Source organism: Moraxella bovoculi 237, assembly GCF_000696305.2.
GTDB classification, from domain to species: domain Bacteria; phylum Pseudomonadota; class Gammaproteobacteria; order Pseudomonadales; family Moraxellaceae; genus Moraxella; species Moraxella bovoculi.
On record NZ_AOMT01000026.1, the window covers coordinates 1 to 201,104 of the forward strand.

The 201,104-nt window shown below is 45.9% G+C and carries 198 protein-coding genes, 7 tRNA genes and 4 pseudogenes; 136 read left to right on the forward strand and 73 right to left on the reverse strand.

The annotated features are described in order from the left end of the window. Position 1: 1 nt before the first annotated feature. From MBO_RS06810 to MBO_RS06835, 6 genes are all read right to left on the reverse strand, one after another. Positions 2 to 1,366, reverse strand: coding sequence for a WS/DGAT/MGAT family O-acyltransferase (locus tag MBO_RS06810; RefSeq protein ID WP_036366039.1), 1,365 nt, complete (start codon positions 1,364 to 1,366; stop codon positions 2 to 4). 16 nt (positions 1,367 to 1,382) lie between these two features. Further along, positions 1,383 to 2,189, reverse strand: coding sequence for a thiazole synthase (locus MBO_RS06815; RefSeq protein WP_046701214.1), 807 nt, complete (start codon positions 2,187 to 2,189; stop codon positions 1,383 to 1,385). Between the two features lie 145 nt (positions 2,190 to 2,334). After that, positions 2,335 to 2,410, reverse strand: a tRNA-His gene (locus tag MBO_RS06820). A 25-nt stretch (positions 2,411 to 2,435) separates the two neighbouring features. Next, a tRNA-Arg gene (locus tag MBO_RS06825) sits at positions 2,436 to 2,512 on the reverse strand. A 78-nt stretch (positions 2,513 to 2,590) separates the two neighbouring features. Then, a tRNA-Pro gene (locus tag MBO_RS06830) sits at positions 2,591 to 2,667 on the reverse strand. Positions 2,668 to 2,839: 172 nt separating this feature from the next. Next, complete coding sequence (locus MBO_RS06835; RefSeq protein ID WP_036366042.1) at positions 2,840 to 3,157, reverse strand: rhodanese-like domain-containing protein; 318 nt, start codon at positions 3,155 to 3,157, stop codon at positions 2,840 to 2,842. Positions 3,158 to 3,355: 198 nt separating this feature from the next. On the opposite strand from MBO_RS06835, the gene MBO_RS06840 reads away from it, so the two are divergent. The 11 genes from MBO_RS06840 (at position 3,356) to sppA (ending at position 13,780) form a co-directional block, all read left to right on the forward strand. Next, positions 3,356 to 3,931, forward strand: a complete 576-nt coding sequence (locus MBO_RS06840) for a DNA-3-methyladenine glycosylase I (protein ID WP_036366044.1) — start codon at positions 3,356 to 3,358, stop codon at positions 3,929 to 3,931. Positions 3,932 to 3,941: 10 nt separating this feature from the next. Next, the gene (locus MBO_RS06845; RefSeq protein ID WP_160169674.1) at positions 3,942 to 4,112 is read left to right on the forward strand and encodes a hypothetical protein; all 171 of its coding nucleotides are present in this window, start codon (positions 3,942 to 3,944) and stop codon (positions 4,110 to 4,112) included. 149 nt (positions 4,113 to 4,261) lie between these two features. Continuing rightward, positions 4,262 to 4,390 carry a hypothetical protein gene (locus tag MBO_RS10200; protein WP_257791624.1) on the forward strand — a complete coding sequence of 43 codons (129 nt, stop codon included), beginning with the start codon at positions 4,262 to 4,264 and terminating at the stop codon, positions 4,388 to 4,390. A 6-nt stretch (positions 4,391 to 4,396) separates the two neighbouring features. After that, on the forward strand, positions 4,397 to 4,945 hold the full coding sequence (locus tag MBO_RS06850; RefSeq protein ID WP_227540072.1) for a lipoprotein N-acyltransferase Lnb domain-containing protein: 549 nt from the start codon (positions 4,397 to 4,399) through the stop codon (positions 4,943 to 4,945). 101 nt (positions 4,946 to 5,046) lie between these two features. After that, positions 5,047 to 6,675: a CTP synthase gene (locus MBO_RS06855; protein WP_036366046.1), complete on the forward strand. Its 1,629-nt coding sequence runs from the start codon at positions 5,047 to 5,049 to the stop codon at positions 6,673 to 6,675. A gap of 94 nt (positions 6,676 to 6,769) precedes the next feature. Further along, on the forward strand, positions 6,770 to 7,633 hold the full coding sequence (gene kdsA / locus MBO_RS06860; RefSeq protein WP_036366050.1) for a 3-deoxy-8-phosphooctulonate synthase: 864 nt from the start codon (positions 6,770 to 6,772) through the stop codon (positions 7,631 to 7,633). A 35-nt stretch (positions 7,634 to 7,668) separates the two neighbouring features. Beyond that, the gene (gene eno, locus MBO_RS06865) at positions 7,669 to 8,985 is read left to right on the forward strand and encodes a phosphopyruvate hydratase (protein WP_036366054.1); all 1,317 of its coding nucleotides are present in this window, start codon (positions 7,669 to 7,671) and stop codon (positions 8,983 to 8,985) included. Positions 8,986 to 8,996: 11 nt separating this feature from the next. Next, positions 8,997 to 9,434: an FtsB family cell division protein gene (locus MBO_RS06870; RefSeq protein WP_227712689.1), complete on the forward strand. Its 438-nt coding sequence runs from the start codon at positions 8,997 to 8,999 to the stop codon at positions 9,432 to 9,434. Positions 9,435 to 9,503: 69 nt separating this feature from the next. Further along, complete coding sequence (ispD, locus tag MBO_RS06875; protein WP_036366057.1) at positions 9,504 to 10,235, forward strand: 2-C-methyl-D-erythritol 4-phosphate cytidylyltransferase; 732 nt, start codon at positions 9,504 to 9,506, stop codon at positions 10,233 to 10,235. 15 nt (positions 10,236 to 10,250) lie between these two features. Further along, the gene (locus MBO_RS06880) at positions 10,251 to 12,671 is read left to right on the forward strand and encodes a ComEC/Rec2 family competence protein (protein WP_080702218.1); all 2,421 of its coding nucleotides are present in this window, start codon (positions 10,251 to 10,253) and stop codon (positions 12,669 to 12,671) included. A 71-nt stretch (positions 12,672 to 12,742) separates the two neighbouring features. Then, positions 12,743 to 13,780 carry a signal peptide peptidase SppA gene (sppA, locus tag MBO_RS06885; protein WP_036366062.1) on the forward strand — a complete coding sequence of 346 codons (1,038 nt, stop codon included), beginning with the start codon at positions 12,743 to 12,745 and terminating at the stop codon, positions 13,778 to 13,780. A 52-nt stretch (positions 13,781 to 13,832) separates the two neighbouring features. On the opposite strand, the gene MBO_RS06890 is transcribed toward sppA, so the two are convergent. From MBO_RS06890 to mrcB, 5 genes are all read right to left on the reverse strand, one after another. Next, on the reverse strand, positions 13,833 to 14,138 hold the full coding sequence (locus MBO_RS06890; RefSeq protein WP_036366064.1) for a hypothetical protein: 306 nt from the start codon (positions 14,136 to 14,138) through the stop codon (positions 13,833 to 13,835). A gap of 178 nt (positions 14,139 to 14,316) precedes the next feature. After that, on the reverse strand, positions 14,317 to 15,915 hold the full coding sequence (gene purH, locus MBO_RS06895) for a bifunctional phosphoribosylaminoimidazolecarboxamide formyltransferase/IMP cyclohydrolase (RefSeq protein ID WP_036366067.1): 1,599 nt from the start codon (positions 15,913 to 15,915) through the stop codon (positions 14,317 to 14,319). A gap of 205 nt (positions 15,916 to 16,120) precedes the next feature. Then, positions 16,121 to 16,396: a helix-turn-helix domain-containing protein gene (locus tag MBO_RS06900; protein ID WP_227712690.1), complete on the reverse strand. Its 276-nt coding sequence runs from the start codon at positions 16,394 to 16,396 to the stop codon at positions 16,121 to 16,123. Between the two features lie 341 nt (positions 16,397 to 16,737). Then, positions 16,738 to 17,661 (reverse strand): 50S ribosomal protein L11 methyltransferase, encoded by a 924-nt coding sequence (gene prmA, locus MBO_RS06905; RefSeq protein ID WP_036366070.1) that lies wholly within the window; start codon positions 17,659 to 17,661, stop codon positions 16,738 to 16,740. A gap of 98 nt (positions 17,662 to 17,759) precedes the next feature. Beyond that, positions 17,760 to 20,162 (reverse strand): penicillin-binding protein 1B, encoded by a 2,403-nt coding sequence (mrcB, locus tag MBO_RS06910; protein ID WP_080702219.1) that lies wholly within the window; start codon positions 20,160 to 20,162, stop codon positions 17,760 to 17,762. Positions 20,163 to 20,442: 280 nt separating this feature from the next. Here mrcB and MBO_RS06915 point away from each other — a divergent pair, with 280 nt between their 5' ends. Then, positions 20,443 to 23,013: a heavy metal translocating P-type ATPase gene (locus tag MBO_RS06915; RefSeq protein ID WP_036366073.1), complete on the forward strand. Its 2,571-nt coding sequence runs from the start codon at positions 20,443 to 20,445 to the stop codon at positions 23,011 to 23,013. 77 nt (positions 23,014 to 23,090) lie between these two features. Here MBO_RS06915 and MBO_RS06920 read toward each other — a convergent pair whose 3' ends face one another. Continuing rightward, the gene (locus MBO_RS06920; protein ID WP_036366075.1) at positions 23,091 to 23,813 is read right to left on the reverse strand and encodes a Bax inhibitor-1/YccA family protein; all 723 of its coding nucleotides are present in this window, start codon (positions 23,811 to 23,813) and stop codon (positions 23,091 to 23,093) included. Between the two features lie 186 nt (positions 23,814 to 23,999). Here MBO_RS06920 and MBO_RS06925 point away from each other — a divergent pair, with 186 nt between their 5' ends. After that, on the forward strand, positions 24,000 to 24,977 hold the full coding sequence (locus tag MBO_RS06925) for an NAD(+) kinase (RefSeq protein WP_036366396.1): 978 nt from the start codon (positions 24,000 to 24,002) through the stop codon (positions 24,975 to 24,977). Between the two features lie 18 nt (positions 24,978 to 24,995). Beyond that, complete coding sequence (locus MBO_RS06930) at positions 24,996 to 25,286, forward strand: YeaC family protein (RefSeq protein ID WP_036366077.1); 291 nt, start codon at positions 24,996 to 24,998, stop codon at positions 25,284 to 25,286. Positions 25,287 to 25,824: 538 nt separating this feature from the next. On the opposite strand, the gene MBO_RS06935 is transcribed toward MBO_RS06930, so the two are convergent. Continuing rightward, a complete protein-coding gene (locus MBO_RS06935; protein WP_036366078.1) occupies positions 25,825 to 26,184 on the reverse strand; it encodes a hypothetical protein in 360 nt (119 codons plus the stop codon). 107 nt (positions 26,185 to 26,291) lie between these two features. Between MBO_RS06935 and MBO_RS06940 the strand changes: the two genes are divergently transcribed. Then, entirely contained in the window at positions 26,292 to 26,684 is a 393-nt protein-coding gene (locus tag MBO_RS06940; RefSeq protein ID WP_036366081.1) for a helix-turn-helix domain-containing protein, read from the forward strand. Positions 26,685 to 26,763: 79 nt separating this feature from the next. Here MBO_RS06940 and MBO_RS06945 read toward each other — a convergent pair whose 3' ends face one another. The 4 genes from MBO_RS06945 to MBO_RS06960 form a co-directional block, all read right to left on the reverse strand. Further along, on the reverse strand, positions 26,764 to 28,401 hold the full coding sequence (locus MBO_RS06945) for an ABC1 kinase family protein (protein ID WP_036366084.1): 1,638 nt from the start codon (positions 28,399 to 28,401) through the stop codon (positions 26,764 to 26,766). A 2-nt stretch (positions 28,402 to 28,403) separates the two neighbouring features. Further along, positions 28,404 to 29,018: an SCP2 sterol-binding domain-containing protein gene (locus tag MBO_RS06950; protein ID WP_052585359.1), complete on the reverse strand. Its 615-nt coding sequence runs from the start codon at positions 29,016 to 29,018 to the stop codon at positions 28,404 to 28,406. Then, complete coding sequence (gene ubiE, locus MBO_RS06955; protein WP_036366087.1) at positions 29,018 to 29,896, reverse strand: bifunctional demethylmenaquinone methyltransferase/2-methoxy-6-polyprenyl-1,4-benzoquinol methylase UbiE; 879 nt, start codon at positions 29,894 to 29,896, stop codon at positions 29,018 to 29,020. The genes MBO_RS06950 and ubiE overlap by 1 nt, the downstream gene beginning before the upstream one ends. A 116-nt stretch (positions 29,897 to 30,012) precedes the next feature. Then, a complete protein-coding gene (locus tag MBO_RS06960) occupies positions 30,013 to 30,738 on the reverse strand; it encodes an FFLEELY motif protein (protein WP_036366089.1) in 726 nt (241 codons plus the stop codon). 246 nt (positions 30,739 to 30,984) lie between these two features. On the opposite strand from MBO_RS06960, the gene MBO_RS06965 reads away from it, so the two are divergent. The 6 genes from MBO_RS06965 to MBO_RS06990 all read left to right on the forward strand — a co-directional run bounded on the left by MBO_RS06965 (position 30,985) and on the right by MBO_RS06990 (position 35,337). Next, positions 30,985 to 32,574 (forward strand): inorganic phosphate transporter, encoded by a 1,590-nt coding sequence (locus MBO_RS06965; RefSeq protein WP_036366091.1) that lies wholly within the window; start codon positions 30,985 to 30,987, stop codon positions 32,572 to 32,574. 170 nt (positions 32,575 to 32,744) lie between these two features. Next, complete coding sequence (locus MBO_RS06970; RefSeq protein ID WP_036366093.1) at positions 32,745 to 33,011, forward strand: FAD assembly factor SdhE; 267 nt, start codon at positions 32,745 to 32,747, stop codon at positions 33,009 to 33,011. Further along, entirely contained in the window at positions 33,001 to 33,480 is a 480-nt protein-coding gene (locus MBO_RS06975; protein ID WP_036366095.1) for a hypothetical protein, read from the forward strand. The genes MBO_RS06970 and MBO_RS06975 overlap by 11 nt, the downstream gene beginning before the upstream one ends. A gap of 145 nt (positions 33,481 to 33,625) precedes the next feature. After that, a complete protein-coding gene (locus MBO_RS06980; RefSeq protein WP_036366096.1) occupies positions 33,626 to 34,303 on the forward strand; it encodes a YidB family protein in 678 nt (225 codons plus the stop codon). 117 nt (positions 34,304 to 34,420) lie between these two features. Next, a complete protein-coding gene (locus tag MBO_RS10075; RefSeq protein WP_254596977.1) occupies positions 34,421 to 34,570 on the forward strand; it encodes an anion permease in 150 nt (49 codons plus the stop codon). A gap of 92 nt (positions 34,571 to 34,662) precedes the next feature. Beyond that, positions 34,663 to 35,337, forward strand: coding sequence for an HAD family hydrolase (locus tag MBO_RS06990; protein ID WP_036366098.1), 675 nt, complete (start codon positions 34,663 to 34,665; stop codon positions 35,335 to 35,337). 21 nt (positions 35,338 to 35,358) lie between these two features. Here the strand turns inward: MBO_RS06990 and dinB are convergent, their stop codons facing one another. From dinB to ahcY, 4 genes are all read right to left on the reverse strand, one after another. Continuing rightward, on the reverse strand, positions 35,359 to 36,420 hold the full coding sequence (gene dinB, locus MBO_RS06995; protein ID WP_036366099.1) for a DNA polymerase IV: 1,062 nt from the start codon (positions 36,418 to 36,420) through the stop codon (positions 35,359 to 35,361). 8 nt (positions 36,421 to 36,428) lie between these two features. Next, positions 36,429 to 37,148, reverse strand: coding sequence for a 16S rRNA (uracil(1498)-N(3))-methyltransferase (locus MBO_RS07000; protein WP_036366101.1), 720 nt, complete (start codon positions 37,146 to 37,148; stop codon positions 36,429 to 36,431). Continuing rightward, the gene (locus MBO_RS07005; RefSeq protein ID WP_036366103.1) at positions 37,148 to 37,519 is read right to left on the reverse strand and encodes a DUF1294 domain-containing protein; all 372 of its coding nucleotides are present in this window, start codon (positions 37,517 to 37,519) and stop codon (positions 37,148 to 37,150) included. The genes MBO_RS07000 and MBO_RS07005 overlap by 1 nt, the downstream gene beginning before the upstream one ends. A 141-nt stretch (positions 37,520 to 37,660) precedes the next feature. Next, complete coding sequence (gene ahcY, locus MBO_RS07010) at positions 37,661 to 39,040, reverse strand: adenosylhomocysteinase (protein ID WP_036366105.1); 1,380 nt, start codon at positions 39,038 to 39,040, stop codon at positions 37,661 to 37,663. Positions 39,041 to 39,344: 304 nt separating this feature from the next. Between ahcY and MBO_RS07015 the strand changes: the two genes are divergently transcribed. The 4 genes from MBO_RS07015 (at position 39,345) to MBO_RS10205 (ending at position 43,525) form a co-directional block, all read left to right on the forward strand. Continuing rightward, entirely contained in the window at positions 39,345 to 41,018 is a 1,674-nt protein-coding gene (locus tag MBO_RS07015) for a mechanosensitive ion channel family protein (protein WP_227712692.1), read from the forward strand. Between the two features lie 30 nt (positions 41,019 to 41,048). After that, positions 41,049 to 41,831, forward strand: a complete 783-nt coding sequence (locus tag MBO_RS07020) for a TatD family hydrolase (protein WP_036366109.1) — start codon at positions 41,049 to 41,051, stop codon at positions 41,829 to 41,831. Between the two features lie 39 nt (positions 41,832 to 41,870). Next, positions 41,871 to 42,842: a tRNA dihydrouridine(20/20a) synthase DusA gene (gene dusA / locus MBO_RS07025; RefSeq protein ID WP_036366111.1), complete on the forward strand. Its 972-nt coding sequence runs from the start codon at positions 41,871 to 41,873 to the stop codon at positions 42,840 to 42,842. 392 nt (positions 42,843 to 43,234) lie between these two features. Then, the gene (locus tag MBO_RS10205) at positions 43,235 to 43,525 is read left to right on the forward strand and encodes a YceI family protein (RefSeq protein WP_226997841.1); all 291 of its coding nucleotides are present in this window, start codon (positions 43,235 to 43,237) and stop codon (positions 43,523 to 43,525) included. A gap of 83 nt (positions 43,526 to 43,608) precedes the next feature. On the opposite strand, the gene MBO_RS07035 is transcribed toward MBO_RS10205, so the two are convergent. Continuing rightward, entirely contained in the window at positions 43,609 to 44,319 is a 711-nt protein-coding gene (locus tag MBO_RS07035) for a CPBP family intramembrane glutamic endopeptidase (RefSeq protein ID WP_080702222.1), read from the reverse strand. A gap of 207 nt (positions 44,320 to 44,526) precedes the next feature. Here MBO_RS07035 and glmM point away from each other — a divergent pair, with 207 nt between their 5' ends. The 13 genes and pseudogenes from glmM to MBO_RS07095 all read left to right on the forward strand — a co-directional run bounded on the left by glmM (position 44,527) and on the right by MBO_RS07095 (position 55,328). Next, positions 44,527 to 45,888, forward strand: a complete 1,362-nt coding sequence (gene glmM, locus MBO_RS07040) for a phosphoglucosamine mutase (RefSeq protein ID WP_036366113.1) — start codon at positions 44,527 to 44,529, stop codon at positions 45,886 to 45,888. A gap of 170 nt (positions 45,889 to 46,058) precedes the next feature. Next, a pseudogene (locus MBO_RS10290) lies at positions 46,059 to 46,955 on the forward strand (IS30 family transposase). Continuing rightward, positions 46,952 to 47,077 carry a hypothetical protein gene (locus MBO_RS10220; protein WP_265013591.1) on the forward strand — a complete coding sequence of 42 codons (126 nt, stop codon included), beginning with the start codon at positions 46,952 to 46,954 and terminating at the stop codon, positions 47,075 to 47,077. The pseudogene MBO_RS10290 and the gene MBO_RS10220 overlap by 4 nt, the downstream one beginning before the upstream one ends. Before the next feature lie 36 nt (positions 47,078 to 47,113). Continuing rightward, the gene (locus tag MBO_RS07050) at positions 47,114 to 47,422 is read left to right on the forward strand and encodes an OmpA family protein (protein WP_052585361.1); all 309 of its coding nucleotides are present in this window, start codon (positions 47,114 to 47,116) and stop codon (positions 47,420 to 47,422) included. A gap of 431 nt (positions 47,423 to 47,853) precedes the next feature. Further along, a complete protein-coding gene (gene lolA / locus MBO_RS07055) occupies positions 47,854 to 48,444 on the forward strand; it encodes an outer membrane lipoprotein chaperone LolA (RefSeq protein WP_227712702.1) in 591 nt (196 codons plus the stop codon). A 280-nt stretch (positions 48,445 to 48,724) separates the two neighbouring features. Further along, positions 48,725 to 49,354: an NADH-quinone oxidoreductase subunit A gene (gene ndhC / locus MBO_RS07060; protein ID WP_036366119.1), complete on the forward strand. Its 630-nt coding sequence runs from the start codon at positions 48,725 to 48,727 to the stop codon at positions 49,352 to 49,354. A 121-nt stretch (positions 49,355 to 49,475) separates the two neighbouring features. After that, complete coding sequence (locus tag MBO_RS07065; RefSeq protein ID WP_036366122.1) at positions 49,476 to 50,144, forward strand: NADH-quinone oxidoreductase subunit B; 669 nt, start codon at positions 49,476 to 49,478, stop codon at positions 50,142 to 50,144. 53 nt (positions 50,145 to 50,197) lie between these two features. After that, positions 50,198 to 50,494: a fatty acid desaturase gene (locus MBO_RS07070; RefSeq protein WP_036366124.1), complete on the forward strand. Its 297-nt coding sequence runs from the start codon at positions 50,198 to 50,200 to the stop codon at positions 50,492 to 50,494. A gap of 44 nt (positions 50,495 to 50,538) precedes the next feature. After that, complete coding sequence (locus tag MBO_RS07075) at positions 50,539 to 51,459, forward strand: DMT family transporter (RefSeq protein WP_036366127.1); 921 nt, start codon at positions 50,539 to 50,541, stop codon at positions 51,457 to 51,459. Positions 51,460 to 51,532: 73 nt separating this feature from the next. Then, positions 51,533 to 53,281: an NADH-quinone oxidoreductase subunit C/D gene (gene nuoC / locus MBO_RS07080; RefSeq protein WP_036366129.1), complete on the forward strand. Its 1,749-nt coding sequence runs from the start codon at positions 51,533 to 51,535 to the stop codon at positions 53,279 to 53,281. A 90-nt stretch (positions 53,282 to 53,371) separates the two neighbouring features. After that, positions 53,372 to 53,617 (forward strand): hypothetical protein, encoded by a 246-nt coding sequence (locus MBO_RS07085; protein WP_036366131.1) that lies wholly within the window; start codon positions 53,372 to 53,374, stop codon positions 53,615 to 53,617. Positions 53,618 to 53,666: 49 nt separating this feature from the next. After that, positions 53,667 to 54,002 (forward strand): hypothetical protein, encoded by a 336-nt coding sequence (locus MBO_RS07090; protein WP_036366134.1) that lies wholly within the window; start codon positions 53,667 to 53,669, stop codon positions 54,000 to 54,002. Between the two features lie 30 nt (positions 54,003 to 54,032). Continuing rightward, entirely contained in the window at positions 54,033 to 55,328 is a 1,296-nt protein-coding gene (locus tag MBO_RS07095; RefSeq protein ID WP_052585362.1) for a S41 family peptidase, read from the forward strand. Between the two features lie 45 nt (positions 55,329 to 55,373). Here MBO_RS07095 and MBO_RS07100 read toward each other — a convergent pair whose 3' ends face one another. After that, complete coding sequence (locus tag MBO_RS07100) at positions 55,374 to 56,132, reverse strand: AraC family transcriptional regulator (RefSeq protein WP_080702223.1); 759 nt, start codon at positions 56,130 to 56,132, stop codon at positions 55,374 to 55,376. 14 nt (positions 56,133 to 56,146) lie between these two features. Here MBO_RS07100 and nuoE point away from each other — a divergent pair, with 14 nt between their 5' ends. From nuoE to MBO_RS07215, 23 genes are all read left to right on the forward strand, one after another. Further along, positions 56,147 to 56,656: an NADH-quinone oxidoreductase subunit NuoE gene (gene nuoE, locus MBO_RS07105; RefSeq protein WP_036366140.1), complete on the forward strand. Its 510-nt coding sequence runs from the start codon at positions 56,147 to 56,149 to the stop codon at positions 56,654 to 56,656. Beyond that, on the forward strand, positions 56,653 to 58,071 hold the full coding sequence (gene nuoF, locus MBO_RS07110) for an NADH-quinone oxidoreductase subunit NuoF (RefSeq protein WP_036366143.1): 1,419 nt from the start codon (positions 56,653 to 56,655) through the stop codon (positions 58,069 to 58,071). Before nuoE ends, nuoF begins: the two co-directional genes overlap by 4 nt. Before the next feature lies 1 nt (position 58,072). Further along, positions 58,073 to 61,189, forward strand: a complete 3,117-nt coding sequence (gene nuoG, locus MBO_RS07115) for an NADH-quinone oxidoreductase subunit NuoG (RefSeq protein ID WP_036366146.1) — start codon at positions 58,073 to 58,075, stop codon at positions 61,187 to 61,189. Further along, positions 61,190 to 62,218 (forward strand): NADH-quinone oxidoreductase subunit NuoH, encoded by a 1,029-nt coding sequence (nuoH, locus tag MBO_RS07120; RefSeq protein WP_036366149.1) that lies wholly within the window; start codon positions 61,190 to 61,192, stop codon positions 62,216 to 62,218. Beyond that, positions 62,219 to 62,767, forward strand: a complete 549-nt coding sequence (nuoI, locus tag MBO_RS07125; protein WP_036366152.1) for an NADH-quinone oxidoreductase subunit NuoI — start codon at positions 62,219 to 62,221, stop codon at positions 62,765 to 62,767. It begins immediately after the preceding gene. Beyond that, positions 62,764 to 63,390: an NADH-quinone oxidoreductase subunit J gene (gene nuoJ, locus MBO_RS07130; RefSeq protein ID WP_080702224.1), complete on the forward strand. Its 627-nt coding sequence runs from the start codon at positions 62,764 to 62,766 to the stop codon at positions 63,388 to 63,390. Before nuoI ends, nuoJ begins: the two co-directional genes overlap by 4 nt. Then, positions 63,387 to 63,737 carry an NADH-quinone oxidoreductase subunit NuoK gene (gene nuoK, locus MBO_RS07135; RefSeq protein WP_046696907.1) on the forward strand — a complete coding sequence of 117 codons (351 nt, stop codon included), beginning with the start codon at positions 63,387 to 63,389 and terminating at the stop codon, positions 63,735 to 63,737. The genes nuoJ and nuoK overlap by 4 nt, the downstream gene beginning before the upstream one ends. Positions 63,738 to 63,743: 6 nt before the next feature. Next, positions 63,744 to 65,600 (forward strand): NADH-quinone oxidoreductase subunit L, encoded by a 1,857-nt coding sequence (gene nuoL, locus MBO_RS07140; protein WP_036366156.1) that lies wholly within the window; start codon positions 63,744 to 63,746, stop codon positions 65,598 to 65,600. A 4-nt stretch (positions 65,601 to 65,604) separates the two neighbouring features. Next, positions 65,605 to 67,296, forward strand: a complete 1,692-nt coding sequence (gene nuoM, locus MBO_RS07145; protein ID WP_187648946.1) for an NADH-quinone oxidoreductase subunit M — start codon at positions 65,605 to 65,607, stop codon at positions 67,294 to 67,296. A gap of 12 nt (positions 67,297 to 67,308) precedes the next feature. Further along, a complete protein-coding gene (locus tag MBO_RS07150; RefSeq protein ID WP_036366163.1) occupies positions 67,309 to 68,781 on the forward strand; it encodes an NADH-quinone oxidoreductase subunit N in 1,473 nt (490 codons plus the stop codon). Between the two features lie 119 nt (positions 68,782 to 68,900). Continuing rightward, positions 68,901 to 69,713, forward strand: coding sequence for a ferredoxin--NADP reductase (locus MBO_RS07155; RefSeq protein WP_036366166.1), 813 nt, complete (start codon positions 68,901 to 68,903; stop codon positions 69,711 to 69,713). 29 nt (positions 69,714 to 69,742) lie between these two features. Next, complete coding sequence (locus tag MBO_RS07160; RefSeq protein ID WP_036366169.1) at positions 69,743 to 70,357, forward strand: nicotinamidase; 615 nt, start codon at positions 69,743 to 69,745, stop codon at positions 70,355 to 70,357. 108 nt (positions 70,358 to 70,465) lie between these two features. Then, positions 70,466 to 70,550: transfer RNA gene (locus tag MBO_RS07165), tRNA-Leu, on the forward strand. Positions 70,551 to 70,624: 74 nt separating this feature from the next. After that, positions 70,625 to 71,698 carry a DUF475 domain-containing protein gene (locus MBO_RS07170; RefSeq protein ID WP_036366172.1) on the forward strand — a complete coding sequence of 358 codons (1,074 nt, stop codon included), beginning with the start codon at positions 70,625 to 70,627 and terminating at the stop codon, positions 71,696 to 71,698. 316 nt (positions 71,699 to 72,014) lie between these two features. Then, a complete protein-coding gene (carA, locus tag MBO_RS07175) occupies positions 72,015 to 73,214 on the forward strand; it encodes a glutamine-hydrolyzing carbamoyl-phosphate synthase small subunit (protein ID WP_036366175.1) in 1,200 nt (399 codons plus the stop codon). 43 nt (positions 73,215 to 73,257) lie between these two features. Then, positions 73,258 to 76,494: a carbamoyl-phosphate synthase large subunit gene (gene carB, locus MBO_RS07180; RefSeq protein WP_036366178.1), complete on the forward strand. Its 3,237-nt coding sequence runs from the start codon at positions 73,258 to 73,260 to the stop codon at positions 76,492 to 76,494. Positions 76,495 to 76,625: 131 nt separating this feature from the next. After that, on the forward strand, positions 76,626 to 77,102 hold the full coding sequence (greA, locus tag MBO_RS07185) for a transcription elongation factor GreA (protein WP_036366182.1): 477 nt from the start codon (positions 76,626 to 76,628) through the stop codon (positions 77,100 to 77,102). A gap of 7 nt (positions 77,103 to 77,109) precedes the next feature. Continuing rightward, on the forward strand, positions 77,110 to 77,466 hold the full coding sequence (locus MBO_RS07190; RefSeq protein WP_036366185.1) for a SirB2 family protein: 357 nt from the start codon (positions 77,110 to 77,112) through the stop codon (positions 77,464 to 77,466). A 192-nt stretch (positions 77,467 to 77,658) separates the two neighbouring features. Then, complete coding sequence (gene ptsP, locus MBO_RS07195) at positions 77,659 to 80,514, forward strand: phosphoenolpyruvate--protein phosphotransferase (RefSeq protein ID WP_036366187.1); 2,856 nt, start codon at positions 77,659 to 77,661, stop codon at positions 80,512 to 80,514. After that, positions 80,514 to 81,458, forward strand: coding sequence for a 1-phosphofructokinase (locus tag MBO_RS07200; RefSeq protein WP_036366190.1), 945 nt, complete (start codon positions 80,514 to 80,516; stop codon positions 81,456 to 81,458). Before ptsP ends, MBO_RS07200 begins: the two co-directional genes overlap by 1 nt. A gap of 82 nt (positions 81,459 to 81,540) precedes the next feature. Next, on the forward strand, positions 81,541 to 83,235 hold the full coding sequence (locus tag MBO_RS07205) for a fructose-specific PTS transporter subunit EIIC (protein ID WP_052585363.1): 1,695 nt from the start codon (positions 81,541 to 81,543) through the stop codon (positions 83,233 to 83,235). A 205-nt stretch (positions 83,236 to 83,440) separates the two neighbouring features. Then, entirely contained in the window at positions 83,441 to 84,322 is an 882-nt protein-coding gene (locus MBO_RS07210) for a M23 family metallopeptidase (RefSeq protein WP_036366193.1), read from the forward strand. Positions 84,323 to 84,325: 3 nt separating this feature from the next. Beyond that, complete coding sequence (locus MBO_RS07215) at positions 84,326 to 85,240, forward strand: bestrophin family protein (RefSeq protein ID WP_036366196.1); 915 nt, start codon at positions 84,326 to 84,328, stop codon at positions 85,238 to 85,240. A 53-nt stretch (positions 85,241 to 85,293) separates the two neighbouring features. Here MBO_RS07215 and MBO_RS07220 read toward each other — a convergent pair. The 4 genes from MBO_RS07220 to folP form a co-directional block, all read right to left on the reverse strand. Continuing rightward, positions 85,294 to 85,370 (reverse strand) — tRNA-Ile (locus MBO_RS07220). 91 nt (positions 85,371 to 85,461) lie between these two features. After that, a tRNA-Leu gene (locus MBO_RS07225) sits at positions 85,462 to 85,546 on the reverse strand. Between the two features lie 127 nt (positions 85,547 to 85,673). After that, positions 85,674 to 86,711: a ribonuclease Z gene (locus tag MBO_RS07230; RefSeq protein WP_036366404.1), complete on the reverse strand. Its 1,038-nt coding sequence runs from the start codon at positions 86,709 to 86,711 to the stop codon at positions 85,674 to 85,676. A 2-nt stretch (positions 86,712 to 86,713) separates the two neighbouring features. Next, positions 86,714 to 87,580 (reverse strand): dihydropteroate synthase, encoded by an 867-nt coding sequence (gene folP, locus MBO_RS07235; protein ID WP_036366198.1) that lies wholly within the window; start codon positions 87,578 to 87,580, stop codon positions 86,714 to 86,716. 77 nt (positions 87,581 to 87,657) lie between these two features. Here folP and hflX point away from each other — a divergent pair, with 77 nt between their 5' ends. The 3 genes from hflX (at position 87,658) to MBO_RS07250 (ending at position 90,802) form a co-directional block, all read left to right on the forward strand. Beyond that, positions 87,658 to 89,049 (forward strand): ribosome rescue GTPase HflX, encoded by a 1,392-nt coding sequence (gene hflX, locus MBO_RS07240; RefSeq protein WP_036366201.1) that lies wholly within the window; start codon positions 87,658 to 87,660, stop codon positions 89,047 to 89,049. Between the two features lie 619 nt (positions 89,050 to 89,668). Next, positions 89,669 to 90,094, forward strand: coding sequence for a hypothetical protein (locus MBO_RS07245; RefSeq protein WP_036366204.1), 426 nt, complete (start codon positions 89,669 to 89,671; stop codon positions 90,092 to 90,094). Positions 90,095 to 90,097: 3 nt separating this feature from the next. After that, positions 90,098 to 90,802 carry an LrgB family protein gene (locus tag MBO_RS07250; RefSeq protein WP_036366207.1) on the forward strand — a complete coding sequence of 235 codons (705 nt, stop codon included), beginning with the start codon at positions 90,098 to 90,100 and terminating at the stop codon, positions 90,800 to 90,802. Between the two features lie 92 nt (positions 90,803 to 90,894). Here the strand turns inward: MBO_RS07250 and MBO_RS10330 are convergent, their stop codons facing one another. Both MBO_RS10330 and MBO_RS07260 read right to left on the reverse strand, forming a co-directional pair. Continuing rightward, positions 90,895 to 91,035, reverse strand: a complete 141-nt coding sequence (locus MBO_RS10330; RefSeq protein WP_080702225.1) for a WG repeat-containing protein — start codon at positions 91,033 to 91,035, stop codon at positions 90,895 to 90,897. A 5-nt stretch (positions 91,036 to 91,040) separates the two neighbouring features. After that, positions 91,041 to 91,226, reverse strand: a complete 186-nt coding sequence (locus MBO_RS07260; protein WP_036366210.1) for a WG repeat-containing protein — start codon at positions 91,224 to 91,226, stop codon at positions 91,041 to 91,043. A 165-nt stretch (positions 91,227 to 91,391) separates the two neighbouring features. Here MBO_RS07260 and MBO_RS07265 point away from each other — a divergent pair, with 165 nt between their 5' ends. After that, a complete protein-coding gene (locus MBO_RS07265; protein WP_036366212.1) occupies positions 91,392 to 92,078 on the forward strand; it encodes a pirin family protein in 687 nt (228 codons plus the stop codon). A gap of 55 nt (positions 92,079 to 92,133) precedes the next feature. Here MBO_RS07265 and MBO_RS07270 read toward each other — a convergent pair whose 3' ends face one another. Beyond that, a complete protein-coding gene (locus MBO_RS07270; protein ID WP_036366215.1) occupies positions 92,134 to 93,591 on the reverse strand; it encodes a bifunctional ADP-dependent NAD(P)H-hydrate dehydratase/NAD(P)H-hydrate epimerase in 1,458 nt (485 codons plus the stop codon). Positions 93,592 to 93,648: 57 nt separating this feature from the next. Further along, positions 93,649 to 94,338 (reverse strand): tRNA-(ms[2]io[6]A)-hydroxylase, encoded by a 690-nt coding sequence (gene miaE, locus MBO_RS07275; RefSeq protein ID WP_036366218.1) that lies wholly within the window; start codon positions 94,336 to 94,338, stop codon positions 93,649 to 93,651. Positions 94,339 to 94,890: 552 nt separating this feature from the next. Here miaE and MBO_RS07280 point away from each other — a divergent pair. The 5 genes from MBO_RS07280 (at position 94,891) to dsbD (ending at position 101,120) form a co-directional block, all read left to right on the forward strand. Beyond that, positions 94,891 to 95,886 (forward strand): porin, encoded by a 996-nt coding sequence (locus MBO_RS07280; RefSeq protein ID WP_036366221.1) that lies wholly within the window; start codon positions 94,891 to 94,893, stop codon positions 95,884 to 95,886. 165 nt (positions 95,887 to 96,051) lie between these two features. Continuing rightward, entirely contained in the window at positions 96,052 to 97,656 is a 1,605-nt protein-coding gene (locus tag MBO_RS07285) for a cytochrome ubiquinol oxidase subunit I (protein WP_036366225.1), read from the forward strand. Positions 97,657 to 97,658: 2 nt separating this feature from the next. Beyond that, complete coding sequence (gene cydB, locus MBO_RS07290; RefSeq protein WP_036366229.1) at positions 97,659 to 98,798, forward strand: cytochrome d ubiquinol oxidase subunit II; 1,140 nt, start codon at positions 97,659 to 97,661, stop codon at positions 98,796 to 98,798. Positions 98,799 to 98,813: 15 nt separating this feature from the next. Beyond that, positions 98,814 to 98,939, forward strand: coding sequence for a cytochrome bd-I oxidase subunit CydX (gene cydX / locus MBO_RS07295; protein ID WP_036366232.1), 126 nt, complete (start codon positions 98,814 to 98,816; stop codon positions 98,937 to 98,939). Between the two features lie 93 nt (positions 98,940 to 99,032). Beyond that, on the forward strand, positions 99,033 to 101,120 hold the full coding sequence (gene dsbD, locus MBO_RS07300) for a protein-disulfide reductase DsbD (RefSeq protein WP_227712698.1): 2,088 nt from the start codon (positions 99,033 to 99,035) through the stop codon (positions 101,118 to 101,120). 101 nt (positions 101,121 to 101,221) lie between these two features. On the opposite strand, the gene MBO_RS07305 is transcribed toward dsbD, so the two are convergent. Next, positions 101,222 to 102,730, reverse strand: coding sequence for an alanine/glycine:cation symporter family protein (locus tag MBO_RS07305; RefSeq protein ID WP_036366235.1), 1,509 nt, complete (start codon positions 102,728 to 102,730; stop codon positions 101,222 to 101,224). A gap of 422 nt (positions 102,731 to 103,152) precedes the next feature. Here MBO_RS07305 and MBO_RS07310 point away from each other — a divergent pair, with 422 nt between their 5' ends. The 6 genes from MBO_RS07310 to rpmA all read left to right on the forward strand — a co-directional run bounded on the left by MBO_RS07310 (position 103,153) and on the right by rpmA (position 106,692). Continuing rightward, a complete protein-coding gene (locus tag MBO_RS07310; RefSeq protein ID WP_052585364.1) occupies positions 103,153 to 103,818 on the forward strand; it encodes a LemA family protein in 666 nt (221 codons plus the stop codon). Between the two features lies 1 nt (position 103,819). Beyond that, on the forward strand, positions 103,820 to 104,995 hold the full coding sequence (locus MBO_RS07315) for a TPM domain-containing protein (protein WP_052585365.1): 1,176 nt from the start codon (positions 103,820 to 103,822) through the stop codon (positions 104,993 to 104,995). Between the two features lie 76 nt (positions 104,996 to 105,071). Beyond that, positions 105,072 to 105,587 carry a TPM domain-containing protein gene (locus MBO_RS07320; protein ID WP_036366238.1) on the forward strand — a complete coding sequence of 172 codons (516 nt, stop codon included), beginning with the start codon at positions 105,072 to 105,074 and terminating at the stop codon, positions 105,585 to 105,587. Continuing rightward, positions 105,587 to 105,937 (forward strand): hypothetical protein, encoded by a 351-nt coding sequence (locus MBO_RS07325; protein WP_036366240.1) that lies wholly within the window; start codon positions 105,587 to 105,589, stop codon positions 105,935 to 105,937. The genes MBO_RS07320 and MBO_RS07325 overlap by 1 nt, the downstream gene beginning before the upstream one ends. A 130-nt stretch (positions 105,938 to 106,067) precedes the next feature. After that, positions 106,068 to 106,379 carry a 50S ribosomal protein L21 gene (rplU, locus tag MBO_RS07330; RefSeq protein ID WP_036366243.1) on the forward strand — a complete coding sequence of 104 codons (312 nt, stop codon included), beginning with the start codon at positions 106,068 to 106,070 and terminating at the stop codon, positions 106,377 to 106,379. A 55-nt stretch (positions 106,380 to 106,434) separates the two neighbouring features. Beyond that, positions 106,435 to 106,692 (forward strand): 50S ribosomal protein L27, encoded by a 258-nt coding sequence (rpmA, locus tag MBO_RS07335; protein WP_003659274.1) that lies wholly within the window; start codon positions 106,435 to 106,437, stop codon positions 106,690 to 106,692. A 125-nt stretch (positions 106,693 to 106,817) separates the two neighbouring features. On the opposite strand, the gene MBO_RS07340 is transcribed toward rpmA, so the two are convergent. The 3 genes from MBO_RS07340 to MBO_RS07350 form a co-directional block, all read right to left on the reverse strand. Next, positions 106,818 to 107,471: a DUF2057 family protein gene (locus MBO_RS07340; protein WP_036366247.1), complete on the reverse strand. Its 654-nt coding sequence runs from the start codon at positions 107,469 to 107,471 to the stop codon at positions 106,818 to 106,820. Between the two features lie 48 nt (positions 107,472 to 107,519). Further along, positions 107,520 to 108,281, reverse strand: coding sequence for a DnaA ATPase domain-containing protein (locus tag MBO_RS07345; RefSeq protein ID WP_036366249.1), 762 nt, complete (start codon positions 108,279 to 108,281; stop codon positions 107,520 to 107,522). A 171-nt stretch (positions 108,282 to 108,452) separates the two neighbouring features. Further along, positions 108,453 to 109,550: an AI-2E family transporter gene (locus MBO_RS07350; RefSeq protein WP_036366252.1), complete on the reverse strand. Its 1,098-nt coding sequence runs from the start codon at positions 109,548 to 109,550 to the stop codon at positions 108,453 to 108,455. 184 nt (positions 109,551 to 109,734) lie between these two features. On the opposite strand from MBO_RS07350, the gene purM reads away from it, so the two are divergent. Next, on the forward strand, positions 109,735 to 110,778 hold the full coding sequence (gene purM / locus MBO_RS07355) for a phosphoribosylformylglycinamidine cyclo-ligase (protein ID WP_036366411.1): 1,044 nt from the start codon (positions 109,735 to 109,737) through the stop codon (positions 110,776 to 110,778). Positions 110,779 to 110,847: 69 nt separating this feature from the next. Beyond that, positions 110,848 to 111,495 carry a phosphoribosylglycinamide formyltransferase gene (gene purN, locus MBO_RS07360; RefSeq protein ID WP_152545128.1) on the forward strand — a complete coding sequence of 216 codons (648 nt, stop codon included), beginning with the start codon at positions 110,848 to 110,850 and terminating at the stop codon, positions 111,493 to 111,495. 44 nt (positions 111,496 to 111,539) lie between these two features. Here purN and fdx read toward each other — a convergent pair whose 3' ends face one another. From fdx to MBO_RS07400, 8 genes are all read right to left on the reverse strand, one after another. Beyond that, a complete protein-coding gene (gene fdx / locus MBO_RS07365) occupies positions 111,540 to 111,878 on the reverse strand; it encodes an ISC system 2Fe-2S type ferredoxin (protein ID WP_036366257.1) in 339 nt (112 codons plus the stop codon). Between the two features lie 37 nt (positions 111,879 to 111,915). Continuing rightward, positions 111,916 to 113,784, reverse strand: a complete 1,869-nt coding sequence (gene hscA / locus MBO_RS07370) for a Fe-S protein assembly chaperone HscA (protein ID WP_036366260.1) — start codon at positions 113,782 to 113,784, stop codon at positions 111,916 to 111,918. A 113-nt stretch (positions 113,785 to 113,897) separates the two neighbouring features. Next, the gene (gene hscB / locus MBO_RS07375) at positions 113,898 to 114,419 is read right to left on the reverse strand and encodes a Fe-S protein assembly co-chaperone HscB (RefSeq protein WP_036366263.1); all 522 of its coding nucleotides are present in this window, start codon (positions 114,417 to 114,419) and stop codon (positions 113,898 to 113,900) included. Between the two features lie 9 nt (positions 114,420 to 114,428). Next, positions 114,429 to 114,749: an iron-sulfur cluster assembly protein IscA gene (gene iscA, locus MBO_RS07380; RefSeq protein ID WP_036366266.1), complete on the reverse strand. Its 321-nt coding sequence runs from the start codon at positions 114,747 to 114,749 to the stop codon at positions 114,429 to 114,431. Positions 114,750 to 114,774: 25 nt separating this feature from the next. After that, the gene (gene iscU, locus MBO_RS07385; protein ID WP_036366269.1) at positions 114,775 to 115,158 is read right to left on the reverse strand and encodes a Fe-S cluster assembly scaffold IscU; all 384 of its coding nucleotides are present in this window, start codon (positions 115,156 to 115,158) and stop codon (positions 114,775 to 114,777) included. 107 nt (positions 115,159 to 115,265) lie between these two features. After that, a complete protein-coding gene (locus tag MBO_RS07390; protein ID WP_036366273.1) occupies positions 115,266 to 116,489 on the reverse strand; it encodes an IscS subfamily cysteine desulfurase in 1,224 nt (407 codons plus the stop codon). Then, positions 116,486 to 116,998, reverse strand: a complete 513-nt coding sequence (locus MBO_RS07395) for an Rrf2 family transcriptional regulator (RefSeq protein ID WP_036366413.1) — start codon at positions 116,996 to 116,998, stop codon at positions 116,486 to 116,488. The genes MBO_RS07390 and MBO_RS07395 overlap by 4 nt, the downstream gene beginning before the upstream one ends. A gap of 254 nt (positions 116,999 to 117,252) precedes the next feature. Then, entirely contained in the window at positions 117,253 to 117,978 is a 726-nt protein-coding gene (locus MBO_RS07400) for a hypothetical protein (RefSeq protein ID WP_227712700.1), read from the reverse strand. 423 nt (positions 117,979 to 118,401) lie between these two features. Here MBO_RS07400 and MBO_RS07405 point away from each other — a divergent pair. Both MBO_RS07405 and MBO_RS07410 read left to right on the forward strand, forming a co-directional pair. Continuing rightward, positions 118,402 to 118,677 (forward strand): annotated as a pseudogene (locus MBO_RS07405) (HU family DNA-binding protein); the annotation flags it as partial. Positions 118,678 to 118,847: 170 nt separating this feature from the next. Beyond that, the gene (locus MBO_RS07410) at positions 118,848 to 120,677 is read left to right on the forward strand and encodes a SurA N-terminal domain-containing protein (RefSeq protein WP_036366281.1); all 1,830 of its coding nucleotides are present in this window, start codon (positions 118,848 to 118,850) and stop codon (positions 120,675 to 120,677) included. A gap of 72 nt (positions 120,678 to 120,749) precedes the next feature. Here the strand turns inward: MBO_RS07410 and MBO_RS07415 are convergent, their stop codons facing one another. The 3 genes from MBO_RS07415 to MBO_RS07425 form a co-directional block, all read right to left on the reverse strand. Next, the gene (locus MBO_RS07415; RefSeq protein WP_036366284.1) at positions 120,750 to 121,958 is read right to left on the reverse strand and encodes an alpha-hydroxy acid oxidase; all 1,209 of its coding nucleotides are present in this window, start codon (positions 121,956 to 121,958) and stop codon (positions 120,750 to 120,752) included. Positions 121,959 to 122,324: 366 nt separating this feature from the next. Continuing rightward, on the reverse strand, positions 122,325 to 124,076 hold the full coding sequence (locus tag MBO_RS07420) for an L-lactate permease (protein ID WP_036366287.1): 1,752 nt from the start codon (positions 124,074 to 124,076) through the stop codon (positions 122,325 to 122,327). Positions 124,077 to 124,321: 245 nt separating this feature from the next. After that, the gene (locus tag MBO_RS07425) at positions 124,322 to 124,708 is read right to left on the reverse strand and encodes a thioredoxin domain-containing protein (protein ID WP_160169676.1); all 387 of its coding nucleotides are present in this window, start codon (positions 124,706 to 124,708) and stop codon (positions 124,322 to 124,324) included. A 68-nt stretch (positions 124,709 to 124,776) separates the two neighbouring features. Here MBO_RS07425 and mtgA point away from each other — a divergent pair, with 68 nt between their 5' ends. The 7 genes from mtgA to thiI all read left to right on the forward strand — a co-directional run bounded on the left by mtgA (position 124,777) and on the right by thiI (position 129,726). Continuing rightward, positions 124,777 to 125,451, forward strand: a complete 675-nt coding sequence (mtgA, locus tag MBO_RS07430; protein WP_036366290.1) for a monofunctional biosynthetic peptidoglycan transglycosylase — start codon at positions 124,777 to 124,779, stop codon at positions 125,449 to 125,451. Between the two features lie 225 nt (positions 125,452 to 125,676). Further along, positions 125,677 to 127,755 carry a polyphosphate kinase 1 gene (gene ppk1 / locus MBO_RS07435; RefSeq protein ID WP_406812850.1) on the forward strand — a complete coding sequence of 693 codons (2,079 nt, stop codon included), beginning with the start codon at positions 125,677 to 125,679 and terminating at the stop codon, positions 127,753 to 127,755. Beyond that, positions 127,755 to 128,210, forward strand: coding sequence for a YchJ family protein (locus tag MBO_RS07440; protein ID WP_036366293.1), 456 nt, complete (start codon positions 127,755 to 127,757; stop codon positions 128,208 to 128,210). Before ppk1 ends, MBO_RS07440 begins: the two co-directional genes overlap by 1 nt. A gap of 74 nt (positions 128,211 to 128,284) precedes the next feature. Beyond that, entirely contained in the window at positions 128,285 to 128,452 is a 168-nt protein-coding gene (locus MBO_RS10225; protein WP_197971995.1) for a hypothetical protein, read from the forward strand. Continuing rightward, positions 128,433 to 128,834, forward strand: a complete 402-nt coding sequence (locus MBO_RS10230; protein WP_197971996.1) for a THUMP domain-containing protein — start codon at positions 128,433 to 128,435, stop codon at positions 128,832 to 128,834. Before MBO_RS10225 ends, MBO_RS10230 begins: the two co-directional genes overlap by 20 nt. Further along, positions 128,825 to 129,376 (forward strand): tRNA sulfurtransferase, encoded by a 552-nt coding sequence (locus MBO_RS10235; protein WP_197971997.1) that lies wholly within the window; start codon positions 128,825 to 128,827, stop codon positions 129,374 to 129,376. Before MBO_RS10230 ends, MBO_RS10235 begins: the two co-directional genes overlap by 10 nt. After that, entirely contained in the window at positions 129,373 to 129,726 is a 354-nt protein-coding gene (gene thiI / locus MBO_RS10240) for a thiazole biosynthesis protein (RefSeq protein ID WP_197971998.1), read from the forward strand. The genes MBO_RS10235 and thiI overlap by 4 nt, the downstream gene beginning before the upstream one ends. 30 nt (positions 129,727 to 129,756) lie before the next feature. On the opposite strand, the gene MBO_RS07450 is transcribed toward thiI, so the two are convergent. The 4 genes from MBO_RS07450 to ychF all read right to left on the reverse strand — a co-directional run bounded on the left by MBO_RS07450 (position 129,757) and on the right by ychF (position 133,377). After that, entirely contained in the window at positions 129,757 to 130,605 is an 849-nt protein-coding gene (locus MBO_RS07450; protein WP_036366298.1) for an exodeoxyribonuclease III, read from the reverse strand. An 84-nt stretch (positions 130,606 to 130,689) separates the two neighbouring features. After that, positions 130,690 to 131,409 (reverse strand): TetR family transcriptional regulator, encoded by a 720-nt coding sequence (locus tag MBO_RS07455; protein ID WP_036366301.1) that lies wholly within the window; start codon positions 131,407 to 131,409, stop codon positions 130,690 to 130,692. A 193-nt stretch (positions 131,410 to 131,602) separates the two neighbouring features. Continuing rightward, a complete protein-coding gene (locus MBO_RS07460) occupies positions 131,603 to 132,127 on the reverse strand; it encodes a hypothetical protein (protein ID WP_052585367.1) in 525 nt (174 codons plus the stop codon). Positions 132,128 to 132,285: 158 nt separating this feature from the next. Continuing rightward, complete coding sequence (gene ychF, locus MBO_RS07465) at positions 132,286 to 133,377, reverse strand: redox-regulated ATPase YchF (RefSeq protein ID WP_036366421.1); 1,092 nt, start codon at positions 133,375 to 133,377, stop codon at positions 132,286 to 132,288. A gap of 262 nt (positions 133,378 to 133,639) precedes the next feature. Between ychF and ndk the strand changes: the two genes are divergently transcribed. From ndk to MBO_RS10335, 19 genes are all read left to right on the forward strand, one after another. Further along, complete coding sequence (gene ndk, locus MBO_RS07470) at positions 133,640 to 134,071, forward strand: nucleoside-diphosphate kinase (RefSeq protein WP_036366306.1); 432 nt, start codon at positions 133,640 to 133,642, stop codon at positions 134,069 to 134,071. Between the two features lie 173 nt (positions 134,072 to 134,244). Further along, positions 134,245 to 135,426, forward strand: coding sequence for a 23S rRNA (adenine(2503)-C(2))-methyltransferase RlmN (gene rlmN, locus MBO_RS07475; RefSeq protein WP_036366308.1), 1,182 nt, complete (start codon positions 134,245 to 134,247; stop codon positions 135,424 to 135,426). An 87-nt stretch (positions 135,427 to 135,513) separates the two neighbouring features. Continuing rightward, positions 135,514 to 136,176 (forward strand): tetratricopeptide repeat protein, encoded by a 663-nt coding sequence (locus MBO_RS07480; RefSeq protein ID WP_052585368.1) that lies wholly within the window; start codon positions 135,514 to 135,516, stop codon positions 136,174 to 136,176. A gap of 12 nt (positions 136,177 to 136,188) precedes the next feature. Continuing rightward, positions 136,189 to 137,316, forward strand: coding sequence for a flavodoxin-dependent (E)-4-hydroxy-3-methylbut-2-enyl-diphosphate synthase (gene ispG, locus MBO_RS07485; RefSeq protein ID WP_036366312.1), 1,128 nt, complete (start codon positions 136,189 to 136,191; stop codon positions 137,314 to 137,316). After that, positions 137,316 to 138,305 (forward strand): hypothetical protein, encoded by a 990-nt coding sequence (locus tag MBO_RS07490; protein ID WP_052585369.1) that lies wholly within the window; start codon positions 137,316 to 137,318, stop codon positions 138,303 to 138,305. Before ispG ends, MBO_RS07490 begins: the two co-directional genes overlap by 1 nt. A 55-nt stretch (positions 138,306 to 138,360) precedes the next feature. Beyond that, positions 138,361 to 139,626 carry a histidine--tRNA ligase gene (hisS, locus tag MBO_RS07495; RefSeq protein ID WP_036366316.1) on the forward strand — a complete coding sequence of 422 codons (1,266 nt, stop codon included), beginning with the start codon at positions 138,361 to 138,363 and terminating at the stop codon, positions 139,624 to 139,626. Positions 139,627 to 139,689: 63 nt separating this feature from the next. Beyond that, positions 139,690 to 140,526, forward strand: coding sequence for a YfgM family protein (locus MBO_RS07500; protein WP_052585370.1), 837 nt, complete (start codon positions 139,690 to 139,692; stop codon positions 140,524 to 140,526). Positions 140,527 to 140,620: 94 nt separating this feature from the next. Beyond that, on the forward strand, positions 140,621 to 141,796 hold the full coding sequence (gene bamB / locus MBO_RS07505; RefSeq protein WP_036366318.1) for an outer membrane protein assembly factor BamB: 1,176 nt from the start codon (positions 140,621 to 140,623) through the stop codon (positions 141,794 to 141,796). 100 nt (positions 141,797 to 141,896) lie between these two features. Then, positions 141,897 to 143,312, forward strand: coding sequence for a ribosome biogenesis GTPase Der (gene der / locus MBO_RS07510; protein ID WP_036366319.1), 1,416 nt, complete (start codon positions 141,897 to 141,899; stop codon positions 143,310 to 143,312). Positions 143,313 to 143,357: 45 nt separating this feature from the next. Further along, positions 143,358 to 143,846 (forward strand): DUF302 domain-containing protein, encoded by a 489-nt coding sequence (locus MBO_RS07515; protein WP_036366322.1) that lies wholly within the window; start codon positions 143,358 to 143,360, stop codon positions 143,844 to 143,846. 605 nt (positions 143,847 to 144,451) lie between these two features. Further along, entirely contained in the window at positions 144,452 to 144,817 is a 366-nt protein-coding gene (locus tag MBO_RS07520; protein WP_052585371.1) for an HvfA family oxazolone/thioamide-modified RiPP metallophore, read from the forward strand. A gap of 92 nt (positions 144,818 to 144,909) precedes the next feature. Beyond that, positions 144,910 to 146,226 carry an FAD-dependent oxidoreductase gene (locus MBO_RS07525; RefSeq protein WP_187648945.1) on the forward strand — a complete coding sequence of 439 codons (1,317 nt, stop codon included), beginning with the start codon at positions 144,910 to 144,912 and terminating at the stop codon, positions 146,224 to 146,226. A gap of 43 nt (positions 146,227 to 146,269) precedes the next feature. After that, positions 146,270 to 146,653 (forward strand): rhodanese-like domain-containing protein, encoded by a 384-nt coding sequence (locus MBO_RS07530; protein ID WP_036366326.1) that lies wholly within the window; start codon positions 146,270 to 146,272, stop codon positions 146,651 to 146,653. A 10-nt stretch (positions 146,654 to 146,663) separates the two neighbouring features. Continuing rightward, positions 146,664 to 146,864, forward strand: a complete 201-nt coding sequence (locus tag MBO_RS07535) for a YgaP family membrane protein (RefSeq protein WP_036366328.1) — start codon at positions 146,664 to 146,666, stop codon at positions 146,862 to 146,864. Between the two features lie 16 nt (positions 146,865 to 146,880). Next, positions 146,881 to 147,789, forward strand: a complete 909-nt coding sequence (locus MBO_RS07540) for an HvfB family MNIO-type RiPP peptide maturase (RefSeq protein ID WP_036366330.1) — start codon at positions 146,881 to 146,883, stop codon at positions 147,787 to 147,789. Positions 147,790 to 147,824: 35 nt separating this feature from the next. After that, entirely contained in the window at positions 147,825 to 148,616 is a 792-nt protein-coding gene (locus tag MBO_RS07545) for an HvfC family RiPP maturation protein (RefSeq protein ID WP_036366334.1), read from the forward strand. A 17-nt stretch (positions 148,617 to 148,633) separates the two neighbouring features. Continuing rightward, positions 148,634 to 149,272: an HvfX family Cu-binding RiPP maturation protein gene (locus tag MBO_RS07550; protein ID WP_036366337.1), complete on the forward strand. Its 639-nt coding sequence runs from the start codon at positions 148,634 to 148,636 to the stop codon at positions 149,270 to 149,272. 289 nt (positions 149,273 to 149,561) lie between these two features. Beyond that, positions 149,562 to 150,149, forward strand: coding sequence for a sigma-70 family RNA polymerase sigma factor (locus MBO_RS07555; RefSeq protein ID WP_036366436.1), 588 nt, complete (start codon positions 149,562 to 149,564; stop codon positions 150,147 to 150,149). Between the two features lie 10 nt (positions 150,150 to 150,159). Then, positions 150,160 to 150,348: a zf-HC2 domain-containing protein gene (locus tag MBO_RS10335; RefSeq protein ID WP_036366339.1), complete on the forward strand. Its 189-nt coding sequence runs from the start codon at positions 150,160 to 150,162 to the stop codon at positions 150,346 to 150,348. Between the two features lie 15 nt (positions 150,349 to 150,363). Here MBO_RS10335 and MBO_RS07560 read toward each other — a convergent pair whose 3' ends face one another. Both MBO_RS07560 and lpxB read right to left on the reverse strand, forming a co-directional pair. Further along, positions 150,364 to 151,092, reverse strand: a complete 729-nt coding sequence (locus MBO_RS07560) for a ribonuclease HII (RefSeq protein ID WP_036366341.1) — start codon at positions 151,090 to 151,092, stop codon at positions 150,364 to 150,366. Further along, the gene (gene lpxB, locus MBO_RS07565; RefSeq protein ID WP_036366438.1) at positions 151,089 to 152,288 is read right to left on the reverse strand and encodes a lipid-A-disaccharide synthase; all 1,200 of its coding nucleotides are present in this window, start codon (positions 152,286 to 152,288) and stop codon (positions 151,089 to 151,091) included. Before lpxB ends, MBO_RS07560 begins: the two co-directional genes overlap by 4 nt. 225 nt (positions 152,289 to 152,513) lie before the next feature. Here lpxB and MBO_RS07570 point away from each other — a divergent pair, with 225 nt between their 5' ends. Then, a complete protein-coding gene (locus MBO_RS07570) occupies positions 152,514 to 152,852 on the forward strand; it encodes a P-II family nitrogen regulator (protein ID WP_036366343.1) in 339 nt (112 codons plus the stop codon). Between the two features lie 81 nt (positions 152,853 to 152,933). Further along, on the forward strand, positions 152,934 to 154,154 hold the full coding sequence (locus MBO_RS07575) for an ammonium transporter (RefSeq protein ID WP_227712704.1): 1,221 nt from the start codon (positions 152,934 to 152,936) through the stop codon (positions 154,152 to 154,154). Between the two features lie 53 nt (positions 154,155 to 154,207). Here MBO_RS07575 and MBO_RS07580 read toward each other — a convergent pair whose 3' ends face one another. The 8 genes and pseudogenes from MBO_RS07580 to MBO_RS07615 all read right to left on the reverse strand — a co-directional run bounded on the left by MBO_RS07580 (position 154,208) and on the right by MBO_RS07615 (position 163,908). Continuing rightward, the gene (locus MBO_RS07580; RefSeq protein ID WP_036366345.1) at positions 154,208 to 154,909 is read right to left on the reverse strand and encodes a Smr/MutS family protein; all 702 of its coding nucleotides are present in this window, start codon (positions 154,907 to 154,909) and stop codon (positions 154,208 to 154,210) included. Positions 154,910 to 154,923: 14 nt separating this feature from the next. Further along, positions 154,924 to 155,601, reverse strand: a pseudogene (locus tag MBO_RS07585) (DedA family protein). Between the two features lie 427 nt (positions 155,602 to 156,028). Beyond that, on the reverse strand, positions 156,029 to 156,871 hold the full coding sequence (locus MBO_RS07590; protein ID WP_052585373.1) for a hypothetical protein: 843 nt from the start codon (positions 156,869 to 156,871) through the stop codon (positions 156,029 to 156,031). Positions 156,872 to 157,157: 286 nt separating this feature from the next. Beyond that, positions 157,158 to 158,024, reverse strand: coding sequence for a DMT family transporter (locus MBO_RS07595; RefSeq protein WP_036366443.1), 867 nt, complete (start codon positions 158,022 to 158,024; stop codon positions 157,158 to 157,160). Between the two features lie 46 nt (positions 158,025 to 158,070). Then, positions 158,071 to 159,456, reverse strand: coding sequence for a TolC family protein (locus MBO_RS07600; protein WP_036366347.1), 1,386 nt, complete (start codon positions 159,454 to 159,456; stop codon positions 158,071 to 158,073). Between the two features lie 3 nt (positions 159,457 to 159,459). Next, on the reverse strand, positions 159,460 to 161,400 hold the full coding sequence (locus MBO_RS07605; protein ID WP_036366350.1) for a MacB family efflux pump subunit: 1,941 nt from the start codon (positions 161,398 to 161,400) through the stop codon (positions 159,460 to 159,462). 1 nt (position 161,401) lies between these two features. Beyond that, complete coding sequence (locus tag MBO_RS07610; protein WP_036366351.1) at positions 161,402 to 162,559, reverse strand: efflux RND transporter periplasmic adaptor subunit; 1,158 nt, start codon at positions 162,557 to 162,559, stop codon at positions 161,402 to 161,404. Positions 162,560 to 162,828: 269 nt separating this feature from the next. Then, positions 162,829 to 163,908, reverse strand: coding sequence for a 3-deoxy-7-phosphoheptulonate synthase (locus tag MBO_RS07615; protein ID WP_036366353.1), 1,080 nt, complete (start codon positions 163,906 to 163,908; stop codon positions 162,829 to 162,831). Between the two features lie 330 nt (positions 163,909 to 164,238). Between MBO_RS07615 and MBO_RS07620 the strand changes: the two genes are divergently transcribed. The 3 genes from MBO_RS07620 to MBO_RS07630 all read left to right on the forward strand — a co-directional run bounded on the left by MBO_RS07620 (position 164,239) and on the right by MBO_RS07630 (position 166,464). Next, positions 164,239 to 165,234, forward strand: a complete 996-nt coding sequence (locus tag MBO_RS07620; protein WP_036366355.1) for a polyprenyl synthetase family protein — start codon at positions 164,239 to 164,241, stop codon at positions 165,232 to 165,234. Further along, positions 165,231 to 166,097 (forward strand): hypothetical protein, encoded by an 867-nt coding sequence (locus MBO_RS07625; protein WP_036366356.1) that lies wholly within the window; start codon positions 165,231 to 165,233, stop codon positions 166,095 to 166,097. The genes MBO_RS07620 and MBO_RS07625 overlap by 4 nt, the downstream gene beginning before the upstream one ends. 118 nt (positions 166,098 to 166,215) lie before the next feature. After that, positions 166,216 to 166,464 carry a putative hemolysin gene (locus tag MBO_RS07630; RefSeq protein WP_036366359.1) on the forward strand — a complete coding sequence of 83 codons (249 nt, stop codon included), beginning with the start codon at positions 166,216 to 166,218 and terminating at the stop codon, positions 166,462 to 166,464. Positions 166,465 to 166,510: 46 nt separating this feature from the next. On the opposite strand, the gene MBO_RS07635 is transcribed toward MBO_RS07630, so the two are convergent. The 4 genes from MBO_RS07635 to MBO_RS07650 all read right to left on the reverse strand — a co-directional run bounded on the left by MBO_RS07635 (position 166,511) and on the right by MBO_RS07650 (position 167,541). After that, entirely contained in the window at positions 166,511 to 166,657 is a 147-nt protein-coding gene (locus MBO_RS07635; RefSeq protein ID WP_160169677.1) for a hypothetical protein, read from the reverse strand. A gap of 18 nt (positions 166,658 to 166,675) precedes the next feature. Continuing rightward, positions 166,676 to 166,813 (reverse strand): hypothetical protein, encoded by a 138-nt coding sequence (locus tag MBO_RS07640; RefSeq protein WP_160169678.1) that lies wholly within the window; start codon positions 166,811 to 166,813, stop codon positions 166,676 to 166,678. A gap of 173 nt (positions 166,814 to 166,986) precedes the next feature. Beyond that, positions 166,987 to 167,196, reverse strand: coding sequence for a WG repeat-containing protein (locus tag MBO_RS07645; protein ID WP_036366362.1), 210 nt, complete (start codon positions 167,194 to 167,196; stop codon positions 166,987 to 166,989). A 12-nt stretch (positions 167,197 to 167,208) separates the two neighbouring features. After that, positions 167,209 to 167,541, reverse strand: coding sequence for a hypothetical protein (locus MBO_RS07650; protein ID WP_036366363.1), 333 nt, complete (start codon positions 167,539 to 167,541; stop codon positions 167,209 to 167,211). 105 nt (positions 167,542 to 167,646) lie between these two features. On the opposite strand from MBO_RS07650, the gene MBO_RS07655 reads away from it, so the two are divergent. The 7 genes from MBO_RS07655 (at position 167,647) to MBO_RS07680 (ending at position 174,460) form a co-directional block, all read left to right on the forward strand. Continuing rightward, positions 167,647 to 169,680: a UvrD-helicase domain-containing protein gene (locus tag MBO_RS07655; RefSeq protein ID WP_036366365.1), complete on the forward strand. Its 2,034-nt coding sequence runs from the start codon at positions 167,647 to 167,649 to the stop codon at positions 169,678 to 169,680. A 98-nt stretch (positions 169,681 to 169,778) separates the two neighbouring features. Beyond that, positions 169,779 to 172,097, forward strand: a complete 2,319-nt coding sequence (locus tag MBO_RS07660; RefSeq protein ID WP_217429450.1) for a site-specific recombinase — start codon at positions 169,779 to 169,781, stop codon at positions 172,095 to 172,097. Between the two features lie 98 nt (positions 172,098 to 172,195). Beyond that, positions 172,196 to 172,525, forward strand: a complete 330-nt coding sequence (locus MBO_RS07665; RefSeq protein ID WP_036366369.1) for a TfoX/Sxy family protein — start codon at positions 172,196 to 172,198, stop codon at positions 172,523 to 172,525. A 162-nt stretch (positions 172,526 to 172,687) separates the two neighbouring features. Next, the gene (locus tag MBO_RS10245; protein WP_254596926.1) at positions 172,688 to 172,879 is read left to right on the forward strand and encodes an NADH:flavin oxidoreductase; all 192 of its coding nucleotides are present in this window, start codon (positions 172,688 to 172,690) and stop codon (positions 172,877 to 172,879) included. Next, a complete protein-coding gene (locus MBO_RS07670) occupies positions 172,855 to 173,823 on the forward strand; it encodes an oxidoreductase (protein ID WP_265013595.1) in 969 nt (322 codons plus the stop codon). Before MBO_RS10245 ends, MBO_RS07670 begins: the two co-directional genes overlap by 25 nt. A gap of 38 nt (positions 173,824 to 173,861) precedes the next feature. After that, on the forward strand, positions 173,862 to 174,071 hold the full coding sequence (locus MBO_RS07675; protein ID WP_152545131.1) for a hypothetical protein: 210 nt from the start codon (positions 173,862 to 173,864) through the stop codon (positions 174,069 to 174,071). A 68-nt stretch (positions 174,072 to 174,139) separates the two neighbouring features. Further along, positions 174,140 to 174,460, forward strand: a complete 321-nt coding sequence (locus MBO_RS07680) for a thioredoxin family protein (RefSeq protein ID WP_036366374.1) — start codon at positions 174,140 to 174,142, stop codon at positions 174,458 to 174,460. Between the two features lie 71 nt (positions 174,461 to 174,531). On the opposite strand, the gene fghA is transcribed toward MBO_RS07680, so the two are convergent. Both fghA and MBO_RS07690 read right to left on the reverse strand, forming a co-directional pair. Then, a complete protein-coding gene (gene fghA, locus MBO_RS07685; RefSeq protein WP_036366375.1) occupies positions 174,532 to 175,377 on the reverse strand; it encodes an S-formylglutathione hydrolase in 846 nt (281 codons plus the stop codon). Between the two features lie 61 nt (positions 175,378 to 175,438). Continuing rightward, complete coding sequence (locus tag MBO_RS07690) at positions 175,439 to 176,548, reverse strand: S-(hydroxymethyl)glutathione dehydrogenase/class III alcohol dehydrogenase (protein WP_455709495.1); 1,110 nt, start codon at positions 176,546 to 176,548, stop codon at positions 175,439 to 175,441. 254 nt (positions 176,549 to 176,802) lie between these two features. Here MBO_RS07690 and MBO_RS07695 point away from each other — a divergent pair, with 254 nt between their 5' ends. From MBO_RS07695 to MBO_RS07705, 4 genes are all read left to right on the forward strand, one after another. Next, positions 176,803 to 177,153, forward strand: a complete 351-nt coding sequence (locus MBO_RS07695; protein ID WP_118873419.1) for an ArsR/SmtB family transcription factor — start codon at positions 176,803 to 176,805, stop codon at positions 177,151 to 177,153. A 2-nt stretch (positions 177,154 to 177,155) separates the two neighbouring features. Next, entirely contained in the window at positions 177,156 to 177,809 is a 654-nt protein-coding gene (locus MBO_RS07700; protein ID WP_052585374.1) for a hypothetical protein, read from the forward strand. 102 nt (positions 177,810 to 177,911) lie between these two features. Next, a complete protein-coding gene (locus MBO_RS10250) occupies positions 177,912 to 178,085 on the forward strand; it encodes a hypothetical protein (protein WP_265013592.1) in 174 nt (57 codons plus the stop codon). Next, a complete protein-coding gene (locus tag MBO_RS07705; RefSeq protein WP_197971999.1) occupies positions 178,054 to 179,094 on the forward strand; it encodes an oxidoreductase in 1,041 nt (346 codons plus the stop codon). The genes MBO_RS10250 and MBO_RS07705 overlap by 32 nt, the downstream gene beginning before the upstream one ends. A gap of 247 nt (positions 179,095 to 179,341) precedes the next feature. On the opposite strand, the pseudogene MBO_RS07710 reads toward MBO_RS07705, so the two are convergent. From MBO_RS07710 to MBO_RS07725, 5 genes and pseudogenes are all read right to left on the reverse strand, one after another. After that, a pseudogene (locus tag MBO_RS07710) lies at positions 179,342 to 180,686 on the reverse strand (basic amino acid/polyamine antiporter). Between the two features lie 11 nt (positions 180,687 to 180,697). Next, positions 180,698 to 180,799, reverse strand: coding sequence for a homocysteine S-methyltransferase family protein (locus tag MBO_RS10255; RefSeq protein ID WP_320108863.1), 102 nt, complete (start codon positions 180,797 to 180,799; stop codon positions 180,698 to 180,700). Further along, entirely contained in the window at positions 180,760 to 181,602 is an 843-nt protein-coding gene (locus MBO_RS07715; protein ID WP_265013594.1) for a homocysteine S-methyltransferase family protein, read from the reverse strand. The genes MBO_RS10255 and MBO_RS07715 overlap by 40 nt, the downstream gene beginning before the upstream one ends. A 181-nt stretch (positions 181,603 to 181,783) precedes the next feature. Next, a complete protein-coding gene (locus MBO_RS07720; protein WP_052585375.1) occupies positions 181,784 to 182,086 on the reverse strand; it encodes a TSUP family transporter in 303 nt (100 codons plus the stop codon). Beyond that, complete coding sequence (locus MBO_RS07725) at positions 182,058 to 182,540, reverse strand: sulfite exporter TauE/SafE family protein (RefSeq protein ID WP_052585376.1); 483 nt, start codon at positions 182,538 to 182,540, stop codon at positions 182,058 to 182,060. The genes MBO_RS07720 and MBO_RS07725 overlap by 29 nt, the downstream gene beginning before the upstream one ends. A gap of 216 nt (positions 182,541 to 182,756) precedes the next feature. Here MBO_RS07725 and MBO_RS07730 point away from each other — a divergent pair. Beyond that, positions 182,757 to 182,833, forward strand: a tRNA-Pro gene (locus MBO_RS07730). A 442-nt stretch (positions 182,834 to 183,275) separates the two neighbouring features. Here MBO_RS07730 and MBO_RS07735 read toward each other — a convergent pair. Further along, entirely contained in the window at positions 183,276 to 185,660 is a 2,385-nt protein-coding gene (locus MBO_RS07735) for a Lon protease family protein (RefSeq protein ID WP_036366379.1), read from the reverse strand. Between the two features lie 82 nt (positions 185,661 to 185,742). Between MBO_RS07735 and rsmG the strand changes: the two genes are divergently transcribed. The 11 genes from rsmG to MBO_RS07790 all read left to right on the forward strand — a co-directional run bounded on the left by rsmG (position 185,743) and on the right by MBO_RS07790 (position 196,848). Then, on the forward strand, positions 185,743 to 186,408 hold the full coding sequence (gene rsmG / locus MBO_RS07740; RefSeq protein WP_036366381.1) for a 16S rRNA (guanine(527)-N(7))-methyltransferase RsmG: 666 nt from the start codon (positions 185,743 to 185,745) through the stop codon (positions 186,406 to 186,408). 30 nt (positions 186,409 to 186,438) lie between these two features. Next, the gene (locus tag MBO_RS07745) at positions 186,439 to 187,257 is read left to right on the forward strand and encodes a ParA family protein (protein WP_046698281.1); all 819 of its coding nucleotides are present in this window, start codon (positions 186,439 to 186,441) and stop codon (positions 187,255 to 187,257) included. A gap of 93 nt (positions 187,258 to 187,350) precedes the next feature. After that, a complete protein-coding gene (locus tag MBO_RS07750) occupies positions 187,351 to 188,406 on the forward strand; it encodes a ParB/RepB/Spo0J family partition protein (RefSeq protein WP_036366451.1) in 1,056 nt (351 codons plus the stop codon). 98 nt (positions 188,407 to 188,504) lie between these two features. After that, complete coding sequence (gene msbA / locus MBO_RS07755) at positions 188,505 to 190,295, forward strand: lipid A export permease/ATP-binding protein MsbA (RefSeq protein WP_052585377.1); 1,791 nt, start codon at positions 188,505 to 188,507, stop codon at positions 190,293 to 190,295. After that, the gene (gene lpxK / locus MBO_RS07760; protein ID WP_036366383.1) at positions 190,292 to 191,320 is read left to right on the forward strand and encodes a tetraacyldisaccharide 4'-kinase; all 1,029 of its coding nucleotides are present in this window, start codon (positions 190,292 to 190,294) and stop codon (positions 191,318 to 191,320) included. The genes msbA and lpxK overlap by 4 nt, the downstream gene beginning before the upstream one ends. 193 nt (positions 191,321 to 191,513) lie before the next feature. Further along, complete coding sequence (locus tag MBO_RS07765; RefSeq protein WP_320056781.1) at positions 191,514 to 191,894, forward strand: acyl-CoA thioesterase; 381 nt, start codon at positions 191,514 to 191,516, stop codon at positions 191,892 to 191,894. A 66-nt stretch (positions 191,895 to 191,960) separates the two neighbouring features. After that, positions 191,961 to 192,740, forward strand: a complete 780-nt coding sequence (kdsB, locus tag MBO_RS07770; RefSeq protein ID WP_036366385.1) for a 3-deoxy-manno-octulosonate cytidylyltransferase — start codon at positions 191,961 to 191,963, stop codon at positions 192,738 to 192,740. A 1-nt stretch (position 192,741) separates the two neighbouring features. Then, positions 192,742 to 193,752, forward strand: coding sequence for a DNA polymerase III subunit (locus tag MBO_RS07775; protein ID WP_036366387.1), 1,011 nt, complete (start codon positions 192,742 to 192,744; stop codon positions 193,750 to 193,752). A gap of 85 nt (positions 193,753 to 193,837) precedes the next feature. Further along, the gene (truC, locus tag MBO_RS07780) at positions 193,838 to 194,569 is read left to right on the forward strand and encodes a tRNA pseudouridine(65) synthase TruC (RefSeq protein WP_036366455.1); all 732 of its coding nucleotides are present in this window, start codon (positions 193,838 to 193,840) and stop codon (positions 194,567 to 194,569) included. 188 nt (positions 194,570 to 194,757) lie between these two features. Continuing rightward, positions 194,758 to 196,014: a putative DNA modification/repair radical SAM protein gene (locus tag MBO_RS07785; protein WP_036366388.1), complete on the forward strand. Its 1,257-nt coding sequence runs from the start codon at positions 194,758 to 194,760 to the stop codon at positions 196,012 to 196,014. Between the two features lie 48 nt (positions 196,015 to 196,062). Further along, entirely contained in the window at positions 196,063 to 196,848 is a 786-nt protein-coding gene (locus MBO_RS07790; protein ID WP_036366389.1) for a TIGR03915 family putative DNA repair protein, read from the forward strand. Between the two features lie 18 nt (positions 196,849 to 196,866). Here MBO_RS07790 and corA read toward each other — a convergent pair whose 3' ends face one another. After that, a complete protein-coding gene (gene corA, locus MBO_RS07795; protein WP_406812849.1) occupies positions 196,867 to 198,204 on the reverse strand; it encodes a magnesium/cobalt transporter CorA in 1,338 nt (445 codons plus the stop codon). 263 nt (positions 198,205 to 198,467) lie between these two features. Between corA and MBO_RS07800 the strand changes: the two genes are divergently transcribed. Together MBO_RS07800 and MBO_RS07805 are read left to right on the forward strand one after the other, a co-directional pair. Then, entirely contained in the window at positions 198,468 to 199,697 is a 1,230-nt protein-coding gene (locus MBO_RS07800; protein WP_052585378.1) for an ATP phosphoribosyltransferase regulatory subunit, read from the forward strand. A gap of 49 nt (positions 199,698 to 199,746) precedes the next feature. Then, complete coding sequence (locus MBO_RS07805) at positions 199,747 to 201,036, forward strand: adenylosuccinate synthase (protein ID WP_036366390.1); 1,290 nt, start codon at positions 199,747 to 199,749, stop codon at positions 201,034 to 201,036. The last annotated feature ends 68 nt before the right edge of the window (positions 201,037 to 201,104 follow it).

Here is a 201,104-nt window from a genome sequence, read left to right on the forward strand (position 1 = left end):
ATTATTCGGCGGTTGTATTTTCATATTCAGCGATGTGTTTTTCGATCAGGTCGGGAAGCCTGTCGATGTTTGGCAGTGCACTGCTGCATGCCGTAATGCCAAAGTCTAGCTTATCTTGATAGTTGGCAAGGGTGATGTTTAATGCCTGCCCATCGAACAGCACCGAGGCGGGGAAGATGCCTGCCAGTTTTGCACCATTTAGATACAAAGGCATATTGTCCCCAGGGACGTTAGAGATGATTAAATTAAAGGCTTGTTTGGCAGGGTAAGCACGCGTTGCCAGATTGATGCCTGCCCATCCATAAGTTAGGGCACTGTAATTGATCACTTGCGCCTGCGTCATGCGAGAGAAGCGTTTTTTGCCATCACTGATGCTACTTTTGATGGTTTTTAGGCGCGCTATGGGATTTGATTCATGTGTGCCAAGATTGGTTAGTAGGAATGACAGCTGATTGCCCAGACTGCTGTTATCTTGGCGAAGGCTGATTGGTACGAAAGCGATGAGCGGCTTATCAGGCAGAGCGTTTTGGCTTAATAGATACTCTCGAAGTGCGCCGGCACAGACTGCTAGGATGACGTCGTTTGTGGTGACGTCAAATTTTTGTGCGACGTTGGCAAATCTTGTTTTGTCAAAGGATCGCATCGCAAGCGTTCGTGCGCTGGAGATGCGCTGATTTAGTAGGGATTTTGGTGCATCAAAAGTGCTGATAAAATTATTGCGGTGGCGATGATTAAAGCCGCGCAGGATCTCTCGGGCGACTGGTTTTATCGTGCCAAGTTGTTCTTTGATGATTGTCCAAGCAGGCTTATGTATTGGTAAGGTGGCACCAATCTGACTGCGATATTTAGTGGATAATGACCAAAACGGCAGCATAAATCTGTCATCAGGTAAAGTGGATAATGAGCGCTCAAGCAATCGCATCGCGGCGATGCCATCGACCATAGCGTGATGAATTTTTAGATAAATGGCGAATCGTTTTGGTGCGCCATCTTGAATGGGTGCAATGCCTTCGATGAGGTGAAATTCCCAAAGTGGCTTGGTGCGATCCATCATGCGCCCATGCTCACGCGAGATATAAGCCATTAGCTCAGCATCACCGCCGGCGCGCGGTAGGGCTATATGGCGGAAATGATGATTAATGTCAAAGTGATCATCTTTATCCCAAAACCCGACGTTCTTTAATACTTGATTAAAAGGAAAGCTTGGGGTGGTTTTGCCACTTTTGATCTGATCGACCAGTTGCGTAACAAAATCATCGTCGGCAGAAGGTGGCAGCTCAAACATGCAAAGCCCAGCGACGTGCATGGGCTGTTTGCGTGTCTCTAGCAATAAGAATAAAAAATCAACCGCAGTTAAGGTGCGCACTCATCACTCCGTCAGGTTACTGGAAAAAGTAGCCAGTCTGGGGTGAGCTTGCAACCGCCATTTTGCGTGCAGGCATACGTCCTGCCAAGAAGGCTTGGCGACCTGCGTTGATGGCGTTCTTCATGGCGTGTGCCATTAATACAGGGTTTTGTGCATGAGCGATGGCAGAATTCATTAGTACACCATCACAGCCCAACTCCATCGCGATGGCAGCATCAGACGCAGTGCCAACGCCAGCATCTACCAAGATAGGTACGTTGGCGTTCTCGATGATTAGGCTTAGCGTGTGGCGGTTTAATAGACCTAATCCTGACCCGATCAAGCTGCCTAATGGCATCACGGCAACACAGCCCATGTTTTCCAATTCTTTGGCGATGATGGGATCATCAGAGGTATATACCATCACTTCAAAGCCGTCATCGATCAGCACTCGAGCCGCTTTTAGGGTCTCGGTGACGTTGGGATATAGTGTTTTTTCATCGCCCAGAACCTCTAGTTTAACCAGATTATGACCATCTAGCAGTTCGCGTGCCAGCTGGCAGGTGCGAATCGCACTATCGGCATCAAAGCAGCCTGCTGTATTAGGCAAGATGGTGTAGTCTTCTGGTGAGATGACGTCTAGCAAATTGGGTTCGCCTTTATTCTGACCGATGTTCGTGCGACGAATGGCGACGGTTACTATCTCGCTGCCGCTGGCTTTGATGGCATTGCCTGTTTCGGTTAGGTCTTTATACTTGCCTGTGCCGACCAGTAGGCGTGATGAGAAAGTGCGAGAACCAATGGTAAAGGTGTCATTAATTAAGGGGTTGTCTGATGCGTTCATGTTGTTGCTCTTTTATTTTAAAGTATGATAAAAATTGGAACTTAGTATAACAAAATTTGTCACAAAATTTTAGTAAAATTTTGACTCTTGGGTGTGTGGAAAATATAAATACAAAAAACCCGCTATAAAAGCGGGCTTTAAAATATGGGGTGAGTAATGGGACTTGAACCCACGACAACCGGAATCACAATCCGGGGCTCTACCAACTGAGCTATACCCACCATAACTAAAAATAAAACAGGCAAATGGCGCGCCTGGCAGGATTCGAACCTGCGACCACCTGCTTAGAAGGCAGATGCTCTATCCAACTGAGCTACAGGCGCTCGAGTGGCTTAATGTTAGCAATTTTCCGTAGAAAAATCAAATACTACTAACAAAAAAAGCCGTTAAGGCTTTAAATATGGTCGGAGTGGAGGGATTCGAACCCCCGACCCTCTGGTCCCAAACCAGATGCGCTACCAAGCTGCGCTACACTCCGAATTACTTAGGTTTGACTGATTATTCATCGGTGTCTGCCGTCGTTGTGGTGCGTATAATACAGCCAAGTCGTAAATGTGTCAATAAAAATTTTTAAAAAAATTATAAAAAATTCATAACTATTTGAATTTTAATAACTTTTAAATCATCAAGATTGACACATTGATTCTATATTAAGATTTGTCTGATTCGCTGATGATTGGCATGCCGAGAGCTTTCGCACCTCGTGTGCCACCGGTGATATGAATGATGTTGCGCGTCGGGTCGATTTCGTTGAGTAGTGTGCAGGCGCGTTCGGCTTTGGTGCCACCACCGCATAGCACATAGACATCGCCTGTCGTGCTGTCTAGCAGCGCTTGATCTAAAGTTTCGATCGGTTGGTTCTGGGCGTATTCGATGTGACCTGCCTTATAATTGGCTTCATCGCGCACATCATAGATGGTCTTGTTTGCAGAGGGTGTGAAGTCTTTAATATCAATTTGAGTAATCATGAATCATCGTAAAATATAACATAAGTTTCTTTATCTTAAGGCTTTATCGTCTATTTTGCAAATAAAGAATGATTGGCAACCTGTGTCTCTGGCTTGATTAAGACGATGAATTACATATTTGCAGATTTGGTCATCAAAAGTCTTGGCGTTCATTCACAAAAAAATCGTATAATATGACTTTTTCAGATAAGTCAGTATATGAATTCAATAATAAAACGCTGTGCTTGGTGCGGTGATGATCCAATCTATCAGGCTTATCATGATCATGAATGGGGCGTGCCTTGTCATGACGATGACAAGCTGTTCGCCATGCTATGCTTAGAGGGGGTGCAAGCAGGACTTAGCTGGATTACGGTCTTAAAAAAGCGCAAGGCTTATTATGAAGCTTTTGATGGTTTTGACGCTGTAAAGATTGCCCAATACGACAGCCGAAAAGTTGATGAATTGATGAATAATGAGGGCATCATCCGTCATCGGCTAAAGATCGAAGCGATCATCAGCAATGCCAAAGCTTATCTTAAAATCAAACAAAATCAATCATTTAATGATTATGTCTGGGGCATTGTGGCAAATCATCAATCTCAAACCCCGCTGATAAATCATCCTAAAGACATCAATGACATACCAACACAAACGCAGGCAAGTCAAGCACTATCTAAGCAGCTAAAAAAAGACGGTTTTAAATTCGTCGGCCCAACCATTTGTTATGCTTACATGCAGGCATGCGGCATGGTCGATGATCATGTGATAGACTGCACATACAAAAGGAAGTAAAGATGAGAGCTTGGACGATGGTTTGGGCTTTATTGATGGTGGTGGTTACAGGACTGCATGCTTGGCGCTTTGGGTTCATTTGCCGTTTGAGGTATGGGCATACGCGCTGATTGGGCTTTTGGGCTGTTCGGTATTCGCGATCGTCTTAACGAAATTTATCTCATTATCTGTACCCAGTTAATTGGCTGCTGCGTTGGTGTGTTCGGTGTTGTCGGTCTTTGTGTGGATTGGGATGAGCCGAGCCATGAGCGGAACTGAAACCTTGAAGTTCAGCACATTTTTGATTATACCCAAGATCCTGCCAATCCTAATCTCATCACCGTGCAGAGTGTGCGTAACTTTCATTGGCGAAGCGAGACGGATTACGATGTAGATTGGCAGACTCGAACCTATGATTTAAATCAGCTTGAGACGATGGATTTGGTGCTGTCGATCTGGGGTAATGAGAATATTGCGTAAACTTTGGTGACTTTTGGCTCTGCTGATGGGCAGCGACTTGCATTCTCGGTGGAGATTCGTAAAGAAGTTGGCGAGTCATTTTCTAATATCGGTGGGTTTTTTCGGCAGTTTGAGCATTCTGTGATTGCCGCCGACGAAAAAGGCATCATCTTTACCCGATCTAACATGCGCCACGAATCGGTGTATCTGCATCCTTTAACCTATGATAAACAAAAAATGAGAGCGCTGTTCATGACCTATCTGCAAAAAGGCCATGAGCTTAACCAACAGCCTAAATGGTGCCAAACCATCACAAGTAACTGCACGACCGTGATTTATCAGTTGGTTCGCATGATTGATGCAGATGCTAAGATACTGCCTTTTGATTATCGGGTGCTGGTGTCTGGCAGATTGCCAAGTTATCTGATTGAATTGGGTGTAATCAGACCTAAGTACGATCCTGATCAATGGAAAAAAATCGCCCACATTAACTCAAAAGTTGCCATGTATGACGATGGTAATGCCATCACAATCGAGCAATTCTCCAAAAAGATACGAGAAAATCTGCCAAGATGATGGTTTTGCATTTCTTCGAAAAGAAAAAATTTCGTTCGCCCCCTATATTTTTTATGTAAATTTTAGTAAAATTCGGTTTTACCAGTAAATGATGAATTATTATGACTAAATTTATCTTTGTAACTGGCGGTGTGGTATCCTCATTGGGTAAAGGTATCACTGCCGCTTCTCTTGCTGCTGTCTTGGAAGCCCGTGGTCTAAAAGTTACCATGACCAAGATGGATCCATATATTAACGTTGACCCAGGCACGATGAGTCCGTTCCAGCACGGTGAGGTTTTTGTGACCGAAGACGGTGCGGAGACAGACCTTGACTTGGGTTATTATGAGCGTTTCTTGCGTCATTCTAAGATGACCAAGGTCAACAACTTCACCTCAGGTCGCGTCTATCAGACGGTACTTGCCAAAGAGCGTCGCGGCGACTATCTGGGCGGTACAGTTCAAGTTATCCCTCACATCACCGATGAAATCAAAAGCCGTGTTCGCGCATCGGGCGAGGGCTTTGACATTGCCATCGTTGAGATTGGTGGTACGGTTGGTGATATTGAGAGCTTGCCATTTATGGAGGCGATTCGCCAGCTTCAAGTTGAGCTTGGGCATGACAATTCGATGCTCATGCATTTGACGCTACTGCCATACATCAAATCTGCCAGCGAACTTAAAACAAAGCCGACTCAACACTCTGTCAAAGAACTATTGTCTATCGGTATTCAGCCTGATATTTTGGTTTGTCGTACTGAGCACGATGTCGATGCCGATACTAAACGTAAGATTGCACTGTTCACCAACGTTCCAGAGCGTGCTGTCATCGTATGTAAAGATGCGCGCAGCATCTATGAGATTCCGCGTAACTTCTACGAACAAGATCTTGATGACTTAGTTTGTGAACGCTTTGGCTTTGCTGTGCCGGAGGCGGATCTGTCTGATTGGGACAGGGTCATTGAGGGTCTATTCACCGCAGAAGGCGAGATCGTCGTGGCGATGGTCGGTAAATATGTAGAGCTGCCTGATGCTTATAAGTCTGTCAATGAAGCCTTGCTACACGCCGGTATCCATAATAAAACAAAAGTAAAAATTCACTACATCGATGCTGAGAAATTAGAAACCCAAGCTCATCTGATGGACGAGCTAAAATCATGCGACGCAGTGTTAGTTCCTGGTGGATTTGGCGAGCGTGGTACTCTTGGTAAGATGATGGCGATTCAATACGCTCGTGAGAACAAGAAGCCTTACCTAGGCATCTGTCTAGGCATGCAGCTTGCCGTGATTGAATTTGCGCGCAATGTGTTAGGTCTACAGGCGAACTCTACCGAGTTTGACCGTAAGGCTGCCGACCCAATCATTGGACTTATTACAGAGTGGTTCGATGAGAAGGGTGAATTGCAGATTCGTTCTGATGATAGTGACCTTGGTGGCACGATGCGTCTGGGTGCACAAGAAGCCCGGCTTGTTGCGGGTACGAAGCTTGCTAAGATCTATGGGGCGACCACCATCACCGAACGCCACCGCCATCGCTATGAGATGAACAACCGCTACATCGAACCGCTAGAGAATGCAGGCATGAAGATCTCTGGCTACTCTGCCAAGCAGCATCTGGTTGAGTCAGTTGAAATCAGTGATCATCCTTGGTTCGTGGCGGTGCAATATCACCCAGAATTTACCAGTTCGCCGCGTGGCGGACATCCGCTGTTTAATAGCTTTATTAAAGCAGCGATTGATGTGAAAGGCTAATTCATGAAGCACATCAAGACGCTTGGTGTGCTTTTTATTCATAAAGTTTGATTTGGATGGATTATATCCAAAGAGACTCATAAAGGATAATGTTATGACGCAATCATTAACCGCGCCATTGTCGCATATTAATGTGGCGGGCATTGAGATTGGTAATGACAAGCCATTTGTGCTGTTTGGCGGCATGAATGTACTTGAGAGCCGTGAACTTGCTTTTGAGATCGCCGAAAGCTACATCGACACCTGCACGCGCCTGAACATCGGCTATGTGTTTAAGGCCAGCTTTGACAAGGCGAACCGCTCAAGCTTACTTTCATTCCGCGGCCCAAGCCTTGAAACTGGTCTAACTTGGCTTAATGACATCAAAGAAAAATACGGCGTGCCCATCATCACAGACGTGCATGAGCCTTATCAGGCAGCGCCAGTGGCGAAAGTGGCTGACATCATTCAGCTGCCTGCTTTTTTGAGCCGTCAAACCGATCTTGTTAACGCCATGGCAAAAACAGGTGCGGTCATTAATGTCAAAAAAGCACAGTTCTTAGCACCGCACGAGATGCGCCACATCATCAATAAATGCCTAGAAGCTGGTAATGATAAGGTCATCCTGTGTGAGCGCGGCACATCGTTCGGCTATAATAATCTGGTTGTGGACATGCTTGGCTTTGATACGATGAAAGCCATGAACGTGCCTGTGTTCTTCGATGTGACTCATGCCTTGCAAGAGCCGGGTGCACGCGCTGACAGTGCGGGCGGTCGTCGTCATCAGATTACCACGCTTGCCCGAGCGGGTATGGCCACGGGACTTGCCGGTCTGTTCTTAGAATCGCATCCAGACCCTGATCATGCCAAATGTGATGGGCCATGCGCGCTAAGACTGTCACAGCTTGAACCATTCTTGACGCAGTTAAAGCAGATTGATGATCTGGTCAAGGGCTTTGCTGTATTGGACACTCATTAATTTTGTAGATTTATTCATCAAAAAAGGATGCTTTTATGTACGCTGAAACTACTGACAATGCTGTTGAAATTAAAGACATCATCGCCCGTGAAATTCTAGACTCACGTGGCAACCCAACCATCGAAGCCGATGTGATCTTGGCAAATGGTGTGTGCGGCCGTGCTGCCGCGCCATCTGGCGCTTCAACAGGTTCTCGTGAAGCGTTAGAACTGCGCGATGGCGACAAATCTCGCTACCTAGGCAAAGGTGTTAAAAAAGCGGTTTCAAACGTAAACAGTCAAATTCGCACTGCATTACTAGACAAAGACGTTACCAACCAAAACGAGTTGGATAAAATCCTGATCGATCTAGATGGTACTGAGAACAAAGGTAATCTGGGTGCGAACGCTACTTTGGCGGTGTCTTTGGCTGCAGCGCGTGCCGCAGCAACCGCCAAAAACCTACCACTGCATCAGTACATCGCAAACCTACGTGGTCAGACTTCTCTTACCATGCCTGTGCCAATGATGAACATCCTAAATGGTGGCGCGCACGCAGATAATACGGTTGATATCCAAGAATTCATGATTGAGCCTGTTGGTTTTAACAGCTTCTCAGAGAGCTTGCGTGCAGGTACAGAAATTTTCCACAGTCTAAAATCTGTCCTAAAATCACAAGGTCTTAACACTGCTGTTGGCGATGAGGGCGGTTTTGCACCGAACCTACGGTCAAACGAAGAAGCGATCACTGTCATCATGCAAGCCATTGAACAAGCGGGCTATAAGGCAGGTCAGGACATCTATTTGGCGCTTGACTGTGCATCATCAGAATTTTATAAGAATGGACAGTACATCCTAGAGGGTGAGGGCAATAAAGCATTCACCAGCGAAGGTTTTGCTGACTATTTGGCGTCTTTGGTGCGTCAATACCCAATCATCTCAATTGAGGATGGTCTGGATGAGAGCGATTGGGATGGCTGGGCGTACTTAACCAAGCAGTTAGGTGATAAAGTTCAGCTGGTGGGTGATGATCTGTTTGTCACCAATCCAAAAATTCTGCGTGAAGGCATTGATAAGAACATCGCTAATGCCATCTTGATCAAATTCAACCAGATCGGTACACTGACCGAGACACTAGATGCGATCTATCTGGCTAAAGAAAACGGCTATGCGACTGTAATTAGCCATCGCTCAGGTGAAACTGAAGATTCTACCATTGCTGACCTAGCAGTAGGCACAGCGGCTGGTCAGATCAAGACAGGTTCGCTATGCCGTTCTGACCGCGTGGCGAAATACAACCAACTGCTACGCATCGAACAACAAGTAACGGCAGCATTCCGCGGTCGTGAAGAGTTCATCGGTCTGCGCGGTTGATTGGGGTGAGCGTGGCAAGTCCTGTAACCAAAAAATCAACACAAATCATCACGCCACCAAAAGGGCTTGGCGTGATGGGTTATGTGTGCTTGATCGCTTTTGCTGCCATCGTACTTGCGCTTTTGCAGCAGCAGTATTGGCATGGTGAGAATGGTCGTGCCAATCTGAATAATCTTAATGCTCAGATCGCCAAGCAGAATGATTTTAACACCGAGCAGGCTTATACCAATAATCTGCTGCGTGCTGATGTTCGTGATCTAAAGACGCAATCATCTGCAATCGAAGAGCACGCGCGACTTGATTTGGGTTTAATTAAGCCGGGCGAGACTTTCTATCAGATGTCAAATGCGCCGATTACTTATAGTCGGCAAATGGCAACGAGCAATGAGGTGGATGCTGTTGAACCTGTCGAGGGGTTGATCAAAGAAAGTGGCGAGCCATCGCGATAACAGACATAAGATTGGTGAAAGCCAATCTTATTTTTTAACTTTTTAATTTCTTGATAATAAGTACCACCAATGTCAAATCATCAATCGCATTACCATCCTAAGATTCACGCCTTAATTGTGGCAGCTGGTAAGGGTTCACGTTTTGGGGCGGCAGTGCCTAAGCAATATCTAAGCTTGGCGGACAGAACTGTCTTAGAAGAAAGCATCGAAAGACTCAATGTAGATGGTATTGATGATCTGACGCTGGTATTGGCAGGCGGTGATGAGTATGCATCGGAGCTGGATTTTAAATTTAGTCGCCCAATCCGTCATGCGGTAGGTGGTGCTGAACGTTGGCAGTCGGTGCATTCAGGTGTGCAAGCAATACGAGAACATGGCGGCCTGGATGATGATTGGGTTGTGATTCATGATGCGGCGCGCCCTTGTCTGCCCAAGGTGGATTTGGTACGGTTGTTGGATACTCTTGAAAGTACATCGCATGATGGTGTAATCTTAGCAACACCTGTGGTGGACACACTAAAGCTAGCTACAAATGAGCAGGGTATTATCAAGACAGTCGATAGATCGGGTCTGTGGCAAGCCCAGACACCTCAAGCTTTCCGCTTAAATAAGCTTGAGTGGGTACTATCACAGATCGCCAAAGACAATCTGATGATCACAGATGAGGCGAGTGGCTTTGAGATGTTGGGGCTTGGAGTGCAAATCGTCCAAGGATCTAGGCTTAACATGAAGCTTACCTATGCTGAGGATTTGCCTTTGATGGAATTGATATTGCAGAATTTCATCAAAAATGAGCGGTAGGACATTGATTAGCCCATGCCAAGTTTAATGAGTGTTATCGTCATAGGGTTAGTGCTTGGCGTGCTGGCTTTGATGCCAAGCATCAGGCTTGGTGATACTCTTGAAGCTTGGTTGTCTGCACCATCGTCTTTTGGATGGTTGTCTTTTGATCTGGTGTTCATTGTGCTTATGACTGTGTGGGTACAGCGATGTAGATGTATTTCAAAAGCTTTGATTATCTGTGCATGTGGTCTGGTGATCGGGTTATTGTTTGTACTGCGCTCGATGATGGCGTATGTGCAGTTCGAGCAGCATACCATCAGTCAAAGCCATACCGTCACCGCCATCACAGACGTTAGCGAGATTAGTGACAGTATCTACGATCCCGTATCAGAGTCTGCTTATCGGCAAAAGGTAACCATTACAGACATTAGACCTACCAACCGTCCACAAGCTACCAATGCGACAATATCCGCCAATCCATTTGGCGAGATATCTGAGTCAGTCGCATCTGATGCCATTGAATTGCCTAACAGCATGAACGTGCTTCTTAGTGCTTCGCCAAGACGTGATCAAAATAACCCAGCCTTGGCGCAATTAAATAACCTTATTCCAAATACCTCCGCGAAACTTACCTTGCTCATTGAGCCAATAAGTACACAAAAGAGCGCAAGCGGCTTTGACAGCAATGTATGGCTACGAACTCGTGACATTCATGCCACTGCACGCGTGCTGTCTGTGGATCAGATCGAATCGGCTGATGATTATCGCATCAGTACAAGGCTGCAAGGATTAAGGCAGCGATTGCGTGCTCATTTTTATGAAGATTGGCATGATTACGACATTTTTAATCAACAAGCAAGGGCGGTAACTTTAAGCCTGCTAACGGGAGACAGATCGCTCATCAGTAGGCAAACCAAGGACCTTTATCAACTGGCGGGCATATCGCATTTATTGGCGATATCGGGCATGCATGTGTTATTTTTGGCGCTGATATTGGCGGGGCTGACTTCTTGGTTGTTAGATAAATTTCCTAAAGTATATGGCGCTGTTTCTCGCAAGCAGATTCGCCTTATTATCATGGTAGCAGCGAGTTTGATTTATGCCACCTTTACAGGCTTTGATGTGCCTGCAGTGCGAACTGTGTATATGCTTGGGGCGGTGGCTTTGGCTAGGTACTTTGTTCTGCCAGTGTCAAATTTGTCCTTGTTGTTTATTGTTGCGCTGATCATGACGTGGCTTGATCCTTATGTGTTGTGGCAGGCGGGATTTTGGCTGTCTTTTGTGGCAGTGTTACTGCTCATGAGATATGAAAGTACGCCTATTCAAGAAGTGACCACTGCAACAAGAATTTGGCAAAAGGCTAAGAGTGCCACTGCTTTGCAGTTGTGGTTATTTATCGGGATGCTACCTGTTTCGATATTGTTTTTTGGCAAGGTGTCGCTGTGGGGTGTGTTGGTAAATTTATTTGCCATTGGTCTGTTTGGCTCAATCATCCTGCCGATAAATCTGCTGGCGGGTGTGATTTATGCAATTTCACCAAGCCTTGCGGACGGGTTGTGGTCGCTTAGTTCTTGGATATTATTAAAGCTTCATACCGCGCTTGAATTTGGTTTGGTGGGTGATTCTTGGCTGTATGTGCCATTTGGGATGTTAGGCTTGGTGCTTGCTGTCTTAGCGATATTGCCCATGCTGTCGAAGGCGCTGCCTAAGAGTGCAGCCATCATACCTTTATCAGTGTTACTAATGCTGTTGATGAACGGTCATTTTTATACACCTAAGGATGCCAAGCCCACCGCTAAAGTTATCAAAACTGATAATCAAGCCTTGCAAGTTGTACTCATTCAACACCAATCTCATTCGTGGCTATTGCTGGCGGACTTTGGCATTAAGTCATTGCCTGATGGTCAAATTGATGTACTCATTGATGAATTAAAGCGTCTGGGCGTAAGAAATCTAACTGGTGTTGTTGCGCAGAATTCTGGTCAGGCACTCACCAAGCTGACCGCTGCGATTCATGCGCGTCTACCCATAGAGCGTTATTGGCGCGCAGGACAGGGCGTTCTAAAGCTTGCCAATGTCATTGATGAGCCATGTCAAGCCGGCCAAATCCATCAGTATGACGGCGTGAGCATTCGCATGCTGACAGGTTGGCAGCAGATTAATGATGTGGCTGTTTGGGATTGCGCAATTGAGATCAGTAGTGAGCTTGGATTTAATATCGATCAACCAATGGAAGCTGAGAGTGATGAGCTGTTGCCTAGCGACATCAAGCAAATTATCGTCAATGCGGCAACCCATGAAGATGTATGGCATCTATGGCGACTTCTATGTGTGGATATGGATATTATGCCAAGGCCTGAGGCTGGTGCGTCTTTATGGCTGTCGCATGCGTTTGCCAAAGATGATGCTGATGTGATGGTTGATTTTGAAGCGACGTTATGGCGGGCACGATAGTGGGTTCGGCTATCATATTTGGTTTTTTTCGGTTACAATAGGTCTATTTGAAGTAATACATAGGAGATCACATGGCGTGGCCACCAAATCCTCATAAAAATCAAACTCCAACTCAACAAGAGCTCACCACATCAAATGCCCCACAGCCAAACTCGCCTGAATGGCGACTCATCGAAAAAACGATGATGGCGAGTATTGATGAACAGCGTCGCGCACGTCGTTGGAGTATTTTCTTTAAATTGCTAACGTTCGCCTATGTGGTGTTCTTTGTGCTTATGCTGGGTCGAGGCTGTGCACCGACCCAAACCAAAGGTGCCCCACTGGGCATCAGTGAGCCACATTTGGCCGTGGTGGATGTGCGCGGTGCGATTACGGCTGATGGCGAGACGAGCGCACACCACATTAATAGTGCATTGACAGAGGCATTCGAGAACACGCATGCCAAGGCGGTTGCACTTGCCATCAACTCGCCAGGTGGTTCGCCCGTGCAGTCTGATGAGGTGTGGCAGATGGCGATGGATCTAAAACAAGAGTATCCCGATAAAAAACTGTATGCGGTGATTGGTGACACAGGCGCATCAGGTGCGTATTACATCGCATCGGCAGCGGATGAGATTTGGGTGAATCCATCAAGCTTGGTAGGCTCAATTGGTGTCATCATGTCAAGCTACAACATCGGGCAGCTACTTGACAAGATGGGTGTGCAAGACCATACAATGACCGCAGGCGAGTATAAGGACATTCTGTCCATGTCGCGCCCGATGAATGAAGCTGAGCGTGCGCATGTCCAAAAGCTGCTTGACACCACTCATCAAAACTTCATCGATGCAGTCAAGCAAGGTCGCGGCGACAAACTAAAAAATGCCGAGCAAAATCAAATCTTTACAGGGCTGTTTTGGACAGGAAAAGAGTCTGTTGAGCTGGGATTGGCTGATAAGATTGGCAGCATGTCGCAATTGGAAAAAGAACTTAAGCTAGAACAGGTGAATTATAGCTATGTTGATCCTGTGAAGCAGTTCTTTGATCGCTTTGGCGTACAGATGGGCAAAGGTCTGGGGCAGGGCGTTAAGATTGCCATGAGTGACGAGGTGAAACCAAGCCTAAGATAATGTCAAACAAATAAAAAACACACCTAGGTCTTAGGTGTGTTTTTTATTGGGATTAATTATCTAAATCGCAGCTTTTGTTAACATCTGCCAAGGCTTCATCGATGATTTTTTGGCTGACGCCTTTTTTGCGAAGCTTTTCGATGAATAGCACGTCATCAGATAGGTTGTAGTTGCAGTTATCTCGGTCTAGACCTTGACGAATATAAAGGCGAATCAGTCCTTGAATTCTATTAAAGCCATGCGCTCCAGCGGTATCTTCAAGATGCGAGATAATCTCTTCAGATAAGCGCAGATGGATGGGGCGCATGATGACTTCAGGATGATTGGAAAATTTGTTTTTGATTTTTGGGGAAATCATGGTTGCTACCTTGCCAAAATTTAAAGAGTATTGTAACACACAAGTGGTAGGAAAATAAAACAAAAGTTGTAGAAAACTTTAAGTGATTCTTGTGATTGCGTTAAGTGTATAACTTTGATTTTTATGAATTTTCATAAAAAAATACGCACCGATGTGGTGCGTATTTTAGGTCTTGTTATTAGTGACGGAAGTGACGCATGCCTGTGAACACCATGGCGATGCCGTGTTCGTTGGCAGCGGCGATGGTCTCCTCGTCACGCATAGAGCCACCAGGTTGGATGATGCATTTGATGCCAGCGGCGGCGGCATTGTCAATGCCATCGCGGAATGGGAAGAAGGCATCTGATGCCATGACAGCACCTTCAACCACCAGACCTGCGTGTTCTGCCTTAATGGCAGCGATACGTGCAGAGTTCACACGGCTCATCTGACCTGCGCCGATGCCGATGGTTTGGCGATTGTTGGCATATACGATGGCGTTAGATTTAACGTATTTGGCAACTTTCCAAGCAAAGATCAGATCGTCAAGCTCAGCTTCGGTCGGTGCGCGCTCAGTCACGACGCGAAGATCGTTCTTAGTGATCATGCCTAGGTCTTGGTCTTGAACCAACAGACCACCATTAACGCGCTTATAGTCTAGCTGCGTGGCGCGCTCTTCTGGGTTAGGTAGATCGCCGCAGACCAGTACGCGAACGTTCTTCTTCGTGCCCGTTACTTCTAGCACACCATCTTCGATGCTTGGTGCGATGATGACTTCAACGAATTGACGCTCAACAATGGCACGTGCTGTCTCAACATCAAGCCGGCGGTTAAAGGCAATGATGCCGCCAAATGCTGATTCTGGGTCGGTGGCATAAGCCAGGTTGTATGCATCCAAGATGCCATCTAGTGAAACTGACACACCGCAAGGGTTGGCGTGTTTAACGATCACACAGGCAGGTTTGGTGAATGATTTTACACATTCTAAAGCAGCATCGGTGTCAGCGATGTTGTTATAAGACAGCTCTTTGCCTTGTAATTGGCGAGCGGTCGCAACCGAGGCTTCTTGTGCGCCATGCTCCACATAGAATGCGGCTTTTTGGTGTGGGTTTTCGCCATAACGCAGGTCTTGTGATTTGGCAAGCTGTACGTTAAAGGTGCGAGCAAAATCAGTCATTCGGGTGGAGTCTTCGCTTGGTGCTGTAGCGGCATCGTTTAGACGTGCGCCAAAGAATGAAGCAATCATGCCGTCATAATGCGCGGTATGTTCAAAGGCCTTTACCGCCAAATCAAAACGCGTGGCATAGCTGATGTCGCCTGCGGTTTGGATTTCGTTCAGTACGCGTGCATAGTCTGCTGGGTTGGTGATGATGCCAACGTGTGCATGGTTCTTAGCGGCAGAGCGCACCATGGCAGGGCCGCCGATGTCGATGTTCTCGATGGCGTCAGACATTTTTACGTCAGACTTAGCCACGGTGGCTGCGAATGGATATAGGTTCACCGCGACGATGTCAATGCGATCGATGCCGTGTTCGTTCATGATGTCATCATCGATGCCGCGACGGCCTAGGATGCCACCGTGGATTTTTGGGTGTAGGGTTTTGACGCGGCCGTCCATCATCTCGCTAAAGCCTGTGTGCGCCGAGACTTCGGTCGCTGCCACGCCAGATTCTGTTAATAGCTTAAATGTACCACCAGTTGATAAAATTCCAAAACCTGAATCTACCAAGCCTTTGGCAAATTCAACAATACCCGCCTTGTCCGAAACTGACAATAAGGCAAAACGCTTAACACTCATAATACCCCCAATGCGCATGACTGCGACTGTATGAACAATAAATAAAATATAAGCCAAATGTACAAAAGAGCGACTCCATAATGACATGAAACGCTCTTGTCAAAAGCCGTTGCCATGATAGCAGTTTTGGCGTTTTTTATAAAGGGGTAGAGGGGATTTTTGTGTGAAATTTTACCATTATTGCAGGCGAAATTGTGCAGATTGGCTAATTACAGCAGTCAGTGTGCTTTTGATTTGTTGCGCAGGGGGTGCCACGGGTTAGACCAAGTAGCTTGGTGGTTTTTGATTGGTTACCGTGAGTGTGCTTGAGCGTCGCGATCAATAGCGGACGTTCAAGCTCGGCCAAGAATACTTGATAGATGTCATTGGCCTCCTTGTCAGCGGTGGCTAGATACTGCTCGACCGCTTGCTCAATGTGCGTCGATCGTGGGATGGGACTAATGTTTTGGTCAATCAGGGGAATCTTGAAATATAAAATCAAATCTAAACTGAATAAATGAATTTTCGACCACAAATCGCAAAGTGCAATTAAAAACAAGTCTAAATATTTAAATGTTGCGCAAATATTAACAAAAGCTTGCTGAAATTGGTAACGGTTTTATGTTATGCAGTACAATAAAAATGTAATTGTGTAATGATTAAAAAATATACAACTTAATTTGATGAAATAAATAAATCTTATGAAAGACAATGACTTATCACCGTGTTGGATGAATTTTGAACAAAAGTTAATATTTGTAAAACGATACAAATAATTCATAAAAAATCAGCTTTTAATCAATAAGATCAAAAGCCGATATGTATCAAATGGTCAAAAGGCGATTATTTCTTGATGCCTGACAGGCGATGCCAGTGGTGATCGTCTTTGTTATCATAGTGATAAGCGGCACCTAATTCAAAATAAGGCGCATAGGCATCGATGACGCTTTGGGTTTGGTTCTCAATCAATCCTGCTAGTACGATCGAGCCACCGTCTTTTAATAGGGTGCTAAATAGCGGCGCAAATTCGATGAGTGGCTTGGCTAGGATGTTGGCTGTGATGGTATCGGCTGTGAGGTCATGCGCGCGTTGATATTCGCTAAACTCTTCGGGCAAGAAGACTTTTAGGCGGTCGGATACGTTGTTTAGGGCGGCGTTTTGGCGTGTCGCGAGAATGGCCTGCGGGTCGATATCCACTGCCAATACTTCTTTTGCGCCCAGTAGTAATGCTGCCACGCCCAGCACGCCTGAACCACAGCCATAGTCAATGACGACTTTGTCTTTTAGATTTTGCGCTGACAGCCAGTCTAGACATAGGCGAGTCGTGGCGTGATAGCCCGTACCAAAGGCAAGACCTGGATCTAAAATCAGATTCGTCGCGGTAGGATCAGGCGCGTCTAGCCATTCAGGGACGATCCATAGATTGCCTTCGCATTTGACGGGCTTATAATGCGCCATCCATTCGCGGGACCAGTCTTTGTCATCAAGGCGCGTCGTCCAAAATCGGCTTGCGCTCACTTGTGCGGCGATGTCATTGGCAAGCGTCTCAAAATCCGTGCCATCGAATCGATCGTCTGAATTGGTGTCGTAGATGGCAGTCAAGATAACCTCGTCCCATAGCGGCTCCTCGCCAGGCAATGGCTCAAATAATGGCTCATCGCCCGCGTCTTCTAGAAGTATGGAAACCGCTTCGCTTTCATAGAATAAAGCCTCAGCGAATTCAACTTTATCTTTTGGGCATTGTAGATGTATGTGTTGCCACGACATAAAATAGCCTTATGTTATCAATTAGAATAAACGCATTATAACAAATTTTATCAATCATTTAAAAAATTTTGAGTATTGAACAGCTGCATCGTTAGGCACTATTGATAAAATTGCTCAGATGTGGGCGACTCTTCGTTGCTAGGCGTGTAGAATTCTTCATCAGAAGGCATGGGCTCTTCGATGATATAATCATCCTCTAAGTAGTCTTCTTCCATGCTCACCAGCTCATCACCCAGTGCGTCGATGCGCTCTTGTAGGGTGACATTGTAGCGTATGTTCGCAGCGCAGCTGCCGTATTCTTGTGGCATGAATTCACGAATCACCGGTGCCCATATCGCTCTTTGGCAGCCTTGATGGGACAGCAGTCCTGTGCCGTTATCCAGCCACGTCCATTCGATATCTGCAGGCAGTGGCAGCTCAACAGGCGTGTGATTAAGCGGCTGCATGAATGCTCGCCAAATGGGCAGAGCGCCTGAGCTTCCGGTAAGCCCGATGGGTTTATTGTCATCACGTCCAATCCAGACCACGGACACATAGTTACCGCTATAACCTGCAAACCAAGCATCGCGCCCATCGTTCGTCGTGCCAGTCTTGCCTGCTAGATTAAGGGTTGAATTAAAGTTACCTGCGCGTGCCGTACCGTGAGTGAAGACTTTTTGCATGGCGTAATTGGTCAGATAGGTTGCCTTGGGCGATAGGCGAATCTGAGCTCGGCTGTCACTGTTTTGAAGGACTTTTCCTTTATCGTCAATCACGCTTTTGATGGTATGAATGGGCGCGCTGACTCCGCTATTGGCGAAAGTCTGATAAATGCTAAGAACTTGCATGGGTGACATATCTACCGCGCCCAGCAGCACTGAAGGGTAGTTAGGAGTCTGATCGCTGACACCCAGCATCTGCAGCTGACGATAAAAAATCGGCAAACCAAACTCCATGCCAACATTGACCGCAGCTTGGTTGTAGGACTGAGCCAGTGCGGTGGTGAGTGGTGTTGCGCCATGTGAGATGCCGCTGTAGTTCTTGGGTGTCCAAGTCTGATTGCCGATGGTATAAGTCAGCGGGCTGTCATCAACGCTACTGGCTAGATTGTAACGACCTGACTGTAGGGCAGTGAGATAGATAATGGGTTTTAGGAGTGAGCCGACTTGTCGCTTGGCATCGATGGCGCGGTTGAATCCTGTAAAATCAGCACTACTACCAACAATGGCAACCACCTCGCCCGTAACAGGATTGGCGCTAATGAGCGCACCTTGTAGATTGGATTTTTTGTTATTTTTGATGGCATTATCGGCGGCACGTTGGGCGAGAGGATCTAGGGTTGAGATGATCCTCAGACCACGGTTTTGTAGGTCTTCTTCTTTATAATAAGCCTTCAATTCGCGCTGAATCGCATCAAAAAAATCAGGAAAGCGGCTCTTGGCGATGGTTGGGGTCTTGACCACGTCGAGTGGTTTTTGGGTGGCGCTGTCGTATTCTTCTTGGCTGATTTTGCCTGTGATGAGCATGTTGTGCAGCACGGTGTTACGACGGTCTTTGGCACGTTCTGGGTGCTTTCGTGGATTGTAGTAGCTTGAACCTTTGGCAATGCCGACCAATAGCGCGTACTGATCAAGACGAAGCTCCGCCAAGGGTTTATTAAAATAAAACTGCGATGCAATGCCAAAGCCATTCACCGAGCGATTGCCATTTTGACCAAGGTTGATCTCGTTTAGATAAGCGAGCAGGATCTCATCTTTTTCATAATGCAGCTCAAGAAGTAGAGCCATTAGGGCTTCATTGGCTTTACGTTTTAGGGTGCGATCAGAATTTAGGTAGAAATTTTTGATCAGCTGCTGTGTGATTGTTGAGCCGCCTTGGCGCGTACCGCCTGTGACATTAGAGAGTAGGGCGCGCGCGGTACCACGCATGGACACGCCGTGATGCTCATAAAAGTTACGATCTTCGGTGGCGATGAGTGCATTCATCAGATGCTTTGGCACATTGTCCTTGGTGAGTAGAATGCGATCTTCATTATTCTCAGGATAGATGCCGCCGACATTCACTGGCTCTAAGCGCAGCGCTGTTCGCTGAGTGGGCTGACTGGTCTGCAGGCGGGCGATTTTACCATTGGAGAACAGCACCTTGATGGTCTGCTTGGGTTCGACATCGCCATCACCATAATTAAAGCCACGCGTATAGATGGTGTAGGTGCTGCCTGATTTTTGGTAGCTGCCTTGGGTGTTTTTGCCTTGGCTGTAGTTAAGGAGTTTTAGCCATGATTCTAGATCGCCTGCTTTGACAGGTGCGTTCGGATATAGCTCTAGCGGGCGTGAATAGACAGTGGCGGGGATGTCCCAGCGGCGATTTTCAAATTTATTGATGATGGTGTTATTTAGATAAAACGCATATAAACCCAATAAAATCATCACCGCAACAATGATGATAAGCAGGATAAAACCAATGATTGAGCCTTGTTGTTGTTTTGGGGGTTGGCCTGTAAATTGATCAAAGGACTTCGTCATAAACTGACCTTGCAAATAAATTACCAACATACTAGCGATTTGCGATGAAATTATCAAGGGGCTTGTATGATTTGATGTGCTTGTTGGTTTCGGGTTTGTAGAATTTTTGATAAGTGTTTCAATTTTATGGTAATAATACAAATAAGTTCATGGAAAATTGATGAAAAAACACCGTGAGTATTGTCATCGTGTTACTGGAGAATTTCTCAATCAACGCGCCTGATGACACATGAAAGTGATATAATAACGCGTTTATGCCAAATTAAAAAAGTGTTTGATTATGAATACTGCTGCCGATACGAAGATGAATGAGATTGAGCAATCACTCATTTTGCCGCCAGAAGGGGCGTGCTTTCATTGTGGGGAGGTGCTGCCAAAAGAGCCATTTTATACCGTGATTTTTGATAAATCGCGTCCGATGTGCTGCCTAGGCTGTAAGCTTGCTTCGCAAAGTATCGTAGAGTCTGGACTTGAGCAGTATTATCTAGATCGCAGGGAGATCAGTCCGACCGCAAGCCTGCCTGATGCGATGAATTTTGATGCGTATAATCATGACGACATCAAGGCACAATTCGTCTATCAAGAAGATGGCGGCAGCACGGCAGAATTATCTGTGGCGAACCTACGCTGCTCGGCGTGCACGTGGCTTATTGAGACGCGTCTAAGAGCAATCGATGGCGTGCGTGCGTGCCAAGTGAACCTCACTCAGCAAAGAATGCGTGTAAACTGGGATGAAAATCAGTGCGACATCGGTGAGATTCTACAGGTGGTGCATTCGGTGGGTTATAATGCCAAGCCATATCGCCAAGATACGCATGAGGCGATGATGAAGCGCCAAAACAAGCAAATGCTCATCCGTCTTGCCATCGCTGCGCTTGGTGCGATGCAGGCGATGATGTTCTCGATTGGCATGTATTTTGGCGAATATAGTGGTATTTTGACTGAACATCGAGATTTCTTGCGCTATGTGGCGATGTTTGTAACCATTCCTGTGATGTTCTATGCAGGCGTGCCGTTCTTCACGTCGGCTTACAATGCCATCAAGGCGCGTCAGGTGAGCATGGATGTGCCTGTATCGATCGCGCTGATTACTACTTTTGGTGCTAGCGTTTATGCGACATTAACAGGTACGGGTGAGGCGTATTTTGATTCGGTGTCGATGTTTATCTTTTTCTTATTGGCGGGACGCTACATTGAACAAAATGCCCGCCTAAAAGCATCAAACATGGCATCAGATCTGGTGGTGATCGAGCCGATTTTGGTACAAAAAATCGCCCAAGATGCGTCATTGGTAACAAGTTTATCTGCTGATAATAAAGCAAGCATCATCCAATCATGGTGGCAAAATCACCACCATCTAGATAACATCCTAGAGCGGAACGTAGATGATGGGGATAAGATTCTGGCACAGTCTGTCAAGGTGGGCAACATCATTCGCATCGATGCAGGCAGCCAGATCGTCGCTGATGGTATCTTGTTATCACAAAGCGCCACGGTGTCGCAGAGTCTATTGACCGGTGAGAGTGATCTTATCGTCAGGCATCAAGGCGATATGGTGGTCGGTGGCGCTCAGAATGACAGCCAGCCGTTCGTCATGCTCGTCACCAAGGAGATCGATAACAGTCAAATCGCGCTCATTGATCGACTTATGAACCGCGCCATGAGCGAAAAGCCCAAAATCGCCCAAGATGCTGATAAGATGGCGCGCTGGTTCGTGGCACGCGTGCTTGTCCTGTCATGCCTTGTGTTCTTGGTGTGGTGGTTTGTGGATAAGAGCGAGTCGCTGTGGGCGACGGTAGCGGTGCTGGTGGCGACTTGCCCGTGTGCTCTTAGCCTTGCCACGCCGATTGCACTTACTGTAGCGACCAATCGCTTGGCGGGATTTGGATTCCTAGCGACGCGCGGGCACACCATTCAGACGTTATCGGAAGTGTCTTATGCTTGTTTTGATAAGACGGGTACACTGACGCTGGGTCAGGCTAATCTGCTAGACACAGTGAGTGTGATTGATAAGACAGAAGCCCTAAAAATCGCTGCCGCGCTTGAGATTGGCTCAAAGCACCCTGTGGCGTGGGCGCTACTCACTGCTGCTCATGGACTTCATTTGCCTAAGGTAAAAGACAGCACACACCACACGGCGGGCGGTGTGGAAGGCTGGATAGATGGTGTGGCTTATCGTATCGGACATCAAAAATTCGTCCTACCAACAGGCGTACTGGCTGATGAGCTGCATGAGAATCTACCTGCGCATCAGGCGAACATGTCGGTATTATTGTCAAGTCAGGTTAATGGGGTGTGGCAGGTGGTGGCACGGTTTTATTTTAATGATGCGATTCGCCAAGATGCTCGCGCGATGATTGATGAATTAAAATCACAAAACATCACACCAATCATGCTAACCGGCGACCCAAATCCAAATGCATTAGAAGTGGCTAAGCAGCTGGGCATCGAGCAGGCTTATTTTGGTCTGACGCCAGAGGGCAAAGTCAAGCACATCAAAGACCTACAAGCGGCAGGTCATGCCGTGCTCATGGTGGGCGACGGGATTAATGATGCGCCTGTACTGGCGGCGGCGAATGTCTCGACAGCGATGGCAGGCGCAGCCGATCTGGCGCAGGTGTCCGCTGACAGTGTGCTATTGGGTGGGCGACTCATGCCACTGGCGCAAGCGACCAGACTGTCCACCAAGACCCAAAAAATCATCCGCCAAAACTTACGCTGGGCACTAATCTATAATAGCTTGGTGCTTATTCCTGCGGCCTTAGGCTATGTACCGCCTTGGTTGGCAGCGATTGGCATGAGCTTATCAAGCTTGCTCGTTGTGGCGAACGCCATGCGCCTAAAACGTTGATCGTTTGGTTAATCATAAGTATAAAAATATCGCACCAATTGAGTGCGATATTTTTATTGGTAAGTTTCATTAGTTAATCAGTCGTCTTGTAGATAGCCGATTAAGCGCAGGAATTCGATGTACATCCATACTAGGGTTGATAGAATACCGATGCTATACACCCATTCAAATTCACGAGCCACGCCGTATTGGACGCCTTTATCCACATTATCAAAATCAAGCAACAAGCTAAACGATGCAATGATCACCACAAAGATACTAAAGCCAATCGCGACCATGCCGCCATCGAACAATAGGGGTAGGCTTGAGCCGAACAGTCTAAAGCCAAGCTGTACAAGGTATAGGATACCAATGGCGATGATCGCAGACGTTAGGATCGAGCGGAATTTCTCAGTAACTTTCACGATGCCTGTGCTGTACAGGGTTAGCATCACGGCTGCGGTGATGAAAGTGGCTGACAGCGCTGACAGCGGTACACTAGGGTATCTTAGGAACATGATGGTGCTAAACGCCCCAAGCAGCACACCTTCACACAGTGCATATGGCACCGCTAAGCTCTTAGCAAGGTGTGGCTTAAATGCTGATACCAAGCCTAAGCCCATGCCTGCAAACAGGCCCACCAAGGCAAGCGGATATAGCATACTAACCGATATACCACCCATCAGAGCATAGAAGAATACACCAAAGCCTGAGACGGCAGCCAAAGCCAATAAGAACGCGCTTTTTTTGACGACACCGCCAACGGTCATCGGAACACTACCAGCCGCAAGCTCGGTGCGACTGACGATAGGGTTTGCCATAATTTTTCCTTAATAAAAAAATAAAAATCTTTCACTGATTATAAGGCAGATTTTAGAAAAATCAAGCATTAATCAATGGCTTATCGTTCATACACTAAGCCATGAGCGCTGATGATATCTAAAAACTTAGGTTGTGTTGATGTGGGGTTTTTTGATATTATACGCTTTATTTTTGCATTGATTTTTATGTCAAATTTTGTGAATAATCACCCAAAGCGTCCTAAGTTCCAGCGCATTGGCTTGATGGGGCGCGCCGGCAAAAAAAGCGTGGTCGAAACCCTAAATGAGCTCATCGTTCTACTTGATGAGCGTGATTTGTCCATCGTCATCGATACCGAGACCGCTGCAATCGAGGGGCTTGAGATCGATTTTGATAAGGTGGACGGTAATCAATTTAAGATCGTTCCACGCCAAAAGATTGGCGAGCATTGTGATTTTGCCATCGTGGTTGGCGGTGATGGTTCGATGCTGCAGGCGGCGAGTGTGCTCGCGGGTACGGATGTGCCTGTGCTGGGTGTGAACCGTGGGCGACTTGGATTCTTGGCGGACGTCAACCCAGATGAGCTGACAGAGCGTGTCACGCAGGTGTTGGACGGAGATTATTGGCTGGCGGAACGGTTTTTATTGACATTTAAGATTGTAAATAATGATGCTGATGGCAGGCCGACTAACATTGTCATCCATGAAGATGTGGCATTAAATGACATCGTTCTGCACGCTGGCAAATCGGTGCATACCATTGATTTTCAATTAAAAATTAATGGCACAGACGTCTATCGTCAGCATGCCGATGGTCTGATCGTAGCGACACCGACAGGATCGACCGCTTATTCACTCTCGGCAGGCGGACCCATCATCCACCCGACCATTGATGCCATCTGTATTGTGCCGATGCATCCGCATACGCTGTCTAGCCGTCCTCTGGTGGTGGCAGGTAGCAGCCAAATCGCCATCAACATTCACAAAGATAATCGCACACAGCCCATGGTGGGCGCAGATGGTAAGGCATCAGCACCACTCGATAACGATCAGACACTACTCATCGCCAAGCATGATAAGACCTTACTGTTGCTGCATCCACCGAGCTATAGCTTCTATGAGGCGTGCCGCACTAAGCTAAACTGGAACCTATACACAGAAGAACTCGCCCTAAAGACCGAATGAAACACCCAAGAGTCAAAGATGAATAAAGAAGACATACTAGATAGCCTAAATCCTGAAATCGTCGCAAAGTTCCGCACTGCCATTGAGCTGGGCAAATGGGACAACGGCGTTCGTCTGACAGATGAGCAGCGCCAGACCTGCATGCAAGCGGTGATGGTTTGGGAGCATGAACACCTACCGGTTGAAGAGCGTATAGGCTATATCCAGAAGCCAAAAGACGATAAAGGCAACACCGTCGGCGAAGAGTGTGATGTGGAGCATGAGCATCATTATCCTAACGCTGAGCGACCTGTGAATTTTAAGAACTAGAAAATTAAAATTAAGGATGGGAGTATTACCCATCCTTAATTTTTATGACAGCTACTTAAAAGTTAAAATGAGGCATATCATAGTTAATTGCATATAGTTTGTCTGCCAATTTGTGTACAAGTTGAGCCATCGCTTCCAAGGGTTGTGTTGCCAATAGTTCTGTAAGAATTGCCAGAGCTACTAATTGTAGTATCACCAATTCTGGTATAACTCATGCCATTGCTGCTGTACATCGTATTGCCTATTATAGTATGACTAATGCCATCACTACCGTATATCGTGTTGCCAATTCGTGTATAACTTGTAGTGTCACTTCCGTAAGTGTTATCTCCGAAAGTTATGTAGGAGTTTTGGGCAAGTGCTGAATTGCATACTAATAATGCTAAAAAAACATATTTCTTCATATTAAAATCCTTATGATGTGAAGGTTAAACAAATTTCATCGCCATTCAGCAATCGATATAAAAATTGCCAAAAGGACGATTTTATCTAAAATTAAAACGCAGATTGCTCGAATATTACTTGAATAAATTTAGGGCTATTGGCAGATCTTGTTAGAAGCTTTTTTGGCGATAAGCCATCTATCACCAAGCATTCCCTCAGTCTCTTGATAGGATTCCGTAAAAGCACCAGTAAGCTTTAAAAACTGAGGGTCTGGATCATTTTCTGTGCCAAAATCAAAAACAATGAAATTGCCATCCGGAAGGAATTTAAAACCTCCATAATTGTTAACATAATCTCCTGTTGTTAATATAGCCCCCTCTAAGCGAGCTTTATTCCATTGGTATTCCGAGCGCGATTTAACACAGATTTCAACAGATTTAGGTTCTGTTGCGCCCGCATTTGCAATAAAGCAAAAGCTAAATAATAATGAACCAAAAACACTCTTTAATTTCATTGATGGTTTTCCTCATTTGAAATAAATATTACTTGTTAAATTATAGGGTTTCGGCTATATTACACAAATCCAATATGGACAATATTTGTCGAAATGGTGGAATTGTAATGAAAACACATGATAAGATTAGAGTTTTAAGAGAAGCTCAAAAAATTACTCAAGAAGATCTTGCAGAAAAGTTATGCATGTCAGCAAGCGGCTATTCTAAAATCGAGCGTGGAGAAACGCAGTTGAGTATTGGTAGGCTTCAACAGATTGCTGACATTTTGTCAGTAAGTGTTTTTGAGCTTATGCCAAATGGAGGCGGTATCATTCAAACCTTGAATGGTGCCTATCATTTCAATGGAACCTTTAATCAATACGGCGATAACGAAAAACAAAATGTTGAAAAATTAGAAGTGCAAATCAATTATTTAAAGCAGATAATTGAGCAAAAGGATAAAGAAATAGCAATACAGAAAGAATTACTTGATATGTACAGAAGTTGTTCCTCAAATTAAATCGTGAAATTGGATTAAATGGACCAAAACCTAGATTGTATCCCCAATATTTCTACAAAAACATCCAATTAAATCCAACCTAAACCAACACCCGCCACACCACAAACCCAATCGCCAATACATGAAAAATCACCCCCACCCACCAAATCGGCAGGGTCAGCCCAATCGCGATAAATCCTAAAAATCCACCTAAGGCAATCCAGTCATGGCGTTTTTGATTCAGGAAATCAGCGCGCAGCGCTTGGATCTCACGCAGTTCTTTGTCTTGTCTTGCGCCTAATGTCGCCATGGACTGCACGCCTTGCGTGATGAGCTTAGGCAGTTCGGTGGCGGAGAGCAGTAACTCGGGGCTTTTTTCTTTGATGTCGTTTAGATTTTTGAAGGGGTCTAATTGGTCTTTTACCCACGCGGTTAAGATTGGCTTTGCCAGAGACCAGATGTCAAGCGCAGGATACAGCTCACGCCCAAGCCCTTCGACATGAACCAAGGTCTTAAGCAGTAGCATCAGCTGCGGTGGTATGCTCATCTGATGACGGCGCGCGATGTTTAATATCTCAAATAAGATGCCAGCAAAGTCAAGCTCGCTCATGGGTTTGGACACCATGGGGCTGACCGTACGCGCCATATCACGGATAAGTGCGTGCTTGTCAGCAGAAGGCGGTATCCAGCCTGCTTGAGAGATGATATCTACTAGGGCGGTGTAGTTGCCATTCATGACTGACAGCAGCATGCGCGCGACGACCAGCTGATCCTCGCGTGACAGCTCGCCCATGATTGCACAGTCCAACCCCAGGTAGCGCGGATTGGCGACGGCTTCACCATTGGGTAGGGTTTCGACAAAGATATTGCCAGGGTGCATGTCCGCGTGGAAGAAGTTATCGCGAAACACCTGTGTGAAGAATATCGTCAAGCCATTCTTGGCAAGTAACGAGCGATCATAGCCTAAGGCATCAAATTTCTCTGTCTGAGAGATCGGCACGCCAAAAATTCGCTCCGAGACCATGACCGATTTATTCGCCATGTACACTTCTGGTACATAGATTAGCGATGAGCCTGTGAAGTTATTACGCATGCGAGTGGCGTTGGCAGATTCTAGGGTGAGATCCAGCTCATTTAGCATGATCTGTCGGTAGTCTTCTACCACGCTGACGATATGCACGGCACGCGCAGACTCCAATCGAGCAGACAGCCAATTTGCCATGTCGCGCAGCAGCTCGAAGTCTTGAATGATGACAGGCTTGATGTCAGGGCGAACGACCTTTACGACCACTTCACGACCGTCGTGGAGGCTGGCGGTGTGTACTTGAGCGATACTGGCGGCGGCGAGTGGCTTATTATCAAACCGAGCGAACAGCTCATCAACAGGCTTGCCAAGACCTGTCTTGGGGTTTTGGATTTCGGATTTTAGGATGTCCACATCGAAGGGTGCGACTTTATCCTGTAATAGTGATAACTGCGCGATGATGTTTGGCGGCAGTAGGTCGGATCGTGTTGAAAGCAGCTGCCCTAATTTTAAAAAAAGCGTACCCATCTCTTCAAAGGCGAGCTTGACGCCCATGGGGTGATGCGATTTGCCTAGGCTTGCAGGATGCAGGCGAATCAGACGTGCCAATGGCGCAAGCTCTGGCATGTCATCGACGGGCAGATGCGTGTCTAGGCGATATTTAGCAGCGATGCGATATAGCGAAAGTAGGCGTTTACGATGAGAGATGAGCATGGTTATGGTTGGTTTTGTAGGGCGGTTAGGCGAGCTTGTTCGCGTTCGATGTCACTTTGTAGGCGCAGCAGTTCTTGCTTTTTTTGGCTGATGGCATCGTCCAGCGCGCTGTCCTGAGCTGGGGTGATTGCACCTGTGATGATGGACTTTAGAGAGTCGAGCACTGGCGAGACAATCGGGGATATCTCTTGGGTGAGCATGTAGGCATAGCTTGCACCGCTTTTGCCGATTAGGTTTTCTAATTGGGCGAATGCATCGGGGCTAAAATCATCGCTTAGGGCTTTGATTTGCATGAGTACCTTATGATCGCCCTTAATGGGAAGGTTGCCCGATGGGTTTTGCATGAGTGCCATTAGCTCTCTTGGACTGGTAGCATGCAGCGTGCAGTCAGGTTCTGTGATGATACCGCCTTGGGGTTCAAGGAGGCTTTGGCTGACAGGCTCAAACCTCACATGATCATCACAAAACAGCACATCAACGGACAGCGATGGATTGGCAATGATCACGCGAAATGTCTTGCCAGACAGACCATTAAGATGTGAAATGGCGATGGGATCCGTGCCAAGCACGCCATTGATGATGTGCTCAACAATCCCAAGAGTAAGCACGCTAATCATCAGCGTGCCTTAAACCCACGATGCACCGCCACGATGCCGCCAGTTAGATTGTGGTAGTCACAGTTTACAAATCCTGCTTTTTCCATCATGTCTTTTAAGGTGGCTTGGTCGGGGTGCATACGAATGGACTCTGCCAGATATTGATAGCTTTGAGCATCGCCGGCGACGATCTTGCCCATCACAGGCAGGGCGGTGAATGAATAAAGATCGTAAGCCTTTGATAGTGGCTCAAAAACAGGTTTACTAAATTCAAGCACAAGCAGTCGTCCACCTGGTTTTAGGACGCGGTGCATCGCTTCAAGGGCTTTTTGTTTGTCGGTGACGTTGCGCAGACCGAAGCTGATGGTCACCAGATCAAATGAATTGTCCTCGAAAGGCTCTAGCGTCTCAGCATTCGCCAACACGAAATCAACGTTATTGCAACCTGCATTAATCAGGCGAATACGACCAACCTCAAGCATCGCTTCGTTGATGTCAGACAGCACCACGCGACCTGAGCGACCCACTTCACGGCTAAACACTTTGGCAAGATCGCCTGTACCGCCCGCGATGTCAAGCACGCGCTGACCTGAACGCACGCCAGTTAGGCTGACGGCATAACGCTTCCATAGTCTGTGAATACCAAAGCTCATGAGGTCATTCATGATGTCGTATTTTGAGGCGACAGAGGTGAAGACCTCGGCGACTTTACTTTGTTTTTCTCGGGCATCCACGGTCTGATAACCAAAATGCGTCGTCTCGCCCACGTTCTCAGAATAAGCGCGCTGCATCGGATTGTCCGCATTGGTAGGGCTTTGCATTGCTGACTGTCCTTGTGGCGTGCCAGTAGGCAAAATATTAGGATTGGTAAATTCGTTTGACTTGTTATCTTGGCTCATGGCTTGTTCCAATTTTTATGAATAAATATGACTAAAAAATCCCTATCATAATACTATAAATAGGGATTTTTTCATACCATAAATTGCCATTTTAGATGGATGATTTTACACGCAGGTTAATAAACTTTGCCATCTTGATGAATGCGCTCAATCGTGGCCAACTCATTTTGGGTAAATGGCACGGTGAAATCATCAATCTTTTTGATGCTTTTGATGGCGATCAGTCCATCATGAATGAAGTCATACAAAGGCTGATAGCCGTGATGATAGGCGGTGAATTTTGCCAAAGAAAACGCTTTTTGTAATAAAAATGAATTAAATTGCTTGTATGATAGCTCGCACACCTCTTTGATGGCGTGAATCTGTGCGATGCGTGCGTCTTTTGCGTTAACGGCTTGATAGACTTCAACCATCAGCGCATCGGTAATGCCGTCTTGATGGAATGATTGTAGATATGTATTATTTCGTTGGATGGCTTTGGCAAGCACAAGATCGAGCTCCACCGCCAGAACCGCTGCCTTTACACCTAGGATGCCTGTGGCGAGTGTGTTTTGTGGAATGAGCTTTTCTAGACGACCCGAGCCGTTTAGGGCGTTATTGCCCGCGGTGAGAAGCTGCTTGGCAAGTATGTCAAAATCCTTATCGCTATAGATGCGATCGATCAGATAATGAGCAAGTGGCGCAGTTTTATTGTTATCAAACAGTGGTTTATTGGTTCGATGAATGCGTGATTTTTGCCATGTCTGAACTTCATTTAGAATGTGTTTAAGATTGGCATCACTGTGGTGTGGTAGGGCTTGATAGCCATTTAGGGTATCGACCAAAGATTGAATGTGCGACATGTACTTACCGATAAAAGCGTCTATAATTTTAAGCCTATGTTGGGGTGGTATATCAAAATTCAATCGTAATACCACTCTGGATAAAAACACAAAATGATAACATCTGACACGAATATGACAAAATTTAGCCAAATTGGCGATGATATGTTAAAATTGTCATAAAACTGTCATATTTGATTCTTACAATATCGCATTCGTGTTTTTCGGGCAGTTTTAAACTAACAATCAAATCGTCTTGGCGGATTTATGGTAAATTCAGCGAAACAAAGCACACCCATGCTGGCAAATATTTTCTTTGCGGTATTGCTTGCAGGGATGTGCGTTTATTTTGTGATGTGGGGGTTGGAGTATACCTTGCATCAACAAGTGCTGCTATTTATGGTAGCAAGCTTTTTTGGTATTTTCATGGCGTTTAACATCGGCGGTAATGACGTGGCGAACTCGTTCGGTACGTCTGTCGGTGCAGGCACATTGACCGTCACCCAAGCACTTGCGGTGGCGGCTATTTTTGAGGTGTCGGGTGCGGTACTTGCTGGTGCTGCGGTAACTGACACCATCCGAAGTGGTATCGTGGACATCGGCAAGCTGGGCGTATCGCCAAATCAGTTCATCTATCTGATGCTGTCGGCGCTTGCGGCGGCGGCTTTTTGGTTGCTTTTCGCCACCAAAAAGGGCTTGCCAGTATCGACCACACACGCCATCATTGGAGGTATCGTTGGTTCATCCATCGTGCTTGGTATTAGCTTTGGTGGTTCAGAGCTTGCGTTCTCGACCGTTAAATGGTCAAAAATCGGTGAAATCGCCATTTCCTGGGTAATGTCACCTGTGCTTGGCGGTCTGCTGTCTTATATCCTATATGGTCTTATCAAGCGCAATATCTTGGCGTATAACGACAAAGTAGAAGTGCGTGTCAAGTCATTAAAAGCTCGCAAAAAAGCCCTAAAACGCGAACAAAAAGAGCATTTTGAGGCGTTAAATGATGATGAGAAGCTGCCTTATACCACCGCGCTGCTGCGTGACCAAGAAGCCTTTAATGAAGGCGAATGTCAGCGTGATGAACTTGAGACGGAATATTATCGCTCACTACACGACATTGAGAACGAGCGCAGTAATCTAGACACCCTTAAAGCCCTAAAAACTTGGGTGCCCTTAATCGCGGCGCTTGGCGCGGTCATCATGACAGCGATGGTGGTATTCAAGGGTCTAAAGAACACGGGTCTAAACCTATCAACGCTGCACGCAAGCCTTGTGATGGGCATGATTGGTGCGATGGTGTGGCTAACTGCCTTCATCTATACCAAGACCATTCGCGGTAAGCATAAAGAAGACCTAGGCAAGGCGACATTCATCATGTTCAGCTGGATGCAGGTATTTACCGCGTGTGCTTTTGCTTTCTCGCATGGTTCGAACGACATCGCGAACGCGGTCGGTCCTTTCGTTGCCATCCTAGATGTCATCAAAGAAAACGCCATCGCAGCCAAGGCATCAGTTCCTGCGCCTGTCATGCTGACCTTTGGTGTCTCGCTTATCGTAGGTCTGTGGTTCATCGGTAAAGAAGTCATTCAGACTGTCGGCACGAATCTAACCGAGATGCATCCTGCATCAGGCTTTGCTGCAGAGCTAGCAGCAGCAGCGGTCGTGATGGGTGCATCTAGCTTGGGTATTCCTGTATCTAGTACGCACATTCTGGTGGGTGCGGTATTGGGTATTGGGATTGTTAATAAGAACACCAACTGGAAGCTCATGAAGCCGATCGGACTTGCTTGGGTCATCACATTGCCAGCGGCGGCATGTATCAGTGCGCTGTTCTTTGTGGTGCTGTCTAATGTGATGTAAGTACACATCAGCCTTCAAGCGACTTGTTATGATGATCATGGCAGGTCGTTTTTTATTACAAAGCCATCAACCAAAGCAAATTAAAAATAAAAATGATCTGCGCATGATTGTATAAATTTGGTATACTTATGCCAAATTTATCGACTTGTATGATGGCTAACGGAGTGATCATGAGTGACCATATCGAACCGACATTAGAGCAGCGCCGTATTATCTATCAGGCGCGCCGCGGTCTAAAAGAACTTGATTACTATATTGACCCTTATGTCAAAGAGCATTATCTAAGCGCGTCTGACGATGAGCAGGCGGCATTTGTGCGTTTATTGGAGCATGAGGATCCTGATTTGTTGTTGTTTTTCTTGGGTCAAGAACGTCCTGATGACGAGGGTGTGGCGCGTCTGATTGAGCGCATGAAACAGCTAAAATATGCTAACTAAAACTCCCAATTTCTCCAAAAACATCCTAAACTTAGACATCGTAATCCATCAAAGCTGCCTAAGATTTATCCCTTGGGCGGCATTTGTGATTGCAGTGATGCTCATCTCTTGGCAGGCGTTATTAGCGTGGCAATGTGTACTGTTATTTGCCATTACCAGTGTGTTCTCGTGGATTTATGTAGGGCGTATTAAGATCGTATGGATGGGCTGTACGCATACTGATGGCCCGTGGCAGCTTAGTGTTGGCCGAGGTATCGGGCGAGGTGTAAGGCGACAGCTATGGCAGGCATATCTACTATCCAGTCAGCGAGCGATCGGTATGAATGGGGCGGTGGTATTAAAATTCTATGTGATTGAGCCTAGAAAGCGATACTTTGAGGTGATGATTCATCGGCGTGATGTGGCGGATGCTGATTATCGTAAGCTATTGGGTCTTTGTACTTTATCATCTAAGCTGATGACAAATTAATAATAATTGCATAAAAAATTACACAACAACCACACTCTTATGATTTGATTTTGATAAGATGATGGTGAGTTTCTCGGCAAGTTAAACAGTGCTTGTCGTTTCACATTACAATAATGTATCAAGATTTAATCACTAAGGATAATTCATGAGCTTACTTCAATCTATCGTAACCCAAGTCGTTCAAAATGCCGTACAAGGCGACCAAAGATCACAGCAGCAAGGCGGTCTAGGCGGTCTATTGGGTGGACTAGCTGACAGTCAAAACTCTAACGCAGGTCTTGGCGGTGTTCTAGGCAGTCAAGGCAGTTCACAAGCTGGGCTTGGTGGGCTGCTAAGGGATGTATTGGGTGGTGGCGCACAAAGCCGTCAAGCTAGCCCAACCGATCTTGGTGACATCCTAGGCGGTGTTCTAGGCAGCCAATCACAAGCACAAAGCCGTCAGGGTGGCTTTAACAAATCAACATTGCTACTGGCTTTATTGCCTGTCGTGCTTGCCTACATCCAAAAAAATGGCGGTCTGTCAGGCGTCCTTGCCAAATTCCAAGGCAACGGTCTAGGCAACAAAGCTCAGTCTTGGACGAGCATTGATGTAGACAATGACGGTATCGATGCCGATGATGTGGCTCGCCTGTTCGGCAGTCAAGAGATTAACGAAGTTGCCCAAAAGACAGGCGCAAGCGAACTAGAAGTGCGCCAAGGCATTGCAGGATTGCTACCACAGATTATGAACGATCTTACGCCACACGGCAGTGTCGAGGCTGACGAGAGTGAGGCAAATGCTGAGATCGATCAGATTCTATCACAGCTTCGTGGTAAGTTCTAATCAGTATTCTTTAATCATTATTCATAAAGCCATCTATCATAGATGGCTTTATTTTTTATCTAATATCTCAATTTTCATTATATTCATGGTGATTTTCTGTGGTTATATCATAAATCTTTGACAAAAAACTGCTCAATAATCGTTCTAGCTTGTGATTCATTTGCTATAGGAGAGTGGTGGAAAGTTGGCTTTGTGATGAGTGTGGTTAAATTGGTGGTCTGGATTGCCGTGGCATTGGTATGGTGGAAAGTACTGGGCTATTACTAATCCAAATCTTTGCGCAATTCCTCCAAAAAAAACGGTTCAGCTTTGAACCGTTTTTTGTTATGATGATTTTTTTGTATATATAAGGGTGACCTATGGCGAATTTGGCGTTATTTGATTTGGACATGACGATGCTGAATGTGGACAGTGACCACAGTTGGGGGCAGTTTATCGTGGAGCGTGGTTTGGTGGATGCAGGCGTGTATGCTAATGCTAACGATAAATTTTACCAAGATTACATCAATGGAACGCTTGATGCGGTGGAATATAATGAGTTTGTGGCGGATTTTTTGAGCACGCAAAGCATGGATGAACTACAAGTATATCGCCAGGAATATCTGGACACTTGGATAATTCCGAATATGCGCCCAAAGGCACTTGAACAAATCAAACACCATAAGAATCAAGGGGATACCGTGGTAGTCATCAGCGCGACCAATGACTTTGTGGTAAAACCAATCGCCAGTCTATTCGGGGTGGATGATGCGCACACGATGGCTACAGCACTTGAGATTAAGGACAATAGCTACACGGGCAAGGTTGCGGGCCGTCCTAATTTCAAGGAAGGCAAACTGTACCATCTAGGCGAATTTATCAAGCGTTGTCAAGACAGTAATATCACCTTTGACAAGACCATCGCCTATTCTGATTCAAAAAATGACCTGCCGCTACTCAACTTTGCTGATGAAGCGGTGTGCATCACCCCTGATGACATCCTAAGACGAGAGGCTCATGCGAGAGGGTGGCGCATTGAGGATTGGTCGCTTTAATGAGTTTGTAGCTGTTTGATGCTATTCAAACAAATCAAGCTGTTCAACGCTATCAATACTCTCAAGATTTGAAAAAGTAACACCAACCAAGCGTACAGGCAGGTGCTTTGGGGTGTTATGATACAGTTCATGCAGCCAAGGCAGAACGGCATCTGGACTCTTGAAGGGTGACTTCACCGAGTGGCTGCGCGTAATCTGACTAAAATCACTGTATTTTAGTTTTAAAGTGACCGTGTGGGCGCGCATTTGGCGCTGGATCAGATCCTGCCAAGCTTCTAGATTCTGCTCATGGATTCTACCAAGGATGAATTCGTCATTGGCGGAGTTCTCGGTAAAGGTAATCTCGGTGCCAATGGACTTGCGCACGCGTTCTGACTTGACTTCACGTTCATCGTGTCCGTGAGCGATGTTGTGATAGAACCGCCCGCGCTTATTCCCAAACACTTCCACCAGTCGGTATAGGGGCATGTTTTTTAGGTCTTGACCTGTAAATACGCCCAGCTCGTGCAGTCTTTTGGCGCTGGCTTTGCCAATGCCGTGGAAGCGCTCAATAGGTAGCTTGCTGATAAAATCATCCGCCATGTCAGGCGTGATGACGGCGATGCCATTGGGCTTGTTGATGTCGGAGGCGATTTTGGCAAGCATCTTATTAAATGACACGCCGGCTGATGAGGTTAGCCCCGTTTGTTTATAAATCTCAGCGCGTAGCCAGTTCGCCATCAGTGTCGCCGAGCCGTTGCAGTGAAGTTTACCTGTAACATCTAGATAAGCTTCATCGAGTGATAAGGGTTCGACCATGTCAGTAAGCTTTAGCATGATGGTTTTGACTTGGTTGCTGACGGCGCGGTATACTTCAAACCGTGGGCGGACGAAGATAGCCTGCGGGCAGCGTTTTTGAGCTTCGTAGCAACTCATCGCTGAACGCACGCCAAAGGCTCGAACCTCGTAACTGGCTGCTGCCACCACACCACGACCTTTAGGATCTCCGCCGACAACCAGAGGCTTACCGCGATATTCTAGATGGTCACGTTGCTCGACACTGGCGAAGAATGCGTCCATGTCTAGGTGGATGATTTTACGCATGGGCTTAGCTATCGAGACAGCGCCCAAATCGTCTGCAGGGCAGATAACGCTACCACAGGCGCGGTCTCAGTGCGCAGAACGCGTTCACCGATTGTCCAAGCGTGAAAGCCGTGATCGATAGCAAGATCGATTTCATCTTGACTAAGCCCGCCCTCAGGTCCGACGAGTAGGGCGATGTCTTGGGGTAGGTGAGTTGGCTGGTAGTCGCCATCACTGACCGCCATGATGAGCTTTAAAATTGAGGTGCATTGAGGGACCCAGTCACGTACGTCAATGGGCGGTAGAACCTGCGGGACGATATTTAGACCGCACTGTTCACAAGCAGCAACAGCAACGGCCTGCCAATGAGTGAGTTTTTTCTTATCACGTTCGTATTTTAGGTGCTCTTGGCAGTGTTCGCTGGTCAGTAGCTGAATCTGACGAACACCCATCTCGGTGGCTTTTTGAATGGCGTAATCCATGCGTTCGCCGCGGCCCATCACTTGCCCTAGAGTCACTTTAAAGGGTGCGTCTTTGTTATTGGGATTGTAGTTATTAATGGTGACTTGGGCGGATTTTTTATCAATGTGCGTGAGTGTCACGGTATATTCGCCGCCTTGCCCATTAAACAGCACGGCATTATCGCTAACGCGTGCGCGCAGCACCTTACCCCAATGATGTGCGACATCATCAGGCAGAGTAAGAACATCACCGACAACCAGTTCACAATCCACAAAAAAACGATTCATCAATACGGCTCAATCAAAAATAAATAAACCATCGCCGCAATGTTGGCGATGATGGTAAGATAAAAAGTAAGTTGGAATTCTTCTTTTTGGGTCTTATGGCGAAGCTGATGCTGGGAAAAAGCCGCACCGATCCAGCCACCAAGAAGCGACCAAAGATGTAGGCTGTACTCAGCGATGCGGCGCTCTTTATTCTTGGCCGCTTGTTTGTCCAGTGCGTACATGCCATAGCTGGCAAGGCTGGTAACGCCATGAATGGCAGCCACCATCCAAGGCAACACGCCAATGACGATCAATATCGCTACGATTGCCAGATAGCCCGTAGCGGTATAACATGCCAATATGGAGCGCGGCGCTCGTTTTTGTCCTACCATGATAATAAATCCAGCGCCTTTAACAGCTATTTATAAAGTATCAATAACCCTAAAAGTAAAGTAAATCAATTCAGTAAAAAATTCATCCATAGATGATAAAAAGATGACAACGGCTGGCATTGTCATCTTTTGTGATGCAGATTAGTACTTGTATTCATCTGGCTTGAATGGGCCATCTACTGACACACCGATGTAGCTGGCCTGCTCTGGCGTAAGCTTAGTCATCACACCATTAAAGCCTGCAACCATGGCGGCGGCGACTTCTTCGTCTAGTTTTTTGGGTAGAACTTTAACATAAACCTTGCCTTGCTTGTCAGCACTTGGCAAGTCGGCAAATTTTTCTTTGTACAGATGGATTTGGGCAAGCACTTGGTTGGCAAATGAGCCGTCCATAATCCGAGACGGGTGTCCTGTGGCGTTGCCTAGGTTGACAAGGCGACCTTCGGATAGGACGATAAGATAGTCCGACTCATCATTTGAGCGATAGACTTGATGAACTTGTGGCTTGACTTCCACCCATTTCCAGTTTTTACGCATAAAGTCGGTGTCAATTTCAGTATCAAAATGCCCGATGTTGCACACCACAGCGGTGGATTTTAGAGCCTTTAGCATCTCGGCGTTACACACGTGATAGTTGCCTGTGGTGGTAACGACAAGGTCAGTATCTTGGAGTAGTGTAGTATTAACTCCTTGATTTTGCTCACCACCTACAAATGGAGAAACAAGCTCATAGCCGTCCATACACGCTTGCATGGCACAAATAGGGTCAATCTCGCTGACACGCACAATCATGCTTTCTTGACGCAGGCTTTGGGCAGAGCCTTTGCCCACGTCGCCATAACCAATCACCAACGCACGGCGACCAGACAACAACATATCCGTACCACGCTTGATGGCGTCATTGAGTGAATGGCGACAGCCGTATTTGTTGTCGTTTTTGGATTTGGTGACAGCATCATTGACGTTAATTGCAGGGACTTTAAGCTCTCCTTTGCCAAGCATTTCAATCAAACGGTGTACGCCTGTTGTGGTTTCTTCGGAAATGCCGTGAATACTATCTAGCATTTGGGGGTATTTGTTGTGAATGAGTGCGGTCAAGTCACCACCGTCATCTAGGATAAGGTTGGCATCCCACAGTTTGCCGTCTTTGTGGATTTGTTGTTCTAGGCACCATTCGTACTCTTCTTCGGTCTCGCCTTTCCATGCAAAGACAGGAATGCCGGCGGCGGCAATGGCGGCGGCGGCGTGGTCTTGGGTGCTAAAAATGTTGCACGAAGTCCAGCGAACCTGCGCCCCTAGTGCCACAAGCGTTTCAATCAAGACGGCCGTTTGAACGGTCATGTGGATACAGCCCACAATCTTCGCCCCTGCTAGGGGCTTTTGGCTGGCGTAGCGTTTGCGAATGCCCATAAGAGCAGGCATTTCGGTTTCGGCAAGTTTAATCTCTTTGCGACCAAACTCAGCAAGGCTAATATCGGCGACTTTGTAGTCTTTAAATTCTTGGGCGGTAACTGTAGACACTGCGTCCACTCCTTAAATCTATGAAAAAATTAGAAAATAACGCAGATGTCGTTGTTTTGCTCTTATTAAATTAAAAAATTAAAGAACGCCAAGCCTGACCGTTGAACGGATGCAACATCTCTTGGGTAACTTGCTATTATAGCAAAATTTTAGAATGGGTTAAAGATAAAGCCATGTAATTATTAATGGTAAATCTAATCTGATGATGTTGGCTTGAAATAAATGATGAAAGCTTGGGTGGCTCAGTTATCCATAGAAGACAGCTTGTGTTTGATCTTAAAAGTTGTTAGCATGGCGGCTAAATTTGTCTTATTTGAGTGTGTTTGGAATGAATTTGTCTTATGTTGGTTGGTTAAGACGTTGGGTTTTGGCGGCGTTGCTGGTGCTGGTCGCGCTGTTTTGTTTGCCAAATAATGCCAGCGCCGTCAGCGCATTAACCAAAACCGAACCGCAAATGACCGCTGATTCGCCCAAAGACAGCTACGGACGAGACTCGCCTAGAAGTACCGTGCAGAATTTTGTCAAAGCCTTATCGGATAAGGACATGGCTTTGACGGAAAAATACCTAGATGATGACTTTCTAAAAAAACAAGAAGATCCAGAAACCATCATTAACAATCTAACAATCGCCTTGGATAAAGGCGGACGCTTGCAGCCTGTGCTGTCAATCAGTGATAAAAGCGAGGGTGATTTGGCGGATAAGCTGCCAAGCGACCTAGAGAAAGTCGGCACCATCGAGATCAACATCGAAAAAATCGATCTGCTGCTTATCAGAAAGACGGATGCCAATGGCGTGGTTTATTGGCAGATCTCAGAAGACACGCTGGATAAACTGCCCACCAACCTAAAAGAAAACCGCACCACCTTGGCAGAGGAATTAGGACTTGACTTTTGGGCGGATAAGCAGATCTTGGGGCATGAAGTCTCAGATCTGATATCACTTGCTATCTTAATTGCTGTTGGCTTGTCTGTGATCTGGGTTGGGCTGTGGGTCGTGTGGGGTGTCTTTGCTTTCTTGTACCCTAAGATACGCGGCAAGGCATTTGCTATACCATCGAAGGCGCTTTTGCCGTTGTCTGTGGTTATCCTAGCATCGATATTCTCTGAGATGATGGTGCAGATGGGGGTGCCTGTCACGCTTCGCACGGCAGTGACCCGGGGTGTTGAGGTAGTGGCATGGCTTGCAACCGCTTGGCTGGTGCTTCGGGTGATTGATGCTGTGTTCGTGCGTGCCGAGAACAACAGTCGTAAGCACAAACGCCTAGAACAAGTCTCCATCCTAAATCTGTTTCGTAAAGTTGCCAAAGCGTTCATGGTCATCGTTGCGGTGATTATTATCTTTGGTAATCTGGGCTTTGACTTGACGACGGGTATTGCAGCACTTGGGGTGGGTGGTCTTGCACTTGCTTTCGGTGCCCAAAAAACCATCGAGAACCTTATCGGTTCGGTGGTCGTGGTGGCTGACCGCCCGATTCGCGTAGGGGATTATTGTAGATTTGGGACGATGGAGGGTACGGTGATTGACATCGGAATACGCTCTAGTCGTATCAGAACGCTCAATAGAACGGTGGTCACTGTGCCAAATGGTGAATTTAGTGCCATGCAAATCGAGAACTATGACGCCAGGGATATGTTTTATTTTTATCATCATCTGTACCTAAAACGCTCTGCCAATCCTGACGAGATCGGTAGGCTGATCAATGACTTGCAACTGTTCTTAGAAAACCACGTCTATACTAACGACGAGTGGACACTGGTCAGGTTAAGCGAGCTGCGCCAAGATGCATTCGTTATTGAGATGCGCTGCTATCTGGATGCGGCTGATGTGACGGTGTTTTGGAAAAAACAAAGTGAGCTTTTGGTTGATGTGCTGAACGAAGTGGCTAAGTATGACGTAGATCATGCCTTACCAAGCCAAGAAATTAGCCTAAAATCCGACCGCGATAAAGACCCTACAATGCCAGAAAATGCGGTATAATAAGCGGTTTTTAATATTGATGTGAAAATTATGTTTACCGACAGCCATTGCCATTTAACCTATCTAAAATTAGACAATCATGATCACAATCCAGAAAGGCTGCTTGGTGCCATGAAGGACGCCAATGTGAGCCGAGCCATGGCGATCATGTGTCATTATGATGAGTTTGATGATATTAAAGCGTGGGTGGATAGATCAGATGATAAGCTCAACATTGGCATGAGCGTCGGACTGCACCCTTGCCAAGGTGCTGATGTATTGGCAGGTGTGACGGTGGAGAAGCTGCTGACACTTGATCATGATAAGGTCTGGGGCTTTGGCGAGACGGGTCTTGATTATTATTGGGATGCTGGCAAAAAAGATGCCCAAAAACACAGCTTCGCCACACACATCTACGCCAGCCAAAGCGTCAAAAAGCCCATCATCGTCCATACTCGCGCAGCTTCTCATGATACGCTAGACGTACTATCTGCCGAGAGATGTGAGCATGGCATCATTCACTGCTTCACTGAAGATTATGCCTTTGCCAAGCGTGCGCTTGATTTGGGTATGTATATCTCGTTCTCTGGTATTGTGAGTTTTAATAAATCTGCTGAGCTTCGTGAAGTCGCAGCAAAGCTACCATTGGATAGAATTCTAATCGAGACGGACAGCCCGTATCTGGCGCCCGTGCCAAAGCGTGGCCGTGATAATGAACCGACCTATGTGCCATATGTGGCAGAAGCCTTGGCAAAAGTCTATGGCAAAAGCTGTGAGGAAATTGGGCAAATCACCAGTCAAAATTTTGATAACCTACTAAATCAATATCGCTAAGCCCTTGAAGTAACCATTTATATTACCAAAGATTTTTTAATGATTGATTTTAAAGAAAATAAAAGAATTAGCCTTGCCCCGATGATTGACTGGACGACGTCGGATTTTAGATTTTTTGCGCGTCTGTTTAATCGCCACATATATCTGTACACCGAGATGATCAGCACGAGTGCCATTTTAAAGGGCGATACGGATTATATTTTGCGTTATGATGACAGCGAGCATCCTGTGGTGTTACAGCTTGGCGGCTCTAGCCCTAGCGAGATGGCACACTGTGTACAGATTGCCGATAAGATGGGCTATGATGAATTTAACATCAATGTTGGCTGTCCGTCCGACCGTGTTCAGTACAACAAAATCGGGGCGTGCCTTATGGCAGAACCAAAACTGGTGGCGGACATGGTGCGTGCGATGAAAGGCAGTACCGATAAGTCCGTTACCGTCAAGCACCGCATTGGCATTGATACGTTTGACAGTTATGAGTTTATGCGTGATTTTGTGGGGACTGTGGCGGAGGCTGGCTGTACGCACTTTATCGCTCATGCTCGTATCGCATGGCTTAACGGCTTATCCCCCAAAGAAAACCGAGAAATTCCGCCCCTACGCTACGATGATATTTACCGCCTAAAAACAGAATTTCCCCAGTTATGTATAGAAATCAATGGCGGTGTGGACAATCTCGATGACCTCAAAACGCACCTAAATCATGTGGACGGCGTGATGATAGGACGGGCGTTTTATCACAATCCCATGCTCATGGGGGCGTGCAATGAATTGTGGGGCGAGCCTATCCCAACGCACCGTGAAATCCTAGAAAATCTCTACCCTTATCTTGAAAAACGAGCCGAGCAAGGGGCGAATTTGGCGACCTTGACACGGCATTACCTAGGACTGTTTCAAGGCTTGATAGGAGCAAGAAAATGGCGACAAGATTTGAGCGGTAAGCGAAATCTCACCGTGGACGACATCAGAAACAGTGCGCAAACGGTACTGGCATTAAATGGTCAGTAAGTTTCTTGAGAAGAAACATTGCATCAACAAAATGGCGTTTTTTTTCACTGATGCGTCGCGTTAAGATATTATCATATTGAAAGTGTTTCTTATTCACTGCTTGCTTTCAATAGGAGAAAGTCATGAAATTATCACACGTATTCGGCGCAGCGCTACTTGGTCTGAATGCTACAGCTCACGCAGCGAATTATGAGATTGACGCAGCTCACACCAACGCATGATTTGCCATTGATCACTTTAACACCAGTACGAACGTTGGTGATTTCTTTGGTCTGACAGGCTTGATGGAATTTGACAAAGAAGCGCGCAAAGGCAAAATCGACATCACCATCCCGATTGACAGCCTATAAACTGGCTCTGAAGCGTTCACAGGTCACCTAAAATCTGCTGATCTGTTCAATGCTGAAGCACATCCGAACATGCGTTTTGAATCGACCAAATTCAACTATGTTGGCAAAGGCAAGGCGCGTAAATTATCATCTGTTGATGGCAATCTGACGCTACTTGGTCAGACTCATTCTGTGCGTCTAAAGGTCAATAAATTAAACTGCTATGACAGCCCAATGGCAAAAGCAGAGGTGTGCGGTGGCGACTTTGGCACGACCATTGACCGCACTAGATGGGGCATGGATTATCTGGTGGCGATGGGCATGGCAAAAAAGTTCGCATCGACATTCAAGTAGAAGCGGTAAAACAGTAATCTGATGCCAGTTCAATAAAAAATGGAATGAAAGTTTCGTTTTTTTGTTTTGTGTATTTTTAAATATTACACATAAAATAAATATACCGCCATTGCCAAGCCATTATTTAGAACATGTAGTAGTATCGGTGCAATCAGCGAATCGCAGCGTATCCGCGCATAACAAAAAATCATTGCCAGCCCAAAAATCACACCCATCTCAAACGCACCATACTGCACATGAACTAATGAAAATAGGGCGCTCGTGATCACGCTGGCTGTGAGCGATGCGTGGTGATTGTTAGGATGAATTGCGTCTTTGATCAGCCCGAACATTACCCCTCGGAAAATCAACTCCTCATAGATGGGTGCGATCACGACGGTCGCTAGGACAAGTAACGGCAGATTCGCTGTGCTTATCATACCATCCATGAAAGTCATCGGCGCACGACCTAGTGTATGCGTGATGAATTCACTAACCACCAAAAATAGCGCAAGCCACCAGGTGCATACCGCCAAATGCCGCCAATAAAAAGGGCGGATACCCAGCCATTTCGCCGGTCTGTCACAAGCATGATATGTTGCCATGATGAGACCAACCACACTTAAAGTCAAAGCGCTTGCTATGACGCTAAGACTAACTACCACGCCGTGACGACTGCCAGCTATAAGACTAAGATCTAACATCCGTCCAAATACCCAAACATAAGCTGTCTGACTTATAAACATGAGTAGAATAAGCAGTAAGCATAACCACGTTGCGCGTATTTTTAGTTGGGTAAGGGAGTGTGAGGGCATGATTAATGGCTAATTATTAAGGTTTAAAATTAAAGAGTACCATATTGCTAAGGTTTTTGCTTGATTGATGAATGGCTAAGATTGGGTGTGGCTATTTTTGACCAATCATTCACGAATGGTTAGCAAATACTTAAATTTTTAAAGGAATTGCTGTGATATAATTCGCTGATATATTTATTGGTACGATTGAATATTTTGGAGGATAATATGAGTTATTTTGGTACAGATGGCATTCGTGGGGAATTTGGTGTATTTCCGATCACGCCTGATTTTTTGTTGCGCTTAGGGTTTGGTGCGGGACGAGTGCTAATGGAACGCGCCGGCAATTCAAAAAAACGCCCAAGCGTACTGATTGGTAAAGACACGCGCCTATCTGGCTATGTTATTGAGGCGGCGCTGCAGGCGGGATTTAACGCGGCAGGTGTGGATGTGTATATGCTGGGTCCATTGCCGACACCTGCGATTGCGCATTTGGTGAATAGCTTCCACGCAGACATGGGTGTGGTCATCTCGGCATCGCATAATCCATACCAAGATAATGGCGTAAAATTCTTCTCTTGTGAAGGTAAGAAAATCTCTGATGAAATTCAAAACGCCATTAACCTAGAGTTGGATGCGTTAGTGGGCGATACTGATGCGCGCCTGTCTAGACTTGTAGGTATTAAGGCGGATGGCATCGGTAAGAGCTTTCGAGTTGAGGATGCTAAGGGGCGTTATATCGAGTACTGCAAAGGCAGCTTCCCGTATCATTTGAGCCTAAATTCACTAAAAATCGTGGTGGACTGTGCCAATGGCGCAGGCTATAGCGTAGCGCCTCGCGTGCTTCGTGAGCTTGGTGCAGATGTCATCGCGATTCATAATACGCCTGATGGAGTGAATATCAATGACAACTGTGGATCGACTCACCCAAAGACTCTACAAAAGGCTGTACTAGAACATGGCGCTGATGTTGGCATCGCACTAGATGGTGATGGCGATCGCATCATCATGGTAGATGAGGAGGGCTCGATTGTTGATGGTGATGCTGTGCTATATATTCTAGCAAATCATCTACAACCTGCCGGCGTGGTGGGTACGCTCATGAGTAACGTGGCGTTGGAGCTGAGTTTGGCGGAGCGCGGCATTGGGTTCCACCGTGCCAAGGTTGGGGATCGTTATGTAATGCAAGACCTTGAGACCAAAGGCTGGAGTATCGGCGGTGAGCCGTCAGGTCACATCCTATGCCTAGATAAGAGCCGTACAGGCGATGCCATCGTTGCAGGATTGCAGGTGCTCATGTGCATGGTTGAGCGCGATGTGAAATTAAGTACGTTGACTGACGGTTATACACCATTCCCGCAGACGCTCATTAATGTGCGACTGTCGCAGATGTCAGACCCTCATGATCATCCTGATCTTGTTGCGGCATTTGATGACGCTGAGCAAAAGCTATCTGGCAAAGGACGCCTACTGATCCGTAAATCAGGCACAGAGCCTGTCATCCGTGTCATGGTGGAATGTCAAGATGAAGCATTGTGTCAGTCATTGGCGCAGGATATTGCGAATAGAGTGCAGCAGGTTTTGAGATAATTAGTAATACAGATAAGGGGAATGGCCGCTTTATGCTAAATAAAGCGGTTTTTATGTTATTGAAGTAGGGACTATTTAAAATGATGGTATTTCCAAAAACCTAGTTATTAGATGTGTGTACTTTTTAATCTTGAACATACAATCCAACCGCAACAAATAAAAAAGTAACCATGAACACCTACAAACATCTTAGCGTAAATGAACGAGAAAAGATAATATTAATGCTTGCACAAGGCATAAAACCCAGTAAAATCGCAAGCATGTTAGGACGTTCTTGTTCAACAATTTCAAGAGAAATATCAAGAAATTGTAAGTTAAACCAAGCATGCAAACCTAAGTTTAAATTAGATGACAAAGAGTTATGTCAGTTGGTGCATGATAAGTTTATGAGTCACAGGTGGTCTCCAGAGCAAATCAGCAAACGTCTTAGGCTTGAGAATACAAAACACCAAATAAGTGCCAATACAATTTATCGAGCCATTTATCATGGATGGTTTGATGAAGGTGGCAGATTGGCACGTCGTAAGCTACGCCATAAAGGTAAGACAAGCCATGCTAAGACTCATGATGAAAAGCGTGATAAAATTAAGATCAGTCATGAATTATCAGAACGTCCAAAGATGGCTGATTTATACTGTCTTAGGTATCTCTGGTGGTCATTGTCTACTCACCTTAGTAGATAGAAAAAGCCGTTATCTGTGGTGCAGAAGATTGCCTGCCAAGAGGGCAGAACATGTACAAACTGCAATGATTGATTTATTAAAGGATATAAAAGTCCATACAATTACCCCTGATAGAGGCAAAGAGTTTGCTTATCATGAAAAAATCAGTCAGCAGTTAAATGTAGAGTTTTACTCCCCCCACCAAGACACCCTTGGGACAGGGGAAGTAATGAAAATACCAATGGACTGCTTAGAGAATATTTCCCTAAGCAGCAAGATTTAAGCAAGTGGCATGAAAGCGATATTATCAGTAAAGTAAATGAACTCAATCATAGACCCAAAAAGTGTCTAGACTGGAAAATACCTTATGAGGTTTATTTTGATGAAGTGTTGCAGTTGGTTTGATAGTTCAAGACAAAAAAATCTCAACAGCGATGTACTGGAAGGGCGAGCCTGGCTGTTTTGAACTACAAGATCAAGCGGTAACTGCTGCACCTGTTGTTATTCCTGTGGCTGCACCAGTATAAATCGTCAACGAACGCATTAACCTAGAAGCGGATGCATTGTTTAAATTTGACAAATGGAAGCTTGAAGACATGTTGCCAGCAGGTCGTGCTAAGCTTGATGAGCTTGCTGTTAAGCTGCTTGAGTGGGAAGCGCGTGGCGACAGTCGCGTGGTGATCACAGGTCATACCGACCGCTATGGCGATGACATGTATAACATGAATCTGTCTATGCTGCGTGCGCAGACTGTTCGTCAATACTTAATCTCAAAAGGTATCGCCGCGCGTAAATTAACTGCAACGGGCGCCAGTAAAACACAGCCACTACCTAACGTCGCGTGCGACATTAACGCACCAAAGGCAATTTAGGTTCAGTGTCTGCAGCCTAACCGCCGTGTTGAAGTGGATGTTGCTGTTTTTGCAGACGTAGCACCACAGCAGTAATTCGATTGCTAAGCTAAAAAGACGGGTCAGTGACTCGTCTTTTTTTTGTGTTTGGCGTAACAATTTCCCAAAATTGATGAATAGATAGCTAACTTTTAGCCGACCAGTAACAATTCACCCCGCTCGTTTGCAATTCTCCAGTAGATTGCAATATAAAAAAGTGGCAAAATTCACATCAACAACAGCAAGCACACTGGGCACTTGTGTCATGTGAATTGCATTTACAAATGATTTTGCGCATAATGTGCAAGTTTTAAAGAACCAAAATGGAGAACATCATGTCAAATTTAGATACACTAAAGGCATTGAGCTTAAAAGCTTGTCTGGGTCTTACGGTTGCTGCTGGCGTTAGTGCAATGACGCTACCTACCATAGCCCAAGCAGCGCCTGCCAGTCAGCAGGATGCAGTAAAAAATTTAAACCGCCTGCTGTCAAACACCCAATCAATGACGGCTAATTTTAGCCAAACCACCAAAGCTGGCAAAAAGACCAATAAATTTAGCGGAACGATGGCAGTACAGCGCCAAAATCAATTCCGCTGGGAAACTAAGTCTCCTGCTGAGCAGCTCATCGTCGCTAATGGCTCAACCATGTGGGTATATGACAAAGACCTAAGCCAAGCCATCAAGCAATCTACCAGTAACCAAGTAGGTGACACGCCTGCGCTATTACTGTCAGGCGATCCTGTGAAGATTGCGAATAACTTTAATGTCAGTCAGCCGAACAGCACCAAGAATTATTTTAAGCTGACCCCCAAGGGCGGTAACGCAGGCTTTAATGAACTGTACATTAGCTTTAATGGGGGCAAGCCTGTACTGATGGTGCTAAATGACGCCATGGGACAGCGAACTGACATCCGATTCAGCAATATCAGCTTGAACAAAAAAATTAACGCAAGTCAGTTTAGCTTTACACCACCAAGAGGCGTTGAGGTGATTAATCAATAATAATCAGTAGGAAATATTGACAGTTTGCTATGATTGCTTTGTTAGGTTTAGCCGATCGAGATATTCTAGGCAGACTGAAATAACTTTTTACAAAATCCTAAGCGTGCGATGCTTGGGATTTTTCATTGTTTGAGACTTTTATAAGCCAAACTGATAAAAAAATAAGCATCTTTCATGAGTATTTTTTTTAAATGTGCTATAATGCATCCCACATTTTGGGTGCGTCAAAAGGTTTGACCATCCTTGAATTGGTTATTCAAAAAATCACGCAGGGGTGATTATGCCAGCCGAATGGTCAGCCATTGTCTATCTATTAGCCGCATTAGGGCTAGTTGTCTTTATGCTTGTCGTGCCGCGCTTGCTTGGCGGTCGCTCATCAGGTTCCCAAAAACAAGAAAATTTTGAAGCAGGGGTGGTCTCAGCAGGGTCGGCCCGTATTCGTTTGTCTGCCAAATTCTACCTTGTGGCGATTTTCTTTGTAATTTTTGACTTAGAAGCCTTGTATCTGTACGCCTATTCGGTGAGCGTGCGCGAAGTGGGTTGGCTCGGATTTGCTACCGCCTTTGTCTTTATCGCCATTTTATTTGTCGGTCTTGTCTATGAGATGCGACTTGGGGCGATGAACTGGGCGCCTGCCGATAAACGTGTTAAGAAACAACGCATTCATGAGCGTCCTGCCGACTTTGACTTGGCGAGCATTACCGTCTTTAATGGTATTGATGAGCTACACTCAGACCCTACGGGCAAAGTACCTGCCCAGTCATCAGGACGTATTTTCTCAGGACGTAAAGAACTACAAGCCGTACTTGATAAGGATAGCGAGCAAATGGCAAACATCGATCACATCAACACCACGGGACGTGTCACCACTCAAGACTTCAATCAAGACAATGCCAAAGATTCAAGGTGATTCAATACAAAATCGTTGCCATGATGGCGGCGTTTTTGTGTTTCTGCTTGTCTAGAATGACCAGATTCTTTGTTCTAACTCATTTATAAATTAGCCAAATTTACTTAAAAGTGTAGCCATTATGAAATATACACTCACTAAGGCAAACGAAAGCCAAAGCCAATACCCGCATCAAACCCGTGAGGTTGTTGACGACATCACCCAAGCTGAGATTGACAAAAATGTCTTTATGGGTAAATTGTCGGATTTGACGCACAACCTTGCCAACTGGGGGCGAAAAAATTCGCTGTGGCCGTTTAACTTCGGCACAAGCTGTTGCTATGTGGAATATGCCACGACCTTGACAGGCGTGCACGATTTATCACGCTTTGGGGCGGAGGTTATCCGAGCTTCCCCCCGTCAAGCGGACGTGATGATTGTGGCGGGGACATGTTTTGTCAAAATGGCACCTGTGATACTGCGATTGTACGAGCAAATGCTAGAACCCAAATGGGTCATCTCTATGGGGGCGTGTGCCAACTCGGGCGGTATGTATGACATTTATTCGGTGGTGCAGGGTGTGGATAAAATCCTGCCTGTGGACGTTTATATCCCTGGCTGTCCGCCACGCCCTGAGGCACTCATTCAGGCGTTAATGCTTCTACAAAACTCAATCCAAGAAGAGCGCCGTCCACTTGGTATTCATCTTGACCAAAATATCTATCAGCCGATTATGACCCCAGAACGGGATAGAAAAAATAGCGAGCGGATTGCGGTTAAAAATTTAAGAAGTCCTGATAATGTGGAGTGAATTTTGTTTTGTGAGTAAAATTCATTAACTAGGAATTGACAAGGTGTCATGTAATGCAACATAAGAAGTTTGATAGAGAAATTTTGAAACAGATTAAATCTCTTTATGTGCATGATAATTGGCGCGCCCCCATTGCTTATGCTAAAAGTAATATAGAAATTTCAAGAAATCGTTTTAGTCATTTTATGGAGCATTTTTTTACTGGAATGCACGGAGAAAATTACCACCTTATTCATCATTTATTTCCTGCTACTCCATTTTGGAGCTTAAAAAAAGCTCATCATATTTTAATGCAAGATGATGAGTATTGTTCCATAAATGAAAGATTTGGGGGGAATTTTTATTTCTAACGATAAAAATCCTTCTATGTGGCAACAGTTATGGAGAAGGGGGTATGTCTAAGGTAATGTTGGGAGTTTTGTTGGCGTTATCGGCTGCTGCTCTTAATGCGTCCATTGGGGTATTTAGTAAAGTTTTGCTACAAAATGGATTGAGTCCACAAGATATTGCTTTTTTTAAGACGGTTTGTGCTTTTGTGATATTGAGTTTAATTTTGATTAACAAGCCATTATCAGTACAAAAAAAAGAAATTGTTAATAGTGAAATAACATCAGATTTAAATTGGTTAAATCTACTGACTAAAATAGCCATCTGTGCATTTTTGGGTATTTTTGTATTATTTTTCTTTGAAACAACCGCTTATCAATATGGCTTTGCATCAAATGTTGTGGTTGTTTTAATGGCTTGCGCCTCTGTTTCGGCATTGCTATTTGGGAAGATTTTATTAAACGAGAAATTAACAATTTCCGCTATTTTAGGGACGTTATTGGCGATTATTGGAATATTTGCAATATCGTGGTCTGGTGGTAGTAATTTAAATATGCTATTAAATGCAATTATCGCAGGTAGTGGCTATGGTGTTTTTTCGGTTTTGGTAAAAAAATTCTCTTTAAATGGTGGAATTTATTTAACGAGATTATTTATGATGTTTGGTAGTATGTATTTATTTTTTCCTTATTTAAATAACATACACCACATTGATTGGAATGCTTTGATTGTAATGAATGTATTGGCATTAGCAGTATTGCCCACCATACTGGGATTTTATTGCACAACTAAGGCTTTAAATTATTTGACAGCAGCAAAAGTGCAGGTTACAGAATTATCCGAACCTATTTTTGCAGTTGTTATGGCTTGGGTGTTTTTAAGTGAATTGCCAACCTATCAATTTTTTGTTGGAGCGATTTTTATTATAATGGGCATTGTTCTAATCAACCAAATGCACCAAAGTTTATTGGCAAAAATAACTAAATAGATTCGCTTTAAACCGCAAGCACCAAATTAAATTAAGTTAAACAAATTAACAAACACAAACAAAAGTTGGTATTATGAGCATTCACCACATTCACGATTTTGAGATTTTAACCGAATTAAACGCTAAGTTTACAGGACTGACCGTCCAAGAGACCGCTGAAGGCATTCCGACTGTGTGGGTGGATAAAGCCCAAGTGCTTGATTTATTGCTGTATTTGCGAACACTGCCCAAGCCTTTTGTGATGCTGGTGGATTTGTCCTGTATTGACGAGCGTTTGCGTAAGCACCGCTATGGACAGCCTGCGTCTGATTTTACCGTGTTTTACCATTTGATGAGTTTGGAGCGAAACTCGGACATTCGCATTAAAGTCGCTTTGCGTGAGGGCGAGCATATTCCGTCCGCCACACAAATTTACCCCAACGCCAACTGGTATGAGCGTGAAGTGTGGGATATGTTTGGCGTGGTGTTTGACGGACACCCCCATTTGACACGGATTTTATTGCCAAAATATTGGGAAGGACACCCACTGCGTAAGGAATATCACGCAAGAGCGACCGAGTTTACGCCGTATTTTCTAAACACCGCCAAACAGCAATTTGAACAAGAAAACCTACGATTCGTCCCCGAAGAATGGGGAATGAAACGCTCAGGGCGGGACGAAGATTTTATGTTTTTGAACATCGGTCCAAACCACCCGTCCGCACACGGGGCGTTTCGCTTGGTGTTACAGCTTGACGGTGAGGAGATTGTGGATTGTATTCCTGACATCGGCTATCATCATAGAGGTGCGGAGAAAATGGCAGAACGCCAAACGTGGCATTCGTTCATTCCTTATACCGACCGAATTGACTATCTGGGCGGTGTGATGAATGAGTTGCCGTATATCATGGCGGTTGAGAAATTGGCTGGCATTACCACCCCTGACCGTGCCAACGTCATTCGCATTATGATGAGTGAGTTTTTTAGGATTACCAATAACTTGCTCTATTGGGGGACGTTTATCCAAGACGCTGGCGGTATGACCCCTGTGTTTTATATGTTTGCCGACCGCCAAAAGGCGTATGATGTCATTGAAGCGGTAACAGGCTATCGTATGCATCCTGCGTGGTTTAGAATTGGCGGTACGGCTCACGATTTGCCAAATGGTTGGGAGCGACTGGTGCGTGAGTTTTTGGATTGGATGCCAAAACGCCTTGATGAATACTATAAGGCAACGATGACCAACACCGTGCTAAAAGGACGTACGCAAAATGTCGCCCAATACAACGCCAAACAAGCCCTAGCGTGGGGTGTAACAGGGGCGGGACTTCGTGCCACGGGCATTGATTTTGATTTGCGTAAGGCTCGTCCGTATCTAGGCTATGAGAATTTTGATTTTGAAATTCCTGTGTTTTATAACGGTGATGCCTATGACCGCTGCTTGGTAAAAATTGAAGAGATTCGCCAATCACTGCGTATCATTGAGCAATGCCTAAATAATATGCCAAGCGGAGCGTATAAAGCCGAACACCCGCTTGCCGTGCCACCGCCAAAAGACCGCACCTTACAAGACATTGAAACGCTCATCAACCACTTTGTGTCGGTGTCGTGGGGGCCTGTCATGCCACAAGGGGAGAGTGCCTGTATGGTAGAAGGCGTAAAAGGGCTAAACAGCTATTATGTAACGTCCGACAACTCAACGATGAGCTATCGCACTCGTATCCGTACCCCAACCTTTGCCCATTTGCAACAAATGCCGTCTGTGATTAACGGCTCTTTGGTATCAGATGCGATTATTTATTTGGCAAGTATTGATATTGTGATGGCGGATTGTGATAGGTGATAGTTAATGGTGTGTGATTTTTATGATTATGCACCACTAAAAACCTAAGGGAGTTTATGGGCAGATTTTTGATCAATTTGATTAGCGGTATTGGCTTTTTGGTTTTTTGCTATTGTGTATTTGTATGAAAATGGAGGGCTTAGCAAAACAGTATTTGGCTTGATTTTATTTGTTATTATTGGTGTTGTTGGTTTGATGTCTGTGCTTGCCAATAAAACTGCCCCAAATAACACCAAGAGTCATTTACAAGACAATCGCCAAACAGGTTTAAAAATCAGCATTTTTACCGCTTGTATTATGGTAAGTGTCTTATTGTATAAAGTGAGTGGTATGTGACATTATTTAATCATCGTTTTATTTTGTGTCGTTGCCATTATCTTTGTGATTGCCAAGCATTAAAAATCAAAATAAAAATCATGTATTTCCAAAAATAAAATTAGAAAATCAATTCAATGATTTATTAATATCAATATTGATTAATACTAATAAAAATTCAAAGTCATTTTGTTTTTTTGCAGTCGCTTATGATGAGCTTATCTTAGCAGTGATATTAACTTTGGCTTGGGTGGTATTGGATTATGGCCTGTTGTTATTATATGCTTATTTGTTTGCCAAAATTGCCAATGTCATCTTTATCAAAATAAGTATGATACTATCGGCGGTGGTGTTATTGGCATTTACCTGTTTTGGGGTAATAAGTTCACTGCGTGATTTATTATAAACCAGTATTTTATATTGAACGGTTAAAAAAATGAAAAAAGCCATTGTCTTGCCCCTAATCATTACATTATTGGCACTCACCGCTTGGGTATTTTATGACCCAGCCCCCAAACCCAATCCCAAGCCTTTTGAAGTGCAAAAAGCAGAAGATTTTGACTATGTGTTTGGTTTAATCAAGCAAGAATATCCCTTATTGCAAGCACAAAAAAACGCCACAGGCTATGATTTTGTTGCTGATTATGCCAAGCACAAAGCCCATATTATGCAGGCAAAAAATCCCACTGAGTTTTTCTTTTTATTAAACGATGTGCTTGACAAATTGGACAACGAACACACCCATATGATGACCAAAGCCGATGTGCAATACGCCATTGGCATTTATAGTCAAAGCAATCACGACGATTATCGCTGGCAGATTTATACCCATTTGACTCGTGATAAACGCTTGCAACAAGCCTATGCTACCGAAATTGGTATGACGCCCGCCCAAGAAGAACAGGCACGCCGTGATAAAATTGCCAAAATTGATGCCCAAATTGCTGTGCCTGCCAATGTGCAGATGTTTGATGTTGTACCCAATCAGGTGGGCTATTTGTCGGTGCGTGAGCTGACCCATGTAAGCCTACTGGATACGGACGAACGCCACGCTGTGATGCGTTATTTGCAAAAAATCAAGCATTACCCTGCTTTGATTATAGATATTCGCACCAATACAGGGGGCGATACTCGCTATTGGACGCAGTTTTTGTTGCCTGCCATCACAGCTCGCCCCTTATCGCTTGATTTGTATAGCTTTTTTAAACAAGGCACGCACATGGACGCTTACAAAGCCACTCGCCCCACGATGACGGACATTGACCGCACGCAGGTGGCAAAGGCGTTGCCTGTGTCGGCAGATTTGGCACGGATTTTGGATACATTTGCCTATCAAGAAATTCAGCCTTTGCGTGTGGATATGGACCCAGACGGCATTGGGTTTGGCGGTAAAATTTATCTATTGGTGGACAACGATGTGTACAGTTCGGCAGAAACTTTGGCGATTTTTGCCAAATACACACAGTTTGCCACTTTGGTGGGGACGCCCACTCGTGGCGATGGCGTAGGCACTGACCCAATGATTGCGATTTTGCCCAACACCCATTTTGCTATCCGCTATGCCAAACAGCTTGGGATTGCCCCAGACGGCACGATAAATGCTATCCGTGGCACACAGCCTGATGTACTGGTGGCAAATCCACCAAACTTTACGCTTCCCACCGATGTCGATGTCGCCAAAAACGACCCTGTGATACAGCGTGCGGTGCAGTTGGCATTATCATCGCATTAGTGGCGTATCATTTGTCTGTTTTAAATGGCTTTTGTTATTTTGATGTTATTGCATTGATATTGGCGTTAGGCGATAAGTGCTTGGAGATACGCCATAATGTGCTTTAAATGCACGATTAAAATGGGTTTGTGGGCCAAACCCTGTCTCAATGGCAATTTGGGTAATCAATTCTGACAGCCTAGGGTGCTGATGTGCCTTTAATGCACCACCTAATTTTTCATTAGGCAAAGCACGCAACACACATACCAGTATTGATTGGGCTAAATTATCCACCAAAAACGCATTGCCAATTTGATTGGGGTTTTGAGCTTCATCACTCATTAACTTTACCAACGGATGCAGTGTTTGTTCATTTAAGGTTACAATAAAAAAATCTGGCAGATTTGCCAATAAGTTACTGTGTTTGTCGGCATAAAAATTTAAGCACAGCATTGTGCAATCGGCCTGGCTGCCAACTTGATTGACCAAAAATGCCCCTGACATACTTTGGGTAGCACAAGTGGCATCAATCAAGCGATGTGTGTCAGCATTGGCATTTTGTATGCAGTGGGTTATCCCACAAAACAAGGCAATATCCCCCGCCCTTAAAATGTGAGTTGTGTTTTTACAGCAAGTTTTACCGCGCCTTTGGGCAAAAGGATATGGCACGGTGGACGGTAGAAAAATAAGAATAATTCTTACTAAATACTTACACAAAATTTTGCACGGTAACTTTGTGTAAAATTTGAACGCAACACTGTGTAAGTTTATGTTACAATACACGAATTTAGCTAGCAGATGTAGCCAGCTTCGCAAGCTGTTCATAAAAAGGGTCTTTTATGAAAATAGTAACCGACAAAACCCCCAAAGTTAACATTCACGCCATTTTAACACCCCAAGAAATTGACGGCATTCATCATCATATTCATCACTACCCACAACCGAGGGCGGCGGTGCTTGATGCCCTAAAACTCGTCCAAAAACGTAACGGCTGGGTGGACGACGCCCAAGTCCACGCCATAGCCCATATGCTGTCCATGCCTGTGGCGGACGTGGAGGGCGTGGCGACATTTTTTAACCGCATTTATCGGATGCCAGTCGGTCGCCATGTGATTTTGATTTGCGATTCTATCGCTTGCTATCTGAACGGCTATGAGGCATTGGCGGACGCTTTTAAGCGTGAGCTTGGCATCGATTATGGGCAAACCACAAAAGACGGTCGTTTTACCCTGCTTCCCATTTGCTGTCTTGGCAACTGCGATAAGGGGGCGAGTGTGCTGATTGATGAGGATACTTATGGACCTGTATTGCCGTCTGAGGTCGGTCTATTGTTGGAGCAATACGCATGAATAAACCAAATGTCGCCGAGCAAATCAATGCTCGTAAAAACGGACTGGCCCCAAGCCAACTAAATCGCCAAAAAACCCCAATCTGGGGCGTGGGACTGGCGGATGGTCAAGCACCGACTTCGCTTACGCACCCTTTGACATGGCGACTGTATCATCATGATGCAGTGCTGACATTGGCAGATTATGAAGCCTTAGACGGCTTTAAAGGGCTAAAAAACGCCCTAGCCAAAGACCCAAGAGAAGTAGGCGAGATGATAAAAACCGCCAACGTGCGTGGGCGTGGAGGTGCTGGCTTTAACGCAGGGCTAAAATGGACGTTCATGACTCCGCCTGACGGTGGCGTGCGGTATTTGATTTGTAATGCCGATGAGATGGAGCCTGGTACGTTCAAAGACCGTCTGCTTATGGAGCGGATTCCGTTTCAGCTTATTGAGGGTATGCTCATCACTGCGTATGCCATTGGGGCGAGCGTGGGCTATATCTTTATCCGTGGCGAATATGTCCTAGCCGCCGAACGATTGCAAAACGCCATTAATGAATGTATCGCCAATAATTTGCTTGGCGAGGGTATTTTGGGGACGGAGTTTAACTTTGAATTGCATGTTCACACAGGGGCAGGGCGATATATCTGTGGCGAGGAGACGGCTCTTATCAACTGTTTGGAGGGTCGTCGTGCCAACCCACGCACCAAACCGCCATTTCCCCAAGTGTCAGGGGCGTGGGGTCGTCCAACGGTGGTCAATAACGTTGAAACCTTAAACAACATGCCTGCCATTTTGTTAAATGGGGTGGAGTGGTATTTATCCTTGCCAAACGCCAAAGGTAAATCCACTACCCCCGGCACTAAGATTATGGGGTGTAGCGGTCGTGTCAAGGACGCAGGGCTGTGGGAAGTGCCATTTGGCTATACTGCTCGTGAGCTGATTGAGCTTGCTGGCGGTATGCAGGACGGCTTAACCTTAAAGGCGTGGCTACCTGGCGGAGCGAGTACCGACTTTTTGACGGCAAGCGATGAACACCTTGATCTTGTCATGGATTTTGACCCGATTATGAAGGCAGGCTCACGCCTTGGGACGTGTCTTATGATGGTGGTGGACGAAACGCAAGACATGGTGAGCCTGTCTAGAAACTTACAACAGTTTTTTCAAAGAGAATCGTGCGGTTGGTGTACCCCTTGCCGTGATGGCTTGCCGTGGGGCGTAAAAATCCTTGATGCGATGGAAAACGGACAAGGGCAAGCGGACGACATTGACAAATTGTCCGAGCTGACACGAGATTTATGGCTTGGCAAGACCTTTTGTGCTCATGCCCCAGGGGCGATGGAGCCACTCATGAGTGCGTTACGCTATTTCCGTCATGAATTTGAGGCAAAAGTGGGCAAATCAGAGCCACAAGACAACAAGGTAGGGGCATAACATGGCAATCCTTCATATAGACGGTAAAACCTATGACGTGGACGGCTCGGACAACCTATTGCAGGCGTGTCTGTCGCTTGGCATTGACGTGCCGTATTTTTGTTATCATCCTGCCTTGGGTTCGGTGGGGTCGTGCCGTCAATGTGCGGTCAAGCAGTACATGAGCGAGGAGGATTATCAGGCAGGACGTGGCAGGCTTGTCATGAGCTGTATGATTGCCCCTACGCCAAAAAGCGATACTTGGATTTCGGTGGACGATGCCGAGGCAAAGGCATTTCGCAAAAGCATTGTGGAATACTTGATGACCAACCACCCCCACGATTGCCCAACTTGTGAGGAGGGTGGTCATTGCCATTTGCAAGACATGACCTACATGAGCGGACATAGAAAACGCCGTTACCGCTTTACCAAACGCACGCACCACAACCAAGACTTAGGAGCGTTTATCAATCATGAAATGAACCGCTGTATCGCTTGCTATCGCTGTGTGCGGTTTTATAAGGATTACGCAGGTGGCACGGATTTTGGGGTGTATGCGTCAAATAACCGTGTCTATTTTGGGCGTGAAGAGAGCGGACAGTTACAGAGTGAATTTAGTGGTAACTTGACCGAAGTTTGTCCGACTGGCGTATTTACCGACAAAACGCATTCCGACCGCTACAACCGTAAATGGGACATGCAATACGCCCCAAGCATTTGCCACGGCTGTTCAAGCGGTTGTAACATCTCGGCAGGCGAGCGTTATGGCGAGCTTAGACGTATCGAAAACCGCTATAACCATGACGTAAACGGTTATTTTTTGTGCGACCGTGGGCGTTTTGGCTATGGCTATGTCAATCGTAGCGATCGCCCAACCCAGCCTGTGCAAAATGTAAACGGACAATTTGTCAAAACCAGTGCAAGCCTTGCGGTCGATAGCGTAGCGGAGTTATTAAAAGGCAAAAACGTCATCGGCATTGGTTCGGCTCGGGCAAGTTTGGAGAGTAATTTTGCCCTAAAAAAACTGGTCGGAAGCGATTATTACAGCACAGGCGAGCGAGCACTCGTTAAAGACGTGGTGGATTTGGGTGTGGCGCTGTTACGCCACAAAGACGTGCATAATGTGTCTTTGGCAGAGATTGAGACGGCAGATAGCGTGTTTGTGTTGGGTGAGGATTTGACCCAAACGGCAAGCCGTGTCGCCCTGTCGGTGCGTCAAGCGTCCAAAAACAAGGCCCGTCAAATGGCAACCGCCCTAAAAACCGAGCATTGGCTTGCCGAGCCTGTCAAGCGTATCGGGCAAGAGGCGTACAGTCCCATTTATGTGGCGAGCGTGGTGGATACCAAGCTGTCCGACATCGCCAAAGTGTCTGCCGTTGCCACGCCAAACGACATCGCCAAACTGGGCTTTATGGTGGGCGACATCATCAAGGGCTATGCCGATACGCTAGATGAGATTGGCGAAAGCGAGAACGCCATTTTTGCCAAAGAACAAGAGCCAAATCTTGTGATAGATGAGAGCATGGCAATGGAGTTCTTGGCTCATCATATCGCTTATGATTTGATTATGGCAAACCGTCCACTTGTTATCACAGGCACCAGCTTGTCATCAAAAGCAATCCTACAAGCGACAGCCTATATTGCCCAAAGCTTGACCGCCAAACGTGCCAAAATCGCCCATGTGGAGCGTGAATTTGTGGAAGTGCAAAACGCCAAAATCCGTGATGAAGTGGCTCGTCAATTCATTGACCCTGATAAAGATGCCAAAACGGACGGCACACACACCACAGAGCGAGACCCCAATGAGTTTGAAAAAGAGCTGTCATCTCGTTTATTAAAAATAAATGCTCTATATGCCGACAAAACAGGCGTGTACGTTGCCATGCCAGAGGCGAACAGCGTGGGCGTAAACTTGCTTGGCGGACAGGCGATAGAGGAGATTTTGGCAAAAGAATTTGAGGCGGTGGTGGTGCTAGAACATGACTTAGCCAACCTTGCCCCAAGCCAATTTGACAAATTGACCGAAAAAACGCTCATCGTCCTAGATCACCAGTCTTATGACTGGCACACCAAAGCCGATATGGTACTATCTGGTGCATCATTTGCAGAAAGCGACGGTACGCTGGTGTCTGCCGAAGGGCGAGCAGGGCGGTTTTTCGCCAGTTTTGACAAAAAATACTATGAGCCAAACAGCGAGCTAAAAGACAGCTGGCGTTGGCTACACGCTGTCGCTAATGCTTTATCTGGCAACAGTTTGACAAATGGCAATGATGAGCCAACATGGTATCATCTTGATGATGTCATTGATGAGCTTATCACTGATTATCCACACCTTGCCCAAATCAAAGACGTTGCCCCTGAGTCGGATTATCGCATTACGGGGCTAAAAGTCGCCCGTGAGCCACGCCGTTATTCGGGGCGGACGGTGCTACGCTCACCCATTTCTATCCACGAACCCATGCAACCTAAGGACTTAGACAGTGGTTTGACGTTCTCCATGGAGGGTTATGTGGGCGATAAGACTGACCCAAGCCTTATCCCATTTGCGTGGAGTGCAGGCTGGAACTCGCCCCAAGCATGGAACAAGCTCCAAGACAAAGTGGGCGGACGGCTAAAAGGCGGAGATGTCGGCATTCGTCTGTTTGATGACTTGCCAAAAGTTGAGACGGTATTTGACAAAGCCGAGCTTGACAGCATGATAAGCACGAGCATTTTTGACGGTCGTGCGGTCGTTGTGCCTGTGCATAATCTATTTGCAAGCTCACGCATGGCAAGCCGTAGCCCTGTGGTGGCAAGTCAAATCAAGCCTGCCACATGGACAATCAGCGATGATGATGCCAAGCGCTGGATTATCAAGGCAGGCGATAAGCTAACCCTTGCCCAGCATGGGATACAGATTACCCTGCCTGTGGACGTGGTGGACTATGTGGCGGACGGCTGCATCGGCTATCCTGACGGGCTTGTGCCGTTTATGGTCGGTGTGCCGACAACCGTCAAAAAGGCGGAAGCCGACACGCCTGTCTATGTGCCTGAGTATCAAAAAAGCGTGGCAAATTTGGCAACTATCAGGCGTGAAAATATCTTTACACCAAAAGCTGGGTTTAATAACGCACCGTTAGCAATGCAAGTGGGGGCATAAATGAGTATTCGTGTGATTCCTGATGTGCCGTCGTGGCTTGGCGGTTTGTCGTTTGAGTGGTGGTCGCTTATTTTTATGACCGCCCAGACCTTGATTATCTTTTTAGGGCTTGTCATCACGGCAGCACTCATGATCGTCTATGAACGGCGTATGCTTGCCCTGTGGCAAGACCGCTATGGTCCAAATAGGGTCGGTTGGCAAGGGTCGCTACAACTGGTGGCGGACATGCTAAAAATCTTTTTTAAAGAAGACTGGACGCCCAATTTTGCCGACAAACGCCTGTTTACGTTCGCCCCTGCCATTGCCATGTTTACCGCTTTGGCAAGTTTTGCCATTATTCCGCTATCGCCCACGCTTGGGGCGGCGGATTGGAACATTGGCATTTTGTTCTTTTTTGCCATGGCAGGGCTTGCTGTGTATGCCGTTATGTTTGGCGGTTGGGCAAGTGCCAATAAGTTCTCGCTCTTAGGCGGTTTGCGTTCGGCGGCTCAGACGATTAGCTATGAGGTGTTTTTGGGCTTGTCGCTCATGGGCGTGGTGGCGATGGCAGGCTCGTTTAACTTGCGTGAGATTGTAGAAGCTCAAACAACCGTCTGGAACGTCATTCCGCAGTTTTTGGGCTTTTTGACCTTTGTGGTGGCAGGCGTGGCGGTTACGCACAGACACCCCTTTGACCAACCAGAAGCCGAGCAAGAGCTTGCTGAAGGGTATCATGTGGAATACTCAGGCATGAAATTTGGTATGTTTTTTATTGGCGAATATGTCAATGTCGTGGTGATTAGTGCCTTGATGACCTGCTTGTTTTTTGGGGGTTGGCTTGCTCCTTTTAACCTAGACCTACCCTTTGTTCCGCCTGTGTTTTGGTTTTTGATTAAGACCTTGTTTTTTATGACCTTATTTGTGTTGGCTCGTGGCTCGCTCATGCGTCCACGCTATGACCAAGTGATGAATTTTGGTTGGAAAGTGTGTTTGCCTGTAACCTTGCTAAACCTATTGGCGACTGCTTTTGTGATTTTGATGGTGAATTAAATGTTTGCAACTTTAAAAAATACGGCGGTGGGCATTTTTACCATTGTACGCTCTATGTGGATGGTAAATTCTCATGCCTTGCGTCCACGAGACACGATTTTGTACCCCGAACAGCCTGTACCTGTACCACCCCGTTTTCGTGGGCGAATTGTACTAACAAGAGACCCTGACGGTGATGAGCGCTGTGTGGCCTGTAACCTATGTGCGGTGGCGTGTCCTGTGGGCTGTATTAGCCTACAAAAGGCGGAGCGTGAAGACGGTCGTTGGTATCCTGAATTCTTTCGTATCAATTTTAGCCGTTGTGTGTTTTGTGGTATGTGTGAAGAAGCCTGTCCGACTACCGCCATTCAGCTGACCCCTGATTTTGAATTGGGCGAATACAAACGCCAAAATCTTGTCTATGAAAAAGAGCATTTGCTGATTAGTGGCGTGGGCAAATACCCAGAATATAACTATTATCGAGTAACAGGCATGGCAACAGACGATAAGCCCAAAGGGTCGCACGAGCGTGAAGCAGAGCCTGTCAACGTACGGAGTTTGTTGCCATGATTGATGTGTTAAAGGCGTTTTTGGCAAATGGCGATGCGGTGGGCTTTTATGCCTTGTCGCTGGTGGCGATTTGGGCAAGCCTAAGGGTGGTTACGCACGCCAATCCCGTCCATGCCATTTTATCCATGATAGTAAGCCTACTGGCGGTGGCAGGGGTTTTCTTTATCATCGGAGCTCCATTTGCAGGCGTGCTTGAAATGATTGTCTATGCTGGGGCGATTGTGGTCTTATTTGTGTTTGTCATTATGATGTTAAACTTAGGCACGGATACGACAGAAGAAAAGACGTGGCTGACTGCCAATGCGTGGGCAACCCCGTTTTGTATGACGCTCATCATCGGTGGTGTGCTTGTTGGGTTTTTGACCGCAGGGAGCAGCACCATGTTACAAGATAACACCATTGGCGTAAAGGACGTGGGCATCAGCCTATTTACCCAATATGTCTTGCTTGTGGAAGTGGCAGGATTTTTATTGCTTGGGGCGTTGGTGGCGGCCTATCATTTGGGTAAAAAAGCCCTAGATGATGAAAACGTGAGTCATTATCAAGATGATCCAAACAATGATGCGCCAAACCGCCAGCCTGACGCACCTGTATTTAGCCAACAACAAGGGGGTAAATCATGAGTTCTTTACAAACGGCAACCCAAACGGCAGAGCTTGCCAGTCTTGGCGTGCCTGCTCATCATGCCTTGATTGTCTCGGCGATACTCTTTGTCATTGGCTTGGTTGGGGTCATGGCAAGACGAAATGTGCTGTTTATGCTTATGAGCCTTGAGATTATGATGAACTCCGCCGCCCTTGCCTTTGTGGTGGGGGGTAATATGTGGGGCAAGGCAGACGGGCAGATTATGTTTATTTTTGTCTTGACACTGGCGGCAGCAGAAGCGGCGATAGGGCTTGCCATACTGTTGCAGTTTTATCATCGGTTTAGAAGCCTTGATGTCAATCATGCCAGTAAGTTAAAGGGGTAGGGCGGTATGAATTTGTTAGCATTGACCTTTATTTTCCCCTTGATTGGCTTTTTGATATTAGCCACAGGGCGAGATAGAATTTCAGAAAAACTTGCCACGATAATCGGCGTGGGAGTCATGGGTTTGTCCGCCTTGACCACGGCAGTTGTGGGCATAGATTATCTGGCAAACAGCAGTGATAAGACGGTATTTACGACACTGTGGACGTGGTTTTCGGTGGGCGGTTTTGCCCCAAAATTTGGCTTGGCGTTGGACGGTTTGTCCTTGACCATGACCGCCATCATCACAGGCGTGGGCTTTTTGATTCATCTGTTTGCCAGTTGGTATATGAAAGGCGAGACAGGATATGCCCGTTTTTTTAGTTATCTAAATCTATTTGTGGCAAGTATGTTATTGCTTGTACAAGCGGATAACTTACTCCTACTCTATCTGGGTTGGGAAGGCGTGGGTATTTGCTCATACCTACTTATCGGTTTTTATTATCACAACCGAGCCAATGGACGGGCGGCCATCAAGGCATTCACCGTAACCCGTGTTGGCGATGTGTTTTTGGCGATTGGGCTGTTTTTGTTGTACCAACAGTTTGGCACGCTAGACATTCATACTATCATCGCCAAAGCTCCCGAGCTGTTTACTGTCAATAATCCTACCATGGTGCTGACCGCTCTCATGCTTGTGGGTGGGGCGTTTGGTAAATCGGCTCAAATTCCACTGCATACTTGGCTTGCCGATGCGATGGCGGGCCCTACGCCTGTGTCGGCTCTGATTCACGCGGCTACCATGGTAACGGCAGGGGTGTATCTGATTGCTCGTATGCACCCTGTCTTTATGCTGACCCCTAACGTGCTACTGTATGTGGTCGGTGGTGTGGGGGCGTTGTCTATGCTCGTGGCGGGATTTTGTGCGTTGGCACAGACCGACATTAAGCGTGTGCTTGCTTACTCTACCATGAGCCAGCTTGGCTATATGTTCATTGCTTTGGGCGTTGGGGCGTGGCAAGTGGCGATTTTTCACTTGATGACGCACGCATTTTTTAAAGCCTTGCTATTCCTAGCCAGTGGAGCGGTGATTATCTCAACACACCATGAGCAAAATATCTTTAAGATGGGCGGTCTGCGTAAAAAAATCCCTCTTGTGTTTTGGTCGTTTGTCGTTGGTGGTGGGGCGTTGGTTGCCTTGCCTTTTGTAACGGTTGGCTTTTATTCAAAAGAAGCGATTTTGTGGGAAACTTATGCCACAGGACACATGAGTCTGTTTTGGGCAGGCGTATTCGGGGCGTTCTTAACGTCAATTTATACCTTCCGTTTGATTTATCTCGTGTTCTTTGGGGAAGAAAAAACGCATGGCGAGAAGCTATCTGGTATCAGCTATGCCCTGCCTTTGGCGGTGCTACTGGTGCTATCCACAGGGCTTGGGGCACTCATTCATCCGCCTTTGGCAAATGTCTTGCCAGCGAGTGTGGTTAGTACCCTAACAGACGGCAAGCACACTGCTGAGATTATCGCTGTGGGCGTAACCGCACTTGGCTTGGCGGCAGCTTACTTTTTGTATGTGCTTGACAAGGGTAAGATTTTGACAAAATGGACAAATTCTGCCTTTGGTGGGGCGTGTGCTTATTGGTGCTATCATGGGCTTGGATTTGACGCTCTTTATGACATTGTTTTTGTTAAGCCGTTTTTGACGATTTGCAAGCTGCTAAAGGGCGACCCCGTGGACAAACTTTGGAACATTTTGCCAGCATTGGCAAGCGTGGGCAATAAGCTTACGACCAAAACTCAAACAGGGCGATTGGGCTCTCATGCGTTGAGCTTCGGCTTGGGGTTGGCAGTTGTGCTACTTTTGGCAATAATGATGGTGGTATAAGATGATGGAACAAAATTGGCTTTTGCCGACATTAATTGCCATTCCTTTTTTGGCGGGATTTTTGTGTTGGCTGATTGAAAAAGTAAATGACAAATTGCCACGTTGGATAGCGTTATTTGCCATGCTTGCCACATTTGGGGTGAGTTTGGTACTGTGGCAACAGGGAGACTTTGGCAGTCTTATCGTAATAAATGATGCAGCCGAGGGCGGCCCATTACCATGGGCGGCTGAGTTTATTGTGCCTTGGATTGCGTCTTTGGGCATTAACTTTCATCTGGCGATGGATGGTTTGTCGCTGCTCATGATTGCGTTGACGGCATTTTTGGGTGTTATGGCGGTCGGCTGTTCGTGGGGCGAGATTACCCGCCGAGTGGGATTTTTCCATCTTAACCTATTATGGTCATTGGGCGGTGTCATCGGTGTCTTTTTGGCGATTGATTTGTTCCTTTTCTTTTTCTTTTGGGAACTCATGCTATTGCCGATTTACTTTTTGATTGCCTTGTGGGGACATAACGCTACAGGCGGTAAGACCAAAGAATACGCCGCCACGAAGTTTTTTATCTATACCCAAGCATCTGGGCTGATTATGCTCATCGGTATCTTGATGCTGGTCATCATTCATTTTAGTCAAACAGGCATGCTAAGTTTTGCGTATCATGATTTGTTGGGACTGGATTTGGGCAAATGGGAATATACCATCATGCTGTGCTTTTTTATCGGCTTTGCAGTCAAATTGCCCGTATTTCCGTTACATGGCTGGCTACCTGATGCCCACGCCCAAGCCCCAACAGCAGGTTCGGTGGACTTGGCGGGGATTTTGATTAAGACGGCGGCGTTTGGTTTGCTGCGTTTTGTATTGCCGTTATTTCCCACCGCATCTGCTGAATTTGCCCCTGTGGCGATAGTTTTAGGGGCGATTGGGATTTTTTATGGGGCATTTTTGGCATTTGCCCAAACTGACATCAAGCGCCTGCTTGCCTATACCAGTATCTCACACATGGGCTTTGTCCTGCTTGCCATTTATGCTGGCAATATCATCTCGCTACAGGGCCTGATGGTGCAAATGCTCGCTCACGGTTTATCTAGTGCGGCACTGTTCATCATGGCGGGTCAGCTGTATGAGCGTCTGCATACGCGCGATCTGAACCTGATGGGCGGTATGTGGGGTCAATTTCGCTATTTTGCGCCGCTACTGATGTTCTTCTGTGCGGCATTGCTTGGCATCCCTGGTACGGGCAACTTTATCGGCGAGATTTTGATTTTGGTTGGTTCGTTCGATCAGTATCCTGTGATTGTGGTGCTTGCGACAATTAGCCTTGTGCTTGGCGGATTGTATTCGTTGATTTTGATTTATAAGGCACTTTTTGGGGATAATACCGCACCAAAATTAGCCAAAGAAAACGGTGGCCGCCTAAGAGATCTGTGTAAGCGTGAGCTATCGCTACTAAGCGTACTTGCCATAGGTCTGGTCTGGCTTGGCCTGTATCCTCAGCCTGTGCTAAACACCTCTGATTCTGCGATGAGCTGGATTGCTAAGGCGTATGCTGATGAACTGCCTGCCAAGCATAGCGCGCCGCACGGCATCGCTGATCATGTGCATGGACGCCATCACCACCACGGACATCACCATCAGCATGGACATGAGCATCATGAACACGGCCATGGTGAACACCATCACAGCAAGCATGGCAATTAAGGAGAAAATTTCATGAATCATCTAATCGAATCCTTAATGTCTCTAGCGCCGATGGTGATCATTGCGCTGACGGCAGTAATCGTCATGCTTGCCATCGCAATCAAGCGTTCGCATTTTTGGTCGGCGACCCTAACAGTAATCGGACTAAATGCCGCACTCATCACCCTAATCTCGCAAGCATTTGGCGTATTGCCAAGTGGCGCATCGAATATGCTATTTGTGGTGGATGGCTTTGCTGTATTTAACATTGCGATCATTCTAATTGCATCTTTGGCTTGCTGTACTTTGGCTTATGGCTACTTCCAGACGCTAACTGATAATAAAGATGAGTTGTATCTGCTCATGCTTATTAGCACGCTTGGGGCAATGTTGATGGCGTGTGCAACGCATTTGGCATCGTTCTTTATGGCGCTAGAACTACTATCCGTGCCGATGTATGGCATGCTGGCTTATGCGTTCATGCGTTCGCGTTCGTTGGAGTCTGGTCTTAAGTATCTGGTCTTGTCCGCCACAGCGTCCGCCACACTGCTTATGGGCATGGCATTTATCTTTGCTGATACTGGTGTATTGGGCTTTAAAGAGCTTGGGTTGGCACTTGTGCATGGTCAGGCAAGCATGTGGTTTGCACTCGGTGCGATCATGATGGTGGCGGCAATCGCCTTTAAGCTGTCAGCCGCGCCATTTCATGCGTGGGTGTCTGACGTCTATGAGGGTGCGCCTGCACCTGTGGCGGCATTCTTGGCGAGCGTGAGTAAGGTTGCCATGATGGCATTGGCGATCCGCTTCTTGACGACCACCATGATTACAGAACTCAATGCATTCTATGGGGTGCTGATATTGATCATTGCTGCGTCGATCTTGCTGGGTAACTTGCTTGCCATTCGCCAAACGAACCTTAAGCGACTGCTTGCTTATTCTTCGGTCGCGCACATTGGTTATGCCTTGGTTGCACTGCTCAGTGTTGGTGCGGGCAGTGCTGGCGTGATTAGTATGTACATGGCGGTGTATGCACTGACTTCTATCGGTGCCTTTGGTGTGATTACCTTGATGTCGAGCCCTTATAAAGAGCGTGGGCGGACGTCTATCTCGGGCGAGGCGGATGATCTAAGGTTTTATCAAGGGTTATTCTGGCGCAGACCTGTCTTGACGGCTGTCTTGACCATGATGTTGCTGTCATTGGCGGGTATTCCATTGACCGCAGGATTCATGACGAAGTTCATGATCATCTTCTCATCAGTACAAGGCATGCGCTTCTGGGCGGCATTGTTTGTGATCTTAGGCAGTGCGATTGGTCTGTCATATTATCTACGCGTACTGACCCAGCTGTATCAAAGACCCAAAGCGCATCTGGAATTTGACGTGCATCACGAATGGGGTATTAAAGCAGGGGGTATCATGCTGCTCGTTGTCACTGCGCTTATCATTTTCTTTGGTATTTTGCCAAATGGTTTGATGAATTTGGCAGGGCTTGCGATCATTCAATAAGGTACGTCGTTGATTAATGTATGAAACAAGTGTCCTGTTGGGCACTTGTTTTTTTATATAAAGTTGTTACAATTAAAATCGAACTTAAGACAACTATATCAATCATAAAGAGAATAACAATGTCTGATCAAAACGCCACACCCATCAAAGTACTCTCTAAGACCGTCTGGTCGCCCACGCTATTTAGCTTCACCACGACACGCCCGGATGGATTTCGTTTCGATGCTGGGCAGTTTGTGCGTTTGGGCGTCGCTCCTGATGAATTGATTGCAAATGCCAATCAGCCCAAGCCTGCCATCAGTGCCAAGATTTTTCGTGCTTACTCGGTGGTGTCATCCCCTTATGATGAGCATTTAGAATTCTTCTCTGTGGTCGTGCCCGATGGGGCGTTTACCTGTCAATTACAACACCTACAAGTCGGCGATGCGCTATACTTAAACCCCGAGCCTTTTGGTTTTTTGACCCTTGCCCGCTATCAAGAGCCTGCCCCAAAAGATCTATGGCTACTTGCCACAGGCACAGGGCTTGCGCCTTTTTTATCGATGCTTGGTGATTTTGATACTTGGCAGAATTATGACGACATCGTATTGGCATACAGCGCGCGAACACAGGCAGAACTGGCTTATATAGATAAGATTCAAGAACTTCAGGCAAGCTTTGGTGAGCTTGTAGAGAATGCGGCGCGTTTTCACTTTATTCCCATCGTGACTCGTGAAGATGTGGCTGACTGCCTGCATGACAGACTGCCTACGCTGATCGCAAATGGCGAGTTAGAAAATCATGCCACCATACCGCTAAGCCCAGAGACTTCACATGTAATGCTCTGCGGTAATCCACAGATGGTAGATGACACCAAGGAAGCTTTAAAAGTCAAAGGCTTAACGATGAACCGCCGCGGGGTAGGTAATATTGCGGTGGAGAATTATTGGTAAGTTTTAAAAGATATTATAAAGGAATGTTTATGAAAGCCCTGTTGGTTGTGGATGTACAAAATGGCTTTGTCGGCGGCAATCTGGCGGTGACAAACAGCCATATGATTATCCCCACGATTAACCGCTTGATTGCTCATTTTGATACCGTGATTTTGACCCAAGATTATCACCCTGCCGACCACATTTCATTTTACCAAAATCATGACGGCAAAGCCCCGCTTGACACGATAGAGTTACCCTATGGTACGCAGGTTCTGTGGAATGCTCACTGTGTGCAAGGCACATCGGACGCTCTTTTTCATGCTGACCTACAAGCTGATAAAGCCGAACTCATCATTCGCAAAGGCTATCATCGCCACATAGACAGCTATTCGGCATTTATGGAAGCTGATAGGGCGACCAAAACGGGGCTGGCGGGCTATCTGAATGAGCGGGGCATAGACAGCGTGTATGTAGTAGGCATTGCCACTGATTTTTGTGTGGCGTGGACAGCGATAGACGCCGTAATGTTTGGTTTTGAATGCACGGTCATCACAGACGCCACCGCCCCGATAGACATTAACGGCTCGCTGGATAAGGCAATGGCGGACATGACGGAAGTTGGGGTGAAATTTATTAATTCAAAAGATATTTTAAATCAATAACTTATAAAATTTTTAAAATTTTTAGCAAAAAATACTTGCCAAATTTTAAAAGTCGTATATAATACGCCCATCAAGACGACATCGACAGATGGTCTAGATTGACAACTTGGGGACGTGGCGGAATTGGTAGACGCACTGGATTTAGGTTCCAGCGCCGCGAGGTGTGAGAGTTCGAGTCTCTCCGTCCCCACCATATTAAAAACCAATAATCAAACGATTATTGGTTTTCTTCGTATGCCTAAACGAAAATTTGGCATAAGGTCTGATATGCGACATTTTTTATTTGATATTATTTTTACGATTGTGTGTTTCTTTATCGCTGCGTGGTGGGGTTATTCGCGTGGCGGTATGTCAGGCATGCTCGTGGCGCTGGGCGTGACCGCGATTTTGGCGGTTATGGAAGTGTCACTGTCTTTTGATAACGCCGTGGTAAATGCTTCTATCCTAAAGGGCTGGAATGATTTTTGGAAAAAGATTTTCTTAACCGTTGGGATGTTGATTGCGGTATTTGGCATGCGCTTGGTATTTCCCATCGTCATCGTGGCGGTGACTGCCAATCTAAGCATGCTTGAAGTGATTGATTTGGCGCTTAACAATCCTACCAAATATTCTGAGCATCTGAACGCGCATCATGCGGAGATTTCTGCGTTTGGTGGGATGTTCTTGTTGTTAGTGTTCCTAAAATTCATGTTCGGTGATAAAGACGTTCATTGGTTTAGTTGGCTAGAGTCACGATTGGTGAAGTTTAGCAAGGTGGATGCGATGAGTGTGTTTGTTGCATTGGTTGTGCTCATGATCTCGATGAGTTGGGTGGATGAAGCCAAAGAGGGCGTTGTTCTAGTCGCGGGAATCTGGGGTATCTTGGTATATCTAGGCGTAAGCGTGCTATCAGCGCTGCTAGAAGGCGAGAGCAATCCTGACGAGATCGTGTATGATGCCAAGGGCAATCCTATCGCCAACACCGCAGGTGTGTCATCAACCATCCTAAAGGGTGGTATCGCAGGCTTTATGTATCTAGAAGTGCTGGATGCGTCTTTTAGTTTTGATGGGGTGATTGGCGCATTTGCCATCACTAGCGATGTCGTGATCATCATGATCGGCCTTGCCATCGGTGCGATGTTCGTGCGTTCGATGACGATTTATCTTGTGGATAAAGGCACGCTGAGCGAATTCGTCTATCTAGAACACGGTGCGCATTATGCCATCGGTGCGCTGGCGATCATCATGCTGTTATCAACTAAATTCCACGTGCCTGAGATCGTAACAGGTCTGATTGGTGTGGCATTCATCGCGCTGTCGGTGTATAATTCCATCCAGTATAACAGACGAAATCCGACTTAGGCAAATCATCTTCAAAATAAAAATGGCTAGGGCAAAAAATGCAAAAAGCGCTAGCCATTTTTTGTAAAGTTATGTATAATAACTCAAATCTGTGCCAAAGCGAGCGACCATGAAAAAAGATAACTTAAATTTTGCCTATCTTGCAAGTTAAGTTATTTGATTTTTCTAAGTTGTTCGCTTTTTTGTGGGTGTATGATTTGATAAAGTGTGGCGTATTTGCCAAAAAATTTTGTCTAAAATTTGCCCCATCTTGCACTCGCCTCATTTCAAATTTTTATAACAAGTAATCTCACACCATTCATGTTCGGAGCGTGTCATGACAACAAAAAAAGCCATTTTAGCCTTAGCCGACGGAACCATTTTTCGTGGTGTAAGCATCGGTGCAGACGGTCAGACGACAGGTGAAGTTGTCTTTAACACCGCCATGACAGGCTATCAAGAAATTCTAACCGACCCAAGCTATGCCAATCAGATGGTCACCTTGACCTATCCGCACATCGGTAACACAGGCTGCAACAGCGAAGACAGCGAATCGGGTCGCATTCATAAGGTGTGGGCGAGCGGTCTGATCATCCGTGATCTGCCACTACTGCACAGTAACTTCCGTGCTGATCAGTCATTAAGCGAATACCTAATCTCACACGGCACGGTGGCGATTGGTGACATCGATACGCGTCGTCTAACCGCACTACTTCGTAATACCGGCGCCCAAAACGGCTGTATCCTAACAGCTGATGCTAATGGCGAGATTGACGAACAAAAGGCAATCGAACTGGCAAAAAATGCGCCAAGCATGAAGGGTTTGGATCTGGCAAAAGTATGCTGCGACCAAGACGGCTATGAGTGGACAGAGGGTTCGTGGGAGCTGGCGCACGACGGTCGAAATGCCAAGACCACTGAGACTGGCGGCCGTTTTGCCAAGATTGGTACGGATATTGAGCAGCGCTTTAATATCGTGGCATATGACTTTGGTGTTAAGACGAACATCCTTAGAATGCTCGCCGATCGCGGCTGTCATGTGACGGTAGTGCCTGCGACCACACCGATTGATGAAGTTCTAAAACATGACCCAGATGGTATCTTCCTATCTAATGGTCCTGGCGATCCAGAACCATGTACTTATGCTATCGATGCGATTCGTCATGTGATTACTAATACGGAAATTCCTGTATTTGGCATTTGTTTGGGTCATCAGTTGTTGGCTTTGGCAAGTGGCGCACAAACCATCAAGATGAAATTTGGCCATCATGGCGCCAACCATCCTGTACAAAACATCATCGATGGTACAGTGATGATCACCAGCCAAAACCATGGTTTCTGTGTGGATGAAGATAGCCTGCCTAGCAACGTGCGTGTGACACATCGTTCATTATTCGATGGTTCAAACCAAGGCATCGAGCTGACCGATCACTCAGCCTTTAGTTTCCAAGGACACCCAGAAGCAAGCCCTGGTCCGCATGATTGCGCTGTGTTGTTTGATCGCTTTGTGAGTGAGATGGAAAAAGCTAAGGCTTAAAATTATCCAATAAAAATTAAATAAACTAAGACAGAGAAAAACCATGCCAAAACGTAACGACATACAATCCATTCTAATCATCGGTGCAGGCCCCATTGTCATCGGTCAAGCCTGTGAGTTTGACTATTCGGGTGCCCAAGCCTGTAAAGCCTTAAAAGAAGAAGGCTACCGAGTTATCCTAGTGAACTCAAACCCAGCGACCATCATGACCGACCCTGCGATGGCGGATGCGACCTACATTGAGCCGATCACTTGGCAGACAGTTGAGCGTATTATCGAAAAAGAACGCCCAGATGCAATCCTACCGACAATGGGTGGTCAGACAGCACTGAACTGTGCGCTAGACTTAGATAAGTATGGCGTGCTTGCTAAGTATGGCTGTGAACTGATCGGCGCGACCAAAGAAGCCATCGAAAAAGCTGAAGACCGCGAATTGTTCGACAAAGCCATGAAGAAAATTGGCCTAGAGTGCCCGCGCGCAGACATCGCTGAGACGATGGAGCAGGCGCTTGAGATTCAATCACGCTTTGGCTTCCCTGTAATCATCCGTCCATCGTTCACCATGGGTGGCTCTGGCGGTGGTATCGCTTATAACAAAGAAGAATTTATTGAAATTTGTGAGCGTGGTTTTGACTTATCACCAACGCATCAGCTTCTGATCGATGAGAGCCTAATCGGCTGGAAAGAATATGAGATGGAAGTGGTGCGTGACAAAAAAGATAACTGCATCATCGTCTGCTCTATCGAGAACTTTGATCCGATGGGTGTGCACACAGGTGACTCCATCACTGTCGCACCTGCTCAGACCCTCACCGACAAAGAATATCAGCTCATGCGTAATGCATCTATCGCCGTACTGCGTGAGATCGGCGTAGAGACGGGCGGTTCAAACGTTCAATTCGGCATCAACCCTGATAATGGTCGCATGGTAGTCATTGAGATGAACCCACGTGTCAGCCGTTCATCTGCACTAGCATCAAAGGCAACTGGCTTCCCGATCGCTAAGATTGCTGCCAAGCTGGCAGTCGGCTATACGCTAGATGAGCTTAAAAATGACATCACAGGCGGTAAGACACCTGCATCATTCGAGCCATCAATTGACTATGTGGTTACCAAAGTGCCACGCTTTAACTTTGAAAAATTCCCACAAGCTGAGCCAACGCTGACCACGCAGATGAAATCTGTGGGTGAAGTGATGGCAATCGGTCGTAATTTCCAAGAATCAATGCAAAAAGCATTGCGCGGCCTTGAGACGGGTGTGACAGGTTTTGATGAGATCATTGATCTGACTGGCAAATCAACTCACGCCATCGAATCAGAGATTAAGAACCGTCTAAGCATTCCTACACCTGAACGTATTTTCTATATCGCTGAAGCGTTCCGTCATGGCTTTAGCTTGGATGATGTGTTTGAATTGACGAAGATTGATCGTTGGTTCTTGATCCAAATCGAAGACATCGTAAAAACCGAGAATGAAATTAAATCGCTAGGCTTTGGCGACCTAGACGCTGATAATATCCGTAAGTTTAAGCGTAAAGGCATGAGCGATCTGCGCATTGCTGATCTGATGGGCATCAGCCAAAAGCAATTCCGCAAGCATCGTTGGGGCTTGGGCGTCTATCCTGTGTATAAGCGCGTGGATACCTGTGCAGCGGAGTTTGAGACATCAACCGCGTATATGTATTCTAGCTATGATGAGGAATGTGAGTCTCGCCCAACTGATAAAGACAAAATCATGGTCATCGGTGGCGGTCCAAACCGTATCGGACAAGGTATTGAATTTGACTACTGCTGTGTACATGCAGCACTTGCGATGCGCGAAGATGGTTATGAGACCATCATGGTGAACTGTAACCCAGAGACCGTATCTACAGACTATGACACGTCTGATCGTCTGTACTTCGAACCGGTGACGCTAGAAGACGTACTAGAAATCGTCCGTACTGAGAACCCGAAAGGTGTCATCGTACAGTATGGGGGTCAGACACCATTGAAGCTGGCAAGAGCGTTAGAAGAAGCGGGTGTGCCTATCATTGGTACCAGTCCTGATGCGATTGACCGCGCTGAAGACCGCGAGCGCTTCCAGCGTATGCTACATCAGCTAAGCCTAAATCAACCACCGAACGCACTTGCTACCAGCACTGATGAAGGTCTGGTACGTGCCAAAGAAGTTGGCTATCCGCTGGTTGTTCGCCCATCTTATGTATTGGGTGGTCGTGCGATGGAGATCGTGTATAACGAAGATGAACTGCGCCATTACCTAAAAACGGCTGTTCAAGCATCGAACGAAGCACCTGTACTGCTAGACAGATTCCTGGATGATGCGATCGAAGTAGACGTGGACTGTGTGTCTGATGGCAAAGAGGTTGTCATTGGTGGCATCATGCAGCACATCGAACAAGCAGGTGTTCACTCTGGTGACTCAGCGTGTTCATTACCTCCTTATTCACTAAGCCAAGAAATCCAAGACCAAATCCGTGAGCAAACCATCGCCATGGCGAAAGAGCTTGGAGTTGTGGGTCTGATGAACGTACAGTACGCGGTTAAGGATAATACTGTCTATATCTTAGAAGTGAACCCGCGTGCCAGCCGTACCGTACCTTTCGTGTCTAAGTGTATTGGCAATTCATTGGCGAAAATCGCTGCTCGCTGCATGGCAGGCAAGACATTGGCGGAGCAGGGCTTCACCAAAGAAGTCATCCCAGGCCACTACTCAGTGAAAGAAGCGGTATTCCCATTCGCTAAATTCCCTGGTGTGGACCCAATCCTATCACCAGAGATGAAGTCAACAGGCGAGGTAATGGGCGTTGGTAAGACCTTCGCAGAAGCGTTCTATAAGTCAATCATCGGCTCGAATGAGCGCCTGCCAGGTCTACCAACTGAGGGCGAGACCAAGACTGTGTTCTTGTCAGTGCGTGATAGTGATAAGAAATACGTCCCAGAAGTGGCACGTGCCTTGGCTAATTACGGCTTTAGATTAGTGGCAACTGACGGCACACAGAGGGTGCTGGCAGAAGCTGACATCGATTGTCAGCGTGTGAATAAAGTCAGTGAAGGCCGTCCGCACATCGTAGATGCCATCAAAAATGGCGAAATCGCAATTGTGATTAACACCACCGAAGGCAAGCAAGCGCAAGAGGATTCTTTCTCTATCCGCCGCAGCGCGCTACAGGGCAAGGTGTTCCATGTGACCACAATGTCAGCAGCACAAGCGGTATGTAAGGCTTATGAAATTAAGCTGCCTTTTGATGTGTATAAGCTTCAAGACTTGCACGCCTAAGATGGCAGATGAATTTGGCTTGAAGTTTTGAATCAAAACTGCTACCATTAGCCAATATTCTGACTGATAAAAAACACCACTCTTTTTGGCGTGGTGTTTTTCACTATTTGTATTTATTCATGGAGAAAATCATGCAGCGTTATCCAATGACCCCAGAAGGGCACGCCGCTTTAGAAGCTGAATTAAAACAGTTAAAAACCGTTGAACGTCCACGCATCACCAATGCCATCGCAGAGGCTCGCGAGCACGGCGATCTCAAAGAAAACGCCGAATATCACGCCGCGCGTGAACAACAGGGCTTGTGCGAAGCGCGTATCCGTGACATCGAAGCCAAACTTGGCGGCTCGCAAGTCATCGATCCTACCAAGCTACCCCAAGATGGTCGCGTGGTCTTTGGTGTGACAGTGACTCTTGAGAACATCGATGATGGTGAAGAGCGTCGTTACAAGATTGTGGGTGATGACGAGGCTGACGTTAAGACAGGTAAGATTTCCGTGAACTCTCCTATTGCTCGCGGATTGATTGGCAAGTCTGAAGGCGATGAAGCGAGGATTCAAACCCCAGGCGGCTTGGTAGAGTTTGAGATTTTGGAAGTTATCTACGAATAGGATTATCATGAAACATCTACACATGCTCATGGCGCTGATCACGCTAGGGTTGTTCTTGTATCAGACGATTTTTGTTTTTAGTGGTAAGCAGCTGGTATTGTCGCGCGCCTTTAAGGGGGCTAGCCACCTTATTTATCTGCTACTAGTGGGTACAGGTCTGTATCTATTTTGGCAATTAACCCAAGTAGCAGGCGTACAGCATTGGGCGATCGCTAAATTAGTGCTGCTATTCGTTGCGGTATCGGCGAACATTAAGGCCATCCGTCCAACCAGCACCAATGTGCAGGCTCGTGCAGGCATGCTACTTGCTGTGATGGCTTATTTGATCATCGTCATCTTGGCATATACCAAGCCAGGCATGTAACTTCTGTAGTAGGTATCTATCATTAACAGCAGATCCAAAGTTGGGTCTGCTGTTTTTTACAAAAATATTGAGAAAAGTTATTATTTTTACCGCCCAAAAATGGTAAAATTATCTAATTTTTGAGTTTATAAATTTCGAATAAATCGCTCGGCTCGTCCAAGCGATCAATCAGGTTTGTGCCTAAGGAATGACATGCAATTAACGGCAAAAGACATCCGCATGAATGCCCATGCCGCCAACAAAGATGAAGCATTAGCGGTGCTTGGTGGTGTACTCGTCGAAGATGCTTTGACCACGCCAGAATATTTACAAGGCATAAAAGACCGTGAAGCGCAGTCGGCGACTTATCTGGGTCAGGGCATTGCCATTCCGCATGGGACACCTGCCTCGCGCGATGCTATCATACAGACAGGGGTGCGCTTGGTGTATTTTTCTGATGGGGTGGTTTGGAATGATGAGGGTGATGTGGTGTATCTGGCTGCGGTTATCGCTGCCAAGTCTGATGAGCACCTGCAAGTATTAAAACAGCTGACCAAGGTGTTGTCTGATGACGTGTCAGATAAAGTTAAATCTGCCAAGACACCAGAGGATGTGCTTGCCATTATTCAAGGCGCGCCATTGTCATTCTTATTGCATGAGAATCTGATCAAGCAAGACGATAGCGCCAAAGACTCAGACGCATTATACTTTACCGCCTTAAATGCACTAAAGTCATCAGGCATGGTAAATGGCATATCCGCACTGTCCAGCCAATCAACATCATTGGTCAATAATATTAGATGTATTACCATTCAAGGTAAGAGCGAGCAGATTAATCAGTCGGCGCTTGCCATCGCCATAGCCAAACAGAACATCGCTCCAAAAGCCGTGGCTGTGGTCGTTGCCAATGAATGTTTAGATGTTAAGAAATTAAGCCAAGCTTACGATGCCATGCTTGACGATGAGTTCGCCACAGCGGTTGATGGTGTAGATACTGCTAAGATCATAGAGCTGTTAGGCGCAGAATCTAACCAATCTTGGGCGACTAAGACGGCCGTCATCCTAAACGAACACGGGCTACACGCACGTCCTGCCACTGCGCTGTCAAGCCTTGCCAAAGAAGCCAATGGCGAGATTAAAGTTGCGGTGGATGACGGGTTTTTTGTGTCGGCCAAAAGCCTATCGCGCTTATTATCTCTTGGTGCTGTCCGTGGTCAGACCCTAAAATTCATCGCAGAGCCTGACACGGATGCGGTGGCGCACTTGGACAAATTAACTCAGGCAGTGGCTGATGGATTGGGCGAGAGCGTACAAGCTCTGGCAGCGACTACAGCAGCCAATGAATCAACACCAGTCGTGCTTGATTTTAGTGATAAAGCCACTCCAATCGTCAAGGGTGAAAAGAGCTCGGCAACCACAGCATCGTCAGGTCTAGCGGTGGGTGAAGCTCATGTCGTTCGTCAGATGCGGTTTGAATACCCAGCGACTTCAAGCGATCCAAAGGCAGAATTTGCCCGACTCATGAGTGCGATCGAGGCGGCCAAAGAAGAACTTTCTCAGACCATCAGCCATGCTAAGAGCACCGCGATTGCTAAGATTTTTACCGCTCATTTGGTGCTGTTAGAAGATGAAGAGATAACCTTTGGTGCCAAAGACGGCATCGATGATGGGCTGTCTGCCGAAGCGGCTTGGCATGCGCATATTGAGACGATGGCAAAATTACAATCATCAGTCTCCAATCACCTGCTGGCTGAGCGCGCGGCAGACTTAAGAGATGTCGGTCAAAAGGTGCTTTCTGCACTGACAGGTCAAGAGCTACCGAGCGAACCTAATTCTCCGTATGTGCTTATCAAAGAGGATCTAATGCCATCTGATGTGGCAAGTCTAGATCCTGCACGAGTGGCAGGCATTCTAACAGCGGTAGGCGGTGCCAGTTCACACAGTGCCATCGTTGCACGTGCCTTAGGAATCCCTGCTTTGGTGGGTGCAGGTGCAGAAGTTCTAAACATCGATCAAGGCGCCAAAGTTTTGATGAATGCAGGTGAAGGCTGGTTCGTGGTTGAGCCAAGTGAAGCGCAGATCGAATCGTGTCAAAAAGAACAGCTTGCCCTAAAAGAGCGCAAACGCATTGCTTATCAGCACGCACATGAACCTGCCATCACACAAGATGGTCATCGTGTCGAAGTGGCGGTGAATCTGGGTAATGTCGATAATACTAAGCCTGCTGTGGATAGTGGTGCTGAGGCAGTGGGACTACTTCGTACTGAGCTTGTATTCATGGCTCACAGACAAGTGCCAGATATTGACACGCAGATTTGTGATTATGAGAAAGTTTTTGATGCGCTAGAAGGCAAGCCTTTGGTGGTGCGCACCTTAGATGTTGGCGGGGATAAGCCTTTGCCATACCTGCCGATGCCGAGCGAGGATAATCCATTTTTGGGAGTGCGTGGCATTCGTCTAACATTAAAGCAGCCAGAACTTCTTAAGAATCAACTTATTGCGCTCATTCGTGCATCCAAGGGTCGGGATCTTCGAATCATGTTTCCGATGGTGGGGCAGCTTGAAGAGTGGACGCAAGCTCGATCGATCTTAGATGAGGTGCTGGCAGAATATCCGCATGATAATCTACAAGTGGGCATCATGATTGAGGTGCCAAGCGCGGCGATAATGACGAATGCGTTCGCCAAGGAAGTGGATTTCTTTAGTATCGGCACAAATGATTTGACCCAGTACACCTTGGCGATTGACCGCGGTCATCCGGTTTTATCAAAAGATGCGGACAGTCTGCATCCAAGTATCTTGACGCTCATCGACCATACGGTCAAGGCAGCACATGCTCATGGCAAATGGGTGGGCGTGTGTGGTGAGCTTGCAGGCGACGAAAAAGCAGTGCCTATCCTAATGGGACTTGGCGTTGACGAGCTTAGTATGTCGGTATCGAGCATTGCTTTGGTTAAAGATCAGATTCGCGGACTGAATCTGGTCGATTGTCAGTACCTTGCCAAGCGAGCTTTGGCATGCCAAACTGCCAGCGACGTGCGCACCTTAACTTATAAGGATCGCAACTGATGTCAGTATTATGTATCACATTGAATCCCGCCATCGACATGACGGTATCGGTGGATGGGCTGCGAGTGGGTGAGGTGAATCGCGCTTTATCATCCCAATCTGATGCTGCTGGTAAAGGGTTAAATGCCGCTCAGATTCTTGCTGATCTTGGTATTGATACCATTGTATCGGGCTTTTTGGGGGCGGACAATGCTGTCATATTTGAGCAGTTATTTACAGATCGCCAAGCAATGCAGGGCGGGTTGGTTCAAGATGGTTTTGTGCGTGTGGCAGGCGAGAGCCGTACGAATATTAAGATCGCTGATAACAGTACGACGACCGACATTAACGGCAAAGGCTTTTTGGTGAATGATGCTGACAAGCAAATGCTATTCAAGCAGCTTAGTGATCTAGCCAAAGATTGCCAAGCTGTCTTGGTGGCAGGTAGCCTACCGCAGGGCTTTGATGTTGGCGACTTTGATAAATTACTCAGCACTCTAACGGCAGTCTGTGATAAAGTGGCGGTCGATGTCAGTGGCGACGCTTTAAAAGTTGCCTTTAAGCATAAGCTTTGGCTTATTAAGCCTAATGATGATGAGCTGTTTGAAGTATTTCATAAGCCTGCAAAGACCCTTCAAGAACAGCGCGCGCTGATTGGTCGCATGAACATTGATAACGTCATCGTATCAATGGGCAGCCAAGGCGTGAACTGGTTCGCTGGTGATAAGGTATATCAGGCGACACCACCAAAAATGACCGTTGTTAGCACGGTAGGTGCAGGCGATACCTTGGTGGCAGGCATGATGACCGGGCTATTACAAGGCTTAGATGCCTTGAGTGCTTTGGCGCGTGCGACCGCCTTATCAGCTTATGCGGTGAGCATTGTTGGCTTTCGCGCGGCGAATGATGAAGAATTGTCCCGACTGCTGCCACAGGTTCAAGTTCGTCAGGTCGCTGATGATTAGATTTATTTAATGGTTTCTTGGTGGTTTTAAGTTAAACCGCTGCCTTGAGACTGATATTGTTATCCTAATGTAGGAAAATTTCATGCAATTTTTATCCACTTCTTATGTGATTTTCCCAAAGCAGGGAACAGCATATTCGCTGCTGCTTGCCAAGAAACTGGCAAAGGCGCTACAAGACAGAGCGGTTCCTGCCACGGTAAGTCTTGATGATAAGGCAACACATGCGCACAAGATCATCATTGGTGATCGTCAAGCTGTCGAAGGCAAGACCATTTATCTGAATCAAGATGCCTTAGATGAAGCGCAATTTGACCAAGATGATTATCTGAATCAACTACTACCTGTATCAGCTCAAGAATCTACGAGTGCTGTAGGTGCTGTATCACCATCTAATCAGCCGCTTAATGTCGTGGCGGTAACAGCTTGTCCGACAGGGGTAGCGCATACCTTCATGTCAGCAGAAGCGATCGAGAACCATGCCAAGACTCAAGGGTGGAATGTCAAGGTTGAGACTCGCGGGCAGGTGGGTGCTGGTAATGCCATCACCGCTGATGAAGTGGCTGCTGCTGATCTGGTGTTCGTGGCGGCAGACATCGATGTTGATCTGTCAAAATTCCAAGGCAAGAGAATGTACCGCACTTCAACGGGGCTTGCCCTAAAGAAGACAGCGCAGGAATTTGATAAGGCATTAAGTCAAGCGACAATCTATCAAGGCGGTGCAGCGAACGCTGCACAGGCGGCAGATGCTGATGACAAAAAAGGCATCTATAAGCATCTGATGACCGGTGTATCGCACATGCTACCACTTGTGGTGGCGGGCGGTCTGATGATCGCCATGTCGTTCATGTTCGGTGTGGAAGCATTTAAGGATCAAGCGATCGCCTTTGGTCTGCCAAAAGCATTGATGGACATCGGTGGCGGCGCGGCATTTCATTTGATGATTGCTATCTTTGCAGGTTACGTGGCATTTTCAATCGCGGATCGCCCTGGTTTGGCGGTGGGTCTAATTGGTGGTATGCTGGCTACGACAGCCGGCGCAGGCATCTTGGGCGGTATTGTTGCTGGTTTCTTAGCGGGCTATACGGTAAAATTCCTAAATAACGCCATTAAGCTGCCGCCAAGCCTCTCTGCGCTCAAGCCCATCCTGATTTTGCCTTTACTGGGTTCGCTCATCGTGGGGTTGTTGATGGTTTATGCCATTAACCCACCTGTGGCGGCACTGATGGAGATGCTGACCAATTGGCTAAAATCCATGGGTGAGATCAACGCCATCATTCTAGGCATCATCCTAGGCTTGATGATGTGTGCGGACATGGGTGGTCCTATCAATAAAGCAGCTTATACTTTCTCTGTGGGTATGATTGCTTCAGGTGTTTATACCCCAATCGCTGCCGCCATGGCGGCTGGTATGGTGCCACCGATTGGCATGGCGATCGCAACTTGGATCGCTCGCCGTAGATTCAATGAAAACCAGCGCAATGCGGGTAAGGCCTCATTTGTACTGGGTCTGTGTTTCATCTCTGAAGGCGCGCTTCCGTTCGTTGCGGCAGACCCTGCACGCGTGATCATCGCCTCACTCATCGGTGGTGCGCTCACAGGCGCGATCTCGATGGGTCTTGGCATTGCTTTGCAGGCGCCTCATGGTGGATTGTTCGTGATTCCTTTTGTGTCGCAGCCCTTGATGTATCTGGTGGCGATTGCGGTGGGCTCTGTCGTAACGGGCGTGATCTATGCATTCATTAAGCGTAGCGAACAGCCGAATCTCGCTCAAGGTTAAATGATTGGTTTTGCTAAATTGTAAATAGTTGTTTTAATTAATCTTTTTTTAACAAAAACATGAAAACCTGTCCTGTGATGGGTTTTCATGTTTTTTATGGTTGTGTTACAATAAACTTTGCCCAAATTGGGCGGTTATGTTTATCTGGATTTTGTTTATAATTTTGCCAAAATAAATCATCAAGCTGTATAAAGAGGTTATTGTGATGGATGTCGCCCACAAAGAAACAACAAACTCACTCATGGCACCCCTAAAAGCTACCGCGCTATTGATCAGTGCGTGTGGTGCTTTGACATTTGTAGGCTGTGCAAGCAAGCCAACTTACAATGGTGGTGCGAGCAATCAAAAAATCGTGACCAATAGCCGCGGTGTACCAAATCGCTACATGGTAAAGCAGGGCGATACTGTTAGTAAGATTGCAGAGCGTTATGGGCTTGACTGGCGTGAACTTGGGCGAATGAATGGATTGGATTCTAAGTACACCATCTATACAGGGCAATACTTAATCCTATGGCAGGGTAAAGGCGATACAGCTGGCAGAACCCCAACGCCATCTGCCCAAAGAGCACCAGCACCGACCACAACCAGAGCGCCTACACCTGTGGCAAGTACGCTACCTCGTGCGACCACACCGCTGCCAACACCTGCGCCAAGCTACACACCGCCACCTGCTGCTAATGCACCACTATCAGTGGGTAGTGCGGGTCTGATGCAGTTTCGCTATCCTGTGGGCAGCAGTAACCCTGTGGTTCGTCGTTATGGTACGACCACCATTAATGGTCAAAGTGTCACCAGTCAGGGCATGTGGTTCTCGGGTCGTGGCGGCGATGCAGTGCTGGCGAGCCGCTCGGGAACGGTGATTCATGCTGATGGTAACATCGATGGTGCAATGATCGCAATTGCTCATACAGATGGCTTTGTGAGTAACTATTTCCACATCCAAAATGCAGAAGTTAAGTCAGGTCAGACCGTGCAAGCAGGTCAAAAGATCGCAAGCATGCGTGCTCAGCCTGATGGTGCGGCATTGCTTGAATTTCGTATTTCTCGTAATTCCAGCTACATCGATCCGCTTTCTGTCCTAAAATAATCCATGATAGTACGCGATAAAAGTAACAGCCTAAAGCTATTGTTCGTCTGGCGTGGCACGATACTGCCAAAAGTGCTACCCATGGTGCTCATCTTAATGGCAGTGTCTATGGTGGCATGGATGCTCACCCACTATAAGGTGTATACCGTCACGGGCGTGCCTGCGGTGGGTTTTACTGTATTTGGGGTGGTGTTGTCGATATTCTTGGGGTTTCGTAACACCGCCTGCTATGACAGATGGTGGGAAGGGCGAAAGCTATGGGGCGCGATGATCGCTAATACGCGACATCTAACCCGCGACAGTCATTTTCTCGAACCTTATCAGAGAGATAAGCTGCTAACTGACATGTTGATATTTATTGGTCTGCTGCGCAATCGTCTGCGCGGACAGTCGGCGAGTATTGAGCAGTTTACGCATTATCATCCGATCGACCAAGATGAGATAGATCGATTTAATCAGCATATCAATGCACCGCAGCTGTTGCTTGAGCGGATGCAGCTGCGTCTGATGGATGCAGTCAAGTCAGGCAGTATGACAGATATCATCTATACCAGCGTTCAGCGTCATGTGGTGGAGATGGGTAGCATTCAAGCAGGCTGCGATCGTATCGCCAGCACGCCACTGCCTTTTCCGTATTCGGTGCTGCTGCATCGGGCGGTATTTTGTTTTTGTTGGATGTTGCCATTTGGGCTGGAGTCGGTTATGGGGATTTGGACGCCATTTTTGGTGGGGTTCTTATCCTATCTTTTGCTTGGGCTTGATGAGCTTAGTTATCAGCTAGAAGAGCCGTTTGGTACAGCGGATAATGACCTGCCGCTAGATACCATGGTAAGACTGATGGAGCGTGAAACCTTGGCGCTACTGAATAACCCCATTCCCGATGCGATCAGTGCTGATCAATATTATAATTATAGCTAATTAAATCAAATAAATAAAAACCCTTTAAAGCATCGACTTTAAAGGGTTTAATTTGGTGGGCCCACACAGACTCGAACTGTGGACCAAAGGATTATGAGTCCTCTGCTCTAACCGACTGAGCTATAGGCCCGAAACGAGCGTTTATTATACTAAGATTTTATGATTTTTCAAGTGTTTTATTAAAATAAAAAACCGATGAATCATCATCGGTTCTTAAAATATGGTGGGGACGGAGAGACTCGAACTCTCACACCTCGCGGCGCTGGAACCTAAATCCAGTGCGTCTACCAATTCCGCCACGTCCCCAAGTTGTCTATCTAGACCATCTGTCGATGTCGTCTTGATGGGCGTATTATATACATTTTTTGGAAGTTGACAAGTATTTTTTATAAAACTTTTATAAAAATAACATAAGATATTGATTTATATTATTTTATTCTTTCATGATTTTCATGTTTTTGTCATTAATGAGTATGGACATGAAGTCTTCGGCGCATACACAGTACCCTTGATAGTGCTGACTGATCTCCTGTGCGACATGACCCATGTTAGGGGCAGGGTTATTTGGCTCATAAAAAGACGCAAATCTGGCACTAAAATGCGTCAGGATAAGATTAGGAAGTTTTACACGCTGGGCGAATTGCGTCACCATCTTGGCGCTGCTGTGCTGTGGGTCGAAGCTGCTTTCGCCTGTCCGAGACAGCACCTTATCCAGTATCGCCTGTGTGTAGGTCGCTTCATGAACCAGAGCATCAGCATCATGGATCACATCAGTCAAAAGTTCTGGTGTGTCATTATCGCCAGCGATGACGATCTTGGATTTGATGTGCATCTGCTCAATGTATTCATTTGGGATGATGGGTTCATTATTGATATGTATGGGCTGGTGCGGTAGATTGGTCTTGAATATCTGATGCCAAAAGTGCTTGGGGATGTTATCGCTAACGAGCTTGTCAATGTTCAGCTTATGTTGATGTATGGCTTGTTTAATGATAAACGCATAACTAGGACAGCGGTGTGATAGGGCGGTGGTCTTGATATTGAGGGTTTGATTGTCCAATGACAGGGTGATTGGTTGATCATGTTCAACGATGATACGCTCGATGGCGAAACTTAATCTAAGCTCGGTATGGGCGACATAAGCGTCTAATAACGCAAAAACACCCTTAGGTGCGATGATGGTCAGCGCAGTGGTGCGCCCATGCATGGCAAGGCTTGCCAATAAGCCCGCCAAGCCATAGCAATGATCGCCATGCACATGAGTGATGCAGATGGCGCGCAAGTTACTAAGGCGTAGCTTGGTGTACATGAGCTGATGCTGTGTGCCTTCGCCGCAGTCGATCAGTAGCCAAGGCGCACGATGATTGGTGCTTTCTTGCTCACTGGTGGGTAGTTCGACGGCAAGGGCGGAGACGTTACGTCTTTTGGTGGGGATGCCGCTGGACGTACCCAAAAAAGTTAACTTAAACATAATCAGCTGACCATCTGCCACATCTTTATCGCCTGTGCCATGTGAGCGACATCATGCACTCTGACAATACTTGCCCCCTTTTGAATGGCAAGCAGGTGAGCAACCGTGCCTATCACGTCTCTGTCGGTTGGGACGTGGTCTTGAGCAGGGGCAAATGTACTTAAAATCTCGCCTAAGAATCGCTTACGGGATACACCAAAGAGCATGGGCAAGCCAAAATGAGCGATAATAGTATCCAAGTTTTGCATAAGCGTGATGTGATGAGCGTGATTTTTGGCAAAACCCATGCCCACATCTATCACGATGTTTTCACGTCTGACCCCTGCGTTTAGGGCGTTCTGAATGTCTCTATCTAGCTCGCTGATGACTTCACGCACCACATCATCATAATTGGCAAGGCTGTTCATGGTTTGGGTCATCGTATCAGGTTCGCCCCGTGAGTGCATGATAACCACAGGGCAATCAAGGCGAGCAACCACATCGCATGCCCCATCTCGGTGAAGTCCACGTACATCATTAACCATGTCCGCCCCTGCATGAATGCCTTGTTCCATGACGACAGGATTGCTCGTGTCAAGCGATAGCCACACATCTTTGCCAAACTCCGCTTGTAAGGCCTGTACCACAGGGATAACCCTATCAAGCTCGGTCTCGGTTGCTACGCTTGGGGCGTTGGGGCGAGTGGACTCTCCGCCAATGTCAATAATGTCCACGCCCCAGCGTATCATCTCATCGGCATGGCGTAGGGCAGTGTCTATGCTGTTAAAACGTCCGCCGTCTGAAAATGAATCGGGCGTTACGTTTAGCACGCCCATGATTCTAGGGGTGGATAGATCAAGGGTTTTATGATTAAAATGCAGTATAGTCATCGTATGATCCTACCTTGAAATTTGGCTATCATACCACAATCTACCACAGATAACATTGAAATCACAAAGGATAGCTTTTGCAATATTTTGACCGACATGACGGCGGAGAGAACGCCATTTTGGTACATCTTGACATACGTGAGATGATTGACCCTGATGATTTAGAAGAGTTTCGCCTGCTGGTGCATTCGGCAGGAGCGAATGAGCTTGACATCATCACAGGTGGACGGAACAAGCCGCACGCCAAATATTTTGTCGGCACGGGCAAGGCAGACGAGATTGCCCAGGCGGTGGCGCGCCATGAAGCGGACGTCGTGATCTTTAACCACGACCTAACCCCAAGCCAAGAGAGAAATCTAGAAGCCTTGATTAAGTGCCGTGTGCTAGACCGCACGGGGCTGATTTTGGATATTTTTGCCCAGCGTGCCAGAACGTATGAAGGTAAATTGCAAGTGGAGCTTGCCCAACTGTCGCACCTTGCCACTCGCCTTGTGCGTGGGTGGACGCACCTAGAGCGTCAAAAGGGCGGTATCGGACTTCGAGGGCCGGGGGAGACGCAGCTGGAGACGGACAGACGACTTTTGCAAATTCGGGTAAATCAGCTCAAAAACAAGCTCGATAAAGTCAAACAAACCCGCTCGCAAGGACGCGCCAAACGCCAAAAATCAGACGTGCCGACCGTGTCGCTTGTCGGTTACACCAACGCAGGCAAATCCACACTCTTTAACCGCCTTGCCAATGACAATATCTACGCCGCTGACCAACTGTTCGCCACGCTAGACGCGACACTTCGTAAGGTTAAATGGGCGGGCGTGGGCAATGTTGTGCTTGCTGATACGGTGGGCTTTGTGCGTCATCTGCCCCATGAGCTGGTGGAGAGCTTTCATGCCACGCTAGAAGAGACTCTAGAGGCCGACCTACTGCTTCATGTCATTGACAGCAGTAGCCCCGAGATGCACGAGCAGATTGATGCGGTGAATGCGGTGCTTGATGAGATTGGTGTGACTGCTCCTGTGCTACTGGTGCATAATAAAATTGACCGCACCGATGAGATGCCAACCATTCACTACAAAGAACAAGGCGTGCCACACCGTGTCTATGTGTCTGCTCGTGAAAACCTAGGCATGGACGAACTCACTCAAGCCGTGCAAGAGCTATTGGTGGGCGGACTGTCCGACTTTACGCTCACCTTGCCCTATCACGCAGGGCAATTTAAAAATACCTTGCATGAGCTTGGGGTCATCACCCATAGCGAATTTGACGATACAGGGCATGAGATGCTCACCGTGCGCCTTGCTAAAGCTAAATTAAAAGAATTGCTTGGTAAATATCATTTTAATGCCTTTGACGTATTGCCGTCACACGAGGCAAGCCAATTTTTGCCAGAATTGGAAGAGTTTGAAAAGGTGGAAGTTAAGGCGAATGATGATAAAGATCACAATGATGATTTAGACCCGTTTTGTTTGTAGGGCGTGGTTTTGGTAAGTGGTAAGTAATACACACTCTGTGATTTGCTAAGATAAACAAAACAACAAGAGAGTAAGCAATGAAAAAGTTTTGTTTATGTATTTTAAGCCTTTGCATTTTAACAGGTTGCCTAGCTAGGTCAATGCGACCACCACCACAAAGCCGGTCATATTTTTACAAACCAAACAAAAAGAATGTTAATGATGAATTAATTAAAAGTGATATGGAAGAGTGAGGATGTGAAAATATTGGATTTGTAAACATGTCTGATAACAAATATGTTGAATCTCAAATTTGTATGTTACAAAAGGACCATAAAAATCGTGCTTTTAAAAGGGTGTATGTAGCGATTTGTATTTTGGCGGATATTGCTCCACAAAGCAAATCTTAGATTAGGCTCTTAAACAAAATCCAATATTATTTTTAGGCCATAAGTACACCATCGACTGCTAAATCTACACTTTTCTCACGGATTATGAAATCTTCGCACTCATTTTAAACCATTAATGATATTTCATTCTCTCAGAAAATACCGAACATTTCTATAAAGTGGACCGATCACGGCTTGACCTTGTGAATAGATAGTGCTTTAATAAAAGTTAATTTGTTACAAGGACGACCATGAAATCCCCATATTTGACCAAGTCGCCGACTTTCTGGCTGGGCATGCTTGCTACTGTTATTATCGTCATTGGTGTGCGCGAGCTTGCGTTGGTCGTTTGCACTGCTTTTGGCATGCCCACCGCCACCAACATTGTTGGTCTGGTTTCACTCTTTGTCGTGCTGATGGGCGTGCGGCTCATTAAGGGTGGTTTGCCAAATTGGCTATCATCATCGTCTAGCGTGCTACTGGTGGACAGTGGGTTTGCCTTTCTACCCGTGTCGGCAGGAGCGGGGATTTTGTTGTTTGGGCTTGGGTCGGACTTGCTTGCCGTGTCGGCGGTCATCGTACTTAGCACCGTGATACCGCTGTGGGCGTTTGCCAAATTGTCCCAAAAATGGCTCAAAAACAACGATCAAGACAACGCTGCCAAGGACAGGGGGTGAGTCATGGATAACATCACCATTGACAGCACCACCATTCTGATTGCCTTTGTCGTTACGCTCATTGCTCACATCGGGGCGAAGTATGTCTTGCGATATATCAACCGTTATTTTCGTGGGATACCGATGATCATCATCGCCATTGTGCTGACGCTTCTCATTCTCACAGTCATTCAGCTGCCTTATAATACCTACTATGCCAACGCCAGACCTGTCTTTGATCGCTTGCTTGGGTATAGCACCGTTCTGCTTGCTGTGCCTTTGGCAGGTATGGATTTTAAGGGCTTGCCTGTCAAAAAGCTGTCTATCATTGTCGTCATGGCAAGCTTAGTTGGGGCGATCGTGCCGATGCTGCTTGCCTATTTGTTCGCGCTAAATATGGATACGATTCTGTCATTCGCCACGCGTTCGGTGACCACGCCTGTGGGCTTGTCGGTCGCTCAGATCATCGATGCGCCACTTGTCATGGCGAATCTTATCATCATCGTATCGGGGATTTTGGGGGCGGGGGTTTGCCGAATTTTGTTCAAAAACATCACGGACGACAGAGCAAAAGGCTTGGCGCTTGGCTTGGTCGCTCACGCCATTGGTACGGTCGAGGCATGGACAATCAGCCCCACCGCAGGGCGATATGCTGCCTTCGGGCTTGCCATCAACGGCTTGGTAACGGCGGTTTGGCTGCCGATGGCGATACTGTGGCTGTTGAAGTGACTTAAAAAGCACCCACTTGGGTGCTTTATTTTAATCAATGCGTTCGCCTGTTTTGTCTATATAAAAGGGTTCACCAAAAATGATTTCACCATTTAGTGATACTTTGCCACACCATTTTCAAACCCCCGAACATCATCATATTGATAAGGAATTACAACCTTACCTGTTTTGTCAATAAAGCCGTATTTGTTGTTTTGACTCACTGCCGCCAAATCTTCTAAAAAATACCAAATCCAATCTACTCGACAGGAATAATCAGCTCGCCTGTCTTATGTACAAACCTGTATTTCCCATTTTGTTCTACCTTTGCCAAACCGCTGTGCAGGCAACCAACATCATCATACCCTGTTACCTTTGGTTTTTCACACGCTAAAACAGACAAAGGCAAAAGCAATGGGGTAAAAATAAGGGGTTTGATATTCATGATAATTTCCTAAAAAGTGTGGGGTTATCATAATTAATTTAGGTGAGATTAACAAGCGTGTTTTATTTTTCCCATTAAGAAAATATACATCAACAAAACTGCTATTTATTTCTTATTTTTAAAAATTTATAATGGAATAAATTTTAACAAACATCAGGTATTTTTATGATTATCCCCAGATTATCGCACGAACGTGGTTTTGCCGAGCATGGTTGGCTGACAAGTCGCCATAGTTTTTCGTTTGCTGATTATTATGACCCCAATTTTATGGGCTTTTCTGCCCTCAGAGTCATCAACGAAGACTGGATAGCCCCGAGCATGGGCTTTGGTATGCACCCACACAAGGACATGGAGATTTTGACCTATGTGCTGTCGGGGGCGGTCGCTCACAAGGACAGCATGGGCAACAGCCAGACCGTGCCAGCAGGCGAGTTTCAACTCATGTCGGCAGGGACGGGCGTGCGTCATTCGGAGTTCAACCCGAGCGACACGGACGAGCTACATTTGTACCAAATCTGGATAATGCCCAACCGCATGGGCGTAACCCCACGCTATGAGCAGGCAAGGTTTGATGAGTACATGGGCGGTACGCTAATCCTATCGCCCACAGGGGAGAGTGGGTCGTTTGTGGTGTATCAAGACGTGAAACTGTGGCGGTATCAGTTGGACGGCAAGCAAATCGTAAGCCTTGACAAAGGTAGAGCCTACTGGCTACAAGTCGCCAAAGGGTCTGTTGTGATAAGTGGCGAGCAGTATCAAGCAGGCGATGCGGCAGCGATAATTAATGAAAGTGAAATCATCGCCCAAAGTGGTGAATTTGCAGAATTTTTGTTATTTGATTTGCCACGCTGATGAACTAATGTGTTTAATCTGAAATAAAAAAACCGCTTAGATGATAAGCGATTTTTTATTTCAGATTAACCGCTTGCCTAATGGCGTGTGGCATCTGATGGGCAAAGAGTCCACGAGTGCCATCTTTGGCGAGTAGGTCGCCTGCGTGGGCGTGCAGAGTGACAGCTGTCATCGGGCTGGTGTCATACTGCGCCAGAATGCCTGCCATCATACCACTTAGCACATCGCCCATACCTGCTGTCGCCATGCCAGCGTTGCCCAGTGTGCAGATCTCAAGTGTGCCTGTGTGGTCTAGCGCTAGGCTATTCGCGCCTTTAAGCACCCACTGACCGCCATAGGTGTGCTGCAGGGCGTGAATGGCGGCGAATCGATCATCTTCGATGGCCTGCGCGGCGGTGTCTAGCAGTCTGGCGGCTTCGCTACTGTGTGGGGTTAATACCCATTTTTGGGGTAGTTTGCATTGCATTGGATAGGTCGCTAAATGCCACAGTGCATCTGCGTCTAATATGACGGCTTTATTTGTCATATTGGCAAGTAGATGGTCAAAAATACGCTTGAAGGTCTGCTTTGCCCATCCATCGCGACCTAATCCCATCCCGAAACACACCGCATCCATCTTAACTAAGCTGTCCAAAGCATTGGCATCATCAATATCACCAAGCATGAGATTGGGCGAGCGTGATAGGATCGCTGAATGATGATTAACGTGTGTCAAGACGGTGGTACGTCCTGCGCCCGTCGCCATTGCTGATTCTGCTGACATGATGACCGCACCGCCCATGTGTGGATGGCCGCCGATGACCATGACAGAACCGAAGTCACCCTTATGGGCAGTATGCTTGCGCGGAGGTAATGTCGGCGGAGTGTCAACGAGATGAGCGATGGGGCGAATCGCACCATCATTCGGGATAAGTGGCACAGTGATGACTCTACCTACTGCATCCTTACTGGTAGATCCAAACAGACCGCTCTTAAGACCGATCAGGCAGAGTGTCACATCAGCACGCACGCAGACGGGCAGGGCGATGCCTGTATTGGCATGCAGTCCGCTGGGTACATCGACAGAGATTTTTAGCCCTTGGCTGTCATTGAAGCGATGAATGAGTGCCTGATAATCTTCATCGAGCGCACGAGACAGTCCAATGCCGAATATGGCATCTATCTGAATGTCGGCAGGCGGGGTGTTGTTAATATCATCGCTGATAAGAATGCTCGTCATTTGCGCCTGTGCTAGGGCTCGATTGGCGTCTGGTGTGGTGGGTGGGTTAGGCAGGACGACCGTCACGTCAAAGCCAAAATCATGCAAATATCTAGCAATCATCAGCCCATCACCGCCATTATTACCCGTGCCGCACCACACACAGATGCTGTCTGTATCACGGGCGATGTCTATGATGTGGTGCGCCATCAGCAGGGCGGCTTGACACATCAGCCCAAAGGATGAATTATCCTGATCGAACCATCGCTGTTCCCACAGGCGCACATCTTCTGCGGTATAGATAGGCTGTCTCATGGTATTTATCCTTTGGTGGGTGGTGTGATTGCGCATGGAGCCAATCATTCATACGTATTATATAAAGTCGGGCACGCCACTATGGAAGCGTAGCTCGCCATCGGGCGAATCGATCAGCTCCGCCTCGACCTCACGGAAGAATGCAACACGCTCATCGATGCTCTCATCGGTGATGGACTGTGCTAAGCGCAGATAGTCTTCGTAGTGGCGACTTTCTGACTTTAGTAAATACTTATAATAACGTGCCAATTTCTCATCGCCAATCACATCCGCCAGCGCCGAGAACCGCTCACACGAACGCGCCTCAATGAACGCACCGATGATCAGCACATCAACCATCGCAGCAGGCTCCCACGTGCGCTTATGCTTAAGTAGACCCTTGGCGTAGCGACCTGCTGACAGATATGACCATTCAATGCCGCGCTCTTTCATTAATGTCAGCACTTGTTCATAATGTAGCATCTCTTCACGAACCAGCTGAGCCAGTCGCTCCTGAAGTTCACGATGAAATTCATAACGAAAAATCAGATTCATCGCCGTTCCTGCTGCCTTCTTCTCGCAGTTGGCGTGGTCTTGCATGAGTAGGGGTAGGTTGTCCTTAGCGGCGCTCAGCCATTTATCCGATGTGCGCGCACCTAGGAACTCATGAATGTGACTGATGTCGGTGGTGGCTTTGGCGCGCGTGGTAATGTTCTGTAAATCGTCTTCAGGGGCGATGGTCGCATCTGGGTTTAGGATGTCGTTCATTGGTGTGTCGGTCCTGATCGTCTCAATGTTCAAAAAAATTAATCAATCTATCAATGAATATTTGTGTAAACATTTGTGTTCTCTGTGTAAATATTGGCTTAAGCTAGCTTAATAATGTTACAGCGTGATGACCATTTTAACATATTTTTTGGGTGAAAAAGGTGTGAATATTGCCCAAAAAATGTACAATATTGCACAATAATGACACCAATTTACTAATGATAATAATAATATATCTCGTCATTAACAAAATTTTGAAGGCTTGATAAATAAATAACTATATGAAAAATAATAAAAAATTAAAAAACATTAGAAAAATTTAAAAATTTTTTGGTTAAAGGTGTTGCAAAATATGACAAACTTGGTATTCTATAAATGAAATGTGGATCTGGCAAAGGTCTTTTCTGAGTTTTTACAATTGAAAAAGTCACGAACCAGATTCTTTATTTCGTAAAATAACCTCGCAGGCTTGTTTTAAATTTTAAATAATCAAGTTTTGCATTGGGCGCAGCTTTAGCGACCCAAACTAAAAAATGTAATGTGGAGAAACCCATGAAAAAACTACTTTTAGCATCAGCCGTCGCTGCTCTATCTATCACAGCTGTACAAGCTGCACCAACCGTTTACGGTAAAGCATTCCTTACTCTTGACGTTCAAGACGGTAACAGCAACAGTGCCGCTAAAGATTCACGCACTCAACTAAACTCTAACTCTTCTCGTATTGGTCTAAAAGGCTCGGAAGCATTGACCAATAATACCAACTTGCTTTATCAATTGGAATACGGCGTGAAGGTTGATGACAACTCAACCCAATTTAAATCACGCGACACTTACTTGGGTCTTGCCAATAAACAATACGGTACTTTGGTAGCAGGTCGTCTAACAGCGATTGATGACTATGTTAATTATGCTAACGAAGCTCAAGGCGGTGTTATTGGTGGCAATGGCGTGTTGGCGTCTTTTGATGCACCTCGTGCTAACAATACATTTGCATATTTTTCACCAGAGCGTAACGGCCTACAATTCATGGGTATGTATGCGCTAGATGAGAACAAATCTACTGACAACCTAAACGGCGACGCATTTGGTGTTGGTGTTAAGTATGAGCCAACCAACGCTCCTTACAAAGTAGGTGCTACTTACATCAAAGCAAGTCAAGCAGGAGCTAAAGATAACAACCTACAAGCTATCCGTGTAAGCGGTGCTTATGCTGCTAGCCCAGTATTGACTCTAGGTGGTCTATATCAGCACACTGACCGTAGCACTGATGACAACGAAAATGCATTCACTGCTTCTGCTAACTACAAAGTAGCTCAAACTCCTTGGACTACTTATGGTCAGCTAGACTTCGTTGACAACTACGAAGGCAAAAAAGACGCTGAAGTATTCCGTACCGTTGTTGGTGGTAAATATGTATTCAACAAAGCAACCACTGGTCACATCTACGGTGCATACCAACGTTCTGAAGGTACTAACCTAAAAGCTGATGCAGATGGTAACAAAGCCAATGCATACGGCATCGGTGGTGGTATCGAATACAAATTCTAATCTGATTTAGAATTTAGATATCAAAAAAGCTCATCCTACGGGATGGGCTTTTTGTTTTAGTGTGTGATGATTGAGCTTTTTGCCAAATTTGACTAAGATTTATTCAATATGGTTATTATATACTGTATAATCATGTTGTATTTGTGTTAATAAAATGGGTGCGATATGATTACTGAGTATTTGGTGGATATATCACGGCTACAGTTTGCAGTGACGGCGCTGTTTCATTTTCTATTTATTCCCTTGACGCTGGGCATGACATGGCTACTGGTGATCATGGAGTCGGTATATGTCATCACAGGCAAGCAGGTTTGGCGTGACATGACGAAATTTTGGGGGAAGTTATTCGGCATTAATTTTGCACTTGGGGTAACGACAGGCATCACGATGGAGTTTCAGTTTGGTACCAACTGGGGGTATTATTCGCATTATGTGGGTGATATTTTTGGTGCGCCGCTTGCCATTGAGGGTTTGATGGCGTTTTTTCTTGAATCGACGATGGTGGGGTTGTTTTTCTTCGGCTGGGAAAGAATGAGTCGTGTGCAGCATTTGTTTACCACAATTTTCATGGCACTTGGGACGAATTTGTCTGCGTTGTGGATTCTGGTGGCGAATGGCTGGATGCAAAATCCTGTGGGGGCGGAGTTTAATTATGAAACGATGCGCATGGAGATGACGAGCTTCACGCAGATTCTGCTAAACCCTGATGCACAGAATAAGTTTGTTCATACTGTCTCTGCTGGCTATGTGGTGGGTGCGGTTTTTGTATTGGCAATTTCGGCATTGTATTTGCTACAAAAAAGAGATGTAGAATTCGCCAAGCGCAGCTTTCATGTGGCAGCTGCCTTTGGTTTTGCGTCTATTTGTAGTACGATCGTGCTGGGTGATGAATCTGGATATTCCATCGGATTGGCTCAACAGACCAAGCTTGCCACCATGGAGGCGATGTGGGAAACCGAGCCTGCACCTGCCAGCTTTAATCTGGTTGCTGACATTAATGAGTCGGAAGGTAAGAATGACTGGGCGATACACATTCCATATGCCATGGGAATCATCGGTACGCGTTCGCTTGATAAGCAGATTCTAGGCATTCATGACATCAAAAAAATCAACGAAGAGCGAATCAAAAATGGCATCGTCGCCGTAAGCTCTCTTGATCAAATGCGCGAGGATAAGAGTGCAGGACGTGTGATTGATCCGGCGGTGCTGGAGAGCTTTGAGAAGAACAAGAACGATCTGGGTTTTGGGTTACTGCTTAAGAAGTACACAAGCGATGTCACGCAGGCGACGCCAGAGATGATCGCACAGGCGACAGATGATACCATTCCTAGAGTGACGCCGATGTTTTGGTCCTTCCGTGTGATGGTGGGACTTGGCTTCTTGATTTTGGTGCTATTCGCATTAAGCCTATTTTACACGATCAAAGGCACGTTCACGCAGAAGCCTTGGCTGCTCAAGTTCGCTGTCATCATGTTGCCTGCGCCTTGGATCGCGGCAGAAGCAGGGTGGTTCGTGGCGGAATATGGTCGTCAGCCGTGGACGGTGTATGGCATCTTACCAACTCATCTGTCTGTGTCGAACATCGATGTGTTGAATGTGATTTGGTCATTGACGGGCTTCGTGGTGTTCTATACGGCTTTGTTCATTGTAGAGATTTATCTCATGCAAAAATACGTGCGTCTGGGTCCTGCCAGTCTGGGCACGGGTCGTTATTATGGCGAGAAGACAAGTCCGAACATCATCAATCCGAGCGAGCATAAAGAGGTGTAGCCATGTTATTTGATTATGAAACTCTAAAACTCATCTGGTGGCTACTCATAGGCGTGCTGCTTATTGGTTTTGCCATCATGGATGGGCATGACATGGGCGTGTGTAGCTTATTACCTTTCGTGGGTAAGACAGATGAAGAGCGTCGTGTGATTATCAATACCATTGGACCGCACTGGGAGGGTAATCAAGTATGGTTCATTACCGCAGGTGGTGCGATATTTGCGGCATTACCATTGGTGTATGCCACGGCATTTAGTGGCTTTTATTGGGCGCTTATGGCGGCGCTGTGGGCGTTGTTCTTTCGCCCTGTTGGCTTTAAATATCGCAGTCTGGTTAAGGATGATCGCTGGCGCACGGCATGGGACTGGGGGTTGTTTGTTGGTTCGTTTACCCCTGCTTTGATCTTTGGCGTGGCGTTTGGTAACTTGTTCTTAGGCGTGCCTTTTGGCTTTGATAATAGCTTGGTATCGACTTATACAGGGTCGTTCTTTGAGCTGTTGAATCCATTTGCGCTACTTTGCGGATTGGTCAGTGCGACGATGCTTATCATGCAGGGCGGTACGTATTTGGCGCATCGCACGGTAGGCGACATCCAAGCCAGAACGATACGCTACACTGGCATCGTATCGGTGCTGATGGTGGCGTTGTTTATCATTGCAGGTTTCTTTTTGGCGAATATTGATGGCTATGTCATCACGAGCAGCATTGATAAGAATGCGCTGATCGATCCGATCTCAAAGACCGTTACGCTTGAGTCAGGTGCTTGGTTGAATAACTATCATGAGCAGCCTGCCTTGTGGGTATTCCCTGTATTAGGCATCGTGATGGCGCTCGTTGCGGTGGTGTTATTGAGAGCCAATAAAACACTGCTGGCCTTTATCGCATCGAGCTTGTCCGTGCTTGGTGTAATCATGACGGCAGGCGTGGCGTTATTCCCATTCTATATGCCATCATCGTCAGATCCACGTTCTAGCTTGACTGTAAGGGACAGTACTTCTAGTCAGTTCACGCTCATGGTGATGGTGTATGTGGTTGTGCTGATCCTGCCTGTGGTCGTGGCATATACGAGCTGGGCTTACGCCATCATGCGTGGCAAAGTCACCAAGGCATATATCAAAGAAAATGAACATACGTTATATTAACGACTAGGGGGAATTATGTGGTATTTTGCATGGATATTAGGCTTAGGCTTTGCGGTACTACTGGCGGTAGTCAGTGCAGTCTGGGTGGAATTTGAAGAATCGCGCCACGATGCATTCTACAAAGATGTCGATGTTGATTGATTCATCATTGATTAAGAGAGCCGCGTAACTCTTTTGTTGCGCGATTTTTTCATAATGGTATTTTTAGCGATTTGTATAGATATTGGTGTTATAATGCGATTTTTTGCTGTGTTTCACTTTTTTATGCGACCATTCAATCTAAAAAACTCCTTAATAATCGCCACGTTGGCGGTGTTGCCATTAACGGTATCAGCGCCCAGTACTGCCCAAGATGGCGGGATTGCTGCTTTATTTGGACAAAAAGCCCAAAAATTCCTACCTGTGCATGAAGCGTTCAAAGTGGCCGTGCGTATGGAAGGTGATGAGGTCGTGGCGACGTTCAAAGTCACACCCAAGCATTATGTTTATCGTGATAAAATCAGCGTGAGAGCGCCTGATGGTATCAGTGTTGGTAAGTGGCAATTTGACAAGACTGCCACCATGATCGATGACCCGACATTCGGGAATGTGGCGGTATTTGAAGAAGATGTGACTGCCCGTGCCAAATTAAGTTCGACTAAGGATGTGAGTGAGTCTTTGGCACTCCGCTGGCAGGGCTGTGCTAAGGCAGGGCTGTGCTATCCGCCTGAGATAGTGAGATTCCAAGCAGATATTAAAGGAAGCTCTGCTAAAGACAATATACCAAATTCAAAGACTGATGAAGCCGCAGCGGATACCAAGCCTAAAGTACAACCAGAGCAGAAAGCTGTCTTAAACATCGCAGCACCGATCACCTCCAATCAGCCAGAAGATGCTAAGTCGTCTGAAGATGTAGCTGACAATAATGCCAAAGAATCTCAAGACCAACAATACGAAGCAATCAATGCGGATAAACAGAATGAAGCTGCTGCCGATGAAGCGATAGCTTCTGATGCTAATGTTCAGAATGATGTGATAGATGAATCAAGCACGCCAGCTAATGATGTCGTCCAAACCATGCCTCAGGATGGACAGTACGAGCTTAATCACACGCTAACACTGAGCGATCCGTTTGGTATTCATAAGAATCCTGTATTGGCGTTAGGATTATTGTTCTTGGCGGGGCTTTTGTTGGCATTTACACCTTGTGTGTATCCGATGATTCCTATTGTCGCGAACATCGTCGCCCGCCAAAAAACCATTGACAGCAAAAAAGCCTTCGCGCTGTCTGCCGCCTATGGCGTGGGCGTCGCGACTGCTTATGGTCTGCTGGGTGCTCTCATTGCGTGGCTAGGTCGTACGGTGAATATCTTGGGCTATCTACAGAATCCCGTTGTGCTCATCGCCTTTGCTTTATTGTTCGCGTTGTTGGCATTGTATATGTTTGATATGCTAAAGATTAGCCTGCCGAGTGCCATTCGAGATAAGCTACAAGCCAAATCCCAAGCTGCTGATGACAAGCTTGGCAGCATTGGCGGTAGCTTCTTGGCAGGCGGGTTGTCGGCTTTGGTGGTATCGCCTTGTGTGTCAGCACCGATGGCGGGTGCGCTTGCGGCGGTGTCAGTCAGTGGTAGTGTGCTGTTTGGATTCTTTGCACTGTTCATGCTTGGCATTGGTCTGTCGCTGCCGCTTATGTTGATGGGTACAGCTCAGGGCAAATGGATGCCTAAGGCGGGTGCGTGGATGGCGCGCGTGAAGGAGTTCTGTGGCCTGCTGCTGCTTGCGGTTTCGCTATTATTGATTGAGCGTGTGTTTGTCTCGCCTGTTGTTCTGTTACTGTGGGCAGTATGGTTTATCATCGTGTCGTTATGGCTGTGGCGATTGGCTAGGATGCCTGCGCGTGTGTTGGCTGTCTCTGGCTTTATTTGGGCTGCGTGTCTGATGGCAGGTGCATCGATGGGTGCTAAGGATGCGTGGCGACCGCTTTCTGTGATGAAGGCATCAACGGTATCCCATACTGACAAGCACATCACCACGATTGACGAGCTTGATGCGATTCTAGCGAGCCATGATAAGGTGCTGATTGATCTGACGGCAGACTGGTGTGTGGAATGTCGCATCATGGAGCGTGAACTATTCACGGATCGTCCAGAGACCTTGAATGACGTTCAAGTGGTTAAATTTGACATCACGGAGGTCACCGATGATGGTCGCGCGCTACTGGATCGCTATCAGCTCATGGGTCCACCTGCGTTGATATTCTACCAAAAAGGCAATCTGCACAACATCATGCTGGGGCAGACGAAGCGAGCTGAATTTGAAACTGCCTTAGCGAATTTCTAATAATTAAAAACCACCATAGCAATTATGGTGGTTTCTTAATCTCTTAATCTCTGCGCAAAAATTAAGCCCTGTATGAACAGGGCTTAATGGACAATCAACGATTATTTATTTTTTAGGCGATCTTCCCAGAAGGTTGCGCCTTTGATGCCAAGCTTAACAGGGTCGAAAGTATAGTTCGTAACGCCTGCTTTCTTTTGCTCTTCATAGTCGCGAAGGGCATTAAGTGTAGGCTTGGTTAGGAATGCGAACATTAGTAGGATGCCCACGATGTTTAGCCACGCAGTCATACCAACACCGATATCGCCCATGTTCCAGATATAACCTGCACTGTTCAAGCTGCCATAAGCCACAACCAGCAATACGCTGATCTTTGGAATCCATACGCCTAGCTTCTGAGTGCTTGCTTTCATGCGACGCGTTAGATAGGCTACGTTCACTTCAGCGATGTAGTAGTATGCCAAGATTGTAGTGAAGGCAAAGAAGAAAATCGCAACGGCGATGAAGTGGTTGCCAAATGAACCAAAAGTAGTCTCTAACGCCATCTGAGTAAAGGCAGGCGTGCCGATTTCAGCGATGCTAGGATCGACGTTTTGAACGATGAATTCTTTGGTTGTCTCATTTTGGATGTTGTAAGTGCCCATGGTCAAAATCATAAAGGCAGTCGCTGAACACACCAGTAGGGTGTCTACATATACTGAGAATGCTTGTACCAGACCTTGCTGAGCAGGGTGCTGAACTTCTGCAGCACCTGCGTGGTGAGGACCTGTACCTTGACCAGCTTCGTTAGAATACACACCACGCTTAACACCCCAGCCAATCGCTGCGCCTAGGCCTGCCATTGGGTTAAGGATGTCACTCATGATAAGCCCAAATACCGCAGGGATCTTGTCAAGGTTCGTTACCATAATGATGAGCGATAGAATGATGTAGCCCAATGCCATGAAAGGCACAACCAGCTCTGCCACGCGCGCGATACGCTTAATACCACCGATGATGATCACTGCTAATAGAGCAACAACTACCGCCATCACGATAACACGGTTAGTACCGACATCAATGCCAGCGAAGTTCATCATCGCACCATCGCCCGTGATACGAGTAACCGCACTAACAACACCGTTCGCCTGTACGCCAGGCAAGAATATGCCGCAAGAGATGATAGCTGCGATGGCGAATAGGATGGCGTACCATTTTTGACCCAAGCCTTTTTCAAAATAATAAGCAGGGCCACCACGGTATTGACCTGTGATCGGGTCGCGCTCTTTGTAGATCTGTGCCAGGGTACTTTCTGCGTATGCAGTAGAAGCGCCCAAGAATGCCACAAACCACATCCAAAATACCGCTGAAGGGCCACCAAAGCCAATCGCTGCTGCCACACCTGCGATGTTACCCACACCGACACGGTTTGCCAGTGCTATCACAAACGCTTGAAAAGATGAGATGCCGTCAGCTGATTTGGTCTTGCTGAACATCAGATTAACCATTTCTCGGATCATGCGAATTTGCACGAAGCGAGTCATGATTGAATAAAATAAGCCTGCACCCAAGCATAGATATACCAGTGCAGGACTCCAGATAATACCATTTAACGTATTAATAAAATTTTCCATCACTATTCCTCAGCCCATTGGAAAATATAAAATAAAAGCGACATTCACGACTATCAATGAAGAATAAAGCATTGACTAAACAGAGGTGACGTGAACTTAATGTTGCAATTTGCCATAATTTCGCAACAATTGCCAGTAAAATTTTCAATTATGGGCTATTTTTTTACAAAAAAGCTTGATTTTTGGATGAAATTTATACTAATTGGTTTGAACTTGAAGAATTTTGGCGCGATTTATTGAGGCTTGTCAATAAAGTTTTTGCAAGTTTAACGATTGTGTTGTGCTTGTGTAAGATTTGGACGGTTTTGCTTGTATTTTTACGTTAAGCTTGTCATTATACTGCTAAGTTTAGCGATTTTTAACATAAGACTGCTTAATTTGAACGCCAAGAGTGACTTTATTTCTATTCATAAGGAAAAAACATGAAAAATTTCAAAAAACTTACCTTTGCTGCACTATTGGCAAGCTCGCTAAGCCTGTCTGGTTGTGGTTATAACACCCTGCAAGCCCAAGATGAGCAAGTAACCGCATCATGGTCTGAGGTGGTGAACCAGTATCAGCGCCGTGCTGACCTAGTGCCGAACTTGGTTGCTGTCGTACAGCGCTATGCTGAGCACGAAAGAGAAGTATTCACCCAAGTAGCATCAGCGCGTGCAGCCGCTGGCACTGTCCAGATCACACCTGAGACACTAAACGACCCAAATGCGATGAAGCAATATCAAGAAGCCCAAGCGCAAATGACGGGTGCATTATCTCGCCTGATGGCAATCTCTGAGCGTTACCCTGATCTTAAAGCCGACGCGATGTTCCAAGATTTACAAGCTCAGCTAGAAGGCACTGAGAACCGTATCACAGTGGCTCGTCAGCGTTATATCCAAGACGTCCAAGGTTATAATACTACCGTGCGCCAGTTCCCAACGAACCTAACGGCCATGGTGTTCGGCATGGATCCAAAAGCCAACTTCACCGTTGAGAATGAGCGCCAAATCTCAACCGCACCGACCGTGAATTTTGATAATGGTTCAGCCGCCGGCGCATCGGGCACAGCGACAGGCACGAACACAGGCACAGCAACGTCAGGACAATAAAATGGCGGATGTGCCAAATAACAGCGGTAAATTTAAATTTAGCCTATTAGATAGAGCGGCTCGTCTAAGTGCAACCGCTTTACTAGGTGTCTGCCTGTCATCGGCAGCCACAGCGAGTAGTGCAACAGTAACTGCCACCGCTCAGGTTGCTAGCGAAGACGATCTTGCGGCTGTCGTTGTCGCGCGTAATGGTGCGATTAACGACACGCTAAGAACGGCAGGCGAGCCGTTATCGCCATTGACTGAATCGGTGCGTGATTTCACCGATGAGATGAGTGACGATGCTACGGATGATGGCGCTGTTGCTACAGCTCAGACACCGACCACTTCAAGCGCACCAAGCGTCACCCATGATAAGCTCATTCTAAATGAGCCTGTTGTGGATGCGGCGCGCATCTTGAGCGCAAGCGAAAAGGCCCATCTCTCCGACCAGCTGCGCACACTATATAATGATAACCTCGCTCAGGCAGCGCTTGTTATCATCCCAAGCACCGAGGGCATGCCGATCTTTGACTATGCGATGGCGGTTGCTGATCGCTGGCAGCTGGGTAGAAAAGACACCGACGAAGGTCTTTTAATTGTCGTTGCGATTAATGATCGAGATTTATACATCTTGACAGGCTATGGGCTAGAAGGTGTGCTACCTGATGCAGCCCTAAAGCGCATCATTCGCCAAGACATCACACCTGCCTTTAAGAGCGGGCAGTATGCGCAGGGTTTGTCTGCTGGTATCGCCAGCATTAGCGAGCGTCTGCGCGCTGACCCTGAGACGCTGCAACGCGCTGATGCCGCAATCCAAGAGGAAGAGAATTTTGGTGAAGAGAGCGTATCGCTGTTCGGTTTGCTGATTATTGGCTTTATTTTTGGTACCTTTTTGACATCGATATTCGGTAGGGTGCTTGGGGCGACCATCGCAGCTGGCGGTGTTGGCTTCATGGGCATGATGGCGGGTGCTGGCTTCATGGTGGTACCGATTGCCATTGTGCTTTGGCTGATCCTATTGTTCTTCAAAGGCGGGTCTGGAGGCGATCGCGGTGGTAGAGGTGGACGCGGTGGTGGCGGCTTTGTTGTATTACCGACAGGTGGCGGCGGATTCGGCGGTGGTGGCTTTGGTTCAGGCGGATTCGGCGGCGGTGGCGGCGGATTTGGCGGTGGCGGTGCGGGCGGCTCTTGGTAATTAAACCCCGTAACACCTCTAGCGATGTTGCTATTTTGCACCTTTCATTTTTTATGATTTTAACCTTGATTTAATTATGCAAACTATCCAATCAACCAAAAGCCTTGCTCGACTGTGGCGACAGCTCTTTTTTATTCCGATGCTTCACAATCGCTGGCTAACCGATGACTTAAAGTCATCACTAACCCAGAGTATTACAGATGCTGAGCGCGGTCATCACGGTGAGATTTATCTTGTCATTGAGAATCACCTACCCATCGGTGAGGCGTATGAGATGGATTGCCGTGAGCGCGCCTTGGCTTTGTTTGGGTTGCACCGCGTTTGGGATACTGCTGAGAATACAGGTGTATTGATTTATGTGAATGTTTGTGAACATGATTTGGAGGTTATTGCTGATCGTGGCATTGATGATTTGGTCGATGATGAAGAATGGTTAAAGCTAACCCAGAATGCGCTAAATGCATGTAAACAAGGCAATTTTGGCGCAGGTCTGACTACGCTGATTACCGAGATTGGTAATCTGATGCGCATCCACTACCCAGGGGGTGTCTTGGGCAATGAGCTTAATAATGATGTGGTGTTCTTAAAGTGATGAATAACCCGTTGACTTGGCTGATATTACTTATTGGCGCGGGGATTGTTTTGTATTTTATAGCCCGTTTTTTACCTAAGAAGTTAAATAACCCAATGCGCCACATAGCGCCGATAGAGAGATTGCAAGCTGAGCTGATTCAGCGTGAGCCTTATTTTGATTACACCATAAGGCAAGATCGTATTATTGTATCAAAAGACGGCTCCATTCACGCTTTTATCATTCTAGATGATAGAGCGGTCAATACCACCAGAAAACTTGACGACGTGATGATATTTAGCCTAAAACAGCGCTATCGCACCAAAGAGCTGTCAGAATCAGTCGCAAAGCTTCAACAATTTAAAAAATAACTAAAAATTATCCTTGTAAGCGCTTTGTTTTTTTGATAAAATACCGCCTTATTTTATGTCCTAGTCGTGTTCGTTATCAAGAGCTATCAAGGGATAGCCACGGCACACAGGTTTTTTACGGAGAACGTAGATGTACGCAGTAATCAAAAGTGGCGGTAAACAACACCGTGTTAGCGTTGGCGAGACTCTAAAAGTTGAGCTACTAAAAGCTGAAAAAGGTGAAACGCTGAAGATTGAAGACGTGCTAATGGTTGTAAATGGTGCCGACATCAAAATTGGTCAACCGGTTGTTGCTGGCGCTAGCGTTGAAGCAGAAGTGGTAGAACATGGTCGCGGCAAAAAAGTGCGCATTGTTAAGCACCGTCGTCGTAAGCACTATCACAAAGAGCAAGGTCACCGTCAATGGTTCACTGAGCTAAAAATCAAAGCAATCAACGCTTAATTACCACTTATTTGATGCTTTTATCTAATAAAGCATCCACATAGGAGACATTCTCATGGCACATAAAAAAGCCGCAGGTTCTACTCGTAACGGTCGTGATTCTAACCCAAAAATGCTTGGCGTAAAAGTATTTGGCGGGCAAGACGTTGTTGCAGGTAACATCATTGTTCGTCAACGTGGCACTGAATTCCACGCAGGCGAAGGCGTAGGCATGGGTCGCGACCACACACTATTCGCTCTAACTGAAGGCGTAGTGAAGTTCGAGACTAAAGGTCAATTCAACCGCCGTTATGTATCTGTATTGGCAAAATAATCTTAGCTAAGATTATCCCAATTAAAAAACCATCACAAAATATTGTGATGGTTTTTTAATTGAGTTTATTTTTTTGGATATAAAATAAGGTTCATTAAGAGCCTTATTTGCAAGATTTGATAGGATTATTTACCAATCCATTGACGGATCTTCTCGCGCTCTTCTTCGCTAGAGTTAAGCCAAAGCTGCATAAAGCCGTCTAAGTTATCACGAGCGACAGGCGCTTGGGTTGGTGCGCTTGGTGCAGTCACTGTAGTGGTAGGTGCTCGGTTCAAGGCAGCCATGGTTTTTTGGTTAGAAGTTACTGCATTATTACGACCAAACATGCCACCGATGCTTTGAGTGATTGAACTTAGTACGCCTGTACGGTCTTCAACGATGCTCTCTTGAGCGATGACCTGACCATTATGGGCAACGGCTAGGGTTGGTGATTTTACGTATTCTTTGGCAGCGCTGTAGTTATTTGGTTGGTTTGGCATGACCAGTTGATAGGTTTGGTTGTCCTGAAGGTCTGCTGTCACTGTGATGTTACCAGATTTTAGGTAATCATGATCACCGCGAGTCAGATCAAAGATACGATCATAACGCGCAGTGACGACATGACGACCTGCTTCTAGTTTGAATTCTCTTTGTAGTGGTTGTAGCGCACCACGATGAACTTCTTGACCGTTAACGGCGGTTACTTTGATGTTATCATCGATCAGTAGGCGTACTTCTGCGTGAGCATATGCTGCGCTTAGTGCAAGCGAGGCGATGATGGCTTTGGTGATCATTTTCATGAGCTTTTCCTTTAGGGTGAAATTTGGGTCATTGCTTAATTGGTTGAATTAATTGTCAATTTTATGTTCAGAGATTTCGAGTAAAAACGCCTCTCTTTCGATGATGCTCTTGGCTTCATCGATGGTTTTCTTGGGAACTTGCACGCGAGATAGGTGTGTCAGCAGGGGCGAGATTTGATCTAATACTTGAATCATGTCACCAGCATTGCGTGGACCGCTATCTAGCATGAATTCAAAAATCGGTTCAGGCAGTCGCCAGTTTTTACGTTTTAGGATTGAATTAAGTAGTGCCTTTCTATCATCAATGTCTTCGTTAGTCGGTAGGCGGAAAGTGGGCGCAAGAGACAACCGTGTAACCAAGTCCAACAGTCCAATCTCAAGCTCGCGCGCAGGATTATTCGCCAAAAACACTATCTGCTTGTTCTGTTCGCGCACTCGGTTGATGAGATGAAATAAGCCTTCTTGCCATTCGCGACTGCGATGAATTAAATGCAAGTCATCAATGATGATCAGGTCAAACATCTCAAGCCCAACTAAGGCACTGGCATCACCGTCATTATCGATCATATCGCCAAGCGATAGGCTGATTGCGCTTTTTTTGTAGGTCCGGGTATAGTTTCTATATATTGCTGCTGCCAGATGCGTCTTGCCGTAACCATAGGCGCCAATGATGAACAACTCTCTAAGATTGCCAAGACCCAGCTCACGTATCGCATTTAATACGGGCAAGAATCCATCCCCACGAAAGTCACTAAGGCTGGCATCCTGCTTTAGATCAAGATTAAGCGATGGCTGAATAAAATCACTCATTAATTACAATTACCTACATGGGCTTGATGGATTTTTATTATTAACATTATGCTGGTATATTCTGATGAATCCATCAAGTCATTTTATACATTTTAAAGTTGCCTATATATAGCACATTTTGGGAAATGTTGGCAAGTGATTCTGTGGATTTATAAGAAATCATTTAAGCCACTACCATAATTTTAGCTGCTTATACCCTAGATACCAATCGCTTCCAAGGTAGGCGGCATAGGCATGGCGAAACAAGACATTGATGACGGCAGATACAGGTAGGGCGATGAGCATGCCAACAAATCCAAATAATGATGCGCCAGCAAGTACGGCAAAAATAACCCACAGTGCTGACAGTCCGATTTTATTACCAAGTAATAGGGGTTGAAGGACATAACCTTCCAAAATCTGACCGACTCCAAAAGCACCAGCAATGAGTAATAAGTGCTTCCAGTCAAGACCAAACTGAAAAAACCCTACCGCAAATGCCGCAATGATGCCGATCCCAAAGCCTAAGTAAGGCACAAAACTGGCAATCCCTGCACCAATACCAATGATCAATCCTAATTTTAATCCGATCAGTTCTAATTGTACGGCATAGATCACACCAAGTAACACCATGACGGTGAATTGACCTTTGGCAAAATTCATCAGTGCTTGATGGCAGTCTTGGGCGATCTCGATGATTTTTCCTGCATGATCTCTTGGTAGGGCGTTTTGCCAAATTTGCAAGCGTTCATTCCAGTTTGTCAAAAAATAAAAGGTTAGAACTGGAATTATGATGAGCAGACCAATGCTGTTAGCGGCACTTGCACCAGAAGTTAAAATCCTTTTGATGATGGTTTGGGCATCGGCCACTTGATAATTGGCTTGAACATAAGTAGCCAACTCGTTTGAAATCATATCAAGATTGATTTCAAGCATGCGGTAATGAGTGAATTGCCCAAGCCAGGGTCTAAGGGTGGTGTTATACCATTTTAATAACTCAGGTATCGCTGCCCAAGCCAGCTGTATTTGTGTCCATAGCATGGGTGCAAGCCAAATCACCAATATCACAATGGTTAGGCTGATGGACAGATATACTGCAGTGATTGCTAAAATTCTGGGTAGGAATTTACTAAAAATATTAACCAAAGGGTTTAAAAAATATGCCAAAATAAAAGCGGCAGCGAAAGGTGCGATGACCACACGCATGAGCCATAATGCGTATAAGAACAAGCATAATGCCGTCACAATGAACAGACGACGAAAAAAAGGGTCAATGGAAAATGCTCTCATAAGAACCATTTATCAGTAATATCAAGATGTTGGTGCATATCATAATGAAAAAGACGACAAAAATACAGACAAATTAAAAAAAATGTACAAATTTTCATAAATCATGATTTTTATCAGATTTTTAGATGATTTTTTTGCTATAATTGGCGACATCATGTTTGATAATATTATCCAAGGGTTTTTCATGACACAGCAAAATTCATTAAGCTATAAAGATGCAGGCGTAGACATTGACGCAGGCGAAGCGCTAGTACAGCGTATCAAATCAGTCGCCAAGGCAACTTCTCGCCCTGAGGTGTTGGGCGGACTGGGCGGTTTTGGTGCGCTTTGCCGTATCCCACAGGGTTATAAATCGCCTTTGTTGGTGTCGGGTACGGACGGTGTCGGTACCAAATTAAAGTTGGCATTAGACCTAAATCGCCATGACACCATCGGTCAGGATTTGGTGGCGATGTGTGTGAATGATCTGTTGGTCTGTGGCGCTGAGCCTTTATTCTTCTTGGATTACTACGCTACTGGTAAATTGGATGTTGATACCGCAGAAGCTGTCATCAAGGGCATTGGCGATGGTTGTAAATTGTCAAATTGTGCATTGATTGGTGGTGAGACTGCCGAGATGCCAGGCATGTATCAAGACGAAGATTATGACTTGGCAGGGTTTTGTGTTGGTGTGGTTGAAGAAGAAGAGGTTATCACTGGCAAGAACGTTCAAAATGGTGATGTTCTGATTGCACTTGCTTCTAGTGGTGTGCATTCTAATGGCTATTCATTGGTGCGTAAAGTCATTGAGGTTACCAATACCGATGTGGTCAACGAGCAACTGGGCGAAGAATCTTTAGCTGATGCCTTGATGAAACCTACCCGCATTTATGTCAAATCGGTAAATGCTCTACAAAAGGCGATTGGTAACAGCAATATTCATGCGATGGCACACATCACAGGTGGTGGCCTGACTGAGAACTTGCCACGTGTACTACCTGAGAACCTAGCAGCTCAAATCGACACTTCAAGCTGGAATCTGCCTGCGGTCTTCCAATGGCTTCAAAAGGGTGGCAATATCGACACGCTGGAGATGTATCGCACCTTCAACTGTGGTGTTGGCTTTATTCTGGTTATCCCAAAAGAGCATGCTGATGCTACACTAAGCTTCCTAAAAGATCAAGGCGAGGATTCTTGGGTGATTGGCCGTATCGCTGCGCGTGATACGGATGCGGTTGTTTACCAATAAGATATTAATAAACCGTCACTTTGGCGGTTTATTTTTTAAATGACTGATAATTTGATTGATTGTAAATCTATGAAAAAATTAAAAATCGCCGTGTTGGTTTCTGGTAGTGGTTCTAATCTTCAAGTGATGATTGATGCCATGCAGGCAGGGCGACTGCCAATTGAGATTGTTGGTGTGATTAGTAATGTCGCCGATGCCTATGCGGTGACACGCGCTAATAATGCAGGCATTCGCACGATGGTGCTTTCACATGTGCCTAACGGCAAGAAAATGGGCATCAAGACTTTCGAGAAGCATACGCTAGAACTCTTAAATGAGTGGATGCCTGATTTGGTCGTTTTAGCTGGGTTCATGCGTGTGCTGTCGGCGGAATTTATCTCTGCTGTGCCTTGCGACATGATTAATCTGCATCCATCGCTCCTGCCTAATTATAAAGGACTAGATACACATGAGCGTGTGTTACAATCTGGCGATAAACTGCATGGATGCAGCGTGCATGTGGTCACAGCTGAGCTTGACGCAGGTCAGGTATTAACTCAGGCTGTATTGACGGTTAAGCAGAATGAATCACCAGAATCGCTAAGATTGCGCGTGCAGAAGCTTGAGCATCAGCTGGTGCCGTTCACGCTAGAGTTGATCGCAAAAGATGTTCTGTCATTGGATAAAGATGTAATTTCTGATAATTTGGCTTTGCCATATCGACTGTGGTTTGAATGATTAAGAAAAACCCCAAATGATTACTTGGGGTTTTTAATATTAAATTAGTGGTTTTCTTTGGCGTGGTTTAGGGTGTATTTAGGAATCTCGATGGTAAGATTCTCATTTGATACGATACACTGACAAGACAATCTAGAATCAGGCTCTAACCCCCAAGCGCGATCTAGAAGGTCGCCTTCGATGTCATCCATCTCTTCTAAGCTATCAAAACCTTCACGAACGACGACGTGGCAGGTAGTACATGCTTTTGACATATCGCAAGCATGCTCAATCTTAATGCCACGCTCAAGCAGACCTTCGCATAGATTTTCACCTTCATTGAGCTCTACTGTTGCACCTTCAGGGCAGATTTCGTGATGGGGTAGGACAGTTACGGTTACCATGATCTTTCTCGTTGCTTCTTTGATTGGTTTAAGATACTTAGTTTGTGTGCCACTCGGCAGTGCTTGTGCCTTTTAACGCGGACTTGACATTTTGATCCATGATGATCGAGGCAAAATGATCGCTTAATGGTTTAAGCTTGGTATTGGCTGCATCGATGGATTTTTTGTCGTCGCCTTGTAGCGCATCTTTTAGTGCCTGCATGGCGGCAAGCAGGGCTGTCTTATCAGATTGGGATAATAAATTGTCAAATTCATCCAGTGCTGAATCTAGTGCGATGAGCTCGCGTTCTGCTTCGACTTTGGTCTCGATAAGTGCGCGTAAACGTTTGTCTTCGTTAGCATGTAAGAAGCCAGCTTGAAGAAGTTGCTCTTGCTGTTCAGGGCTTAATCCATAGCTTGGGCTGACTTGAATCTGACTGCGCGCGCCAGTAGTGGTCTCTTGGGCGGATACGGTAAGCTGGCCATTCGCATCAATATTAAAGCTCACCTCGATGCGTGCATGACCAGCCTTCATCGGCGGAATACCATGCAATTCAAAGCGTGCCAAAGTACGACAATCTGCTACCGCTTCACGTTCACCTTGCACGACATGAACGACCATGCCAGTCTGGCCATCTTGATGGGTGGTGAACACCTGACGACGTGCAACAGGAATCGGTGTGTTTCTTGGGATAATGACTTCAGTTAGGCCACCCATCGTCTCAAGCCCAAGCGATAATGGCGTCACATCTAACAGTAGTAAATTGTCATCGCGCTTATTGATGAGCTGATCGGCAGCGCGTGCCGCACCTAGAGCTACGACCTCATCGGGATTTAGCGTGCACAGCGGCTCTTTATCAAAAAATTGATGAACTGCTTGCTGGATGATGGGCATACGAGTTGAGCCACCGACCAACACAACTTCTCGAACGTCATCTTTGTTGATTTTGGCATCTTGTAAGACTTGTTGGCAGATTTGTATGGTGCGTCTGGTGACAGGCTCGATGATGTCGGCTAACGTTGCGCTATTGAACATCGTGTGAACAGGCATGCCTGATACTGTGATGTCAATCATCACAGCATAGCTGCTGCTTAGGGCTTGCTTGTATTGCTTGGCAAGCTTGGCAAGTCGTGACTTTTCTGCATTGTCAATGTCGGCAGGGTTTAGATTTGCGCTTTTGATAAAATAGTTGGCAATTAAGCGATCAATGTCATCGCCACCAAGTGCGCTATTACCACCTGTTGCCAGAACTTCAAACACGCCATCTGATAATCTCAAGATGGACACGTCAAATGTACCACCACCCAAGTCATAGACAAGATAAATACCTTCTGAAGTATTCTTATCCAGTCCGTAAGCGATGGCAGCTGCCGTCGGTTCATTTAATAGTCTAAGCACCGTTAAGCCTGCAGCAGTAGCAGCGTCTTTGGTGGCGGCGCGCTGCGCTTCATCAAAATACGCGGGTACAGTAATGACAGCACCAGCGATACTGTCAGGCGGTAATGCAGCTTCAGCATGACGCTTCAGGTGTGACAGGATGTGCGCTGAAGTCTCAACAGGAGATTTGTCACCTTGAGCGGTTACGAAAGCGGGCATGGTATGCTTATCGCCAACCAAAGTATAAGGGTGTGAAAACTTGATGTCTACCTTACTGCGACCCATGAACCTCTTGGCGGAGATGATGGTATTCTTAGTGTCATCAGCATAAGCCAGCGCGGCTTTACCAATCAATGGGCGGTCGGACTGACCACCATAATACACGACCGATGGCATGAGTGGTGTATCGCCAAAATTCAAGACATCGGCACGCCCGGAGCGCACCACGCCAATCAAGGAATGGGTTGTGCCCAAATCGATCCCAAGCGCAAAACGATGCTGGTGGGGGTTTTTGGATTGGTTGGGTTCGCTAATTTGCAATAAAGACATGGTATCTCTTAAAAGCTGGCTAATGCGAAAAATTACGCAAATAAATAAATGGCTGACTTCTAATTTTAATTAATCTAATCAAAACATAAATGACGATCGTTAGCTGTTATCATCTATACATAAAGATCGTCATCGTCGCCATTGGTGTTTAGGCTGTCGGTAAGCTTATGCTGAACATCAATGGCGAGTTTTTCTAGAAATTGTATTTTTTGGGCGTTAACTTCAGCATTTTGCCAATCTTTGGCTTGATAGCTGTTATTGAAAGCGGTGTTGTAGCCTGATTTTTGGTTATTAATGGCGCGAAGAAGTTCGGTCAGCTCGTCTTGGCTATCTAGACCGTCTAGCGCCATACGAAATTCCATCATCTCATCCAAAAAATCCCAATCATTGATCGATGCATTCAAATCGCACTGTACACCAGCCAGCTCAAGCAAGTGAGCTGCCCGTTTATCATCATGATATAAGCTGTCATAGGCATGGTTGATGAGCGATGCCATTTGTGTGGGCGCGCTGTGAGCTTGATCGGGATGATGAATTTTCTGTAAGGCTAACAAAGATTTTTTTAGTGCATCTTTATCAATATCAAATACCACAGGCAAATCAAACAGTGCGAAGAAATTATTATGACTCGTCATATCGTACCATCACACTGTAAAGGATTCACCGCAGCCGCATTCACCTGTCTGATTGGGATTGGTGAATTTAAAGCCAGAGTTAAGACCTTCAGTGACGTAATCCATCTGTAAGCCGTTCAGATAAACTAAGCTCTTAGGATCGACAAACACGCTCACGCCATCGCTCTCAAAACGTTCATCAGTGTCATTTGGCGTATCGACAAATTCTAGCACATAGGCAAGTCCTGAACAGCCTGCCGTTCGCACGCCCACACGAATCCCTTCTCCGCTACCACGGTTGTCTAGAAAGTCTTTAACGTGTTTGGCAGCTCGTTCGGTTAGCGTGATCATAACTTGTCTCCTATGTACTACAAAATTAAGCGTGTGCTTTGGCTTGATAATCTTCAATCGCTGCCTTAATGGCGTCTTCTGCCAATACTGAGCAGTGAACTTTTACCGGTGGTAGGGCAAGCTCTTCAGCGATGTCTTTGTTCTTAATCGCGGCAGCTTGGTCTAGCGTTTTGCCTTTTAGCCATTCGGTAACCAGTGAGCTGGAGGCAATCGCTGAGCCACAGCCGTAGGTTTTGAATTTGGCGTCTTGGATGATGCCATCATCGCCAACTTGGATTTGTAGGCGCATCACGTCACCACAAGCAGGTGCGCCCACCATGCCAGTACCGACATTTTTTGAGTTTTTGTCTAGGTTGCCTACGTTACGTGGGTTTTCGTAATGGTCGATAACTTTGTCTGAATATGCCATGATATTTTCCTATTTTAGGTTAGGCTTGATACTCTTTTAATGCTGTCGATTATTCGATTATCAAGACGATTGCCTATTCAATTTTAGGGATTTTGTGATTTAAAAAATTAATGCTCTTGCCATTCAACTTTGCTAAAGTCAACGCCATCTTTGAACATGTCCCATAACGGAGATAGGTCGCGAAGCTTTTCAACAGCGTCAGTGATCTGTGCTAGAACGCGATCGATGTCTTCGTCAGTGGTATAGCGACCGATACTAAAGCGAATTGATGAGTGAGCCAATTCGTCGGGGCGACCAATCGCACGCAGCACATAAGATGGCTCAAGCGTCGCTGAAGTACAAGCCGAACCAGAAGATACTGCTAGGTCTTTTAGCGACATCATCAAGCTTTCGCCTTCGATGAAGTTGAAGCTCACGTTTAGGATGTTGGGGATGCCGTGTTCAAAGCTTCCGTTAAGGTAGATCTCTTCGATGCCTTGTAGGCCGTTCCATAGCTTATCACGCAGACGAGTGATGTGTGCATGATCTTCATCAAAACGCTGTACTGATAGCGCAAAAGCTTCGCCCATACCAACGATCTGATGGGTAGCCAGTGTGCCTGAGCGCATGCCACGTTCGTGACCGCCGCCGTGTTGCTCTGCTTTTAGGCGAACGCGTGGCTTACGTCCAACGTATAGCGCGCCGATACCTTTAGGACCGTAGATCTTGTGACCACTGAAGCTCATTAGGTCAACTTTTAGCTCTTCAAGGTTGATTTTGAGTTTACCAACCGCTTGAGCGGCATCCACATGGAAAATAATGCCTTTGGTGCGAGTGATCTCGCCGATGGCTTTAATGTCTGTCACAGTGCCAAGCTCGTTATTTACTGCCATCAAGCTCACTAAAATGGTGTCTTCACGAATCGCATCAGCTACCTGCTCTGGCGTGATGATGCCTGTGCCTTCTTGAGGGGTTAGATAGGTAATCTCAAAACCTTCTTGTTCAAGCTGACGGCAGGTATCAAGAATTGCTTTGTGCTCGATTTGGCTTGTGATGATGTGCTTGCCTTTGGTGTGATAAAAGTGCGCCACGCCTTTTAGGGCTAGGTTGTCTGATTCGGTCGCACCACTTGTAAACACGATCTCGCGTGGATCAGCGCCAACGGTTTCAGCGATTTGAAGGCGAGCATTTTCAACTGCTTCTTCTGCTTGCCAGCCAAAGCCATGTGAGCGGCTGGCAGGGTTGCCAAAGATGCCATCGAAAGTCATGTATTGAACCATCTTATCGGCAACTTCCTTCGCGACGGGTGTGGTGGCTGCGTAATCTAGATAAATTAAGGAATTCTGGCTCATGCTGGATTTACCCCAAGTAAGTTAATGGTATTAATGTGATCTTTTCTATCGCCTTTATTGTTTAGAGCTTTGTACTCCGGGCGTTCGGCGATGCTTTGTGTGTTTTTGGAATTAAGAAGCTCATCAAGTGTGACGTTGCTAAGATATGCTTCGATATGTGCAGACAAATTATGCCATAAATCATGCGTCAGACACATCGCGCCATCTTGGCAGTCGCCTTTGCCGCCGCACTGCATGGCATTAACACTCTCATCGACTGCTGTAATAATGCTCATGATATCAATCTCATCTAATGGTTTGGCAAGGTGGTAGCCACCTGATGCACCGCGTGTGCTATTTACGAGGCCCTTTTTACGAAGCTTAGAAAATAGCTGCTCAAGATAAGAGATTGAGATGGATTGGCGTTTTGCGATGTCGGAGAGTGAGACTGCACCTTGATGGCGATTCTCTTGTACCGCCAAATCAAGCAGGGCGGTGACTGCATATCTGCCGCGAGTGGTTAAGCGCATAAGAAAATACCCAAAAATGCCTAGTTCTGATTCGAACATCGGTGAATTAATTTAGGCTCATTATAATAATTCCTAGTAAATAGGTCAAGATTATTTATTGAACTTTGCTGTTATTTTTATTAAAAGATAAATTTGATAAAACTCATCATCGCGAATATTAAAATTTATTTATTTAAATCAATCGTTTATAAAAAAAGCAAAGCCCATAAACCTTGCTTTTATTGATATAAAATAACATTTAATCTTTAATAATTTTAAATAAAAAAGTGTGATACCAAGGACGCAATCGCAACCAAAGAAGCAATAATAAAGCCTGTAAAGGTACTTTTTTGTTTGGTCTTAGCCTCGGCAAGCTGTGTGTTTAGGCGTGCGTTTTGGGTTGTTAGTCCATCGATTTGAAGTGATTGTTCGGACAGCTTAGCCTTTAACTCGCTTAATTTCTCAGCGCGTTCTTCGGGGGTTGGCTTGTTTTCGGTTTTTTTGACTTTACGTAGGAATTGATCAATCACACCACCCACACCCAACTGGACCAAGAATGCCTTAAAATTAGCCACTTGTTCGGCAGCGCCGCGAATCTGAAGCTTCTCAACCGCTTCGACGCTGTGATTGGTTAGTGTGCTGATAATCTGAAAGCTGTAAGCATTGACCCTGATGTCAGCAACCGACTTATCAGCGGGCAATTCTTGATCAAGTAATACGCCGTGGTGGCTGAATGTTGCAAAAATCTGAACGTGTGGCAGATAGGTGCGAATACTTACCACTACGCCTTCTTGGGTGAGTGGGTAGGCCAGTTGACGCAGCTTTGGATTAAAACGCAGCATGAGCGTGATGGCAGATTCTAAAAATACCAAAAGCACGTTCACAAAGCTGCCAGAAATGACGCCCGCATCGTTTTGGGCCGACTTATTATAACTGCGCTGATTTTGCGGTTTTGGGTTGTCGTTAGGGGTATTTTTTGGTGTGTGTATGTTGTCCGTCATGTTAATCCTAAGTCTTTATTAAAGTAATAAAGGTAAATAACTTAAAAATATGCAGTTGATTGTAGCTTAAAATAAGTCAAAAAACAAAACGCATGGTTAAAAATTACAGATTTTTTCAAAAAAATACAAATTTTTTGTTAAAGTTACATAAAATTATATAATTTTACTTGCATATTGCCAACACCCTTGCTATAAATGGTAGGCAAGTTTGTTATAACAAACAATGGAATGGTACGTGCATTGCCTGTAATTTGTAAGGTTTTATTCGATTTTTTACAAAAAATTTGTAAATTTTACAAGATTTTTGCATTTATCCACTTGTAAATGTTTAATGATAATCATACAATGCACACAAAGACAGGTGATTAGACTTGTCTAGGCTTTTAATTAAGTTTTTAATTAACTCAAAAACATGAGGAACATCACATGAATAAGTCAGAATTGGTAGACGCGATCGCAAGTGAAGCAGGTTTAACAAAAGACCAAGCTACTAAAGCGCTAAATGCATTCACTTCAAGCGTACAGGGCGCTCTAGAGCGTGGTGATGACGTTGTGCTAGTTGGTTTTGGCACTTTTAGCGTAAAAGAACGCGCAGCACGTACCGGTCGCAACCCAAAAACTGGCGAACCACTAGAAATCGCTGCAAGCAAAGTGCCTGGCTTCAAAGCTGGTAAAGGCCTAAAAGACGCGGTAAACTAATCCTATAATTTACGTATTAACTTTGGATTAGACCAAACCCTTTATGCAATGTTCATGAAGGGTGTTTTTTTACCCAAAAAATCCAAAATATTGTAAAAAATTTTGTGTATTTTTAAGATTTAGCGTATTATAGTAAGGTTTTAGTTTTGATTTAAAAGAAGTGAAGTTTTATGGATAAGTTGCGCGATTTTTTACAGAGTTGGCCTGGTCGCATTACCTTAGGTTTGATCATGGTGCCGATGGCTTTCTTAGGCGTGCAGGGAATTGGTGGCGGCTCGATGAGTGGCAATGATCTGATTAAGGCTGGAGATAGCACCATTGACTTGAGTGTGTATCAATCAGAGCTGAATCGTTATCGTACCCAGCTCCTTCGGAATAATGATGCCAGCCTGATTAATGAAGGTGCGATGGCAGATGAGGTACTAGAGAGTCTAATTAATCGCGCGCTACTTCAAAATCAAGCCCATGTGCTTGGCATGACGGTCTCAGATGATGAGATCACTCGTCTGATCGCTCAAGATGAAGCTTTTCATCAAAATGGAGAGTTCTCTAACGAGGTGTTTGCCAGTTTCTTACAGCACAACAATCTAACAAAGGATGAGCTGTTCGCCAGATTTCGCACCGAGCTTAGCGTGCGTCAGCTGACGGCCAGTATCTTAGGTACGGCGATCTATCCAGCAGCGCAAGTCAGCCGACTGCTTGATCTACAGCTTGAAGCCCGTGAAGTATGGGTTCATCGCCTAAAATGGCAGGACTATGCTGGCGCAGTTAGCGTATCACAAGCAGAGATCGATGAATACTATAATGCCAATAAAGATGCACTGATTCGACCGCAGACGGTGGATTTGGCATATATTGAATTGACGCCGTTGGATGTCAAGGTGGAAGCACCAACCGAAGATGAGATCAATGCGCAGTTTAGCAGATACTTGCAGAAGAACGGTCTTAGTGATGGCCGTGAATTGGCTCAAATTCTGGTGGCAGACGTCGATAAAGCCAACGAGGTGAAAGCCAAACTAGATAATGGTGAATCATTCGAGGCATTGGCCAAGCAATATTCTGAAGATCCAAGTGGTGCTGAAGGTGGTAATATCGGTAAGTACAACCCTTCGGTATTTGGTAATGATGCTGGCGTGGTGAATGCGGAGCTTGCCAACCTAAAAGCAGGCGAAGTAAGTCAGCCTGTGAAGACCAGCTTTGGTTATCAGATCTTTAAGGTGACCAAGGCGGGCGATCTTAGTGCCAGTGATGTACGTGACGAACTGATTCAATCTGCGATCGATGAGAAGCGCCAAGCGGCTTATAACGATCTTATCGCTAAGATCAATACGATGGCGGTTGATGGCATGGGGATTGCAGACATTGCTGCTGAAGTGAATCTTCCTGCCAAGTCGATCAAGTCGTACCAAAAAGAGAACAACATCACAGAGCTGTCTCAGCCTGCGGTTGTGGCGGCGGCGTTTGATGATTTTGCCATCCAAGATCAATCAGTCAGCCCGAACATAATACTTGGAGATAAAACGGTATGGGTGCAGCCAACCAACTATCAAGAAGCCAAAAGCTTAACGTTGGCTGAAGCGACAGAAGAGATCAAGGCGCGCATCACCAAACAAAAAGCGACCAAGCTAGCATTGCAGACAGCAACTCAGATCGCTGACGATGCCAAGGTCAATGGTGGACAGTCACTGATGACGCCAAATGCTAATTTTGGCATCACCACACGTCAAAATCCGCAATTAAGCAGTCAAGAGCGTTCAAGTTTATTCCTGCATAAGTCAGGCGTTAATGACATTTGGGCAGTTGAGACTGATGCAGGGGCAAGCGTGATCGTGGGCGGTCCTGTGTCTGAACAAGCCACAGCCCAGATCTCACCTGTCGAGCGTGCTCAGGCTGCGATGATGATTCGTGATAATATTGGTCAAGACCAGCTGTCCGATTATCTACAGTATCTAAAAGACACCACAGAGCTGACAGTGAATCGTGATGCATTAGGTCGCTAACTGCCGAACAATAAAAAAACCACGTGATGATTAACGTGGTTTTTTTATTGTTTACAAGGTTTGTTTGCTTATTTACCAACGAATTGGCGTAACGTGTGGGTTGCTGGCTTTGAGATTCTCGTAAGTGCCTTTGACAAAGATGTCTTCATTGACGGTGCTAATGTTGGTATGACCGCAGAACGCCATCGTGATGTCACACTCTTTGTAGATAATCTCTAAGGCACGGCGAACGCCATCTTCGCCATACGCCCCCAGACCATATAGGAATGAACGACCTATCATCGTGCCTTTTGCTCCTAGTGCGATGGCTTTTAGCACGTCTTGACCTGAGCGGATACCGCTGTCTAGCCAGATTTCGCATTTTGAGTTTTCTGCTTGTACCGCTTGTACGCAGTCGGCAAGACTGGCGATAGAGCTTGGAGCTCCGTCTAACTGACGACCGCCGTGGTTGGAGATGACCATGGCGTCCGCCCCTGATTTGGCAGCCAAAATAGCGTCCTCAGGCTCCATGATGCCTTTGATGATGAGCGGGCCGCCCCACAGCTCTTTGATGCGAGCGACATCGTCCCAATTAAGGCTTGGGTCAAACTGCTCTGCCGTCCAAGACGATAAGCTAGACAAGTCACCCACCCCTTCGGCATGACCGACAATGTTGCGAAAAGTGTGACGTTTGGTGCCAAGCATATTAAAGCACCATTCGGGCTTAGTCATCAGATTGATGATGTTTTTTAGGGTAGGCTTAGGGGGTGCAGACAGACCGTTCTTGATGTCTTTGTGGCGTTGTCCTAGTACCTGTAAGTCAGCCGTTAGGATAAGAGCAGAGCATTTGGCTTCTTTGGCACGGCGAATCAGGTTTTCCATGAATTTCTTATCACGCATGACATACAACTGAAACCAAAACGGCTTGGTGGTGTTCTCTGCGACATCTTCAATGGAGCAAATACTCATCGTTGAGAGCGAGAAAGGTATGCCGAATTTCTCGGCAGCACGGGCGGCGTGAATCTCACCGTCTGCCCACATCATGCCTGTAAAGCCCGTTGGGGCGATTGCCACTGGCATATGCACCTCTTGCCCAATCATCTTGGTCGCCAGCGTGCGACCTTCCATGTCCACGAGCACACGCTGACGCAGCTTGATGCGATCAAAGTCGGTCTCGTTGTTGCGATAGGTGGTCTGTGTCCAAGAGCCACTGTCCACATAGTCATAAAACATTCTTGGTACTTTGCGTTCAGCGACGCGTCTGAGATCTTCAATTTCGGTAATTTTACTTAAATCTGCCATAAGATGACCTTATTTTGGTTGAATGAATCGATGCCAGTTCTTTTGGTAACGAGCTGTCGATGACGAACTGGGCGAATGTGAGCACGCCCCAAGCACAGGAATGGCCTAGGACATGAACAATAAAAGTGCCAATCCCAGTATTTTTAAATCATGGGCATGGCTGGTTGGCTGTCATGCACTTGACTGACCGACTTTGGTTGGTCATGGTGGTTTATTGTAACAAATGTCTGCCTAATCGTCTTAAAAATTACAAAACTTTTAGGCACATCAATCTGACCCAAACCAATCAATACCTTGAAAGACCGCCAGATTGACGAACAAAACAGGACAAAACAAGCCAGCAGGCTGTTTTGTCCGTCAAGGTTATCAAGCACGAGCAGATGTTTTTACCATCACGCCAAAGAATACGAGAGGCCAGATGATCGCCCCAACCCACCATAAAGGGTTGACAACGATTGCCATGCCGACAAGACCAGCTTGGGCGGCATAATAAATCATGGCAACCAAGGTCTTACGAATGACGAGACCTTCACGGTTGACCATGCCCACCACCGCACAAGCAGCGACGACATTATGCACGCTGATCATGTTGCCAGATGCACCACCCACCGCTTGTAGAGCGACGACTTTGGCAGCTTCGATGGCGTTCAAGTCAATCTGAGTGGCAGTGCTCCATTGAAAGTGAGCAAACATCATGTTTGAGACAGTGTTGGAGCCGGCAATGAACGCCCCCAAAGCCCCAATCCAAGGCGACACGAGTGGCCACATATTTGCAAATACATCAGCAGCACCTGCCGCCAGTACTCTTGGCATGGCGATTATCGGCTCGGCGACATCGGCAGGCGTGCCTGAGTTGATGAACACCTGCACCATCGGAATGGAGAACAGCAGGGCAGGTGCAGCGGCAAGCATCGTTTTGCCAGACGCTGCCCAGCTTTTTTTGACCTCATTGCCCTTCATGCCAAACAAAAATATGCACACAATCGACACCAAGAGCAGCACCGCCGCTGGTGAATATAAAAGCTGTGTTTTGTTGGTGATGGTGGTATCTAGGATATTGCTAAAAGTGATGACGGCATTTTCATTTAGCCATGCTTTTAGGGGTTTGATGGTGCGTGTGGCAATCAAGATGCCAATGACCAGCAGATAAGGCATGAATGCAAGCCATACAGGGTGTTTAGATTTTTCGTTGATGTCAATGTCGGTTGCTGCCATCGTGCCTTTCCAGTCTTCTTCCCAGTGGTCACGGCTGGCAAAGTCGAATGTGTCCTTTGGGGTCAAAAAGCCGTATTTTGCCGCAGGGATGACGATTGCCATGCCTACGATGGAGCCGACCAAGGAAGGCAGTTCAGGTCCGATGAATTTGGCGGTCAGATAGTAAGGAATGGTAAAAGCAAGCCCTGCAAAAATGGCGAAAGGTGCTGCTTTTAAACCCTCAACGAACGAGCGCTTTTCGCCAAAAAATCGTGTCAAAAATCCGCACAAAATCAGCGGAATCAAGAATCCAACAACAGCATGAATGAAGCCGACATTGGCACCGATTTGTACGATGTAATCACCAAAGGCAATGCCTTGTTCAGCGATGGCAGTACTCACATCATCCTTATTTTCAAGACCAGAATTCACACCAATTAAAATGGGTGTGCCCACCGCTCCATAAGAAACTGGCGTGGACTGAATGATGAGAATCGCCATGACGCACGCCATCGCAGGAAAACCCAACGCCAAGAGCAGCGGAGCACCCACCGCCGATGGCGTACCCCAGCCTGTCGAGCCTTCGATGAGTGAGCCAAAAAGCCACGCCACGATAATCATCTGTACACGGCGGTCAGCAGAGATACCCATGAAGCCTTGACGAATGGCGACAATGGCACCAGAGGTTTTGATGGTGTTTAGCAGCAAAATGGCAGAAAACACGATGAGCAGTACATTGGCAGCAGTCAGCACGCCATGAATGGTGGCGGCGGCGATTTGGTTGCCACTGGTATGCCAAAAAAAGTAAGACAATAAAGCTGTGGCAAGATAAGCGATCGCCATCGCCGTCTTGGCAGGCAGACGCATCACAACGAGTAATATAAAAACAATGAGAATTGGCAATATCGCCAAAAAGGTAAGCATAACAGTGCTCCATGCGACCATAAAGGCACGCCGATTAGTCAGTTCGACTCATAAAATCAGCCCATAAAAGCTTGGGTTTGATTCATTGAGTCGATTTGTGTTGTGTTTAAATCCATATCAAAAGTAGAGCAACTGCAAAACAGTTGCTCAAATTCATCGTTATTGTACTGATTTTTTTGCCAAAAAGGAATAGCTCTCAATTAATTTTTGTCCGTTTATCAAATGACCGCTTTGATTATGACCGTCTAAACAGGCATCGTGCTTTTTGGGTCGGTCAATGTCATGATGTCCATCACACTAAAAGGGTAACACAGCAGTCGTGTTGGCGTCACCAATATCGGAATCACAACTCCCAAAGTCTCAATCACCAGCTCATCTGCATTCATCACATCTGCACGATGGACAAAAGGCAGCGGTCTGATGCGTCCGACTTGACTGAGCAGGGCATACACCTCATCACAAAGGTGACAACCGTCTGTGCCGATCAGATACCAGTCATTGCCCAAATTAATGTTAAAATTGGATAATAATGTCTGATAAAATTCAAAAAATTGTTCATTGCTGAGTGTGTCTAGCGCGAAACGGTTTTTTGATAAATCAGTTAACTGATTGATAAATATTGGATTATTCATATCGATAAACATCTAAAATAGTGTAAAATAGGATGATTGTCATTATAACGTAAAATAAGGCTGGTATAGTGCTTAAAAAATTTTTTCGTTGGATTGTTCTGTGTGTTGTTGCTGTCTTTTTGGGGTTTAACTTGATGGTAGCGGCACTTTTGGGCGTGGGCAAATTTACACCAGTGACCGAGTCGGCGTTCATGATGGCGCACAGATTCGGCGGCGGTACGGTCACTCAGATGTGGGTGGATTATGACAATATCACCAAAAGTGTCAAGCAGGCCGCGATCGTGAGCGAGGATGCCAAATTTACTCAACATCACGGGTTTGACTTTGATAGCATTGAGAGCGCCATTAAGGAAAATGAAGCTGAGGGCGCGATCGCAAGAGGTGGCTCAACCATCAGTCAGCAGCTTGCCAAGAATTTATTTTTGACTTCGCATCGCTCATACATTCGAAAGGGCGAAGAGGCGATCATCGTCCTGATGATGGAAGGGATTTGGGATAAGAAGCGCATCTTAGAGGTGTACTTGAACGTGGTGGAGTTTGGCGATGGGATTTATGGCATTGAGTCAGCGGCACGCCACTATTATGGCAAATCCGCCAAAAATCTTAATCGCGAACAAGCCGCGCTGCTCATCAGCATGCTGCCAAACCCAAAATACTATCAAAAAAATAAAAACGCCAAACGACTTAGAAACAAACAACGAATCATACTGCGTCGCATGAACAGCGCAGTATTGCCAAGCTAGAATGGTAAAAAAGTCAGCAATAAGCCAATATAATCAACAAAATACAAGGAGAATGCCGTGACCCAAAGAGCCACCAATTCAAGACCTGCAGCCAAGCGCGCCACTTCAAAAGTGTCAAGCGTGCTGTCCGAAGCGAACAATTTACCAAGCATTGAGCAAGTCGCCATGCAAAGCGTGCTAGGCACGGCACCACCACCAGCAGATCTGCATGAGATTCAGCATATCATGAATGAGGTGGGCGGCTTTACGCCAGAGTGTTACATCAACCGTGATCTATCAACGTTAAGATTTCAGTTGCGTGTGCTTGCTCAGGCGGTGAACCCGCGCAACCCTTTGCTTGAACGGATGTTCTTTTTGACGATTTTTTCGTCTAACATGGATGAGTTTTTTGAGATTCGTGTGGCAGGATTGCTCCAAAAGATGAAAAATGGCGACAAGTCCAGCAGTTTAGACGGTCGTAAGCCATCAGAGCTACTTGCAGAGATCAGTCAGGTGGCGCATCGTGCGGTCGAAGAGCAGTATCGCATCTTGAACGAAGAGATTTTACCTGAGCTTGCCAAATCTGACATTCGTTATCTCAAGCGTCATGAGCTTACAGATGCCCAAAAGGCATGGATGAGGGGGTATTTTTTTAATCAGGTGCTGCCTGTATTGACACCGATTAGCATTGATCCTGCGCATCCATTTCCACGCCTTGTGAACAAGTCATTAAACTTCATCGTAAGCCTAGAGGGTAAGGATGCCTTTGGGCGTGACATTAATCGTGCCATAGTGCCTGCGCCGCGTTCATTGCCGCGTGTAATTCGCCTGCCCGATGAGCTGACATGTGGCAAGGATCATCATATCATGCTGTCTGCGGTGATTCATGAGCATGTGGGCGAGCTGTTCTTGGGAATGAAGGTCACAGGTTGCCATCAGTTTAGATTAACGCGTAATGCCGACCTTGCGCTGTCCGATGATGTTGAGGATCTGGCTAAGGCACTTGAGGGTGAGCTGGATAATCGCCGCTTTGGTCATAAAGTTCGCCTAGAGGTCACAACAAACTGCCCAAAAGAAACTTACGAGTTCCTACTGCAAGAATTTGAGCTCGACGAGAGTCAGCTGTATCGCGTGAATGGTCCTGTGAATCTGACGCGCATGCTGACGAGCTTTGATAAGCCAGAGCTTAAATTTGCGCCATTTACCCATGCTATCCCTAAGGCATTTCGCGGCATGGAGAGTGTGCGAGTCGCCAAAGAAGGCACGTCGATGTTTGATGTCATCAAAAAAGAAGACGTGCTTGTGCATCATCCTTTCCACGCCTTTACACCGGTGGTGAATCTACTGTGGCAAGCGGCGAATGATCCCGATGTGTTAGCCATCAAGCAGACCATCTATCGATCTGGTACGAATTCTGAAATCGTACAAGCGCTAGCCGCCGCCGCTCGTAATGGCAAAGAGGTCACGGCAGTGATTGAGCTGCGTGCGCGTTTTGATGAAGCGAGCAACATCGCGGTGGCGAACATGCTTCAAGAGGCTGGGGCGGTTGTGGTGTATGGCGTGGTGGGTTATAAGACTCATGCTAAGCTTATGCTCATCGTCCGCCGCGAAAAAGGCAAAATTCGCCGTTATGCACACTTAGGCACGGGTAACTATCACGCGGGTAACGCTAAGGCATATACTGACTATGGTCTATTCACCGCAGATAAGCAGATCTGTGAAGATGTGCACGGCGTATTCGTGCAGCTAACAGGCATGGGTCGTCCGATGCCATCGCATCAGATTCTGCACGCGCCTTTTACTTTGCATGATGGGTTGATGCAGATGATTGATGATGAGATTCATCACGCCAAAAACGGCAAAAAAGCGCGAATCATCATGAAATGTAATGCGGTCACCGAGCGTCGAATCATTGACAAGCTGTACGAGGCAAGTCAGGCAGGTGTGCAGATTAATTTGATTGTTCGTTCTATCTGCTGTCTGCGCCCACAAGTAAAGAACCTATCAGAGAACATCCGTGTGCGCTCCATCGTCGGTCGATTCCTAGAACATACGCGCGTGTATTATTTTTATAATGATGGCGATGAGAAGCTGTACTGCTCAAGTGCTGATTTGATGGATCGTAACTTATTGCACCGCGTTGAGACTGCATTTCCTATCTTGGACAAAAAACTATTCAAGCGAATCTATGAAGACGGCTTGATTAACTACCTTCAAGATAACGTTCAGGCTTGGGAGCTTGATGGGCGTGGCGAGTGGAATCAGGTGCATCATAGCCTTGACATTCACGATGCCCAGAGCATCCTACTGGAGAAGATTTGCTGATGCAATGCCCTTGTGGAAGCCCATCCTACCAACACTGCTGTCAGCTGTTGCATGAAGGTGTGCCTGCTGCTACGGCTGAGGCACTCATGCGTTCACGGTTTAGTGCTTTTTATCTTAAAAATATCGACTATATTGTCGAGACGACCGTGCCAAGTCAGCAGGGTTTATTGGATAAGAATGCGCTACAATCATGGGTGGATGAGATGAATTGGACGCGTCTTGATGTGATTAGCCATGTCGCCAAGATCGGCAAACGCCACGCCCAAGTGCATTTTAGAGCTTATTATGATAACGGGCGGGGCGAATCTTGTCATGACGAGCATTCAAGCTTTGTCAAGGTTGATGCTGTTTGGTACTTTTTAGATCCTACTGTGGCAAATGCGTTCACTAACAAGCAGCCGTGCTTATGCGGTAGCGGCGATAAATTTAAAGCGTGTTGCGGTAAGTTCTTATGATTTGTTTGATTTGTCCATGTTTGTATCAAAAAAAGGTGTCTATAAGCACCTTTTTTTATCTATCCATTAAAATTATGAAATTCGTTGTCAAAGTCTTCCCCGAGATCATCGTGAAAAGCGAATCCATCAAGAAACGCTTTATTAAGGTGCTGTGGGGCACTATCCAAAACGTACTCATGCAGCACGATAAGACGGTTAAGGTCATCCGTCATTGGAATTTTCTTGAGGTGCGTTCAAGATGAATCAAAGCGCGCCCAACTTCGTGCGGCATTGACTTATATTCCAAGGATTCATCGTGTGCTGGAGATTGATGATTCGCCTTTTACGGACATGCATGATATTTTTGAGCAGACTTTGGTGAGAGTCAAAGACGAGATTGAGGGCAAGAGGTTTTGTGTGCGTGTTAAGCGTCGCGGCAAGCATGATTTTGATTCGATGGATGTCATCCGTTATGTGGGCGGTGGGCTAAATCAGCATATTCCTAGCGCCAAAGTTTGGCTAAAAGACCCTGAGGTCTTCATCAAGATTGAGATCGAGCATGATTGCTTGATGTTCGTGCAGGCGCGTCATGAAGGGATTGGGGGGGATTCCCGATCAGCACCCAAGAAGATGTGTTGTCTTTGATCTTGGGTGGTTTTGATTCTGGCGTGGCAAGCCACATGTTCACAAGCCGCGGCAGCCGAGTGCATTATGTGTTCTTTAATCTGGGTGGGCGTGCGCATGAAATTGGCACCAAGCAAATGGCATACCATCTGTGGCAAAAACACGGCAGTTCGAACCGTGTGAGATTTATCACCGTGGATTTTGAACCTGTGGTAGCTAAGATTCTACAGAAGATCGATGATGGTCAAATGGGCGTCGTGCTAAAGTGTATGATGGTGCGTGCTGGCAGTAGCATTGCTAAGGACTATCGCATTGAAGCGATTGTCACGGGTGAGGCATTGGGGCAGGTTGCCAGTCAGACGCTGACCAACTTACGCGTCATCGATAAGGCAAGCGATACACTCATATTAAGACCGCTCATCACTCATGATAAGAAAAACATTGTCGACATGGCCAGCATTGGTACGGCCGATATTGCCAAATCCATGTCTGAGTTCTGTGGTGTTATCTCAAAAAACCAACGGTTAAGGCCATCGAGCATAAGATTGTCGACACTGAAGTGAATTTTGATTTCGACATTCTACAATGCGCCATTGATACCGCCATATGCATGGATATTCGAGACATAGCAAACGAAGAACATGATAATCAAACCGTCCAGTCGGTTGATACTGTATCAGCAGATGAGGTTGTCATCGACATTCGCACGCCTGACGAGATCGAGGATTCACCACTGGATATGGAAGCGGATGTGATCGAGATGCCTTTTTGTCGCTTGGGTACGAACTTTAGTGAGTTTGATCAATCAAAAACCCACTTGTTGTATTGTCAGCGCGGTGTGATGTGCGGTTTGCAGGCAATGGCATTAAAGAGTAAAGGTTTTGATAATATTAAGGTTTTAAAGCTAAAATAACAAAAAGGGCGTGATGCTCTTTTTGTGTCTTTATACGTTTGTCTTAATGAGATAATCAATAACGACGGGCGCATGATCTGAAAACCAATTATCCTTATAAACCCATGCGCCTACGGTACGCTCTTTCCAGTCGGGCGAGCAGGCTTGATAATCAATGCGCCAGCCCACGTTCTTGGCGCGCGCTTGTCCGCGATTTGACCACCAAGAATACACCTCAGATTCCTTGCGTACAACGCGAAACGTATCAACATAACCCAATTCATCATAAATATGATCTAACCATGCGCGTTCATGAGGTAGGCAGCCAGATGCTTTTTGGTTGCCTGACCAGTTTTTGATATCGACGCGCTTATGCACGATGTTGTAGTCGCCGCAGATGATGACGGATTTATCTTCATCGCGCCAGTGTTTTAGGATTTGTTTGTATTCATCTAGGAAGATGTCTTTGCGTGCTTGGGCTTCATCGCCTGATGAGCCAGATGGTAGGTATAGAGATGAGATAAATACAGGCTTATCAAGACCTAAGTCAAACTCTGCGGTGATGAATCGACCCTGACTGTCAGCAAGCTCAAAACCAAGACCACGGCTCAACGATACGATCGGCAAACGACTATAAATCGCTGTGCCTGCATAGCCTGCACGTTCAGCGGGAAATAGATGGGTGTGCCAACCTTCTGGCTTAAATTTATCCGTCCATTGATCATGGTTGATGCGCGTCTCTTGCATGCAGACGACATCCGCTTCAGATTCATTCAGCCAATCAAGCAAGCCCTTTTTCTCGGCGGCGCGCAGTCCGTTGACATTAATGGAGATGACGCGCAGTAGGCGTTCATTGGCGTTTAGGGTGTGATGTGATTTTGGTCGGTGTAGATAAGGCATGAGATAAATTGCAATTTAAAAAAGGCGACATTCTAGCATAAATGCCGCCAAAAGATAAGGGTAGGGCTGATGCGGATTGTGTTATCAATCCTCAATCACAGTCTCTTCGCTTGATTTCCAGTTGTAAGCACCGTACATGAGAATCTGCATCTGACGTGTGCAGCGACGGAGCATTTCTTGTTTGTGGTGCTCAACATCAATAGGGTCTTGTTTGTCGGTGATGTCTTCAGCATCTTCATCATCAAGGTTTGGTGTATAAGTCAGCTCTAGCCAGTCGATGATCCAAGAGAATGACAGATTAACACCAATCTCAGCCAATAGGTAGCGGTCTTCGCTGCCAATGTGTTCAAAGGCAGGCTGTAGCGCCAAGTCCTCGCCCATGATCTTGGCGAAGTAGTGAATCTGTAGACTGATCGCGTTACGTACCGCCTCGGAGCCACCAAAGCGCTCCGATGCGATGAATTGCCAATATCTAGGCTGCGCATCTACGGCCTTGAAAAATATTTGTACGCTCTTGGCGATTTGACGTTCAAAACTGCGTTTTTTGCCCAGCTGCATGTGCTCGCGTAAGATGGATAGTGCATCACCCAATTCATCTTCAACCAACGCTTTGCCAAGGCATTCCATGTCATCAAAATGACGATAAAAGGCCGTCGGCACAACCCCAACCTCGCGAGTGACTTGGCGCAGACTGATGGAGCTGTATCCTTGCCCGGTCATGCATAAATCTAGAACAGCATTAAAGAAAGCTTGACGTGTTTGGCGTTTTTTTTGTTCTCGAGTGGTGGTTTTTGTTTCTGTCATGAATCAATCCGATGAAGTCAGTGTGCTTAAACGCGCCCATTAAAGCGCATAAAATTGAGTGAATAACTGTGTATTATGAATAAAAATCTAGAAATTTTCAATCAAATTCATAAAATGTTGCATTTTTGTTAATATGATTTTTTATATTAAAAAAAAGCCAAGCGTGAACCGCTTGGCTTTATCACCTTGATGATTAAGACTTGGTGCAATCTAGAAGGGTGGCGTTGTTCGCACCCAGTACTTGGGCTTTGTTGCCATCTAAGATCAGAGTCATTGGCTTGCCATCGCCTTCAATGCCTTCATTAGTGGTGAAGCGTTTTTTGTCATTTAGGTTTTGGTTTAGATCGTAAGTGATATCATCGGCAGTAAGATGTGCCTCGATTTCGCCTTCGTGATTGTGTACAGCAATATTTATACTCTTGTCGCCGCATTGAAATTTGTCACCATCATGATGATGTGCATGATCGCCATGATCGTGTGCGTGATCATGATTATGGTCGTGCTCTGCATGATCATCATGTTCATGGCTGTGATCGTGATCGTGCGCATGATCGTGATTATGCTGTGTATCGGCCGTATTTTCAGAAATATTTGCTGCTTCGGTAGCGGGGGCGGCCGCCTCAATGGTTGTGGTCTCGGCAGGTGCTTCGGCTTGTTTTTTATCGCAAGCGGTTAAAGCCAAAGTAGCAACCAGTGAAGTTAGGATGATTTTTTTCATGATAAAACCTTAATTTGATGTGTCAATATGGTGAAATATTTAAATATTAGATGCAATGATCAAGATATATTATAACAAAATTTACAATCATGACTCAAGCCTTGTAACTTGATAACAAAAAAGCCGATAACTATCGGCTCTTTGAGGTTAATGCGCAATCACACATTAAATCTAAAATGCATCACATCGCCGTCTTGGACGATATAGGTTTTGCCTTCTAGGCGAGACTTACCTGCTGCTGCTGCGCCTTTTTCTCCGCCATGTTCGATGAAATCATCATAAGCGATCACTTCGGCACGGATAAAGCCACGCTCAAAGTCGGTGTGAATAACACCTGCCGCCTCAGGAGCGGTCGCACCCACAGGCACCGTCCACGCGCGCACTTCTTTGACCCCTGCGGTGAAGTAGGTTTGTAGGTTTAGTAGATCATACCCTGCACGAATCACACGGTCAAGCCCTGCTTCACTCATGCCCATGCCTTCTAAAAACTCCGCCTTTTCTTCTTCGTCAAGCTGGGCGATTTCGGCTTCAATTTGGTTGCACAATGCCACGACAATGGCGTTTTCGCTTTGGGCAAATTCACGCACCGCATCTAGGTGGGGGTTATTTTCAAAACCGTCTTCTGCCACGTTGGCGATGTACATGACGGGTTTTAGAGTGATAAGCCCGTAGGATTTGATGAGTTTTTTCTCATCATTGTCAAGATTTGCCATGCGTGCAGGTTTGCCGTCCGCCAAAAATGGCTCAATTTTTTGAAATACCGCCAAAATCGCCTGAGCGTCTTTGTCTCCGCCTTTTGCTTTTTTGGTGGCGTTAGTTATCGCACGTCCTACCGCTTCAAGGTCGGCAAGGGCAAGCTCGGTATTGATGGTCTCAATGTCGGATAGGGGGTTTACTCGTCCGTCCACATGAATGACGTTGTCATCATCAAAACAGCGTACCACATGGGCAATCGCGTCCGTCTCACGGATATTGGCAAGGAATTGGTTGCCCATGCCTTCGCCCTTGCTCGCCCCTGCCACAAGCCCTGCGATGTCCACAAATTCCATGCTGGTCGGTAGCACACGTTCAGGCTTGACGATTTCTGCCAATGCCTTTAAGCGTGGGTCTGGCACAGGCACGATACCCGTGTTTGGGTCTTTGGTACAAAAGGGGAAGTTTTCGGCGGCAATGCCTGCCTTGGTGAGTGCATTAAATAGGGTGGATTTGCCAACGTTTGGCAAGCCTACGATACCACAGTTAAAGCCCATGAGTTGTCTCGCTGTTAAATTAAAGTTGCTTAAAGCATTAAAAATCATAAACAAACCATTATACCAAAAATTATCATTAATCTGTGAGATTTTTGGCAAAAAAACGAAATGTGATGGCGTGGCTTAGGTGATATTTTTTGATATTTTTGACATAAAAACCACATGACAAATCCCCCAAAAGATTGGTATAATGTGGGTAATTCTGCACGATCTTGTAGAATTTTTTATCCTTTTAAGCCCTTTATATTGTTAAGGAAATATCATGGCTATCGAACGTACTCTATCTATCATCAAGCCGGACGCAGTTGGCAAAAACCACATCGGCGACATCATCGCTCGCTTCGAAAAAGCAGGCCTTAAGCCAGTTGCTATCAAATACAAGCACCTAACTCAAGCAGAAGCAGAAGGTTTCTACGCAGAGCACAAAGAGCGTGGCTTCTTCGCTGACCTAGTAGCATTCATGACTTCAGGTCCTGTGGTTGTATCTGTACTAGAAGGCGAGAACGCTGTACTAGCACACCGCGATATCCTAGGCGCAACCAACCCAGCTGAAGCTGCTGCTGGCACCATCCGTGCTGACTTTGCAGTAAGCATCGACGAGAATGCAGCTCACGGTTCTGACTCTACCACTTCAGCTGAGCGCGAAATCGCTTACTTCTTCGGTGCAGACGAAATCTTCCCACGCACTCGTTAATTGATTGCCAGATATTATCATCTGATTAATCGTAAACAGCTTGCTTTTTTAGTGGGCTGTTTTTTATTTTGCGCAAAATCAAACAAGCGCGCCAATACCAAAAAATCATGACTTTGAACGAAATTTTTAGTATAATATGATGTTTTTATGTTTATTGTAGCAGTCCGATTGTCATGACAAAAATCCCCGTAACCCACACGCCAGAATCCACTGATTCATCCAATAAGGTTAATTTGCTTGGTATGTCCAAGGTAGATTTGGGTGAGTTTTTTGTGTCGCTTGGCGAGAAGCCGTTTCGAGCGACGCAGGTGATGAAGTGGATTTATCAGTTTGGCGTAACGGACTTTTTTGAGATGACAAACATCTCAAAAAAACTTCAACAAAAGCTTGATGAAGTCGCCTGTGTACTACCGCCGAAGGTGAAATTTAAGCAGTTTAGCGAAGATGGGACGCGTAAATGGGTCTTTGAGGTGTCGGGTGGTTCGCTTGTTGAGACGGTGCTTATCCCTGCTGAAGATGGCAAGCAGTTTGGGCGTAAGACCTTGTGTATCTCATCTCAGGTTGGCTGTGCGCTGGATTGTTCGTTTTGTAGTACGGGTAAGCAGGGCTTTGAGCGTGACTTGGACGCCAGCGAAATCATCGGGCAGTTATGGGTGGCGAATCAGTCATATATGGAAGATATCGCTCCGACCGAGCGAGAGAATCGCGTGACCAATGTCGTCATGATGGGCATGGGCGAGCCTTTGTTGAACTATGACCCTGTGGTCGCCAGCATGTCTTTGATGCTTGATGATCACGCGTTTGGATTATCAAAACGCCGCGTGACTTTATCAACATCAGGCGTGGTGCCAAAGATGTATGATCTGGCCAAGGACATTGATGTGGCACTTGCCATCAGTCTGCATGCACCAAATGATGAGCTTCGAGATGAGCTGGTACCAATTAACAAAAAATACCCACTGGCAGATCTCATCGCCGCCGCCAAAGCATACGTCTATGAAGAAAATCCACGCCAAAAAAAACACGTCACCATTGAATATGTGATGCTCGCCGGCGTGAATGACAGCGATGAGCACGCGCGTCAGCTTGTGGCACTATTAAAAGATTTGCCAAGTAAGGTGAACCTAATTCCATTCAACCCGTTCCCACATGCACCTTATGACCGCTCAAGCAATAACCGAATCCATGCGTTTAGCAATATTCTTAATAATGCAGGTTTTGTGTGTACGATTCGTCAGACTCGCGGCGATGACATCGATGCGGCGTGTGGGCAGTTGGTTGGGCAAGTTGCTGATCGCACCCGACGCGCCAAAAAATGGAAAGAAAGCATCCAAAAGCGCCAAGACCATGCTTAATCGTTATATTTGAATAAGTTGGCAAAATTTTTGAGACTTGATAGAATGGGATGTCTGATGGTTTTTAGGTTGAAAGTTTGCCGTACTATGGCGATTGTTAGCATCGCTCTTGTGATGACCGCATGTCAGGGCGTTGATCGTAACATTCATCAGAATAAGACCGAACTTGCTAAGATTCGTACCGCCATGGCAGGGCAATACATCGCGGCAGGTAGGCTAGATGATGCCAAGCGCCAACTTGACATGGCGCTGACAGCTGATGTAGGCTTTGCGCCAGCCTATGACATGATGGGTGTACTGCTTCAGAGTGAAGGCAGTGAGGCGAACCTTGCGCGTGCGGATGGTTATTTTTATCAAGCGCTTAAGCTTGATAACAATCTGATGCGTGCGCATAACAACTATGCGGTGTATCTGATGCAGGTTGGACATTATGATCAGGCGATTCATCATTTTAAGATTGCATCGGCCAACCTAGGCTATGAAGGCCGTGTGCAGTCACTAGAGAATCTGGCCACAGCTTATCAGCGCATCGGTCGGCATGATGATGCGATTAGTGCTTATCAACGTGTCATTGATTCGGGCAGTGCTACTGAGCGAAGTTATGTGCAGCTGATCGATCTACATGTGGCGCAGTCAAATATGAATGATGCCCGAAATATATATCAAAGAGCCGTGGCTGCCTTCGGTCGATCGTCAGCATTATCAGATAAAGGCACTCAATTACACATGTCAGATTTACCCAAAAATTAAAAGAGAGTTTCCATGTCACATCACAGTCCTATCAAGCGCCGTCCCACCAAGAAGATTCACGTTGGTTCTGTGGCGGTGGGCGGCGATGCGCCAATCAGTGTGCAGAGCATGACCAATACCAACACCTGTGATGTTGAGGCGACGGTTGCGCAGATTCAGCGCTGCGTCGATGCGGGTGCTGATTTTATGCGAGTCTCAACCCCGACGATGGAGTCGGTGGCAGCATTCGCCGAGATCAAAAAACGTGTTAGCGTGCCACTGGTGGCAGATATTCATTTTGACTACAAAATTGCTCTGGCGGTGGCGGATGCAGGTGCTGATTGCTTGCGCATCAACCCAGGCAATATCGGCAACGAACAAAAAGTACGTGAAGTCATCGCGGCAGCGCGCCATCATGGCGTGAGCATGCGCATCGGTGTCAATGCCGGTTCTCTTGAAAAGGATCTACAAAAAAAATACGGCGAACCGACAGGCGAGGCAATGCTTGAGTCGGCGCTGCGCCACATTGATATTCTAGACCGCAATAACTTTGATCAATTTAAAATCTCAGTTAAGGCGTCGAACGTATTTTTGACTTTGGATGCTTATCGACTTATCTCGGCGCAGGTGGATAACCCTCTGCATCTTGGTGTGACTGAGGCAGGCGTGTATCGCACGGGTACTGTCAAATCTGCCATTGCCTTGGGTGGGTTATTGCTAGAGGGTATCGGCGACACCATGCGTATCTCATTGGCAAGCCAACCAGAAGAAGAGATCAAAATCGGCTTTGATATTTTGAAATCCCTTAACATCCGTTCAAATGGCGTGAACTTCATCGCTTGCCCTAGCTGCAGCCGCCAAGAATTTGACGTCATTAAAGTCATGAATGAATTGGAATCTCGCTTGGAAGACATCCGTGAGCCTATTGATCTGTCGGTCATTGGCTGCAAAGTTAATGGACCTGGCGAGGCAAAAGAAGTGGACATCGGTGTCGTGGGTGCAAGCCCAAATTCGCTCGTGTATCTGGGTGGTCAAAAAAGCCATCTGATCGATACCAAGACGCTTGCAGATGAAATTGAGCAAATGGTGCGCGCCAAAGCCAAAGAGCTTGCTGAGGCAAGAGCCATTGCCAAGCAAAAAGAGATTATTCGGGTTGGGTGATGAATCATTCTTTGCAAACCGATAGATTGAGCTTTGTTGAATTGGCAAAGTTAGCCATGCAAACGGTTAATAAAACCATGACTGCATCAGATTTATGGCAATTTGTATTGCGAAATGATTTGCATCACCAACTAAAGACTTTCGATGTTCAGACGCAATCATTTAAGGGTAAAATACCCGAGGCGACATTTAGCGCTGGAATTTGCACATCTGGTGATATTTTTGAGGCTGTGCCAAATACCAAACCAAAGCAATACATCTTAAAAAATAGCAATGCCACATTTCAAGAAGTTAATTCTGTGATGTCAAGACCACCTAAAGCAACAAGAAAAAAAGCCGCTTATCATGAAAGGGAGCTGCATGCTTTATTGAGTTATTTTTTGAAAGAAAACGACTATTTTAAAGCATATTCCAAAACCATCTTTCATGAAGAAAGCTCAAAAGGCGTAAGAGGCGAAGATAAATGGCTGTATCCTGATATGGTGGCAGTTAATTTTGAATACGCCAATTATCAAAAGAATAACGTATTAAGTTTTATCAAAAAATTTGATATTTTGCCCGTTAAAATTTTTTCTTTTGAAATTAAAAAAGAACTGAACTTTTCAAATTATAAAGAAAGCTTCTTTCAGGCGGTGAGTAATTCAAGTTGGGCAAATGAAGGTTATTTGGTGGCGCTTGACATCAAGCAAGATGGTCAATTCATCGAAGCTTTACAAAAATTAAGCCAAAGCTTTGGGATTGGTATTATTGAGATGAATTTGAATAATATCGGTCAATCTAAGATTTTATCACCTGCCAAATTCAAAGAAAAAATGGATTATTCGGTGATTGATGAGCTGGCAAGAAAAAGCCCGAACTTTGCCCAATTTCTAAAAACAGTAACGGATTTTGATTTATCGAACTCCAACAGATTTTTGAATGAATTTGATAAGATTTTGTCACATGGCGAATTAGCATCGACCTTGCAGCAGGTATTTTTGACCGAATGATTTGAGCTTTGATTGATTTTAATACATAAACCGGTGATATTAATAAGGAAAAAACATGAGTAAAATTACCGCCATTCGCGGATTTAATGATGTGCTACCGAGCGATGCACAAAAATGGCGCAAGCTAGAAGCCATCTTGGGTGATGTGCTTGATGGTTATGGATTTAGCCAGATTCGCCTACCTTTGGTTGAGGAGACTCAATTGTTTGCCCGTGGTGTGGGTGAGGCAACTGACATCGTCGAAAAAGAGATGTTCAGCGTGATTCATGGCGGCAAATCTGAAGGTGAAAGTGCGTCATTTACGCTGCGCCCCGAAGGCACGGCAGGCTGTGTGCGTGCGGTGATTGAGCATAATATGCTTCGTGGCGATGCGCCAAAGCTTTGGTACATTGGACCGATGTTCCGTTATGAACGCCCACAAAAAGGCCGCTATCGTCAATTCCATCAGCTTGGCGCCGAGGTGTTTGGCAATGATCTGCCTGATGGGGAGGTGGAATTGATCGCCATGACCCATCGTTTTTGGCAAAAGCTTGGCGTGTCAGAGCACGTTAAATTGCAATTGAATACCTTAGGCGAGGAAAGCGAACGCTTGGCGTATAAGACGGCGCTGGTTGATTACCTAACGGTGCGCAAAGATGAACTTGATGAAGACAGTCAGCGCCGACTCACCACCAATCCGCTGCGCATCTTGGATTCTAAAGATGAAAAAACCCAATCCATCTTACAAAATGCGCCAAAGCTTGATGATTTCTTGGGCGATGATACCCGAGCGCACTTTGAGCAGGTGAAGGCATATCTGACCGCGCTTGGCATTGGTTTTGAACTCAATGATAAATTGGTGCGCGGGCTTGATTACTACAATAAGACGGTTTTTGAATGGGTGACGGATAAATTGGGCTCTCAGGCAACCGTATGTGGTGGTGGTCGCTATGATGGATTGGTCGGTGTGCTAAAAGGCAAGCCTGAGCAGTCTGAGCCTGCGGTGGGCTTTGGTATGGGTCTTGAGCGTTTGCTACTATTGATTGAGGCGGTTAATCCTTTTATGCTAGAAGCTGACTGCGATGTGTTTGTGGTAGCGCAGCCCGAGGTGTATAAAGAGGCCTTGCTATTCGCTGAAAGTCTTCGCAATGAACGAAGCGATCTTCGTGTAAAAATGGCAAATGGCTCAAGTCTAAAATCTCAATTCAAAAAAGCAGACAAGTCAGGCGCTAAATACACCGTCGTGCTCGGTCAAGATGAAATTGATCGCGGTGTGATTAGCGTCAAAGACATGACGACTGGCGAGCAGAGCACCCAAGATAGAAACTGGTTTTTAAATTAATTGATTGCTGGTCGATTATTGATTAATATTTATGGCAAATTTGCCAACTGATAGGATAATGGCATGACAAAAGATTCGTCAAACATGACAGACAACCAGGCTATGAGCGCACTCAAAAAACACGGCAGTACCATCATATGGGTGATCGTTGCTGTGCTTGCAGGTTATTTTGGGTGGGAGTATTATCAAAAGAACTACGCCAAAGTTGATACTGTCGCTGCGGATATGTATACTAACATCGATGAGCGTAATGAGGTGATTAAGCTTGCCAAGCAAAATCCCGATCTGGACGCTGCAGCGCAGGAGAGCACTGCTAAGGACGAAGCGGCATTATTCGCTGACATTGATAAGTTGGTCGCTGAGCATCCAAATACTGCATATGCATGGCAAGGCCTGATGTTAAAGGCGCGCCATCAAACGGATGCAGGCAAGCTGACTGAGGCTGTCACAACGCTTGAGCAGGCACAATCGCTAAAACTTGATGATCAAGGCTTGGCAGCGATGACAGATTTGCGCCTAGGTCGTGTGCTGCTTGACAACAATGAAGCTGATAAAGCGCTTGAATTGGCAAATAAAGAGTTGCCGGCAGCGTTTGAGGCGTCACGTCAAGAGTTGTTGGGTGATATTCACATCGCCAAAAATGATACCGAGAATGCCAAGAAAGCTTATGTGGCAGCATGGGAGGCGCTACGCAAACGCCAAGAACAGCGCGCTGTATTAAGCCTGAAATTGCAGTCGTTGGGCGCTGAAGTAACACCGATCACCCCAAGAACGCCTGTGGTCGCAGCGCCTGTGCAAGTCAGTCAGCCTAAGAGTGCTGAAGCTACCCAAGAGGGTGGTGATGAAGCTGAAGCACCTGCTCAAAACTTAGAAACACAAAACACACAAATGGGTAATTAGTCGTTATTAAATCAGCTTTATAATGATGAGCGAATAATCACCTCAAAAATTGCTGCAGCGCACAGTTGGCGGCTATACAGTATAAGGATAAAATATGCACACTCGTTTTGTAAAAACTGCTCTGGTCTGCGCATTAAGTGCGGTGGCTTTGGTTGGTTGTGGTAAAGGCATTAAGGCAGAAAGCAAAAAACCTGCCAAATTAATCAAAATCAGCGCACCTGTTGCGGTGCTATCACCTGTGTTTAGTGCATCTCTAGATCAAGGTCGTAGCATGATGAAAGGCAGCCGCGCCAGCAAAAAAGACGTGGTTGATCTACAAGTTGCCCAAACAGGCGAGGGTCTGATTGCTGCTAGTCGTGGCGGCATCGTTGCCTTATTAAATGGTAAGCAAACCGTCTGGTCGGTAGATCTTAAAGAAGCCATCACCAGCGGTGTAGCATCTAATCAATCAGGCAGCGTTGCCATCGTTGGTACGCGCTCAGGTAAAGTGGTTGCCATCAATGCTCAGACGGGTGCGATCGTGTGGGAGAAGGCACTACCAACATCTAGCCCAACCCCAGCACTCATTACTAACAATCGTGTCCTACTGTCAGGCAATAATGGAACGCTTTATGGTCTAGACCTGCAGACAGGTACAGCCATGTGGCAGTTTAGCACGCAGAATGTCGATGTGAGTGTACGCGGCGCCGCTAAGCCGCTACATTTGGATGAGCAGACAGCGCTATTTGGTACAGCGGATGGTCGTATCCATGCGATTAACCCTGCTTCGGGTACGCCATTATGGACGCGCCGTGTGGGTATGGCGACTGGTGGCAGTGCGGTTGAGCGCATGAGTGATGTGGATGGTACGCCATTGGTGGTAGGTCAGCACTTATATGTGACAAGCTTTAGTGGTCAATTGGCGGCTTTTGACATGTCAACAGGTCGCCCGATGTTCGTAGGCGAGATTTCAAGCACGAAATCACCGACTGTTCTTGGTGAGGTGCTTGTAGCCACAGGGGTTAATGGTGATGTTAAGGCCTTTAACCGCTTGACAGGCGAGACATTATGGCTAAATGAAAACCTAAAACACCGTAAGCTTACCAATCCTGTTACTGTGGGCAATCATGTCGCGGTTGGTGACTATGATGGAGTGATTCATCTGTTCGATGTCAATGGCAACATCGTAAGTCGCGCTGAGACTAAGGGTCAATTAACCAGCCTGCAAGTCAATGGTAATCGCCTATATGCTCAGAGTGCGTCGGGCGTAGTGAGCGTTTGGCAGTTTTAGGTTTTTTAATTGACCTTTTTCCTTTGCTGTCAAATGATGGCAAAGGATTTGGTGTTTTTATTTGATTGTAAATTTATTTTTTAAATAATTTTGAGAGATTATGAGTATTAAACCTGTGGTTGCCTTGATTGGCCGCCCAAATGTCGGAAAATCAACCCTATTTAATCAGCTGACCAAGTCTCGTCAAGCACTGGTTGCGGACATGGCTGGTCTGACGCGCGATCGTCAATATGGCGATGCGAATTTTGGGAATAAGTCATTCATCGTCGTGGATACAGGCGGTATCGGTGAAGCGGATGATGGTACGGGCAACATCGACGACTACATGGCGACTCAGTCTTATACCGCCATTCATGAGGCAGATATCGTCGTCTTTGTGGTTGATGCGCGTTCTGGCTTGATCGGTGCGGATAGCGAGATCGCCAGATTCTTGCATACTCTGGGCAAGCCGGTATATCTTGTGGCGAACAAGATGGATGGCGTACATGAAGCCTCGTCGGCAGAGTTTTTTGAATTGGGTTTTGGTGAGCCATTTCCGACCGCTGCCAGTCACGGTAAGGGTGTTACTAACCTTCTAGAAGTCTTAACGGCTGACATGCCAGAGGATGAGGCTGATGATAATGATGATGATAGCCTAAAGCTTGCTATTATCGGACGCCCGAATGTTGGTAAATCAACACTGGTCAATCGCCTACTGGGCGAGGAGCGTGTGGTCGTCTTTGATATGCCGGGCACGACCAGAGACAGTATTTACATTCCTTTTGAGCGCGAAGGCCGCAAATATACGCTGATCGATACGGCGGGTGTGCGTCGTCGCGGTCGTATTGATGAGAAGGTTGAGAAGTTCTCTGTTGTTAAGACCTTGCAGGCCATTAAGGATGCGAATGTCGTTGTCGTTGTGGTTGATGCCAAAGAGGGTATCGTCGATCAGGATCTGCACATGTTAGGCTATGCACTCGATGCAGGTCGCGCGATAGTGATTGCCATTAATAAATGGGATGGCTTGTCCCAAGACCAAAAAGACTATGTGAAGCTTGAGATTGATCGTCGCTTTAACTTCGTGCCGTGGGTGAAGATTCATCTAATCTCAGCACTGTATGGCAATGGCGTGGGCGAGCTTTATCCGTCAATTCATAAGGCGTATGATGCATCGATGTTCAAGGTGTCCACGTCTCGTCTGACGCAGATTCTACAAGATGCCGTGCAAAATCACCAGCCACCAATGGTCGGTGGTCGTCGCATCAAGTTAAGATATGCGCACTTGGGCGGGCATAATCCGCCAGTGATCGTCATCCATGGTAACCAGACTTCCGCCTTACCAAAGAGCTATCAGCGTTATCTTGAGAACATCTACCGCGATGTGTTTAAACTAGAGGGTACGCCTTTGCATGTCGAATTTAAGCAGAACGCCAACCCATACGAAGGTAAGAAAAACCCTAAAATTAAAAATAAGGCGAAAGTCATGCGTGAACGTAAACGCATTGCAGAATTTAAGAAACGCGATAAGAAGCGCTAGATTTTCCATCTAGTTAGTAGAATTAATTTTTGAGAGTGTATTGTAATGAAAACTTTGCCTGCATTAATTGTTGCCACCATGCTTTTGGGTGCGTGTACTAGTCTGCCTGACAACCCCCGAAAAACACCTGTCGTTCATGCGGAGAATAAAATCATGAAGCAGCAAACCATCAAAAGCAAATACAGCTTTGAACAGACGGTTGAGAGATTAACTGCTGCCATCCAAAGCAAAGGTATGGCGGTATTTTCGACCATCGACCATCAACAAGCCGCCAAGGAAGCGGGTCTTGATATGCAGCCTGCGACCGTTATTGTGTTTGGCAATCCAAAAGCGGGCACGCCATTGATGATCCAAGAACCCACCTTTGCGCTGCAGCTACCATTAAAGGTGTTAGTGACACAGGTGGGTGATGAAGTCTTGGTGAGCTTTAACGACACTAAGGCGATGATTGAGCAGACGAATATTAATTATGCTCAGGTAGAGAGCACTTTGGCGGGTGCTGAGAGATTGATCATTAAAACTGTCAGCGAATAATAGAGTAGCTGATTAAAAGCGTCTCGATTCACTTGAATTTGTATCTTTGGCACTCATTATAGAGGCAATTGGGCGCTTTGGCGCATTTCATCCATCCAGATAATAACGGGAGTAAAACAATGTCTATGTATTGCAATACTTGTAGATTTACAAGACCGACCGTTTTGACTGTCTGGGTGATGACTGTGTGATGTGATCAGACGTGACTTCAATGCGGTGCAAACCTTCTTTCGGGTTTGCACTTTTTTATTGTAAATTTACAATATAAACCATGAATCGAATGAATTTGAGAATAAAAATATGAAAACACAAAAGCAACTCATCAAGCTTGGCGAGAAATTGGCAAACTGCCTAATTTGTCCAAGTGTAATTAAAACGCGCAATCAAACTGCACTAAATCCTTTGTTGAAGAAAGGTGGTGTTCATGATAGAGACAACCCCAAAACACGCCATAAAAAAGAGCGTGCCAAAATACGTTTGCACCTAAAACATAGGGGGCATGACAACAATTTTTAAAAATTTTTGAAATTTTTTGTAAGATATTTGCCCCACGTCCGTCTAAGGTGTATCATAAAATGGTTTATGATGTTTAATTGGAGTTTATCATGTCAAATCTTAATCGTAAAATCACAGGTCTTGCCGTAGCAACCCTACTTGCCACAGGACTTACTGCTTGTAAAGAAGAAAAGGTAGAAGCACAGCCCATGGAGCAAGGCTACCAAAATGCCGAAGATCAGCCTGCTACTGCCGAGCCTAACACCGCTACCGCCACCGCTACCAAAACTGCCGAAGGCAAATGCGGTGAGGGTAAATGTGGCGAAGCAGGGTGCAGTGCCACCATGACCGATAAATCAGCCAATGCAGGTTGTGGGGCGAACACCGCTACTGCTGCCGCCGACAAATCAGCAACTGCCAGTTGTGGGGCAAGCACCGACAAAAACGCTAATGCCAGTTGTGGCGGTAACAAATAAATAGCGGTTTAGGCTTGCATGACAAGGTTTTGGGAATTTTTCATAACCTTGTCATGCCCTAATAATTTTGGCAAATAAATTGGAGAAAAAAGATGATACAAACCAAAAACTTAATCATCGGCTTTGGTAAAGCAGGCAAAACGCTGGCAGGGCTGTTTGACAAACAGGGCGAGCGTACCATTTTGGTTGAGCAATCGGACAAAATGTATGGCGGAACGTGTATTAACGTGGGCTGTATTCCGTCAAAAAAACTGATTCATGAAGCCAAAACAGACAGTTTTGCTGTTGCCATGCAGGACAAGGACAAACTCATCTCTGCCTTGCGTGAAGCTAATTTTAACAAAATCAATGATTTACCAAATGTAACCGTCATCAACGCACAAGCGAGCTTCGTTGATGACAACACTGTTGCCCTATCCACAGGCGAGACGGTGCGTGCCGAGCGGATTTTTATCAACACAGGCACGACCCCCATTATGCCACCGATTGCAGGCGTGGACGGCGAGCGTGTTTATGACAGCACGGGGCTTTTAAACTTAGGCGACAGCCAAGCGACCGCGCCCAAGCGGCTGGTTATCGTGGGTGCAGGTTTTATCGCCCTTGAATTTGCCTTTATGTATCACGCTTTTGGCAGTCAAGTGAGCATTGTTGAAAAATTTGACAGCTTTTTGCCAAAGATTGATGATGACGTGCGTGCGATTGTGCTTGACCTATTAAATGAGCGCGGCATTACGGTGCATTTAGGGCAAGATGTCCAAGAATTTAAACACCTAACAGAGCATACCCAAGTCATCACCGATAAGATGACCCTTGATGCTGATGCTGTGCTTGTCGCCATTGGCAGACGACCTAACACAGATGCTCTAAACCTACAAAACACAAGCGTACAGCTAAGCGAGCGTGGCTATGTGGTGTGCGATGACAAACTAAAAGCCACCGACCACATTTGGGCGATGGGCGATGTCGCAGGTTCACCGCAGTTTACCTACATCTCGCTTGATGATTATCGCATTGTGGCGGATGATTTGTTTGGGAGTGGCACACGCCACAGAGCCGACCGCCACACTTTCCCAACGAGTGTTTTTATCACACCGCCTTTATCACAAATTGGCCTGAGCGAAAAACAAGCCAAAGACAGTGGCAAAAATTACCAAGTGGCAACCTTGCCCGCCCAAGCCATTGTCAAAGCCAAAATCACAGGCAATACCAAAGGCTTATTAAAAGCGATTGTGGATAAAGACAATAACGAGATTTTGGGCGTTACGTTGTTTTGTGAAAATAGCCATGAGATTATCAATTTATTTAAATTGGCAATGGATAATGGCGTTAAAGCGGATTATTTTAAAGAGCAAATTTTTACGCACCCAACCATTAGCGAATCATTAAATGATTTATTTGCCGAATTTTAATCGTTTTAAATAAATTTAATTGGTGTAATTTAGAAGGTGTCTTATGAAAAAACTCACTCTTGTCATTGCAATTAGCATCTTGGGATTAACTGCGTGTAACAGTTTTGCCAATACCTCATCAAAACAAAACAATGCCAAATCTCAAACTCAATCACAAATCAAACCAAAAGCAAAAGGCGTTTGGATTGATGTGCGTAGCCCAGAAGAATATAAAGCGGGGCATTTGTTAAATAGCGTCAATATCCCTGTTGGCGATATTGCATCAAAGATTTCTGCCATTGAGCCTAATAAAAACAATCCTATTAATCTATATTGCCGAAGTGGCAGACGTGCCGAAGTTGCTCGCACAGAACTCTTAAAATTGGGCTATACCAATGTTACCAATCACGGCGGCTATGAAGACCTAAAACAACAAGGTTATCGTTAAGGAGTATTTTATGAAAATCAATGTTGGTAAACCTGATAAAATCGTACGAATTATTTTGGGTGTTGTTATTATTGGCTTGGGTGTTTATTTTGGTTCTTGGTGGGGAATTGTTGGGCTTGTGCCATTATTGACAGGCTTTATGAATTTTTGCCCCATTTATCATATTTTGGGCATCAGCACTTGCAAGTGCCATGTTGATAACAAACCCTAATAATTGGGAAAATAAAATGACAAGTAAAAGACCATTGCACGGGGCAGGGCTTGGCTTTCGCCGTGAGTTATTGCCACAAATGTCTTTTGATGATGTGAATGCCGTTCATCAATTAGGCCAGATTGATTTTTTTGAAGTGTCGCCTGAAAATTGGATAAACTCCCACGGAATTATGGGCGGACGTTTTGAAAATATCTTGCGTGCTTATAGCGAGCGGTTTTCTTTTATTTGTCATGGACTTTCTTTGTCTATTGGCAGTTCAAAAGAATTGGAGGTGGCTCATGTAAATAATATTAAGCATTTTATGAAGTCGCATAACATCAATTTATTTACCGAGCATTTGTCTTGGTGTAGTGATGACAAAGGGCATTTGTATGATTTATTGCCCATTCCTTGCACCGAAGAAGCGGTATTTTGGGTTGCCGAGCGTATTAAAAAAGTACAAGATATTTTAGGCTCTCAAATTGGCATTGAAAACGCCTCATATTATTATCTACCGCCCCAAAGCCAAATGTCCGACAGTGAATTTATTTCTGCGGTGGTAAAAGAAGCTGATTGTTTATTGCATTTAGATGTGAATAATATTTTTGTCAATAGCCAAAACTTTGGTTTTGACCCACACCAATATTTGCGTGAATTGCCGCTCGAGCGGACGTGTTATTTGCACGTTGCTGGGCATTATGTGGATGATGACGGCTTGATTGTGGATACGCATGGCGATAGTGTGGTGGAGCGTGTTTGGGCGTTGTTAAATGACGCCTATGGTTTGATATTTGCCAAAACAGGTAAAACGGCAGATAAGATTCCGACTTGTTTGGAGCGTGATTTTAATTTCCCAGAACTTAGCGAGCTTACCCGTGAAGTTAAATTCATTCGGGAAATTCAAGAACGCCATAAAAATAATTCTACATTTAAATTGGCCTAATTATTTTAATGATAATTTAATAAAATGGCATAACAATGATGATTGATAAAGCACCCAAGTTACGCATCTTTCAGCGTGAATTTGGCGATTATATCCGCAAACAAAAACACGATAATACCGATACCGTGCCTGCTCGTGTGGGGCAATTATATCAAAATCTGATTTATAATAATGTCTCTGGCTTTGTCAATCAATGCTTTCCCATTACTCGCAGTATTATTGAGACGCATTTTGGCATATTGGTTTGGCAAAATCTGATTAAAGATTTTTTAAAACATGGCGATATGGCAAGTCCGTATTTTAGTGAAATCACCGAGCAATTTGTCGGCTATTTGACAGATAGTGTTTTGACAAAATTTGATTTGCCCATTTATTTGTCAGAATTTGCTCATTATGAATGGGTGGAATTGTTTGTAGATAATCTACCGAACAATAATCCCAAGCCTATTTTAATGTATCAAAATGCGTCTATTTTTATCAATCATACCGCCCAGATTTTATATTATGAATGGGCGGTGCAGGATATTAGCGTGGCATTTTCTCCGAGTCAAAAAAGCCCGACTTTTTTGGTGGTGTATCGTAAAGTGGTGGACGGTACATTTAAAACGGCATTTATGACCATAAGCCAGCTTAGTTTTATCATACTAACCTTTATGCAAGCAAAGCAAAATGAAGAGGTATGCTATCAAAATACAAATGAGTTATTGGCAGAGCTACAACGCACCTTTGAATTAAATGATGAGATTTTTGATAATATCAAAATTTCGTTTGATGATTTGGTCAATACAATGATTGATAATCAAATTTTTTATAACCAATATTTTTAATAAAAATAAGGTAAATTATGATAAAAAAATACAACGCTTATTATAATAAATTTGTTGTAAATTTAAATAAATTGGACTTTTTGCCATTATTCGCCATTCGTCTTTATCTTGCCCCTGTGTTTATTATGGCAGGGCTAACCAAATACCGTTCGTTTGATGATACGGCACAGTGGTTTGGTAATGCCGATTGGGGGCTTGGTTTGCCATTTGCATCCTTTTGGGTGGCTATGGTGATTGTTGCTGAATTGATTGGCGGTGTGGCGTTATTACTCGGCGTGGCGACTCGTTTTTTTGGCGTGTTATTGGCAATCACAATGGCGGTTGCCATGCTTCTTGTGCATTTAAAAAACGGCTGGCACGCCATTACCCCAACCGACCCTGCGACCAATATCGCCCAGTTATTTGGCGGATTGGGACAGGTAAGTTTGGATAATTCCATACAAGCGAGCGAGCGATTAAATAAAGCCCGTGAAATCTTACAAACGCATGGCAATTATGACTGGCTGACCGAAACGGGTAATTTTGTGGTTTTAAATAATGGCATAGAATTTGGCATGACTTATTTTATCATGTTAATTGTGCTAATTATTTATGGGGCGGGGCGTTATATAAGCATGGACTTTTGGATAAATAAAAGTCTGCCAACTTTGAAATAGTACTGTGTCAAACTCGTTCACAGTGAGGGCGTGCTGAACCTTTATAACACAATTTAAAATTTAGAAATCTTGTGAAAATAAAATGATGTTTTTGCATGAAAAATGGCTAAATCTTGTTTTTCTGCGTCAAAAACTGGTCTGATAGAATGACTATCAGCCTTAAGTTTTTTCCTTGAAAAACGTGCGATTTTTCTCATTTTTCATTGCAAATACAAAAGTTCAACACGCCCTATTTGTACAGCTTTGCTCGTTTTCCTTGTCTTATTTCAAATTTTTTTTTGACTTAAAAATGCACCAAATACAATTACGCCAATTTGATAAAAAAAGCATGGACGAGATCTATCAGTCCATGTTTGCTTTTGCGTATAACCAATTAAATCACGAACAGCACGCCAAAGACGTGGTGCAAGATGCCCTCTTAAATGCCCTAAAATATGCCGATAGTTTTCAAGGAAAGTCCGCCTTTAAAACATGGGTATTTGCCATTTTAAAAAATAAAATTGCCGACTTCATCCGCCAAAACAAACATTATGAAGTCATGAGCGATATGAGTGAAAATAGTGATGAAGAATTTTTGGCAATGCTGTTTGATGATATTGGGCATTGGCAAAACGGTTCATCGCCAAATGCCTTTGATAATCGCTGGGCAAGTCCGCATGAAACAGTTGAAAATGATGAATTTTGTCAAGTATTGGAACTTTGTTTGGAGAATCTGCCCAAAGAGCAGGCACAAGTTTTTTTGATGAAAGAATATATAGAATTGGGTAGTGATGAGATTTGTAAGAGTTTAAATATTACTCGACAGAATTTATATGTATTATTGCACAGAGCCAGATTAAGATTGCAAATGTGTTTGTCGGTAAAATGGTTTGTTTAGGGGGGATACAATGAAACGATTAAAGAATTGCCAAAAAATGACTGAATTGATGAGCTTATCACAAGAAGAACCATTGACTTTATCCCAAAAAATGACGGTGAAATTTCATCTTTTGATGTGTCCTGAATGTCGTAGGTTTGATGATAATAATCGGGTGTTAAAAGAGATGATAAAAAAGCATAAGAATTTAAAGGGATGATTTGTTTTAAAGCGATTAAAAAAGCTGATTTGACAATATCGTCCGCATGGGATTAAAGCTCTTGCGATGTTCGGGCAATATTCCATGCTCATAAATGGCGGTGGTATGGGATTTGCTGGCATAGCCTTTGTGCTTGTCTAGCCCATAATCAGGATAAATTTCGGCATAGTCATTCATGGCAGTATCACGATGAACCTTGGCAAGGATACTGGCACAAGCGATAGACGTGTGAAGGCTGTCGCCCTTGATGAGCGTGTGAATGCACGGCTGAAAGTCGCCAAAGTCATCGGATAGGGTGGGCGCAGCGTTGCCGTCTATCATGATGATAAGGTTGTCGTTTTTGCCAATGTCATTTAACGTTATCAAGTGTTCAATCGCCAATCTCATACCCAAAAGAGTCGCTTGATAAATGTCAATGGCATCAATCACATAAGCAGGTATATCAATCACAGCATAGCTTTGGCAGGTTTGTTTAATCGGGTCAAAGACCAAATTCCGCTTTTTTTCAGACAGTTTTTTGCTGTCGTTGATAAGAGCAAGGGGCGTATTTGTCAGGTCAATTTGCCCAAATTCGCCCGTCAAATCATTATCCAAAATCACCGCCCCAACGGTCATCTGCCCAAACAGTGAACCCCGCCCCACTTCATCAATGCCGATGACAAAGGTGCGTGATGTAGGTTCGTGATTTTTGTGGGCGACAACGGTGCAGGCGTGAGTGTGCGTGTTTAGAGTATGGGCTTTCATGAATGTTGATAATGAGTCAATACGGCTTCGGCGGCGTTATGATGACTGTCCTTACGTAGTGTGGCGGTTGTTTGTTGTAATTTTATGATTTGTGCGTTAGGGTCGCCTAAAATTAGCTTGACTTCTCTTGCGATATTAGCTGCAGTTGCGTCATGCTGGATTAACTCAGGTACGATTGGTTTTCCTGTCTGCCCGTAGGATAGGATATTTGGCAGAGATACATAGGGGATTTTTACCAGATGCTTGGCGATGGTGTAGGTGAGATTGCTAAGCTTATACACCACGACCATAGGGCGGTGCAGCAGCAATGTCTCAAGCGTGGCGGTGCCCGATGCCAACACCACCACATCAGATGCCATCATCACATCATGACTGATCGGTGTATCCTCGCCATAAACGACGTGGGCATGGGGCAGCAGATGAGGCGCACGCTCAAACAACATCAACTCTACCAGCCGCGCGTGTTCTGCATTCACTACGGGCAGCACAAAACCCACGCGATCATCAGCAAGCTCATCCATGCTATCGATAAGCAGTGGCAAAATGGCGTGAATCTCAGAGACGCGCGAACCTGCCATCATGCATAGAATGGTCTGGTTATTAAGCTTCTTAAGTGATGGAAAACTGCCACGATGATGACTGATAAATTCCGCCTTAGTCTCATCGAGTGCTCGTTCATCGGCTTGTAGCTTGTCCAGCAGTGGATGACCGACGCAGACAGCAGGGTGATTATGCTTGGCATATACATCAAGCTCAAAAGGAAAGAGGCACAGCACCAGGTTGGTGGCGGCTTTGATGGTATGAATTCGACTCTCTCGCCATGCCCACACGCTCGGGCTGACCATCTGCACGCAGAACACACCTTTTGGCTTAAGAACTTTGCCCAGTCTTAAATTAAAATCAGGCGCATCAATGCCAACGAAAATATCAATCCTCTGACGATCAAATTCTTCTAATATCTCACGTCTGGCTCGCAATAAATCAGGCAAATGCTTGACGACCTCGGCAAGACCCATCACAGAGAGCCGCTTCATGTCTATGATGGAGTGCAGCCCTAATTTTTGCATGCTTTGACCGCCTACGCCTACCCAGCAAATGTTTGGGTGAATGGCGTTCATCTGATGCATAAAATCCGCACCCAGCGCATCGCCTGAGACTTCACCTGCCACGATGCCGATGGTAAGCATGTCTGTCATAAGTCACCCAATTATTATAAATAAATGCCATATTTTACGAATTTCTAGGAATGCTTGCAAACAAATTCGTGAAAATTTTACATATTATTAAATTTTATATATTCATAATTTAAATTAATAAATAACCAATTTTTTATTAAGATAAACCATTTTTTATTTTATGTAATCTTTGGCATACTATGACTTAATTAATAAGTTTTAATTATGTAGTCATAGGAGTTAGTTATGAAATTAATCACCGCCATCATTAAGCCGTTCAAATTAGACGATGTTCGCGAGTCGCTGACACTGATAGACATACATGGCATGACAATCACAGAGGTTAAGGGCTTTGGTCGTCAAAAGGGTCATGCTGAGATTTATCGTGGTGCTGAGTATGTGGTGGATTTTTTGCCCAAGCTAAAAATTGAAGTGGCTGTTAGCGATGATTTGTCTGGTGAAGTGGTTCACACCATCACAAACGCTGCCAATACAGGTAAGATTGGCGATGGTAAGATTTTTGTACAGCCACTAGATGAGATTGTTCGTATTCGTACAGGCGAAATGGGTGAAAATGCTTTATAAAACTAATAAGGGGTAAAAGCAATGAGAAATTCAGTAGGTCGATTTGGTTTGGTGGGAGTGGGGCTGTTACCTGCCTTGGCGATGGCGAATGAGTCGGTATTAGATACTGGTGATACAGCTTGGGTGTTGACAGCGACGGCGTTGGTCTTAATGATGACCATTCCGGGGCTTGCACTGTTCTATGCTGGTATGGTGCGTAAGAAAAATATCCTATCTACCATGATGCATAGTCTGGGTGCTGCGGCTGTTGTTTCGATTGTGTGGGTTGCGGTTGGTTATTCGTTGGCATTTTCAGAAGGTGCCATGAATACATTCGTGGGTGGTCTTGATCATGTGATGCTGCATAATATTGGGCTGGATGAATTAGATGGCAGCATTCCCAAGCTATTAACCGTAATTTTTCAGCTGACATTTGCGGTTATTGCCATGGCCATCTTAGCGGGTTCTTTGGCTGAGCGAATCAAATTTGGCTCATTCATGGTGTTCGCTGCGGCTTGGACGCTACTGGTGTATGTGCCTGTATGCCACTGGGTGTGGGGTGGTGGTTGGCTGACTGGCGATGCGCTAGACTTTGCCGGCGGTACGGTGGTTCATATTAATGCGGGTGTGGGCGGTCTGGTGCTGGCTTATCTGTTGGGCAGTCGCCGTGATTATGGTAAGGGCAATCTTGCGCCTGCGAACTTGGCATTAACACTCATCGGTGCAGGTCTGGTTTGGGTGGGCTGGTTCGGCTTTAATGGTGGGTCTGCGCTCGGCGCTAACGGTAATGCGGTGATGGCACTCATCACCACTCAAGCAGCTGCGGCAGTGGGTGCAATAGCTTGGCTGATGGCAGAATACGCTAAGCGCGGTAAAGCGTCTGCACTAGGAGGAGCGTCTGGCGCTGTGGCAGGCTTGGTGGGGATTACACCTGCAGCAGGCTTTGTGGATGTGTCTGGTGCGATGGCGATTGGTGTATTGACGTCTTTGGGATGTTTTGTGATGATTTATTATGCCAAAAAACGTCTGCGTGTGGATGATGCACTGGATGCGTTTGGGCTGCACGGTGTGGGCGGCATCATTGGTGCGGTATTGACAGGGGTGTTTGTGAGTCCTGCGCTATATCCCGAGATTGTCGATGTGTCGTTATTAAAGCAGCTTTGGCTACAGGTTGAGGGTGTGATTGCTACCTTAGTGTATGGCGGTGTGATGACATTCATGATTGGCATCATTATTAAGAAGACCATGGGTCTGCGCGTGGATGCCGAAGAGGAATATCAAGGTCTTGATCTGGCCATCCATGGTGAGAAAATAGCAGATTAGCAACCTTAATCATCAAAAAACCAGTCACAATGACTGGTTTTTATGTGTTTGCTTTATTCACCAAGTCGATTGCGCTTTAGCAGAACCAACACTGCACCATTGCCACCATCGTTGGCAGGGGCGGATACGAAAGCGATGACGTCAGAGATTTGGCTTAGCCAGCCGTTCACACAGGTTTTGATGATCGCATCTGTGCCTTTGCCGTGGACGATTTTTACGACGGTCTCGCCATTTCTCATTGCGTTTTTGATGAGGGTTAGTACGGCATTGCGGGCGTCTTCAATGCTTGAGCCATGTAAATCCACCGCATCATACCAGCGTAGTTTGCCTTGTTTTAGCTGTTCGAAGACTTTATTTTGAAGGGTTGGGTTCTTATGGCTTAAAAATGCCTCGCCTGCCACAGGGTTAAGTAGTGCCTGCATGTCGGACAGATTAACACCAGTCATCTCCTCACCGCCTTCAGCATTGGCGCGGCGATAGATGGCATTATCGTCTTTTTTGGGTTTTTGGGCGATGGTTTTTTCGTTTTTTAGGGGTTGGACGCCACTCATCGCTTGCATGAATAGCACCTTGTCTTCATCAATGAGTGCGTTGTCAAAGCGTTTGACTTGATTGGCAACTTCTTTTTTGCCCATGACATTGGCACTGGTAGGTTTGCCGTTGCTGTCAGTCTCGGGTTTGGTGGATGATTTGCCACCCATTTCTTTGAGCTGGGTTTGGGCGTCTTTGGAGAGTAAGTCTTTAAATGTAGTCATGATGATACCTGTCGTTACACAGATGAGTGATTAAAAATAGATGAGTGATTAAGCCATGGGTTTGATTTTTGCTTGATAAAATTAATGGCAATCGGCAACACGCCAAATCCGATAATACTAAAAATCACATAGGTAAAATTATCTTTGATGACGGGCTGATTGCCAAAAAATAGCCGAGTAGCACAAAGGATGTAATCCACAAAAATCCGCCAATGACGTTATAACTGATGAACCGCTTATAATTCATACTCCCTGCCCCTGCCACAAAGGGGGCAAAGGTGCGAGCAAAAGGCAAAAAGCGGGCGAAAATCACAGTTTTGCCACCGTGTTTTTCAAAAAAATGCTTGGGTTTTGAACAGGTAGTCTTTGTTAATAAGACGGTAATTTTTTCCAAAAACTTTTGGACCGATGTATTTGCCAATATGATAGTTAAGCGTATCTCCAAGCACCGCCGCCACAAACAGCAGAGCGATAAGCAGGGCAGGATTTAGCTCGCCTGTAAATGCCGCCAATGCCCCCACCGCAAACAGCAAACTATCCCCCGGTAAAAACGGCATGACCACCAAGCCTGTCTCCACACAAATAATCAAAAACAAAATTCCATAAATCCATATTCCATAATCCGCCAAAAAGACGGCTAAGCGTTCGTCAATGTGCAAAATAAAATCAAAAAGTTGTAAAATGATGTACATATGGGCAGAACATGAAAAGGGGATAAAAACGGATAATTATAACATATTTTAGTGTAGCATTGGTATTTTGTACTGAACAAATGTAAAAATCTGGATTAAAATCATTATGACAACATAGAGTGCATAACAATTGTTTTGATGAGTTGTATCAAATTTTAGGGTTGATGGATGCGTTTATACTAAAGGAGCTTTAAAATTGATTTAAAAAAATCATTACACTATATAGGTAAAATTGTGATTTGCTTCTACAAAATCGTATTATTTTTTTTGGTTTAGTTGGTTTATAGAGATATGGCTTTTGAATATGTGCGGTGTGGCTAAACCAAAATTCCCCAATCTCAACAATGTGTCATATCATTGATAGATGGGGGAATTTTTAGTTTTGTTGGTTTTAATGCCATTGAGATGACAATATCGCAAGTGGCACTTAAAATGAATATTGCAATTTAAACCCAACCTCGCTAGTTTGGTTTTTGGGCTCGCTATAGGTTGCTACACCTGAATCGCCGTCTTCATCAGTTTCAATACGTTCAAAAGTACTAGAAGTGGGGACACGCCAACCACGATAATAAGGCGTATAACTGATTTTGGTTTGATTAGAAAATTGTTTGCTGATGGGTAATTCTATTTCAAAGCCACGAGCATTGTGTTGTTTTAAGGTGACGGTGCCATCACTCAAATAAGAGTATTGGCGACCGTAAATGCCTTGATTGTAAGCTATTTTTGGTGCAAATTCAAATCCATGAGCAAGCCCCACTTTTGCACCCAAGCCTATTTGTGTGTAGGCGGTTTTGTTTTTTCTATTGTAATCCTCTGAATCTATGCGAGCACTTAAATCTTGTAAAACACGGTATCCCAAGCCAGACTCACCAATAATGCTGACATTGGGGCGAATCGATTTTTCATAAACATATAATGAACGAATATCATAAGAGCGACGAGGTGCACCTTTTTGATGAACTGAACCGTAGGGGGTGCCTTCAGGGTTTTCTGAACTGGGGTTCTCTCCGCCTGTATAATCAACTTTACCTTTGGCGTATCTACCTTCTATTTTGATGGCATCTTTTTCATTAAAATGGTATTTGATAGAGCCGTTAAATGCGTTTAAGTCTCCTTTTTGTTGCATGAAACGTTCGCCGTTTTCATATTCTCGGTAGGTTTCCTGATAACGCTCAACACCCAAACCGACCTCGACTGGGTTTTTTGCGTGTGTCAAGGATGTGTATAATGCCCCACTTGCAATGAGGGCGATGGTTGTAATTTTTTGCATGATTTACCTCACAATTGGATGAATAAAAAGAGTTGTTGGGGCGTGTTTGACAAGGTTATTTGATGAATTTAAGATAAATTATTGATAATAAAATCATTTTTTCATTGTAAATGTCAAAACAATAATGCATGCCCCGATGTGGTTGTGTTTTTTGGAATGAATAAAACATAACCTTATTATTAGTGTGGAATATTATAGCATAATAAATCAATAAGTGTAAACGTGTGAACGATTAAAATAAAATTTCAATATGGTAATCGTTCGCCAATGATGTGATTGATGTGTCCTACTTCTTGGCACTAATAATGCCACTTGCCATGATGATGACAATGCCTAGCAATGCCCATGTGTCAAGTCGTTCACCAAACCACATCACCCCAAATATCATCGCAAACACCACGCCCAGATAGTTTAGCACCGCCACGACAAATTTTTGCCCAACTTGATAGGCATAAGTCATTAAAAGTTGCCCTGCTAGGGCGGTAACACCAATGCCAGCAATACAAGGCAGACTTGCTAGGGTCACAGGCGTAAAGCCAAAATACCACGCCAAAACGCCCGATGTCAGCGTGGATAATAATGAAAAATAAAACACGATCCGCCACGCAGGTTCGCCAAGCAAACTAAGCTCACGCACCTGTAGATAGGCATAGCCACTGATCGCGCCACTGGCAAGTCCGATGAGCATGGCGAATGTATCACCGCCTGTGGTGGGTTTTAGTAGAATCACCACACCAATGAAACCCAAAATCAAAGACAGCCACGCCATGAGTGATGGTTTTTGTCTTAGGATGATGATGGAGAGTAGTCCAAGGAATATCGCTGAAGTGTTCTGTAAGATGCTTGCGGTTGCTAAGGGTAGGTGCAGCACTACATAAAAATTCATCAATAGGGCGATAGAGCCCGCCAACGAACGCCAAAAATGCTCTTTTGGGTAATTGGTGCGAAAGCTTCGACCTTTAAGCCAAGAAAATCCACCCAATAACACCAAGGCGAACGACACTCGCCAAAAGGTCAGCTCATAGGTGTTCATGCCAAATTTCTGCCCAGACAGCTTGATAAACACAAGCATTAAGGCAAAGGCAAGGCTTGCCAGCACCATATAAAATGAGCCAAAAAACGAGCCTTGATTGGGATTGGTGGGATTAGACATGATTTTTAATTTGTGATTTAAAAGCGTTATAAAGGACAGGTATGTCCTAGCGTGATTCATTTGGCAATCCACCCACCGCTTGATATACCGCTATCCAATTAAGCACTTGATTGATGGCATTATCGGTTAGGGCGGTTTGGCTTTGGCGGTGGGTTTCTTGGTGTTCTGCCCATTCTTTGGTGGAAATAAGCCCCAATTCAAGGCGTTTTTGTTGGTGAGTCAATTGCTCTTTTGCCAATTTTTGAGCGGTTAATAAAACATCGTGATTGTCTTTGCCATTTTGCCAAGCATTTAATTTTTGTTGTACGTCACTTAGGGCTTTATGAGTTGTGTCTTGATAATTTAAGGTGGCGATATACTCATCAATCTGGGCGATGTTGATGTTGTGCTGGTATTCTTTATAATTAAGTTGGGGGATATTTAACGAAACACCCCAATTTAAGACAGGCACTTTTAATAAATCGAGTAAATTGGGTGATTGGGCGGTTGCCCCTGCACTAAATACAAGGGTGGGATATTGATTTTTTTGTAGTAGATTTTTTTGTTCGAGGCTGATTGCCAATCGCCAAAGCAAGGCTTGCAAATCAGGGCGGTTTAATATTGCATTGGCATTAATGTGATAAAAATCATGGGGAATTTTTGGGATTTGATGCTGATTTTTTAGGGTGGTAGGTAATTTATCCATATCAACGTGAGCGAATGATGAAAGGTTTGCCAGACTGTCATTTTTTTGATGCTTTAAAATTAGGGCGGTTTGTTTTAGATTGTTTAGGGTTTGTTCGATGGCAACCAAATCGGCTCTGGCAATTAACCCTAAATCAACTTGCTTTTTTAGATATTGGTGTTGTTTTTGTTGAAAGGCTTGGGCTTTTTGTGCGTTCATAAGTTTTTGGTTAATGCCAATCAAGTTGATATATTCTCGCACGGCATTAGCGCTCAGGCTCAAAAACAACGCTTGGCGGTCGGCTTGGACGGCATGGGTCTCCCATTCGGTTAGGTTTTGTTGTAATTGCAATTTTCCCCACAAATCCACCTCCCAACTGGCACCCAGATTAACGTCAAAGCCTCGTGAATGCGTGGTTTCGCCCGTTGATAGCGATTTTTGGGTTTGGCGGTTGGCGCCAGCTTGGCTATTTATCAAAAATCGCTCTTGAGATTTTTGTTGGTTAAGCAAGGATTTTTGTAGGGTTAATGTCGCCACCGACAATTCGTGATTGTGCTTGACGACCTTTTTCATATAATCATTTAACACCTCATCGCCAAACACCGTCCACCAATCGTGATGACAAATGGGGTCATCAATCGTCAAACAATGGGCGGTATTGTCCACCATGATGGGCGTGGGGGCGGTGGTTTTGGGTAGTGGGGTGCTTTGACAAGCGGTTAGGGTAATGATGCCTGTGATGATAATTAGCCGTTTGATATTATTCATTATTTATCCTTTGTTTAATGCTTCGATGGGATTTAGTTTTGCCCCTTTATGAGCAGGCATTAGTCCAAAAACAAGCCCAATCAGGCTAGCACAACCCACCGCAAGGGCGATGGAAGTCGCCGAGAAAATAACTTTAATGTCAAAGAGTTGTAACAATCCACCAAGCCCAAACGCCAAAAGCACCCCAAGCACACCGCCCAACGCACACACCACCATCGCCTCGATGAGAAATTGCCAAACGATGTCGCCATAAGTTGCCCCCACCGCCATACGCACACCAATCTCGCCTGTGCGTTCGGTAACGGAGACGAGCATGATGTTCATCACGCCAATCCCACCAACCAGTAGCGAGATGACTGCAATCGCCCCGATGAGTAAGGTCAAGGATTGGGCGGTTTTTTCGACCGTTTTGGCAAGGCTGTCGCTGTTAAATAGGGTAAAGTCTTTTTTGCCGTGCCGTTGGGTTAAAAGCTGGTTGATGCTTTCGCTGGCAAGGGCGGACGACTCGTTTGGTTTTAGTAGTACTGTAATGCTGTTTAGGCGTGGCGACTCGCCTGCAAAGCGGGCTTGGTAGGTACGATAGGGAAGCCACACTTTGAGATTGCGGTCAAAATTGCCCTCAATGCCATTGTATTTAAATACGCCCACCACTTTGGTCGGTACACCATTTAAGATGAGAATTTGCCCCAAAGCGTTATTTTGTTTGAAAAAATTTTGTTTGGTTTTTTCGCTGATGATGACGTTTTGGCTAAAATTATCCAGATCACTTTGGCGAAACATACCCCCTGCGACAAACTGCACATTTTGCAAACGATGATGGTTTAGCCCCACGCCGTCCACCTGCACGCCTTTGCTGTGATTGCCTAATTGGGCGGTCATACTCATGCTCAAATCTGGCGAGGTACTGGCGACAGAGGGTAATGTTTCGAGTGCATACATGTCATCAAAGGTCAAATCATTGGGCGGCGTGGTGTCGTCCTCGTTGTCACCACCCATAAAGACGCTGATGGTTGATGAGCCCATGCTGTTGATTTGGTTTAAAATTTGCTGTTTTGAGCCGTTGCCAAGTGCCACGATGAGTACCACAGAGGCGATGCCGATGATGATGCCAAGCATGGTCAAAAGCGTTCTCATTTTGCTGGCAAGCATGGTCAAAACCGCCATGTGAAAAGCCTCTTTGATACGACCGATGGCTTGAAAATTTAGCGTGCGGTGGGTGTTTTGTTGAAAATCTTGGGTGGTGTTTACAGTATCATTGCTGTTGTTGTCATCGCTGATGATTTGACCGTCTGCGATGGTGATGATACGGCTGGCACTTTGGGCGATTTTAGGGTCGTGGGTTACTAGGATAATCGTGTGTCCCTCACGATTTAACTCGGTCAAAATTGCCATGACATCACGACTACTTTGGCTGTCCAACGCCCCTGTGGGTTCGTCCGCAAAGATGATTTGTCCGCCATTCATCAAGGCACGAGCGATAGATACTCGCTGCTGTTGTCCACCTGAGAGCTGGTTGGGATAATGGTCGAGGCGTTGTTCTAGCCCTAGTTTGGCAAGTAGGGCTTGGGCTTTTTGCTCACGAGTTTTTTGACTCACCCCTGCATAGATGGCAGGCATGGCAACGTTGGCGGTGGCGTTGAGACTGCTAAGTAGTTGATAACGCTGAAAAATAAAACCAAACTTATCTCGCCTTAGGCTTGCCAACTGCTCACCGTTCATGTCTTGGGTGCAAAGACCGTCAATCCGATACTCGCCTGATGTCGGTGTGTCCAGACACGCCATGATGTTCATGAGCGTGGATTTGCCAGAGCCTGATTGCCCCACGATGGCGACCATTTCTCCTCTATAAATATCAAGGTCAATGCCTTTTAATACTTCTAGGGAGTCATCACCAAAAGCAAAGCTTTTTTTGATGTTTTTTAGTGATAAAATGGGTGTTGCCATGTCATAGCCCTATGCTAACACTTTCAACCGTGCCGTCTGAGGTGGCGACCACCACCTTTTCGCCCTGTGTTAGTCCTGATAGCACTTCGGTAGAGAGCTTGTCGTTGATGCCTGTTTTGATGGTGCGAGTTTCGATGGTAGGGGTGGAGCTGTGTTCATCATCAATGACTTGTACCTCAAAGGTGTCATCAGAGAGCTGTTTGCTAAGTGCGGTCATAGGAATGGTGAGTGCTTGCTCTTTTTTGTCAATGACGACAGTAACGTTTGCGGTCATGCCGATAAAGAGTTCATGATCGGGGTTTGGGACACTGAGCAGTCCATAATAATACACCGCCCCTGATTGAGCAGTGGTATCAATGGGGAACAATTCTAAATCTTGGAGTGTGGCCTCAAACTGTCGATTTGGTAATCCCAAAATAGTAAAGTGGGCATTCATGCCTGTTTTTAGCTTGGGAATGTCCGCTTCGGAGAATTTGGCTTTGATTTGCACCGTATCAATCTGAGCCAGCCTGATGATGGTTGGCGATGACTGCATGGCGTTGATGTTTTGACCCTCTTTGGTAACGACCGCCACCACCACACCATCCATGGGGGCGGTAATGCGAGTGTAGGCAAGGTTAGTTTTGGCGGTGGCGATTTTGAGTTTGGCTTGTTCAAGCTGAGCCATGCTTGCATTTAGCTCTTTTTGGGCGGTGGATAGTGCAGTTTTTGCTTTTGTGTAGTCTATTTTTGCTACCACGCCTGCTTGATAGCCTTGCTTTTGTTGGTTAAATTCATGCTCGATTTGAGCAAGCTGGATTTTTTTGATGTCGTGCTGAGCAAGCAAGGATTTGTAGCTTGCCTCATCATCTTTTAGGGCATTTTTTTGCTGAGTGGCATCGATATCGGCGATGGGTTCGCCTTTTTTGACCCGTTGTCCTAGCTTGACGTGCAGTCTGTCGACACGCCCCGTTGCCTGAGCCCCCACGTCAATCAGCTCCTCAGCATAGACTTGACCGCCTGCGATGACAGTACTCTCGATGTTGGCAAGCCCAGCAGTGTGCGTGAGGTATTGCTGTTTTGGTGGTTGTTTTTGATAAAAAAAGAAAGTAGCACACGCCACGCCAATCATCAAAATGATGATGATAATCAAGGGTTTTTTGAATTTTTTGTTTGTCATAATGTATGATGTTAAATAAATATCATTGCTATTATACAAAAAAATTCACCATAATAAAAGTATGGGATTGCTATGTTTTGACTGTGAGTAATGGCTTAAAGATAGGTTGAGCTGGGTTTGATTTTTCAAGCAAAAACAGGCGATATACTTTACAGGTTGGATGGTTGTAAAAGGTCGGGTATTTCTTAATGTATTCAATTTGGTTTGCCCATAAATAAAGGCGAATCGCTCCGCCTTTATTTATGGATTTAAGGTTTTAACCGCCAGTTTTAACGATTTGGCAAATGCTCTTTGACGTCTTTGGCAAATTGACGTAATACGTCCACTGTGCTACCCCAATCCAAACAGCCGTCCGTTATCGATTTGCCGTATTCCAATTGGCTTAGGTCGGCAGGGATATTTTGGCGACCGCCTTTTAGGTGGCTTTCAATCATGAGACCCATGATAGACTTGTTGCCTCTTTGGATTTGTCTTGCAATGTTTTGGATAACCATCGGCTGCAAGTAGGGGTCTTTGCCAGAGTTGGCGTGGCTTGCGTCTACCATGATTTTGCCGTTGGTTTTGCCACGGGCAAGCTCGTTTTCGGCGGCGGCGATGGCAGTCTCATCATAGTTGGGCTGGTCGTTACCACCACGCAAGACAACGTGGGCGTATTTGTTGCCTTTGGACTTGATGATAGAGACTTGCCCGTCCGATGATAGACCCAAAAAGCTATGCCCTGATTTTACCGCTTGCATGGCATTTACCGCCACGGTCATGGAGCCGTCCGTACCGTTTTTAAAACCGACAGGGCAAGATAAGCCACTTGACATTTCACGGTGGGTTTGTGATTCGGTGGTTCTGGCTCCGATTGCCGACCAGCTGATTAAGTCCTGCATATATTGGGGGGTGTTGGGGTCTAGGGCTTCGGTGGCGCATGGTAGGCCTTTTTCGTTTAATTCAAGCAGAAGCTTACGAGCCATGCCAAGCCCCTTTTCGATGTCGAAGCTGTCATTCATGTCAGGGTCGTTAATCAGACCTTTCCAGCCTGTGGTGGTGCGGGGCTTTTCAAAATACACACGCATGACGATGAATAACTCATCTTTTAATTCATCCGCTAAGGCTTTTAGCTTGTCCGCATACTCATGGGCGGCATCGACATCATGGATAGAGCATGGACCCACCACGACCAGGATGCGCTTGTCTTCGCCATCTAGGATGTCTTCGATGACTTTACGGCCATGAAGGACGGTATTAAAGGCTTCACTGGTTAGTGGGTAGGTGCGTTTTAGTTCTGCGGGGGTGATGAGCGGTGTGATTTTCTCGATGTTCACGTCGTCGATTTCTGTATGATGAGTTAAAAATGACATAGGGCTACCTTATGGTTGGCAGTGCTTGTTGCGGTATACAAATACACTCAAATAAAAATGCAACCATTATGCACACAATGAACCCATTTTACAAGCTTTAGCGGGGCAAAAACTCGCGAAAGCTCCCAAAAAATTTAAATTATCTGTGAGCATCGCATCAAAAATCTAATTGTGATCGAATTAATTCAAAAAATATAAATATCAATTAAAAATATCTAAACAATAAACTGATAGGTTTCACCCCTACGGTTGATTTGTCTTTGAGTAAATGCGTTGGCTGTGGTATGATAAATGGGTTTTGTTTACTGTTGATTTTTTGAGAAAAATAACATGACCACGCCCACTTATTCTGAGATTTTATCCGTTGTTGCTGATGATTTTGCTGTTATGGACAAGCAAGTTTTTGGCTCACTAAATTCCAAAGTTCAGCTCATCATGAAAGTGTCTGACCACGTCATCAACGCAGGCGGTAAGCGTATGCGACCCTTGATGACCCTGCTCATCTCACGCATGATAAAGGATGAGCGGTATCAGCCAAGCCTAGAACTTGGGGCGATTACCGAGATGCTCCATACCGCCACGCTCGTGCATGATGACGTGATTGATCAGTCTGGTATGAGACGGGGGCGACCGACCGCCAACGCCACTTGGAACAACGCCACGGCTGTGCTGGTGGGCGACTATCTTATCGCTCGCTCGTTTAACCTTTTGACGGGGTTTGGCGATATGACATTATTAAAGCTGTTCTCGGACGGGACGTGCGACATTGCCGAAGGCGAAGTGCTACAATTACAACACCAACACAACATTGAGACGACCGAAAGTGACTACCTACAAATCATTGACGGCAAGACTTCACGCCTGTTCATGATGGCGTGTGTGGGTTCGGCTCTACTTCATGGCAAGCATGATGACAAAGAGTTACTTGCTAATTTGTCTGATTTTGGGCAACATTTTGGCAATGCCTTTCAGATGATTGATGACGTGCTGGACTTTATGGGTGACAGTCAAACGATGGGCAAAAATCTGGGCGATGACCTAGCCGAAGGTAAGCCGACCTTGCCGATTATCAAAACCTTAGAAATCCTAAAACAAGCCAATAGCGATGACTATGACAAACTAAGAATCGCTGTACAAACAGGCAAAACCGACAATGCTGAGACGCTGATTGGCTTGGTGAAATCATCAGGAGCTTTGGAATACTGCAAAAATCGGGCGTTGGATGAAACCCGCCTTGCCCAAACGACTCTTATGAAACTGCCTGACAACCAATACCGCCATGCGTTGTATCAGTTGACCCAATTGGCGAGTGCCAGATTGATATGAGTTATCTGGTTCTTGCTATCAGTGCCAGCGTACTGGTATCTATATTCCTAAAAATGGCGCGCAGCCGTGGCATCGATGTCGCTCAGGCGATCTTAATTAACTACATCACCGCCATTATTTTATGTATTTATCTATTAAAGCCGAGCTTTGATGTTAGCCAAATCATGGCAAATGGCGCATTTATTTTTGTTGCCTTGGGGGTGCTGCTGCCCAGCGTATTCATCATCATGGCAAAAGCGGTGCAGATGGTCGGTATCGCCAAGTCAGACGTGGCGCAGCGTTTGGCGTTATTTTTGCCGATATTGGCATCATTTACGATCTTTGGGGAGGATTTGACGCTGGCGAAGGGTGCAGGTCTTATTTTGGCATTCTCATCGCTCATCGCTTTGACCTACAAGCCAGTCCATCATACAGATGTTAAAGTATCCGATACGACCGATTTTAAGCGCGCCGCCGCCATTCTGGGCGGGGTGTGGCTAGGTTATGGCGTGATTGATATTCTGTTCAAGCAGATGGCAAAGCTGGGCAATGCGTTTCCTGATACGCTGTTTGTAAGCTTTGTGTTGGCGTTTGTGTTGCTCTTTATTTATCTTATGATGAACAGAACCAAATGGCAGCCAAAAAGCCTAGCCAGTGGTGTGCTGTTGGGCGCGCTCAATTTTGCTAATATTTTATTTTATATCAAGGCGCATCAAGTCTATAAAGATGATCCGACATTGGTATTTGCTGGCATGAATATTGGCGTTATCTGCCTCGGTGTGGTGGTTGGTCTGGTGATATTTAGAGAAAAAATCTCAAAAATCAACGGGCTAGGTATTCTATTAGGTGTGCTGGCGGTGTGGTGTCTTTTCTATCTAAGATAGTGTATGAGGTATTGATGGTATCAAGCGATCATCGATAACGTTTCTTGTACAAAAATATTTGGCGATTTGCATTCGATTTGTGGTGTAATTAAATTTTAAACCTACCTAGGAGCATAAGATGAAAAAAGTAGCACTATCAATGATGGCAACGTGTTTGGTATTGGCAGGTTGTCAGACCATTAAGGATTATAACCCGCTCAAAAAAGAACCTAAAGCTGATGCTTCCAATCCTGCCAGTGTGTTCTGTGTGGAGCGTGGTGGTAAGTCAGTCATTAAGACCGCCAAAGACGGCAGTCAATACGGTGTGTGTCAATTACCTAATGGCCCAACCGTTGAGGAATGGGAATTTTATCGTAAGCACCACTAAAAACAATAACGCCAACCTGATGATTGGCGTTTTTTATTGGATTAGCTTAATGGTTAATGCTAACTTCGCCTTCTATCACGGCTTTGCCTGTTTTATCAATCGCCCCAAGCTGTATTTTATCGCCGGACTTTTTGCCAACAAAGGCAATGGACTGGTTATTGATGCTGGGGTTTGTGGTGTCTTTGACTTTCAAAATGGGTGCATAAAATGGTCAAGCTAAATCATAATATAGCCCAATCACCAATTTGCCCGTTTCACCAATAAAGCCGCATTTGTCATCTTTGACCGCCAAAGGCAGCTCATCGGTAAATCCATAAATAAAATCATAATCTAAACCAAAATCAACCATGATATGATAAGCTTGTCAAAATCAACGTCATAATAAAGGTCTGTGGTAAATTTTATCATGCCTCATTTGTCATTCTTGGAGACAGGTAAAATGCCTTGCTCTATTTTGCCGTGTTTATCATATTCAAAAGGCAAGATAACTTCGACTTTGTCATCATATATGCCATATTTGCCTTATTTTTTAGCAAAATAAGCTGATTTACTTCTATGTGCTTTAATAACCTTTACATCATGTAATTCATCATTTGTCAGGTCAATAACGACGTTGCCGTTTTTATCAAGTACGCCATAAAGCCCTTGTTTTTTGACGATATAATACGAATCTTGTCTTATTATGTCATCATAAACCGTATCAATGATGACTTTGCCGTCTCTATCAATCACGCCATGTAAGCCTTATTTGGCAACAATCATGTCAGTGCCATTAAATTTTTCAGTCTCATCATAAATGAGCTTGATGGCAACGTTACCCTGTGCGTCTGGATGGCCGTATTTATGCGCGATGGGGTCTTGTATGGAGACAAGTCCCTGATGGGCTTTGGCACGTTGTAATGCCCGTTGTTCTGCTCTTATTTTGGCCTGTATTTGGGCTTTTCGTTCATCTTGGCGTTGGGTTTCTAATTGGTTTGTGGTTTTGTCTTGTGGTGGCGTGGTATTGGCATAAGATGAATTGACCAAAATCACCATGGTAAATAAGGATTTACCCAGAAAGGTGAGGCGTGTTGTCATGGTGATTTTCCATAAAAATATCAAAGGATGGTTTAGCACAAACTTTTGCCCAATTTATCAAAATCCTTTATAATGACTCCCCATTTATCCAACTTATTTATTATTATGAGTCAATTGAACCCCCGCCAACAAGAAGCCTTAGCCCATGTGTCAGGACCGCTGCTCGTCTTGGCGGGAGCAGGTTCAGGTAAGACATCGGTCATCACCCAAAAAATCGCGCATCTAATCACCAACTGCAATACACCTGCCGAGCGTATCACGGCGATGACTTTCACCAACAAGGCGGCTCGCGAGATGAAAGCGCGTGTCTCTAAGCTCTTGTCTAGTGAAAAAACTCGCGGACTGACAGTGTCTACTTTTCACCAGTTTGGTTTGCAGTTTTTGCGTTATGAGCTCATGCACACACCGCTGAAGGCGAACTTTAGTATCATGGATTCGGACGATTCTAAGCGGCTGCTGATGGAGCTGATGATGCGAGACAACATGAGCGGCGCTGAGAGTCGCGAGCTGGCTAGTAAGGCGATGAAATTCATCTCTGATTGGAAGAATGACTTGGTATGGCCTGAAGATGCCGCGCAAACGCTGTCCGACCCAGAAGATCTGATGTTCGCCCATCTGTATGGGTTGTATGAGCGTAATCTGCGCGCGTACAACGCAGTGGATTTTGATGACTTGATTGTGCTGCCTGCCAAGATTCTAAAAGATAACGAGATGGTGCGTGACAAATGGCAGCGCCGCATTCGCTATCTACTCGTGGACGAATATCAAGATACCAACACCGCACAGTATGAGCTGGTTAAGCTGCTGGTCGGATCATCAGCGCGATTTACGGTGGTCGGTGATGATGACCAATCCATCTACACATGGCGCGGTGCTAAGCCTGAGAACATGGCGCTGCTTAAGCAAGACTTCCCCAATCTGCACGTCGTCAAACTCGAACAAAACTACCGCTCCACCAACCGCATTCTAAGCGCTGCGAATACGGTCATCGCCAATAATGAGCATATTTTTGATAAGGCGCTGTGGTCGGACAAGGGTGAGGGTGAGCGCATTCGAGTGATTACTTGCCCGTCGGATTTTGATGAGGCGGAACGCGTCGCCAAAGAAATCGTCGCACATCGCCTGCGTAACGGCAACACATGGGATCAGTATGCGGTGCTGTATCGCTCGAATTTCCAAGCGCGTGTGCTAGAGACCGAGCTGCGTCAGCTGAATGTGCCTTATAAGCTCTCGGGCGGTACGTCATTCTTTGCGCGTACTGAGATTAAGGATGTGATGAGCTATCTGCGCATCATCCTAAATCCTGATGATGACGCGGCGTTTTTAAGGATTATTAATACGCCGAAGCGCGGCATGGGCTCGGCGACGCTTGAGAAGCTGGGTCTGCTCGCCCAAGAATATGGCATCTCGCTGCTGTCTGCGTGTTCTCATGCGGGTCTCAAGGCGGCTGTTGGTGCTAAGGCGAGTAATACTTTGTATGCATTTGCTGATTTTATTGAGCGTTACACGCGTGAGCTGTATGATAATGCTGACCCCATGCCATTGGTACGTCAGATGATCATCGAGACGGGTTATATTGATTACATCAAAGAAGACAGCAAAACCCCACAACAAGAAAAAAACCGCCTTGACAACATCGAATCCCTCTACCAGAGCATCGCGACACTCATCGACCGCGCTGAAGAGGATGAGGATAAGACCATCGAAGCGGTGATTCGTAAGATGGTACTGCTTGACATGCTTGAGCAGCAACAAGAAGAAGAGAACACCAATAAGGTGAACCTAATGACGCTCCACGCCGCTAAGGGGCTTGAGTTCGATTACGTGTACATCATCGGCGTCGAAGAAGAGATTCTGCCACACCGTAATTCGCTACTAGAAGAGAACATCGAAGAAGAGCGTCGTCTCATGTATGTGGGCATCACGCGTGCCAGATTGGAGCTGACTTTAACAGTTGCCCAAAAACGCCGCGCAGGACGTGATTTTAAGCAGACGACCCCGTCACGATTCTTAGAAGAGCTGCCAACCGACCACATGGATTACCCAGGCAAATCAGGCGTCAAAAAAGACCCAAAACTGGTCGCTCAAGACTACCTGTCGAACATTCAAGCCATGCTTGCAGCCAAGCGCGGCGGCTAATAACAAAAGTCGCAATGATATAAAGACATAATTGACATAAAAACTGTGCTAAAATGACCGCGACTTAAAAACTAATTATAAAAAGAATTTGGAGAGAATTGGTGCAAAGTGTTGACCATTCTGAATTGGAACATGCCTTACAGCGCATCACTGCCCTAAAAGAGCTGCCTGAACCACAGGCGCTCAAGGAGCTGGTGGATCTGTTGCGCGTGAATGATGGCGACGAAGAGATCGCCAATGATAAGATGGATGGGCTGATCGAATTCATAGAACAAAAACCTGAATATGGCGCATCGCTTGCCGCATTTATCCTAAGACTAACCAATAAATACAACCAAGTCACTTTATATACCGATACGGGCATCGCCTCAGATCACAGTTTTTCTTATAGTGTTAATCGCCTGATAGGACATCGATTCTTGCCACTATTGCCTGATGAGGATTCGGTGGTGGAGCTGGCAAGTTACCTATTTAATGAACGCAGCGACTTGCGTTGGGTGCGCATGATTGATGAAGACAAGTGGGACAAGCTGGTCGAGCTTGTGCATGTCGATGAATCGGATCTAGCACTGGTGGCGACTGCTAAGAATAATATCCTAAACGCCATCGTTATCTTATCTTATCGCATAAGTGGCATGGGTCTGCATCCTGATTTGATGTCTGCTTATCCGCAGATGCTTAACCACTCTGCCGCTTTCGTCGCTCAGAACCAAGAGGCGGTTTTATTCGTGAATCAATACCGTAAAGCGCATGAGCTTGACCTAATGACGGACATCATGCCTGATGAGGACATCAGTCCTGCACCGCTGCTTGTTATGTTGGAGCAGTGCGAGGAGATTGTCACCAGCGTGCGTAAGCGTATCTATAAGACGGGCATTTCGATTCGCCTGACGAACATGCTTGTGCGACTAGAGCAGAGCTTGCATCGCATGCAGGTATTGATTGAGCTGGTGTCAGACATCGACAAGAAACGCGACAAAGCTATCGTGGAACTAACTGCTCAGATTGTGCGCACCGCCAAGACGCGTTATAGCTTTGGTTATCTGATTGAGAATAATACCAAGCTGCTGTCGCGCAAGGTTACCGAGAATGCCAGTCGTGTCGGCGAGCATTACATCAGTACTGATCGCACAGGCTATCACAAGATGTTCAAAAAAGCGGCGATCGGTGGCTTTTTTATTGCTTTCATGGCGACGATAAAAACCCTAGGCTCGTCATTGGTGCTGGCACCGATTGGTAAGGCATTCATTAACAGCATGATCTATGGCTTAGGCTTTGTGACGATCCACATTGCAGGTGGTACGGTTGCCACTAAGCAGCCTGCGATGACGGCTGCCGCCATTGCCTCGACCATCTCTCATGGTGCTGGCAACAAAAAAAACCAGCAGCTCACCAAGCTTTCTGAATTGATTGTTGATATCTTGCGTACGCAGTTCGTGGCTATTATGGGTAATATTTCGATTGCGATGCCGATTGCGCTGATGATTGCCTATGTTTGGCTATATTTCACGGGTGCGCCGATGATCGATGGCTCGAAGGCGGCGCATCTGCTGCATGAGCTTGATCCGATTCGCTCGTTGTCACTGCCGCATGCGGCGATCGCAGGCGTGTTCTTGTTCTTATCGGGGCTGATCGCAGGTTATTATGATAATCTGGCCGCCTATAATAAAATCGGTGAACGCATTCGCAGACATCGCTTGTTGTCACACATCATGCCTAGCAAATGGCAAGATAAGCTTGGTGGTTTTATTGAGGCGAATCTGGGCGCGATCATGGGTAACTTTATCTTTGGTTGCTTCCTAGGTAGTACAGCGACGATCGGCTACATGCTTGGGTTGCCGCTGGATATTCGCCACATTGCTTTTGCGTCAGCGAACTTCGTGCATGGGCTGTTCTACCTATCGCCACAGGATTTGACGTGGAGGCTTGCGCTACTGTCCTTCGTTGGCGTGCTGCTTATCGGTATGGTGAACCTGATGGTGAGCTTCTCCTTGGCGTTGTTCGTGGCACTGCGCTCAAAAGAAGTGGAATTCTTCGAGTGGAAGAAGCTAAATAGCTTGATATGGAAGCACTTCTTGGTCAATCCTTGGGACTTTTTCTTTCCTAGAAGTGAGTCGGTGAAATATGCCCAGATTGACAGTGAAGGGCGTGTGATCTATGAAGAGGTGTCAGATGAAAAAGAACCCACCACGCGTGTGCTGCCTGATAACTATGTCGTGCGTCGCCTAGGTCGTAAACCTAAGGACAAAGACAAAGAGCAGCAAAAAGATAAGTCAGGCGATGAGAATAAAGACATTCGCGAGGCGATCGCTGAACATCATAGCGATGATGAGGAGATTGAGACAGTAGAGGTAAGAGAGGATCAAAATACCACGCCACTACCCAAGCCTGACAAGCCACCAAAACTACCTAAGTAATGCTATAATCAAAAACACTACCCATCACTGGGTGGTGTTTTTAATTTTTCAACGACTGCGCTTGGCGATATGCCGTAATGTGTAAAATTAAGGGGGATATGTCTAATGATTTTGTCAGATTCATTCAAGATGAGATGGGTGATTATTATAAATTAACTTACAAAAAGATGTTCGGCGAGCATTGTCTGTTCTATGGCGATAAGCTTATTGCGATCATTACTGCCGATGATGAGATCTTTGTGAAAGTGGATGGGCAGACGCGTCATGAGTTTGCGCAGGCAGGCGCTCATTCATACACTTATGTTGCTCAGGGTAAGCAGCGGGTCATGCATTACATGAGCGTGCTAAGTGAAGTGATTGATGGTCTTGATGAGCTTGTGCGTTGGTTTCAATTGGGTGTTAAGGCGTTAAAGAGCGCGGATGGATAATCCAAATGCGATGATAAATGCAAGTCTATTAAGCCAATATATTACCGCTTGAATGATGATGATAAGATGATATTATACAGCGATGACGGTGCATGTGGGTGCGATCTGATATAATGTCACCGCTACAATTAGCCACAGTTAAATCTGATAATAGAGAATCTTATGAATAATACAAATAATATATTAACCCCATTTGTCTTAAATAACGGCGTCAAAGTACCCAACTGTCTCGTTGTCGCTCCGATGACGCATTATGCATCGAATCCTGATGGTACATTATCTGATGAAGAGCGTGATTTTTTGGTGGGTCGCTCGGATGATTTTGGGTTATTCATCACAGCAGCGACACCTTAGTTCACCCAAGTGGCAAGGCGTTCTTTGGTCAGCCTTGCGCCTATGATGAGCAGTATTTGCCGAGCCTGACTCAGATTGCAGACATCATTAAGAAGGGTGGTGCGAAGGCAATCTTGCAGATTCATCATGGTGGTCATCAGTCTTTAGCTGAATTTGGCGAGGTGATTGCGCCGTCTGCCATGGATAACGGCAAGCAGATCGCTCGTGCGATGACGGTGGATGAGATACGTGCTGTTATTAACGGCTTTGGCGTGGCGACTGACCTTGCGATACGAGCGGGCTTTGATGGTGTAGAGATTCACGGCGCTAATAATTATCTTATCCAGCAGTTCTTCTCACCCCAGTCGAATCAGCGTGATGATGAATGGGGTGGCAGCCTCGAGAACCGCCTGCGCTTCGTGGATGCTGTCATACAGATGGTAGATGAGGTGAGAGCCAAGCACGCCAAGCCTGACTTTATTGTCGGTTATCGTTTATCTCCTGAGGAGGCGGGCGAGCAGGGACTGACGATGGCGGACTGTTTTGATTTGATTGATTATCTGGTTCAGCAACCATTGCAATATCTGCATGTCTCGCTGTGGGACTTTTATAAGAAAGCTCGCCACGGTGCAGACACGAACCTTACTAGAATGTCTCTCATTCACGAGCGCATCGCTGGACGTCTGCCACTGATTGGGGTGGGCTGTCTACTGTCCGCTGATGATGTGAATCGTGCTTATGCGACAGGATGGGCTGAATTCATTGCGGTTGGTAAGGCAGTGATGATTAATCCCAACTTCGCCACATTGATGAAAACTGGCGAATACGATAAGATCAGCACTGCCATCGATCCTGAGTGCAACCACATCTACAAAATCCCAAGCCAGCTGTGGGCATACCAACAAAAAGGACTTGCCTATTTGCCGTCTTTAAAGGGCAAACAGTGGCAGCCTTTGGATATTTGATTTGTGGACTTGAAAATATCAAGACAGACAGCATAAAGATGACATTAACCAGCACTAACGCGGAGCAAGCCATGAGCAATCCCAATCTTAATACAACAGATATAAATAACGCATCCTTTGACAGTCTAGACATCGATAATCTAGACTTCGATGCCATGCTTGGCGACTTCGCTGATGTAACCGTTGAAGGCGGTTTTGATGCGGACAGTGCTGAGGATGACTGCGCAGGTGGTGCTTGTAAAATCTAAATCAGATAACGAACCGCCTTTATGGGCGGTTTTTTATTTTATACAGAATTAATCGAATGGAATAAGTGATGAGAATTGTAGAGGATTTGGGTCAGATAGAGCAGACCATCACACAGCATAGTATCGTTTTACTGTATGTGCAAGCGCCGAACTGTGGTGTGTGCAAGGTGTTCTTGGAGTGGGTGAGGGGTATGGAGGCGGATTTTGATGATGTGCAGTTCATGCAGACGAACATTGCGGATGTGCCAAGTATCGCAGGGCGTTTCCATGTGTTGACCGCGCCTGCTGTGTTGGTGTTCTTATCGGGAAAAGAGGTGTATCGAGGCGCCAGATATCTAAAATTACATGAGATCAAAGAAGCTCTGCAAGACTGCCAAAGTTTACAATGATTATTTCTGTTCATACCGTGAAGCAATAATATAAAGACCACCAAATCGGTGGTCTTTATATTATGCAAGGGTTATCCCTTTAGGATTTTGGCATGAAATTCAATATGTTCACGCATGAAGCTTGCGATGAAATAGTAGCTATGATCATATCCGCTGCGCAGATGAAGCGTCGCATTAAAGCCAAGCTCGTTAGCTTTTTGGGTGAATTTCTCAGGTTGTAGCTGCTCAGGGTAGAAGCTGTCCGCCAGGCCTTGATCTATCAGGATGGGTAGGTCTTTGCGGGTGCATTTATCCACTAACTGCAAGCTATCATATTCTGACCATGCTGCAGCATCATTGCCTAGGTAAGCACTAAAGGCTTTTTTGCCCCAAGGGATGTCGCCTGGGTTGACGATGGGTGCGAAGGCAGAGACGCTCTTGTATCTTTGTGAGTTCTTCAGAGCAATCTGCAGTGCGCCATGCCCACCCATGCTGTGCCCGAAGATGGCGCGCTCGCCAGTCACAGGAAAATGACTTTCGATGATCTTTGGTAGCTCATGCACCACATAGTCATACATTTGGTAGTGCTTGGCCCATGGTTCTTGAGTGGCGTTGACATAAAACCCTGCGCCTTGCCCCAAATCATACGCATCATCATCAGCCGCGCCATCACCCCTAGGCGATGTATCAGGCATTACCAGTGCAATGCCATGCTGACTGGCGAACTGCTGGGCGTGTGCCTTCGTGGCGAAATTCTCATCGGTGCAGGTAAGACCAGACAGCCAATATAGCACCGGCACTTTTTTGCCGTGAAGGGCTATGGGTGGCAGATAGATGGCAAAGGTCATCGTGCATTGGTTGGTATCAGAGAAATGCTGATAACGCTCATGATGCCCATCGAACATCTTGTAGTGGTTGATTTGGGTGAGTTTATCCATGATTATCCTATCAATATTGTGGTAGCCCTTAGAGTGTCTAAGGGTGGGGTATTTGAATGAATTAGAAATGTATCACTGAACGGATTGACTTGCCTTCATGCATCAGATCAAATGCGGTATTAATCTCATCAAGTGGCATGGTGTGCGTGATGAAGTCCGTCAGTTTAAACTCGCCTTTCATGTATTGGTCGATCATATTAGGCAGCTCAGTGCGACCCTTCACGCCGCCGAACGCCGAACCACGCCATACACGTCCTGTCACCAGCTGGAATGGTCGCGTGCTGATCTCAGCACCTGCAGGCGCGACACCGATAATAATGCTCTCGCCCCAGCCTTTATGGCAGCATTCTAGCGCTGAGCGCATGACATTGACATTACCGATGCATTCGAATGAGAAGTCCACACCACCGTCTGTCATTTCAATGATGACTTCTTGGATCGGCTTGTCAAAGTCATTGGGGTTGATGCAGTCAGTTGCGCCCAACCCCAAAGCTTTATCAAATTTATCCGCATTAATATCAATGCCAATAATGCGACTTGCACCTGCCATTCTCGCGCCGATGATCGCTGCTAGGCCGATACCACCAAGACCAAACACTGCTACGGTGTCGCCTTGTTTGACTTTGGCAGTCTTGGTAACAGCACCGATGCCTGTCGTTACGCCGCAGCCCAGCAGGCAGACTTCCTCTAGGGGTGCTTCTTTTTGGATCTTGGCAAGCGAGTATTGAGAGACGACTGTGTATTCTGAGAAGGTGGATGTGCCCATATAGTGATAAATGGGCTGACCATCCTTAAAGAATCTGACCGTACCATCTGGCATAAGACCTTTGCCCTGTGTGGCGCGCACTGATGAGCAGAGATTGGTTTTGTTGGATTTGCAGAATTTGCATTCTCGGCATTCGGCGGTGTATAGAGGAATGACGTGATCACCAACAGCAAATTCAGTCACGCCTTCGCCAACCGCTTCAACAATCCCCGCGCCTTCATGTCCAAGCACGCAAGGGAATACACCTTCAGAGTCCTGACCGCTCAAGGTGTAAGCATCAGTATGGCAGACGCCTGTGGCGACGATGCGCACTAAGACTTCGCCTTTTTGGGGTGGCATGAGGTCAAGCTCTTCGATTTTTAGGGGTTCGTTGGGCGCCCACGCGACCGCAGCACGAGTTTTGATGAAGTTCATGAATGTACCTTAATTCGTAAAATTAAAAAAGTTTATGAATGCGTATTATATCAAATCGAGAGTTATAAAAATAATTGTTTTAGGTAATTTTGGGTGTTAATAAAACTAATGCGCTATTGGTTTTTACGCAGTTTTTAACGAAACTTTTGGTATGCTTGAGTGTATTTGGATTATAAATCAAAAGTTGAATTATCGCCAAGTCCGCTTTATAATGCGTTTAAATCCTTAAACCAAAAACAACAACCATGACCCAATCAAATACTAAGTCAATACCAAGCCCCGACCATGCCATGTCCGTCATGAAAGATTGCATTCCCATTTTTACCGTTTTAGCGGACGAAAATCGCCATTTGATTTTAAAACTGCTACTGGATAATGGCAAAATGAACGTCAATCAACTCACCGATAACCTACACCTATCTCGCCCTGCGGTGTCTCATCACTTAAAAATCATGCTGTCCGCCAATGCGGTGAGCGTGGAGCAGATTGGTAAAGAGCGGTTTTATCGTTTGGCGATGAAAGATGAGATTGAAAAAATGGGCGAACTCGTTGAATTGATGAAAAATATTATCCGAATAATTCAAAATAAGATATAAACATGAAACAAATTATTCGTTATAAAAAAATTCGTGGCAAACAAAAAATTTTACGCCGTATTGATGATTGGGCGGCTCTAAATTGTGAGCTTAATTTGGCGTATTTGGAGCAATATAAAAGAGACTACGTCAAATTTTGGGTAAAACCGTTCTCTAATCTTAATGTTGGCAATAGCATTTATCCAGAGCCGTATGGCGAATTTAAAGAAAAATTGCTGTATGGGTTATTTGAGATTTACCACGCTTGGAAAATACAATTAGATGAGTTGGGCAAACCTTATTATTTAAAAATTTGGCTATTTGAAAAAAAGATTTCTCGCTCGCAGGTGGTTTGTGCTGTTGATGAGTGTTTGGATTTTTATGATAATACATTTGCCAATATTAAAAATGTAAGTATTGACGAATTAAAACTAGCGTTTAATCATGATTTGGATAATTTTTCAAAATTAAATTGGCAACAAGGCGTGGACGTTGGGTCTGTTGAAAATAATTATTTGGATATGTTTGATGATAAAAACAGTCAAGAATACAGGCAAGCCGAGCGGTGGTTTCATCAAGTCAAAGAACAGGCGTTTGATGTGTATCATGCCCCCAATCCGAGCGATGTGGCGTTTTATTATTTGATTGAAAATGACAGGGTGTGGATAGGGGGTTAAAGGGCTTGACAAGGGACGTGTTTGTTTTTTTAATAAGTTTAAATTTTTAAACATATAAACACAAGGCAATCACCATGCTTTTTAAGCCCTTTACTTTTCCCAATGGCACAACCGCCAAAAACCGCTTTTTTAAATCCGCCATGGAAGAACAGCTCGCCTACGACAGCAAGCCAACCGACACGCTTGCCAGCCTATATGACACTTGGGAAAGGGCGGGGCGGGTATACTCGTCATGGGCAACGTCATGGCAAACAAGCAGGGCAAAGGCTCGGTTAATGACGTGGTGGCGGACGATGAGAGCAGTTTGCTCATGCTCAAAAAGTGGGCAAATGCTGGCAAGCAAAACGACACGCTCATCATCATGCAAATCAACCACGCTGGCAAGCAGTCGCCCAAAGCGGTCAATGCTGTGCCTGTCGCCCCAAGTGCCGTACCGCTTGTTGGTATGGACGGCTTTATCAATCCGCCACGAGCATTGCAAAATTCTGAAATTCATGAGTTAATTCAAGCATTTATTAACACCGCCAAACTTGCCGAACAGGCAGGCTTTCATGGCGTGCAGATTCATTCGGCTCATGGCTATCTCATCAGCCAATTTTTGTCGCCACACCACAACCGCCGTGATGATGAGTGGGGCGGAAGTCTTGCTAACCGTATGAATTTTTTATTAAAAATCTATAAAGGCGTTCGGGCGAATGTGGGGGCGGATTTTTTGGTGGGGGTTAAGTTAAATTCGGCTGATTTTCAAAAGGGCGGATTTGATGAAAGCGAGAGCATTGCCGTGGTGCAAGCCTTGTCCGAGCTGGGCATTGATTTTATTGAAATCTCTGGCGGTAATTATGAAAGCCCACAAATGCTGACGGCAAAACCAAGCACGAAGGAGCGTGAAGCGTTTTTCTTAGACTATGCCAAAAAGGCTCGCAAGGTAAGCTCTGTGCCACTTATCATCACGGGTGGATTTCGCTCCGAGCAGGCGATGAATGGCGCACTGTCAAGCGGACATTTGGACATGGTGGGTGTGGCTCGTCCCTTTGCCCTTGTGCCTGATTTGCCCAATCAAATCCAAAACGAAACTTATAGGACGGTGCAGACCGAGCGGATCAAAACGGTCGTTAAACCGCTTGATAACAAAATCGGCTCGGTGCTGGAAATGGACTGGTATATGAGTCAGATGGCACTTATCGGGCAGGGCGAATCGCCTAATCTAAAACTATCCCCGTGGAAAGTGCTATTTAAAACCATTTGGGAAAATGGCAAGGCAGGACTAAGCACAGGGAGAAGTTAGGAAAAATGAGTCCGTTTTGGGCTGATTTTAATTTGAAATTGATGACTTGGATAGGTGTGTAAGGGCAAATTGCAATTTGCCCTTTTTTATGTATTGATAATTGGGCGAATGTGATTCGCCCTTACGCATTCATATTGCAAAAGTGGCTTGATAGAAAAATGCTTTTGCACGCCTACCTACCCACTCCAATCAATATTATAAATTCCATGATACACCGCCCACACAAATAAGACACCGATGACGGCAATTAACATTTTTTGGCGGGTTTTAGGTTAAATTTACCGCCATGATGTTGATAACGAGAATACAAAAACAGCCCAATCCCTGGTACATACAGTAGCACCGACAACAGCAGATAATCAAGCCCTGCGGCATAGATAATCCACAGCCCATACAAACTTGCCAGTAGCCCCGTTAATTTGACATACCAAGCCAACGCTCGGTAAGCGGCAGCTTCAACAGATACGCCCCAATCAAAAAATACGGCACCAAAATCATGGACGTTGAGATAAGTAGTAGGACGTTGTAGCTTTTGCCTGTCATTAGCATCAAAAAAAGACACGTCTGCACTACAAGCCCTGTGAACCACAGCGAGTTGATGGGCGTGCCGTTGGCATTGACTTTGTCTAGGGTTTTTGGGAATGCTCCGTTTTTTGAGCCACGATATGGCACCTCAGCAGAGTACATTGCCTAGCTGATGTAGGACGCCAGCACCGACACGATAAGGCAGGCCGTGATGATGACCTTGCCCACATCGCCCATCATGTGCGACAACAGCCCTGCCATGGACGGGTTTGCCATTTGGGCAATCGTCTCACGGGGCAACACGCCATAAGACAGCACGGTAATGGCGACATATAGAGCAAGGGCGATGATGATACCTAGGACGGTCGCAAGTCCAACATCGCTTTTTTCTTGGCGTGGGCGGACAGCACGGACGCACCTTCTACGCCTGTGAACACCCACAGCGTGATGAGCATGGTGTTTTTGACTTGGTCTAGGGTGCTATTGCCAAGGGCGCGCCCTGTCATATCTTGGCTAAACGTGGCAGGCGAAAGATACCAAATGGTAAGCCTGATAAATAGCACAAGCGGAAATACCTTGACAAAAGTCGCCACAAGGTTCACCGTGGACGCTTCTTTGACCTCTTTGGTAATCAAAATATAAATAAGCCACACGATGACAGACGAGCCGATAAAGGCAAGGGCGGTGTTGCCCTGTCCAAACAGCGTGAAGGTGTCGGAGTTGGTAAACTGCCCCACGCCTTCAAAGGCAACCACCAAATAGCCCACAATGCCAATGGTTGCACACAGCCAATAGCCCCATGCCGACATAAAGACTGCCAAAACGCCAAAGCCTTCACGAGCATAAGTATAAATCCCACCGTCCAACTCAGGGCGAAGCCGTGAAATGAAAAAGAACGACAAGCCTAAAAAGATAATGCCCACGCCTGTGATAAGCCAGACGATAAGCAGGGCTTGACCGCCTGCCACTTGTGCCATGTTTTGGGGCAGGCTAACAATCCCCGAGCCAATCATCGAGCTTAATACAAGGGCGGTTAGGGATAATAAACCGATTTTTTTGTTTGACATAATGGTGCCTTTTATTTTAATTGTTGCCCAATTTGGCGAATGTGTTCTACGCCAATCCCACAGCACCCACCAATCACGCTTGCCCCCGCATGTTTGCCCATTTTGTCGCCCATGCCAAATAGCCCAATGGGTGCAAATCATCACGCAACTCATCGATTTGTTCGTTGGCAGAGTCTGTTTCGTCTTGGGGTTTGAAGGCATTGGCATACGCCCTAAAAGCGAATTTTTTGGCGGTGTTGGCAAGCATTTGGGCGGTAATAAGCAGGGCGGTGTCAATCACTTCTGGTTGTGAGCAGTTGAACAAAATGGCATCAATCCGAGCGTCAAGGGCAAGCATGGCAGATATGGCGTCCTGCACGCTCTCGCCTGAGCGTAGGCATGACGTGTCTGTGCTGGTCGCTGTGTCATCAAGGGTAAACGACACCCAAATTTGTCGGTCGTGGGGCAGGCGTGCGATGAGTTCGGTAGGCTCGATGCTGCTGCTTTGGGTTTCTAGTAGCCAGATGTCGGCATGATTTTTTAGTCCATTGATAAGCGGTGTGGCAAGTCTTTGTACTTGATTTTTTTCAAGCAAATCAGGGCGATACGAACCAAAAAAAAGGGGCGGAATAGACCCTGCAACTTTGCCACGCCCCATATGGCGTAAGGCATTTTTGGCAAGCTGCCCTGCACACTCGGCAAGCAGTTGTGCGTCCTTGTCAAATCGCTCATCGCCAATATGAAACGGCACAATGGCGTAGCTGTTGGTCGTGATAACGTCCGCTCCTGCCTGCAAAAATTCTGTATGCACCTGTTCTGCTAGATGTGGCGTCTCAATTAAGGGCAGGGCAGACCATTTAGGCTGGCGAAAAGGGGCGTTTAGTCGCATAAGCTCACGGCTCATGCGACCGTAAAGTAGGGTAATGGGCGTAATCATTCCAAAGATAAAAGGGTAAAAGGAGAATAAAGGGCGGTATTATGGCACAGCGGATAAGTTTTTCTTATAAGCTTATCAAGGATTAATATGAGAATGTTTACTGATTTTGGGTTTGTTATGAGACCATAAAAATAAAAAGCCGACAATTGTCTCTTTTCATATACTCTATTGATATCAAGGATTATGCCAGCACACCCATTACGCCAAAATAGCCCAAACGCAGCCCAAGCAGCACCAAGATCCATAAGATTATCTGGCGAAAAACACGCACCGGCAGATAGCGATTAATGCGTGCGCCAAGTGCCATAAATACGAAGGCAAGGGCGGTGATGATGCCAATCTGAGTCCAAACCTGTGTACTTAGTGCTGTTAATGCATCGAATAACACAACAAACTGCGCCACCTTACCCATGAAGAAACACAAATTCGCCACGCGGATGATGGTTTCTTTGTTGTCACTGATGGAGAGTAGATACATCATCATAACGGGTGCCATCGCATTGGTTGCTCCGCCCAAAAGACCGCCGAAGATGCCGACGATAACCATGTTGGTCTTGGTATTTTAGGACGATGGGGTGACCGCCCAAACTGGTGACGGCATACCATAGCACGACCAGTGTGAGCAGAATCATAAGATAGGCTTGATTCAGCCAAAGCAAAAGATAAGCGCCTGCCATGCCACCGGCAAGCCAGAGCACAACGAGCTGCCAATAATTAACAAGATAATGACAGAAGTTATGGACGATGCCACGCCCTCCGATGAGCCATGCTGATAGATTTAAGATTGCTGTTGGAATCAGTACAAGGATGATCGCATCGGATAAGCTGTACGTGCCATTGATGGCGGCGATGGCGATGAGTGCAAATCCCATGCCGCTCACACCATGTAAAAGTCCTGCGAATGTTACTGCGCCAAAGAGTAACCACTGTGCATCCATAAGACCCACCTATATATAAAAGTTCTGCCATCAGCCAGCCTAAGCTGCTGCGAGAAAATGACTAATTATAAAGGATTTTGCATGCAATAATAAAAATAAAACCATTGAATGATAGAAGCGCGTCTTTTATTGATCTTTAGATGAGTAAGTTTGCGTCATAAGCCGTGTAAAAACACTTGCAAAATCTCAGAAATTTGATAAAATGACAATCCTATTCGGGGTGTAGCGCAGCTTGGTAGCGCACTTGCATGGGGTGCAAGGGGTCGCGAGTTCGAATCCCGCCACTCCGACCATTAAATAATCAAGGGCTGTCCCCCATCGTACGACAGCCCTTGATTTTTATAGGATTTAAGCCCTTTTCTTGTCTTTGGCTGTCCGTCATAATCTATTGCTATCCATGAATTTTGTTGGTGTTATTGTTGGTATTTGAGTTCATCCTTAACATACATCAGCGCATCATAAATCACACCTTTTTCTTATAAATAAAAACCACCTTAGATAAATGTAGTTGGTGTTTTAAACATCTAAACTTGTTACTTCTACAAGAAGGTATTTTTCATTTCATCATTGATGATTTAATTTATCAATGTTCTCGCCTTTTGGCTCGCCACAAAATAACCATGACTGCAAAACTGCTTTGAATAAAATAAACAACGGTTGGCATAACAATAAATGGACTATACACACAGACATTTCGCCAAAATATCATGCTTTCATATTCTTTTATTTTATTATTCATTTCTTGGCTTCATTATCATCATCTTCCCATTGTATAAGCCGTTTTACGATTTTGCCAAATAGTGTATCTTTTTTATAATCGCCTTTTTTATTTTTATCATGAATCGGCATATCAGTCAAAATAAACAACGCTTCATAAATGCTACTCACCGCATAAATATGAAACTCGCCACGCTCTACCGCCTCCACGACATTATCAGGGAGCATGAGCTGTCCGATGTTGGTTTTTGGGATAATCACGCCTTGCTCGCCGTTAAGCCCACGCTCAGCACAAGCGTCAAAAAAGCCAATGATTTTTTCGTTCACACCGCCAATCGCCTGAGCGTCCCCAAGCTGATTCATGGAGCCTGTGATTGCAAGTGATTGATTTATCGTCACATTTGCAAGGGCGGACAGTAGCACGGCACATTCGGCAAGCGTGGCACTGTCGCCGTCAATGCGGGCGTAACTTTGCTCAAAGGCAAGGCTTGCTGAGAAATTAAGCTCGGCAAATTGGCTAAATAATGAGCGTAAAAAGCTCGTCATGATAAGCATTCCCTTGGCGTGCAGACTTCCGCCAAGCTCCACGTCTCGCTCTATGTCTAGGATTTCGCCCGTGCCAAACTTAGGAGCGATGAGTGCGGTCAAGCGAGCAGGTAATCCAAATTCGCTGTCGGCATAGGCAATCACGGTCAAGGCGTTGATTTGTCCGACCACTTTTCCTGTGGTATTGATAAGCTGTTGTCCGTTTTGAATCTCTTGCCAATATAATTCCTTTAAATAGCCTTTACGTTCTTTAATGTCATCTAAGGCATTTTGGACGTGGGTTTTTTTAACAGTTTTGGCAATATTTTTATCATTGTTTTTATTATCAATATTATTAGAATGATTTAAATAAAACTGTCGTGCCGATTCTACCACAAGTTGTAATAATCTATCGCTGTGTAAATCCAATTTGTCTTTATCATCAGCATAGACAGACAACTCGTCCAATATCGCCCCAAAGGCGGTATTGTCAAATGTGGGCAATGCTTGTTTTTTTATCATGTCAGCGATTTTACCAATGATAAATAATTCGCTGTCGTGATTGCGTGGTAAGGTGTCATTAAAATCGGCTCGGATTTTAAATAGGTTATTAAATTCAGGTTCAAATTCTAATAATTCATAATATAAATCAGGCTCGCCCAATAATATCACTTTTACCGATAATGGCGTGCTGTCAGGCGATAAAGATACTGAACCTGTTAGGGTTAGCATTTGTTCTAGGCTTGATATGCTTAGCGATTTTGATTGTAAGGCTCGCTTTAACCCTTGCCACGCATAGGGGTGCTCTAATAACGATGACGCTTCTAATAATAAATATCCGCCATTGGCTTTATGTAACGCCCCTGCCCGTATCATGCTTGCGTCCGTTAAAATCGTGCCAAGCTGAGTGATGTATTCAATATGCCCCAACAGATTGGGGTGGGTTGGCATATCTTCAAAGACAATGGGCGAACCGCTATTTGGCGTATGGCTTACCGCCACATTGACATAGTAGCGGTTAGGGATATTTGCCGTTTTTACCATAAAGTCTTCATCATGCTCTACGATAAATAGGATATTTTTTATAATATCTTTTTGATAGTCGGTTAAATATTGGCTGATTTTTTTATCATGTTTATTATCATATTTTTTTAAAATTGGGGCAAATAATGGCGTGATGATTTTAATCAAAAGTGTTTCGTGAAGTTCGTCTATTTTTTGATTCACTTCATCATCTAAATTGTCCAATTCTATATTTATTTTGGTGAGTTTTTTTTGTAGTTTATCAAGGGCGGTATTGTTAATGGGTTTTTTGTCATCGATGGGGGTAAATACTGCTTTTTGGTCGGCAGAGTGCAACAAGGTCAAATTATGACTTTTGGCGGTGGCGTTTATTTCATCAAGCAAATTTCTTTCTTGTTTTTGAGCGGATTGCTTAATGGTGGTAACGCTGTTTTGGTAACTGATACTATTAAATTTGGCGATGATTTTTTTATACAGGTCGTGCCAAAGTTTGTGCATGTCCTTGGCAAAAATCGCCCCTTGACCGCTTGGCAGGGTAAGTGCAATGGGGTGGCGGGGTGCGTCAAAATTATGCACATAGACCAAGTCGGGCGGGGTCGGCTCGTGTTTGGCACGCTCGGCAAGCAGACGTGTGATGAGCGTGCGTTTACCAAGCCCGTTTTCACCTACGGCAAAGACATGGTAGCCGTTTGCCTTGATGTCAAGGGCGGTCTGTATGGCATTGACGGCTCGGCGTTGCCCAAATTGGTGCAGTGCAGGGCGTGCGTGCGTGCTGTCGGGCGGTAGGGCGTGGGTGTCGGTGTAGCGTTTTAGGGCGGTGTGGGGCAGGCGGTAGGGGGCGAATTGGTCGGTCATTGTTGTTATTAAAATATGAAAAAGGGATATTTTAACAGATTAAAACGTGATAAAATAGGGGATTTGAAATTAACTTGACTTTATAACAATGACTTATCATAAAATATCCGCCAATGCTGATGAATTTGCTCGTGAATTAGAGCGTGTCTCCGATAAGCTAAATTTAGTATTTAGTGAAGTGCAAATAAAACAACTGCTCGGCTATTTGGATAATCTTTTGCTTTGGACAAAGGCGTATAATCTCACCGCCATTACCGCCCCAAAAGAGGCGTTTGTTAAGCATATTTTGGACTGTTTGGCAATCGTGGCGGATTTACCGTTTGCTGATAAATCAGGCATAAGCGTGCTAGATATCGGCACAGGGGCAGGTTTGCCATCTGTGATTATCGCCATCATGCGTCCCGATTGGCACGTTACCGCCCTTGACAGCAATGGCAAAAAGGTGCGATTTATCCGTCAAATGGTGGGCGAGTTGGGGCTTGCCAACGTCAATCCTGTGGCAAGTCGCATTGAGGATTTTGACGGGGGGTTTGATGTCATTACGTCTCGGGCATTTGCCAGCCTTGATGATTTTGTCAATCTTGCCAAGCCCTATTTAAAGACGGACGGCGTGTTATATGCCATGAAAGGCAAAACACCAACAAGCGAGGATGTGGTAAATTTGACAGATTGGCAAATTGAAGTCAAATCCATTTTTGTACCACAAATGAGCGACGAGCGGTGTGTGGTGTATTTGACAGCCAAATAATAGTTAATATATTGATTTAAAAGGTATTTTATGGAAATTATCGCAATCGCCAACCAAAAAGGCGGTGTGGGTAAGACAACGACCGCGGTGAACCTTGCGGCGGCTTTATCCACCATCGGCAAAAAAAAGGTACTGCTCATTGATCTAGATCCACAAGGCAACGCCACAACGGGCGCGGGACTGGATAAGAATGATTTGGGCAAAAGCATCGTCGATGTGCTGCTTGATGACACAAAAATCCATAAAGTCATTCAAAAAGACGCGCCTGCAGGGTTTGACATGGTTGGTGCTAACCGAGATTTGGCAGGGATTGACGTGTCTTTGGCAGATGTGGAAGATGCGCCATTTTTATTAAAAAAAGCCATCAAAGCCGCCAAAAAGAGCGGAAAATTCGGCTACGATTATGTCATCATGGACTGCGCACCCAGCCTAAGCATGCTGACTGTGAATGCGTTTGCCGTCGCTAAGAATGTCATCATCCCGATGCAATGCGAATACTATGCACTAGAGGGTGTGGTTGATCTGATCGATACCATCAAGCGCCTAAAAGACATCAATCCTGACCTGCATGTGCGCGGTGTGGTGCGTACGATGTTCGATGCACGCAACACTCTAGCACAAGACGTGTCTGCCGAGCTTGAAGGGTATTTTGGTGAATTATTGTACAAGACCGCCATTCCGCGCAGCGTACGTCTGGCTGAAGCACCGAGCTTTGGCCAATCGATTTTTGGTTATGAAAAATCATCCAAAGGTGCAATCGCTTATCATGCCTTAATGAATGAAGTCATCGATCAAGCAGAGAAGCCTGAGTTGTTTAAGGCAAAAGTGCGTGCGCAGTTCGATTGGTAACTGACAATATCGGGCAAATTATGCTAAAATAGGGCGTTTGACTTTTATATATACTGGCTCATGGCGGGCGGTGCTTGGTTTGATTTGGGAAACATCATGAAAAAACGTGGACTTGGCGATAAGCGTGGCTTAGATGCGCTGATGGGCAACATAAAAAAAGAAAGACGAATTGCCACAGATGCTGGTGCCTTGATGGCAGCTGAAGAGACGGCTGCGCCTGTAGATGCCAAGGCGGATTTTAGCTTATTGGATGATGAGCAAAACATCAAATCCGTCGGTATCACCAAGAAAAAGCCCAATAAAAAATCAAAAGACAAGCCCGCTCAAGATGATAATGACGGCGAGCAAATCACGCTCGTACAAATCCACCCAAATCGCCTACAGTCAGGCAAATATCAACCACGTCGCGACATGAATGAAGAGGCGCTCAATGAGCTTGCCAATTCGATCCGTCAGCATGGTGTGATGCAGCCGATCGTCATCCGTCCGCTGTTGTCTAATGAAGATAAGACGAGCGACACCGTTACACACGAGATCATCGCGGGTGAACGTCGTTGGCGCGCTGCTAAGATCGCAGGGCTGACCGAGATTCCTGCCATTGAGCGTGTTCTGTCAGATGAGATCGCCATTGCGTTGGCGCTGATTGAGAACATTCAGCGTGAGGATTTGAATGTACTTGAGCAGGCGGCCGCCCTCCAAAGATTCCACACCGAATTTGGCATGAGCCATGCGATGATCGCTGATGTGGTGGGCAAAGCGCGCGCCACCGTCTCCAACCTATTACGCCTAAATAACTTACATGATACTGTCAAGAGCTACATGACCGAAGGGTTATTGGACATGGGGCACGCGCGTACGCTACTGTCCCTATCGGACAAGCAACAACCCATCATCGCCAAAAAAATTATCGACGGTAAGATGACCGTTCGTGATGCCGAAAAGCTGGTAAAATCCATCCTAAATCCCGAACCTGCCAAAAAAATCAACTCCGACAGTCATGAGATTAAAGCCATGAATCAAAAACTGTCCGATCTATTAGGTGCTACCGTCAAGCTAAAACAAGGTAAAGACGGCAAAGGTAGTGTTGAGATATTCTTCCATGATGATGACGAGCTGCAAGGGCTGTTATCACAATTCGGACTTAAATAAAAAAATCACAAAAGCCAAACAAGGAAGTTTGGCGAATCCCCTTTATTTTTTGTTAAAATTAACAAAATCCATCAAATGCATTCATAAAAACGACCATCATGCACACAACTCAAGCAACTTCTAATTGCAAGCAAGCCTTTGAACGCGCCGATAAATTTGCCGTATTTAAACGACTGATGTCGTATCTTAAGCCTTATTGGTGGGCGTTCATCTTGGTGATGATTGGCTTTGCCATCAGTGCAGGCGGCGAGGTTGCGAGTGCCAAGCTGCTTGAGTACATCATCGAAGCGATTAATAATAATGACAATGTGCGCAAATTTTGGTTCCCGTTTTTGGTGATTTTACTGTTCTTTTTGCGCGGTGTTGGTGCGTTCTTGGGTGGTTATTATGCAGCATTGATGGCGCGTAGCTTGGTGTATCTGCTGCGCGTGGAGGTGTTTAATAAGCTATTAAAACTGCCTTCAGAATTTTATTTGAATAACCCTGCTGGTACGATTTCATCGAAGCTGATCTTTGACGTGGAGCAGGTGACTGCAGCGACCACTGAATCCATCACGACATTATTGAAAGATGGCTTGACTGTCATTGCGTTGTTTGGGTTTTTGTTTTATACCAATTGGCGATTGACTTTGGTGTTGATGCTTATTGTACCGCCGATTTTTTGGATCATTAAAAAAGTATCGAAGCGATTTGCCATGCTGTCCATGGACATTCAAGACACCATGAGTGCGGTCAGTCACATCACTAACGAGGCGATCTCGGGCTATCAAGTGGTGAAGAACTATGGCGGACAAGTCTATGAATCGCAACGATTTGACAAGGCATCAAAAGAGAACCTAAATAAAGGGCTAAAAATCACCGTGCTTGCCGCCATTAACTCGCCCGTCATTCAGCTGCTGATGGCGACAGGGATGTGTTTTGTGATTTGGCTGTCGCTGCGTCCAGAGGTGCTTGGCGATACCAGCGCAGGGGAGTTCGCCTCTTATTTGGTGGCGGCAGGTTTGCTTGCTCGCCCTGTCAAGGCACTGACTGACGTCAATCAAAAGCTACAAAGAGGCATTGCCGCAGGTGTGTCTATTTTTGAGCTGATTGACATGCCAGAGGAGCGTGATATAGGCGTGCTGACCCCGACGCTGCATGGCGATATTCGATTTGAGAATGTGAGTCTAACCTATGAAAGCGGCACGCAGGCGATAAAGGGCTTTGACCTTGACATCAAGGCAGGCGAGACGGTGGCGGTGGTTGGGCGGTCAGGCTCAGGCAAGACCACGCTGGTGAACTTACTTACTCGTTCGCTCACGCCGACATCAGGGCAGATATTGATAGACGGAACGCCCATTGATGAGATTAAATTGTCATCTTTGCGTGAACAGATTGCCATGGTGAATCAGCAGGTGACGCTGTTTTTGGATACGGTCGCTCATAACATCGGTTATGGGGCATTATCCGCCAAATCCCGTGATGACATCATACAAGCAAGCAAATCAGCTTATGCTCATGATTTTATTATGGATTTGCCAAATGGCTATGACAGCTTTATCGGTTCGGACGGTTTGCAGCTGTCAGGCGGACAACGCCAACGGCTGTCTATCGCACGGGCTTTATTAAAAGATGCACCGATTTTGATATTGGATGAAGCCACATCCGCCCTTGACAACGAAAGCGAGTATTTTATCCAAAAGGCGTTGGAGTCCGTCATGCGCGGTCGTACCACGCTTGTCATCGCTCATCGTTTATCTACCATTCAAAACGCCGACCGCATCATCGTCATGGATAAAGGGCAAATCGTGGAAATCGGCACGCATGACGAGCTATTTGCCAAAGGCAGTATGTATCGCACCATGTACGAACGCACCTTTGATGAGCAAAGCGAGCAGGGTAAGGCATGAAAAACCTAGAACTTCTCATCACAAAGGCATGGCAAGAAAAATCCCTCATGCTTGCCACACTTGCCCCGTTGTCCGCTCTGTATGGCGTGGTGGGGCGTGTGCGTAAGTTCTTGTATGATAAGGATAAACTTGCCAAATACCACGCTCCCATCCCTGTGATGATTATCGGAAATATCACGGTGGGCGGTAGTGGTAAAACGCCACTTATCATCGCCCTTGTCAAATATTTACAAGGCAAAGGCGTAAACGTGGGCGTGATAAGTCGGGGCTATGGGCGGGTGGACAGTAGCCCTGCGTTGGTTCGTGAAGGTAGTACTCCTAAAGAAGTCGGCGATGAGCCGTGCCTTATCGTGGGCGAGACAGGCGTGCCAATGGCGGTGGGAGCAAATCGTGGTGGGACGATTGAGATTTTGCTTGAAAATTACCCAAATCTACAACTCATCATCAGCGATGATGGACTGCAACACTATGCCCTACACCGAGATGTAGAATGGATAGTCGTGGACGGGGTGCGTGGGTTTGGCAATGAGAAGTTATTCCCACAAGGCTTTTTGCGTGAACCGCTTGACCGCCTAAATGGTGCCACCGTGATTTATCATGATAGCCGAGCCGAGAAATATGATAATAATGCCCTTTTAATGCACTTAGCCCCAAACAATCCCATGCCACTTTTGGGAAATGACAAATCGGTAAATGATGAAACTTTACCACCCCAAAAGGTCTATGCGGTAAGCGGTATTGGCTATCCTGCTCGCTTTTTTAAAACGTTAAATGAGCTTGGTTTTGACGTGGTGGAGCGTGCTTTTGGCGATCATCATGATTTTACTCTTGATGATTTGACCGATTTGACCGATTTGCCAATCATTACAACCAGTAAAGATGCGGTTAAATTGCGTGAACTTGCCAAACGTCATAATCATACAATTTTTGATAATGTTTGGGTGTTACCTGTACAAGCGTTGTTATCGGAGAGTGTCTATGAAGAAATGGATAGGGTGCTTTTAGGATTGGTTAATGTTGCTTGATTTGTTTGGCTAAATATCCTTAATTGAATCTTTGTAAGTACATCATTTAAAATCACAAACCATATTTTATAGATTAAGAAGTAATCTCATGACAAATGAAATCAAACAGGCTCCGCAAGGCAGTCTTGTTATGCGAACTTTGGCAATGCCTGCCGATACCAATGCTAATGGCGATATTTTTGGTGGCTAGATTATGTCGCAAATGGATTTGGGCGGAGCAATCCTTGCCAAAGAAATTGGTAAAGGAAGAGTGGTAACGGTTTCGATGGATAAAATGGTGTTTTTACGCCCTGTATTGGTGGGCGATATGGTATGCTGTTATGGACAATGCACCCGTATCGGAAATTCATCTTTGGAAGTCAAAGTGGAAGTATGGCGAAAACAAATTAAGGACGGCTCTGGCAATCATGAATGTGTAACCGAAGCGGTATTTACTTATGTGGCTATTGACGCAAATGGCAAATCTCGCCCCATCCCCAAAGAGAACAACCCTAAGCTTGATTATGCACTTGGATTAATCAATGGCACTATCACTCCAAAAGAGCCAAATAATGGCAATATTTTGTTTTTGTGATTTTTATTTATCATTTGGTATGGTATTTTAAAGGTTGAATTTGTTAAAATAATTTAAGGAAAAATCATGAAACCCACCCCCAAAACCCACATCATTATCCCTGCCCGTTACAAATCCACTCGCCTACCTGCCAAGCCTTTGCTGGATTTGCATGGCAAGCCCATGATTCTCTGGACAGCTCAAAAAGCCCTGCAAGCGACTTTTGCCGACAGCGTGTGCGTGGCAACAGACGATGAGCGGATTTTTGCGGTGTGTGAGTGTGCGGGCGTGCCTGTGGTGATGACGGGTGAGCATGCATCAGGCACGGACAGACTGGGCGAGGTGGCACAGATTTTGGGTTTGGCGGATGATGACATTGTCATCAATATGCAAGGCGATGAACCGCTTGTACCGCCTGTACTGCTAGAACAAGCCAAAAATCTTTTGGTGGAAAATTCTGACTGTGTCATGGCGACTTTGTGTGAAGTGATTGATAATTATGATGATTTTTATAAAAATTCGGTGGTAAAAGTCGTCCACGCTCGCCAGAATGCCTTGTATTTTAGCCGTAGCCCCATGCCCTACGACAGAGATGCTCATTTGACAGGCGAGCTTGGTGAGAGACCAAAAAACGCCTATCGTCATTTGGGGCTTTATGCGTATCGGGTCAAATTATTAAAGGAATTTGGCACATGGGAGCAGGGCGTATTGGAACGTTTGGAGAGCCTAGAACAGCTTCGCATTTTAGAAAATGGGCAAAAAATCGCCATAGATATCGCCAAAGTCGCCCTACCGCTTGGGGTGGACACCGAGGAAGACTTGGATAGGCTAAATGCCATGCCGATTGATGAGTTTTTAAAATTCTGATATGAACGAACAAGAACAGTTGTCCTATTTTGCCCCGTTACTGCCTTGGCAAACCCATGCTTGGGAGCAGGTGGTTGGTCAGTTTTATGACGGTAAATTACCGCATGGGCTGTTGGCGTGTGGCATGGCAGGCATTGGCAAGCGTGAATTTGTGTGGCGGTTTGTGGCGTGGCTGCTTTGTGATGACAAGGGCGAGCAGGGGGCGTGTGGGGCGTGTGACAGCTGTCATTGGCTCATGGCAGGGACGCACCCTGATGTTATGGCGCTACCGTCCGAGAGCCTGCCTACGTCTGATGAGAGTGAGCGGTCGTCCATTAAGATTGATGACGTGCGAGCCTTGCAAGAGTATAGCCACGTCAAGGGGCATGGCGTTCGGCTCATCGTGCTAGATGATGCCGACAGTCTCACGATTGGGGCGAGCAATGCCCTGCTAAAAACCTTAGAAGAGCCACGGGCAGGCGTGCATTTGATACTGATAAGCGACAACCCTGCCAAACTCATGCCTACGATAAAAAGCCGTGTGCAAGCCCTGCCGCTTGGGGCTGTTGCTCATGATGTGGCGTTGGCTTATGTAGGTGGATTTCTGGGCGATGAGAGTCTTGCCAGACTTGCCCTGACGCTCACCGACGGGGCGGTATTAAAGGCGGTGGATTTGCCAAAGGCGGTGTGGTTTGGTAAGCGTGTATTGTGGCTAAAAACATGGCTTACGCTAAGGCATGGCGAGCGGTCAGCGGTGAGTGCCAGCGACTACTGGCAGGGCGTGATGAGTTTTGCTGATTTTGCTGTTTTGACACGGCTTATGCTTATGGACGTGGTGCGAGTGGGGCTTGGGCTTGATAGCATTCATACCGACATGGATGTGGCAGGGCTGATAAATGGGGAGGACAATCTAAGCCTTGATAAGGTAGAAAATTTCCTAGCAAGTCTTGATGGCATGGCGGTGGCGGTTGGGCAAAACGTGCAGGACAAAATGGCGTATGATGAGCTGTTTTGTCGCTTGGTGGATTTGTAACGCTTGGTTTTGGATTGTAGGGGCGAATCATATTCGCCCTTATGATTTTACACATTTAATAAATGAAACAATCGGAAATGGCAAAATGCTACAAATTTTATATCAAGATGATGACATGGTGGCGGTGAACAAACCTGCTGGTATGCTTGTTCATCGCTCATGGCTTGACAAGCATGAGACGGTATTTGTGATGACGGTTTTGCGTGATATGCTTGGGCAACACGTTTTCCCTGTTCATCGGCTAGACCGCCCAACGTCACGGGTACTATTGTTTGCCAAGTCGTCTGATGCGGCACGGGCATTGTCGGGGCAATTTGAACATCATACGGTAGATAAATCCTATCTGGCGGTGGTGCGTGGCTATCTTTTGGGTAGTGGGCGGATTGATTATCCGTTAAAAGTCAAACTTGATAAAATCGCCGATAAATTCGCCAAAACGAATAAAGAACCTGAATTCGCCATAACCGATTATGAGAATTTGGCAACGTGCGAAATGCCTTTTGTATCGGTGGATAGATACGCCACATCTCGGTATAGTCTTATGAAACTTACCCCAATTACAGGGCGAAAGCACCAACTAAGACGGCACATGACTCATCTTTTTCATCCTATTGTCGGCGATACCACGCATGGCGACACCGCCCAAAATCGTGCGGTGGCAGAGTTTACGCGCGTATCAAGGCTACTTTTGCACGCTCATACTTTGGCATTTGATGACATGAGCGGTAAGCGTATCACGGTGATGGCTCCGATTGATGATGACTTTGGTAAGGTGGTGCATGATTTTGGATGGAGCGGTGCAGGAATTATCGTTTGACATTAAAATTTAAGAACCAAGCAATGTACAAATTTTAACAAAATTTTAATTTAAAATATCATCAACATCCCAATATACAGCGAAGTAGTCAGGACATATTAAATGACCTGTTCGGCAAATATTATAGTGATAATATAAACTCATACCAATCGTATCTATCAAAACCGACAAAAAACTAAGAAAAATTAATGAATTCTACTCGTATCGAAGAGAAGCTCTCTATCTTGGCGGATGCTGCCAAATATGATGTCTCCTGCTCATCTAGCGGCGGCAATCGCAAGAATACAGGCGGTCTTGGTAATGCCTCTAAGTCAGGGATTTGCCACAGTTTTACCGAAGATGGTCGCTGTGTGTCGCTGTTGAAGATCCTATTTACCAATCACTGCATCTATGACTGCGCTTATTGTACGTCTAGACGTAGTAATGACACGCCGCGCGCCGCTTTTACCGTTGAAGAAGTGGTGGATTTGACCATGCAGTTTTATCGGCGAAATTATATCGAAGGGCTGTTTTTGAGTTCGGGGATTTTTAAGAATGCGGATTACACCATGGAGCGGCTTGTGCGGGTTGCCAAGACCTTGCGCACTGAGCACAGATTTCAAGGCTATATCCATCTAAAGACCATTCCAGGTGCGTCCGATGAACTGATGAAAGAAGCGGGACTGTATGCAGATCGCCTTTCGGTAAACATGGAAATCCCGACCAAATCAGGGCTTGCGCTCTTAGCACCTGAGAAGAACCATGACGACATGAAAGCGCCCATGCAAACGGTGCAAGAGCAAATCGTGCAATTCAAAGAGTCAAAAAAAGTCCATAAACACGCTCCTAAATTCACGCCAGCAGGGCAATCCACCCAGTTTATCATCGGCGCGACGGGTGAGACTGACCATCAGATCATCCGCTTATCGAGTCATTTTTATCAAAAATATGAGCTAAGACGTGTCTATTATTCAGGCTACGTGCCCATGCTGTCTGATAAACGACTGCCTGACATCAGCACGCCCGTGCCACTGGTGCGTGAAAATCGCCTATATCAGGCGGATTGGCTCATGCGTTTTTATGGGTTTCATGCTGATGAGATCGTTGATGCAGATTCACCTTTTTTGGATTTGCAATTCGATCCTAAATTGGCTTGGGCGATTCGCCATCGTGAACATTTCCCTGTCAATATTCAAACCGCGCCTTATGAGATGGTGCTTCGTGTGCCAGGCATTGGTGTGCGTACCGCCAAAAAAATCGTCAAATCCCGCAAATTCACCGCACTGACGTTGGATCATCTTAAACAGATGGGTGCGGCAGTGAACCGAGCGCGGTATTTTGTGGCGTTATCAGTGCCTAATCCTTATCTCAATGATCTGACGCGTGAGAATTTCCGTGAGCTGCTAATGGGTAATACCAAGACCAAATTCAGCGAGCATCGCACAGGTCAGCTGTCGTTATTCTGAGTAACTCATCAGACCATGCAATTGACACCTTATTCCCAACCATCATTGATGGAATCTGCTGATGAGACGGTGCTGATATTTGATGGTAGCTTCGAGGGCTGGCTGTCAGCAGTGTTCTACGCGTATGCGCAGCGATTGGCAAGATCGCCATTATCGATCGTGTCGTCTTTTGATCATGTGCCGAATTTCTTGGCGAATGAGATTTGGATTGAGAGTAATGAAGATCAGGCGGCGCGCGTTCTCATTAAGATTAAGCAAATTTTGCCGCTGCGAGAAGTGGTGTGGGCATTTTTGTCAGAAGGTGCCAAGATATATACGCATCTGTTTCGTGTTGTGGTGTATCAGCTGGATAATCCCAACAAGAAAGTCATGCAAAATTTCGCACATCCTGATGTGCAAGCGGTTCAAATCGCCGTCAAAAAAGTAGGTCGTGAACGCCATCGCATGCAGGCGTTCGTAAGGTTTGAAGATACCACCCAAGGGGTGTATCTGGCTAAGGTGAATCCTGATTTTAATGTGCTGCCGCTGCTAGGTGATTTTTTTGCCAAGCGCTTTGCCGATCAGAGCTGGCTAATCTTCGATGTGGTGCGAGGTTATGGGATTTTTTATGACCATACAGAGCCTACGGCAGGCGTGCGTGAGATTGCGCAGATTGATGAAGTGGTCTTGGGAGATTCGTCCGTGATTCACACGGATCGCGAGCCGATATATCAAAGGCTGTGGCAGGCATATTTTCGCCATGTCACCATCAAGGAGCGCATCAATCCTAAGCATCACATCGCGCAGCTGCCAAGGCGGTATTGGCAATATCTGACCGAGAAAAAGGGCGTTTGACGCCCTTTGTGTTGATGCTTATAGCCAGCCTGCATTGCGAAATTTATAATATAAAAACATACAAATCGCCAAAATCAGCCCAATCACAGCGAAGTAACCATAACGCCATGTCAGCTCAGGCATGAATTCAAAGTTCATGCCATAGATACCTGCCATGGCAGTCGGTACAGCCGCGATACCTGCCCATGCGGCCAGCTTTCTAACCACGTCGTTCTGTCCCATGGTAACCATCGTGGTATAGGTATTCATCGCGACAGACAGCATCTCGTTAAGTCCGTTTACCGCATCCAGCGAACGTAACAGGTGGTCGTTCACGTCTCTAAAATAGGGCTGGGCAGCAGCAGGAAAGGCTGAGATCAGCTCGTTTTTTTTGTGGTTAATAAAGAAATTACACACGTCTTGTACAGGCAGAATGACCGCGCGCATGTGAACCAATTGTGATTTTAATTCATACAGGCTTCGTAGCGTGTCACGGCTAAATTCTGATGAAAAAATGTTTCGTTCTTGTTCGCGCAGGTAATTACCCAAACGGTCGGTGATCGGCAAATAGTTATCGACAATAAAGTCCAAAATCGCGTGCAGCACGAAAATCGGGCCTAAGCGAAGACGTTCAGGGCGGCGATGATAATGCTCTCGCACAGGGGTGTATGAGTTGGATGCACCGCGGCGAATGCTGATGATGAAGTTCTTACCCATGAATATCGCGGTTGTGCCGTAGCGGATTTGATTGTCTTCTAGCTTTGCGGTACGTACCACCACGAAGATCATGTCATGGCCATAGCTTTCTACCTTTGGACGCTGATGGTCGGCAAGGGCGTCTTCTAGGGCAAGTTCGTGTAGGTCGAAGGCATCCTTGACTTCCTGAACGGTCTCAATGCTAGGATCGTAAAGACCTAGCCAGATGAATTGGTTGTTGTTGGTAAGTGCGCGACTGACGTCATCAATGGCGAGCTGTTCGATGGGTTCGCCTGTTTTTCTAGAATACGAATAGCAGATGATGGTTTCGTTGTCACCAGAATCTTCAAGGTCTTCAAATCTATCAGCGTCAGGGTCATACACCGTCATCGTCTCGATGGTGTCTTCATCTGTGGCATCAGCATCGCCGTAGATGTAGCTGTCTTGATTGTCCGATAAGACCAGTTCTTCTTCGTCTTCATCTTCTTCACCAAAATCCAGCTCGCCATCGGTTGGGCGAATGTCGTGTTCGCTGGTTTGAACTTTTAGATAGCTTTCGATGGTGTCAGGTCGATGCGGTTCTGATCTGGTTGTGGGTGCAGCTGGGGCTAGGATGTCGTCAGTATCGTGCTTGTTCGGCATGTCGCCCCCTTGTGTGCTTGATGTTTGAAGCTTATCCATGCCAAAACTTAGATGCTGGATAAAATTGCCATATTATAGCAACATTTTAGCTAACTTTCATTATAAATTCATGATTGTGTTCTTGCTGGGTGGTTTTCATGGTTTTTTAAAATAATTTGCAATTTAGCCTAGTCGTGGGCGTGATTTAATGGTACACTAAGCACGAAAAAACCACATAAAACCGTTTGTTTTTTCTCTATTTTAATTTGGCAAGTAATGACTTGCTATTTTTATTGTATTTTTTATGCTTTTAGGGGTGATTTGTGCCTGCTTGCACCGCTTCCACCAGTCTTCAAACCCATGCTCAAAATTGGCTACTGCCCGATGGTGTGGCAGATGTTCTATTTAAAGATGCTCAAAAACAAGAAAGTCTGCGCGATGCGTTATTGTTCGTATTGACGGCGCATGGCTATCGCCTTGTGTTGCCTCCTTTGATTGAATACACCGAGACGCTGCTTGGTGGGGCGGATGAAGACCTAAAACGCCAGACCTTTAAGATTGTTGATCAGCTGACTGGACGTACGATGGGTGTTCGTGCGGACATCACACCGCAGATCACGCGCATTGATGCTCAGCATGGCAAAGGCGTGGCGCGTTACTGTTATATCGGACAAGTACTAAAGACATTGCCGAACGGATTGTTCGGGTTGCGTACACCGCTACAGTTGGGTGCTGAGATTTTTGGGGTGGGCGATGTTGGTGCGGAGCTGTCTTTGTTGGAGCTTATCACTGCCTTGACAGATGAGATTGGTATGAGTCGCCGCGATCTTCATGTGGATGTGGGTCATGTGGCGATCTTTGAGAGCTTAACGCGGCTGCACGGCTTGGATGAGGCAGCTTGTAATCAGTTGATGGCGCTGTATAACAAAAAAGACTTGCCAGTGCTTCAAGCGTTCTGCGCCGATATGCCAGATGGCACTGATTTTTTGGTACTTGCTAAGCATAATCTGGCTCAAGATGCGACACCAGACGCCGATAATCTATTGGTAAAACTCTCCAAAAAAGCTCAGAACGATCCGATCATCATCGATGCAACTAAGGATCTGGCGACACTAAGTGCGCACATAAGAGCGCTTGGCATGACGGTGAGTGTTGATGTGACTGAGCTGTCTGGTTATCACTATCATACCGGTATTGTATTTAATGTATATCTGAATCAACCATCTACCACGCAGACACAGCCTTTGGTTCGTGGCGGACGTTTTTGTGCAACGGTAGGACGACAGGCGAGTGGCTTTAGTATGGATATTAACCGCTTGCTTGAATTCGTTGAACTCCAAGAAGACACCATCATTGTGGTGGACTATGAAGATCTAACGAATAGCACCGAGATCCAAAAAGAAGATCTAACCATACAAATCAAAACCTTGCAAGATGAAGGGTGTGTTGTTATCAAGCCACTATCCGCTGATGACAGACCTGTCCAGATTGATGGCGTGTTGCATCTTGATGATGCTGATGGTTGGGCTGTTCGATTGGTCGGTGATGACTGATTTTGATTTGTCGCTAATTTGAAAATTAATTGTTAAATGAGGAATTATCATGGGTAAGAATGTCGTTGTCTTAGGCAGCCAATGGGGCGATGAAGGCAAAGGTAAGATCGTCGATCTACTGACCGAAAAAGCAACCGCAGTAGCGCGTTACCAAGGTGGTCATAATGCAGGTCACACATTGGTCGTGGACGGTGAGAAGACGGTATTGCATCTTATTCCATCTGGCATCTTGCGCGAGGGCGTGACTTGCTTCATCGGTAATGGCGTGGTATTGGCACCGGATGCATTACTAAAAGAAATGAACGGTCTAATCGATAAAGGTGTACCTGTACGAGAGCGTCTGCGCATCTCTGCTGCTTGTCCGCTGATCATGCCTTATCACACTGCACTTGATCGGGCGCGTGAAATCAAACGCGGCAATGCTAAGATCGGCACCACAGGTCGTGGTATTGGTCCTGCCTATGAGGATAAAGTGGCTCGCCGTGCGCTGAAAGTAGCCGACCTATTCCGTAGCGACCTGCCAAAAAAGTTAGAAGCGATTTTGGAATATCATAATTTTGCGCTGACTCAATACTACAAGGTTGATGCTATCGATTATGATGCGACGCTTGAGCTATGTCAGCTATGGGCAAAAGAGCTAAGAGATTTGGTTGTCGATGTGACTGAAGAGCTAGAGACTCGCCGTCAAGCGGGTGAGAACCTAATGTTTGAAGGTGCTCAAGGCACGCTACTTGACATCGATCACGGCACCTACCCGTTCGTAACCAGCTCGAACACGACCGCAGGTGGCGTGGCGACAGGCACAGGCTTGGGTCCATTGTACTTTGATTATGTACTGGGCATCACTAAGGCGTATACCACGCGCGTGGGTTCAGGTCCTTTCCCAACTGAGCTGTTCTGTGAAGTGGGTGAACATCTGGCTAAAGTGGGTCATGAATTTGGTGCAACCACGGGTCGTGCCCGTCGCTGTGGCTGGTTCGATGCTGTTAGCCTGCGTCGCGCGGTGGTGCTAAACTCAATGTCTGGCATCTGCTTGACCAAGCTTGATGTACTGGATGGTCTTGATGAGATTAAGATTGCGACCGAATACAAAGTACCCGCAGGCGAGTGCGCAGGTGCATACGATGCAGAATTCTATGAAAAAGTAGAACCAACTTATGAGACATTGGCGGGTTGGAGCGAGTCAACCATTGGCATCACTAAGTTTGAAGATCTGCCAGAGAATGCCAAAATCTACATCAAGCGCATCGAAGAATTGGTGGGCTGCCCTGTAGACATCATCTCAACCGGCCCTGACCGTGATGAGACCATCGTACTTAGAGATCCGTACGACGCGTAATCATTAATCATAAAAAACACACCTTATTTAAGGTGTGTTTTATTTGGTTATGTAATAAAATAACGTAT

What these genes read in the sequence shown, in the direction of transcription:
- MBO_RS07455 (WP_036366301.1), bottom strand. Translation starts at nt 131,409, where the DNA reads ATGACAGAAACAAAAACCACCACTCGAGAACAAAAAAAACGCCAAACA.
- MBO_RS07155 (WP_036366166.1), top strand. Translation starts at nt 68,901, where the DNA reads ATGTCTGATCAAAACGCCACACCCATCAAAGTACTCTCTAAGACCGTC.
- MBO_RS06815 (WP_046701214.1), bottom strand. Translation starts at nt 2,189, where the DNA reads ATGAACGCATCAGACAACCCCTTAATTAATGACACCTTTACCATTGGT.
- greA (WP_036366182.1), top strand. Translation starts at nt 76,626, where the DNA reads ATGCAGCGTTATCCAATGACCCCAGAAGGGCACGCCGCTTTAGAAGCT.
- MBO_RS07775 (WP_036366387.1), top strand. Translation starts at nt 192,742, where the DNA reads ATGAACGAACAAGAACAGTTGTCCTATTTTGCCCCGTTACTGCCTTGG.
- eno (WP_036366054.1), top strand. Translation starts at nt 7,669, where the DNA reads ATGTACGCTGAAACTACTGACAATGCTGTTGAAATTAAAGACATCATC.
- MBO_RS07525 (WP_187648945.1), top strand. Translation starts at nt 144,910, where the DNA reads ATGATACAAACCAAAAACTTAATCATCGGCTTTGGTAAAGCAGGCAAA.
- iscA (WP_036366266.1), bottom strand. Translation starts at nt 114,749, where the DNA reads ATGATCACGCTAACCGAACGAGCTGCCAAACACGTTAAAGACTTTCTA.
- msbA (WP_052585377.1), top strand. Translation starts at nt 188,505, where the DNA reads ATGCACACAACTCAAGCAACTTCTAATTGCAAGCAAGCCTTTGAACGC.
- fghA (WP_036366375.1), bottom strand. Translation starts at nt 175,377, where the DNA reads ATGGATAAACTCACCCAAATCAACCACTACAAGATGTTCGATGGGCAT.
- MBO_RS07230 (WP_036366404.1), bottom strand. Translation starts at nt 86,711, where the DNA reads ATGTTTAAGTTAACTTTTTTGGGTACGTCCAGCGGCATCCCCACCAAA.
- MBO_RS07205 (WP_052585363.1), top strand. Translation starts at nt 81,541, where the DNA reads ATGCAATTTTTATCCACTTCTTATGTGATTTTCCCAAAGCAGGGAACA.
- MBO_RS07215 (WP_036366196.1), top strand. Translation starts at nt 84,326, where the DNA reads ATGATAGTACGCGATAAAAGTAACAGCCTAAAGCTATTGTTCGTCTGG.
- MBO_RS07070 (WP_036366124.1), top strand. Translation starts at nt 50,198, where the DNA reads ATGCAACATAAGAAGTTTGATAGAGAAATTTTGAAACAGATTAAATCT.
- nuoM (WP_187648946.1), top strand. Translation starts at nt 65,605, where the DNA reads ATGGAACAAAATTGGCTTTTGCCGACATTAATTGCCATTCCTTTTTTG.
- prmA (WP_036366070.1), bottom strand. Translation starts at nt 17,661, where the DNA reads ATGTCGTGGCAACACATACATCTACAATGCCCAAAAGATAAAGTTGAA.
- MBO_RS07695 (WP_118873419.1), top strand. Translation starts at nt 176,803, where the DNA reads ATGACCCAATCAAATACTAAGTCAATACCAAGCCCCGACCATGCCATG.
- miaE (WP_036366218.1), bottom strand. Translation starts at nt 94,338, where the DNA reads ATGAACGACATCCTAAACCCAGATGCGACCATCGCCCCTGAAGACGAT.
- MBO_RS07535 (WP_036366328.1), top strand. Translation starts at nt 146,664, where the DNA reads ATGAAAATCAATGTTGGTAAACCTGATAAAATCGTACGAATTATTTTG.
- MBO_RS07280 (WP_036366221.1), top strand. Translation starts at nt 94,891, where the DNA reads ATGAAAAAACTACTTTTAGCATCAGCCGTCGCTGCTCTATCTATCACA.
- MBO_RS07650 (WP_036366363.1), bottom strand. Translation starts at nt 167,541, where the DNA reads ATGACAACACGCCTCACCTTTCTGGGTAAATCCTTATTTACCATGGTG.
- rplU (WP_036366243.1), top strand. Translation starts at nt 106,068, where the DNA reads ATGTACGCAGTAATCAAAAGTGGCGGTAAACAACACCGTGTTAGCGTT.
- MBO_RS07410 (WP_036366281.1), top strand. Translation starts at nt 118,848, where the DNA reads ATGGATAAGTTGCGCGATTTTTTACAGAGTTGGCCTGGTCGCATTACC.
- MBO_RS06960 (WP_036366089.1), bottom strand. Translation starts at nt 30,738, where the DNA reads ATGTCGCACATTCAATCTTTGGTCGATACCCTAAATGGCTATCAAGCC.
- MBO_RS10225 (WP_197971995.1), top strand. Translation starts at nt 128,285, where the DNA reads ATGAAATTCGTTGTCAAAGTCTTCCCCGAGATCATCGTGAAAAGCGAA.
- purN (WP_152545128.1), top strand. Translation starts at nt 110,848, where the DNA reads ATGAAAAAATTAAAAATCGCCGTGTTGGTTTCTGGTAGTGGTTCTAAT.
- MBO_RS07315 (WP_052585365.1), top strand. Translation starts at nt 103,820, where the DNA reads ATGGCGGATGTGCCAAATAACAGCGGTAAATTTAAATTTAGCCTATTA.
- MBO_RS07065 (WP_036366122.1), top strand. Translation starts at nt 49,476, where the DNA reads ATGAAATATACACTCACTAAGGCAAACGAAAGCCAAAGCCAATACCCG.
- MBO_RS07560 (WP_036366341.1), bottom strand. Translation starts at nt 151,092, where the DNA reads ATGAAAGCCCATACTCTAAACACGCACACTCACGCCTGCACCGTTGTC.
- dsbD (WP_227712698.1), top strand. Translation starts at nt 99,033, where the DNA reads ATGCGATTTTTTGCTGTGTTTCACTTTTTTATGCGACCATTCAATCTA.
- MBO_RS07395 (WP_036366413.1), bottom strand. Translation starts at nt 116,998, where the DNA reads ATGCGCTTAACCACTCGCGGCAGATATGCAGTCACCGCCCTGCTTGAT.
- MBO_RS07270 (WP_036366215.1), bottom strand. Translation starts at nt 93,591, where the DNA reads ATGAGACAGCCTATCTATACCGCAGAAGATGTGCGCCTGTGGGAACAG.
- MBO_RS10250 (WP_265013592.1), top strand. Translation starts at nt 177,912, where the DNA reads ATGGCACAACCGCCAAAAACCGCTTTTTTAAATCCGCCATGGAAGAAC.
- MBO_RS07555 (WP_036366436.1), top strand. Translation starts at nt 149,562, where the DNA reads ATGCACCAAATACAATTACGCCAATTTGATAAAAAAAGCATGGACGAG.
- rlmN (WP_036366308.1), top strand. Translation starts at nt 134,245, where the DNA reads ATGACAAAAATCCCCGTAACCCACACGCCAGAATCCACTGATTCATCC.
- ispD (WP_036366057.1), top strand. Translation starts at nt 9,504, where the DNA reads ATGTCAAATCATCAATCGCATTACCATCCTAAGATTCACGCCTTAATT.
- MBO_RS07160 (WP_036366169.1), top strand. Translation starts at nt 69,743, where the DNA reads ATGAAAGCCCTGTTGGTTGTGGATGTACAAAATGGCTTTGTCGGCGGC.
- MBO_RS07705 (WP_197971999.1), top strand. Translation starts at nt 178,054, where the DNA reads ATGGCAAACAAGCAGGGCAAAGGCTCGGTTAATGACGTGGTGGCGGAC.
- ychF (WP_036366421.1), bottom strand. Translation starts at nt 133,377, where the DNA reads ATGGGCTTTAACTGTGGTATCGTAGGCTTGCCAAACGTTGGCAAATCC.
- MBO_RS07450 (WP_036366298.1), bottom strand. Translation starts at nt 130,605, where the DNA reads ATGCCTTATCTACACCGACCAAAATCACATCACACCCTAAACGCCAAT.
- MBO_RS07440 (WP_036366293.1), top strand. Translation starts at nt 127,755, where the DNA reads ATGCAATGCCCTTGTGGAAGCCCATCCTACCAACACTGCTGTCAGCTG.
- lolA (WP_227712702.1), top strand. Translation starts at nt 47,854, where the DNA reads ATGACGCTACCTACCATAGCCCAAGCAGCGCCTGCCAGTCAGCAGGAT.
- MBO_RS07515 (WP_036366322.1), top strand. Translation starts at nt 143,358, where the DNA reads ATGAAAACTTTGCCTGCATTAATTGTTGCCACCATGCTTTTGGGTGCG.
- MBO_RS07345 (WP_036366249.1), bottom strand. Translation starts at nt 108,281, where the DNA reads ATGAGTGATTTTATTCAGCCATCGCTTAATCTTGATCTAAAGCAGGAT.
- MBO_RS07350 (WP_036366252.1), bottom strand. Translation starts at nt 109,550, where the DNA reads ATGAGAGCATTTTCCATTGACCCTTTTTTTCGTCGTCTGTTCATTGTG.
- ppk1 (WP_406812850.1), top strand. Translation starts at nt 125,677, where the DNA reads ATGAATGAGGTGGGCGGCTTTACGCCAGAGTGTTACATCAACCGTGAT.
- MBO_RS07340 (WP_036366247.1), bottom strand. Translation starts at nt 107,471, where the DNA reads ATGAAAATGATCACCAAAGCCATCATCGCCTCGCTTGCACTAAGCGCA.
- MBO_RS06925 (WP_036366396.1), top strand. Translation starts at nt 24,000, where the DNA reads ATGTCAAATTTTGTGAATAATCACCCAAAGCGTCCTAAGTTCCAGCGC.
- MBO_RS07325 (WP_036366240.1), top strand. Translation starts at nt 105,587, where the DNA reads ATGAATAACCCGTTGACTTGGCTGATATTACTTATTGGCGCGGGGATT.
- MBO_RS07005 (WP_036366103.1), bottom strand. Translation starts at nt 37,519, where the DNA reads ATGGTAGGACAAAAACGAGCGCCGCGCTCCATATTGGCATGTTATACC.
- MBO_RS07500 (WP_052585370.1), top strand. Translation starts at nt 139,690, where the DNA reads ATGACAAAAGATTCGTCAAACATGACAGACAACCAGGCTATGAGCGCA.
- MBO_RS06880 (WP_080702218.1), top strand. Translation starts at nt 10,251, where the DNA reads ATGCCAAGTTTAATGAGTGTTATCGTCATAGGGTTAGTGCTTGGCGTG.
- bamB (WP_036366318.1), top strand. Translation starts at nt 140,621, where the DNA reads ATGCACACTCGTTTTGTAAAAACTGCTCTGGTCTGCGCATTAAGTGCG.
- folP (WP_036366198.1), bottom strand. Translation starts at nt 87,580, where the DNA reads ATGACTATACTGCATTTTAATCATAAAACCCTTGATCTATCCACCCCT.
- MBO_RS07480 (WP_052585368.1), top strand. Translation starts at nt 135,514, where the DNA reads ATGGCGATTGTTAGCATCGCTCTTGTGATGACCGCATGTCAGGGCGTT.
- nuoL (WP_036366156.1), top strand. Translation starts at nt 63,744, where the DNA reads ATGAATTTGTTAGCATTGACCTTTATTTTCCCCTTGATTGGCTTTTTG.
- MBO_RS07615 (WP_036366353.1), bottom strand. Translation starts at nt 163,908, where the DNA reads ATGTCATTTTTAACTCATCATACAGAAATCGACGACGTGAACATCGAG.
- hscA (WP_036366260.1), bottom strand. Translation starts at nt 113,784, where the DNA reads ATGTCTTTATTGCAAATTAGCGAACCCAACCAATCCAAAAACCCCCAC.
- MBO_RS07460 (WP_052585367.1), bottom strand. Translation starts at nt 132,127, where the DNA reads ATGAAAAAAATCATCCTAACTTCACTGGTTGCTACTTTGGCTTTAACC.
- MBO_RS07520 (WP_052585371.1), top strand. Translation starts at nt 144,452, where the DNA reads ATGTCAAATCTTAATCGTAAAATCACAGGTCTTGCCGTAGCAACCCTA.
- MBO_RS07610 (WP_036366351.1), bottom strand. Translation starts at nt 162,559, where the DNA reads ATGACAAACAAAAAATTCAAAAAACCCTTGATTATCATCATCATTTTG.
- kdsB (WP_036366385.1), top strand. Translation starts at nt 191,961, where the DNA reads ATGAAACCCACCCCCAAAACCCACATCATTATCCCTGCCCGTTACAAA.
- MBO_RS07310 (WP_052585364.1), top strand. Translation starts at nt 103,153, where the DNA reads ATGAAAAATTTCAAAAAACTTACCTTTGCTGCACTATTGGCAAGCTCG.
- MBO_RS07575 (WP_227712704.1), top strand. Translation starts at nt 152,934, where the DNA reads ATGGCGAATGAGTCGGTATTAGATACTGGTGATACAGCTTGGGTGTTG.
- MBO_RS07550 (WP_036366337.1), top strand. Translation starts at nt 148,634, where the DNA reads ATGATAAAAAAATACAACGCTTATTATAATAAATTTGTTGTAAATTTA.
- MBO_RS07600 (WP_036366347.1), bottom strand. Translation starts at nt 159,456, where the DNA reads ATGAATAATATCAAACGGCTAATTATCATCACAGGCATCATTACCCTA.
- MBO_RS07400 (WP_227712700.1), bottom strand. Translation starts at nt 117,978, where the DNA reads ATGACGGACAACATACACACACCAAAAAATACCCCTAACGACAACCCA.
- MBO_RS06930 (WP_036366077.1), top strand. Translation starts at nt 24,996, where the DNA reads ATGAATAAAGAAGACATACTAGATAGCCTAAATCCTGAAATCGTCGCA.
- MBO_RS06920 (WP_036366075.1), bottom strand. Translation starts at nt 23,813, where the DNA reads ATGGCAAACCCTATCGTCAGTCGCACCGAGCTTGCGGCTGGTAGTGTT.
- nuoK (WP_046696907.1), top strand. Translation starts at nt 63,387, where the DNA reads ATGAGTTCTTTACAAACGGCAACCCAAACGGCAGAGCTTGCCAGTCTT.
- MBO_RS07260 (WP_036366210.1), bottom strand. Translation starts at nt 91,226, where the DNA reads ATGAATATCAAACCCCTTATTTTTACCCCATTGCTTTTGCCTTTGTCT.
- ndk (WP_036366306.1), top strand. Translation starts at nt 133,640, where the DNA reads ATGGCTATCGAACGTACTCTATCTATCATCAAGCCGGACGCAGTTGGC.
- MBO_RS07630 (WP_036366359.1), top strand. Translation starts at nt 166,216, where the DNA reads ATGAAAAAAGTAGCACTATCAATGATGGCAACGTGTTTGGTATTGGCA.
- MBO_RS07250 (WP_036366207.1), top strand. Translation starts at nt 90,098, where the DNA reads ATGGATAACATCACCATTGACAGCACCACCATTCTGATTGCCTTTGTC.
- ndhC (WP_036366119.1), top strand. Translation starts at nt 48,725, where the DNA reads ATGCCAGCCGAATGGTCAGCCATTGTCTATCTATTAGCCGCATTAGGG.
- MBO_RS06980 (WP_036366096.1), top strand. Translation starts at nt 33,626, where the DNA reads ATGAGCTTACTTCAATCTATCGTAACCCAAGTCGTTCAAAATGCCGTA.
- nuoG (WP_036366146.1), top strand. Translation starts at nt 58,073, where the DNA reads ATGGCAATCCTTCATATAGACGGTAAAACCTATGACGTGGACGGCTCG.
- lpxK (WP_036366383.1), top strand. Translation starts at nt 190,292, where the DNA reads ATGAAAAACCTAGAACTTCTCATCACAAAGGCATGGCAAGAAAAATCC.
- MBO_RS07715 (WP_265013594.1), bottom strand. Translation starts at nt 181,602, where the DNA reads ATGATTACGCCCATTACCCTACTTTACGGTCGCATGAGCCGTGAGCTT.
- sppA (WP_036366062.1), top strand. Translation starts at nt 12,743, where the DNA reads ATGGCGTGGCCACCAAATCCTCATAAAAATCAAACTCCAACTCAACAA.
- MBO_RS07580 (WP_036366345.1), bottom strand. Translation starts at nt 154,909, where the DNA reads ATGACTACATTTAAAGACTTACTCTCCAAAGACGCCCAAACCCAGCTC.
- der (WP_036366319.1), top strand. Translation starts at nt 141,897, where the DNA reads ATGAGTATTAAACCTGTGGTTGCCTTGATTGGCCGCCCAAATGTCGGA.
- MBO_RS06890 (WP_036366064.1), bottom strand. Translation starts at nt 14,138, where the DNA reads ATGATTTCCCCAAAAATCAAAAACAAATTTTCCAATCATCCTGAAGTC.
- MBO_RS07665 (WP_036366369.1), top strand. Translation starts at nt 172,196, where the DNA reads ATGTCTAATGATTTTGTCAGATTCATTCAAGATGAGATGGGTGATTAT.
- MBO_RS07625 (WP_036366356.1), top strand. Translation starts at nt 165,231, where the DNA reads ATGAGTTATCTGGTTCTTGCTATCAGTGCCAGCGTACTGGTATCTATA.
- mrcB (WP_080702219.1), bottom strand. Translation starts at nt 20,162, where the DNA reads ATGACGAAGTCCTTTGATCAATTTACAGGCCAACCCCCAAAACAACAA.
- nuoF (WP_036366143.1), top strand. Translation starts at nt 56,653, where the DNA reads ATGAATAAACCAAATGTCGCCGAGCAAATCAATGCTCGTAAAAACGGA.
- MBO_RS07725 (WP_052585376.1), bottom strand. Translation starts at nt 182,540, where the DNA reads ATGGATGCACAGTGGTTACTCTTTGGCGCAGTAACATTCGCAGGACTT.
- MBO_RS06835 (WP_036366042.1), bottom strand. Translation starts at nt 3,157, where the DNA reads ATGATTACTCAAATTGATATTAAAGACTTCACACCCTCTGCAAACAAG.
- fdx (WP_036366257.1), bottom strand. Translation starts at nt 111,878, where the DNA reads ATGGTAACCGTAACTGTCCTACCCCATCACGAAATCTGCCCTGAAGGT.
- MBO_RS07700 (WP_052585374.1), top strand. Translation starts at nt 177,156, where the DNA reads ATGAAACAAATTATTCGTTATAAAAAAATTCGTGGCAAACAAAAAATT.
- MBO_RS06840 (WP_036366044.1), top strand. Translation starts at nt 3,356, where the DNA reads ATGAATTCAATAATAAAACGCTGTGCTTGGTGCGGTGATGATCCAATC.
- MBO_RS06970 (WP_036366093.1), top strand. Translation starts at nt 32,745, where the DNA reads ATGAGTGACCATATCGAACCGACATTAGAGCAGCGCCGTATTATCTAT.
- MBO_RS07320 (WP_036366238.1), top strand. Translation starts at nt 105,072, where the DNA reads ATGCAAACTATCCAATCAACCAAAAGCCTTGCTCGACTGTGGCGACAG.
- nuoC (WP_036366129.1), top strand. Translation starts at nt 51,533, where the DNA reads ATGAGCATTCACCACATTCACGATTTTGAGATTTTAACCGAATTAAAC.
- MBO_RS07095 (WP_052585362.1), top strand. Translation starts at nt 54,033, where the DNA reads ATGAAAAAAGCCATTGTCTTGCCCCTAATCATTACATTATTGGCACTC.
- MBO_RS07745 (WP_046698281.1), top strand. Translation starts at nt 186,439, where the DNA reads ATGGAAATTATCGCAATCGCCAACCAAAAAGGCGGTGTGGGTAAGACA.
- hscB (WP_036366263.1), bottom strand. Translation starts at nt 114,419, where the DNA reads ATGACGAGTCATAATAATTTCTTCGCACTGTTTGATTTGCCTGTGGTA.
- MBO_RS07210 (WP_036366193.1), top strand. Translation starts at nt 83,441, where the DNA reads ATGGATGTCGCCCACAAAGAAACAACAAACTCACTCATGGCACCCCTA.
- MBO_RS07490 (WP_052585369.1), top strand. Translation starts at nt 137,316, where the DNA reads ATGAATCATTCTTTGCAAACCGATAGATTGAGCTTTGTTGAATTGGCA.
- carB (WP_036366178.1), top strand. Translation starts at nt 73,258, where the DNA reads ATGCCAAAACGTAACGACATACAATCCATTCTAATCATCGGTGCAGGC.
- MBO_RS06975 (WP_036366095.1), top strand. Translation starts at nt 33,001, where the DNA reads ATGCTAACTAAAACTCCCAATTTCTCCAAAAACATCCTAAACTTAGAC.
- MBO_RS06935 (WP_036366078.1), bottom strand. Translation starts at nt 26,184, where the DNA reads ATGAAATTAAAGAGTGTTTTTGGTTCATTATTATTTAGCTTTTGCTTT.
- MBO_RS07605 (WP_036366350.1), bottom strand. Translation starts at nt 161,400, where the DNA reads ATGGCAACACCCATTTTATCACTAAAAAACATCAAAAAAAGCTTTGCT.
- MBO_RS06945 (WP_036366084.1), bottom strand. Translation starts at nt 28,401, where the DNA reads ATGCTCATCTCTCATCGTAAACGCCTACTTTCGCTATATCGCATCGCT.
- iscU (WP_036366269.1), bottom strand. Translation starts at nt 115,158, where the DNA reads ATGGCATATTCAGACAAAGTTATCGACCATTACGAAAACCCACGTAAC.
- MBO_RS07020 (WP_036366109.1), top strand. Translation starts at nt 41,049, where the DNA reads ATGTTTACCGACAGCCATTGCCATTTAACCTATCTAAAATTAGACAAT.
- glmM (WP_036366113.1), top strand. Translation starts at nt 44,527, where the DNA reads ATGAGTTATTTTGGTACAGATGGCATTCGTGGGGAATTTGGTGTATTT.
- ispG (WP_036366312.1), top strand. Translation starts at nt 136,189, where the DNA reads ATGTCACATCACAGTCCTATCAAGCGCCGTCCCACCAAGAAGATTCAC.
- MBO_RS07420 (WP_036366287.1), bottom strand. Translation starts at nt 124,076, where the DNA reads ATGCTTACCTTTTTGGCGATATTGCCAATTCTCATTGTTTTTATATTA.
- MBO_RS07150 (WP_036366163.1), top strand. Translation starts at nt 67,309, where the DNA reads ATGAATCATCTAATCGAATCCTTAATGTCTCTAGCGCCGATGGTGATC.
- MBO_RS07190 (WP_036366185.1), top strand. Translation starts at nt 77,110, where the DNA reads ATGAAACATCTACACATGCTCATGGCGCTGATCACGCTAGGGTTGTTC.
- kdsA (WP_036366050.1), top strand. Translation starts at nt 6,770, where the DNA reads ATGACGCAATCATTAACCGCGCCATTGTCGCATATTAATGTGGCGGGC.
- MBO_RS07170 (WP_036366172.1), top strand. Translation starts at nt 70,625, where the DNA reads ATGCGACATTTTTTATTTGATATTATTTTTACGATTGTGTGTTTCTTT.
- MBO_RS07075 (WP_036366127.1), top strand. Translation starts at nt 50,539, where the DNA reads ATGTCTAAGGTAATGTTGGGAGTTTTGTTGGCGTTATCGGCTGCTGCT.
- MBO_RS07000 (WP_036366101.1), bottom strand. Translation starts at nt 37,148, where the DNA reads ATGAATCGTTTTTTTGTGGATTGTGAACTGGTTGTCGGTGATGTTCTT.
- MBO_RS06965 (WP_036366091.1), top strand. Translation starts at nt 30,985, where the DNA reads ATGGTAAATTCAGCGAAACAAAGCACACCCATGCTGGCAAATATTTTC.
- purM (WP_036366411.1), top strand. Translation starts at nt 109,735, where the DNA reads ATGACACAGCAAAATTCATTAAGCTATAAAGATGCAGGCGTAGACATT.
- MBO_RS06990 (WP_036366098.1), top strand. Translation starts at nt 34,663, where the DNA reads ATGGCGAATTTGGCGTTATTTGATTTGGACATGACGATGCTGAATGTG.
- MBO_RS07100 (WP_080702223.1), bottom strand. Translation starts at nt 56,132, where the DNA reads ATGAACAGCTTGCGAAGCTGGCTACATCTGCTAGCTAAATTCGTGTAT.
- MBO_RS07790 (WP_036366389.1), top strand. Translation starts at nt 196,063, where the DNA reads ATGGAATCTGCTGATGAGACGGTGCTGATATTTGATGGTAGCTTCGAG.
- MBO_RS07655 (WP_036366365.1), top strand. Translation starts at nt 167,647, where the DNA reads ATGAGTCAATTGAACCCCCGCCAACAAGAAGCCTTAGCCCATGTGTCA.
- MBO_RS06915 (WP_036366073.1), top strand. Translation starts at nt 20,443, where the DNA reads ATGAATACTGCTGCCGATACGAAGATGAATGAGATTGAGCAATCACTC.
- MBO_RS06855 (WP_036366046.1), top strand. Translation starts at nt 5,047, where the DNA reads ATGACTAAATTTATCTTTGTAACTGGCGGTGTGGTATCCTCATTGGGT.
- rpmA (WP_003659274.1), top strand. Translation starts at nt 106,435, where the DNA reads ATGGCACATAAAAAAGCCGCAGGTTCTACTCGTAACGGTCGTGATTCT.
- nuoH (WP_036366149.1), top strand. Translation starts at nt 61,190, where the DNA reads ATGAGTATTCGTGTGATTCCTGATGTGCCGTCGTGGCTTGGCGGTTTG.
- truC (WP_036366455.1), top strand. Translation starts at nt 193,838, where the DNA reads ATGCTACAAATTTTATATCAAGATGATGACATGGTGGCGGTGAACAAA.
- carA (WP_036366175.1), top strand. Translation starts at nt 72,015, where the DNA reads ATGACAACAAAAAAAGCCATTTTAGCCTTAGCCGACGGAACCATTTTT.
- lpxB (WP_036366438.1), bottom strand. Translation starts at nt 152,288, where the DNA reads ATGACAGACATGCTTACCATCGGCATCGTGGCAGGTGAAGTCTCAGGC.
- MBO_RS07640 (WP_160169678.1), bottom strand. Translation starts at nt 166,813, where the DNA reads ATGGTTGATTTTGGTTTAGATTATGATTTTATTTATGGATTTACCGAT.
- MBO_RS10335 (WP_036366339.1), top strand. Translation starts at nt 150,160, where the DNA reads ATGAAACGATTAAAGAATTGCCAAAAAATGACTGAATTGATGAGCTTA.
- MBO_RS10255 (WP_320108863.1), bottom strand. Translation starts at nt 180,799, where the DNA reads ATGGGCGACAAAATGGGCAAACATGCGGGGGCAAGCGTGATTGGTGGG.
- MBO_RS07545 (WP_036366334.1), top strand. Translation starts at nt 147,825, where the DNA reads ATGATGATTGATAAAGCACCCAAGTTACGCATCTTTCAGCGTGAATTT.
- nuoE (WP_036366140.1), top strand. Translation starts at nt 56,147, where the DNA reads ATGAAAATAGTAACCGACAAAACCCCCAAAGTTAACATTCACGCCATT.
- MBO_RS07035 (WP_080702222.1), bottom strand. Translation starts at nt 44,319, where the DNA reads ATGCCCTCACACTCCCTTACCCAACTAAAAATACGCGCAACGTGGTTA.
- MBO_RS07785 (WP_036366388.1), top strand. Translation starts at nt 194,758, where the DNA reads ATGAATTCTACTCGTATCGAAGAGAAGCTCTCTATCTTGGCGGATGCT.
- nuoI (WP_036366152.1), top strand. Translation starts at nt 62,219, where the DNA reads ATGTTTGCAACTTTAAAAAATACGGCGGTGGGCATTTTTACCATTGTA.
- dinB (WP_036366099.1), bottom strand. Translation starts at nt 36,420, where the DNA reads ATGCGTAAAATCATCCACCTAGACATGGACGCATTCTTCGCCAGTGTC.
- MBO_RS07675 (WP_152545131.1), top strand. Translation starts at nt 173,862, where the DNA reads ATGACATTAACCAGCACTAACGCGGAGCAAGCCATGAGCAATCCCAAT.
- MBO_RS07245 (WP_036366204.1), top strand. Translation starts at nt 89,669, where the DNA reads ATGAAATCCCCATATTTGACCAAGTCGCCGACTTTCTGGCTGGGCATG.
- ubiE (WP_036366087.1), bottom strand. Translation starts at nt 29,896, where the DNA reads ATGAGCCAAGATAACAAGTCAAACGAATTTACCAATCCTAATATTTTG.
- cydB (WP_036366229.1), top strand. Translation starts at nt 97,659, where the DNA reads ATGTTATTTGATTATGAAACTCTAAAACTCATCTGGTGGCTACTCATA.
- MBO_RS07200 (WP_036366190.1), top strand. Translation starts at nt 80,514, where the DNA reads ATGTCAGTATTATGTATCACATTGAATCCCGCCATCGACATGACGGTA.
- ptsP (WP_036366187.1), top strand. Translation starts at nt 77,659, where the DNA reads ATGCAATTAACGGCAAAAGACATCCGCATGAATGCCCATGCCGCCAAC.
- MBO_RS07540 (WP_036366330.1), top strand. Translation starts at nt 146,881, where the DNA reads ATGACAAGTAAAAGACCATTGCACGGGGCAGGGCTTGGCTTTCGCCGT.
- MBO_RS07425 (WP_160169676.1), bottom strand. Translation starts at nt 124,708, where the DNA reads ATGAATAATCCAATATTTATCAATCAGTTAACTGATTTATCAAAAAAC.
- hisS (WP_036366316.1), top strand. Translation starts at nt 138,361, where the DNA reads ATGAGTAAAATTACCGCCATTCGCGGATTTAATGATGTGCTACCGAGC.
- MBO_RS07735 (WP_036366379.1), bottom strand. Translation starts at nt 185,660, where the DNA reads ATGACCGACCAATTCGCCCCCTACCGCCTGCCCCACACCGCCCTAAAA.
- MBO_RS07680 (WP_036366374.1), top strand. Translation starts at nt 174,140, where the DNA reads ATGAGAATTGTAGAGGATTTGGGTCAGATAGAGCAGACCATCACACAG.
- MBO_RS07805 (WP_036366390.1), top strand. Translation starts at nt 199,747, where the DNA reads ATGGGTAAGAATGTCGTTGTCTTAGGCAGCCAATGGGGCGATGAAGGC.
- purH (WP_036366067.1), bottom strand. Translation starts at nt 15,915, where the DNA reads ATGAGTGTTAAGCGTTTTGCCTTATTGTCAGTTTCGGACAAGGCGGGT.
- MBO_RS07720 (WP_052585375.1), bottom strand. Translation starts at nt 182,086, where the DNA reads ATGATGATGTATCTACTCTCCATCAGTGACAACAAAGAAACCATCATC.
- MBO_RS07765 (WP_320056781.1), top strand. Translation starts at nt 191,514, where the DNA reads ATGTCGCAAATGGATTTGGGCGGAGCAATCCTTGCCAAAGAAATTGGT.
- dusA (WP_036366111.1), top strand. Translation starts at nt 41,871, where the DNA reads ATGATTGATTTTAAAGAAAATAAAAGAATTAGCCTTGCCCCGATGATT.
- nuoJ (WP_080702224.1), top strand. Translation starts at nt 62,764, where the DNA reads ATGATTGATGTGTTAAAGGCGTTTTTGGCAAATGGCGATGCGGTGGGC.
- MBO_RS07415 (WP_036366284.1), bottom strand. Translation starts at nt 121,958, where the DNA reads ATGGCAGATTTAAGTAAAATTACCGAAATTGAAGATCTCAGACGCGTC.
- MBO_RS07530 (WP_036366326.1), top strand. Translation starts at nt 146,270, where the DNA reads ATGAAAAAACTCACTCTTGTCATTGCAATTAGCATCTTGGGATTAACT.
- MBO_RS07305 (WP_036366235.1), bottom strand. Translation starts at nt 102,730, where the DNA reads ATGGAAAATTTTATTAATACGTTAAATGGTATTATCTGGAGTCCTGCA.
- cydX (WP_036366232.1), top strand. Translation starts at nt 98,814, where the DNA reads ATGTGGTATTTTGCATGGATATTAGGCTTAGGCTTTGCGGTACTACTG.
- MBO_RS06940 (WP_036366081.1), top strand. Translation starts at nt 26,292, where the DNA reads ATGAAAACACATGATAAGATTAGAGTTTTAAGAGAAGCTCAAAAAATT.
- MBO_RS07595 (WP_036366443.1), bottom strand. Translation starts at nt 158,024, where the DNA reads ATGTCTAATCCCACCAATCCCAATCAAGGCTCGTTTTTTGGCTCATTT.
- MBO_RS07620 (WP_036366355.1), top strand. Translation starts at nt 164,239, where the DNA reads ATGACCACGCCCACTTATTCTGAGATTTTATCCGTTGTTGCTGATGAT.
- MBO_RS06950 (WP_052585359.1), bottom strand. Translation starts at nt 29,018, where the DNA reads ATGATTAGCGTGCTTACTCTTGGGATTGTTGAGCACATCATCAATGGC.
- MBO_RS07390 (WP_036366273.1), bottom strand. Translation starts at nt 116,489, where the DNA reads ATGAGCCAGAATTCCTTAATTTATCTAGATTACGCAGCCACCACACCC.
- MBO_RS07285 (WP_036366225.1), top strand. Translation starts at nt 96,052, where the DNA reads ATGATTACTGAGTATTTGGTGGATATATCACGGCTACAGTTTGCAGTG.
- MBO_RS07590 (WP_052585373.1), bottom strand. Translation starts at nt 156,871, where the DNA reads ATGCAAAAAATTACAACCATCGCCCTCATTGCAAGTGGGGCATTATAC.
- MBO_RS07570 (WP_036366343.1), top strand. Translation starts at nt 152,514, where the DNA reads ATGAAATTAATCACCGCCATCATTAAGCCGTTCAAATTAGACGATGTT.
- MBO_RS10245 (WP_254596926.1), top strand. Translation starts at nt 172,688, where the DNA reads ATGAATAATACAAATAATATATTAACCCCATTTGTCTTAAATAACGGC.
- MBO_RS07265 (WP_036366212.1), top strand. Translation starts at nt 91,392, where the DNA reads ATGATTATCCCCAGATTATCGCACGAACGTGGTTTTGCCGAGCATGGT.
- corA (WP_406812849.1), bottom strand. Translation starts at nt 198,204, where the DNA reads ATGGATAAGCTTCAAACATCAAGCACACAAGGGGGCGACATGCCGAAC.